The organism is Brevibacillus brevis (genome assembly GCF_900637055.1).
In the GTDB taxonomy this organism is placed as follows: Bacteria; Bacillota; Bacilli; order Brevibacillales; family Brevibacillaceae; genus Brevibacillus; species Brevibacillus brevis.
In genome coordinates this window covers 1,425,343-1,656,028 of the sequence record NZ_LR134338.1, presented here as the reverse complement: position 1 = coordinate 1,656,028, position 230,686 = coordinate 1,425,343, and the positions used below count along the sequence as shown (strand labels likewise).

Here is a 230,686-nt window from a genome sequence, read left to right as displayed (position 1 = left end):
CAATCTCCCGACGCTTTTTCACAGGAAGCGGAAGTGCACGCGCCCCTAACCAGCCGATAAAAATGCCCAGGCAGTTTAGGATGATCGAAATGAAGAATATTGCAAAAATTTGGTATAAAATTTGTTGATCAATGGTTGTCTGAAAGATCCCGTCTAAAATGATGCACGGCATGGCAACGTTCACAATAATCGTGATGACGAGCTGGCGGGAGTCCGCAGTCAAGGGTTGCCGGTAGCCGATTAAGCTACCGATCCCAATGATGACGGCCATGATGAGGATGGACTGCTGCAACGTTTGTAGTTCCATGCTGCCCTCCTGCCTACATTTCTACCGGAAGCCATTCGAGTCCCGTCGGCTCCCCTTTTTCACATGTTCTTAGCAAATCTCCGCACAAAGGAACAACCTGCTCAAGCGGAACACACCAGGAAAGGGGAAAGGTAACCTCACTACCCTCGATGACGAGCGTGGACATCACCGCCGATTGCTTGTCTGCCGCAAGTACAAAGTGCTGCTCAGCCGGCTCGTGTTCTTTCCATTGCACCAATACTTTGCCGTTGTTCCCGCCTGCTACGACCAAATCCACATGGTCTCCATACGCTGCGTGAACCAACGTCCGTGTGACTCCATCCAGCTGGGCGATTTCCTTCAGCACTTCATGCCAAGCTACATGCTTTTGCTCCATTCCACTTCCATCTGTATACATACGCCAGTCGTTTAACATGTTGGTTGACTCCTTTTGTCGGTGCGCTCTCCTATGAAGAACAAGCACGTCATTGCTTGTAGGCCTTTCAATTCGTACTAATTGTACGCTTCTTGACGAGGAACCTCAACCTCTACTTCTGCGCCAAGTTTCCTCTCATGCACATAGCCACCGCATGAATGGAGAAACTTAAAAGAGATAACAAGTATAACGTTACTGTAGTGGTGGGGAGGAAACAGGAGAAAACGCTCAGCTTCTTGTCCCACCCGCTGTGGGATTCACTGCCCGCCTCCATGCAAAAAGCGAAACCGCGTCCAAAGTGGTCATTCCAGGTTGTAATTCAGAGGTGGACGCTTAAAGACGTGTTTCGCTTTTTGCATTCCGTCTCGGTCGGTGTACCAAAGATCTTCGCTGTTTTCTCCTGTTTCCTCTGCGAGCTTTCCGTGTTTACTCCGCTTTTTAAAGCTTTGAAAGAATGAAGGAAAGTTACGACAGAGAAGAATATTTCCAGACGTAGCGATTTGTGGAGTCCTACCAAGCGGAGAAGAGATTTGCGGGCAACAGAAACGCAACCGTGCCCCTACGTCGAAGCGGCTACCACTTTTGCGTTTCCCCGCAAATCCCTTCGGAGCGGACAGTCTCACCCCCCAGCAGGACGGAGCCTGGAGCCTAGACTGGAAATATTCTTCTCTTCACCGCAGCTGCATAGATCCCAATTCAAAGTAATCAAATAGGATTTAACAATTTAAAGATTGACAAAGGCATGAACGACCACTACTATGAATCCATGAAATCCGATTAACATAAAGGGGATTACAACATGAAAAAAGTCATTCTGTCTACCTTACTATCTTGTCTGCTACTGGGAATGGTTGGCTGCAGCACTTCCGGTTCACCTTCTCAGCCGAATAATACGACTCCGCCTGCTGATCAAGCAGCTTCGCAAAATTTGCTGGAAAAAGTGAAAGCCGAGAAGAAACTCGTCATTGGTACGGAAGGTACATACTCTCCGTTTACGTACCATGATCAGTCGGGCAAATTGACAGGCTATGATGTGGAGGTTGTCACGGAGGTTGCCAAGCGGCTCGGTGTAGAGCCTGTATTCCAGGAAACCCAGTGGGATGCCATGTTTGCGGGGCTTGACTCCAAGCGCTTTGACGTCATTGCCAACCAGGTAGGAATCCGTCCTGATCGTCAGGAAAAATACGATTTCTCCAAGCCATATACGATTTCCCGCGCGGTTTTGGTTACACACAAGGACAACGAAACTGTCAAAGAATTTAAAGATATTAAAGGTTTGAAAGCTGGACAATCCATGACCAGCAACTACGCTGATCTCGCACGCTCCAATGAGGCAGAAATCGTCGGTGTAGACAACTTCAATCAAGCGATTGACCTGATTGCACAAAAACGTGTGGACGTCGTGATCAACGATAATTTGTCGGTGCTTGATTTCCTGAAGCAAAAACCGGATACGCCAATCAAAGTCGTGGCGAAAAATGCAGACGGCCAACCAACCGCTTTCATGTTCCGTAAAGGAAGCACAGAACTGACTGATGCGATTAACAAGGTGCTCGATGAGATGCAGCAGGACGGCACTCTTTCCAAAATTTCCGTCAAATGGTTCGGCGAGGATATCACGAAGTAATTCTTAAACCTGAAGAAAACCTTTATCGAGGAAAACGCAAGGGGGAGCGACCGCGTTTATGCGGTAAGTTTTCATGCGCCTAAGAATTTAAATAAATTCTTAGGCGTTGACAAAATTGTCTGTCCCTTTTAGTATGATCCTATTCAATTTCACATCGGTTTAGTGGGGGTTAATTTATGAAAAAACTATTATTTTCCCTTCTCGCTTCCACTCTGTTAGTCGCATTGGCAGGTTGCGGTTCGTCTTCAACGGGACAGCCACCGCAAAATAGTGCCGCTCCTGCCCCAACAGAAGAGAAAAAAGAACAAAACTTGTTGGAAAAAGTAAAGGCCGAAGGTAAAATTTTGATCGGAACCGAGGGCACGTACGCGCCGTTTACGTTCCACGATCAGTCTGGCAAGCTGACGGGCTATGATGTAGAGGTCGTGACAGAGGTAGCGAAGCGCATCGGTGTAGAGCCTGTTTTTCAAGAAACACAATGGGATGCGATGTTCGCTGGACTTGACTCCAAGCGCTTTGATGTCGTAGCGAATCAGGTAGGTATTCGCCCTGATCGCCAGGAAAAATACGATTTCTCCAATCCATACACCGTATCCACAGCGGTCCTCGTCACTCATAAAGACAACACGACCGTAAAAGGCTTCGAGGATATTAAAGGTCTGAAAGCAGCGCAAACACTGACGAGCAACCTCACAGATATCGCGAAGAAAAACGGAGCGGAAATCGTCGGTGTGGAAGGCTTTAACCAAGCGATTGACTTGCTTGTTTCCAAGCGTGTAGACATTACGATCAACGACGGGATTTCCCTGTTGGACTTCATGAAGCAAAAGCCTGATGTTCCTATCAAAATCATCGCAAAAGATCCGAACGTAGCGAAAAACGGCTTCCTCTTCCGTAAAGGCAGCACAGAGCTGGTTGATGCATTCAACAAAGCACTGGATGACATGGCGAAAGATGGTACCCTCGCAAAAATATCAGAGAAATGGTTTGGTGCAGATGTCTCTAAATAGCTTCTTTGAAAACCCAGAACGCCTGAACCGATGGATCGATATCGCGCAAAGCTCCTTTCTTCCTCTATTGAAAGGAGCCTTGCTCTATTCTTTGACAATCGCCATCGCATCCTTTTTCATTGGTCTGATCATTGCGGTTCTCACTGCGCTGGCACGTCTATCCGGCATAAAGCCGCTGATTGCCATCGCCCGCTTTTATGTATCGATCATTCGCGGTACTCCTTTATTAGTCCAATTGTTCATCATTTTTTACGGCTTGCCGAGCATCGGCTTGATGATCGACCCGATACCGTCGGCAATCATCGGCTTCTCTCTCAGCGTCGGTGCCTACTCCTCCGAGGTGGTACGTGCCGCGATCTTGTCCATTCACAAAGGGCAATGGGAAGCAGCCTACTCCCTGGGGATGACCTACTGGCAAGCACTGCGCAGAGTCGTGCTCCCACAGGCAGCTCGCGTCTCCATTCCTCCTTTGTCCAACTCGTTTATTAGTTTGGTCAAGGATACTTCCCTGGCTTCAGTCGTTCTGGTACCAGAGATGTTTCGCAAAGCCCAAGAAGTCGTCGCTGCGACATATGAGCCGCTGCTGGTCTATGCGGAAGCGGCCCTTATTTACTGGGTGATTTGCTTCGTACTCTCCATTTTCCAGGATCGCATCGAAAACAAGCTGGACCGTTATGTCTAAAAAGCAGGTGAAAACGCATGATTACGATCACGGATGTGCATAAACAATTCAACACCTTACATGTACTCAAAGGCATTTCCCTCTCGGTAGAAAAAGGAAAAGTAGTCGTTATCATCGGTCCTTCTGGCTCCGGGAAAACAACCTTGCTTCGCTGCCTGAATGCACTTGAGGTTCCGACCAGCGGCAGCGTCCAGATCGGCGACGTCAAGCTGGACTTCTCCAAAAAAGTAGAGAGAACGAGTATTCCGAAGCTGCGGAAGCAGACTGGCATGGTGTTTCAAAACTACAATCTGTTCCCGCACATGACAGCCGTTGAAAATGTGATGGAGGGGCCTATCACTGTCAAAAAAGAAGACAAAGAAAAAGCGCGTGCGAAAGCCGCTGCTCTCCTGACAAAAGTAGGTCTCGGTGACAAGCTGGACCATTTTCCTGCACAGTTGTCAGGCGGACAGCAGCAGCGCGTAGGTATTGCCCGCGCACTGGCGATGGACCCGCAAGTCATGCTATTTGACGAGCCTACTTCCGCTCTCGACCCGGAGCTCGTTGGCGAAGTGTTGAAGGTGATGAAGGAGCTTGCCCAGGAAGGAATGACGATGATCGTCGTCACGCACGAGATGGGGTTTGCCCGGGAAGTTGCCGACGAGGTTATTTTCATGGACCAAGGCGTCATCGTCGAGCGAGATACACCCTCCCATTTGTTCGCACAGCCGCGTGAGGAACGCACACGTCAGTTTTTGCAGCATTTGAAGTAATGACCAGAAAAAAGACTCTGTCTCTTTGTATAAGAGCACAGAGTCTTTTCTCTACTATGAAGCCTTACTCATCAAGGAAGGCAATTACGAGAAAAATGATGATGAGAATCCAAAGGAAACCGCCCCCAAAAAAGCCACCGCGATTGCAACCCATAATCTTCCTCTCCTCTCGTTGAGATCAGATGGACGCACCGATCTGCTGGCAAGGATCAGTACTGCATTCAGCTTATGACAACCGCATCTCTCCTGTATGGATGCCTGTCTATTCCAGCGATCAAAAAGGAAAAAACGGGTGCCTGCCCCTCAGCATTTATACAAATAACCTAAAATTAACAAATGCTTCATGTTCTCTCTACTCTTCCTTAACATCAGACATCTATCATGAATGTGTCAGACCCTACGATGGACATTACGTCCTCCATTTCCGCCCGAATAGCCCCCTTCTACATCGGGCGGGCTTTTTTTCATTGCCGCAAACCTATAAAATATGGATAAATAGACCATTTTAGCGGAGAGAGGGATTATTCGTGGAAGAGTATAAACAGGCGTTAGCGCAATATATTGACGCTACTAATACACATGACTTTGCCAATGTAGAAAAAGTGCTCCATCCGAATGCCATTTACTGGTTTTCTGACAAGACTTGTACATCCATGAGCGAGATCCGCGCTTACTTTGAAAATGCATGGCATCTGATCAAAGATGAAGTCTATGGGGCTACGGATGTCCAGTGGATTGCTGTCGATCAAAGATCCGCAAGCTGTGTATATACGTATCAATATCAAGGCTATTACAACGGGGAATTCGTCACGGGAAGTGGCAGAGCCACGAATATCTTTACAAAAACAGAGACAGATGAATGGAAGCTCATTCATGAGCATTTGAGCGGCAAAGTTGAGTAAGCCCAAAAATAAAAGCCTCGCTAGGAAGCAAGGCTTTCTTGGTAAGTCGAGACCCCTCGTGAAAGGGGTCTCGTATTGTTTTTTATCGACTAAAAAGGGATTCGCTCTGAATGAATCACATACTGATGCTGAGCAGCCCAGTCTTGGAGACCATCCCAGAATGCTTCGCAAGCGGTAACGATTTTTGCTGGATCAGTCAAATCTCCCGCCATTACCAAAATGGCTACCTGATCGAATCCAGCCGGACGATTCGGCAATTCCAGCGCTTCCGGCAAAACCTTGGCCCCTGTCGAGTAAAGCTTCCTGTTGTGCAGCCCGATCAACATTGCACCGTATTGGGCAAACTGCATGGCCAAGTAGGGCAGATAGGTATGTGGGCCGTTTAGATTTACGTTTCGCAACTTGCCGATAAACTCGTACATTTCCCCTACGAGAATACCGTTGATTCCCTCTGTGAAATCTTCCTGCGATGGTGATTCTGCTGCTTTTTTGAGCGTTTCAAAAAAGCCCTTTGGATCATATAGACTCAGCGGAGAAAAAAATGGGCCATGTGTCAGCGGCCAATCATCCTCGACAGTAGCGGCAGTGTTCAGCAAAACATCTGCACTGCATACATTGACTTCAGCCTTCCAAGGTCCCGCTGACCATTCGTAGCTAAATTCTATTTCTTCCCCTGATTCTTCTAGTACGCAAAACATCTCGATATCCGAATAAGGGCCGTCTGTCCCTCGAGAAATGGAACCATACACCCCAATGGCGAGAACTTTTTCTTTGTACACTTCATGCAATCGCGCAGCAATTTCTTGGCAGGTTTGAAATCGTTCACTTCGAGAAATTTTTACAGGTCCATTCATGTTCATTGACGTCCATCTCCCTTGCTATATTTTGGGGTGAGCTGACACAAATACATGAATGGAGGACCTCGGGATTAACGGGGGACTTTTTTTGGATGCATGTAAACTTCCTCCCATCGACCAGATCGTAAGGCTCGTAATGATATGCATTTTACCAAGGAAAGGAAAATCTTACGAGTGATTTTTATTTGTGGTGGAAGCATGGGCGTTGTCAATAGCCGATTGAATATACGCTTGTAGTGTATCGATGAAGGTACGAGCGGCGAACCCCATATATTTGTCCGTGCGATAGATCAGACAGATGTCTTGGCTGGGTGTGGGACTCACGAGGTTGATGATCGCAATCCCGTCGTCGTTTACGTTTTGCAGCAATAAGCTAGGCAGGATACAGCCCCCGATCCCCTTTTTTACAAGAGTCAATAGAGACAGGAGTGTGGTCGTTTCGATAGGAGGCTGCAAGCGAAAGCCTTCCTGTAGGCAATAGCGATTGATGAGCTGTCTCGCTTGATGATCTGGCGGAAACATCACCATTTTCACATCTTGAAGCTGCTCAAATTTGATTGCCTTTTCCTTGGCAAGTGGATGTGCGGTATGAACCGCCAGTGCGAACTCTTCATGAAACAGTGGAATGACAGTGATTCTCTCATCCGGCTCAGGTAAAACAGTCACGCCCAAATCAATCTCGCCGGATATGATTTGCTCCACGATTCTTGTAGACTCAATGACGGATAAGGATGTTTTCGGATACAAGCGGTGGAATTCTACAAGAAGAGCATCAAACAACAAGTCAGCATCTCCAGGCAAGACACCGATCGTGAGCGTGCCTCCTTCGTTGTTTTTCATGGCAGCAATCGCTTCTCGTGCGTAGTCGATATGGGAAAAAACATGCCGACTCTGTTCCAGCAATACCTTCCCTGCTTCCGTCAAGGCGATTCGCTTGCCCAAACGGTCAAACAGCGGGACACCCAGCTCACTCTCTAAAAACTTGATTTGCTGGCTGAGATTGGACTGCGAGGTACACAGCTTTTCTGATGCCCGGGAAAAATGCATTTCTTCACATATTGCCATAAAATACTCCAATTGCCTGAGCTCCATTGCCTCACCTCTTACGCCTATTATCATTTTTACTAATCATTCTAATCGGAAAAGTATGATTGTTGCGATTTCCCCTACGACGTACACTTTAGTTGACGGTAAGATCACTGTCAATCATAGGAAAATGATAGGGAGGTTTTGTCTCATGTCTCAAAGCATGATCACTACAGCCACATCCGTTCGTCAAATTGGCCTGCAACAGATTCCCATGATTCCTGAGGAGCTATTGGATGTTCAATCCCCCGCTTTTTCAAATACACTTCGCTGGAATATCGGCCACATCGTCTTTTGTTTTCAGCATTTCCTATCCATCGGCTTGCCCTACCAGTCCGACCTGCCCGCTTCTTACGCTACTCTTTTTCAGACGGGAACGAAGCCCTCTGACTGGACGACTGCACCACCCTCGAAAGATGAGCTGATTCACTATTTGTCTGTACAGCTAGAACTGCTGTCCTCCGTCACCCCTGCTGAGCTAGAGGCAGCTTTGCCAGCCCCCATTACAATGGGTCCCTTCCAGTTTACAACGGTTGGAGAAGTCTTTAACTTTGCCGTCATGCACGAGTCCATCCATCTGGGGATCATCTCGAGCATGGTAAAAGTCGTAGCACAGGAAGCAACAGCAAAGTAATGGCAAAAAAACGAGACCTTCGAATGGTCTCGTTTTTTTCGTTTATTCGAACCGAGTGAACTTTTCTTCGGCAGGTGTGCGCGTGCGTGCTGCTGGTACATTTTCCTGATCGAAAAAACCGAGGTGCAGGAAACCAACGATTTTCTCTCCTGGCGCAACCCCCAAGATGGCGTGTGCCTTCGGGTCCCAGTTGTGCGCGTTTGTTTTCCAGACGACACCTAGTCCACGCTCCCATGCGAGCAACTGGAAGTTTTGAATGAGAGCAGCCGTCGCACTGAAATCTTCTTCCCATTGTTTCTGGCGCGGATCTTCTTTCATGATAACGACCAAATAGGCTGCCGGTTGGTTGTACATGTCTCTGCGCGCCTGATGGGCCTCTGGAGGATAGCAAGTGATCAACTTCTCTACAAACGCTTCTTTTTTCTCTGAAGATACAAACATAAATCTCCACGGCTCACGAACACCATGGTTTGGCGCGTACACTGCGTCATTCAACAGCTCCAGAACAAGTTCTTCGGACACAGTATCTGGTTTATAATCTTTTTTAATAGAGCGGCGCTCTCGAATGATTTTGGCAATGGACACAACGGTCACCCTCTTCTCTTAGACTTTCACACTTTGATAATGGTTATCAGTCTTATTCAGAACATATGTTATCGCTAACACTCGGCAAAATCAAGTAAGAAGTAAACGAAACTGCACACCACGCTTACAGGGATATGGTAAACTTTTGGACGAGGAGGGATGTAGATTGGACGAACAGCGCCCAGCTCTCATAAAGCCCGGATTTTTCAGTATCGATGCGCCAGCAGACAGGCGACGCAACGAATTTGACTTTCATAATGAAGCACTGCTTTTCCACCAGCAGCCAGTCGATTTTGTTTTTTTTGGTGATTCCATCACGCATTGGTGGGATCTCGCTACCTTTTTTGGCCGGTCGGGTCAGACGATCGTCAATCGTGGAATCGGCGGTGACACTACCGAACAGGCCCGCAGACGTTTTGCCGCGGATGTCCTTCAATTGAAGCCACGTTACGTGGTGATCATGATCGGGATTAACAATACGTGGGCGTTGGATACATTCTTGCCTTCCGACCGACTGACACCCCAAGAAATTTGCCAGCAAGTGACAAGTGATGTAGAAGCAATGGTGCATGCGGCTCTCGAGCAAGGCATTCAGCCCATTCTTTGTTCCCTCTTGCCTACTTGTATGGACCGATACGCACGCAACCGTGAGCGAAACGAGCTCGTCGTCGCTATCAATGAACGTTTTCAAGCTTTTGCAAAACAAGCAGACTGTCTGTATGTCGATTATCACTCCCGCATGACGGACGCAGATGGCATCACACTGCGCAAGGAATTGGCTGACGACGGGCTTCATCCGCATGTCCTCGGCTACCAGCTCATGGCGACCGTTCTGCGCGATACACTTTCTGCACATGACATCCCACTTGGCACACCATCGTGAATGAAAAAAGGATGCGGCTTCTTATGCCCATCCTTTTTTGCTGCTTATTCCGGTCGACGGTCCGTCAGCCAATGTCCACCTGCGATTTTGCCTACTGATGCCATCAAAACAGACAAATGGGACGTGCCATCAATGCCTAAATACTCGTTCATGTCATGATCCATCCAGTGACCAATCGTCGTTACCCCTAGCCCCAGTCCGTTTGCTACCAAATGCAGGTTCTGCGACACGTGCCCGGAATCCCACCAAATATAGCGGTACGCACGCTCTTTGTATTTGTCTTTCGTGCGATCCACCATCGCTGTCCAAACAAAATTGACAGCAGCCCGTCTCGTCACCTCTTGTTCTTCGGTGAACAGATAGGCGATCTCGGATGTGTCTTCTCTCTTCAGTCCCTCCAAGCACCAATTCTGTACATCCAGGTGATACAGACCTTTCTCCAGTCCCTCCACGTTGTTAATCATCAGGTACGTCTCAATCGGATACAAGGCACCTGCAGACGGAGTCGTGCGTAATTGATAGTCTCCCATATCATCTGTGATGCCCTGTGTACCCCACAGCAGGAGATTCAATTCGTTAAGTGTCATGGGCTGCTTCAAGAAATTACGCTTGGATCTTCGATTGGCGAGGACCTCCCACAAATCCACGGACGCTGGAAACTCCGGCTTGCCCAAGTCAATGCGGGTAAATACCTCTTCATAGCGCAAATACGTCGCCGGTCTTTTCGAAAAATCGTAACGAGAGGCCCAGCCTTTTTCCAGCTCGCCCACCCGGTAAGAGGTCGCCTCGATAAATTCATTTGCAATTCGCTGCCATTCGGGATGCATCTATGTTCCTCCTCGTATTTTCTTGGTGGTGATGCCTTTTACTATACGAAGCTCTTTTCCATTAGTAAAACAATGATTTATAATATTTTTCATTAGAGAAAACTAATGAAAGGAACAAGGAGACATGACGCTTACCCAACTGCAAGTGTTTGTCGCCGCAGCAAAAGCTGGAAGCTTTACGCGGGCAGCAGAAGAAATCGGCTTTACGCAATCCGCCGTCTCGCAAATGATTCAGGCCCTGGAAAAAGAGCTAGGCGTCAGTCTTTTTCAGCGAAGTCGCAGCGGGATCACTCCGACGAGCATCGGAGAGCGAATGCTTGGGCACGCTCGCGACATTTTGAACATCACATCCTGCATGACGGAGGAAGCAAACGTGGCACGCGGGATTGCGTCCGGCACCCTGCGCATTGCCTCGATCCCCAGCGTTGCCTCCCGCTTCTTGCCCGGACTTTTGGGCGACTTTCGCAAGCGGTTTCCGGCCGTGGACATCCTGCTTTTGGAAGGCGATAGTGATGAAATTAGCAACTGGCTGCACAGCTCGGTTGTTGACATTGCCTTTACCGTTTTGCCTGATAAGGAAATGCAAACGTTGCCGCTCTTGCAAGACGAAATGATGGTCATTTTGCCAGATACCCATCCGTTAAAAGACAGTCAGACCCTTCGTTTTTCCGAAATCGCGGAGCGTTGTTTTATCATGCCAAAGGATGGCTGCATCCGAAAAATGCTGCAAGAGAATCACATCAATCCAACAGTTACGTTTGAAGTGCGTGAGGTGTATACGATTTTGACCATGGTTCAGGAGTATATCGGCGTCACCATCATGCCTGAGCTGTACATGCCACCTGTCATCCCCAAGGTTGTAGCGATCCCTCTGTCACCCCCGATTACAAGGGAAGTGGTGCTCGCGGTGCGCAACTGGCAGTCGATCTCCCCGCTCACGGCAGAGTTCGCCGTTCACAGCCAGCAATATGTAAAAGGCATGGACTTCACGCCAACGAGCAAGTAGCCACACGAACAAAGCCCTCGCCTATTGGGGGGATTGGCGGGGCTTTTTGTGTACAAGATGCTCTGTTAGCCATTTTTCAAATTTATTGGCACTCATGATTTCATGGGTAATAAATTCACCATGATAAAACAAGCCAAAGGTCGTCCATATGACAGGCGCGTTCTGTGCTGCTTCTCTCGTTGTCAACCTGTACGCATGAAAGGGGACACTTTTCGCTTCCGCTACTTTTCTCAGCTCTTCCAAAACACCAACAGCAAATGGACACTGTGCTGTGTAATAAATGGTGACACCTTTCTCCTTTGAAGAAGTCGTTCCTGTTTTCTTAAAGGACGGCATAGCAGCTTGTCCATTCCATTTCCATGCCACTAATTGAAAATACGGTTCTGCTTGGTCTGCCAGTTCAAACCCCATATGTTCAAAAAAACGTCTCTCACTCAAATACGGGTACTTGTTCTTCCCTACGATATGAACGATTCCGTCCATGCCTCGTTTGATGGCATCTTCCTTGCAATGATGCAACAATTGTTTCGCATACCCGTTCTCTTTATATCTGCCAGACACCCACAAGCAGTTGATATACATATAATTGGGCGCTTCAATAGGAACCCATGCCATTTCCGCAGGCAAGTATTCAATAAACACTTTTGCCCGCTCATCCAAGCGATAAAAAACCAATCCTTCATCCATTCGCTCTGTCAGCCACTTCTTCTTCTCGGCTACTGCATTCTCGTATTGTTTTGCACCTAATGCACAGCATATGTGCTCCGTTTCTATATTCTTTTTCGTGATTTCTATATACCCCATTTTCTTCCATCCCCACCTTTCCTCTGCTTTTATCTCATATTGCGGACGATTTGACCCAGTCTTTCGATGCCGGATTCCAAATCGGCGATCGACGAGTACCCATACGACAGCCGCACATATCCTTCTTGCGTCTCCCCGTAAATATTGCCCGGATTCAGCAGAATGCCCTGGCGTTTCGCTGCTGTAAAGAGCTCCATCATCGAGAGCTTTTCGTTCATTTTCAGCCAGATGAAAAATCCTCCGGCAGGCACTTCCCACGTCGCGAGTTCACTCATGTGCTTCGTAAGCGCCCGGATGGCAGCCGCTCGTCTCGTAACAAGCTGCTCTCTGACCTTGTGCATATGCTTTTCATACAAGCCACTCGCCAGCCACTCCTCCGCCACACGTTGCGATAGAGAGCTGACACCGTAGTCCGTCTGCATCTTGATATCGGCCAGACGTTCGATAACTGGCTCAGGCCCCACTACCCATCCAATCCGCAAGCCGGGGGTCAGTGTCTTGGACAGGCTCCCAATGTACAGGACATGTCCATGTTTATCTCTTGCCTTGAGCGGCAGCGGTGGAGGCTCTTTCGTCCACAGCTCGCGGTAAATGTCATCCTCGATAATCGGCAGACGCTCTTCTTCACATACCCGCAGCAGCTCCAGCCGGCGTTTTTCTGTCATCAGGATGCCTGTTGGATTATGAAAGCAAGGATTGGTGTACAGAATCGCACCATGCTCCTGTTTTCGCCTCGCATAGATCGCCTGTGCAATCATCCCCTGGCGATCCATCGGCAATCCCGCAAGCTCCATCCCCGCCGACTGGAACACATGCAAGGAATTGAGATACGAAGGCTGTTCCAAAAACACGGTTGAACCTCGATGCAATAACCCGACCGAAATCAGCTGGAGCGCCTGCAATGCACCAGACACGATTAAGACAGAAGACGGTGAAGCTGCAATTCCTTGTCGTCCGACATAATCACTGACCGCTTGGCGCAGGGGGAGGTACCCTCTCGGCTCTTCATATCCAAATCCGCTTAGATTCCTCGTCACCCGCTCCATGACTTGCTTCATCGCATCGACTGGAAACATGTCTGGGGAGAGCTCGCCTTTGCTCAGCTGAATCAGGTCTGCCTGGAATTCACGCTTATTGATTTCTTGAACCGCCGTCATGCTTGGCTTGTGCAATCCAGATCGGACATACTCACTCCAATCCGGAGGTGGTGTCGTAGCCAACAGTGTCCAGGTGTTGTTGACGACGACAGTGCCCATCCCCAGCTTTCCCTCGATCAACCCGTCTGCGGTCAACTCCTCCAATGCCGCAATGACCGTGCTCCGATTGACCTCGAACGATTGTGCCAATTCGCGTTGGCTGGGGATTTTGCTGCCAATCGGCCATTCTCCTGTCGAAATTTTTTCTTTGATAAAATCAATAATTTTCCGATATTTCGGCAACCGTTTCTCTCTGTGCAACCTGATCGATCCCCTTTGTCTTCCTCATCTTTGTAGGTAAAAGTGGTTGGTTTTTTTGATAGCCGAGTGGTTGCAGATATTTTACCACTTCTTGATTACCATGAAAAAGAAAGAAGAAGCAGTGAATAGCTGGTTGGTTTTTTCATTCAAAGGAGGGAAGTTATCTTGTTTCATCATGTCAGAAGTCGTATTTTCGCTGCACATGCCATCAGCATTTTGTTATGGGCCTCGGCCTTTGCTGGTATTCGCGTTGGGCTGCAAGCCTACTCGCCGGAGCATCTGTCGCTGCTTCGCTTTCTGATCGGCTCTCTTTTTCTCGGGATACTCGCACTCTTTTTCCGCATCCGTCTGCCGGAGTTAAAGGATGTCCCAGCTATCCTTATGCTTGGGGGCTTGGGTTTCGCCGTTTACCATACAGCACTCAACTACGGCGAGATGACTGTAAGTGCAGGTGTAGCCAGCCTTTTGGTCACGACGACGCCGATCTTTTCGGCTCTCCTCGCTCTCCTATTTTTCCGGGAGCATTTCGGAGTGAGAGGCTGGTTAGGTGCACTGATCAGTTTTCTCGGAGTCGCCATCTGCTCGATTGGCACAGGGGAGACTCTTCTATTAACAGACGGAATATTCTTGATTTTGTTGGCAGCCATTAGCGAAAGCATTTACTTTGCGTTTCAGAAGCCATTCGTAGAAAAATACGGTGTTTTCGCGTTTACCGCCTACACCTTATGGGCAGGTACCTTATGTATGCTCTTCTTTCTGCCCGGGCTTGGCACAGCGATAGCCCAAGCGCCTTGGGATGTGACACTCAGTGCTGCGTATTTGGGCATTTTCCCTAGTGTTGTTGCTTATTTGTCCCTCGCCTATGTGACTTCTGTCGTTGGTACATCGGAGGCTACTACCTCCCTTTACATGACGCCAGTGCTTGCTTTTCTGATTGCTTGGGTGTGGCTGGGTGAAGGTCCTACGCTTGTGACGATGGCTGGTGGCGTTGTGACGCTTATCGGTGTCCTGCTCTCCACGATGAAGCCTCGGTTATCCAGAAGGACTGTCAAGCACCAAGCCTTTTAGAAACGCCAATATTTCCATGCTTGTCGCTAGCGGCGCATCGATCGGCATCAAGTGCTTGGAATTTGGAATGACTACCGTTTTGCTTTGCGGATGCCTCGTAACCTTTTGGATGAGAGAGAGCTTCACATCGAGCTTTGGCTCTGTCTCCGCCGGGAGAAACAGAACCGGGCATCTCATTTGTGCGTAGGCATCTTCATAGTGCAAATCACAGACTGTTTCCATGATTTGAAGGTTAATCGCAGCGGGTATCTGATACGTGATCAGCCCATCAGACAGAGGGTAGATCGTCACGTGCTGAAACCATTTTTCGTAATACGGGTCCCACGGATACCAATGCTGCCTCGCGTACGGAGCGAACTCCTCTCGATGCTGGAACGCTGGCACTGTACGCTTGCGATACTGCTCCAAAATATCAGCTTTTGATCCTTCCCGCTCGCCATTCGGGCCCACAAAATCAATCATGCCTGAATCCAGATTGATCAGTGATCGCACGCGGTCAGGGTACGTCGCTGCAAAAAAGGTGGCGAAATCTCCGCCGAGAGAATTGCCAATCAGATGGGCTCTTTCTACTCCTGTATGATCGAGAACTGCCCGTATATCCTCACATTGCGTACCGATATCGTAGCCAGTAGCCGCATGCTCAGATTGGCCATGCCCACGCAGATCCATACAAATGATGTGGAAATCCTCTGAAAAATAAGGTAACATGTCGTTCCAGATGGACGAGGTCCCTCCTTGGGGGTGCAAGAACAAAATCGTTTCACCATTTCGCGCACCTTCCAACACATGCAACCTTGTCTCCTGCTGATAAACCGTCAGTGACTTCACGTTGACTCATCCTTTCATTCGTTTTAGCTTAAGCGAGGAATACGTATGAACCGAACAGGTCGTTTACTTGAACTGCTTGCGCTTTTCCACACAGGAAAAACCTTTACCGTGGGTGACTTAGCCGATACGTTGTCCGTGTCCAAACGAACCATGCTGCGTGACTTGCACTTGCTCAGCGAGGCAGGTGCGCCCTTGCAAGCTTCCCCCGGTCCTGGCGGTGGATACAGACTGATTCGATCTCATCAGCTGGCGCCCCTTGCCCTCACGACAGAGGAAGCCGTTGCTCTGATTTTGTCGTATGAAGCTCTTCTCTCCTATACAGACAAGCCATTTGCAAAAGAAACTTTGTCTGTGATCGCCAAGCTGCTTGCGAGTCTTCCCACAGATCCTTTGACTAGAGTAGAGCAGCTTCGCAAAAAACTGCGGGTGACGAACCCGAGCAGAAGGGTGGAGGCTCCCTTTTTGCGGCCGCTGTTGGATGCTGCTCTGTCACAACAAACTGTGGAAATTGCGTACGACTCTCTCAACCGACAAAGCACCAGAATCATTCAGCCCGATTATTTGTATGCCTTCGATGGCTACTGGTACTGCAAATGCTTCTGCTTTCTCAGGGGATGCACAGTCAAGCTGCGTGTTGACCGCATCCAAGCCATGATGATTGTCGATGCCCCTTCCGTCGTCCCTGATCCGCATGTCTCGCAGTATGAAGAACCAGAGCAGCTTCCCCTGCGAATTCGTTTGACGAGAAAAGGCTGTAAACTAGCCGAAAGCCACCATCAATTCGGTAATCAGATTACGCTTCTGGCAGATGGCTCCGGTTTCATTACCGACACCGTCGCTCTCTCCGAAATAGATTGGGTAGCCCGGTTTGTACTTGGTCTGGGAAGAGAAGCGACAGTAGAGGAGCCTGCTGAACTAATCGACTGGCTGCGTAAAGAGCTTCATGCTCTGTGTCATTTTTATCCCGGTTGAACGCCACTCTGTTCGGTCCTGAGATGAGCATAGCAACAAATGGTGTCAATAGATGTCAGTAATAAGAAAAGCCAGGAAGAGCCTCTTCCTGGCTAGTGCTGCATACCGAGCTCTGCCGCCAACACGAGAAACATCGCATGCGACCAAAGGAGCGGCACAGCGGGATGTCCTGCCCTCTCGACCCACCACTCATAATGCGCCGGAGAAAGCAAATGCTCCTGCACTTGTTCAGGCAGTCCGCTCGCTTGCCGCTGAGAAATAATCCACGCGGCTATCTTTTCCGCTTCTTCACGCCTGCCCGTTTTCACGTAATACCAGCCCAACCACGCAGATAACAGCAGCCACTGTCCCCCGCCGTAATACGTATCAGCCGGGTAGCGATGCACACCGTACCCTGCGCGCAGCTCCTCTTCGATGGCCTGCACGGTCCGGATCATGAGCGGATCATCTACGGTGACAATCCCATACGGCAGTGCCAGCCAGAGCAGACTTGCATCTACAGAATGATCCCCGACTGATTTTATCAATCGCCCGTTGGCTGTGCCATGCTCGCGTATAAATTGGCGAATGGTCTCTCCTTGCCAAGCGAGTTCGGAAGCTCGGTCGGACAAATAAGGCTCCATCGCCTTGAGCCCGGCATAAATGGCTCCTAGCGTCACCGGATGGATTCGGTCTCCTCCTTCTTCCCAGCAATCAAAGTTAGGGAGCTGCCAGCACGTCACTACATAGTCAATCGTCAGTTCAATAGAAGGCTTCAGCTCGTGAATCAATTCATGCTCCCCACTCATCTGCACATGCTCAGCCAGCCCCCACAGCCATGTCCCGTAGCCATCTAGCTGAAAGCTGCCCCATTCGCCTGTTACTTCTTCGCCGTCAGCTGTATAGCGCGTATGCAAAAAGCGGTCGTTCCCCGCATCATTTTTATCAAAGCCTTTTTTTACTGCCGTAATGGCTGCTCTTGCCTTTGTCTCATGCTTTCGGATCACATCATCGCACCATTGGTAGAACTTGCGGGCGCTCTCATGGTTGCCGGTACGGTTCATCGCGTAGGCCGTAAATGTTCCATCACGGAGCCACGCATACTGATAGTGGACAAATGCGGGTGAAGCGAGATACGCCCCGGTACTCGCTTGATGCTGAAGGATCAACTTTACACTTTCCTCGATCAGGGTCATGGTTATTCCCCCTTATTCGGACAAGCCGCCGTCGTAACAAATACACTTGCTGCTCGTTTCCGGCTATGCTTTTATAGCATATGCAACCGACGTCCAAACGAAAACCCAATATGCACAGCAAAAGAAAACCCACCGGATGCGCATGTCCAGCGGGTTCTTGTGACAATTAATTTTGTGAAGGTACATCGGTATGTTCCGATTTCAGGTAATGCTGCAGCTCCTCATAAAAAGTCGGGTTGCAAGCCATCACGCTGCTTTTTTGATCGTACGGCAGTGGTGTCCCCATCATGGTCGTCACGCGGCCGCCCGCTTCCTCTACAATAATGCGAGCTGCCCCGAAATCCCACGCATTGAGCTGCATGCTGACGTAGCCATCCAGTCTTCCTGCAGCCACATATGCCATCTCCAGAGCGGCGCTTCCTAGCAGGCGCATTCCGCGAACCTTCCCGGCAAGCTTTTTCACGATCAAGTCGACGCCGATCTGCTCTGCGCGCTTGTTCCAAAATACGCTCGTGCATAACAAAGCCTGTTCTAAGCTCACTTCTCGATTCACCTGCAAGGGACGATCATTGAGAAAAGCCCCTTCCCCTTTTACCGCATAAAACAACTCGTCTCTGGAAGGATCGTAAACCGCTCCGACCATTCCCTCTCCCTTATGGTAGACGGCAATGGAGACGGAAAAATTGATTTGCTGATGAACAAAATTGGTCGTGCCATCAATCGGGTCAATGACCCAAAGCGTGTCATACTGCTTGTAGTCCTCCGCATGTGCACTCTCTTCTCCAAGAATGCCGTGATCAGGGAAGCGGGCAAGAATCATCTGAATGACGTGATTCTCCACTTCTTTATCTACGGCTGTAACAAGATCGGAGGCTGATGTTTTATACTCGACGGTAAAAGGCTCCTTCATTCGCTTCAGACTCAGCTCACCCGCTGAACGGGCGCATTGCAAAGCGAGCTCCTTGAGAGCCGCCAGTGTTGATGCTTGCACACGTATCGCCACCTAAAACTTGACTTATTTTTTCGCAAAGCACGCCCCTTTCTTCTAGAAAGAGAGGCTTCGATGTTTTATTTGAAAATGCTGAGACAGCTCGTGCTAAAAAACGGCCATGCTATATTGTTTAGTGTACCATACTTTACCTGCTGTTACACCACACGTTAGCCACGGGGAATGCGCCTGAAATGTCTTTGTTTTTCCCAGCGCCCGAATTATTGAAAAAGGGTGTCTCCCTCGTCATTTTCTGACCGGGGAGACACCCTCTTTTACATAACCACTTTAGCAGCAGCGCGTTACGCCACCTTTTTCAAATCGTTCGGTCAATGCGTACATGTAGTACTCACGCTCTGTCATCGGAAAGATACCCGGTGCCCCATGCGTCTCGTACCAATGGGCGAGATAGCGATCATAGTCGGGCATTCCGAAAATCGTTTTAATAGCAGAGCTCACTTTGCGCATTGCCTTTCGCATGGCTCTTAGCTTGCGCCTCATGCTACGTGATGTCCTTTCCCGTCAAATACATTTCCTTTGGACTTGATGTACGGCGACTCCTGCAACGGATAGTGCTTGCCGCGGAGAATATTGATCCATACCCGCGCTCCGTCGAGAATGATCCCAATCGTAATGACCATGAAGATCGCACATACCACCGCATCGATTTGGTCGTTAAAGATCATTTTTTGTGCAGCCTCCACCGTTTTTACTCCTTTTGGCAGCGTACCGGCATCCAGTGCCTTTTGGAATGCTTCTGCATGCGAGAGGAACCCGATTTTGGGATCAGGATGGAACAGCTTTTGCCAGCCCGCTGTCAGCGTAGCCGTCGTCAGCCAAGCCATCGGTACGAGCGTGATCCACGAGTAGGCCGCTTTGCCCATTTTGAAAATAATCGTCGTTCCCACCGTAAACGCAATCGCGGCGAGCATCTGGTTGGCGATACCAAAGAGCGGCCACAGGGTGTAGATGCCTCCCAATGGGTCCATGACGCCTTGGAGCAGGAAATATCCCCATCCGATGGTAATAATGCCAGAACCAATGAGATTGCCTGGCAGCCAGTTGACTTCCTTCATTTTCGGGATGACGTTGCCGAGCATGTCTTGTACCATAAATCGTCCGACACGCGTTCCCGCATCGATCGTCGTCAAAATAAATACGGCCTCAAACAAAATCGCAAAGTGATACCAGAATGCCATTAATGCCTTGCCGCCCAATACACCGGAGAAAATCGTCGCCATCCCGATCGCCAGTGACGGCGCTCCGCCCGTCCGTGACAGGATCGTCTTTTCTTGAATATCGTTGGCGAGAGTCGTTAAGTGGTCAGGGGTTACTGTATAGCCCCAGCCCGTTATCGTCGTCGCAACCTGGACTGCGTCTACACCAATCGCTGCGGCAGGCGAGTTGATCGCAAAATAGACGCCCGGAGTCAACACGCATGCAGCAATCATCGCCATAACGGCGACTCCAGACTCCATCAGCATCCCGCCATAACCGATCAATGGTGCATGCGATTCCTTCGCGATCATCTTCGGCGTCGTTCCGGATGATACGAGTGAATGGAATCCCGATACGGCTCCGCACGCGATGGTAATAAACAGGAAGGGGAACAGATTTCCTGCGAAAACAGGGCCAGTTCCATCAATGAATTTCGTCAGTGCTGGCATTTGCAACGGTGGCAGCGTCAGCACGATTCCCACCGCCAATACCGCAATCGTCCCTACTTTCAAAAACGAGCTGAGGTAATCGCGCGGCGCCAGCAGCAGCCACACAGGCAAAACAGATGCGATGAAGCCGTACACAATAATCATCCAGGCAAGCTGTACTTTGGAAAACGTAAAGGCCGGTCCCCAAGTTGGCGATGCAGCAACGATTTGACCGAGCCAGAGGGACACGAACAACAGCGCCAGCCCGATGATCGAGCCTTCCAATACCTGCCCGGGTCGTATATACCGCATGTACAATCCCATTAATATCGCGATTGGCAGCGTCATGAATATCGTGAAGGTTGCCCAAGGTGACTCAGCTAGAGCGTTTACAACTACCATCGCCAAGACAGCAATCAAGATGATCATAATGGCAATAATTCCGACCAAGGCAAGCGCTCCGCCTACAGGACCAATCTCTTCCTTGGCAATTTGCCCGAGAGACTTTCCGTTGCGGCGCATCGATCCGAACAAAATAATGAAGTCCTGCACCGCTCCACCGATCACGACCCCGACGATAATCCAGATCGTTCCCGGCAAATATCCCATTTGCGCAGCCAGCGTAGGACCTACGAGCGGACCTGCACCTGCAATCGCAGCGAAATGGTGCCCAAACAACACCCATTTGTTCGTTGGCACGAAGTCTTTGCCATCGTTGTTCACTTCTGCCGGTGTAGCGCGATTGTCATCGAGCGCCATTAATTTTTTGGCTATGAATTTGCTGTAAAAACGATAAGCTACAGCATAAGTGCAGAATGCGGCTGTCAGTAACCAGAACGAGTTGACTGATTCCCCTTGCCAGAGCGCTATCATCCCGAATCCGACAGCACCCAATGCGGCTATCCCGCCCCAAATCAGGAGGGAAAGAAACCATTTCTTCATCCGAGTCGCCTCCTTCTATTTATCAAATATTCAGGCAATGAACCTTAGAAAAACGTATCACATCGGACAAATTGCCAACATAAAAAATGGCTGAACCGTACAAAAACAAGCACAAGTTGCACCATCCTCGCTTGAGTGTAAGCGTTTCAATTTTAGGACGTAGAAAGCCTCCGCCCCGAGTCTGATCCATTTGTCTCCACAATATGTTAAAGTTAGACATAAATTGGTATGGAGACCAAAAAGGAGAATACGTACATGCGACAAATCGGGGGTTACATCATTATCGGAATCGGAGCGATTTTTGTTCTGGCTACCTACCTGAACGTACCGCTCGCAATGGACATGCTATGGCCAGTCTTCCTTCTCATCCCAGGTATCGGGTTTCATATTTTCTTTTTTATGAACCCAAAGCCGAATCGTGCTGGATTGCTCGTACCGGGCGGGATCTTGCTCGTCTATGCCCCACTCTTCTTTTTCAGCCAGCTTTTTTTTGGCGGGGATATGAGCACAACGTGGCCCTTCTTCCTGATCGGTCCTGCCGTGGGGCTTACCGAGCTGTACATATTCGGCAATCGCAAACCTGCTCTGTTGATCCCCATTGGCATCCTCACCGTTCTTGCCGTCGTATTTTTGATCGCGAATCTGGCCTCTACCCAAGTAGGCGGCATTCTCGGCTTGCTCCTGATCGTACTGGGCGGAATCATGGTGACACGCAAGAAAAACGATGACTATCCCATGTAAGCAGTCGAAAAAAAACAGACCAATCCTCCCCTCCCAAACGGGATGCAGGATTGGTCTGTTTGCTTTAAAACCCCAGTCGTTTCTTCAATTCCTTTACGACATTGCGGCTGACAGGCACTTCTGTTTTGCGATGATCCTGCATGACTAGATGAATCGAGCCTTTGAACCAAGGAACGAGCTCTGCTGTTTTGGATAAATTGACAATAAAAGCGCGATGCGTCCGAAAAAACTGCTGGCGTGACAGCCTGCTCTCCAGCTCCTGCAACGTAAACGTGGTCGCATATTGCTCACCTGCTGTATAAATGCTCGCATACCTTCCTTCCAAGGTGGCATAGACGATTTCGTTTGGATCAATCAGCATGATCTTACCGTTTTTTTCCACCGGGACACGACGCGGCTGAGTATCGACCAACACATTTTGCAGAAGGGACTGCAGCCTTTCCTCCAGCAGCGGTGACGCGTCCAATGCAGGCTCGTTTTTCCGCATCATTTTTCGTACCCGGTTCATCGTCTTTTCCAGTCGCATTTCGCTGAACGGCTTGACGATATAATCAACGGCTTCGGCCTCAAATGCTCGGACCGCATGGAATTCATACGCACTTGCAAAGATGATGACAGGTGGATTGACCATGGATTCCAGAAGCTCCTGCCCCACATCTACGCCATCTCTGTCCTGCAAATGGATGTCCAAAAAGACCGCATCCGGCTCTGTCTGAAGAACCGCTTCCAACGCCTCTTCCCCGCTGCCCGCCTCTCCTACTACGGACACTTCCGAAAACTGCTCCAGCAAATACCGCAGTTCTTCTCTGGCAGGTGTCTCATCATCGACGATGAACACTTTGAGCACTGACGTTCACCCCTATCGGTAATTGTATGGTGCATGTTGTGCCGCTCCCGCTTTTGCTCTCGATCACGATTCCATACGGTTCTCCGTAGATCGACTGGAGACGGCTTTTTACATTGGCAAGACCGATCCCGGATAATTGCCGTCCTGCAATCTTCTCATTTAGGGCTGGCTCGAATGGGTCCACTTCCATTCCCACTCCATTATCTGCCACTGTCAGTTCGACGATTTGCTTTTCTTTGCGGCGGGCACGAATCACGACAGTTCCTCCTTCGCGCTTGGGCAACAGCCCGTGCTTGACCGCATTCTCTACCAGCGGCTGCAAAATCAGTCCTGGCACGGTAAACCGCTCTACGCCATCCTCGATGTCGTACTCTACATGCAGCTTGTCCCCGAACCTCGCACGCTCGATGGCCAAATACGCTTCGATATGCTCCAGCTCACGCGCCAGACTGACATATCCCCCAGAGTCATGCAAATTACGCCGGAAGTACTCCCCCAAATGAATCAACAGTTCACGCGCCTGTTCGGGACGGAAGCGAATAAACGACACGATCGTATTGAGCGCATTGAACAAGAAATGCGGATTGATTTGCGCATGCAAGGCTCTGATTTCTGCGTCTGCCAACAGGCGGGACTGCTTCTCGAGCTCAGCCAGTTCGAGCTGACTCGATATCAGGTTCCCCAATCCACGCACGAGTTCCAAGTCCACTGCCGACAGTTTGCGAGAGCGATCCTGATACAGCTTGAGCACGCCCGCCACTTCACGTCTTCGCATCAGGGGTACGAGAATCGCATAGCGCAAGGAACAATTCGTCTCCCTGCACCCAATCTCTTCCTTTGTCTGGGCAATCTTTACTTCTTTGGTCGATAAAACTTCACGGGTCGCCTTGGTCGTTATGCCTTCTCCCACTACGTGATGGGACGAGCCTGCGCCAACATGCGCAAGTACAGAGCGCGTATCGGTAATCGCTACCGCTGCTACACGCGTCGTCCGCAATATTTCCTCTGCTACCTTTTGGGCAGAATCAGACGTCAGTCCTTGACGCAAGTAAGATAGTGTTTTGTCCGCTACTTGCAGCGTTCGCTGGGCCTGGAGTGCCCCAATCCGATCTTCTTCCTTTTTCGCCAAATCAATAATAATGATCAAAATAGCAATTCCGACCGAGTTGACGACTGACATCGGTACACTAATGGCCTGCACCAATGCCAAAGCGTCAGCGTAAGGACGTGCGATGAGCAAGACAATTCCCATTTGCAGCCACTCCGCCAAGAAACCAACGACGAGTGCTGTCGTCCATCCTATTTTTTTGCTGCGGTTACGGCGGTACTGATAGATGAGTCCCGCAAACAAGCCCTCGCTGATCGTCGAGATGGCACATGCCAAGTCCGTAAAGCCCCCCAATGAATAGCGATGAATCCCCGCAATCAGTCCAGTCATCAGCCCTACCCAAGGACCAGCCAGCAAGCCTGCCACGACAGTCCCGATCACGCGTGAATTCGCAATCGCATCCTGATACCAGATGCCATTGTATGTACCTAGTATGGAAATCGCGGAAAAAATGACGACCATTAGCGCTTTTTCCCGCCACGTCGCTTGCTGGTTCAATATGCTGCGGAATGCACGTACACGTGTAAACAGCAAGGCCACCACTATCAAAACAGCCGTCCGCTCCGTCAACGGAACCATTAATGCCATATTCATTGGTTGTTCCCTCTCAATCGCTGTCCGATGATTCCTGTTCGTTTCTGTAACTAATCAAAATATTCACTTTTCACCTCGTTTTTCCCTTTTGATTCTCCTCCTTTCCTAGCAAAAAAGGTTGCCGAAGTGATTTCGACAACCCATGGATACCTGTATCGTTTTAATATTCGAACTCCAGTATTTTACACTTTTCTTTCGGTTCAAATCCTAGCTTTGTCCCCAGACGTACTGACTCCTCGTTCGTTTCCAGCGTGGTCCAGTGCGGTGTCAGTCCATGTTCCAAGCAATGCTCCAGGTATGCCGCGCAAGCAAGCGTCGCAAAACCTTTGTTCATGTCGGCTTCCTCGTACGTTTCCACGCTAATTTCATGGTCACGCTCATGGACGCAGCAAGACAGGCAAGCACTCACAATCGTATTTCCTTTACATACACAGAAACCTACACCCCACTGCAAAAAATCATCCACCGAATGATAGAACTCCTCTACAATCTCGATCAGAATGTTGTCAGGATCATTTTCAATGACACCTGCATCGATTCTTTTCAACGTGTATCCTTCGGGCAGAGGGCGGTAGCTGATCTTTCGCGCTTGGAATTGCTCGGGATTGAACTGGTAGTAATATTCCCAATCCGTTTCGATCTCTCGATGCGAGATAGCTTTGGTCACTGCCTTTTCCCACGCTTCATCTGGCACAACTGCCAGAAAATGAGTGCCCCCGCATGATTCGGTCGTATATCTGCGCAATTCTCCCTCGATAAAGGCACCCAGATCTGCTGTGAACGCTTCATTGGCAGCATTCCCTACGAAAATGCTGATCACGCCGGTTTGATCGACCAATGCTGTCCGAGGCTGCTCCACATCATCCACGTAAATTACTCCTCGATTTGTCCCATTGATAATCGCATGGATGGTCAAATCGTTCACGTTATCAGGTGTCAGCAGCGTTCTGATTTTTGCATAATCATTTGATTCCAATCTATGAATCATCGCAATTTCGGCCCTTTCTCTCTCTTTTGGACATCTGTGTACTTAAGCGGCTGATAGCGGAGCGAAGTCATCCAGACTCAGCTTCCGCATGAAATTCGGGTCATGGTCCACGTTCCTTTCCTGGGAGGATTCCAGCTCTTCTGCAAGCAGCACACGAGCCCGGTGCAGCCGGGATTTCACTGTGCCTTCAGGGACACCTACTCGCGAGGCGACTTCTTTAATCGGCAAATCCTCGTAATAGTGAAGCCAAACGACGATGCGCAGCTCATGCTCCAGCTTCCATACTGCCTCTGTTAGTTCAATGGCTTCGTAGGGAGCCTGTACCGCTTTCTCCTCTATTTGTGTCGGAGACAACTCTACGGTTGGACTTCGTTTCTTTTTTCGCTGCCACTGTCTGCATTCGTTTATGAGAATTTGGATCATCCATGTTTTGAAATAAGCAGGCTCTCGCAGCGTTCGAATGGCTCTGAATGCTTTCATTACCGTATCCTGCACCACATCGGCACAATCCTCGTCCCGCCCGACATAGGTTCGTGCCAAGCCATACAAGGTACGCTCGTACAATTGAATAACTCTGGCAAAAGCTTCTGCGCTGCCGTCCTGTGCTAGCTGAATGTCCTGCTGTACTTCCCTCTTGATGCTCACATTGCATAAGCCTCCTTTTATCTCCAATATTTGGTTGCTATTAGTATAGATGATAGAGGCGGTGAAATGGTTCATGAGATTTTATTTTTTCTGCTTCGCAAAATAGAAAAAGACCATCCCTACAGCGTTTTCAGCCTGAGATGGTCTTGTCTTGCACGTTACCTCAATGAACTACAGATTACCTCTGCGCTCCTGCTCGCGCTCCAGCGCCTCGAACAGTGCCTTGAAGTTGCCGTTGCCGAAACCACGCGCTCCTTTGCGCTGGATAATCTCGATGAACAGCGTCGGACGGTCCACAATCGGTTTGCTGAACAGCTGCAAGAGATAGCCTTCGTCGTCTCTGTCGACCAAGACACCCAGCTTTCTCAGCGCCTCGATGTCTTCGTCAATTTCTCCTACACGCTCTTTCAGATCTTCGTAGTACGCATCTGGCACCATGAGGAAATCTACACCGTTATTACGCAGCTTCGATACCGTGTCGATGATATCGTTGGTCAGGATCGCAATATGCTGTACGCCTGGCCCTTTGTAGAACTCCAAAAACTCCTGAATCTGCGACTTGCGGCGTCCTTCTGCCGGTTCATTAATCGGGAATTTGATGCGTCCTGTTCCACTTTGCATCACTTTGGACATGAGCGCTGAATACTCCGTCGAGATGTCGTCCTCACTGAAATTTTGTACGGCTGTAAAGCCCATGACCTTTTGATAGTATTCTACCCACTCATCCATGACCTCAACGTTACCGACGATATGGTCGATGCCGATGATCCCTGTACCCTCACCTTTGACTGGAGATTGGTAAGCTTTATAGCCTGGGAAGAATGGTCCGTTGTAATTTTTTCGTTCGATAAAAGAGTGGATGTTTTCGCCGTACGTACCGATAATCGCTTTTTTGACCGTCCCGAATTCATCGGTATACTCAGTCGGTTCCATGATCGGAATGGCTCCGCGAGAAACGGCCTCCCGGTAAGCCTGCTCACAATCCTCTACACGCAAGGCAACGTCTTTGACTCCGTCCCCATGCTTTTTCACAAATTCTGCGATCGGGCTGTCAGGCGTAAGCGCCCCACTGATCACGAACGTCATATGCTTCTGCTTCAAGACGTAGGAAACCTTTTCCCGAGAACCTGTCTCCAAGCCCGCATAGGCTACTGCTTCAAATCCAAACGCATTTGTGAAATAGTGCATGGCTTGCTTGGCGTTCCCTGTATAAAACTCCAAGTAGTCCCAGTCCTGGATCGGGAAAAAATCGGTATTGCTCATTGCCTATCCCTCCGCTTTCCTTTTAATTATTGACATTATTTTGTGAATTGGGATTATTTTGTCGTTACCTTGAGAGTACATTGGAAGCGCTTCCTCGTGCAAGAACACGGAACAACGCGAAAACGCTCAAACGCTTTCATTTATTAAAGTACGCATACGAGTAACAACTGGATACCAAAAAAGCCACCGATCAAGCTGACCGATGGCTTTCGCTGCGTTTTCCTACTTCCTATTCTGGAAAACAAATCGTTTCAGTTCCGCTAGCGGGGCCGCTCCTACGACTTTGTCGATTAATTCCCCGTTTTTGAGCAAAATGGTCGTTGGCAAACTCATAATGCCATACTGATTGGCAATCTCCGTTTGTTCATCGACATTGATCTTTAGGACTCTCACTTCGCTGCTATGCTCCCCATCAAACGATTCGAGTATCGGCCCAAAAAAGCGGCATGGTCCGCACCAAGGCGCCCAAAAATTGACGAGAGTATAGCCCTCGCTTTTTACATCATGTTGAAACGTAGTATCTGTCGTGTGGCAAATGCTCATTTGTACTTTCCTCCCCTTTTTATGTTGAATAGTTAATTGAAACGACCATTACAGACCCGCAATATCCTCAATTGCAACAAAAAAATAACTCGCGGTACTTGGATCATTTCAAATAACCTATTCACAGACTTATCGTATCCATAATATCTCTTAATGATTTTTTGTGTCAAGCTGCACCATCCTAAAATGGGCATCGAAAGTGCAAATGACAGCACGAACCACTCTTCCCCTTGCTCATGCTTCCGATTCACTTTATGATGGATGTATTAAGTCCATGATTGAGGTGTCTTAATGAAGTATTCACAGGCAACAGACTATGCCCTCCATGCGATGCTCTATCTGGTGGCAGAAGCGCCTGATAAACCCGTGAGTGTTCAGCTTTTGGCAGAGAAGCTAGGCGTTTCACAAACGTACCTGTCCAAAATGCTGACCAAACTGGTCAAAGCTGGGTTGATCCACTCGGTCTCTGGCGCAAATGGCGGATACAAGCTCAAACGCAACCAGGATGATATCTCGTTTCTGGATGTTATCCAAGCCATTGAAGGGACAACCTCCTTGTTTGAATGCAGCTTCCATCACGATAGTGCCTGTCTGATTCAACAGGTTGTGGCTGACGCCGAGCAGCAAATGATGCAAACACTGAAGAATAAAAAAATTGCTGACTTGGTCGCACATATCCCCAACCGTTTGACGTAAAACAACTTACCTTGAAAAGCTCCGGCCACCACGACCGGAGTTTTTCTTCATAACGGTATTGTTCAATCGATGAGAAAGGCGTGAACAAAGATGAGCCAATGGACAGAACAAGCCGCCAAGCAGTGGGATCAATTTGCAGAAGACTGGCGAAAAAGAAGTGAGCACATGTGGGAAAAAGGCAGCCGCAGCACCATCCTCCCCTTTTTTATGAAGCATGTACCTGTCGGATCGGGACCTGTTCTCGATGCAGGATGTGGTGACGGCTATGCCAGTTGCAAGCTTTCAGAACATGGCTATCAGGTGAAAGGCATCGACATTGCCGGGGAAATGATTCGCCTCGCTCATGACCGGGTCATTTCCTTCCCAGGCTCTGTTCATTTTCAGACAGGAGACATCAGCAACCTTCCTTTTGCCAATGATTCATTCTCCGGTGTGCTCTCGATTAACGTAGTGGAATTCACGCCGTCTCCGCTCAAGGCACTCTTGGAGCTTCACCGCGTGCTCGCTCCCGGAGGAATTCTCGTCTTGGGTATCCTCGGTCCTACAGCTGGCCCACGCGCTCATAGCTATCGCAGACTGTATGAAGAGACGACGATCCAAAACACGATGATGCCCTGGGAAGCCAAACAGTTGGCGAGCGAAAATGGTTTCACGCTTCTGGGAGAAGAGCCCGTTTACAAAGAAGGAATTACGCCAGATATCGCTGGCCGCTTAAGCGTAGAGCTGCGAGAGGCTGTCAGCTTTTTGACCTTGTTTGCTTTGCGGAAATAGATAAAAAAGAGGCTGTCGGATTCGTTAAAAGCCAATCCGTGCCCCCCCTGTCCGATGCTGAATCAACCATGACGCTACTTTGCAATTTTTAAGAGTGTAAACCTGAGGAAAAGAAAAGACCTTGAAGTGTGATATTATTTCCTCTAGAGACAAGACCCCTTACTGTGAACTTGGAGGGGATAATACTCACGCGTCGAGGGTTTGCTTCGCCTGATGCCCTACAATCATTTCATTTGAAGTGATTTCATAATTAGCTTCATATAAGTATGCATCTTACTTTCTAATGAGTATTGCCCATTCTGAATACACCAATCCAATACAATTCCCCTAGCAATTATAAATAGGTAATCTGTTATTTCATCTGCATTCATATCATTCGTTATTTCTTTTTCCTTTTGTCCCTTTGAAATAATAAGGTGTAATTGCTCATAAATAAGTGAAGGTCGATTAGAAAAAATTTTGTTATTGAAATGATTCAAATAATGAATGTGCAATTCTAATTTCATTGTATATTGAGCAGTATATCCAAAAAATTTCAGAATTGCTTTGTACACGTTTTCCTCTGGCTCCATATTGGTTAAATCTTGATACAAAGCCTCTTCCATTTGTTTAAATAACTTTTGATGAATGTCTTCTTTCGACGAAAAGTAGTGATAAAAGGTTCCCACTGATATACCGGATGTTCTACAGATCTCTTCAATCGTAATATTTTCAAAGTTTTTTTCTTTCATTAACCCACACAATACATCGTATATCTTCCTTTTCGTTTGAAGAGCTTGCACTTGACGCTTTGTTGACTTTTTTGTGGTACACATTGCAGGGTCCTCCTTATCCTCTTATACCTATACAATATCAAATCAAATTTCTTAAGAGAACGCTGAGGTTATCTCTTATTCCTCCAGCCCGATGTTTGCACCAGTCTAGACACAGGTGATAAGCATCGGGCGATTTCATTTCGCAAAGGCATGAGTGTTATGCCACAAAGGGGTCAAGTATAAGTTGGTATTTACATACATAATTGACATATTTCCAAATAATGTGTATCGTTTCATTTATACCGAATACAATTCGGTGAATTATATTCTATAATCTTGATTTGAGAGGAGAACGTTGTATATGAACAAATCTCATCAGTCATTGATTATGATTACAACCAGTGCGTTAAAAGGAAAGGAGGCTCAAAAAAATTCATATAATCCGTTTTCATGGTATGAAGATATGAGAAAAAACAATCCTGTCTCTTTTAATTCTCAAGCAGATATGTGGAATGTTTTTTCTTATGAAGATGTAAAACGAGTATTAGAAGATAAAGAATATTTCTCTAGCGTTATGCCCGCGAAAAAATCCCCTTTTCAAGGAAGTATTATCCGTATGGACCCACCTAAACATACCCAAATTCGTTCTATTGTAAATCGTTCTTTTACTCCTAAAGTATTGAAAAATTGGGAACCAAGGATTCATCAAATCACAACCGACCTTCTTGCTCGTTTATCAAATCGTGAGACATTCGATATCGTCGGTGAACTCTTTTATCCTTTGCCTGTTATCGTTATTGCTGAAATGTTAGGTGTTTCTCCTAAGGATATGGAAAAATTCAAAAGATGGTCGGATATTCTCGTAAGTTCTCCTACTCATGATGACCCAGATTACCTTACCGATTTTTTTCATACACGTTCACAAGCTGAGAAAGAGATTAGTGATTTCTTTGAAGAAATCATACAAACAAAACGAGAGCAATCAAAAAAAGATTCAGAGGATATCATTTCTTTGTTAGTCCAAAACGAGGAGGAAGGAAAGATTTCAGGTGAGGATATTGCTCCATTTTGCAAACTATTACTCGTAGCCGGACATGAAACAACAACCAATCTACTTGGAAATGCACTATACAGTTTCATAGAGCATCCGGATTCCTATCAGCAAATAAAAAACGATCTATCCCTTATTCCAAACGCCATTGAAGAAGTATTACGGTATCGCTCGCCCGTTCAACAACTTCTTCGAAGAGTAAATAAAGAGATTCATCTGAAAGGAAAAGCATTGCAAGTGGATCAAGTGATTTCCGCATGGATCGGGTCAGCCAATCGTGATTCTGATCAGTTCAAAGATGCAGACAGCTTTAACATACATCGTAAGCCAAATTCTCATCTTGCATTTGGACAGGGCATACATTTTTGTTTAGGTGCCCCTTTAGCCAGATTAGAAGCAAAAATTGTGCTGACAGAACTCTTTAACACATATGATGAATTTTCATTCCTTGAAAACAATAGACCTATTCCGATCCAAAATAGTAATTCCGTATACGGATTAGTTTCTTTCCCTTTGCACGCAAAAAAATCTTAGGTACAGACGGCAGATCCATCGTCAGAGAGAAATCTGTTCGCTTCCTTTGGAGTAAGAAGAAAAGAATGGCCCAATCGATTTCTCTGGATTGGACCATTCTTTTCTTTTAAATATCAAGTACCAGCTTGTCCCGTTCGTGCCCGGGAAAAACACGTTGCTCCTTTCTGCAGTTTATATCTGATCATGCATGAGTCACCCATTACGTAGGAAAAGATATACATAAAGGGTGATGGCGAGGTGAGTTAGCAAGATGAGTTTTCACTATTTTAGAAAGCGGAAAATCCGCATTGCAAATAAACCAGAATCCGTTTCATCCCCGATCCCGTCATCGGTTAAAGATCTCTTAGCATTTATGAAGACCGCATTCGGCGAAAGTCCCGATATTGTTTTCCGTGAGTTTATTCTAGGTGTTACAAATACGCCTGCCGCTATTGTATTTATACGTACGCTCGTAAATACGGACACAATCAACAATCAAGTAATGGAAGCTGCCCTTCGTATAAGAAAAGAAGATTCATTCACGCCACATGCGGATCTCCTCGACGAACTTACCCAGCGATTACTTCCAGTTGGTAATGTGACCAAAATCAGCAGCACACAGGAACTGACTGTGGCACTTCTTCACGGAAACACGTTACTTTTTATGGAAGGATACTCAACAGCTATTGAGATCAGTACAAGTGGAGCCGAAGAAAGGTCTATTTCTGATCCGAATGTTGAACACGAGGTTCGAGGACCAAGGGAATCATTTGTAGAAAATATGCAAACCAATATGTCCATGGTCAGGCGTAAAATTAACAATCAAAATCTACGGTTTCTCAGCTTTAAGCTTGGTAATGTGACCCATACGGATGTATGTATAGCCTATGTGCACGGCATTGCCGATCCTTCCTTAATCGTTGAAATTAAACAAAGGATGGACAAGATCGAAGTAGACGGTTTGCTGGAAAGCTTATACGTTGAGGAATGGATTGAGGATCATCCTGCTTCTCTTTTTGCACAAATCGACCACACGGAACGGCCAGACAGGGTTGCTGCGATGTTGCTGGAAGGGCGTGCAGCCATTATTATCAACGGCTCGCCTTGGGTATTGATTGTTCCTACCGTATTTCTACAGTTTTTTACGTCGAGCGGCGACTACTACATTAACCACTATTTCAGTTCTTTTTTGCGCTGGATACGTTTTGTCGCCTTTGTATTTGCGTTAACCATTCCCTCTTTCTATATCGCCCTGATTACCATGCATCAAGAAATGATTCCAACGCCGTTAGCTCTCCGCATCGCAGGAGACAGATCCGGGGTTCCTTTTCCGGCTATTGTAGAAGCGCTAGCTATGGAATTATCCTTTGAAATCCTGCGGGAAGCGGGAATTCGACTTCCGAAAGTCGCAGGTCAAGCAGTAAGTATTGTCGGTGCTTTAATCATTGGGGAAGCTGCCGTTCAAGCCGGGATTGTGTCACCCATCATGGTGATTGTCGTAGCCCTGACTGGAATTTCATCCTTCGCTATTCCGCAGTTTAGTCTCGGCATGACTGCGCGTCTTCTGCGTTTTCCCTTGATGCTCTTGGCCTCTATCGCAGGGATTCCCGGAATTACCGTTGCGCTTCTTACTCTTTTAACCTATTTGGCTTCCTTGAAGTCATTTGGCGTACCTTATCTCTCTCCACTTGCTCCTTTTGTTGCACAGGATATGAAGGATAGTTTGTTTCGGGCTTCGTGGAGAAAGTTAGCCAAAGGAATACATTCATTTGGAAAGAATACAGGACAAGGCATCAGTGAATTTGACGCAGAGGACACCAGATGAGCACAAACCGTTATGCACCGAAAATCACTTCAAAGCAACTTATGCTTCTCATCGTATCCAGCCGGGTGGCAGTTATGACTATATTTCTACCGGCGATTGGGACCCACAGCAATGCCAAAGACGCATGGATGTCCGCCATTCTCAGCGGATTAATAGGATTATTGCTCACCTGGATGGTAGTGTCATTAGCTCGCTTCCATCCAAACCGGACATTAGTGCAGCTTTGTATTTCTCTCTTAGGAAAATGGCTTGGAAGTTTATTGGTTGTCATCTTTCTATGGTTTTTCCTCCATGTGACGATCATCACCGTAAGGCAGTTCGCAGAAATTTTGAATACTGCGCTTATGCCTGAGACACCTGTCTCATTTTTTATCGTTTTTGTTATCGTTGCGGTCATTTTTTCCGTATACAGAGGATTGGAAGCAATCACGCGCTCAAATACAATTACGCTTCCCATTTCGTTGGCCTCAATCCTGTTGATTCTGATATTGGTAAGAAAGGATATCCATACAGAAGCCATTTTACCCATGCTGGAAGATGGTTGGATGCCTGTGATAATGGGGAGTGTCGTTCCGTTGGCGTGGCATGGCGAGATTATCTTAATCCTCATGCTCTATCCTTATGTTTCGGATAAAGAACATGTCCTAAAATCCAGCCTGTTTGCCGTGCTGATTAACACTATAGTTCTTCTCCTGATTAGTATCGCTGTAATCGGAGTGTTTGGCTCTGATGAAGCCCTTCATTTAACATTGCCCTTTTTTTCACTGGTGCGCATGATATCAGTTGCCAATTTTTTTGAAAGAATAGAAGCAATGATGGTCGCAGTTTGGATTAGCCTGCTTTTAACGAAAATGTGCATATATTTATACGCGGGGGTCATTGGCATGGGGCAGTGGCTCCACCTTAGATCTTACAAATTTTTGATTATTCCTATGAGCGTGCTTTCACTGATCCTGAGCTATGTTTCATTTGACAGCATATCTGACATTAAGCACTTTCTATCGCCGACGTATTGGGGAGTTTATGCATTGACAATTAGTACGATTCTCCCCATGCTGCTCCTCATCGCAACCATTTTTCTGAAAAGGAAGCGATCATGATGCATCACAAACGGTTCCGCAATATTCTTGTCATGATTCTCATCCTGTGTTTGAGTTTCCTTGCAACGGGCTGTTGGAATCGCAGGGAGATTGAAGACCTGGGTTTTGTACTGGCGGCAGGAATTGACTCGTCCAAACAAGGATATCTGCTAACCGTACAAGCCGCGAATGTCCCGGCATTATCCAAAGAAGGAAAGAATGTCCCTACCTTTTTCACCTACACCTCAACAGGAGAAACCCTATTTGATGCTATTCGCAAGACAACCCATACTTCTCCTAAAAGACTGTTTTGGTCTCATACCAAAGTTCTCATTATTAATGAGGAAGCGGCACAACGTGGAATTCGTCCCTATCTGGAATATTTCGGTCGGGATGTTGAGGAAAGAAGGGACTTTTTGCTTGCTGTCACTCCCCATCGAACAGTTGACCTCCTCAAGACAAATGTAGTAACAGATATCATCCCGGCCCTATCTATTAACAATCTTCTGGAAGGGTATAAGGCTACGTCCACTTCTATAAAAGTGAATTTAAATGATTTTTTGCGAGTCTACCATGGTTCCGCCAGCGCTCTTTTGCCAATCGTGCGCCTGGTTCAAGATCAAGGCAGTAAACAAGGCTTTTATGTATCAGGTTCAGCCGTATTTAAAAAAGATAAGCTCGCAGGCCAGCTTTCTCCGATAGAAACACGTGGATTTCTTTGGATAAAAGGAGAGGTAAAAAGTGGGATCATTGTTACCAAATGTCCGAATACAGAAGGTAAAACAGTAAAAGAGAAACTTTCTTTTGAAACGTTTCAAGCCGACTCTGAAATCAAAGCAGAAAAGAATCAAGGGAAATTTGTGATTCGCGTTAGCATCAAGGAAAGCGGAAATCTCGCAGAAAGCGCCTGTGTGAAGGATGAAATTGATCCATCCAGTTTAGTAGAACTGGAAAAATTAAAAAAAGAAAAAATTGAAGCGGAGGTAAAGGCCGCTCTGGAGAAGACACAAAAAGATTTACAGGCAGATGTGTTCGGATTTGGAGAGGTCATACACCGAGCCTATCCGAAAGAGTGGAAAAATCTAAAAGAGTACTGGGATCGAGTGTTTCCCACTTTAGAGGTACATGTTGACGTAAAAACCAAGATTACAGGAACCGCATTAATCCAACGCCAAAAAATGAAGGATAAACAATGATCTTAGCAGCAGTTGTTTTTCTTACTATAATCAGCATGAAGGAGCTTTCAACACTTATTCATAAATCAATGAGAAAGGAACTTGTAATCTATGGATTGTTCACAGCCATCAATCTTTTTGTTGCGGTGTTAACATTTATGGAAATAGAATTTCCTCTCCCTCAAAATGCAATCGATTGGATCGCTCAAACGTTGTTTGGAGTGGAATAATCGAGTAGTAACTGCAGTAGTCCAAAGAGGGACTAACAAATAACATCGCAGGCCGCTTAAGCGTAGAGCTGCGAGAGGCTGTCAGCTTTTTGACCTTGTTTGCTTTGCGGAAATAGATCAGAATGCTCTCAACTTTAGTTAAGTATGCCGGTCACACCTATGAGAGGGAAAACCGGCAATTTTTTATGATCAATCACATCGAACAGTGTCCCGCTAGTCTAGGCTTTGCTATTCCATAACTGGGCAGTTTACTAACCAATATTTCGTTGTTAAAATGGTCGTGCTAATATAAATTTCTTTATTCTTTATTCTTTTTCACTACTTCTACTACAACTTTGTGCGACACACATCCCGGAAGGTGAGAATCATTATCAACGAATGCAATTTTACAATTGTTGCCCCTATCATTTGCTTTCATTGTGGGAATGGGAACTTTCACAAATCTGATAATAAACACCAAATATACAAAGATCTCATCAATAATGAAGTCATTGAGATACCGGTAAAGCGTCAACGGTATCGATGCACTGCTTGTGGTACGAAAGAATGGGACGTTGTATTGGGAGCATCAACGTATTTGAAAAAAACGAGAAGACTACTCTCCTTTGAAAAGCGCAACACATGATTAAGAAGCCGCTTCCCTGAAGCTTACAGGGAAACGGCTGGGTTCTTTTCACAACTCGATCACCATTAACATACGGGTCTCATTCCATATCCATTCAGCCTTTTTTCTTACCGATACTGAACATTATTCAACTGCATCCACATCAATTTACTGTCAATCAACATGGCAAGCGTCATCTCATCCATCCCGTGCAGCTGACGGTACAAGCGCTGCGTTTCGATCAAGTCATTGTAGGTCAAGAAAGGATAGTCCGGCCTGCCGAATGTCCCGTCTGGAAAATAAGCGTAATGCAAATCGCCATTTCCGAGTATCCACTGCGCTCCGAGATTAACGACACCGTAGAGCATACTATCCGCTAAATCTTTGTCAGTCCGGTCCCCGAATTGCAGGTAGCTTTTGTAGAGAAAATTGATTTCCGCCAACTGATGATTCAAAGAAACATGTGTCTGAATCATCGGATTCGTTGCTGTCGCGTAGTCGGAAACCAGCCACCCTTGCTGTACACCAGCGATGACAAAATGGTTCATGGCTGCGTGATTGTGAAAGTAAGAGGCATATTTTTTGGCAGATTGACAAAAGTCCTTTTCTTGATACTGATCACAGCCCCGGAGCATCAGGTCAGCCGCTCCTGTGTTGAATCTCGTATCGTAAAAGCCCTCTGGTATCCCGTAATCGCCACTTAACCACAAAGAGCGCGGCTGTGTCTTCCAGTACCCCTCAGGCTCCTGCTGCTTCAGGCTCGCTTTCAGCATCACATAGCCCATATCCCGGGCAGCTTTGCTTCCACCTGTATATAAAAAGGAGCGAAGGACATAATTTTCGGGAATCCGCCAAAAGGAAGACTCCGAAGTCGGCTCGTACGTGGAAGGGCTTTGATAGTAATACCCATCGTACAGCCATTTTGCCTTTTCCGTAACGTCCAAGTTAATCCAGACGCTGTCAATCGCTTGCTCTCCCCAAGGAACGAGGGGATCTCTCGAATCGAGCGCCCACATTTCGCTGATAAAGCCTGCCTTTATCGGCAGCTTGATCACAAGCTCGACACCAGAAGCCGTCTGTTTTACTTCGACTGGCAACGCCAATGCCGGCTTTTCTTCAATCGTGGCTCTGCCTTTATCCACGTAGGTAATGGGCTTGCCTAACCAAATATACCTGCCCTCTGTCTCAACAAAACCAGAGGCAAGCGGAAGGGTCTGGACTTGATCAAGCGTGACAACCTTCCAATACGGTTTCTTCGACTCATCATAGGCTCGATAGCGGAACATCATGTTCTGACTGTTGCCCTGTATCGGGATGCTGAAAACGGAGGGCATCATATTGCGCTGACCTGTCATTTTATGGGCCCAATACGTGACACCATCTGGGAATCGAAATTCTTGTTTTTGGTGAATCGCCCCATTCAGGTGGTCAACAGTCTCTGTTTCTGTTGGTTTTTTCCATTCGTTTGCAGAAATATGGCTCGGAAAGAAACTGCTCACGGCGATGGCCGTCATCAAAAGGAGCATTCTGCTGATTTTTCTGACCATGTCATCCCCCTATTCTATTAAAGGAGAACCGAAAGTCCTACTTTAAAATGAATATTTCGTAGCGATTATTATTTTTATAATAATCTGATAAATTAACCATAGGTGTCTACTTTTATTTCGCAGGAGGGAATTTATGGACAAGAAAGTACGCTACGTTGTTTCTACAGCACTCGTAATATCTCTGTTCACCAGCCCCTCAATCATCCATGCCACCCAAGCTGAACCACAACCCCACATTCCTTATTACGGAATAGGACCAACCTATGTACAGCCTGCACAGATTGAGAGCTTGTTTCCCAAGCCAACTATCCAGTTTGGGACACCCGGCTTCCAAGAAGGAAAAGAAGCTTTTACATCCCAGGAAGAAATGATGGCTTACATAAGCAAATTGGCTACACGCAACAAGGAGATCCAGCTGCTATCCATCGGTACATCATTGGAAGGTCGCGACATCCCTCTGCTTCTGTTCAGCAAAGACCACAGCAAGCTTAAACAAAGCAAGGAGAAACCACTCATCTGGCTACAGGCACAAATCCACGGAAATGAACCCGCCTCTGGTGAATCTGCGCTTGTGATCGCCAAATGGCTGGCAGAAGGAAAACTTGGCGCCGACCTCCTGGATAAAGTAAACGTTGCGATTGTTCCTCGCATCAACCCGGATGGCTCCTACCAGTTCAAACGCTACATCGCGACAGAGCTGGATGCCAACCGCGACTACATGAAGGTAGAATATCTTGAGGTGCAAGCGGTTCACCAAGCCATCAATGCCTATCAACCTGATGTGGTGCTTGACGCCCACGAATACGGCGTCTCTTCCAGCCAGCTTCGCGATGTTGGAAAAAAAGGCGCGATCTCTTCCTATGATGTTCTGATCTCCTCTGCGAAAAACTTGAATATCCCCGCCAACCTGCGCAAAATGTCAGACAATCTGCTCTTGGCTGACATTCAAAAAGCACTCGACAAGGAGCAACTTTCTCATCACGCTTACTATACGCTGGCAAAAGGCAAGGACGGAAAAGTGACCGCAACAGAAGGCAGCACAGAGACAAGAATCGGACGCAATGCCTTGGGACTGAAAAACACGTTGACGTTTTTGGTGGAAACACGCGGCATCGGCATTGGACGCGCCGATTTTGAACGACGTGTATACAGTCAGGCCATGACTCACGCTGCTGTCATCCAATCAACAGCAGCCAACGCCAAAGCAATCAAGTCCGCCGTAACCCAGGCACGCGCAGAAATCACGGAAAAAGGCAAAAAAGCAAACGACAACGACAAACTCGTCATCTTGAGTGAGAATAAGCGAGTACCGGGTCAATCTCTCGAAGTGGTCGATCTAGCCACGGCAAAAAAAGTGTCTACCCCCATCGTCTGGGTAAGCTCCACCGGTGCCTATCCCGTACTCGAACGCGAGCGCCCCACTGCTTATCTCATGCCTCCTGGCTACCATGACGTTGCAGCCAAGCTGGAACTGCTCGGTGTTTCGGTAAGCAAGCTATCAAAAGAAACGACCATAGCGGTAGAGAGTTACACCATTTTGGAAAACAAGGTGAATACGATTTACGAGAATGGGCATTTCACCAATCAAGTGACTGCAAATGTAACAGAAACAACGAAAACCTTTCCTGCGGGTAGCTACGTGTTCAGCATGGCCCAGCCAAACGCCAACTTCCTTGCATTGGCCCTGGAACCGGAATCAGTAGACAGCTACGTCACGTTTAACTTCTTGCCCGTTGAAAAGGGCGATGAAGTCCCGGTGTATCGCTATATGCTGGAGCAACCGCTACCTACCACACAAAAGAACTAAAGGAAAAAATCCCCTCTCTAAAGTTAGACTCCTGAGAGGGGATTTTCGTTACATGTATAGGCTTACTTTATTTCAAACACTTCTTGGGCAAGTCCTGCCAGCTTTTGTGTATTGTCGCTGACTTCGACCATTGTCGCAGAAATTTCCTCCGTAGCAGCTGCCTGACTCTCCATGGTTTGATTGATCAATTCAATCGAATTTTGCAGGAGAGATATCAAATCCCGGATGGAATCCGTGGTGTGCTTGATTTTGTCTGCATTCGCCCGCGAATCCGTCGCCATATTGCGAACCTCATTCGCAACGACTGCGAACCCACGCCCTGCATCTCCTACTCGCGCAGCCTCAATGCTCGCATTCAGTCCCAAAATGTTACTTTGATCAGCGATTTTTTTCACGGCGAGTGTAATTTGCTCGATCTCAGTCGTACTTTGGCTCACATCATTGGCTTGCTCTGAGATCGCCTTCATTTGCTCGTTCAAATTCCCGATCTGCACGGCCATCTCTTGTGTGGTGGCACTGACCTGCTCGACGACACTTGAGAGATTTGCGGCAATTTCATACAGCTCATTGGCTCGCTCCATACTCGAACCAATGCCGACACCGCCGATGACTTTTCCCGTGTGATCATGCAGGGGGATCGCCCGAGCGACGAGAGGAAAACCAAATAATTCCTTGGGGACCATCATCGCCTGCTTGGTGTTTTTTCGAATCGCGTTGGTGATCACATCTCCTTCCTGAAGTGGATCACCAGGCTTTACTTGCAGCGCAAATGTTTCGGCAGGCACATTGCGCAATAGCTTTTCCGTGTCGTAGACCCCAATGGTAATGTCATCGGTGAGCAAATCATTTAAATAAGGGGCAACCTTGATGAAAGCCTCGAGCAGTTCTGCGTTTTTCCCCTTTTCGGAAGCTTCTGTTTCGTTCCATTCTTCGTATCCGTTCATGACCCTCTTCACCTCTATATTTTGCTGGCATTAGTATGGAAATTGGCGCTTTTTATGTTGAACCGAAATCCATTTCAGCGTAGTAAACTCTTCTAAGCTCCATTGACCATTCAAACGTCCCAATCCGGAATGCTTTTCACCGCCGAACGCCACAATTGGCTCGTCATTGATCGTCCCATCATTGATGTGAATCATGCCGGTCTCAATTCGTTTGGCCATCTGGGCACCTCTCTCCAGATCGCGCGTATGAATCGCCCCGGACAATCCAAATGGGGTCTCGTTCGCCATGCGAATCGCTTCTTCCTCGGAAGCAAACGACATGATGCAAACAGCAGGACCAAACAGCTCTTTTCCGGCAATCGACATGTCTGTGGTCACGCCTGTCAAAACGATCGGCTCGACCACGTTGCCTTTTACTTCCCCTTTCAGTGCAGGAACGGCTCCTTCGCGTATCGCCTCATCGATCGTAGCCATCAGGTTAGTGACTTGCCGTTGATTGATCAACGGACCGATTACTGTGTCTGGATCATTTGGGTCGCCTACCTTGAGTCCAGATACTTTTTCCACATACAGATCGAGGAATTTATCGTATACATCTTGGTGAACCAGTACTCGGTTAGCCGACATGCAAATCTGACCTTGGTGAGTAAAGCGGCTGAATACCGCTGCATTGACGGCATACTGGAGATCCGCATCCTCCAAAACGATCAGTGCACTATTGCCCCCCAGCTCCAAAATCGCCTTTTTGAAATGCTTCGCTGCCACTTGCGCGATATGGCTACCTACTTGGCTAGAGCCTGTAAACGAAAGGATCCGCGGAATCGGGTGGGAGACAAAACCATCGCCAATTTCTGCAATATCCGTCACCACGACGTTGATCAAGCCTTTGGGCAGACCTACTTCTTCAAAAATTTTCGCGATGAGAGTCCCACCCGTGATTGGCGTGTGCTCATGTGGTTTGAGGACGACACCGTTGCCCGCGCCAAGAGCTGGAGCTACGGACTTCATCGACAAATAGAACGGGAAGTTAAACGGACTGATGACGCCGACAACTCCTGCGGGAATCCGATACAAACGATTTTCTTTTCCGTCTACGGGAGAAGGAAGAATTTTTCCTTCCATGCGTACCGGGAACGTAGCCGCCTCGCGAATAATATCCTTCACAAGCCCGATCTCAAAAAACGCCTTCAGACGGGTTCCACCCAATTCACGAATGATGATCTGAATGATTTCCTCTTCATGCTCTTCGATATAGTGAACAGCACGCTCCAACATTCGGGATTTGGTATAGGCATTCACTTCATCCCACTCTTTTTTCGCGTTGGCTGCCGCCTGATAAGCCGCGTCGATATCCTCCAGATTTGCCATTTTGAATTCTGCGATGACTTCCCCGTTGTAAGGGTTGATATCTTGCAATGTCTTCGCGCCAAGTCCGTCGCGCCACTCCCCATTGATGTACTGCTTGTCCAGTGTTTGAAGGATTGACATGCTTTAACCTCTCCCTTTTGTAAAGTAAATAGGCTCCATTCGCATGAAAGGAGCCGTAAAACTAAAACAGCAAAATACACTGCTAGTCGGCAACCCGGCTGCCATCGTAACGTGTACATTAGGCCCGTGGCTTTGCGTCCCCACTTTTCAATGGGTTTGCCCATTCATAGCGAATGCCGATATGATTTTGTCGAAAAAAGGAAAGATATGGAGAATACTACTTTGATTATAGTACTCTATTCCTAATAGTCAAACGGGAATATGTAAAATTTCAATGAAACAACGTGAGCAAATACCAAAAAGTCCGCATCGCTTGGATACGGACTCCTGATTCTTTTTCCTTATAATCACAATAACTTTTTGACATCCTTTACGCTCGTCGCGAGCATTTGCTCTACCGCGTTGGAGTCCCTCACGTGCTTGGTCAAGCCTTCATTCAGCTCGTCCAGCAAGCCTTTTGCATCATTTACCTGCTGGGACACATCGTCAGCAAATCGCTTTTGCTGCGCGATGATTTCCATCACACCTGACACTTCGACGTTCAGCGCCTGGAAAGCGTTCACGATCTGATCCGTCTTCTCTGCAGCATCCTTGCTGATAGAAAGTCCATTTTTGATTGCACTGCTGCTTTTTTCACTGTTGGACAACGCTTCTTTTGTTTCTTCCTGAATCTTGCCGATCAATTCTGCAATCGTCTTGGTCGAGTTCGCTGTCATCTCAGCTAGCTTCCGTACTTCATCCGCTACGACAGCAAAGCCTCGGCCTTGTTCACCCGCACGGGCAGCTTCTATCGCTGCATTCAAAGCGAGAAGGTTGGTTTGATTGGCAATGTCGCTGATTACCTTGACGATACTCGTAATTTCCGAAGAGCGCTCTTCCAAGCGGCTCATGGACTTGGACGTATGGACCGATTCTTTGTCGAGCAGGCTCATGACTTCCACAACGTCCGTCATCGCCTTCTTGCCTTCATCTGCACGCGCTACCGATTGTTTACAGATGTTTGTCAGGCGCTCTCCTCGAACGGCCAACTGGCTCGCAGATTCATCATCCCGCTCGTTAATGGCCTGGATATTATCTACGACACGCTTCATCCTCGCCACTAATCTCACCATTTGATCGGATTCGGCATTCACCGCTTGGTTCGAAGTGAGGATCGCACCCATCTGTTCGTAAACACCGCGAAGCTCATGTTTCCAAGCGTCTTGCTGTCCTGCCATTGTGGTTGCGGGAGTTGCCACTGTCGTCGCTGCTGTCTCTTTTTCTGCCAGGCCTTTGTCTTTTTTCCAAAACATCCGCTTCCCTCTCCTTTGTACCCATCAATTGTCACTTCGGCGGCTATATACGCGGGACTCGATTATTCCCGGATGTTGTTTCGCCAAGCTCAGCAAGTTTTCCAAGAAATAATAGTGACCCTCCAAGAGCTCCACGTCTTTACGCTCAAAATGCTTCGCCTGCAAATACTGCTGCATTTCCAAAGCATAGCGCTCCAGTTTATCGTGAAAATCGTTGGCACGAAGCATTTGCTCCACTTCTGGATATTCTGTTTTCAGGCGACTTAACTCGCTGTATACACGTCCGCCCTCCAGAATCATCTGGTAGGCCGTACGCTCGAGCGTAGCTGTCGTAGCTGCCTCCTGCTCCTCACGCTCCTCGCGCAAAGCTGCCAAGTACGTGATAAAATGGTAGACAGTTAAAAACAATGGTCCTAAAAATAGAATGATCCCTGCTTTGTACACATGCTGATTGGACAAATTGCTGATGAGCAGGAACAAGTGAAACAAGATCGCACCCAACCATACATAGATGATGATTTGGTGATTGATCTTCCCTGCCTTTTGGTGGCGTGAAAAGGCAAAGGTAAGTCCGAGCAGATAAAAGGCAAGCAACGTAAAGCTGGCAGAAAACAAAGCCATCTCCATATCGATCAGCCAATCTGCATCGGCGGGTATTTCGATAAAGAATTCAAAAGCGAGCACCAGCAGTGAGAACAGCAACCCCATGATCCAAAACCGGCTTACTTCCGAGTCATTCCTCCGCCGGGAGCGGTAGCGTTTTGCACGGGATCCTTCCATAATGCTCTCACCTCATTCTCTATGATTCGCCATGATTCTATCTTTTCCTTTCACATGGGGCCAAAATCTGACATCGGAGGCTGTTATGACAAAAAATTTACCAACACCATTTACCGAGCGCATGAAAACCTTGCTCGGACACGATTATGAGGCATTCGTTTCCTCGTATGATCAGCCTGTGACACACGGCTTGCGGGTCAATCCGTTGAAGGTGGGTCGTGACGATTTTTTGAAAATCTCGCCGTTTGCTCTGGAAGCAGTCCCTTGGTGTGAAAATGGTTTTCGCTACAAAGAGCCGGATCGTCCCGGCAAGCATCCTTTTCACTCCGCTGGCATGTACTACTTGCAGGAGCCAAGCGCGATGTCCGCTGCCGAAGCACTCGGCGCACAACCTGGTGAGCGCATCCTCGACCTGTGTGCAGCGCCAGGGGGGAAATCGACGCAGCTTGCAGCGTTTTTGCGTGGACAAGGAATGCTTGTGGCAAACGAAATCCATCCTGTTCGGGCAAAAGCCTTGTCAGAAAATCTGGAGCGCTGCGGCGTGACCAATGCCGTCGTGACCAACGAAACTCCTGAACGCCTACAGGAGCGATTCCCCCAGTTTTTTGACCGAATTTTAGTAGACGCTCCATGCTCTGGCGAAGGGATGTTCCGCAAGCTACCCGAAGCAATCGAAGACTGGAGCCCTGCAAAAGTAACCGAGTGCCATGTCATGCAAGGCGATATTCTCGAAGCGGCAGCTGCTATGCTGAAGCCAGGCGGGACGCTGGTCTACTCCACCTGCACATTTGCTCCGTTGGAAAATGAGCAATCACTGGTTAACTTTCTGGATAGTCACCCGGAATTTGAGATCGTCTCGCTGCCACATGCAGATTGCTTTTCTGCTGGCCAACCCGCGTGGGCCTCTCCGCAAAACGAGCAGCTCACCCAGACAGCCAGATTGTGGCCGCATCGTCTACAGGGAGAAGGTCATTACCTCGCCAAGCTGCAAAAGAGTGAGAACGCTGAAGTTCATGAACCTTCCGGGAAGCGTAAAGAAAAGCGTGTGGCAAAATCGGCTCCGGCAGGTCGAAAAGAAGCCCTGGCAGCGTGGCGTACGTTCGCGGACGAAGCACTCCCGGCGCTCTCCAAACCATTCGATGATGAATCAGCTTTTCTTTTGTTCGGCGAGCAGCTCTACTACTCACCTGCTCCCGAGCTCGATTGGGACAAGCTCAAGGTCGCGCGCGTCGGTCTGCACCTAGGAACCGTAAAAAAGAACAGATTTGAACCTGCACACGCCTTGGCACTCGCCCTCTCTCGTGCGGAGGCAGCCCGTGTCGCTTCGTATAGCGCAGACGATCCTGAAATGTTGCGGTACTTAAAGGGAGAAGCGCTCACGCGTGATGGTGACAGCGGCTGGACGCTGGTTACTGTAGGTGGATTCTCCATCGGTTGGGGCAAGCAATCAGAGGGGCAACTCAAAAATCATTATCCAAAAGGTCTACGCTGGTTGTAAAATGCATCAAAAATAAAAAAAGCTCACAAAGCTACACGAAATGCATTCGTGACTGCTTGTGGGCTTTTCTCTTTTTTCTCATGATCGCCCTCTGCGGGACGGATTGTCTACTACGGTCAAAGAGCCATTTCTTATATAACGCAATATTTTTGAAACAGATATCCCTGTTGCATTGGCAATTTGCATCGCATTCGAATTCGGATAAGTTCTCACGTAATTGCGAATCATCTGGTAGTCTTGTATTTCGTTTTCTCCGCAAACCTGGCAACTGTACTCTCCCCGGCCCATCGGACTGCCGCATTTCAAGCACGTATCCGTTGTCATCACTGGTTCTCCTCACACCCTGTACTAAGGTACTTTCACAAGAAAGGGTTCTATCTTCCTATCTATTACCCAAATCAAACGGGAGGAAAACACTAATTTCTATCGCAATTCTTGTATTCTATTAAAATTCGATGCAGTCAATCCAAACTCCTTTAAAATGCCAGTATGACGGCATCAGACAGCTTTTTGCAAAAGGACAATCGCAAACCCAATCAGAAAGACACCACTGAGCCCATGAAAAACGTTGAGCCATCCTGGGCGAAAAAATCGAGCCAAATATGATGCCAACAAAGCTACCAGCCCCAGGAACAATAAAGTCGATAACAGACAGCCTGTAGCAAACAAGAACAACTCCGTTGATTGAATAAGACTGCCAGATGCCAATAGTGAGCCAAATACACCCGCCCAAAACAGAACGGTCAGAGGATTCGCGAGCGTCAGAAGCACGCCTTGCCAAAAGTTGTTTCGACCCGATGGAGCATGCTGGACTGGTGCTTGTTTATGTTCTCCTCTGCCCTTTATGGCACGCAAAGTTTGAATCCCAAACCAAGTCAGAATCAGGGCTCCCATTATCAAAACCATCTGTTTGACCCATTGGATTTGCAACAGCAGCGATAGTCCCCCGATCGCCCCCACCATATAAACCGCATCTGCGAGTGCAACTCCCAGTACCATCATGAGTGCCTCTCCCAATCGCCGAGTCATCGAGCGATGCAACACTGCCAGACAAACCGGACCAACGGATAGCTGAAGCATCATCCCGAATAATAGACCGTTCCAGATCGCCATCAGGTTCACATCTCCTCTTTCATGGAAGACAGGACGATCATCGTATTCGTCTTGCTTACACCTTCTACTTGCTTCAAAGTTTCCGAGATGAATCGTTCCAGATCGGCCGTCCCTTTTACGGCAACCTTCAGGACATAATCGTAAGCTCCCGCAATATGATGGCATTCCAGCACACAGTCTGCCTGCATGACCGTTTCACGGAAGCCAGCGATATGCTCCGTTTTCTCGATTTGCACCATCACAAAGGCAATCAGGTGAAGCCCTAGCTGTTCCCGATCCAGCTTCACCGTGAACTGTTTGATGAGTCCTGTATCCTCCAGCTTGCGTATTCGTTCGGAGACCGCAGGCACGGACAAATGAACCTGCTTGCTGATGTCTGAGCTGGTGATTCGGGCATTTTCCCGCAATAAGCGGAGGATTTGTTCGTCAATCCGATCCATAGTGGTGCCCCTCCTTTTTATCATAATTATACCAATTTCTTTAGAATAAAAAGGAATTTGACACCATTACGGTAATTTTTAAAGAAACAATGCAGATTAACCTTTGTTTTTTCTGTAGCGCGAATGATCTTGGGGCGTTTTCCTAAAATAATGCTGCCGAGAGAGACGGGAAGGCATCATACGCCATCTTTCTACGCTGATAGCTGCTCCTTCTTTAGAGTAAACAAACGGATCGCGAGCAACAGTGACAGCAACGCAATAACAAATCCGTACCAGCCTAGATGCTCCACAGAGGAGTTGCTGATCACCAGTCCCCCAACCCATGATCCCAAAGCGAAGCCAAATTGAATAAAGGATGTATTGATGCTAAGCGCGATATCCGGCGAACGGGGCACCTGGGTAACCAGATATAGCTGTTGGGCCGGAGACGTTGCCCATGTGGCGAGCATCCATAGCATGATGATCACGATATGGGCAGTTATCACTCCATCCATGACCGAAAGCAAAAGCAGCATACTTGCCTGAAGGGAGAGGCCAACATAAATCGTAAATTTCGGCCCCTTGCGATCTGCGATAACTCCCCCAATTTTTGACCCCATAAAACTGCAAATGCCTGCAAGAAACAGAATCCCGGAAATCTCGGATGCCGAAAGCTCTGCCTGGGTTAGCAGGAAAGGCGCAATATAGGTAAACAATGTGGAATAAGCGCCGATGTACAACAGCGTGATAACAACCGCTGCCAGAATCTTTTTATTTTTTATGACAGCCAACTGTGCCCGCGGTGTTACAGCCTCCTGCGCTTTTATAGGCCGGACTTTTTTATAAATGACAAACAGCGGAACCAAGCTCAGCAGTCCAATAAAAATAAACAGCAGCCTCCAGCCAATCGCTTCACTTAAAAAAGTGCCAACCGGGAGGCCAAGTACAAGCGAGCTGCTCAATCCCATCAAAATGATGCCGATTGCTCGCCCACGATTGCCTTCTTCAACAAGCCGTGTAGATACCGCCATCGCAACAACAGTAGCAACTCCTCCACTGAGTCCTTGGATCATGCGTGTGACCAGCATCATCTCAAATGAAGGACTCACATAGACCAGCCAGTTGCTCAAAATAAAAATGCCAAGCATCATGAGCAATAATTTTTTTCGGTCAAGATGGATCGTAGCAGCGATGACAATGGGAGCCCCTACTGCCGCAGAAAGGGCAAATGCAGTGACAAGCAATCCGGCAGACGACGTCGTGACACCCAGATCAGCTGCCACCATTTGAATGATGCCGCTTATCAGATACTCCACCGTCCCAATCAGGAAAACGGCCAAAGCGAGAATATAGACAACCCATTTATTTCCCACGCTCACTTTGCCCCCTTGCTTCAATTGGAATCTGGATTTCTATGAGCTCAACCCCAGGTTCTTCTGATAAGGGAACATAGATTTCTCTGCCGGGCTGCTCGCTTCGAATACAGTAACCATGCTGTTCAATCCACGTAGCCAGGTCAAGGCAAGCTGATTCTTTAAAGGTCGAATCCGAACGGAATAGTAGCGTAGCCATTGTCTCGGCAGGCAAGAAGCTTTGTTCCATTTGCTCAGGCAGTTTGACAGATTCTGTTTTCATGGCGTAGCCCACCCCAAATTCGAAAAGCTGGTCCTTCGTTCCGGTTTCCTTCCATAGCACTGTTTTGGGGCCAGTCAAGGATGATTTCAGGCTGGCATCAAGCAAACTGTCGAATAGTTGAAACAGGCAAGGAATATCTTCAGCAGCACCCAGTGCTGAATAGGAAATCAAGTGCATGCCATCTACCTGCTTCAAAACGACCTCATGCTCCTTCTCGATCCTTCCCTCCCGTTCAACAAGCTGCACCCGTTCCTTAATACGGGCAAGCTTTGACATTTCCATCTCCAGCAGGGATTGGATTTCATTTTCTTTGAGTCTCAGCATGCCCCGAATTTGTTCGGCTGGTATATTCTCGTGAAGCAATTGCGCAATCTGCTGCAATGAGAACCCTAATTCTTTGAAGATGACAATTCGATTGATCTGCAAAAGCTGTTCGGCACAGTAATATCGGTACCCGGTCGTATCATCGATTTTTGCTGGTTTTAGAATCCCAATCTGATCATAATAGCGCAACGTCTGCAACGGTATTCTACTCAGTCGGGAAAACTCGCTGATTTTGAACAATTCCACACCTTCTCTCCCATTACTTCGATCTGAGTATAAACCTTCTAGTTGGGTATAAAGTCAAGAACTTCCTTTCATACACCAAAGGCGTTTCTACAAAAAAAACGCCCAGATCCTTTTCGAATCTGGGCAGCCTCTTCATTTCTTATCTTCCTCTTGATTTCCCGGCAGATTGATTAAACGGTCTTCCACCCTTGGCAGAACGAGCGGCTCCACCTTTTCCTGCTTTTTTGGCATCGGCTGGCTTCGCAGACTTACCCGCTTTGCGTGCCGCAATTGCTTCAGCCTTCTTGCGGTTTTTCTCGTACTGCGTTTGCAGTTCACCTAGCTCACGCGCCATCTTCTTTTTGTAGCCTGGCTTTACCTTCGTCTTTTTCTTCAAGGCTTCACGTACAGGGGCGAACTCTTTATCTTTTTCCTTTAGCTGCTCCTTCGCCTGTTGCGCACGCAGCTCGATGAAATGAGCTTCCCGTTCTTCTGCGCGCTGACGGCGTCCAGCATCCAGATGGCGTCCTGCCTGCAAAATTCTTTCTTCGATAGAAGCCTTCGTGGTTTTGGCAAAACGAGCCAACAGGTTTTTCTGACGCGGAGAAATGAGGGAGATCGCTTTCCCTTTTTGTCCCGCACGTCCCGTACGTCCAACGCGGTGGATGTAGCTGTCCACGTCATTCGGCAAATCGTAGTTGATGACATGCGTTACTCCTTCTACGTCGAGTCCGCGCGCCGCGATATCTGTGGCAATCAAGTATTGGAAGCGGATCTCGCGGAATTGCTTCATCAGCTGTTCCCGCTTGTTTTGGGACAAATCGCCGTACAGGGCTTTCGCCGACAGGCCATTTTCCTGCAAACGAGCAGTAAGCTGTTGCACACGTACTTGCGTATTCGCAAACACGATGGTCAAGTACGGCTGCTCTTGCTCCAGCACATCGACCAGTGCGTCCGTTTTATCGCTCTGGTTCACTACATAGTAAAATTGTTCAATACGCTCAACCGTTTTCTGCTTGCCTTCAATTTTGATATGAGGAGGCTGCTTCATGAAACGGTGCGCGAGTTTTTTCACCAGATCAGGCATCGTTGCCGAGAACAGCAGCACCTGACGTTGAGAAGGCGTGTGGACGATTACTTGTTCCACGTCCTCCAGGAAGCCCATTTCCATCATTTTATCTGCTTCATCCAGCACGAGCGTGGAAATGCGTCCGAAATGGAGCGAGCCGCGCTTCATATGATCCAACACGCGTCCTGGTGTACCTACAACTATATGAACCGTTTCTTTTAGCTTGCTCAGCTGCTTGTCGATATCCGTTCCACCGTGCAGGGAGAGTACATTCACATTCAGGTGTTTGCCCAGTTTTTCTACTTCTTTTGCAATCTGAATGGAAAGCTCACGTGTCGGGGTAAGGATGAGCGCTTGAATGTCGCGTTTTCCTTCTTCCAAAGCGTTGAGGATCGGCAGCATGAAGGCAGCTGTTTTTCCCGTACCGGTCTGAGCTTGTCCGATCAGATCTTTGCCTTCCATAATGAGAGGAATGGCTTCCTCTTGAATTTGTGTCGGTTCTTTATAATACAGGTCTTGAATCCCTTGCATCAACTCCGGACGAAAACCAAAAGACGCAAACGATTTTGCCATAACTTCCACTTCCTTTCACAAGCGATCCGATTCGCCACACCATGACTGCATGGACAGTGGATGCGATAAAACCGGCTCTCATCAATCAAAATTCATCCCAGGCAGGTTGTTGCCCTTGCGAAATCCTATCCTACCTATACTAAAGGAGTACTCTCGAAAAAACAACTAAACCGTTCAACTCCGGGTATTTTTCTTCGTGATTCGCGACGACGAAGCAAGCCAAGCTGAAATTTTTGCTTACATGATGTGACCATGTATCGATTTCGCTGATCTAATTACTGTCAATGTGAAAAACCAACACAGAAAGGAGTGAAAAAGGTGGAACTAAGAGAACAGGTTCTCCTGGCAAAGCAAGGAGATCGCGAAGCTTTTATCACTGTTGTCAAACACGTTGAGAGCTCCTTGTACCATACGGCTAAATCCATCCTGAAAAAGGAGGAAGATATAGCGGACGCTCTCCAGGAAACCATTTTGAAAGCTTATAAATCTCTGCATTCGCTTCGTGAGCCCCAATTTTTCAAAACATGGATGTTCCGAATTTTGATCAATGAATGCAATAAGATGTTAGCCAATCGCTCCCGTAACATTCCAATGGATGATTTCCCTGTCCAATTGTCACTCTCAGCTAACGACGAACATATTGACCTGCGGGACGCCGTTGAGAGATTGGATGAGCAGCAGCGCCTTGTTATTGTGCTTCATTATTTTGAAGACATGCCTTTAAGACAAGTAGCAGAGATACTGGACATTTCGGAGAGTGCCGCAAAAATGCGGCTCAGTCGGGCACGGAACAATTTGATGGAGAAATTAAACACATTTCGGGAAGGGAAGATACATTATGGATCAATCTAAATTCGATTTAGAACTAAAAGAGTACAATCGTACAAAGGATACGACGATGTCACCATTGGTGCGGGCTCGACTGGATGAAACATACGCCTCTCTCCCAGAAATGTCTCGCGAACGAAAAGTTCGACGATTACGTAAAGCACCCTATGTAGCGGCCGCCGCAGTCATTCTAGGTGCAACTGTTTTCACCTCCGGATTTATCTCGCCGGTCATGGCCCAGTCCATTAAGCAGATTCCATTCGTTGGGAGTCTCTTTACCTTGATCGAAGCGGACCTCGGCTTACGAGCTGCAGGCGAACAAGGTCTTTCTTCCAAGGTGAACAGGAGTATTTCTCATCAGGACATGAAGCTCGAGGTAACGGAGACGGTCTTCGACGGAACACGCGCTGTCTACCTACTCAGTGTAACGGCTCCAAACCTGAAAGACGGCATATTTGATACGGGAAAAGAGGTTATCAAACTTAGTGACGCTATCGAAAATGTCACTTTTACCATCGATGGAAAAGGTCAAGATGACCCAAGTAGTTTGGTAGCAGGCGGTGGTTTTTTCTCCTCAGCTGGCGAATCGCACCCAAACTTGCTTGTCTTCGAAGAAATTTTGAAGACACCTGACCACAATTCAACGAGCAAGATTCCAGATTCTTTCCATGCGGAAGTGGTTGTTAAGCTTGCTGGAATTGATCAAGCCTTCAAGCTGGACATTCCCTTCCAAAAAACAACGAACGACACCATCCAACTTAAACCGAATGTTGTTCAATCAATCGATGGGATTTCTTTCGAAGTATCCGAGGTCAATGTGACGCCAGTGACGACGCGCTTGTTGTATTCGCTCAAACTGGATGACAAGACATCAAATAAGTTCATCAGAGCTGCCCTGTTTGACGACCAAGGTCGTCAACTGACGTCCCTCCACGGAGAAGGAGAGCTTAAGGATAACACTCTCACATTTGACGCTCGCTATGCTTCTGCACAAGGACAGCCGAAGTATTTCATCATCAAGCCTTTTGTCGTAAAAGATCATTCCACTGAAACAGTCGCAGACGATCAGTTTATTAAGGGTCTGGAAATAAAGGTAGACCTCCCCGAGCAGAACAAGTAACAAAACGAAAAAGCCTCCCCAATGCAATCACATCTTGCATGGGGAGGCTTTTGCTTTCCTTTCCTTATCTGTCGATCAATTGTTGTACCGTTTCCTTATCGAGCTTCTTGATGACAGCTGTCAGCAGCTGGGCAGCCTGCTCGAAATCGCTTTTGGACATAATCGCATTATGGCTGTGGATATACCGTGTCGCAAAGCCGACGACAATTGACGGGCAGCCAATGCCGCTTGTATGGAATTTCGCTGCGTCTGTCCCGCCTCCTGCGAGTGCATCCACCTGGATATTGATGTCGAGCTCCTCTGCTGTGTCGAATACGAGATCGCGCAATCCGGTATGCGGAATCATCGTGGCATCAAATAACATGACGAGCGGACCGTCCCCCACATTGCAGGTCATCGGGTACGATTCATTTCCAGGTGTGTCATATGCGAGTCCAACATCAACAGCAAAAGCAATATCTGGTTCAACCAAATTCGCTACTGTGCCAGCACCCCGAGTCCCGACTTCTTCCTGCACGGTTGCACCGGCGTATACCACATTCGGATGCTCTTCCGTCTGCAATCGTTTCAGCACCTCGATTGCCAGTGCACACCCCGCTCGATTATCGAGCGCTTTTGCAACCCACAGCTCTCCGTCGCGCATCGTCGCAAAATCACTGTCAGGGACAATCCAATCACCAGGGCGAACACCCATTTCCTTCGCATCTGCTTCATCTTTCGCCCCGATGTCAATGTACAAATCCTTGAGCTTCATGACTTTTTCCCGCTCTTCTTTTTCCAGTGCGTGTGGTGCCTTCGAACCAATGAGCCCCAGATACTCCCCTTTGCGTGTCTTGACCTTCACACGCTGTGAGAGGATATTGTGCGTCCACCATCCGCCAAGCTGGATAAAACGCAAGTACCCTTTTGGCGTGATATGCGTCACCATGAAACCCACTTCATCCAAATGTCCCGCGAGCAAAATTTTCGGACCGTTTTCAGCACCCGTCTTCTTCCCGAGTACCCCACCCAGCCGATCCTTTACCAACTCGTCACTGAGAGGCTGTAAGTACTCCTCCATCTTCACCCTGACTTCGCGTTCGTGCCCAGGTACTCCGTCCGCTTCCGTCAAATCCTTGATCAATTTCGTGAGATCGTCCATCTTTTATCTCCTTTTCGATACTGACATATTCCATTATGATTTCGAGAAATCGCTTACATAATCCTTTTATTTCCAAATTGCCTAGACCCTATTTGTTATTGTTTCCCCAACCAATGCCCCGAATGCGCTTGAGTACGTCCTCATGCTGTCACATTTGAGTGGGTTGCCTTCGCAGCGGTTTCTTGTTCTAGCCCAACTTTTTTCGTGATCCGATGAAATAGCACGAGGCAAATCAGTCCCATCCCTACAAACATTCCGGTGATCGCAATGTTGGGAACCCACGCGCTGACAAGAATAAACACACCTGCACTGCTGACCCCCACAATGCCAAACAGAGAATGAACAGCCATATACGTGCTCCGCGCGTGATCCGGCACCATATTGGCGAGTAACGCTTGTTTTACCGGAATATGTATCACTTCACCCAGGGTCGCAAAGAACATGGCAATGAGCAAGACAGCGGGAGAGTTGCTGAAGCTAATCCATGCATACCCGCAAAAGTACAGGACCAAGCCTGACAGGAGCACCGCCCTATCTCTGCAGCTCTTCACCACGTAGGAGACCAAAACAGTCAAGCAAACAACCAGCAACGTATTTTCTGTTTTTAATAGGCCTAACAAGTTCATCCCATCCACCTGAATGGCAAGAAACGAAAACAACTGCTCAGGCTCTGGGATTTCTTTCACTAAACGAAGGCCGATGACATTGGTCAATTGCTCCTCTACAGCTATGATGAGCAGATTCGCTATGGTAAACAGCAGGAAAATCCGATGCTTGAGCACTTCTTTATAAGCTCCCATGACATCTGCCATAAAACTCGAATCTTTTTGTCTTTGTTTGCGAGACGCCGAACGCGGAAGATTTTCTGGCACATACGTTTCTTTGATAAACAGGATCGTAATCGCGAGCGAGATCGCGATGCTTGCAGCCACACCGAGAAATAGGACAAAGTAATGCTCGTCGAACAAAAAAGCACCCACCAATCCGCCTATCGCTACCGCCAGATTATTCAACCAATAGGATGCAGTAAAAATCGCTCGCCTGTTCTCGGGATGACTTACATCAATAATGAGTGCTTGGTAAGCAGGACCCGACGCCCCCATACTAAAGTTATTGAACAAAAACACGATAAAAGTGATATAGGGCAGCTGGAGCCAGGGCGAGTTGACGAAGGCAACACCAAGAAAACTGAGGAAGATGACCGCCTCACATACAACGATGACTTTTTTTCGCCCGATCCTATCCGCCACATATCCCCCTGCAAAAGAGCCTGCGACACTCGCTGCCATCACCCCTAAAAACATAAAGCCCGTTACAACCGTCCCCAATTGCTTGGAGAAAAAAACAATCAAGTACGGGGTCACAGTCATGCTCGCCATCGTCGTCAAAAATTGTAACATCAGTCTGATCCGGATGTTGCTGTCGAACTTCCAAAAACGCATGGTGACCACTCCTATCTCTTATAACGATTGATTAATCAATCATTTGTACTCCAAAAAAGAGACCGAGGGAGAATGCTAGCGATTCTTCGGTCCAAAAAGCTGCATGGCAAACGGAACGAATTTTTCCCACATGTTGCTTTGTGGTTCATCGGTCAAATTCACACGCAGACCAATTAACAGGCTCATATATGCTGTCGCCACGTATTTGGGATCTTGGACATGCAAGAGTCCTTTCTCTTGTCCATTGATCAAAAGCTCGGCAATTTTCGTACGAAAGGTGTTGTGAAACGCATCTAGCTCAGCAAAAGAATGGGCAAAACGATTGTAGTAGCCGACTACTTGTACGACCAGTCGCAAGTACGAATCGAACGCGGCGAAGACCTTGATGTGATTGGTCACCATTCTCTCTAATTCCAATAATGGCTCAGATGCTTTGGGATCAAAATCAAGCAGTTTAACGGAATGCTCTTGCAATGGCTCCGTGACCGCTGCATGAAAGAGCTGATCCTTGTTTTCAAAGTACGTGAAAACACTGCCAAAGCTCACTCCTGATGCCTTCGCGACTTTTGCAATGGTAGTATCGTTATAACCGTGCTCGGCAAACAGGAGAATTGCCTGCTGGAGAATCGTTTCCCGCTTTTGCTTCATTTTTAGCACTTGTTCTTCCGAAAGTGGCATGCTCTACAGGCTCCTTGCCAATGAATGATTAATCGATCAATCGTTACTTGCATTATAGTATTGACTTCCAGCATTTGCAAAGTTTTTTGTCTCGCCTGATTCAGAAAAAATAAAAACGGCTGGCGCTTATGTCCAGCCGTTGCTATGTTCTACTTCGCTAATTCATAGATCGCTTGCGCGTAAATCGCTGTCGCTTTGATCAGATCATCCACGAAAATATATTCATCCCGCTGGTGAGCACTGTCAGGACGCCCTGGGAAAAGCGGTCCGAATGCTACCCCAACATCCAATGAACGGCCGTAGGTAGCGCCACCAATTGCAATAATGCCAGCTTCCTCGCCCGTTTGTTCCGTATACACGCGTTGCAGCGTCGTTACTAATGGATGATTCGGATCAACGCGATGGGGTGTCAGATGCTCAGCCACTTCGAGCGTAAATGCCCCTCCACTGAAGCGTTCAGCAAGAACGGCCGACCATTTTTCGAAGGCAACAGAATGTGGGTAACGGATATTCAGACGGAAAAGCGCATCCTGCTTTTCGTTGTACTCGATCACACCTGTGTTCAGGGTGAGCGCACCCATTTCTGCATCATCATGCGCGATGCCAAGCGCTTCACCATAATGCTGCTTGTGTAAATAACGATCAGCCAAATTTACAAATACAGCTCCGCGTTCATCCAAGGACAAGGTGTGCAAAAAGTGAATGAGCTCGGTGCCCGCGTTGACGCCTTTGCTCGGGTCCATTCCGTGAACCGAGACGCCCTCCATATGCAGCACTACAAGACCGTCCTGCTCCTCCACTTTGCCTTTCAAGCCAGTCTCGTCCAAGTGCTGGCGATAACTTTGTGCAATTGCCTCACTATTCAAGCCGATTGGCGCAAGCGTTGCTACTGCTTTGTCTGGAACCATGTTCATCCGCAAGCCAGCCTGTAAGGAAACGAGCTTTGCCTCCATATTTTCCGCAGCAGGTATTCCGAGACTTTGGAAGGATGCAAGCGTCTGGCGCAACGACAGATCGGTCAAGCCTTTTTCTGCATAGATCAGCGGGAAGTCTGCATCTGGGGTAAAGCCCATCGTCGGCATTTCTTCCGTTTCAAAATACGTGTTCACACACTGCCAGCTCGATTCTTCATCCGTACCGAAAATAAAGCGCACGCGCTTCGACAGCGGCAATCCAAGCTCCATCACGATCTTCGCTGCGAAAATGGCCGCCATCGTCGGTCCCTTGTCATCAATCGCTCCACGGGCCACGATGCGCCCATCCACGATCTCGGCTGCATACGGTGGCGTACTCCAGCCATCGCCTTCCGGTACGACATCGACATGGCTCAGAATGCCGATCAATTCCTCGCCCTGCCCGAATTCAGCGTGCCCTGCATAGCCGCGGACGTCTTTGGTTGTCATGCCTGCTTTTTCACACACGCCTAGCGCAAAGTCAAGCGCTTGCCGAATCCCTTCTCCGAAAGGGGCCCCTTCCCGTACTGACTCGGGGTCCAATACGCTTTTAATCTGCAAAAATTGTTGCGTCGTCGCAATCAGTTCTTCCTTGCGTTTATTTGTTTCCTCCAGCCAATTAACGCTTGTCATTCTCTTCTTCAGTCCTCTCATTCATACTGCCTTCGTCCATTGCCGCATCGACGTCCAGATCCAGCTCAACCAACGATAATAATGACTCCATCGGCACTTCTTTTTTCGTAAATTCTGCTTGGGCGTCTTTAATTTCGTCCCGGATATTGTTCATTTCGCTATCCAGCTTGTAGGATGCCTTGGCAACCTCGAACAATCTTTGCCTTATATTGGATGGGATAATTCCCTCGTATTTATAATTCAGCGAGTGCTCAATCGTCGCCCAAAAATTCATTCCCAATGTGCGAATCTGAATTTCTACCGGAATAGTCACTTGCCCACCCGCCATCATGATCGGATACTCTACGGCAAGGTGATAGCCCCGATATCCGCTTTCTTTTGGGGTAGAGACATAATCCTTTTCCAAATACACACGCATATCTCCGCGGTTGCGGATCATCTCTACGACTGCCGGTATATCATCAATAAACTGGCAAATGACGCGGATGCCCGCGATGACGCGGATGCCCGCGATATCGCGAATTTCCCAGCAGATATTCTCATCAATCGGAAACTGCAAGCGGTTTGCCTTGTTGTAAATACTCGGGATCGATTTGACCCTGCCCACCGCAAACTCAATCGGTGAATGCTCCTTGCGTTTGCGCAGTTCGTTACGGATATTTTTAATTTTTACTTTGATTTCTTCTACAGCTTGTTCGAACGGTAGCAGATATAGTTCCCAATCTAGTTTGTGCACGCTTACGTCCCTCCGGCCTGAAACTCTCCATCGTCCTTATCATTCAACATTTTGTGTGAGATATCCTTCCAAAATACAAAAAGAGACGGGAGAAAAGGCAGATGTAGCCGGCTTTTGCTCCGTCCCTTTTTTCTTAATTTTCGCGCGAAACAAAGGTTGCAAGTGAGCTTCTCAGCTCTTCTGCTAGAATAGCTAGCTGATTTGCAGCATCTGCGATGAGCTCCATCGCTGCACTCTGCTCCTCTACCGCTGCCGAGATGCTTTGGACACCAGCAGCTGCTTGCATCGATGCGGACGATACTTCCCCAGCGACAACGGCTACCTGTTGGGCATCTGGCGCCATTCGCTTGAAGGCTTCACTGACACCGTTAATTTCTTGCGACACTCCGAGAATGTTTTCCTCGATGTGCTGAAACATCTCTTGCGATTGGTTTGCTGTCTTCATGCCACGGGCGGTTGTTTGGGCACCCTCGACCATTCTGGCGACTGCTTCCTTCGTATCCTTTTGTACGTCTCCAATCATGCCTACGATCTGCTGGGCAGCACTGTTGGTATCCTCTGCCAGCTTGCGCACTTCTCCTGCGACGACGGCAAACCCCTTGCCATGCTCTCCTGCTCTGGCCGCTTCGATCGCAGCATTCAAGGCTAGCAGATTGGTCTGTCGGGCAATCTCTGTAATAACAGAGATAATTCTCGAAATGTCCTTCGATCGCCCTTCCAATACATGAATGACATCCGTTGCAGCTTCAACCGAACGATTGATTTCGTCCATGCTGTCCATTACATCTGCGATCGCGCGTCTCCCAGCGTGTGCGTGCTGTTTCATTTCTTCCGCAGATACGGTCACACGCTCTACATTTTCCGTTACCACCGCCACATCCTTCGTCAAATCAACAGCCAGATTCAAGGTTTGTCCCATTTTTTCCACCTGGCTGTCAGCAGAGGCAGCCACTTGATCGACGACGAGGACAATTTGCTGGCTGGAAGCAGCAATCTCATTCGTGTTTCCCTGAATATTTCGCACCGCCCCGGAAACGGAAGCGGCTGCCTGCTGAATCTGAAACAAGATTTTGCGCAGTTGCTTCTGCATCGTGACGAGAGACCCTGCCAGCTCCCCTAATTCATCTTTTCGTTTTAATAGCTTGTCAGGAATCTCACGCGAAAAATCCCCATGCCCAATCCGCTCTGCGACAGCAAGCATGCCGCGAAACGAGCGGCGAAGCCAGTTTGCTGTAAATAAAGAGATGATGACGATGAGCAAGAGGACGGCACCATTAAAGGCAATCATGGCATCCCGAATGCGGGTTGGACCCTCCAATATTTCGGTCATATTCATCTCTGCCAAAATCGCCCATGTCTTCTTCCCCACCTTGACCTGATCGTAGGATACGAGCACTTGCTGTCCTAAGTAATCCATGCTTTCGACCGTACCTTCGGATTGTTGGGTGAGCAACACTTGATCAACGATGGGCGTATCTACTTTTTGCTGTAACAACGTATTTGGCCCACTGCCCAGTTGCGAGCGCATGAGCTTGTCCGGACCACCAACCAAGTAAATCTTCCCGGTTTCCCCCAGCCCTTCTCGTTGATTGAATATTCTAGAAATATAATCCATGGATACTTCGACTGCGATTTGCCCGATGATGTAGCCTCGGTCGTAGATCGGAGCTGCAATGTATACCCCTGGCACCCCTCCAGATGGTTCGTAAATGCCTAGATCTGACATTTCTGCGCTTTGGGTTTTCTGGACTTGCTGCACAGTCTGGCCAAGTACAGAGTCAGCGTGTGGGCCTGTCAGGAGGTTGGTACCAAAATCGGCCTGCGGCTTTGTCTCGTACACGATGTCCCCTTGTGCATTCAACAGAAAGGCATTCACGAAGCCGTAGCGAGCGACCTCCATCTTCAATTCGTTCGTATACCTCGCTTGCACTTCTTCATAAGCAGGCGATTCCAGGCCTTGCCGCCACACTTCCTCAAACGAAGAAAGGGCAGACATTACTGTTCCCGATGCAGCCAACGTATCCACGTTCCTGGCTCGCTCGCGAAAGTAATTTTCCACCTGTTCTTTGTTGCTGTGACGCAGCGCTTCCAGTGTAGCGGCACTTCCGTTCAACAATTCCTGCTTGGATTCCTGATAAGCAAACACTCCCGCTGCCGTCAACGGTACACTTCCTGCCAGAAGTAGCACGAGCAGTATACGAGCGCCTAACTTCATGGAAAAGCCCCCCATTTTTACCAGTCTCTTTTTCTGATATACTAATAGAATATTGTTTATATTTCTACTTTTTATATGAATATAGTACCAGAAAAGAAAAAAGGAAGGCTAGACCAAATGTATCAGGCTGTTTCGAAAATCATAGCAATTTCGTCGCACATCGGCAGCTTGGAGCAGTTAATGCAATCCTTCCAAGCTTTTTGCGGCAGTGTTTCCTTGGCAACCACCCAAAATCCGCACTTTTCAAAAAACACTTGTTGATAGGTCAGCGCCAGTACACGCTTAATTCCCAAAAGGCGGCATTGCTCAACCAAATGAAGAACCAGATGTTTCCCAACGCCCATCCCCTTCGCTTTTTCCGAGATAGCCAAGGAACGGATCTCCGCCAGGTCCTCCCACAAAATATGTAGGCCCGCGACACCTACGACCGAATCTCCATCATGAGCGACAATAAAGGATTGCAAGTTTTCCAAGAAAGACAGCTTTGTACGTGGCAGCATCAAGCCTTGCTGTGCATATTCATTAACGATCTCCAACATGGCATCCACGTCTTTCATCGTAGCCTGACGTACTGCCAAAGCCTTTGCAACACCCATTTTACTCTCCTCCACCCCATGCATAACGAGCCTGGTATGATTTAATATTTATTCATTATAGTATATAAATATACATTCGAGCATCGCAGAAGTCTATCCTTTTTTCACCTAATTTATGCTTAATTGCATGAACTATTCTTTTGTTAGGTAACGATTGTGTTATAATCAAGCGTACGAGTTCTTAAGGAGGTGCTACATACTTGACGACGAGACGGGAACGGAAAAAGCGCGAAACCCGCGAAAAAATCTTCAATGCTGCCATCAAGCTTTTCAAAACGCACGGCTTTGAAGCAACCACTATCGACATGATTTCCGAAGAAGCGGATGTTGCACGCGGTACGATCTTTTTGCATTTCACTTCAAAGGAAGCCATTCTCGCCAACTGGGGATATGAGCGTCTGCATGAAATCGAGGAGCGCCGGGAAGAGTGGGATTATGGGAACGACTGCAAGTCGAAGGTGCTGCGGATCTACAAGATCATGAATGAAGTCACCATCACCAATTTCGATTTCATTAAAGTCGTCGTAGAATCCTCGATGAAACATCGGAAAGTGCTTGAGAACGAAAAGAACATGTACTTTGAATTGCGTCAACTGTTCGCTGACCTGATTGAAGAAGCGCAAGAAAAGAATCAATTGAAAAGCAAATTCAACCCTCTTGTCGCTGCAAATATGCTGGAAAACATTTACTACAACGCTCTTTATGATTGGGTACGCAGCGAGGGAGCCTGGGCACTCGAAGAAATCATGGAAGAGAAGGTCTCTATCGTATTCGAAGGGCTGGTCGTGGAATAATCCGACTGACCAGCCCTTCGAATGTGACTACTTATGATTTATTCGAAATATGCCCATTTGTACTGCGCGTATCCCAGACCTGAAATGACTACGCCTTTCAACTTGGGGTTCTGGGCATACACCGTAGACTTAAAGTAAAACGGAATGACTGGCATTTCGTCCACCAAGATTTTCTCCGCCTCTTGCAAGATCGCTTTTCGTTTGGCAGCATCCTTCTCTTTGGCAGAAGCCGCCAATAGATCGGCATATTGACGATTCTCCCAACGAGTATGGTTGTTGCCTTCCTTCGTTCGGAATATTTCAAGGAAGTTGATTGGATCGTTGAAATCCCCCGTCCACCCCATCCGCGCTACTTGGTACTTCCCGTTTTTCACGTTTTCATAGTAGACATTCCATTCCTGATTCTCCAGCTTGACGTGCACACCCAAGTTTTTTTGCCACATGTCCTGTACAGCTTGCGCGATTTTGGTCTGTGCTTCCTCCGTATTATAGGACAGTGTAATCGGCGGGAGCTGGTCGACGCTGGCGTACCCTTCTTCCTTCATGCCTTCCGCCAACAATTGCTTGGCTTTTTCCATGTCATTGTCTGTAAACAAGCCTTGCTCGTTCTCAGCAAACATCGTAGGCGGCACTACGGCAGTCGCAACCAATTCTCCTCCCTGCGTGATGTTCTCCACAATGTCTTTCCGGTTGATTGCGTATGAAAAGGCTTGGCGAATTTTTTTGTTGTGGAAAGGCTTTTGCTCTGTGTTAAATTCATACCAATACGTCCCGGCTTTTGGCGTGATCACCAGCAATCCTTTTTCCTTCAAGGTCGGCATCGCGTCGAGCGGAAGATTGCCAGTCGGGGCACCTGCCCAATCGAGATCGCCGCCCTCCAGCATTGACAGCTCTGTATTCGCGTCATTGATCATATTCATTTCGATTTTGGTCAGCTTGACAGCGTCTGCGTCCCAATAATGCTCGTTTTTCGTAAGCGTCAGCTTGGTTTTATGCTCCCACGCAGCGAGTTTAAACGGTCCATTCGAGGTGTAGGCTGGTCCTGCTTCCTTCGCCCAGTCCGGATTGTCTTTCACCACTTTGGTATTCAGCGGAAAGTAGCTGTAAAATGCCGTCAGCTCCAGAAAAAACGGCGTCGGGTTTTCCAATTGGACGACCAATGTATTGTCATCTGTTGCCTTTACCCCGATCTCTTCGGGCTTCGCTTTGCCAGCAAAGGCCGCCTCTGCATTTTTTACATAAAACAGCTGATAGGCATACTGGGAACCGTTTTTGGAATCGAGTGCCCATTTCCAGGCGTTTTCAAAATCGTGCGCAGTTACGGGATCGCCATTCGACCACTTCGCATTGTCGCGAATCGTGAAGGTGTACGTCAACAAATCGTCTGATGCCTTGATTTCCTGGGCCATGGCGGGCTGTGGAACGCCCTTGTCGTCAATGCGAGTCAGCCCCTCAAACGTCTGAAAAATAACATTGGATGACCAAACATCTGAAATAAGTCCGGGATGAAGAGAAAGCGGTTCTGTAAAGTTATTCAGCCTGAGTATCTGTTCGGGTTGCGCAGATGCATTAGCTGGCGTAGTTTCTGTCCTTGGTTGTGTGGCAGGCTTTGCTGCTTCCTGTGGTTGTCCGCATGCAGCAAGCGCTAAAGCCAAGCCTGCTGCGAAAACAGCTTTTCCTGTTTTTTGCCACCATCGGTTTGCGGTACGTCTCATGTCTATTCCCCTTCGTTTGGGAGCCTTTGCTGTTCTTCACGCTGCTGCCATTCTTTCAGCTCGCTTTTGATTTGATAGAGCTCTGCACGTGTTTCGAGCTTGAACGCTTTTAATTCGCTTCTGATTACAGCCAACTCATGAAAGAGTCGCTCCCACACCTCTTGATCTTTGTCCATGTTCGCCTCCTTTTCCGGTCGTATGCACAGCAGGCAGTTGAATCGTCACCTGCGTTCCATGCCCTCGTTCACTCTGAAAGTGGATCGTCCCTTGCATTGCCTCGATGATCCGACAGGTTACCATCAAGCCGAGACCCGTCCCTTTTTCTTTTGTGGAATAAAAAGGAAGACCAATCTGTTCAATCTGCTCCGGCGTCATCCCCTCTCCCTCATCCCTGATGGAAATCACATGATGGTTCCCGGCTGCTTGTACGGTGACGTGAAGTACGCCACCTTGTCCCATCGATTCGATACCGTTTTTCATCAGATTCATCAATGCTTGCTTGAGCTTAACGGCGTTGCTCTCTACGAATAGGCCCGGCTCGGTCTTACAGGCGATTTCCACTCGGTTCATGACACTGTAAGAGGACATGATGGCGGTCACTTCTTTTACTGTATGTGCAATCTCCAGTCGCTCCAGCGTCTCAGAATGAGGCTTGGCCAGATTTAAATAGTCGGAAATAATAAATTCAGCCCGATCGAGTTCATTTAAGACCAATCGGATGTATTCAATGTTTTTCGGATTCGTCTCCTCACGCAACAATTGGACAAAGCCTCGTACCACCGTGAGTGGGTTGCGCACTTCATGGGCGACACTGGCTGCCAGCTCGCTGATCAGGTTCAGCTTTTCCGAGCGTTCGACCTGCTTGCGGATAATATGAGATTCTCGAATAAACTCAATGAAATAAACGGCTCCACCTTGCACGATCAAACCGAGATAACCGATTTCCAATAGCGGCTCCAGATAATCGTTAATGATGGACAACGGGAACCCTCTCCAGATCAAAACAACCATCCCTCCACTGATGATGGATAGCTGCTTCAAGCATCCGATTAAGAGAACGACCGTCAGTTTTTTTCGCAAAGAATACCCGTACCATCGATTGACTAACAGAAACGGGATAATCACGTAAACCATCGTTTCGAGAAGCGTCATTTGGACACCATCGCCACCCAGAACGATCCGTACGACAAACATAACCAAAATCGTTAAAATGCCCGGGATATACCCAGCGTACAAAATGGTAATAATGATCGGTATCGAGCGTAAATCGTACTCCATACCATTACTGAGTTGTACTGGAAAGCTCATGGCAAGAATGACACTGATCGAGCTACAAACGATAACCATTGATGACTTGACGCTCATCTTGTTCGAGGTTGATCGCCCCAGCCAAACGTTTCTATACAGCAAAACAGGGACGATAACGAACAGTAACTGTAGCAAAATGTCTTTGATGATTAACATATATCGGTTCCCCTGGCTTGTAGAATATTTCGATTTTTCTTACAGAATAACATCACTAGGTATCTTTCTGGAAGGCACATTTTCAACATCTGGCAGAAAGGATGTTTTTGTTGCGGTGACCAGCACATTTCCCTATGATGAAGAAGAGCTTGTTTGAAGACCTTGGAGGTAATGACATACACATGCGAAATGGTATAAAGCGTGAAGATATCGAGCTGTTGGCACCTGCTGGTAACTGGGACTGTTTGAAGGCAGCTGTGGCCAACGGAGCCAATGCCATCTTTTTTGGGGTAGAAAAGTTCAACGCGCGAGCTCGTGCTGAGAACTTCCAAATGGCTGAACTGCCTGAGATTATGGCTTATTTGCACATGTACGGGGTAAAGGGCTTCCTTACCTTTAATATTCTCGTATTTGAAAATGAACTGGAGGATGCACGCGAGCTGATTGACGCTTGTATTCACGCTGGAGTAGACGCTGTGATCGTGCAAGACCTCGGTCTTGTAAAGATGATCCGCGAGATTTCTCCAGACTTCCCGATTCACGGCTCTACCCAAATGACGATTACTTCGCCGGAAGCGGTGGAGTTCACGAAGCCGTTTGATATGGAACGCGTCGTACTCGGTCGTGAAAATTCATTAAAAGAGATCAAAAAGATCGGAGAAAAAGCAAAGCTGCCGATGGAAGTATTCGTCCACGGTGCCTTGTGTGTTTCTTATTCGGGACAATGTCTGACCTCGGAAATGTGGGGGGGACGCTCGGCAAACCGCGGAGAGTGTGCCCAAGCCTGTCGCTTGCCGTATGACCTGATGGTAGACGGTGTGCAGAAGGACATGGGGAATATCGCTTACGTGCTGTCCCCGAAGGACTTGGCTGCCATCGATTTGGTTCCTGAGTTGATCGAGGCTGGCGTGACTTCCTTTAAAATTGAAGGCCGCCTGAAAACACCAGAATACGTTGCAAACGTCGTGAGCAAATACAATGCCGCCATTGAGCGTTATTTTGCCGGACAAGATACGGGACCATCCGAGGTAGAAGTACGCGAGCTGCAACAAAGCTTCTCTCGCGGGTTTACACACGGATTTTTGACCGGGACAAACAACAAGCAGCTCGTAGATGGATCGTTCCCGAAAAGCCGCGGAGTGTTTTTGGGAACCGTGAAAAAACTGCTTCCTACAGGCGTTTTGGTGGACATCACTGCTCCTGTCAAACGCGGAGACGGAATCGTGTTCGACGCGGGTGATCCCACGCAAAAAGAAGAAGGCGGACGCATCTATGATATTTTGAGCCGCAGTAAAAAAGTAGAAGGCGAAGTTTCCAAAGGCATGTACGAAATCGTCATGGGACGCAATGACGTGAATCTGAAACGTCTTCACGTCGGTGACCGCGTATGGAAGACAAGCGATCCTGAGCTGGATCGTCGCCTGCGCAAAACGTTTGAGACGGAAAAGCCTTATCGCACCTTCCCGCTGTCCGTTCACGTAAGCGGCAAGCTGGGTGAAAAGCTCAGCGTCACTTGGGTGGATAAACAGGCGAATCACGCTGTCAGTGTTCCTTCCGAGGTGCTGCTGGAGACTGCTTTGAAGCGTCCTCTGACGAAGGAGTTGCTGCACGATCAACTAAGCCGTCTGGGCGGAACCATTTTCCACCTGGAAGCTCACGATCTGACTGTCGATCTCGAAGGGGATCTCATCGTACCTGTCAGCGAGTTGAACCGGATGCGCCGTGACGCAGTCGAACAGCTCGTGTTCCTGCGTTCCAAGCCGCCGATTTACCATCATCACGATATCAATGTATACGCAGACGTACCAACGAGAAAACCAGTGGAAAAGCCACTCCTGACAGCTCTCTGCCGCTCGCTTGAGCAATTGGAAGCAGCTGCGCAAACAGATGTGGACTTCCTCTACGCTGACTTTGAATTCGTCAAGCAGTATCCAGAGGGCGTCAAGCTGGCCCATAAGTACGGGAAAAAGATCGGGATTGCTACCATGCGCATTCATATGCCGGATGAAAACGGTGTCCTTGCCCTGATCGCGAAAAGCAAGCCAGACGCTATTCTGGTACGCAATACGGGAGCACTCTATTACTACTTGTCCCGTCGTGATGAAATCGACATTCCATTGATTGGCGATTTCTCCTTGAATGTCGCGAACCACAAGGCAGTTGAGCTGTTCCTTGCAACAGGTCTTGAGCGCGTCACGCCATCGTACGATCTGAACATCCAGCAGATGGTCGATCTGCTCAGCCGCTCGAACGCTGCGAACATGGAGCTGGTCATCCACCAGCACATGCCGATGTTCCACACCGAGCACTGCGTATACTGCACATTCATGAGTGAAGGTACTGACCATACAAACTGCGGAACTCCATGTGAGACCTCCCGCATTTCTTTGAAAGACCGCGTCGGTTTCTCTCACCCTGTACGTGTGGATACCGGTTGCCGCAATACCGTTTATAACGCGATTGACCAGTCCGGCGCTGAGTACTTGAGTGAGTTCCGCTCTCTCAATGTCGGCAGCTACCGCATCGAGTTTTTGGAAGAAGAACCAGAGCGCGTGAAAGAAGTAATCAGTCTGTATCGCAAGGCATTGCGCGGAGAAGTTAGCGGTACACACGTATGGCGTACCCTGAAGGCAACCAACCAATTGGGCGTCACACGTGGGCAACTGACAAAATAAGCACCAGCTTTGTAGAGAGGAGAGAGAAAATATGGCTGACCTGAATCAACCTTCTGTTGAAAACCTCGCTATTATCATTGAAGGCATCAAAGCAAAGCTGAACATGGCGAATACGGCGGTGATGCGCCCGGAGGATTTCGATCTCGTTCATTACGAGGATTTGCTGTACTTGTACAACATGGTGCAGAAAAAAGCGGCGTTTGGCATCAATGAAATGACCGCCATCGTTGAAGAGCTGGGTGCGATGAGAAAACAATCCTAGTTTTTGCCCCAACAAAGAAAGAAAAAAGCGTCGCTCCTGTACATGGAGTGACGCTTTTTTGCGTGATCTTTATTTTTTTAACGTAACCGTAAACGTTTTGAACTCGATGTCTTTCCCCAGCTTTTTCATCGTTTCCATTGCTGGTTTGATTACGGATTCCTCCCCCTGGTCCCCTATCTCAACACGACCCATGGTTATATCGGAAACAGTCAGGTCAATGCTTCCAGCTTGTTGCTGGTGATGGATTGGAATGCGCTTCGTGTCTGTACGGGAACTGATTGGCAAGGAGAAGCTCCACTCCTTGCCGTCCTCCCCATGGAAGCTCAATCCAAGCTTGAACTCCTTAGGCAAGCCATTGATCGCGTCAATTTCAACAATCCCGGTCGCAAGTGTCGGCGTGATTTGTGTATGCTTGCTGCTTCCTGTGTATCCAAATGCTTTCCCATTTGCCGTCAGATCTGGCGAGGAGCCTAAATAATGCTCTCCGACTGCCTGCTTTGTTTCTAATGTATAACCAATCGTAAATCGCGTGCCATCGTAGTAAACTTCATTGACCGTAATCGCATGGCCACCCACGTATCGCGGGGGAAACTACTGCTGAGCTAAACAAGACCCCTAAAGCTAAGACCGCTGCCCCTGTGCTGTACACTCGTGTTGATCAAAACCCGCGTCAGCCATGTCGTAACGTATTGATCGTCTTTAAGGGTTGAAATCGAAATCAGAGCCTTATAGACCGTTTCCTGAAAAACCTCCAGCGCATCGTCTTCGTTACGCGTGTACACAAAAGCCATCTTGTACAGATTTGCTTTTTCTTGGTGAATAAGCATTTGGAATGCGTCTGAATCACCAGCCTTGGCACGAGCAACGAGACCAAGTTTTATGTTCAACCTGTTCCCCCTCCTTTTCTCCCCTGTTAGAGAAATCAGGGCTACAAAACGTTTCATTTTTTTCTATCGACATAAAAAAAACCTGCTCCCACAGTCTACCTGAGACTACGGGAACAGGCTGTATCCGTTACATTTTTTTCAGTACGATGACTGCGTTGTGACCGCCAAAGCCAAAGGAATTGGACATGCCGATGTCTAGCGTGGCTCTGCGGGCTGTATTTGGCACATAGTCCAGATCGCAGTCCGGGTCTTGTTCCTCCTGATTGATCGTCGGGGGAATGATCCCTTCCTGCAGACTCTTAATCAGGGCGATCGCCTCCGCCCCTCCTGCTGCACCAAACATATGACCCGTCATCGATTTGTTGGCGGTGATCGGTACACGGTACGCATGCTCGCCAAACAGCTTTTTGATCGCCAGTGTCTCAGAGCGGTCTCCGATTTCTGTGCTGGTTGCGTGGGCACTAATGACATCGACGTGTGTCGTTTGCACCCCTGCTTCCTGGAGGGCCCATTTCATCGCCCGATAGGGGCCGATTCCTTCTGGATGTGTCGCCACCATATGATAGGCATCAGAGCTTGCCCCGTAGCCGATCACCTCGGCATACATGCGGGCATTTCTTTTCTTGGCGTGTGATTCTGATTCCAAAATCACAATCCCGGCACCTTCTGCCATGACAAACCCATCCCGCTGGGAATCAAATGGCCGACTCGCGCCTGCTGGATCATCATTTCTCGTTGACAATGCCGTCGCATTGCTAAAGCTGGCGAGAGATATGTCCGTCACAGCGGCCTCAGAACCCCCTGCGATGACGACATCCGCTCCGCCTGAGCGAATGAGCCGAAAAGCCTCTCCGATGGATGTATTCCCAATCGAACAAGCAGTAACAGGTGACATCGTCGGCCCGTACAGACCGTACTTGATGCTGATCATCGCTGCTGCCATGTTGGAGATGAGCATCGGAACCAGCGTCGGGCTGACCCGCTCTGGACCACGCTCACGCAGGACATCATGCTGCTCAAGCAGTGTCGCTACCCCACCAATGCCAGAGCCTACATATACCCCGATTCGCTCGGGGTCCAACTCTTCCAGCCGAAGCTGTGCATCCTCAAGCGCTTCTTCTACAGCAGCAAGGGCAAACTGGCAAAAGCGATCCATTCGTCGCGCCTCTTTGCGCCCAAAACGCTCCACCGGATCAAAATCTCGCACCAAGCCTGCAATTTTCGTTTTATTGCGTGCTGTATCAAAAGTATCAATAGGCGATATCCCAGACTTCCCTTGCACGAGACTGTTCCAAAACTGATTCACTGTATTCCCTATCGGGGAGATGACTCCCATACCTGTGACAACGACTTTTTCCATGATGAGCCTCCTATTGAGTGCCTTATGGAAATCATCTTGTCACACGGGTTATCCTATTACAAGTTGTTGTTTATCCTAGTATAATGAGTACTAGTCTAACAAACATAACCAGTTGAGGAGATGGAGAGTGTACCATGAATCAGCAAACGCGTTTGCAGGCACTGTCTGCTTTTTTGAAAGCGCAGCGCGCTAAAATCCTGCCACAATCGGTCGGGCTGGCTCCTGGGACGCGCAGAAGAACCCCCGGACTACGAAGAGAAGAAGTTGCTCAGCTCGCGGGGGTTAGCTCCACCTGGTATACATGGCTGGAACAAGGCCGCGATATCAAGGTGTCGCCCTCCGTTCTGGATTCGGTAGCGAGAGCCTTGCAGCTTACCGTCGATGAGCGCAAATATTTGTATGCGCTGGCACTGGAGACAGGCACGGGAGTCGGGCAAGGCGTGCAAAAAGATGAACCGCCGCAGATCAATCCTGCCCTCAAGCGAATCTTGAAAGAACTGCGCTCGTGTCCCGCCATCATATCAGATCGGCGCAGTCATATTGTCGGTTGGAACGAGGCAGCCGCGCATGTCTTTCTCGATTTTGATCAAATCCCTTATGAAGAGCGGAATTTGATCCGCCTGGTGTTTACACGAAAGGAATTACGACGGCTGGCCGTCAACTGGGAGCATTTTGTCAGCGGCTTTCTCGCGATATTTCGCGCCAATTACGGTCAGTATGTAGAGGACGAGTGGTACGAGCAGTTTTTAAGCGAAATGCGGCAGGTTCATCCCGACTTTCACGACCTTTGGGAGCAGAGCCGCGTCAGCTCAGCCCCGGAGGTTCTACTGGAATTCCGTCATGCCAAGGCAGGGAAAATGCTCTTTCATCTGACTTCGCTGCAAGTTTCCGGGAGCGCGGATTTGCGATGCAGCATTTACACACCTGACCCGAATTCTGCCACGGAGACAAAGCTGCGGCAGCTGATTGATAGGCCGGCCACTTCTGCACAACCGTGACCGAAGGCCTTTGGGGTTTGAGTCAACATGCTGGAGGAGAAGAAAAAGCACAGTTCTCTTCGACTCTGACACGCCAGCTTGGGGGATTCACTGCCCGTCTCCACTGCAAAAAGGGGACCATCGAGCTGACGTTATGTTAACTTGAAATGAATACGATATTGATCAATCTTTTCATTCATTAACCATGATAAAATTTTATGAAAAGGATATCGGAGGGGTTTTATGAAACTAGTAGGGCAACAAATATATCTTCGACTCTACAAGATTTCTGACGCCAGCGAGTTAGCTAACTTACATACTAGAAATCGCGATTTTTTTCAACGAGTTTGCCCATTACTCCCAGAAGCCTTTTATACAGAAGAACATCAAAAAATACGCATTGAACAGGTATTAAAAAAGACAGATGAAGGGCAAGTATATGCTTTCGGAATCTTTTTAAAAGCAACTGATAAACTTATCGGAGACATTTCATTAACTCAAATTGCTAGGGGAAACGTCCAAAGCTGCACTACGGGATTTTCATTAGATAAGGAGTATAATGCAAAGGGCTATACAACAGAAGCTCTTCAACTTGTTGTAGACTTTGCTTTTAGAGAATTAAAACTACATAGAATTGAAGCAGGGGCTATGCCTGACAATATAGCATCTATTCGTGTATTGGAAAAAGTAGGATTTAAAAAAGAAGGTATAGCTAAAGAAAATCTAAAGATTAATGGCAAATGGACAGATCATCAAATATTAGCTATCATCAACAGCTTGGATGTGTAAGCTCATTTCACTTCCAATAACGAAGATTATGTAAATATAGAAAGGTAACAGAAAACCAGCCCGACGGCATCAGCCTGGGCTGGTTCACTTTGCTAATGATTCACAATCCCTACGCGCGTCCCTGAGGAAGCAAGACTTCCGACTTCCTCGCAGCCTTCTTTCCACAGCAAGTAACGGATACTGTCCGCCAGCGCTTCCCAGCTCGCCTCGATGACGTTGGTGGAGACGCCGACTGTGCTCCACTTTTCGCCGTTGCTCGAGGATTCGATTAGGACACGTACTTTTGCGGCAGTCGCGCCGTTTTCATCCAAGACACGCACTTTGTAATCTTCCAGCTGCATTTTTGCAATGCATGGGTAGTAGCCTTCCAGCGCTTTTCGCATCGCATTGTCCAGCGCGTTGACCGGACCATTGCCATCAGCCGCCGTATGGACAGACTCCCCGTTCACACGCAGCTTTACAGTCGCCTCCGACGTGATCGATTGGACGGCTGCCTTTTCCAGCATGATCTTGAAGGAGTCGAGCTTGAACAGGTTTTTCAGCTTGCCGGAGGCTTCTAAGAGCATCAGCGTGAGCGAAGCCTCTGCTCCCTCGTATTGATAGCCTTGGAATTCGCGCTCTTTGATGTGTGTAATGATTTCTCTCGCCTTTTCCCGATCCAGCGACAGATCGATCTCGAGCTCTTCCATTTTGGCGAGCAGATTGCTTTGACCAGCGAGCTCTGAGACGAGTACGCGACGTTTGTTGCCGATGTTTTCCGGCTCGATGTGCTCGTACGTTTTCGGGTCGCGCATAACGGCGCTTACGTGAATACCGCCCTTGTGAGCAAAAGCACTATACCCGACAAACGGCTGGTTGTTCGGCATCGTCATGTTGGCAATTTCCGCGACATAGCGCGACAGCTGTGTCAGCTCCTGCAATTGATCAGTCCTCACACATTGATAGCCCAGCTTGAGCTGCAAATTCGGAACTACAGAAATCAGGTTGACGTTTCCGCAGCGCTCGCCGATTCCATTAATGGTTCCTTGAACTTGCTTTGCGCCAGCCTGAATGGCAGCTAACGCATTGGCAACCGCCACTCCGCTGTCATTATGCGGATGAATGCCTACAGGCGTCCGCAGATGGCCCACAGTCGTTTTGACAATATCATAAACTTCATGCGGCAGTGTCCCGCCGTTTGTATCACAGAGAACAATCCAGTCAGCTCCAGCTTCTTCTGCCGCTTCCAGCACCCGCAATGCGTAGCGCGGATTCGCCTTGTACCCATCGAAGAAATGCTCGGCCAAAAAGAGAGTCGTCAGTCCGTTTTCTTTTAAAAATGCGACCGAATCAGCGACCATGCGCACGTTTTCTTCCAATGTCGTCTTGAGAGCATCCGTCACGTGCAAGTCCCACGATTTCCCGAAGATCGCCGCCGCCGAAGCTCCGCTTAAGATCAACGCTTGCAGATTGTCATCATCCCGCGCTGCTACATTCGGTCTACAGGTACTGCCAAAAGCCGTTACCTTTGCATGTTGCAGCGAAATTTCCCGGATACGCTCAAAAAAAGCCATGTCCTTCGGATTGCTGCCCGGCCAACCGCCTTCAATAAAATCGATACCAAACTGATCCAGCCGCAGTGCGATCTTTATCTTGTCTTCTACCGACAGGCTGATCCCCTCTCCCTGCGTACCATCTCGCAGGGTCGTATCATACAGATACACCTTGCTATTCATGTTTCTTCTCCACCTGTTCTGTTATTTTTCTGAATAATCACATCATTCTAACCGTTAGACGTTTCTCAGTATACCACAGCCCAAATGGATTGAAAACGCAGGAAAATCGAGGTTTTTTCTATGTCCGTGGGGTGCGGACAAATGCGACGGTTTGCTTGATCGCATCTTCGAGCGGAGCCGATGTTCCCGCAAACGGATGACGCGTGTTAAATGTATGATCGCCGCCTTCTATCCAGTGCAGCTCGCTGTTTTTGGCGACCTCATGAATTCTTTTTGCACCCTCTACCAGACGGACATAATCTTTTTCTCCTGTGATGATGCACAGTGGTTGCTCCATCGTAGAAACAAGTTCCAAAATATCGTATTTTTGGCGATTGTTGTCCACGTCCTCGATCACGACTCTCGTGATTGGCATATCTTGACCGGTTCGTGCATTCGCTATGTATCCAACGCCTGTCTCTTCTATTTGTCGGCGCAGCCTCTCGTCGAACAAATCGACATGAGCGATTCCGTTCCAGGTCACAATCCCTGCCACATGCGGGTTGTTTGCTCCGAATAAAATCGCGTCACCGCCGCCCTTGCTGTGTCCCAATACATACAGCTTCGTTTTGTCCACATAATCGGGGACAGGAAGCTCACCTGACAAAATCCGTTCCGTCAAGGCTTGCAGATCGGCAAGTTCGCGGGCATACGTATTGCGTCCGAATTTCTCCAGCTCGTCGAACTCCGTCAAGCTCTCCCCTACGCCATTGCAGCTAAAATTAAAGCGAATCGTGGTAATGCCTTGCTTGGCCAGCTCATCGGCTACGTACGGAAAGCTTCCCCAATCCTTGAAGCCTTTGAAGCCATGGCAAAATAGCAGCAGCGGCTGCGCTGAACCTGCTGCTTCCTCTGAATGAATGTCTCCGCGCAGCGTCAACTCCTCGTCGAGTGCGATGGAAAATGATTGCTTTTGCATGTACCTATCACCTCTTGTGCATTTTTTTATTATTATGCCGTGTCCCCCTCTTAAAAGAAACGAAAATACCAAAAAAAGAGACCTTCCTCTATGGAAGATCCACTTTAGTCAGGTGAATTATTTTTATTAACGAGATACAGCGCGTACTCCAGCGGCCGTCTAACCGCCATCGCATAGCGCTTGTGCTGACGCATTTGCTTGAAAATTTCTCTGCCTGGCTTCGGATTGATTTCGATAATCCAAACCTTCCCGTGAACATCAATCCCCAGGTCAAAACCAAACTCCATCATCAGTCCAAAATGCTCTTCAATGCGTGTGACAGTCTTGATCGCGAGCTCCTTGCATTCCAGCACGATCCGCTCTGCCACTTCCTGACCAAATCGTTTGACCAAAAAGGAAACAGCAGGCAAAGCTGTTCCTCCCCCATGCAAATTCGAGGTGGACGATTGTATCGGCCCAACACGAATGCCCATCCCGGTCAAACACCATTGACCCGTCCCGTCCTTTTGCACGAGTAGCCGAGCATCTACTGTTCGTTTGGGAACCAGTGACAACCGAAGCCCCTGCTGAAGAAAAAACTGCTCGTTTCCGCTCTTCTCATTCTTCATCCAATGCTCAAGCCGATCGCACACCTCTGTGAGCGTCGCCAGTTTTTCGCAGCTTTTGGCTTGCTGCTTGGTCCTGCCATGCAAAAGGTAGCGACCTGCTCGTTTCTCCACACGCAGTATGCTTCTGCCTCCTGTGCCGTTTGTCGGCTTGAGATAAACCTGACGATGATTGGCAAGCATAGAGGCAAGCGTTTTTCTCTCGTAGGGGAGTGTTTCGGGAAGCCAGCGCTGTAGCTCCGGATCTTGTATCAAAATCTGATGAACGACATATTTGTTCGAGAAGCGGTTATTCGCATAACGAAACCAGTCTTGTTTGCGAAATGGCAAATAGGCACGATGCTTGGGCAATGGATAGTAGCGATAACGATCAATGACGATGTCGGGCCAGGAAAAACGCTCTCGTCTCCACTTCGTGCCATCTGGTACATAACCGTTGATCCGCTTTTCTTCAAAACGGACATCTTGTGGGGTAAATAAAAAAACCTCTGCCCCCATTTCTCTTCCTTCCTTAACCAGCCTTCGCAAATAGCCGGGCTCGACAAAGCCTGATTCTCCTCGGTAGGTCAGTACGCCTATCCGTTTTCTCACCGAAAGGCCACTCCCTCCCTTGTTCGATTTTCTAGCTAGCCTCGTATAGCTTATGGTTGAAAACAAAAAAAGCGCCTTTGTCCTTTGTAGGCAAAAGCGCATCTTTCATGCGTTTTCTTATCGTTACTGTGTTTCCAAATAGTGCAGCGCTGTTCGTCCCAAGAGCTCGCCTGCGATCAGCATGGCATCCTCGTCGATATCAAAACGGGGATGATGATGGGGATATGTCGCCAGTTTTTCCGGATTGCCTGCCCCTACGAACAAGTAAGCGCCGGGCACCTTTTCCAAGTAATAAGAAAAGTCCTCGCCACCCATCAACGGCTTCATCGATTCCACACGACCAGCTCCAAATGCGGCAAGGGCTGCTTCCTGTGCGATCGCTGTTTCTTTTTCATGGTTAATGACGGCTGGATACCCTCGATCGTAGACAACTGTAGCGCTGCCTCCCATCATGGCAGCTGTCCCCTCCGCAATTTCTGCCAGGCGCTGCTCCGCACGATCGCGGACGTCTGGCAAAAAGGTGCGGACAGTCCCTGTCAAACGACAGCTATCTGCGATGATGTTCGTACTATCTCCGCCGTGGAACGTCCCCACGGTCACGACCACACTTTCCAACGGGCTGACGTTGCGGCTGGCAATCGTTTGCAGATGACCGACGATTTGGGAACCGATCACAATGGAGTCGACGGTTTCTTCTGGAACAGCGCCGTGTCCCCCTCTTCCTTTGATCTCGATAGAAAAGTCGTCCGTATTCGCCATGAGCGGACCTGCACTAATGTATACCTTCCCTACTGGGAACATCGACCAAAGATGAACGCCAAAGATCGCATCGACGCCATCTACAGCACCATCCTGAACCATTTGGGTAGCTCCGCCTGGATTTTCCTCTTCCGCATGCTGAAAGACAAAGCGAATTTCACCGGCAAACTGCTCACGATGTGCTGCCAAAACAGAAGCGAGTCCTAGTAGCTGGGAAGTGTGCGCATCATGTCCACACGCATGCATGACGCCAGGTACGGTAGATTTATACGGCACTTCTTTTTGATCTTGAATCGGCAGCGCGTCAAAATCCGCACGCAACGCAACGACCTTACCCGGGCGCCCTCCGCGCAAAACGCCGATGACTCCTCTACCGCCAACTCCTGTGCGAACCTCATCGAAGTGAAGTCCTCTCAATATTTCGGCAATGAGGGCCGGAGTCTTCTCCTCTTGAAAGGAAAGCTCGGGATGCTGGTGCAGATGACGCCTCCAGCTAATCATTTGCGGTTCCATCTCTTTTAGTAGCTCTTTTAATTGTTCCTGCAAGGCCATGGTTCTTACTCCTCCCCTGGATGCACCATTCTTTTCCCATCATAGCAGAATCATGGGCCAAATGGGGAGCTTGACTAATCCAGAGCGAGCATGCTGCGGCTTCGTTTTTCAAAAACGGCAAAGCTCGTATAGCCTGCCCGTTTCAACTGCGCTCGAGCCTCGTCCAACTGCTGACCGACTTGATCAGGTGCATTAGCGCTAGACGCCAAGGTGATGGGCACCTCATTCTGGAACAGAATTTCCAGAAAACGATAGCTGGGCGAAAATTCCCGGAGCTGACTCGCCAGGCCGTAGCCTGTATTGATTTCCGTCGCAATCCCCCTGCGTCCAAGAGCTCGGGCCACACGCTGATAATATGGCAATAGTGCAGTTTCTTCCGGTCGCACACCAAACGCTTTGATGCCATCGATATGAGCAATGACATCGAATAGTTGCGATTCGATCGCCTGCTCCAGCGTATCAAAATAAAGGCTGTACAATCCGATTAACTCCTGTCTTCCAAAGCGTTCTCGTGCATCCTGGATCGGATAGCCCCAGCCTTCCAGAAAATGCACGGACCCTATGCACACATCCCAAGGATATTGATTGATGACATGCCGCAATGTCTCTTCTCCACCTGAAAAATAATCCAGTTCAATCCCGACACGCAGCTCCATTCCATCCTCCGCCCAACGAAGCCGCTCTTTTTGCAGGAAAATAACAAAGCTGTCCAGGGAGTCGTTTGCGACCTGACTCAGCCATCTGCGCTGCGCTGTCCCCAAGCGATCAGAGCCGATGTGCACATGCTGTTCGTAGTACGACCGATACTCAAGAAAACGGTATAAGTGCTCGACCACGCAAACTTGCTGAATCCCCGCCTGTTTGGCACGTAATCGATACAACTCAAGCCAATCCCGTGAATACGGGCCTTGTTGAAGACGTTCTGCCAACCCATTGGTCAGTATACTTACCCATTTTCGGCTCCCCTTCACTTCGGCATGCTCCACAAGGGGGCGCAATGATTCCGCTTGCCTGAGCAACCAGTCCAGCGAATACGGCCCTTCCTCCAGATGAACGTGAAAGTCTACCTTCATCCCGATCACCTCCTTGGGTTCGTCCCTGCTATTTTCTATCGTTATATATGCGTTTGGTTCCATACATATGTCGGGTAATAACAGACCAAATTCCTATTTGTAGCGTGCATACTTACTTCATCGGGAATATAAAAGAGGAGGTGGCATCATACATGTTTCAAAAGAATAGTTCACAATCTTGTTAGTAGCAAGGATGAAGGTATCGTTGCATGCATCTGCTGAGCGTTCATGAGTCATAAACTACAATCTCTCCTATTTTAACTTACTTAAAAAACAAAAAACCGGCTATCTGATAGCTGGCTCTTGTTGTTACCTTAGTCGAGTTTTAATGTGTAGTGTGACATAAACCAGTTAATTACCCAATTTCGAACTTGGCTATAATTACTTGTTCACTCAGTTACATCTATTCTTTTGAACCGACAGGCTTAATGATATAGTCATTACCAAGATCAATAACTCTTTTATTTATATTTTTTGTTAATGTGTTTATCTCTTCAGTCGATAGTGAAGATGCTATTATACTTTGCCCACCAAGTTTAGATAATGATTCAAACAATTTCCCTATGCTTGCATAATTCATTTGCTGCTGTCCAGGCTCATCCATTAAAATTAGGTTCGGATGATTTCCACCATGTTGATGAGTTACATATTCAAGCGCAAGAGTAAAAGCCCAAATTAATCTTACATAATCACTTGCAGATGAATCAAATTTAATATCAAAACCCTTTACTACAGGTGTATATTTATCTCTGGATATGGAAATATCAGTTAGCGAAGTGCTGCTATATCCAAATTCAGACAAGTAATATATGAATTGCTTTTCTAGCGTGATCAATTTTGATTTATCCAATTCTGAAAAGAACTCTTCTGGAATTTTATTTAATTTAGTGCAATATTGTTGCCAATCGTTCTTTAACTCATCAAGTTTTGCAGATAAATTTTCTATACTTACCTCAACTTCTTCTAGCTGCCTAATCTTCCATTTGAGATTTAAGGTCTCTTCAACATCAACGTTAGATAACATCCTTGGATCTTCTCTTAGTTCATGTTTCAAGGTTCTCAGTTTCCGTCTTTCTTCCTCAAGATGACCATTAATGACCAGGAGCTTTTTATTTTTTGATTCAATCACACTTCTAGATTGACTTATTCCAAATTCTAAAGCAGCCAATTGCTCTTTAATATAGCTTATATTTTCTTCTAAGCTCATTGGTTGTAAGTCAATGTCTTGAGGTAGCAGAGTATCATGTATGCTTTGATTACATGTAGGGCATACCTTTCTTGCAATCAAGGAGTTTTGACTTGAGCCAAGATTATATAAACGTTGCGCATCTTGATTAGTTTTTAAATCATGCTTTAATTGAATAATATTATATTCAAGTGCTTCCTTATTTATTTGTTCTGAATGTATTTCTCTTCTGATAACATTTGATTCGTTTTGTAGAAATAAAACTCTTTCTTCGACCTCATTAATTCTTATCTCATGTTCTCTTTCGACTTCTTGTATGCTTTTAATAATATTGGCCTTTCCATATAAATGCTCCTTAAGCATTAAAATTCTGGACGAAATACTGACAAGATTCTGATCATCATTATAAACAAGCACATGAAAAGTTGAGAGTATCTCAGGTTTTTCAGAAAGATTTTGAATGGTTGCTCCAACAGAATTTGCTTTTTCTTTAATCGAATTTACTAAGCTAGCCCATTCCTGAGTAATTAACAATTTCTTTATTTTCATTTCTTCTTTCAATTTACTATTTTGTAAAACATCCAGTCCAAGTAAAAACTCGATTGCTCTTGTTGATATATCCCTGATTCCGTAATTAGTTGATGGAGGAGCATAAAAAGAACTCCATCCTTTGATCTGTTCTACAAAAAATAACGGGAATAAACTTTGAATATATAATATTCGATCTTTCCCCTCAAATGCAGGCACCAGAGGTAATTCCCAATCAATAAAATCAGCTAAGAATAAATGGAATCCAGCTTCATTTGAAGCAGAACCTGGCATGTGAACATAATAATCTTTCGACTCATAAAGACCATTTTCAGTAAGTGTTGGTCCAAATTGAACCTCAACAAGTTTCTCATCCCTTGTAGATGTTGTAATCCATCTTGTAACAGTAATAGTTTTACCCTTTGAATTGGAAATTTGTAATTGGACGTTTGATTCAATAACTTTATATTTATTTCCTTCGAAAGCCACCTCTTCGCGAAGCACGGGTTTCATCGTTTTCCCGTTTGTACCTCCAAGTAGTTCTTCAATCCCTAATGCATATAAGATGGCATTCATAAAAGAACTTTTCCCTGTTGAATTTTTTGCTCTCAATATATTTAAACCATCTGTAAAATTAGCCGAGGTACTAAATAACCCGTTAGTGGTAAAAATATTTAATTTAGTTGCATCAATTTTTAATTTAGCCATACAGTTACCTCACTTTAAAAACTAACGAAATTATTTTATCCGTAAGTCTTGTTCCTATTTTTCCCAACAGTTCTTTCTCATCTTCAAGGATATCTTTGCTTTCTATAATTGATTTAGCAAATTCTTCACCTTTTTTAAGAAGTGTAAACTTACCAGTATTTGGACTAAAAGCTATCAACTTATCAGCAATAGCAAACTGCAACGCCCTGTTTACCGCTGGATCCATACTCACCAAAGGATAATTACTTAACGGATCTTGTATCAGGGATAAAATAACCTGATCACGATCTTTAGATTTAAAAGCCCAGTTTAGTAACTGTAATTTAAAGAGATTAGCACTTTTATTTCTAGAAGATAAATATAACATCAGTAATATTTGTGCAATTTTAGTAATTGGTCTATAGTCTGCGGCTACGGAAACCTTTCTTCGTTTAAAGATGATCTTATGAGCTAACTCATAAGGTAAATCCATATCAGATACCTCCAAAATCTAAAGGGCATCTAACTAGCCAGTCAGCCTCTGCCTCTTTTGATAAGTCCTCTGTCAGACTGAATGAAAATAATTTATGAAAGTTCTCAGATTCTAGAGCAACTTTGTATTTTGTTTGAGTTTCTTTTATAAAAGCTTTCGGATCTAATTCGGTTAAAAGAAGTTCTTGCTCTATATGTTCTTCCATACTATTTTTTATTCTTAATAACTTTTCTAATAAAATAGGTTGATTTACCTTAAGCTCGTCTAAAATTTTTTGCCCCTTTATAAAATTCCGAACCATAAGATCAACGTATTTATTTGTAATCTCTTCTTGTCGTGGGTTACCTTCAAAAAGTTTCGAAATTTTACCGAATAGCCTCTGAATTGCAACACTTTGGCATTCTTTCCAATCAATTATTTCGATTTCAGTTGGTGCCTCTATGTTTATATCAATCTTTTGTTCTAATATCATTCTTACAAAAAAGATTTCCTGCATGTAAAAACCTTCATCTTTTACTAGAACATCAAAATCGTCCTCGAGTAAATCCTTCATATCTAGAAGTTCCCTGAATTCCGATGCTTTCTTTTGACAATGTGCAACTATTTCTTTATTAGTAATCAATGGTGTCAGAAAGATCCATCTCCGAATTTTTATATCCCCTAAATAACGGATTAATTCATTCTTGTTTTTTTGTAATTTCCCCAAGTCTTTTGTCACTTTGTCTCGTTGAGCCTCATATAAACGCTGTGTATCATATTCTTCATCAGGGCAATAACATTGAAATACAATACCTGTACGAGTAAAACCTTCAATGCCCAAATCACCTTTTGTATGAGCAGGCATCTCCTGATAACCTTCGGAATCATACCTTTTCTTCAAAAGCAATTGACAAAATTCTTCCCAACTATCACCATTGTATTCGCCATGACGAGTCTTGATCACTACATTCACCTCTGTGCTCTTTTAAAACTCTAAAAGATGTCGATAACTCAAAAATATCACATTGTTTATCGTAACTAGCTAGTTTACACGATACCAAATTCGACAAAATCTGGTATTATCCTTCCATCTATTGATTACACTTAATAAACTAAAAAGCCGCGTTATCTAACACGTTTTCTTAGAATTTATTTTTTGGTTCCGTTTTTTCAGCAGAATCAACTAAATTATGTAACCTCTCATACTAACCTGAGCATTGGAAACCATATCACAAAATTGACACCATTCGAGGCTTCTAGCAGTTCAATAATGAGGGAACGTTACGGTTAGTACTTTTTCAATGTCGAAGCGGTTTTCTTTCATCTAAGCTTCTTGTTTTCAACGAATTTCTTTACTGTTCTACTAATATCGGTCAGTGCTCACGCCGGTTTGAAGGCTTATTGTCAGAGAAGAAGAAAGTGTTACAAAGCTCTTGATCAAACTTCCTGCTGACTCTTATGTTAGAGGGATGCTCTCACCTGATGTACCAACCAAAAAGAACAAAAAAATGCCTCAGCAACGAGGCATTTTCGATTAACAGCTAATTTTTTCGCTCATACACGTAAAACGCATGCGGATGCACGTTATTCTCATCCACGATACCCTCACGTTTGTCCACCAAGGTGTAAGCATCACGATCCCATGCTGGGAAAAACGTATCTCCCTCTGTTTCCAAATCGATCTCCGTAATGTACAGTCGATCAACGACATCGAGAAACTGGCGATAAATTTCCGAGCCGCCAAAGATAATGACATCGCCCATAGCGAGCACTTCTTTCTTCGTATGGACGACATCTACGCCTTCAGGGTGAAAGTCCTGACTACGTGTCAGGACGACATTCTTTCGGTTAGGCAGCGGCTTGCCGATCGACTCGAACGTTTTGCGTCCCATTACGATCGTTTTGCCTGTCGTTAATTCCTTCACATTTTTCAAGTCGGCAGGAAGGTGCCACGGCATGTCGCCATCTTTTCCGATGACTTGGTTGCGGGCATAGGCAACAATCAGGCTGATCATACGGCCACCTCGCCTTTGATATGCGGATGGGATTCGTAGCCGACGATTTCAATATCTTCGTATTTGAAGTCAAAAATCGAAGTCACTTCTGGATTGAGCACAAGCTTCGGCAGCGGTTTCGGCTCACGAGTGAGCTGGAGCTTGACCTGCTCGATATGGTTGAGATACAGATGAGCATCTCCGATTGTATGAACAAAATCGCCCACTTCAAGCCCGGTGACATGCGCCACCATATGCGTCAGCAAAGCGTAGGAAGCGATATTAAACGGCACCCCCAAAAATGTGTCGCCACTGCGTTGATACAGCTGGCAGGACAACTTGCCATTCGCTACGTAAAACTGGAACAGCAGGTGACAAGGCGGCAAAGCCATCTTGTCCAATTCAGCCGGATTCCACGCGCTAACGATCAAGCGGCGAGAGTCCGGATTGCGTTTGATCTCATCAATGACCCATTGAATCTGGTCCACTGTTTTGCCGTCGCGTCCAGTAAAGGAACGCCATTGGCTTCCGTAAACCGGGCCCAAATCTCCGTTTTCATCCGCCCATTCGTTCCAAATCCGCACGCCGTTTTCCTGCAAGTAGCGGATATTGGTATCGCCTGATAAAAACCAGAGCAATTCGTGGATGATCGATTTCATATGCAGCTTTTTCGTCGTGACCATGGGAAAGCCTTCACTCAGGTCAAAACGCATCTGATGCCCAAAAACACTGGTCGTTCCGGTGCCTGTCCGATCCTCTTTTGTGACACCTTCATCTAAAATGCGCTGGCACAAATCCAGGTATTGTTTCATCGTCCATCTCTCCTTCCATCTCATCTATTTTACCTGACCCAGACGAAAAGGAAAGATCGGAATGTCATGATATAATAAATGGATAAATGTAGAAAGCGGGATTCGTGATGGATGGCATACCTTCTGTGGCTACCAAGCCCTTATATAAACAAATAGCAGAGCAAATCGAGCAAAGAATCAGCAGTGGTGAATTCGGTCCTGGCAGCTATTTACCCTCGGAGCGCACGCTGGCCAAGGAACTGAACGTCAACCGTTCGACCGTCGTCGCGGCGTACGATGAGTTGCAAGCAGCAGGCATGATCGAGCGCATACAAGGAAGCGGCACCATCGTCAGCCAAGATATTTGGGGACTGGCACGGACCCGCGTTCCGAACTGGCGTCATTTGACGGAGTCAGGGTCGTTTCGCCCGAATTTACCGTTGATTCGCAAAATCCGTCGTGAAACACAGGAAAATGACTTGATCGATTTGGCGAGTGGCGAGCTCTCGACCGATCTCGTCCCCAATCAAGCACTCCAACAGCTCATGACCTCCGATGACTTCCCGGCCCATCTCGGCTATGAGCATCCGCAGGGCAATTGGGCATTGCGAGAGACATTGAGTCTCCATATGAAAGCATGGCGAAGCATCGAAGCACCTGCTACCTCGATCATGATTACGTCAGGAGCGCAGCAGGCCCTTCATCTCGTCGTTCAATGCTTGTTAAAGCCAGGGGATGCGGTAGCTATTGAAGAGCCGTCTTATTGTTATTCCTTGCCGCTTTTTCATTCCGCTGGCTTGCGTTCGTTCTCGCTGCCTGTCGACCGGGACGGAATCGACCCGAAGCACTTGGCCCAGCTGCACCGCCAGCACCGCATCAAAATGGTTTTTCTCAATCCGAATTATCAAAACCCGACAGGGACACTGCTTTCATTGGAGCGGCGCCAGGAATTGCTCGCGTTCTCCTATGAAAATGGGATTCCGATCATCGAGGATGATCCATACAGCTTGACCAGTTTTTCGAGAGAGCCCGTCCCAACCTTAAAATCACTGGACCAACATGGAACTGTACTCTACATCAGCTCTTTGACCAAGATCGTCGCCTCAGGTCTGCGGATCGGCTGGATCGTCGGGCCCCCTACTGTCATGGAAAGACTGGCAGATGCGAAACAACAGTTTGATTTTGGACACAGCATTTTTCCGCAATGGTTAGCGAATCGTTTTCTCGGATCGCCTCAGTTTGCGAGTCACATCGATCTTTTACGAACAGAGCTATCCTTGCGGCACGATCAGCTTGTCTCCTCGCTTCAAGACAAGTTCGGTGATCAAGTAGAAATGGTCGGTTCAGAAGGAGGCATTCACCTGTGGTGCAAATTTAAAGGGGAATGGAGCGGCGAATGTCTTCTCACAGAATCAGTCAAACGGGGAGTTGTCTTCGTACCTGGACACCTTTTCGGCGCAGAGCAAGGATATGTCCGCTTCACCTTTGGCAGAGCTACCTTGGATCAGATCCCGGAGGCAGTCTCGCGCTTAGCGGATGCATTCGTGGCAAGTGGATGGGCAAAATAATCCCCAAGTGGATGGCAACATTTTTGTGCGGTCGGTATATGATCGAAGTAAGCTACCGTATGCATCCTCGTGTATATCCAGCAGGATGACTGTGCCATACAGAAAGGACTGGCTGTTATGAGTATTTTGCCTTTCATTATTGCTATTATTGTTCTTGTTCTTATAGGTCTCGTCGTTACAATAAAAATCGGAATTAACCCATCCGAATCCAAAGTGCGGGGCTTTAAACAACGCTCCCGCAATCTGTTGATCATTTACGGCATCATTACGATCGCCCTGGTCATTGCATTGTCAGTCTTTCTCTACAACAACCTTTGATCAATCCCGAACGTTACGTGACATAAATAAGACGCCGTCTGCCTTGTACAGGTATGACGGCGTTTTTGAATCGAAGGAAGTCCTTCGTCTTGTGTTTTTGGAAGATGTTACCTCTTTTACACGATTTTCCTCGCTACATTGGCGGCTTGCAGCCCACGCTGTCCATTTACGATCTCAAAGACCACCTGCTCGCCTTCTTCCAAATTGCGGTAACCAGACCCCGTAATCGCAGAATAGTGTACGAATACATCAGGTCCGCCATCGCGCTCAATAAACCCATAGCCCTTTTCTTTGCTGAACCATTTTACTTTCCCTTGAATCATTGTGTTTCCTCCCTGTAATCAGTGCAGCTCTTACGCTTACCTCATCATATGCGGATGCGAAGTCAGTGGATATACGGTAAAATAAATAAAGTAAGAATCGTCACGCCAGAAAGGAGTGAACCACATGAAAAAAGCATTGATTATTGCATGCGCGCTGCTGCTCACTGCCTGCTCCGAAATATCCGAAGGGGTCCAAACCGCCCAGCAAGCAGTAGAAACAGGACAGCAAGCCATTGAGGCAGGCAAACAGGCTGTCGAAGCCGGTCAGCAAGTTCTGGAAGCAGGCAAGCAGCTGGCGGAGTCTGAGGTTGCCCAACAGCTGCAAACATACCTCCAGCAAAAATACGAATCCTCTGAAGCCTTGCGTAATGCGATGTTCAGCGGAGATGGTCAATTGCTCGTAGAAGAATTGCAAAAGACCGAGCTAGCGAACTTCAGCTTTTACAAATCTGACATGTTCGGTGTTGAATATACAGGCACGCTCTCTGCCGACGGTACTTTCAAAGTGCTTAAGCACGATTTGAACAATCAAGGTGCGGAGCCTACTGTCGTAAAGGAATTCAAAGTAACACTCGACGGAAACGGTCAGATTCAGGTTCAGTAATTTGGAAAACATTTCAAGAAAAGCCTGCGATCAATCATCGCGGGCTTTTTCGTGTTATTAAAAAACTTTTTATTGAGTTTCTACAAAATTTTCTGTGTTTCCTTATAGATTTTTATTATTGGGCATGATAACGTGTAAGATGTTCATATAAATTTCATAAATACTAAACATAGCAAGGGGTGCTGCCAATGAATATGCTGCTCGTGTCTATTATTGTGTACATGGCAGGTATGCTGTTAATCGGCTATTATGCCTATAAACGTACCTCCAATCTGACCGACTACATGCTCGGGGGTCGATCTCTCGGTCCAACTGTAACCGCTCTCAGTGCGGGTGCATCCGACATGAGCGGTTGGTTGATGATGGGTTTGCCAGGTGCCATGTTTGCCCAAGGTCTTAGTGCATCCTGGATCGCCATCGGTCTGACTCTCGGCGCTTATGCCAACTGGCTGTATGTCGCTCCCCGCCTTCGTTCGTACACGGAGGTTGCCAATAACTCGATTACGATTCCTGCTTTTTTGGAAAATCGTTTCGGGGATGGGTCTCGGATGCTTCGTCTTGTCTCGGCTCTTGTTATTATGATCTTTTTTACCTTTTACGTCTCATCTGGTCTCGTTTCTGGAGGCGTGTTGTTTGAAAACACCTTCCACCTGAGTTATCAAACGGGACTGTGGATTGTCGGATTGGTCACCATTGCCTATACATTGTTTGGCGGCTTCCTCGCTGTAAGCTGGACGGACGCTGTACAAGGACTCATTATGGTCATCGCGCTCATTCTCGTTCCGCTCGTGACCGTTCTTACAACAGGCGGATTGGGAGAAACATTTACCCAGATCCACACTGTCGATCCCTCTTTGCTTGATATTTTTAAAGGGACGAGCCTGCTCGGCATCATTTCCTTGTTTGCATGGGGACTCGGCTATTTCGGACAACCGCACATTATCGTTCGCTTTATGGCGATCACGTCCACGAGTGAGATCAAAAAAGCACGCAGCATCGGTATGGGCTGGATGATTTTCTCCGTCGCTGGCGCCATGTTGACAGGTCTGGTCGGTATCGCCCTGTACTCCAAGCAAGGCTGGACGTTGAGCGATCCTGAGACGATCTTCATCCAGCTGGGTACGATTCTGTTCCATCCAATCATTACCGGCTTTTTGCTGGCGGCGATTTTGGCAGCGATCATGAGTACGATTTCCTCTCAGCTGCTCGTCACATCCAGCTCCTTGACCGAGGACATTTACAAAACCTTTTTCAAGCGTTCTGCAACCGACAAAGAACTGGTCACCTTTGGCCGTCTGTCCGTATTGCTCGTATCTGTCGTCGCCTTTTTGCTCGCCTTGAATAAAAATGACACGATCCTCGATCTCGTCGGATATGCGTGGGCTGGATTCGGCGCTTCGTTTGGGCCTGTCATTCTGCTCTCTCTCTATTGGAAGCGCATGAACAAATGGGGTGCTCTCGCGGGTATGATCGCTGGCGCGCTTACCGTTATCATTTGGACTCGTTTTGATGTGCTGAAGGACTTCCTCTACGAGATGGTTCCCGGCTTTGCCATTAGCCTGCTCGCCATCGTGGTTGTCAGCCATTTGACCAGCAAGCCTTCGAATGAGGTAACCGCTCAGTTTGATGAGTACCAAAAAAGCATGAAATAATCCTTGCCGATAAAAGCCAAGCAGCCTATGCGCTGGACAACTACTCTGTCCCACGTCATAGGCTGCTTTTTTCTGTTGAAACTAATTGGAACCCTCATCGTAAATCATCCATAACCTCACAAAAAGGAGGGACAAAAAATGATGATGATGTCCGGCTTGATTATTGGCGTATCCCTTTTGATTTTTGGCATGCTCGGGATGGCTTGCTACCGCTTTTTTATCCAAAAGAAACCGGTCGAGCACTACTACACCCCGCTAGATCGCGTGTTCGGGCAAACACCAGTTGAATTCCATGAGCAAAAGATCGAGAAAAAAGAATCGGCGGAAGAGGAAGGTGACGACAAGGATAAGAACGAGAAGATTCGGCAAAAGCGCAGATCATAGCGAAAACCAAGCTTCTGCCAAACGCCTGATCCCTACCGCAATGTCTTGTTCCTCCACTCCACCAAATCCAACAATAATTCGCGGCCGTGCATTCGTCGGATCATTGGCCCAGTTATGGCCGCTCGGATAAACGCGAACATCGGCCGCACGCGCCAGCTCGATCAGCTCCTTCTCCGTTCGGGAAGTATCCACCTCCAGCAAAATATGCAGCCCTGCTGACTGTCCCAATACTCGGATTTCCCGGGGCATGTAGGTCTGTATCGCCCGAAGCAGTGCATCGTGCTTGCGGTGATAGACGGTGCGCATTTTTCGGACATGCTTCTCCCAGTATCCCTTTTGCATGAACAACTGCATGCTTCGTTGCAAATGGCGGGAAACCGGAGAAGGATACGCCTGGAATGCTTCCAAATATCTCCCGAGCAATTGCCTCGGAAGTACCGTGTAATCCAAGCGAAGTGCCGGAGAAAATGCTTTGGAAAAATTGCCGATATAAACCACACATCCATCCCGATCCATTCCTTGCAGAGATGGCGTAGGGTGTACATTGTAGCGGAATTCGCCATCGTAATCATTTTCGATGATGATTCCGTTCGTTCTCTTTGCCCATTGCAGCAATTGCTGACGTTTGCTGACTGGCATGACCATCCCATACGGATATTGATGAGCCGGGGTTGTGTATATGACAGTTGCGTTGCTTTTCTCTAAGGCTTCAATGGACAGCCCCTCTTCTTCCAGTGGTATCGACACGACCTCGTACCCGTGATGCGAAAAAACGATTCGAGCATCTGCATACCCAGGCTCCTCAATCGCAACCACATGATGCCGATCCGCCAAGAGCAGACATAAAAAGCTGAGAGCCTGCTGTAATCCGGTGCCGATGATGATTTGCTCAGGCCGACAAATGAGCGTACGTGCTCTGCGCAAATATTTACTCAGCTCCTCTCTCAGCTCCCACTCGCCTTGATCATCCCCGTAAAAAGAAAAGTCCTCCGGATAAACATCCAGCGCTTCCAGCATGCAAGAGCGCCATGCAGCATAAGGAAAAGACTTCGTATCGATGACAGATCCGTGAAAGTTGTAGCGACAGATGAGATGCTCCCCTTTTTTCTTTTTTAAGATGGATGAATACAAGGCAATCTCCCCATCCTGATCCACTGGCTCTGACCATCTCTCGATCTCAGCAGCAAAAAAGCCGCTCCGCTCCCGGCTCACGATGTAGCCTTCTGCGAGCAGTTGCTGATAGGCTGCCTCAATCGTATTTTTTCCGACGCCGCTTGCTTTCATCAACTGACGGATCGATGGCATCTTGGTTCCGGACGGTATCTCTCCTGATGCAATCCGTTTGCTTAATTGCTTGTACAGCTGCTGATACAAAGGTTCTTTGCTGTGTGCATCCATGATCGGCATGTACTCCATCAGCGACCCTCCAATCTGTTCCCATCCAACTCTCTCAAACTGTCACTGTGTATAGGAGCAGTTCTATTTTACAATGATTGTACCAGATTCACCCACACGAAAGGAGAGCAAGTCATGCGTATTCATTTACAAGGAGAAAAGGTCGTTCTGCGAGATATTCGAGCAGAAGATATCGATACGATCTACTATTGGAAATACGAAGCAGAGGATCGTGAACATCTCAATTGGAATGGCCCCTACAAACCGCTTGATCCGTACACAAAAGAAGAGTATCGTGCCCTCCCGCGTCACCAGGAGTCTCTTTCTCTCGTCGGGACAGATGCACCAAGAACCGAGCTGATGATTGAGATTGACGGCCAGCTAAAAGGCAGTGTCGGCCGCTACTGGGTATCCGAGGAGACGAACTGGTGCGAAATCGGAATCGTTATTTATGACTCCCGCTACTGGCAGAATGGCTATGGCCGGGAAGCGTTTCGGATGTGGATCGACTACTTGTTTACCCACATGGATACAGTCCGTTTAGGCATCGGTACGTGGTCCGGCAACGAACGGATGATCAAGCTGGCTGCTCACATGGGAATGGTGGAAGAAGCCCGGGTACGCAAAGCAAGGATAGTTCGCGGTGAATATTATGATGCGATTAAAATGGGGATTTTGCGCGAGGAATGGGAGAATCGGAAATAAAAATAACAGGAATACATGAATAGAACTTAATACCTATTTGCACATCGTTTATTCACAACTTTCTATCTATAACTAGCGACCAATCCCAAACCGATACCTCAGTATGTGGGTATTATTCCCTTTTTATATATAGATTGGATATCATTCGTCTTTTTATCACCATGAGCATCTTCCATCTGTATAGGAAACTGCCAGTGAGGAGGAGACTGAATGCCTCATATTGAAGATATCACCGTCCAAAAGTCGAATGCTGAACGCAAGAGTTATGTGGTTGTTGGTGCCATATTATCATGCAGTAGCGGAAGCCAGTTAAGTCGGCTAAAAATGCCGTTCAGTCATGGTGTTTTTGTAAAAGGCAAGCCACAAATGAACATCATGGACTTTGTTCCCAACGTCAATATCATGCCATTTGGTCAGTGCAACAACTTGAAGAATCCCACTGTCGCTTCTGCTACCGCAGCAAACAATGGTGTACTAACACCGGTGCCGTGCACACCTGTGATGACCATGCCATGGATCGATGGCAAACTGGACAAAATAGTCGGCGGACACCCCGCATTGTTGAACAAATCCACAAATATATGTTTCCATTGCGGACTCATTAAGATTGAAGATGACGGGCAGGATTTGGGTGGTGTGACGATAGGTAATCAGTCCTCAACAAATAGTGGGTCGTCAGATGCCGTTTTTGGGCGAGGACCTGCTTGCGAGAAACCGCAGGAAAAGCCAAGTATGTTGGACCATTTCATCAAAGGAATATCGAAGCTTGGAGATGTTCCTGCTGCGATGCAAAAAGCGGCAAGTGAACTGCCTGGGGCACTAGAAAAAGCTGCAAATGATTTGCCAAAAGGTTTGCAGAAGGCGGCAGAGGATTTACCTAAGGGCGTTAATGTGTTTGTGAGGGAAGGCTATATTGAGCCGATGCAGGAGGACTTGAATACGTTACGGGATGATAAAATCAATCTCGCGGATGGACTTGCAATCGGTGGGATTGCCTTACATGCACTTACGCTTGGAAGAAGCAAAAACGTTAAAAATATCGTAGAGGCTACTAGTAAAGGGAATAGGAAGTGGGGTAAGACACTTAATAGGATTGACAATGGTTCCGGTCATATTCCAATGGATCCAGAAAAGTTTAATCGAATGAAAAATGCTTTTGAGAAGCAAGGGGGGCTTCTTGTTCCTGAATATGAAGCGGTACCACTATTAAATTGGCATGGTACAGAAGCATCAACATTAAATGATAAGACAATTGCGTTTAGACCAAACCCGTCTGCTTCGGCTGTATTTGAGGAGTTTATTCATGCCACTCAGTATAGAACAGGAAGAGCTACCGGTTCAAATATTTTAGAGATGGAGATTGAAGCAAAAGAAAAGCTAATCAAGCATAGAAAAGCATATGGCATACCAAATGTCGAAACCAGAGAAACAATTCAGCATCTTAGGGATTATAGGAAACAATTAGATGAGCAAAAACGGAGGTGGTAGATTTGTTTAAAGTAAATGTTGAATTTGCAATGTATCTTCAGTCCGCAAATGTTGTTGTAATAACTGGCAAATATCAAGGGCAGTTAACAGGTAATGTTCTAGTTGACGCGAATAACCTTGCCAAAAAATTTGTTGTCAATAACGTTGTTCATATGAAATACAAGAATCCTGAAAAAATTAAAGATACGATTTCATTGAATCTCCAGCCAGATGACTTTGAGGCAGATGAATTAGTAGGCAAATGCTTGATAAGCCCTGATTAAAAGTTTTCATGAATTCTGATTAGCAATTCTCAATCCAAAACATTTGCACAATATTGCAAGGACTCAATTAGCAGAATCAATTTAAAACAATTTGGTAGCTCCTACACCTATTAATTATATGACAAGAGCCACCTAACAACAGAAAAAAGGGCATTCCCCTCATCTCTTCAAGACCCGGGAACTGCCCTATTCATTTTCCTACCAAACCGGGACTACTCCAACTCAGCCGCCACACGACTTACTTTTGCCGCCAGCTCGTCAAGATCGACGTTCATCTCAAGAGCCGCAAACAGACCTGTGAAATACTCGTTGATCTGGTCGATGACGCGATTGCGTTCACTCGCCACCAGCTCTTGGAACAGCGCGCTGAATTGCTCATCCAGCTGCTTGTTTCCGATTTCTACATACGCGCTCACTGGTTCTTGCATGCGCTTCTCCAGTTCTTCACGCATTTTTGCTTTGCCATCCTGCTCGAAAAAGTCTTTGGTGTTTTTGAACAAGGAAATCGCGGATGCAAATGCAGATTCGGCTACTGGCAGTTCGTTCGCAAAGGACAGTGTTTCCACCTGTCGCTGCTGATAAGGTGCCAAGGTCAAGCCTGCCGCGTAGCCTTGTGCATCCTTTTGCCACGCCGCAACAAGTGTTGTCCCCTGCTTGTTCGTGAACTTCTCCAAGCGAAGGGTTGTGGCACGCAGCTCTTGCGCCAAGTCGTAGCTGATCGAACGCAGAAGATCAGTCAAGCATCCTTGCAGTGCTTGCTTCATGTTCCGTCCATCGTCCTTGATGACAGCCGGGTTAAAAGCAAGATTGAACAGCTCGTTGAAGCGGAAGAACAAGCGCTGGCGAACGTAGTAGAGCAGTTCCTCGCGCTCTTTTGCCAGGTCGCGCTCGAACGAAGCGGTAGACAGTGCTTCAACAGCTGACAGAGCCTGTGTCTTGGCATTGCTTGCTGCTTCTTTGCGCAACAGACGCTCGTCTTCGCCGGACTGCGCCATACGCATGAATTCTGTCAAGGTATCATGGGCGCGACGGATTTCACCGATTGCAGCATTCACAGCAATTTGCGTCAGCTCTTCAATCGTAAAACGGAGGAACTCTGCTTCAAACGAAGCCATTCCCGAGAACTTGAAGGCTTCATCTGCCGGCATCAGCGGCTCGCCTTCAGCCGTATTCGTGCGCTGACGGTATACTTTCTCCGCAGAAGCTGCCAGCTTGCCTTTTTCATGCATCCGTGCCAACAGAGCAGTCTGGCTCGACACCGGATAAATACGCGGAAGGCGAATTCCGCACGAGAGGAGGTTTTTCTCTACGTGGGTAATCACGCCCTGCAATTCCTCATCGTTTGCTGCGAGGTCACAAGCATTGACGATAAAGAACATTTTGTCCATTTCGAACGTATCCTTGACCCGTCCCATTTGCAGCAAAAACTCGCGGTCTGCCTGTGAAAAGGCGTGGTTGTAATATGTGACAAACAGCACGGCATCCGCGTTTTTCATGTATTCAAACGCCACACCTGTGTGACGCGCATTGATGGAATCCGCACCAGGCGTATCGACGAGAACGATGCCCTGGTCTGTCAGCGGGCAGGAATAGAACAGCTCGATGTATTCCGCAAAACAAGCTTTTTCTTCCTTGGCTACAAAGCCTTTGAAAGCCTGCATATCCACCAGCAATTCTCCACCCAGATGAGCAGCCATTTCTGGCAAGCCTTTTGTAACAGCTTTCAAAAAGGTGTAGTGAGGTTTTGCTGTAGGCGGGATTTGGGCGACATCGATCTTGCCGAGCTCAGCCAATGCCCCATCCAGATCAGATGCAACCAGTCCAAACACAGCGAGTGAACGGATAACATCCTGCTCGATTGCTTCGCGCTCCTTCAAGACGACACGCACAGTTCCATGCGGGCGTTCATCTGTAGGCGGCATAATTTTGTTGATCGCTGCTGTCGTCGGATTCGGCGATACAGGCAGCACAAGATCGCCCATCAAAGCGTTCGCAAAAGACGATTTCCCTGCACTGAATGCACCAAAAAGTGCGACAGTAAAACGATTGGCAGTCAGGCGATCTGCTCGATCCAGCATCGCCTGTGCCTGTGCTTGCATCCCTGGTACAGAAACGACTTCTTCACTTGCGCGCCGCAGACGCTCTGCTGCCGCAATTAGTTTGTCTCGTAGTTGATTCATGCTACTTGTTCTCCTCCACGCATAATCGCCAACAGACGACCCTTGGTTTCTTCTTCTCTCGCTGCCAGTCCTGCCAGCTTTTGATGCAGCGCTGCCAACTCACGCAATACGCCAAGACGCTCGACTTGAGCCGCACTTTCTACACGCACCTGCTCCTTGATCATCTCAACCACTTGTGCAATGAAGGAGAGACCCACTCGTCTGTACTCCAGCTTCATCCCGTTGGAAATATCCGCACAGTAGTTCAGGACGTACTCACTCGAAGCAGCACCCTCTTTGATGTGCTTGCTCAAGAACTCGCCCGTTATCTCCATCTTGGTTGCGTGAACGCTGGCGTGATATTCTTCGCTCCGCAAATCAAACACTTGCGGCTGCTTGCCGAGCCATTCTTTGAAGTGGAAGTCGAGATTTCCCGCCACTTTTTCGCGGAACTCAACGAGAAGGGCTTCTTCGCGACGTGCGCGTTCTTCCTCTGTCTTCTTGCCTGCAAACAACAGCCCTACCTTGAAGCCCGGCTTGCGGCTCTCCAAGTAGCTTCGTGCTGCTTCGTTCGTGCTGAAATAAGTCAAACGAGCATTGTCCAAAAGTACGCTCAGCTCTTTTTCCATCTGCATTCGGGCATCCTCAGCACGCTGCTCTAGAGCCGCTGCTGTCGCTTCCTCCTGCTCAAGCGCTTCCTGCACAGCCGCAGCATTACGACTGTCGATGCCTTCCACTTCCAGACCATCCAGCTGGGATTCCCACTGCTGGCGTTGGTCTGCCTGGCTTGTTCTTACTACTTGGATGTGTTCGTCGATCAAATGCTCGGCAGCACTGCGAACGCTCGTGCCAACCAGCTTTTCACGATCAGCGATCAACTGAGCAAGCATGCCCTTAAATTCTTCATACATGTTCTCAGAGTGATCTGGTTCCGCAAGCGACGTGTAAAAAATACCATCTGGATGTATATTCCAGGTCGCGAATGCCTCCTCGACACTTTCCTTATAGCTATCGAAATCCAATTCGAAATCAATATGTTTATCGATCATGTTCACAACCAGATAGACTGGCTTGCCACGATCCTTCAACGTCTTCGTAAAGTTGAAGTTCTCTTCGGCTTGAACATGGTTATAATCCATCATGTAAATGACGACGTCAGCCAAATGCAGCGCGGATTCCGTAGCGATTTTGTGTGCTGCATCCGTTGAGTCAATGCCCGGTGTATCGAGCAAGCTGGCGTATTCGTCAAGGAATGTTCCCGGATAGGAGACCTCTACGGATTCAACCGTATCTCCGTCAACAGCAAACTGCTTGAGCTTCTCCATCTCCGTATCTGGATCAAATGTAAGGACTCCGCTGTTCATCGTGAAGACGCGAGCCGCTTTTTCTCCGCCGCGAATCTTGACGACATTCGCACTGGTCGGAATCGGATTGGACGGTAGCAAATTGACACCCAAAAGCGTGTTAATCATCGTTGATTTTCCTGCGGAAAAATGTCCGCAAAACGCAATGTTCAGCTCAGCGCGCTTTGTTTTCGCGGCCAGTTGAATGAGCTTGTGTGGCGTGGTTTCGTCTCCCTGCGATTTCATTACTTCCGCGAGTTCTTCCCATGTATGTGCCAGTCGGGAAAAGTCCGTTTCCCGGATCAATACTTGACTGTCAAGCACTTCTATTCCACCCTTCTCCATCATTCCTACTCTCTCTACTTGTGCCTGTTCAAAAAGTCGTCTTTTCAGCATCGAGAAAATGGCGAGAACCTGAAGAAGGAGGAGCGGAGTGTAGGGGACCTACATGAGCACCGGACTTCGATGGTGAACGCCATTTTCGATGTCGAATAAGCTTTCATGACTACTTCATGATCAAAAGACAAAAGACGATTTTTTGAACTTCCTTTTTACTACTCTCTATTCTACCATGCCGAATGTAACATAGGTCACAGATGAGTTCAATTCAAAACTATGAAAGATTTAGCATTCGCCTATTCTTCCGCATAATTTTCCTCTCATCTGGAAAAAATCGCACTAACATGATATTCGCATTCTGAACGGGAGGAACTTCAAATGATGCGCAGATTTTTATCCCATCGTCGCAAAAAGAAAACTTCCTCTCTTATCACGCAGCGTTTGCAGCAGCGAAATGATCCTACACAGACACTATCGACCAGTTTGCAGCAAAACATGGAGACGTTTAAGACCGTGTTGGGCAGCCCACACGATTTATTGATTCGTTCCTTTTTTATCGGCAACACCAATCATCGCTGTGGTGTTATTGCGATTGATGGATTGGCGAACTGCGATATGCTGGATACGCAAGTACTCGGACATATCCAGTTGATGATCTCGACTGCTTCCAAAGTGGTGCCGACTGAACCCGATGAGATTGTCCAGATGCTCTATGAGGAAATCCTTTCTGTCGTCGAAATATCGAAAGCAACGGACTTCACAAAAACACTCGAAAGCATTCTTTCTGGGGATACAGCCCTTTTCGTAGATGGAACGGCCGAAGTCATTATTATCGACAGCAAGGGATGGAAAACCCGTTCCGTCGAGGAGCCGGTCTCGGAAGGGCTGGTGCGAGGTCCCCGGGATGGCTTTTCAGAGAGTATCCGGGACAACACCGTTCATATTCGCAGACGTGTCAAAGACCCGAGCTTGCGCTTTGAAGGGTCCATCGTAGGGAGACGAAGCAGGACAGATCTGATCATCGCCTACATTGAAAACATCGTTGATCCAGAATTACTGAATGAAGTGCGGCGGCGAATCTCCACGATCGATATCGACGAGGTAGAAGAGTCCGGTTTTATCGAGCAATGGATTGAAGATGATTTTTTGTCTCCCTTTCCTCAGGTTCACAACACGGAGCGTCCCGATAAAGTGAGCGCTGCGCTGTTTCAAGGCCGTGTTGCGATTTTGCTCGACGGAACTCCGATGGTGCTTATTTTGCCTGTGACGATTGGTTTGCTCCTGCATTCGCCAGAGGATTACTACGAGCGTTGGATTGTAGGTACTTTGGCAAGACTTTTGCGGTATTTGGCAGCTTTTCTGGCCGTCTATTCACCTGCTTTTTATATTGCTCTCGTCACCTTTCATCCCGGCTTGATCCCGTCTGATCTCGCCTTCTCGATTGCAGCCACACGTGATGGGGTTCCTTTTCCCGCATTCGTAGAAGCGATCATGATGGTGACGACGATGGAGCTGTTGCAGGAAGCCGGATTACGATTGCCAAAGCCGATCGGCCAGACAGTCGGGATCGTCGGCGGTCTCGTCATCGGTGACGCTGCGGTATCTGCGGGCATCGTCAGTCCGGTCATGGTCATCGTTGTTGCCCTTACTGCTATCGCTTCGTTCGCCATACCTGCTTATCACCTCGCCATCGCCTTTCGGATGATCCGTTTTTTTGCGATGTTTATGGCAGCCATTTTTGGAATTTATGGCGTGGTGTTAAGCTTTATCGCCATCATGATTCATTTGTCCAATCTGACCAGCATCGGGTACCCTTATTTGGCACCTCTTGCTCCACAGATGCCAAGGGACTGGAAGGATATGATTTTGCGGGCACCTGTTACCTTCTTGAAGATCCGCCCAGATGCTCTTCACCCGAAAGACGAAAATCGAATGAATACAGGAGGGTCGTAAGTGAGCGCACAAACCTTGGCGGAGAAAATGATCAGCAAAAATCATATGGGGATCAGCATCGCCTCAGTCACAATCGGCGTTGGCATCCTGACCTTTCCCCGCTCCCTAGCCAAAGCAACAGGGGCTTTCGACGGATGGATTTCGGTTGTTTTGAGCGGTTTCTGCGCGTGTGTGATTGGCTGGCTGCTTGCCAAGCTGGCGGCTCGCTTTCCCAGACAAAGCTTCTTTGAATTCACCTCGATCATCGCAACCAAACCAATCGCCTACATCCTGACCTTGGTCGTCTGTATTTACACCATGCTTTTCGTCTCGTTTGAAATCCGGGCGATCGGAAATATTGCCAAGCAATACTTGTTTTACAATACACCGGTTGAGATGATCACACTCTCCTTTCTGTTGATCGTTCAATACGCCGTAGTCGGAACGCGCGTTTCCATGCTGCGGCTCAACTTGCTCTTTCTCCCTGTCGTTCTCCTCGTCATGCTCATCGTCTTGCTCTTTACGACCCAGCTGTTCGAGGTAGAAAATATCCGGCCCTTCTTTTCTTCAGACTGGCCCGCACTCATGGAAGGAACAAGAGCGGTCGGACTGTCTTATTCAGGCTTCGAGATTATCCTGTTTTACACCATGCTGATGAAAAACCCGAAGGAAGGGGCAAAAGCCGTAACGTTAGGGCTCTCGATTCCCATTCTGCTCTACATGACCATCTACATGTTTGTCATCGGGGTCTTCTCTGCTGACGTAGCAACGAACTTGACCTATCCAACCATCGAGCTGGCAAAAGAGGTAGAAATCCCTGGCGGCTTCTTTGAACGGGTGGAATCCATCTTCTTTACCATCTGGATCATGACGATCTTCAACACCTGTGCGATGTGGCTCGATATTACGGTGCTCAACTTGCAGTCCATGTTCCACAAGGTGCCCAAAACGGTTTGGGTGCTCATTCTTTCTCCCATCATTTATTTTGTCGCGATGCTCCCGCAAAACCTGGTTGATTTCTTCACGTTTGCAGACAGCATCACCTATTTCGGAATGATCGTCGTCTATTTATGTCCGATTTTGCTGCTCCTCATCGCTGTCATACGAGGTGTAAAGGGTCATGAATAGAAAGCTCACTGCCTTCTGTATATACCTGCTTCTCTCGACGTTGCTGGCTGGCTGCTGGGATCAGGTTCAAATTGAGGAACGAGGATTTGTCGTGGGCGTAGGGATTGATATGCCTCGCACGAAAGAAACCGAGCAGCAAGCCAAGCAAGAGGCTCCCGACAAACCTCCCGTTAAAGAACGCTTTCTCGCCACACATCAATTCGTCGTGCCCGGTGGGTTGGTCTCAGGCGGTCAAGGAAGCGGAGGCGGTCAAAACACAGCCAATGAGGCTTTTCACAATCTCGTATCTGAAGGGGATTCCCTTTTTGAGATTTCCCGCGAATTGGCTACCCGAACCAGCCGATCCCCGTTTTATCAGCATATGAAGATCCTGATCGTTTCTGAGGATGTCGCCCGTACCAAAGACGGTTTTGCCAGGGCACTCGATTTCTATCTGCGTGATCCAGACTCAAGACGAAGCAGCAAGGTCTTTATCTCAAAAGGTCTTGCCAAAGAAGTACTGGAAGTCAAACCGAAAACAGAAAAGCTGCCAGCCATTTACGTTAACTCTGTCGCGGAGAATGACGATAAAAATTCCCGCATGCTTCCAGATGTCCGATTGGGCGATGTCCACGAGGAGCTTCTTAGCCCCTACAGTTTTGTGGTTCCACGAATCAGACCCGAAGAGCAAGAGGTAAAATTAGCAGGTGCGGCCGTTTTTGCTCATGACAATCAGTTGATGGGTTTTCTCGGGGAGGAAGAGACGGAGGGACTGAATTTTCTCACGGGAAATATTAGCGGAGGTATGCTAAAAGGCAAGATGAAAAACAACCTCGTCTCGATGAACATTCAAGGGATTAAGCATAGCATAGAAGCAGATTTGCGAGATCGGCAGCGCATGAAATTCACGATCATAATCGAATGTGAAGGCACATTAGCCGAGTCTTACGCTACAATGGATTACTTGAATCACATGGCGATGGAGAAGCTTGAACAAGTGTTTGCCGAAGAAATCCAGCGAATGAGCAATGACACCATCAGAAAGGTCCATAACCAGATGAAAGTGGATGTCATCAAGCTTGGCAGCTATCTCAAGCAGCATCATTTTTCGCTATGGAAAAAGATTCGGCAGGATTGGGAAACAGGGCAGCGTCTGTATGAAAAAAGTGAGATAACCGTTCAAGCAAAGGTCTATCTGCGCAATATCGGTGCAATTAACCGTACCGAACGCCAAAACAACAGGTGATCCCATGTTCAAATTTTTAGGCGTCGTCCCTCCGTATTTGACCTTAGCAGGGACGGTCTTGTCGTTTTTGATTCCCTATCTTTTTTATAAAATCAACAATAAAATTCACGAGCTGGGCGATCCGCCGTGGAAAAAAAGGAATAACTCCAATTCGTAACAAAGACTCTATCACCATCAAAACAAGGGCTTACTCAGCATTCCGAGTAAGTCCTTGCTTACTTTCTTTGTTCACTTGCTATTTAAAAATTCTTCATACGATACACGGTTATAATTATTTTGCCGACTTTCGAGACCTTGGATTTCATTTTCGAGTTCATAGATTTGTTTTATGAGTACTTGCATGCGTTCTTTTGCGTGCGTCTTCGACGTGATCTCCTCTCTTTTCACTTTCTTTTTGGAGCTTTCTATTTGTTCATCCAATTCCTCCTCTTCCTCTCTAAGCTCCCCAACTCTCCTTTTTAGATTGATCAAACGCAGATAATCTTGTTTTGAATCTGTTACGCACTCCACTAGTTTCCTTGCATACTCAGGATAGGTTGTATCTACTACTCCCGTATATAACCGACGACTTTCTCGATGATCTTTTATTTTTAATAAGGTCCGCTTCAGTTCCGTAAGCGATTTTATATGTTCTTCGATCTGTACCGGACTTGCTTGTTCATTTATTTTCGTGGCTAGGTCGTTCCATGTTTCCTTTCCCAACCGAAAGATTTCCAATTCTTCCTGTTGAACGGAAAACAAATCTAGCCAATCTTCATTCGCATCACGTAGCTTTTGATAATCGTTTTTGATCTGACATTCATTTAACCGCGTGATAAAAAAGCCTTTTATTTGGCCATGAATGTGTTGATTGATTTGTTTTTTGGGAAGAAGCTCAAATTTTGCTGGTTTTTTTACGTCTTCAATGGCTTCAATCTCATGGATAAGCTGTTTGATTTGCTCCAGCATTTTTTCTGCCTTTCCTAAACCGTTGGCGGACTTTGCGGCCCTTCCTTTTTGAACATCACCATAGTGGGCTACTTTCTTTCCTTCCTCTCCCTTCCAATTGATCGGATTCTTATTTTTCTTTCGATCAATCGGTAGTGCTTGATGCATGGAAAAGTGAATATTTTTCACCCATTCGATATCATCGAAGTCTTCGGAACCTTTATCAAAAAGTTTTTTATCGCCTGTATCGTCTGCTAGCCATAGATTGTATCTGGCAGTGGTGTCTTCTTTTGTATAATCCAAATTCGCTTCGTCCATGGTTTGCGAATACTGATCATAAGAAGATGATCCGTCTGTCGGAGAACCAAATTGTCCATCATTGATCATCAGCGCAGTGGCATCCCATTTAAACGGAATTCTTACAGGAAGCTGAATTTCCCACGGTTTATCCGAGTCTATTTCTTTCAATATGCCCCGTTTCTTCAATTGATCCTGATCCACGGAAAAGTTATATTGATCGTATTGCAATTCAACGGTGTACTCATACTTTGTTCCGACGTCTGCCTCTCGAAGCATTGCCTCGATTGTATTATTATACGATTGTTGATTATTTTTCTTATCTTGTGGAGCAACATTCCATTGCTGATCTGCTTTTTCTCCCCGTAGAATCTGATAGCCGACCAAATGACCCCCATTATAACTGGCTACTCGGTGCTTATCATTCCCATCACGTATGAGCGATTCTTCATAACCAAGATTGCCGATAGCCGTCACAAGTGCTGACGCATCACGGTCAGAATTCCAGCCTTTTTTAGTGATCTCAGCGGTAACGGAATGTGGCCGGTCGCATGTATCGCCTAATTCTTTTGTAAAATGGAAAAACGATTGATTCAAATTTCCTTCCCCGTATACCTCCTTTAATAGCCCCCAAAAGGTGGGAAGTCCTTTATCTGCTTTCACATCCGTAAATTTCCCGTCATCTCCGACGGCATTTTCGAAATCATCTTTTTCGTATGTATCCGGCTTGTCCGCTTTCATTTTATTGAGATTGTCTTGATTGAGTTTCCTTTGGATGACAGGCATTGAAGATTGCTTTTGATTTTGCAGCAGCTTCGTCATTGCCTTGTTTCCTACTTTTTTGGCGAGTTGTAAAACGGGTGGCATATTTCGGTGGGAATTTGGTGGGAGAAGCGTATTTTCAGGTAGATGTGCGTTGCTAGCCATGTCATTTACTACTGGGACATGATCCTGATTTTTGAACACCTTATCATCCCCTAATAGAATGAAGATTCTTCCTTATATTGTAACAAGGCAGACAGAAAAAATGAATCAATAAGAAAAAGAGCGAACCCGTCTATGCGAGCAAGCCCTTTCTTCCTCTTCCTATTGTTGTGCCAGCAAATCAGCAAACGCTTTGGCATAAGCCGGGAGATCAGGCGGTCTACGGGAACCGACAATGTGACCGTCTACCACGACCTCTTCATCCACCCAGATCGCTCCTGCATTCTCCATATCATCTTTAATGCCCGGTGTCGATGTTGTAGTTACCCCGCGCAAAATTTTTGCGGAAGCCAGCACCCAACCCGCATGGCAAATATGTCCAATCGGTTTTTTCGCCTCGTGCATCGCAACTACAAACGACAGCACCTCCGGATAGCGGCGCAGCTTGTCCGGTGCCCACCCTCCTGGAACGAGTACACCTGCATAGTCGGCAGGATTGACCTCTGCCATCGCTTTGTCAGCCTCGCACGGTACACCGTACTTCCCTATATAGACGTGATTCGCCTTCGGGCCGACGAAATGGACGATAGCGCCTTCCTCTCGCAGTCTCATTACCGGATACCAGAGCTCGAGATCCTCAAATTCACTTTCGACGAAGCAAACTACTTGTTTTCCCGCAAGTCTCAACGTTCTCGCCTCCTTTTCCTTCTATACTACGCTATTGTAGCAGGTACAAAAGGAAAAGACAGCAGGTACATGGATCAAGCATGCATCCCCTCGGGAGTAGGTATGTACATGGCAACTTTGGTCCCTTTTCCCATTTCAAAGATGGCAACATCCGCGCAGAGATCGGCAAACAAGCGGGACGCTTGCTCCCCTATGGATGTAAAAACGTGTTTTATCAAGCTAAAGGAATGAAGCAAAGCAAAGAGAACACACTGTTATACTATTTTTAAAATCCTGTTATAATCGATTTATTCCATTGTTCTATATAGAACGATTGACGATGAAAAAATGCTGTATTATATTTTTATTGAAAGCTGTTTCAGATGAAACTCAGATTTCCCTCACGTATTTACCCATCAATTTAAACTCGATTGGAAGGAAGATTTGTATGTCTAACCATGCACCGATCATTCCATCACTAAGTGATAGCGGCATTCACTATTATCAAACCTATGAAGAAAGCCTTGTTCTTTGGCCAGTTCATCACGAAACATTTTATGTACCTACCCGTTTTGGTCAAACGCATATCATTGCAAGTGGACCAAAGAATGCACCACCACTTGTATTGCTGCACGGAGCATTGTTTAGTTCCACCATGTGGTATCCAAATATTGCCGAATGGAGCAGCAAATACCGAACATATGCAATTGATATCATGGGTGATAAGAACAAAAGTATCCCTGTAGATGTAAACGGTACGAGAACGGGTTACGCTGATTGGCTTCTTGAAGTGTTTGATAATCTGGGTATCAAAAAGGCGTATTTGGTTGGACTTTCGCTTGGTGGGCTTCATGTTATGAATTTTGCTTTGCGTGCGGTCGAGAGAGTAGAAAAGGCAGTTTTACTTAGTCCTGCGGAAACTTTCGTATCATTTCATCCAAATTTCTACAAATACGCACTTGGCCTTTTTGTCCCTAACGGAGTTGGGAATTTTTTAAAGTGGATGATGGGAGATCGTTACGTGTTACATCCAAATTTTGCAAAACAGTTTCATGCAGGAGTTATGTGGCAGGATGAAGTAAGAAATCAAAAACCTAAAGCTGATGGATTCCCGTATGTTTTCACTGACGACGAATTAAAATCAGTAAAAGTTCCGATTCTCTTATTACTTAGCGAGCACGAAGTCATTTATGACCCGCAATCTGCCTTACATCGTGCTTCGGCTTTTGTTCCCGGTATCGAAGCGGAAATCGTAAAAAATGCGGGCCACGTTTTGTCGATGGAACAGCCAGAATACGTTAATGGACGTGTATTGAGTTTTTTAAATAAATGAAAGACAGTATAAGTTGAATTCATAGGTGTATGTAGGACCCGTATCATGGAAGATGATTGTAAGAAAAAAAGTGAGAAACAGGCCTACTCACTGTTCCCCACCTTATAACGAAAACCATATGTATAGATTGCTGGTGCCGGTAGAGGGACTTGAACCCCCACGGTTTCCCTCACGATTTTGAGTCGCGCGCGTCTGCCAATTCCGCCATACCGGCCTATTCAAAATAAAACATGGTCGGGAAGACAGGATTCGAACCTGCGACCCCTTGGTCCCAAGCCAAGTACTCTACCAAGCTGAGCTACTTCCCGATTTCCAGCAATATCGGACATTCTCTCATTCGACAATTTCCGATAAGTATTGCAACACTTACATACTATACAGGCAAATCGAACCAATATCAATACCGGATTTTTTTGGAATATAGTCATTTTTTCCTATTTTTTAACTTCCCTCTCCATGGTGTACAGATTTTTCCACATGGTATTTGTCGTTTCAGGAAATCCTGCGGAAGGTTAAACGGATAGTCCAGTGGATGACGCCCTACAACGATCCAGCGTCCATTCGGAAGCTTTTTCAACTGGTACACACGGAAGAATCGATCACTTGCATCGAAGGCAAACCATACCACAAGCGTCGCACACCTGCTGCCCGAAGACAGGACCTTTGATTTTACAATCGGTGGCGCCCCTATCGTATCACCTACAGGGATCGCAAGCCGTCCGTTTATTCGCCGCAAATCAAGATTGCCGATCACTCGATTTGCCAGGCAAGGAGTCATGAATTTTTGCAGGAAGCGGCGAATTTTTAACTTGGAATTGAACCGCTTTGGCAAAATGATTCCGCGATCCTCTACCCGCTTATGGGCGGAAAAGATAATCGTAAAGAAAGCTTGCTCTGCCGATCGAATGACCTGCACCCATTGCTTTTTCATCTGACGTCCCTCCCCCTGTCAGACTATGCATCACGGGAGGAAAACGGTTGGACGCGTATCCATATACATAATCTGTTGCGGACAGGGCAAATTAAGACGGTGTTCGGATCATCAAAACCCGCAGGAGGTAGACCATGCCTAGCCCAATTAACACCGACTCGCTTAAAAAAGCAGAGGTATCCACCACGCTGGCAAAAAATATGATTACGCAAGCGATCGAGCAATCTGCAGCTAATCCACAGCTCGCCGAAGAAGCCTTGAAGCAAGCCTCTCAGGAAATTGCCCAAGCGCAAACGATGGTGTCCCAAGTGCAATCCACGCTGCAAACCCAAGCGCAAGCTCAACAAAGCAAATCTTAAACGAAATGCAGGCAGACCCGCACTATACTGGTGGTTTGCCTGTTTTCCCCATACAATAGCAATAGTTGAAGATTATTGCTAAAAAGGTGGGGAACGTATTGCCGCAACTCCAAGGATTGAATCATTTGCTTTTCTCTGTTTCTGATCTGGAAAAATCTTTTTGTTTTTACCGGGATGTACTGCATGCCAAACCACTTGTACGAGGTCGCAAGCTGGCTTACTTTGACTTGAATGGCTACTGGTTAGCGCTGAATGAGGAATCAGACATCCCACGCAATGAAATTGCTCACTCTTATACACACATGGCCTTCACTATCACAGAAGAGTCATTTGATGAGTGGTACGCTCATTTGGAAAAGCATGGCGTTACCATTTTGAATGGACGGGATCGTTCGGAGCGGGATAAGCGCTCCATTTATTTCACAGACCCTGATGGGCATAAGTTTGAATTACATACAGGGACGCTCCAGGACCGTCTTGCCTATTATCGGGACGAAAAGCATCATATGACCTTTTTTGAATGATGAGTGGTGTTGCCCAATTCTTAATATACTTTTCACAAATTCACAATAGTTCCAAGGATTCAACTACATTCGTAAATGCTATAATCTAAAAAGCACTTATGGCCTATTCTTCCTATGAATAGGCCCGTTTTCCGTAAAAATATGGAGGGATTTTATGTTTGGTAAGCGTGGCGCTCAAACCGTTACCGCCTCAATTCAAAAAAGCGATGTCCAAATACCCGATCAGCTACAGGCGAAAGTTCATTTTTTGCAAATGAATCAGACAGACCTTGATCGGTTGAAACAAATTGAACCACTCCTATCAGAACACCTAGAGGCTATTACAGAGCGTCATTACCACATGCTCCGCCAATACTCCCATCTTATGCAGATCATCGAAACGCATACGACGGTTGATCGATTGACCGTATCCTTTCGTCACTATTTGCAATCGCTTCCACATGCCAAGCTAGACGACGCCTATGTAGCCGGGCGCCAAAAAATCGGAGAGGTCCACAGCAAAATTGGACTTGCGCCCGAATGGTATACGGGCTCTTACTTGCGGGTCTATGAATATTTGATTCCAGCAATCGTCAACACCTATTCGAAACGTCCGCAAGAATTATCTTCCGTCCTGTTGGCACTCATCAAGATTATCACGCTTGATTCGCAAATCGTCCTCCAATCGTATCAGGAGGACAATGATTACAAAGTCATCGATCGCCTGGGCGAAGTTCTGGAGTTAGTGATTCAGATCGATAAATTCAAGCATGTGCTGGACACGCTTGAAGGTACGACAGAGGAAGCTGGCAATGTGGGATCTGCCGCCGAGCAATTAAGCGAATCTGTGCAAAAAGTGGCTCAATCAGCCGTCTCTGTCGCAGAGAGTGCTTCCACTACAATCGAGCAAGCGACGATGGGCAAAGATATTATCCAAGAGTCGTTGACCAGCTTTCTTTCCATGGCAGATGAATTCCAAGAGATGCAAACAAAAACCTCTCAGTTAATGGCGTCCATTGCAGAAGTTTCCCAGGTTGTTCAAGTCATACGCAATATTGCCGATCAAACCAATCTTCTTGCATTGAACGCATCGATTGAGGCAGCACGTGCCAATGAACACGGGCGTGGCTTTGCTATCGTGGCAGATGAAGTGCGAAAGCTCGCTGAACAGACCAAACAATCCGTTCAAAGCATTACAGCCACAATGAACAATGTCCAGAATGAAGCTGTCCAAGTAAAAGAAACGGCCACTCTCATGAGTGACCATTTTAACGATAAAGTGACTCAGACACGTGATGCGATTGGAATATTAGGAGAGATTGTGCAAAATATTGAGACTGTCGGGCATTCTACTGGACATATCGCAGCATTGGCACAAGAGCAGTCGGCTGCCACAGATGATATTTCGATGCGCATATCGCAAGTCCTGACGAATATGGAGCAGGTCTCTTCGCACGTCTCGAATGCAGGTAAAAACGTCTATGATGTTGGCGCCGGCATAAACAGCCTGCACAAGCTGAGCATCACGCAAACGAGCCACTTAAAGACTAAGCATTACTTGCGAATCGTCAAAACCGACCATCTCTTATGGAAATGGTGGCTGTACAACTTCATGCTTGGGTATCACCACATTGATGAAAAAGAACTCGTCGACCATCATCAATGCCGCTTGGGGACTTGGTATGACGAGGCCCTGAACAATCCATCCGTGAGCACCTTGCCCTCTTTCAAGCAATTAGTTGCGCCTCATCGACAGTTCCACGAAACTGTTCGGCGGATTTACCACTTGGTCAAGCAAGGAAAACTAGAGGAAGCAAAAGCTGCTTTTGATGCGCTAGAAGATATCTCACAACACATTCTCCACCTGCTGGATCAGTTAGCCAAAGAAGTTTCCTAAAGCTATTATCTATTCGTCTTTTTCTTGCCCGGCTGCCTTTTGGAGGCAGCTTTTTTTGTTTGGACACGTTTTAACTCTGCGGGAGATAGCGGTCTGGTTCGAGCGGTGTTGCGCTTGACTCTTTTTGCTTTGGCAACTGACCTGCCGACTCTCCCTGCTGATCTTGCTATCCCGACGCCAAACGCTTGCAAGGCCCAGACAACCGGATACGAAATCGAGAGCCTGCCATTGGCTGAACCGGCAAAATTCACAGCTGCAGCGTAGTTGCCCGCAGTCAGCCAAACAGAGCCGGAATCTCCAGGCAAGGAGATGGGAACCGTACTTCTGATGACCGTCTGATTCCGAAAACGGATAGTCCCCAGTCCTCCGTAGTTCCCGTAGCTGACATCAATATCGGTGTGGATCGATTCAACCGTTCCCCATGTCAGCCCTGATGAACGGCCCACTTTTTTCAATCTGCGCCCGATGCCATACGAACGAATAACACCTGGTACTCTCCCTACCGTTGCATAACGAGGGGCAAGAAGTCGATTTGAAGTGGGGATACTAATCGCCGCATCTATTCGATTCACTGCATTTCTCCGAAGCCGAACATACCGATACAAGCGTCCGACTCGATCTCTCCCTGAACGACCACCGTCTGCTCCACCAGGCTGGATGGTCTCGGTATAGCCGCTCGTATTGTTACGATTCAGGACGTGATTGTTGCTCAACACGTACCGTTGGCCTCCTCGCGCAACGATTAACCCAGCCGTTCCGGACCCCCCTGGGTGGCCGATGCTGTATCCAGCGATCACAGGTCTGATTCTGCTGCGATAATTCGTTGCAGAGGGTCGTACAGCAGGATGACAATGGCACCGTCCAGAGATGACGGTTCGAACAGGAACGGATACATGTGCTGTCGCCGTCTGTCTTTTGACAAGGACGCAGCTCGGGCATCTCTTCTTCACAGCAGCACTTGCATTAACGGTATACATCACAATGCAAGCGCCGCCTTTTTTGTTTTTTCCATTTGCGTAGCCAATCCCGATGCCAATTACGCCCGGCATTCGCTTCCATCTTTTGAGCAAATGCTTCTTGGCCAGGAGCGCTTCCTGAAAGGTTGCCATGGCACCCCTTCCTTTCTGCAGGTAAGTTTGCTTTACATGGTCATCGTATGTAAAACTTGGCCAGCACTGTTGGACGCTTGTCATAGTGGGGAAGCCTTTTTTAAAAACCTCTTGTTCGAGCTGTCGTGGTGGGAGGAAACAGGAGAAAACGCTCCAGCTTCTTGGGCCACCCCCTGTGGGATGGACTGCCCGGCTCCATGAAAAAAAGCGAAACCCGCGTCCAAAGTGGTCTATTCAGGAGGCATCTCAGAGGTGGACGCTAAAAGCTTGTTTCTCTTTTTTTCATTGCGCCTCGGTCGGTGTCCCAAAGATCTTCGCTGTTTTCTCCTGTTTCCTCTACAAGCTTCCCCGATAAGAGGGTTTTAAAAAGCCTTACTAGATTGAAGAATGTAATCAGCTACGCAAGAGAAGAATATTTCCAGACGTAGCGACTTGTACAGTCCTACCGAGCGGAGAAGGGATTCGCGGGCAACAGAAACGCAACCGTGCCCAAGCTACGAAGCGGCTACCACTTTTGCGTTTCCCCGCGAATCCCTTCGGAGCGGGCAGTCCAAACATCCCGAGGGACGGAGCCTGGAGCCTAGACTGGAAATATTCTTCTCTCCACCGCAGCCACTTTACAAAGAAAAACCGCCACTCCCTGTCTAACCAGGAAATAGCGGTTCTTATCTGATGATGTTAAGACGCTTCCGAAACAGTTACATTTGCTGGAGCAGTCTGAGATGCTTTTTTATTCGTGTGAACGAGCAAAATATTCAAAATGACTGCGGTCAAAGAACCTGTCACGATACCATTTTGCAGCATCATTTTTGCCAAAGTAGGCAGTTGATCAAACATTGCCGGAACCGCAGCAGAGCCTAGTCCAACAGCGATACTGCAAGCAGCGATCAGCAGATTTTCGTTTTTGTTCAGATCAACCTGCGAAAGAATATTGATACCAGATGCAACTACCATCCCGAACATGGCGATCATCGCTCCACCCAATACCGCATTAGGAATGACCGTTGTCAAAGCAGCCAGCTTCGGCAATAATCCGAGAACAACCAGGATTCCACCAGCACCAATCATCACGTCGCGCGATTTAATGCCAGTCAAGGAAACCAGACCGACGTTTTGCGAAAAAGCCGTGTATGGGAATGCGTTGAAAATGCCGCCCAGTACAATGGCGACCCCTTCCCCGCGCAATCCTTTGACTACATCTTGATCCGTTACTTTTGTATCCGTCACTTTACCGAGTGCAAAGTAAACGCCTGTGGACTCAGCCATGCTGATGATGTTGACAAGAATCATGGTAACAATGGCCACAATACTGAACTGTGGTGTACCGAAGTAAAACGGTTCAACCACGCTAAACCAAGAGGCTTCCGCAACACTCGCGAAGCTGACCATCCCCATCATGTAAGCGACAGCCGTACCGACAATCAACCCGAGCAATACAGAAATCGCACGAATAAATCCGGTAAAGAAACGATTAATAAGCAAAATGATAACCAACGTTCCTAAAGCCAAAAGCAAATTGTGCGGTTGTCCAAAGTCCGGCATGCCTTGTCCGCCAGCCGCGTTGTTCATCGCAACAGGAATGAGCGACAGTCCAATGATCGTAACAACTGAACCTTGTACCACGGTTGGGAAAAAGCGCAGCAGCTTGCCAAACAGCGGAGCTGCCAAGACAACGAATATACCCGATACGATAATGGCACCGTAAGCGGTCGCTAGATTACTCGTAGAAGCAATCGCGATAATCGGTCCTACTGCTGTAAACGTACAGCCTAGCACAACGGGAAGGCGAATCCCTGTATAACGCGTGCCAAGGACTTGCAAGAGCGTCGCGATTCCGCATGTGAAAAGGTCGGCAGCAATCAAATAAGCGATTTGCGTTGGAGTCAGATTCAAAGCACCACCGATAATCAACGGTACGACGACGGCTCCTGCATACATGGCAAGAATGTGCTGTAAGCCCAAAGTAACAATCTTATGTTTGGCTAGCATGAGTGAACCCTTACCTCCTATTCATTTTTTGATTATACGCGCGCAGGCTCTTCTTCAATAAAGTGAATGCCTTCTGGTGACATCGATTCAATACGTGCCAATGATTCGATTCGTACGCCAGCTTGCTCCAAGAGACCGCGGCCTTCCTGGAAGCTTTTTTCAATAACAGCGCCAACTCCGACGAGATGAGCACCGGCATCTTTGACAATATTCGTAAGCCCTACCAGAGCAGCTCCCGTAGCCAAGAAGTCATCGACAATCAATACGCGGTCTTCTTTGGACAAGTACTGACGGGAAACACTGATTTGATACGTTTCCTGACGGGTAAAGGAATGAACAGGAGCAGAGTATACTTCCTCTGTCAGCGTGACAGCTTTTTTCTTTTTCGCGTAGATAAAGGGAACACCCAATGCAAAGGAAGTCGCCATAGCAAAATGAATTCCACTTGCCTCAATCGTCACGACTTTTGTGATGTTTTCACCAGCGAACAGCTCGGCAAACCGCTGCCCGATCTTCATCGTCAATTGTGGATCTACCTGGTGGTTCAAAAACGCATCCACCTTCAAAACGGATGCCGACAGTACCTTGCCGTCCTGTACGATGCGCTCTTGTAATTCTTTCATCAATTCTTCCTCCTCGGATATGGTTCCGGCCACGTTGATACCTGCGGCCTGCTGAAATATAGAAAGCCCAGAGCGGACAGTGTCACAAGCGGGCTACGTAACAAACCAACGCCAAGTGAAACTGTCCCTCTGGGCTTTTATCCCTTAGGTGTGACACATCTTAGTGCCTGCGTCGCTCGGACCAGCTTTCTTTCACCCTATTATTGGAATAGGAAAGAAAGAGACGGAACCCTAGACACACTTTCACTCGTAGTCAGATGATTTACGGTCACCTGGTAGAAACGGTTGGGCCTTATTCCCAAAATTATACGAGCTACCTATCTATTTATTTCGAAGTGTAATAACGAGTATTGACCAAATCTATCATAACTCCCTCGTTGTGGGCAAGCGTTAATTTTTGAAAGAAAAAGGAAGCGCTTACTTGTACAAATAAAGGAAAGAGCCCTGATTTCTCAAGGGCTCTCGCACTTATCTCTTCGGTTTTTTCTGACGCATTTGAACGTTGATCTTCTTCCATTTATCCCTTTCAGCGGCAGCAAGCCTCGCGTCTTCTTTGCGTGCCAGATGTGCCAATTCGCGTTGAAGCTTCAGGTAACTGTCAAAGCGTGCCTTTTCCAATGACCCTTCATGGATGGCAGCTTGAACAGCACAGCCAGGCTCGCGCATATGCTTGCAATCATTGAAACGGCATGTTTCCGCAATGGACTCGATATCGTCAAAGGCACCACGGAAGCCTTCATCTGCCTCCCAGAGCTGCAGCTCCCTCATGCCCGGTGTATCGATCATCAGAGCACCACTCGGCAATCGGAACAGTTCGCGATGTGTCGTCGTATGGCGGCCACGGTCATCACCTTCACGCACGCCACTGACTTTTTGCATCTCCGCTCCGCTCAATTTATTGATCAACGTGGATTTGCCAACACCAGAGGAACCCATCAAGGCAATCGTCTGTCCCTCGCCCAAATACGGTGCGAGCTGATCCAGTCCTTCTCCCTGCTCAGCACTGACTACGTGAACAGGTACTCCGATCGCAACTGATTCTACCTCTGCCATGCATGCATCCAGATCGTCACACAAATCTGCTTTGGAAAGCACGATCACCGGATTGGCTCCACTTTCCCACGCAAGAATGAGATAACGTTCCATCCTGCGTAGATTTAAATCATTATTTAAGGAATTCACGAGAAAAACGGTATCGACGTTAGCCGCCACAATCTGCTCTTCCACAGTATCCCCAGCTACTTTGCGGGAAAACTTGCTCTTACGTGGAAGAAGTCCGTGGATGGAGGCTTTCTTTTCCTCTGGGCGGGCACTGATCACTACCCAGTCCCCGACAGCCGGAAAATCTTCTCGTCCGATGGCTTCATAACGAAGCTTACCCGTTACTTCGCCCAAGAGTTCGCCATGCTCACTCCACAGACGATAAATACGTTTATGTTCGAGTGTGATACGTCCCACACTGTAGCCTTGCTCGGCATAAGGGGCAAAATGATTAGCAAAATACTCATTCCAGCCCATAGATTGCAATACTTGTTGATTGGTTAGTTGATTCACTGCGGATTCCCCCTGCAATTGGTTAAATATATGGCTATCAGCCAGAACCAGTCACAGTCGAATCCTCATTTGGTGAACGGTATTACTGTTCGCTTGAAAGGAGGATTCCTGTGACCCCGACTACGACACTCTGAACAAATTTGATGGCTACCATAAAACATCTCTCCTTTAGCAAACCTACCATTCAGGTTTGGAATCATATTTCCCAATTATTGTACCATAATGAAACAAAATGCAACAGCGTCAATCTCCCCCGCCGCCGCCTCCTCCGCTATCTCCGCCACCACCGCTGTCTCCACCACTTCCGCTACCGCTGTCATAGCTATCCCAACGATCGTCTGAATCGTGATTTCGATGATGGTGATTGTGATTGCTGTCTACATAGAAGGCGCCGCCTCCGCTGTCTGAAGAGGAATGAGAGCGCCTACTTCCGCCTTTTGTGGCTTTGGACGCCAAGACAAATACTACGATCAAAAACATGATGACGATGACCATGAAGAACTCCATTGTTGTCCCCGCCCTTCCTCTTTTTTGAAGTTGTTTACCTATTTAGTATAACATAGTATGGCTGGAATAGGCTGGGGGCATGGAGGGTGGTTCCTTTTCATCCGGTAAAATGTCCAGACACAGGTGCGATCGCCAAAATGTTATCCAGCATAAACACACGGTACGCCTTCCTCATATAACAGTATGCTTTCAAGCTCCCTTTGTTCACATCGATTTGCACCACACGAATCGTACGCCTGCTAGCCTCTCCATCCTTCTTCAAATAGATGATCTCCACTGCTTGCTGCCGCGCCGCGTACCTTCTCAACTCCAGAATCATCAGGCTATCACCACCACAAAATGTGTCTTCTTGTTGTTGAGATCATCATATCAAAAGAGAACGCACGTTCGCAAGTTAGTTTACAACACCTAATTATTGCCTCAACAAAAAAGGCATGCGCCCTAAAAATGGACACATGCCTTATGCTTGTTACAACTCAGCGCCTCCTAAGCGCACGTCCGAACACAATCAGAATCGGTGCCAACAAGATGGCCGCCGCAACCAGCGAAGCGCGAATCGAAAAACGGGTCCCAATCCATCCGACAGCCGGACCACCTGCCGTTTGTCCCAAGGCATTGGACTGGCCCATCATCGACAAAACCGTCGCCCGCACACTGCTCTCAATGTTCAAATTCAGCCACGTATCATACAGCGGACTGCTTAATGACTGGATCACGCCGATCAACAGCAATGCTACTAATGCCCAGCTAAAGCTAGGGGAAAAGGCAAAAGCAATCATCGCTGCAATTTTGAGTCCCGTCAACATGAACATCCCCACAAGGACAACTCGCTCATTGTTCACATCCAGCCTTTTTTCCACAACGCCTACTACGATGAGGCCGAGTAAGCTTGCGAGTGCGGCAATGATCCCGAACCACATCGGCATCGAAATAGCAGCGAGCTCTGGAAAGCCAATTTCTGCGATCAAATGCGCTTCCCACAATCGGTCATACCCTTCAGAAGCCGCACCCGTAAATAGCGTCACGAACAAGATCAGCATGAGAATCGGCTGACTGCGAATCACTTTGGCACCCGAAGTCCACGTCTGAATCATTTCCTTCACGTGGGAAGCACCTTGCTCACGCTCACGAGGAACAAAACCGGTCTCCTTCATGAACAGAATCAAAAAGATACCAAGCCCCATATACATAAGGCCACCTATGAGGTAAGGCAAGTTAGAAGCGAGTGTTGCCAATGCTACACTAAGTGCTATCCCAAGCAGATTCCCAAACAAGGAGTAGCGCTTGGCCTTCATGAAAATTGTACCGATCTTCTCTTCTCCGACCTCATCCACAATCCATGCAGTATCCGCTCCACTGATAAACGTATACCCGAGACCACTGATAACTTGCGAAAACAGCACCAAACCGAAGACAGAAACCAACGGTATCCAAGCATCAAGCGCAGGGACGATCCCCTGCATCGCAAATCCGATTCCCAGCAAAAACATCCCGATAATGACGGAACGACGGCGACTGTACGTATCCGCCACTACACCTGTTATCCCTTCAAACACCAACACGGATAGCTCCAATACTGTCCCGATCAATAGCAATTCAAACGGGTTAAAACCCAGTGTCACAATGTAGTAAAGCGCATAGGTCGTGAACATGGTCGTATTGGCCAGGGAAGTCAAAAAACTTTTGATCGTATATACTTTTGTCGCATTCATGAACATGGAAGCAGTATCCACCTTTTTTTAGGCAGATGACGCGTTCCGTTTTCACATACTGATCGTTACTCTACAATCCTCTACTGTGCAAAATGCGTACGCGTCATACTGCCACTCTTATTTTTCCTTCCTGTGTACTTGCTTGCTCTGAATAGTGTTTTTAACATGTGATATACACCTCCGAAAGTAATTACAGCTATTATAGAATTCTTTCAATTGCCACACAATGGAAAAAGCTGTGCAGCATGATTGGACACACTGCACAGCTTGATTATGAAGCACTTACGCTTTTTTTCTAAACAGACCAACGATGGAGATCAGCAACGCCAAACCGGAAAGTACCAATGGCAAGGTGTTGTTGCTGCCTGCACCCGCCGCTTCCCCGGCAGGAGCGGTTGCTGGCTTTTGTTCTTGTCCATGCTCGTGCCCTGCTTCGCCTACACCAGCCTTAATGGTAGTGACAGACGCTGGCGTTTTGGAATCCTTGTCCCCTGTCCATTCCACAACCTCGCCATTTGCATAGGTCTGATAAGCCTTCCAAGCCAATTGACCCTCTTCTTTCGGGTTTGCCCCCACAAACGTGAACTCTTGGAATTCATGCGCCTTGATTCCGCCTTCTGTTGCTGTCCACACAAGCGCTGTGTTCACACCGTCTTTATCTTTTTCGAACTCGTAGGACCAGCCCGGAATCGGCTGTACGGAATTCACCTTCACACCTGCTGGGAATTCCAGCTTCACTTTTGTCGTGTTGACGTCTTTTTCTACCGGGACACGCACGGTGTATTTTTCATAGGAGCCTGTAGTTGCCTCTTTCGGATATACGTTCACGTGTGCTTGTGCTGCTGTCGCCAACGTCAAAACTGCACCTGCTACCAGTACACTGCTCATCCATTTTGTCATTTTCATCGTATGAAATCCTCCCCTAGTTTGAATCTGTTTGAATCACGGCCTGATTATTTGTCGTAGCAGTCGGGTAGTTGATCTGGCTCATCCAAAGTCCAGCCAGAACAGCGATAATCCCGAATACAATCTCCCAACGCAAGTAAGATGGCTGCAAGGAATTTTTCGTCCGCCAGCGTCTTGTTTGCCTAAAGGCTAGAAGAAGCATGAGGCAGACACTTGCGATTTTTCCGTATAACAGATAGCTCCATGCCGTTGCACTCTGGAAAATGCTCATGACATCCGTCTGCACGATGAGCATGACAACACCCGTCGCGACAGCAAGCACAGACGCCACAGCAACTGTCTGCAAAAAGAATCTCTTGAACGACTCCTGTCCTCGTTCGGCCGCTTTGACTGTGAGTAGCAAGTAGACAAGCGCCCCCATCCACACGGCGACCGTCAAAACATGCAACAGTCTCAGTACAAGGGACAGCCAGACAGGAGCAATGCCCCATGCATGACCACCAAAAGCTTGTGCGCTGATCACGAGAACCCAGATTCCCACATACCAGCCGGACACCATATTAGGGATCGCAACCAATAACAGCGATGCAAAGGACACCAGCAACATGATCGCAAACGGGGACTGACTGAGCAAGTTCCCGTCCATCTGCCACAGTGCTTGCGTAAGTGATACAGCGGTTAACGATTCGTCATACAAGAACCACAGAAAGATAAGTCCGATGATCGCCAAACTCCATCCGATTTGTCTGCCAATCCCGATGAGCTGGGCAAGCGAAGGCAAGCCATGACGACGCGCTGCCCACGCTACCAGATACAAGCCGCCACCCACGAGAATAATCCCTTGCGCCAAATAGCGGTACATGATCAAGTAGCTTGAATCTGCTTTTTGCTCACTTGGCGGAATCACAACCGCACTTTTTTGTCCGATGGAAAACGTGAGCTTCTCTTCGATCGGATGTCCGTCCTCGGAAACGACAGATACGATAACCGAATACGTCCCTTCAGCCAAATCGCTCGGCAGTTTCGCATTCAGCTGCGAGGCGTCGCCTGGCTGCAATGTCGGCCGCTCCACTTTTATTTCCTTGCCATCCCAGTCAAATAAACGCACGTTAACAAGATCGGGCTCCAATGTTTCGGTAAACCGCGCAGAGATTTGTCCTGGATTCGCCTTCAGTACCTCACCATCTTGCGGTGAACTGCTCATCAAGCCAGCATGGGCGTAAGCAGTTGTCATACCCGTTGTCAGTACAAGTAAGAAGGCGAGCAAAAACACAACCGCATAATGTCTGATGTTGTCTGTCACCCTATCACCTGCTTCCTTATTTCGTCCTTAATCCTATCAAAATAGTACGAGAATCTATATGGCTCCATTGGGCTATCTGATGTGGCAAAGTGTTGAAAACAAAAAAAGGCATGAGCGGAAATTCTCTCCGATCCATGCCTTTTCAAACTGTATTAGGATGATTTTACAATGTTTTTTGCGAGAAATTCCAGGACGAGTTTGTTGAATACCTCTGGTTGATCCATCGGTGGGATATGGGCTGAGTCAGGCAGGATGACTTTTTGTGCGCCTGTAATCCGCTCAGTCAACACATCGGCGATCTGTAGAAAATCAGGATAATCCCGCGCTCCTGCAATAACGAGTGTTGGGGCTTTGATGTTTTCCAAACGCTCGATTGGCGAGGGGGATAAAGTTTCCAATCCAGCGCCAAACTCCGGCAGCGAAAAGGCGTGTCTGTTCATTTCTTTAAAGCGGTTTCGTGCTTCGCGAGCTTGCTCATTTACCGGCTGACCAGGACCATCAAACCACATTTGTGTCGTCATTTCCAACGCTTCCTCTGTCGTGCCACGCTGACATACTTGATTGAATCGTTCCACATCGTTCAGCCTTTGCTCACTTCTTGGGTGACCCAACAAGCCGGAAGCGACTAGAATCAAGCTGCTCACCATCTGCGGATAAGCAAGGGCGAACTCCTGCGCGACCATTCCCCCAAACGAAAGCCCAGCCACATGCGTTTTTTCGATACCAAGCCCTAGCAGAACCGCTTTCACGTCGTCGTACAAGGTAAAAGGAACGTCAGTCGCCAGCGTTTTACCAAACCCGCGGATATCAAAGCGAACGACCTTATACATCTGTGCAAATGCTTGCAGCTGGGCATCCCATAGCCTTGTGTCCAGATTGAAGCCATGGATCAATAGGAGCGGCTCGCCTTCCCCTGCTACTTCATAGTAAATTCGTGCGCCATTGGCTTCGAGAAAGCCGTTCATGGTCCATTTACCCAATGACGCCTGTCCGTAAAATCTTGACCTGGACATCAACATCAAATTGCGCCCTTTTCATGACTTCACGGCATTCGTCTCTATTCAATTTCTTTTTTCCACTCTTTTGAATGGCTATGTTGTAGATTTCCCCGAATCCTACGGGATCTACCTGGTGTTTTCTTAACTTTTCCAGTAAACCTTCCGTCTCTTTTTTAACTGCCAGCTGGATTGCTTTTTGTACCTTATGCAACTCCTCCGGCTTTGATAAATCTATTTGTTCAGCCATTTCCTGAATCTGTGCTGTCATTTTGACTTTCACCGAAAACCTTGGTTTATCCAAATCCAGCAGTTTGATTTGCTTTTTGCTTGAGATATGTTCAATTACAGTAAAAAAACGCTTATTATCAACAGTCAAGTTTATTTCCAATTCTCCCTTATTGTAACGCTCACGCAATATCTTAAGGAAAAACCCCTCCCTTGTGGAAATCTCCCCCGCCAATCGTTCATCTCGAAACAGAGCAATTTTGTCAATATGCAGTTCATTTTTTACTCTTTCGATATAAGGCATCACGGGATCTTTCCCGACCGCATAATAATCTTTCATAAACTCATGGAGTTTAGAGGAGATCATGTTCTCACCATTGACGTTCTGCCGTATGGCTTGATAAAGGTAAATTCCAATGTTGCTCGTTTCGGGGTAGCGATGCGTCAAAATGTCAGAAGTCCTTCCTTTTGCTACGGTCAAATAGACATTGCTGCCAATGGAGGCATCTCGGCTCAAGTTTTCCACAAGCGGCAATATTCCTTTGCGTGCCAGCTCATCCTGATAGACAGCGACACGAATTTGCCCCCCTACTATTTTTTTGGAAGACTCCCTGTTATGAGTAATTTTGAGTCCTTTGCTTGTATTGGCTGTTCCCGCAATCACAGTGACGAGTTGACGCGCCTCCGGATCAATTTGATAAAACACCGTGGTACCCAACAACCTTCCGTCTCCGATTTGATCGTAACCCACGGCAACCGCTAGTCCCAATTTTTCTAGTACCTGTTCCTCCCCACAGCCATTTAACAAAGCGGCCATTAGCAAATAATAAGCTAGCAGACGTATCCTTTTCATGTCCGGACCGTTCCTTTCCGAAACAGCAGAATAACGATATAAAGTATCAACGGATAAACAAATATGATATAGAAGCCAACCGCTCCGAAAATATCCGTGATCCAGTTAATCGACTGGCGCGTCTCCAAAAAGTTGCTGGCGAAAAACATGACAATGACAATCCCGATAAGTGCTTTTCTTTCCTTGAAACCACCAATATGGTGTACCCCCCGCATGGCTACCCACAAGTTCAAAAGCAAATTATCCAGCATGATCAGCATCCATAATGAGATGGAAACGAATTCAAACCGCTCCAAAAACGGAAACTCTACTATTTTCATCATCATCAGAGTTGCCCAGATCAGATGTTTAAGCTGTTCCCCTTGAAAATACAGGAGTGTAACCAGCATGACTACAACATACAAAAGGGTGGTCATCAACAGTCCACCATGTACATAGCGAGAGAGTAATTGCTTTTCCTTTATAAAAGGGTAGATGAACAAAATAATCTCGAATCCAATAATGCTAAAAGACATCTTCCTGGCACCGTCCAACAGCTCTACAAGGTCATGATGAAAGACAGGCTGCAATAAGTTGAAATCGGCATATTGCATGGGATAAACCATCAACAATAGCTGACAAATCGTCAGCCCCACCGAAAAAAAACTGATCCCAGCCAACACTCGAATTCCACCCGTCACTCCATAAATGGCCAGACAAAGCAAGGAAGCATTCAATATCCAGGATGGCACTTCTGGAAACATCCATGACTGAATGATCTCGATATATCCCCGCAGGATCGTTAATGCAGAACCCATGATATAGATGATAAATATCAAATTAAGCACTTTGGCTGGCCATTTTCCAAACACCATTTGGTGGATGTCATACAAATCCAAGTTATTATATTTCCTCAAGATTTTTAGCATGACCCACGCTGCCACATGCGTCATGAAGCCTGCTATTATAACCGCAATCCAGGCGTCTTGCTGCACTCGATCATAAATAAAGCGCTGTACGCCCGCTATACCAATTCCAACCTGATTGCCATGCACAATAAACATGGCAAGTGATACGCTGATAAACATATGGCTATGACGGCGAATCGTTGACATTCCCACTCAACACCTAACTACTGAATTGGTCTTTTCTTCCCGGCTTCATCAGGCAAACGGGCGTTGTCAGGAGAACGCGTCAAAGCGGGACGCTTGCCGAGATTATAAAAAGGAACCCGGATCAGACTGTTTTTAAAATCCCGCAAGCGAAATGGAAAAAAGGGGAGAAAAAACGGACGTCCTAAACTGGACTGGCGTAGGATGTGAATCAATAGAAAAGAGGCGCCAAGCATAATACCGAAACCTCCCCAAATTCCAGCCAGCAAGATGATTGGAAAACGGAGGATGCGTACTGCCGTACTCATCATGTAGGAAGGAAAGGTAAACGACGCTAATGCACTTAGTGCCACAATCATGATCAGAATGTTACTGGTAAAACCCGCTGCTACTGCGGCCTGTCCAATAACGATACCACCCACGATCCCCATCGTTTGCCCGACTTTGAAAGGAAGTCTTGCCCCAGCCTCCCGCAAGAATTCAATGATCATCTCCAGCAGCAAAGCTTCAAACAATGGCGGAAATGGCACCTTGGAACGAGACTTTACCAACGATACGAGCAAAGCAGAGGGAATCATTTCATAGTGAAACGTCAGAGCAGCCACATAGATAGCCGTAAAAAACAAGGAGACAAAAAGAGCAAGGAACCGCAACAATCGAATGAAGGAAGCCATTTGCCAGCGAATATAGAGATCTTCATTGGACTTGAAAAAGTCAACGAAGGTACTGGGACCCATGATAGCAAAAGGGCTGCCTTCCACAAACACGATAACCTTTCCTTCCAACAGAGCTTCACTTGCATAATCAGGACGTTCTGTCATGATCAACTGCGGAAAAATAGAAAAGGTATTATCATCAATCAGTTGAACCAGTTTTCCACTGTCAATCAATCCATCTACATCGAGTTCTCTCACACGCTGAACCACGGTTTGAACATTTTCAGGATCAGCCAGCTCTTCCATGTAACATACTTCCACATTCGTCTTACTGCGTCTCCCTATTGTAATAGAGACGTTAGAGAGCATATCCGTCGTTAGATAGCTTTGCAGGATCCCGAAGTTGGTTTCAAATGCTTCGGTAAAAGCAACCTGGGGACCGAATATTTGTACTTCCACCTGAGCCTCTCCCAAAGAACGACTCGGTATATTTGCCACGAAGAGAAGAAGTCCGCAGTCTTCTCCTTCTATTTGAAGGTAAATCCATCCCCTCACGAGATAATCACTGACTTGTCTGTAATCAATCGTCTTGCGAACTTTAGCAACAGGGAGGTTCCCCAAAAGAGTATCAGGCGCTATCTTTTCGTCGGGCAACCTTTCTAAAAAGGGAAGCAAAACTTGCTGGAGAGTAACCATATCAATAAGATACGGGAGGTATGCTAACAACAAGCTATTGTTTCCACAGGATAGACTGCGAAACGACAATCGCGGATTTCGCATTTGTTGCCATAATATTTCTTGCGTCTCTTGAATGGAATCAGGAATCATGTTGGTTGTCATTTTCTATTACCCCAATAAATGGTGTACCCTTATTATTTTCCAAATCTCTAGCTCTATTCCCCTTTCCAGCCGAAGAGTAGGTTTCCACCCATATAAAGAAACAAAAAAACCGAGACGGAAGTACTCCATCTCGGTTCGTATACAACTATTTATCTGCCGCTCTTCATTTCAGTCCAGTAGCGGTCGTATTGCTGCAAGGTTTCTCCTACATCCACCAGCCACTCGGCACGGGCAATGTCTGCTTTATCCACGAAGACCATCTTGTTGGAACGATATTCTTCACTGTGCAGTGGGTATGCTTGTTCGTTCGGGTTGCTGTAGCCGATAGACTCGTAGTTTTTCACACTGACTTGTGGGTCCATCAGATAGTTGATGAACTTCTCAGCCATTTCCTTGTTCTTAGCGCCTTTTGGAATGGCCAGCGTGTCTGCCCAGATCGTTGCGCCCTCTTTTGGAATGACGTACTCTACATCTGGATTTTGTGCGTGAATGAAAGCGGCGTCACCGGACCAAACCGTTCCGATCCATGCTTCCTCCGCAATCATCTTTTGCTTGATGTTGTCTGTATCAAAGGCAACAACATTCGGTACTACCTTTTTCAAATCAGCAAAGGACTTTTCCAGTTCCTCTGTGTTCGTCGTGCTGTTGGAGAAGCCATTCTTGATCAGTGCCATTCCCATAACCTCACGCGGGTCGTTTAGCATGATGACACGGCCCTTGTAGGCTTCATTCCACAGATCGTTCCAGCTTGTCGGGGTTTCTTTTACATATTTCTTGTTGTAAGCGATCCCTGTAATTCCCCATGTATATACGAGTGAATACTTGTTTTCTTTGTCAAAAGGAGGTGTCTTGAACGTAGACACGATATTGCCCATGTTCGGGATGTTGGCTTTGTTCAGCTCTTCCAGGAGACCCAGCTGAATCATGGTGCCTACCATGTAGTCGGAAGGTTGAATCAGGTCGTAGCCGGATGCACCCGCTTGAATTTTTGCCAGCATTTCTTCGTTGCTGCCGTATACATCATAGTTGACCTTAACGTTGAATTTTTGCTCAAAATCTTTGATGACGTCTGGGTCGAAGTTGTCTGCCCAGCTATAAATATTCAATACTTGTTGCTCTTGCTCAGGTGACGATGAGCAGCCTACAGCAGTCACCGCAAGTACGGCGGTCAAAGCGCCGATCATCAAGGACTTGAAACGTTTCATTTTTTCCTCTCAACCTCCAAATCAGTTATGGGATTGCTTTTATGAAAACACCATGATGTATCTAAAAGATGGATTGATTATTTTTCGAATCTTTGCGGCGGAAAATCTCTGCCACCACAACCAACAGCACTGTACTCACGATCAAAAGTGTCGAGAGTGCATTCACTTCTGGCGAGACGCCTCGTTTTACCAACCCATAAATGTAGAGCGGCAATGTGGTCGAATTCGGACCAGCCACGAAGAACGAAATGATGAAATCGTCCAGCGACAAGGTAAACGCCATGAGGAAGCCTGCGATGATCCCTGGCATGATCAGAGGCAGCGTCACATAGCGCAATGTCTCCCATGGAGTTGCTCCCAAATCTTGAGACGCTTCTTCCAATTCTTTGCCCATATCAGCCAAACGTCCAGAGATAATGACCATCACATACGGCATGCTAAACGTAACATGCGCCAGGATCAGGGTCACTTTCCCCAGCTCCATCTGTACCTGGCTAAACAGCACGAGCAAAGCCAACCCCATCATGATCTCCGGGATGACGATCGGCAAGTACATCAGCCCGTTGAAGATGTTGCTCCAACGCAGCGAATAATGCTTGACCGCCAGAGCGGCAGCCGTACCCAAAACCGTTGCAATGACGCTGCTGATAATCCCAATCGTCAAACTATTCATTAACGCTTGCATGACCTGTCTGTTTTCAAACAAAGAAACGTACCACTTCCACGTAAAGCCAGTCCACGTAGCATTGATCCGTGAATCATTGAACGAATAAAGGACAAGGATCAAGATTGGCAGATACAAAAAGACCAGCATCAGCCACGAGTATCCAGATAGTGCGTTTCGACGCAATGTTTTCATGCCGATCCCTCCTTTGTCTCACTCGCTTTGGTAGCGCGGAAATAAAGAAGAATCAACAGCATGGACAATAGCATCAGCACGATGGACAAGGCAGAACCGAACGGCCAGTCACGCGCAGACAAAAATTGATTTTGAATGACGTTTCCGATCAGTGCCGATTTCGCTCCTCCCATGACATCCGGAACGACGAACATCCCAATGGAAGAAACAAATACGAGGATCGACCCAGTGACAACACCCGTCTTGGTCATCGGCAAAGTTACGTGCCAAAAAGCTTTCCAAGGCGTTGCGCCCAGGTCATACGCTGCTTCCAGCTTGCGACGATCCATCTGCTCCAGTGACACATAAATCGGCAGTACCATGAACGGCATGAGTGTGTACACCATCCCGAGCAGTACAGAACCGGAATTGTACAACAGCGGCAGCGGCTCCGATATAATGCCCAGCGATTGCAGGAACGTATTGATTACGCCTTGCGAACGCAGGATGATTACCCACGCATAGGAACGGACCAGGAAGTTGATCCAAAACGGAATCATCACGAGCAAAAGCCATATCTGCTGAGTCGATTTTTCCAGCCGTGAAATGTAATACGCTAACGGGTAGCCGCACAAGATCGAAAATACAGTTGTTAAAACCGCTACGACCAGCGTATCCCCAAAAATTTGGCCATACAGCGGATCGAAAATACGGATGTAATTGTTCAGCGTAAACTCATAGACAACTTGCCCGTACGTGCCTCTTTTGAGGAAAGACAGGATAGCGATCATAAGCATAGGCAGGACGAAAAGCGCACCCATCCACAAAAGGGCGGGAAGCGCGAGCAGTTTTACCGGCTTCTTGTTTAACAAGGAAGAATCACCTCGTCCGTCTGTGCCCAGCCAATGGCCACTTGATCTCCCACCTGCCAGTCCAGACCGTCACCTGCGTACTGGTGTGCCATTACGGTCATATCCTGCCCCTCGAGGCGGATAAATACCTTGCGCAAATTGCCGAGGAACACCGCGTCAGCAATGGTGCCCAGCTTCTTGTGCTTGTCCTTTTCGGAGTCAACCGGGTACAACTTGATCTTTTCTGGACGTACGGCTGCATTCGTTCCGTTTTCCCGGAAAATGTTGTTTTCCCCAATAAAGGTAGCCACAAACAAGGTTTGCGGGGAGTTGTAAATCTCTGCTGGAGAAGCAATCTGTTCAATTCGTCCCTTGTTCATGACCGCGATTCGATCGGACATCGCCATCGCTTCTTCCTGGTCATGTGTGACGTAAATGAACGTTATCCCTAAGTTCTTCTGCAAGTTTTTCAGTTCGAGCTGCAAGCTTTTTCGCAATTGATAGTCCAAAGCACCTAGAGGCTCGTCCAGAAGCAGAACGCGTGGGTTGTTAATAATCGCCCGTGCGATTGCTACGCGTTGCTGTTGTCCGCCAGACAGCTGCTTTGGCGTGCGCTTCCGCAATTCTGTCAGTTGGACGTACTGAAGTACTTCCTCTAAACGCTTTTGTTGTTCAGATGCGTTCACTTTTTTCATTTTCAAACCAAACAGGATGTTTTGCTCCACGGTCATGTGTGGAAACAAAGCATATTGCTGGAACACCATGTTCATATCGCGCTGATACGGCGGCACAGCCTTAAGTGGCTTTTCGTCCATGAAAATTTCCCCTGTCGTTGGCTGCTCAAAGCCAGCAATCATTCGCAGCAGTGTCGTTTTCCCGCAGCCACTTGGGCCGAGTAACGTCAAAAACTCCCCTTCTTCAATGGAGAGAGAAAAAGAGGGGACGACGACAGTATCTGCAAATCTCTTTTCAATCGAATCCAGATGTATAATTTTTTTCATTCCGTCATCTCACCATATGTCATTATACTCATACAATCTAGGTAACTATATCGTGTATGCTACGATTTGTAAACAGTTTCACCAAGTCTGGAACGATTTTTTTGCGACCAGCAAAGCAGAGCGATTCCTCCACAAAAACAAACAGAGCCAATGAATAAACATTCGCTCTGTTGCTTATCCTTTTTATTTTCTCACACAGAGGTTGATTTCGTTTGAGGCGTGCGATTTTGGTTTTTCGATTTTGCCCCTAGGAAATTCGTCCCAATCACCCCGATAATAATCATCACTGCGCCAATGAGATGGTAGTATGCCAATTGTTCCTGCAAAAAGAGAACACCTGCCACGATGGTAACCAATGTAGACAGATTGTTAAACACGCTGAGTTTGGATGCCTCCATCTTGGACAAGGCAAAGTTGGTCATAAAAGACGTCATGAGCGAGGACAGTATCCCCAAAAATACAATCGAGATGATAAAGGCCGAGCTGGCGAAAGGGGCAAAATACGTCGACAAGGTCCCCTCTGCACTATGGCGAATGACTGACCAGCCGTTAAAAAATATAAATCCGAGTAACGCCACCATATACGTCATGTCTATATAATGAAAGGACTTTGTCATTTTCCTCGCCAGTACACTATACCCCGCCATAGAAAACGCGGATAACAGGATGAGAATGGTACCGATACTGCTCCCTGAGCCTGAGCTTACCCCCAGCCCCTTCATGGCAAAAATGTACACGACACCTCCTACGGATAAAAGCGTGGACAGCTTTTGCAGCCAGGTAGAAGACTCTCCCAAAAAGAATGCCGCCATGATCATGGTAAAAATCGGAACGGTTGCTTGAATAATCCCTGCTTCAGATGAAGTGGTATACACCAGTCCAAACGCCTGAAGAGTAAAGAACAGAATGGGATACAGCATGGCAAGCGGTATAATTGTGAGCATGTCTTTTGGTTTGATGGACAGCTTGATCCACCCAAACACGATCGGAATGGAAGCAGCGATAAAGGCCACAGTAAAACGGTGTGCCAAAGTATCAACCGGATTGGTTACAGCGAGTGCCATTTTCAGAAACAAAAACGACAAGCCGGTAATCCCTGCATTCAGTAATGCCGCAACAATCGCTTTTTGTTGGTCTTTCATCGGATGTATCTCTCCTACTGGGGACTTTTTACAGACGGCCGTCTTAGGTTAATAGTAATGGGGGATCAATCGTGCTACAATGCAAAAAAGGAGTAACTGTACCGATACAAATTCAGCGGTAAGGGAATGTTTTTTGGATGCACAAATATTTGCAGCTTCAAAATGAACTCGAAACGTTGATTGAAAGCCTCTCCTATCGAGACGGCGACCGGCTTCCCTCCATTCGGGAGCTCGCCTCTCGCTACCAATGCAGCAAGAGTACCGTTATCCGCACCTTGGATGAGCTCGAAAAGCGTCATCTCATCTACTCGGTCGACCGAAGCGGCTACTATGTCGTGAAAAAACAAAGGAAGATACAACCCGCAGATACGTCGACGATCGATTTTGCGACCTCTGCTCCCGATCCTGACCTCTTTCCTTATATCGACTTTCAACACTGCATCAATAAAGCAATTGAAACTTATAAAAACGATCTTTTCATATATGGAACCACACAAGGCTTGCCATCGCTCATTGCCGTCGTCGCCAAGCTGCTTGGGAACCATCAAGTTTTTACGGACCCGGGCAATATTTTCATTACCTCCGGTGTCCAACAAGCACTATCCTTGCTGTGCAGTCTTCCTTTTCCAAATGGCAAAGACACGATTCTGATTGAGCAGCCCAGCTACCACCTTTTCATTGAAAGTTTGCAAGTACGCAGGCATCCTGTCGTCGGAATCAAGCGCACTGCCCAAGGAATCGATTTAGAAGAGCTAGAGTCTATTTTCCGAACGGGAGAGATCAAGTTTTTCTATACGATGCCTCGCTATCATAGCCCGCTCGGTACGACGTACAGCCGAAAGGATAAACAGCGCATTGTGGAGCTTGCCAAACAGTACGACGTCTATATCGTGGAAGACGATTACATGGCAGATCTTGAGCAGGACAGCAAAGCCGATCCCCTCTTTGCCTATGACCGCTATTCTCGCACCATCTATGTAAAAAGCTATTCCAAAATTATTTTTCCCGGTCTGCGTTTGGGTGTAGCCGTTATACCTGACGCGCTAAAGGATTCCTTCAACCAGCACAAACGACTCATGGATATCGACAGCTCCATGCTATCCCAAGCTGCGTTGGAAATTTACCTAAAAAGCGGAATGTTCGAGCGTCACAAGCAAAAAATACGCAGTTCCTATCATCGGCGATCCAACCTGCTGATGGCGTCCTTGAACCATTTCGCAGCGAATGAAGAGCATCTGTTCACCTTTTTGCCCCTTGCTTATCCGGGGATTCATACGCACATTGTTTTGAACGATTCCCTCCCAGTTCCCGCTGTTATCAGCCAGTTAAAAAAACGCTCGATCCTCGTGGATTCTATTGATAAAAATTACTTGATGGGATTTCCGCAAGAAAATATTTTGAAGCTGAATGTGTCCTATGCCAAGGAAGCAGTGATTGAGCAAGGGATTCATGTGCTGATGGATGTGTTACGCCGCATGCACCGATAACCTATCCGCCTTAAGTCGCAGATAAAATCCGGCGAGGGTGCGTTTTTGGACAACCAATAAAAGTGTGATTGTTGAGTAACCCGAGAACGCTCTACATCGTATTATCAGATACAGGAACATAGTTGTGGTAAATCGTTGTATAGTAAGTGAATCCCAATTCAAAAAAATTCGTTCCATAGTCGGCCAGTTTGAAGTAGAATCGCATCTATACACATATAATTTGTTGGGCTTACTCGGTGTGAAGCTGAATATTCCGATAAAGCGCGCAGACCTGGTACGATCCGACTCGATTGAGTTGATGACTGGCAGTTAACGATAGAATGACAAAGGAGAAATAGATGTTTCAGAACATTTTAGATTTCTTAATGGAATACGGCTATATGGGAATGTTCATCCATTCTTTTGCAGACGCAGTCATTTTTCCCGTTCCTGCCTTCTTTCTTCAAGTGCCACTCAGCCTTGTTGATCCTTCGCAGGCATTGTGGATTGCAACGGTAGGCTACATCGCTTGTCTGTTAGGGACACCCGTCGGTTATTTTCTCGGTAAAGTACTAGGCAAATCCGTTCTGTACAAAATCCTCAAAAAGGAATGGATTGATTCTGCCACAGAGATGTTTCAAAAGAAGGGCGAAGTCGCGATCTTCATTGGTTCGTTTACACCGATTCCGTTTAAAGTATTTACAATCATGTCGGGTTGCTTGAACTTCCCGTTGTGGAAATTGATCGGGTATGCGGCAATTGGACGGGCAGTCAAATTTTACGCAGTCGGATTTTTGTTTTATTTTTACGGCAAAATGGCGGAAAATATGGTCCATGACGTTTCTCTCTATATCTTTCTCACCGTGGTGCCGCTCATCTTGGTTGGATTATGGGTGAAGAAAATCGTCACCAAGCGCCGCCAGCTGAAAATGGAAAGTACTGGCGTCAGTAATGGCATCAATGAGAAAGTCATGAATAAATAAAGTCGATAACAAAAAGCAAAGAAACCCCACATTGGGGTTTCTTTTTTTACGACTGTTATCCTTTTTTCACACGAATCACATCATCTTCTACATCAATGACCATGGCTGTTACATTGTCTTCTTCCATCACCAAATCCGCAATGCCATCCTCGACGTATTGCTGAATCACGCGACGCAATGGACGTGCTCCGAAGGAAGGGTTGTAGCCCAGCTCAGCCAGCTTTTCTTTTGCGGCATCTGTCACGCTGATCTCCATTCCTTGCTCAGACAGATTGCCCATGACATCTTGCAGCAGCAGATCGACGATTTTGACCAAATCCTGTTTTTCCAGATGGGCAAAGGAGATGATCGAGTCGAAGCGGTTCAGGAACTCCGGCTTGAAGTACGCTCCCAAAGAATCCAGCACGGTTGCAGGTTCGGGTGCTTGTGCTCCAAAGCCAACGGAGATTTTACGCTCGCTCACACCGGCATTGCTAGTCGCAATGATGACCGTCTCCTTAAAATTCACTGTACGACCCTGACTGTCTGTCAGACGACCATCCTCCAGAATTTGCAGGAACATGTGCATCACGTCCGGGTGTGCTTTTTCGATCTCATCCAGCAGGATAATGCTGTACGGGTTGCGGCGTACGCGCTCTGTCAGCTGACCTGCTTCTTCATGCCCGACGTAGCCAGGAGGAGAACCAATCAATTTGGATACCGAGTGCTTCTCCATGTATTCGCTCATATCGAGGCGGATCATGGAATCGCGGGTACCAAACAGCTCCTCTGCCAGCGCTTTGGACAGCTCTGTTTTCCCTACGCCAGTCGGACCGACGAACAGGAAGGAAGCAATCGGTCTGTTTTTCGGTTTCAGACCTGCACGACTGCGTCGAATCGCCTTCGCTACTTGTGTGACCGCCTCGGATTGACCAATGACTTTTGCTTCCAAATGAGCTGCCAGGTTTTTCATTTTCATCTGCTCATCACTTTGCAGCTTCGTAACAGGAATCCCAGTCTTTTGCTCGATCAAGGCTTGAATGTCCGTGACGTCAACCTGGATGCGTTGTTCTTTGCCCTCGATCTGATCCAGCTTCTCTAGAATACCCGCTTCCTCGTCTCTCAGACGGGCAGCTCGTTCGTAAGCCTCTTGCTCCGTTGCTTCCTTTTTCTCCTGATTGATTTGCGCCAGCCGCTCATGCAGCTCTGCCGTATCAACCGCGGAGGATCGCAGGTTCAAACGCGAGCCCACTTCATCCATGAGGTCAATCGCCTTGTCAGGCAAGAAGCGATCCTGGATGTAGCGATGGGAGTATTCCACGGAGGCACGAATGACATCATCCGAGTATGCGACTTGGTGGAATGCTTCGTATTTCGGACGCAATCCTTTCAAAATCTCGATGGCTTGTTCTACGGTTGGTTCCTTGACCATGACTGGCTGCAGGCGGCGCTCCAGAGCAGCGTCTTTTTCAATCACGCGATATTCTTTTAACGTAGTTGCCCCAATCAGCTGCAACTCACCGCGAGCCAGTGCAGGCTTCAGGATGTTCCCAGCGTCCATTGATCCTTCCGCTGAGCCTGCTCCCACCAAGAGATGAATCTCATCCACAAACAAAATGACGTTTTTGCGTTTCTGCAGCTCGGCAATCACTTGCTTCATTTTTTCCTCGAACTGTCCGCGAATTCCCGTTCCTGCAACCAGAGAGGCGACATCTAAAATGTACACCTGCTTGTTTTTCAGCTTGGTCGGTACTTGCCCTTCCGTAATACGCAGGGCGAGACCCTCCGCAATCGCTGTCTTCCCGACTCCTGGCTCCCCGATCAGAACCGGATTGTTCTTGTTGCGTCGGTTCAAAATCTCAATAACACGCTCAATTTCCTGTTCGCGTCCAATCACAGGATCAATCAGTCCGGCACGTGCCGCATCGTTTAGATTACGGCCCAGGTCATCGAGGATGCCTCCGCCACGCTCTGGTGCTTGTGGCTGCGGTTGGCTGGACGATTTGCCCGGATTCACCCGGCCTTGGGCAAAGCCTTGCAGGAACTCATCCAGTCCAGAGAAGGAGGAGAAAGGACTAAAGCCCATCCCTACTCCCATTTTGTTGGTCAGCTTTGTTTTGCAATCCTGGCACAGATCGTATTTTTGTTGCTGATTTTGTACACGTATATGAACAGTCACAGTTGCTTCTCGTTGTTTGCAGATTTCACAATGCATATTCAATCCCCCCAAAAGCGTTGTTTTGGAATTCAGAAGATCTTTGACCTTCCCTGACCTTCGTTGACTTTATTATAGTTTGACCTTTTTTGACTTTCAAGAGGGATTGTATGGTTTTTTACACTTTGCTCTTTTGCAGATAGGGAACGATTGAAAGTAACCCAATACCAGCTAAACAAGCACCTACCCACAATGGTGAAACAAGCCCATAGCCACTGCTGATCCCGATCCCCCCTAAGGAAGATCCAATCGCAACACCTAATGTAATAAAGGAAGTATGCACCGTGTTTACCATTGTCCCACTGCCTGCTGTATTCATGACGCGTGCGATCATGGCCGGATTCATCGCTACGCCCGTCAACCCAATAAGAACAATGGACAGCACAGCGATCCATTTATTTTCGGCGCCTACGGCAAACAGAACCAATGCCGCTACGAGCATGCTTAATCCCGTTACAAGGATTCGCATGGTGAAACGATCAGCAAATCTGCCAATCACGATATTTCCGATCACGGTCGCGACCCCATAAAGGGCAAGCAAATACGGGATGCTCGCAGCCGAAAATGCCGTTACATCCGTAAGAATCGGAGTAAAATAACTAAACGCTGCGAAGGTACCGCCAATGATTAGCATACTCGTTGCATACGCGGCCCAAAGGTGCGGATTTTGAAAACTGGCAAGCTCATCCTTTCCATTCATCTGGTCTTTTTGTGCGGAGGAAGGGAGCAACCATTGAATCAAGATCCCTGATAATAATACGACTACTGCAACAGCCCAAAAGCTCATTCTCCAGCCGAAATATTGTGCAATCACGGTTGTCAGAGGGAGTCCGATGACAGTAGCAATCATTAAGCCTGCCAAAACAATCGAAGCTGCCTTTCCCCGTGAATGAGGGGGAACCAAGCTGGCTGAAATACTGACGGAGATGCCAAACGCTGCGGATGAAGCGATACCCGTTAGGATACGCGCAAGCATCATCGACTCGTAATTCCAAGCCATTGCTCCTAACGCTTGACCAATAAAGAAGACGGCAACCAATGAAAGCAGCGCTTGTTTTCGGCGAATGTGCAGGAGAGTTGCTGTTAGGATCGGGCCTCCTATCACCATTGCACCCGCATACGCCGTTATGAAATACCCGATGGAGGGAATCGATACACCGAAATCATCGGCAAGCTCATTCATCATCCCGGCCACCATAAATTCAGAAGTTGTCATTGCAAAAATCGCTACCGCTAACAAATAAATCATCGACGGCATGAAGGAACACCCCTCGCTAATTATTGTAACAATCGGTACAAAAATCACTCAAAAAAAGAGCGCATTACGCGCCGAAGATAGATTCCATGGTGCCATTCATGATTTGTTCAGCCAATGTCCGATTTTGTGTAGATGTATTCAACACACGGAAGCCGTAGTAGCTGCTTAAAAATAGGCTTGCCAAATCCACAGCAGATCGTTTTTTGGAGATTTCGCCCGTTTGCAAGCCTTCCTCCATCACTTTTTCCATGGTTTGCTTGAGAAGTTCAACATGTCTGGAGACGATTTCTTCAATCTTGGGATCGTCTTTTGCCCGTTCCAATCCCGCATTGATCAACAAACATCCCTTTGGATTCGTTGATTCAAAGTCTTCCACCAATGCCCAAGCTAAAAAATTTTGCAGCCGTTCTTTCACGGAACCCGGACTTTCCAATAATGCCCGCTGTTCACGAATACCCGTTTCGTGATAGTGTTCCACCACTGCTAGATACAGGTCCTGCTTGCTGCCAAACGTATTGTACAAGCTGCCTTTTCCTAGTCCAGTATCACTGCATAAATCATGCGTAGAACAACCATTGTAGCCTTTTGACCAAAATGTTTTCATGGCCACATCTACGATAGAAGTGTAATCAAAATCACGAGGTCTGCCGCGTTTGCTCAACGGAATCCTCCCTTCGTTTCCAACTGTTATGGAAATTTTACACATTATGTACCGATCGGTCAACAAATGAGATGTCTGCAACTGTAATCCATCCATGCATATAGAAAAAGCCCATTTTGAAAATCATCTCTCAAAATAGGCTTGATCATGGATTATATCGTCTCTAAATCTGTTACTGTTTTTTCGTTTACTTGATCGCCAGTATTCAGCGTCGTCTTTGGTTCAAGCAACAATACATGAACCTCTTCCTCTGCAACCGGCATATGCTCTACACCTTTTGGAACAATGAGAAATTCCCCTTCGTTTAACCAAACATCTTTATCACGAAACTTGATAAGCAGTTGCCCTTTCACAACTAAGAACATCTCATCCTCATTTTCATGCTGATGCCAGACAAACTCTCCTTTCAATTTCGCTAGCTTTACATAGGAATCATTAAGTTCTCCTGCAATTTTGGGATTCCAATGCTCATGGAATAACGAAAACTTTTCAGCTAAATTGACCTTCTTCATTATTCTCCCCCCATTAAAAAGAGTATGCTTGTACTTCATCGAACGTAGGCAGGGATGGTTGCGCACCATTCCTTGTAACGACAATCGCTGCTACTTTGCTGGCAAAAGTGGCCGCTTCCGTTTCTGTCATTCCTTGTGTGATCCCAACCGCAAATGCTGCCGTAAAGGAATCGCCTGCCGCAGTTGTATCCACTGGCTCTACGCGGAAAGCCGGGATGTGGGTCGCCTCATCGGAGGTTACTAAGAGAGCGCCCTTTTCCCCCAACGTCACGATGACGCGCTTTGGTCCGCCAGACAAAAGCTTTTTGGCTGCGGCATGCACTTCGTCTATCGTGGATACAGGCATTCCCGTGAGAATAGAAAGCTCTGTTTCATTTGGGGTTAGGGTATGTACATGGGTTAATAGCTCACTGGATAGCTCGCGTGCAGGTGCCGGATTTAAAATGACCAGCTTGCCGTGTCGAGCAGCCTCTTTGGCTGTATATTCCACGACATTCATCGGGATTTCCAGTTGGAGCAATACGACGTCGCTGTCCTTTAAAATAGACAGATTGTCTGCAATATGCTCCGTACTGACGAGCGCATTCGCACCCGGAACGAGCACGATGTTGTTTTCCCCATCATCACTGACATTGATAAAAGCCATGCCTGTCGTACCCGAGCGTTTAATCCCTTCTATGTGAACGTGCGCATCCGTTAGCCCTTTGACCATGACCTGGCCGTTCTCATCTTCTCCTACCATTCCAATCATGGAGACATGCGCACCTAGGCGAGAAGCCGCTACTGCCTGATTCGCTCCCTTTCCACCCGGGATCAGCTCGAAGTGATGGCTTGTGATCGTTTCTCCTGCTTTGGGCAAATGATGTACATGGGTTACGAGATCCATATTGATGCTTCCTACTACTGCGATTTTCACAACGAGCCCTCCTCGTTCCATCTCGAACATGATGATTCGGTCGGTTACAAAATAGTGCTTTTCATCCGAGAAGTCAACGTATTTTCTAAAGGATTGTTCCCAAGACTTGGAGCACAGCGCCTCCTTTGGATATAATGAACAAATCTTCTATCATCCGGAGGTAACCAGATGGAGCCGATTATCCAACATCCTTGGAACATTGATGAGCAAGAGGCCATCAACTTACAGCGACAACTAGCCCAGCAAGTGAAAAAAGAAGATCAACTAGCGGACGTACGCTTTATCGCTGGAGTAGATGTCGCCTATCATGCCGAGTCTGATTTGTTAGTTGCTGGTGTTGTAATCCTCGACGCCACTTCCCTGCAAGTCGTCGAGTCTGTCGTTATTCAAGACACCGTTGAGTTCCCCTATATTCCCGGCTTGTTCTCTTTTCGAGAGCTGCCTCCACTGGTACGTGCATTCCAGGAGCTAAAAACAACACCGCAGCTCGTCGTCTGCGATGGGCAAGGAATCGCTCACCCGCGAAGATTCGGACTAGCCAGTCATTTGGGCGTCCTGTTTGACATTCCTACCATTGGCTGTGGGAAAACGAGACTGTTAGGTGAATACGAAGAACCAGCACAGGAAAGAGGCGTGTATTCCCCTTTGATTGATCAGGGTGAGATCATCGGTGGAGTCTTGCGCACACAACCGAATATCAAACCGATCTTCGTCTCGATCGGACACGGAATCTCTTTGCCAACTGCATGCGCATGGATCACCAAGCTCTCTCCCAAATATCGTTTGCCCGAAACGACGCGGCAAGCGGATCAGCTCGTGAATAAAGTATCGGCGGATTTAAACAGCAGCCGCTAATGGAGTGTCGGCCATACATTTTCATCGTGCTCATCCAAGACTGCTTCAATCTGATCTCCTTGGAAAACGACAATGTAGCCTCGTGGCAGAGCCAATGCTTGCAAAAGAGACGGACGTAGCTTTAGCAGTTCGTAAACGTAGTAGGACGCTAGCTGGTCACTGTCTACTTCGCCTTCTACGGGCCCGAGATACCATCCGGAGTCACCTTTTTGAACATCTTCAGCACGCTGCAAATAGACGTGTTCTTGTTCAAATGCACCTTTTGCCACCACCATTTTATCTTGGAACAAAGCAGATTCCCCTTCGGCTCGCACGGTTTGCAGACAGTTGTTTTGCGCCATTTGCACAACCAAGGACACTGACAAGTCAGCAGTAGTTTCGGAAAAAGGATTCGAATCGTAGTCGGGTGCCACGATCTCCATATACCCATCCCGTTCGAAAACCAGCAGAATGGTCCAGCCTACCTGAATTTTCGCACCGTTCTTGATAGGACCAATCTCGTCTTCTACATCGGCGAATACGTCCAACAGAAAGTCTGCTTGCTTCACCAAAAACTCTTTGCAGGTCACGACAAACGTACGGTTATGAATCTGTTTGGAGCGTTGGCAGAGTCGGGACTCTTTCTCAGCTGACATGGACCTCTTCCTTTCTGCGTGATCGGTATTGCTGCTATCTTCAGGATATCACGAATAGGCGAAAAGCTCCGTTACACTTTTGCTACAAAGGATATGTACTAACTGGCTGACGAATGAACTGCAAAGCGCGGCTTGGCAGGTGGGCTACAGCGTTTTTTGTTGTATTTGTTCGATACAGTCTTTGATCGTATCAATGACGACTCTGGGCTCGGTAAATTGAGGAAAATGTCCACTGTTTTCAGCGAGGATATGTTTGCTGTTGCTTGATAATGAAAGCAGTTCCAACTGATGCTCGATTCGTTTTTTGCGCACTTCCTCTGGCATCATACGATTTTCTTTCCCCCCTGTAATCACATAAACAGGGATGTCGGGAAAATAATCGATTGCATGGATTTGTTCTACTGTTCTTTTGACAAAATGAACTTCATTGAATGGTTTATGGGGAGACAAGGAATCAAACATGGAGAGTATTTTGTTAATGGTTTTAACTACTTTACCTTGATATTGATCAAGGCCGATATCTTTTGGATGGCTGGATTCTAAAAAGACGATGCCAGCTACTTCGTTGGGGTAACGCCGGGCATATAAATTTGCATACAATCCCCCTAATGAATGTCCAACTAGCAAGAATGGGGGTTCAAATCCTACTATCTTTAGTGCCTCCCGTAATGTCTCTACAATTGTGAGTCCGTCTTGGGGTTCTTGCGGCTTATCACTACCCGAAACACCAAAGCGATTATAGGAAAAGACAGATGACGTCTCTGAAAGTTCAGGTAGAATTTTCATCCAGCCTTCTATGGGTCCTGAACCACCGTTAATGAGAACGATATTGGGTTTGCCGTTCCCGCTCCAATGATATTGGATCTTCCCTTTTGAAGTACTTACTTTCGCTATCTCTATTGCCAATGTACGACACCTCACTTTGTTAGGGCTGGATTTCACTGTAGTAATACGTGATGAATAAATGAGGGTTTCTATTTTTTAGGAATAATTCTTGCAGGGAGGAAAAGGAGCAGCGGCGGACAAAGGACATTATTTTTTCGTCCTTGTCTACCGCTGTTTTGATTGCTAAACGATGAAGTTATTCGGTGCCGAGTGGTACTGCCAACAGCTCCGCCAGCTTGACCGCATTCTCTCCTGCCATGCAGCTGTAATGGTTGCCGGCGATTTCTGTCACTTCCAGTTCTCCAATGCATATATCTTGCCAAAAAGCGATGGTCTCTTCGCTCGTGCTTGGCAAAAATTGAAACGGCTCGCGAGCCAGCAGGAAGCGAATGTCTCCCATATAAGGCAAAGGAGTATAGCGAGCTGCTTTAAAACTCTGCCCAAACACTTTGCACAAGCCCTCTGCCATTTCCACGGGCATCTGTTCCCCCGATGTTTTGCCTAGCGCATGGACATAAGCAGTAAAGCGTTCTCTTCTGTCAAACGCGGATAATTTGCGGAACATCTCTCCCACCTGATCTAGCCCCTCGTCTCCACCGATAGTGCACGCTGAGCCTTGCGGGATGCAATCTCCGTATTTTTCTACAAGCTGCAAAATCGCCCGTGCGAAATCGTGCTCATCCACTTTTCCAAAATCAGCCTGTTCCAGCGTGATGTTCAGGTTCGGAACGAAAAGTGCCTCAATCAAGAGATCGTCATTCACTTCTGTCAGGATCGGAGGAATGTCGATCAAAACCAGGTCCAGAATCGGGACGCCCTGCTCCCCGAGTCTTCTCGCCACTTCAATGGCAATCAATCCGCCCAAGGAATAGCCGATGAGCTGTACAGGTCTTTGCTCTCCTTCACGCAAGATGTCGATCAAGCATTCGGCGTAATCATCGGCCACGGTTTCTATCAGCTCAGACGGCTCTAGTGCGCAATAACGCTCGCTATCGTCAATGGCGATCCCGACGATGCTTCCTGTCTGCTGGGCTTTGAGCTGTTCAATCAATGGACGAAAACTGTCCATCGTCCCCAAAACGGCATGGAACACAACCCGCAGCGGACCAGATTCGTCACCGCCATATGGAATCAGCACGGCATTGCTGGACTTGTTGCGTTTTTTCGGCAATGCGACTTCCTCACTCTGCTGCATCTCCTGATTGCGCATGTGTAGGAAGCCAGCCAGTGCTTCCACGGTCGGGAAGTTGAGCATTTGCCGCAGCAAGACATCAAACGGGATGGCAGCGTGCGTCGGGTCCTCTGCCAGCTTGTCGCGCAGCTTTCCTGCTACCTGTGCCATGATGAGAGAATCTGCACCGTACTCATAAAAGCTTTGTGTTCGACCGAATCTCGGGACTCCCAATGCTTCTGCCCAGACGTGAGCAAGCTGCGCTTCCAACGGATCTGATTCCGCCCCTTCTGTAGCGTCCCTAGCAGCATGTTGTTCGAACGATGATGCAGGGCGCCATTTTGCCAGCTCGCGGCGATCTATTTTTCCATTTCCGGTAAGCGGCAGTGCGTCTACGACTTGCAAGTGGGAAGGCAGCATATAAGCAGGCAGGTGTAGGGAAAGGAATTTTTCCAGCTCTGCGGCACTGACCCTCATCCTGTCCAGCTTCACCTGATGAGCGAGCAGATGATTCTCTCCCTCCTTTTGCAACACGAACACAAGAGCGTCCTCTTCCTTCTGCCACTCACTTATCCATGACGCTTCTGTCCACTTGGCAAGAATGAGCCACCCGCCCGGGCAAATCAGCTCTTTCAGCTTGCTCATGTCGGAGCTTTCTATATCTCCCGCAGCTAATACCACGTCGAACGAGTTCGGTGCCAGTCCTTTTGCCCGATACTCTCCTTCTACGATATCCATACTTCTATACTCTGCATCATAGCCTTCCAACGCTTGCGGGACATACTCTGTCAACGCCCCGTTCCCTGTGCCGACTTGCAATACCCGAAGAGATTTGGGCGTATGCTGTCGCGCAATGCGCTGCAAGAGCTCGCCAATGCGCTGATTGACCTCGATGCCCGTTTCTTCACCGATCCCATCTACTAGCATCGCGAATTCTGCTCGTTCCGCTTCAAGGTCCCGATCCATCTTGCGGGCGCTTTCCACAATCCCCAGCAAAACAGGCTCGTCACTCGCTCCATCCAGCACGACACCAGCTGCGGCGACAGCAGGGTGTTTGAGCAGGGCCGTTTCAATTTCACCCAGCTCGATCCGATGCCCTCTGATTTTGACCTGATTGTCTTCGCGGCCGATAAACTCGATTTCGCCCCCCGGTGTGTAGCGGCCCAAATCACCCGTTCGGTAGAGTCTCTCTCCATCGATAGGGTGGGAGAAGAACCTTTCCTCCGTGAGCCGTTGATCTCCCACATAGCCCTCCGCCAAGCCAGCTCCGGTAATATACAGATCCCCGATCACCCACACCGGGCAATCGCGCATCTGTGAATCGAGGACGCGGAAGCCTTGATTGGCGAGCGGTCGGCCATACGGAATACTGTTCCAGTCTGCTTCCAGTCCTTTGTACAGATGGTAGTTCGACCAGATCGATGCTTCGGTGGCACCGCCGAGACTGACGATCTGTGCAGAAGGCAAATATTTTTGCATCCGATCAGGCAGCGTCAACGGAATCCAATCACCGGAAAGCAAGGCCAGTCGTAGGCTGTCTACTTTGACAGTTGGCGTCGAATCCAAATACGTGACCAGCATCTGCATCAGGGCCGGCACGGAATTCCACACGGTGATGTCATGCTCGGCTATCAGCTCTGTCCAATGGGACGGGTCCGTTTGACGGTCGGGATGAGGATACACGACCGCACCGCCAACAGAGAGCGTGGCAAAAATATCGTAGACAGATAAATCAAAGCTCAGCTGGGCAAGGCCAAGCACGCGGTCATTTTCCGTGATCGCAAAACGGCGAAGCATGTCCTCGATCGTATTTGCTGCTGCACGGTGGCTGATGACGACCCCTTTGGGCTGTCCCGTGGAGCCAGACGTATAGATGATGTACGCAGGCAAATCCGGGTTTAGGTCAGGCAGTATTAATGGTTCATGCTGCGGGCTCACTTGATCCACTGCAATCGTTTGAATAGAGTCTGACCATTGCAGCTGGCTGGCAGATACCGTCAAGGCATAACGGATGTCCGCCTGTTCCATCATGGCCTGTCGGCGCATCTCGGGTTGCTTCGGATCAATGGGCACATAGACGGCTCCGGCAAACAATGTACCGAGTACGGCTGTGACTTGATGCGCGCCTTTATCCATCACGATGGCAACGCGGTCTTGCTCGCGGCAGCCCAGATCCTTCAGCTTCCCTGCTACTGCGGCAGCTCGTTTCACCAGTTCTGCATAGGAAATCTGTCCTTCACTGTCAATCACGGCTGGACGATCTGGCGTCGACATTGCTTGCGTGACGATTGGCTGATGCAAGGCGTACTCTGGTAAAGCTGCGGTGGTTGCATTCACCTGCTGACGCTCTTCCCGCTGCCAGTCTGGCAACGCAATTTCGTCAGCTCCCTCCCACACTTGCTCGCTGTCCGCCAAAGATTGCAGTAATTTTGCAAAAGTATCAAACATGTCGTCAACGACATGCTCCGGGAAAACACCCTCCCGCACATCCCAGTTCACCTGCAAGCCTGCCTGGCTGTCCATGGCTTGGCAATCGATGAAAACCTGCGGCGTTTGACTGATTCCGTGTCCAGCAATTTTGCCCTGTAGCTGACCGCCTTCCGCTGGTTCCACTAACCCAATCGCGCTCGTAAAGACGATTGGCATCAGAGCGGCTTCACGCCCGCGCCTGCGCGCTAGCTCGCGCATGACCTCCACGCCGGAAAACAAACGGTGATCCAAATCTTCAAACAACTGCTTTTGAATCGTTTTCGCCCGTCCCTGAAAAGAACGCTCTAATCCCCAATCAACCGCAAGCAAATTGACGGATGTGAAATCCCCGACAATCTCATGGACTCGTTCATGCAGCGGCTGTCTGTTCAGCAACGTCAAATTCAGGCAAAACGCACGATTTCGACTCCAGCGCTCGATCACAGAGGCAAAGGCTGTCATCACGGCGGCGGTTGGCGTCAATCCTCGCTGCTGGGCACGCTTTTTGAAGGCATCCCACGAAGCGTTATGTAAGCGAATGAAGCGACGGCGAAAGCGTGCGCCTCCATTCTGGGTCTGCTGTCTCGCCATTGGCAGGTCTGGAGCCTGTGGCAATGCATCGATCCGTTGCTCCCAGTACGCTTTGTCTCTGCCATACGTGGTAGTCTCTCTTAGGCTTCGTTCGGCAAATACGTAATCGCGAAACGTAATCGGCAACGCAGGCAATGTTTTTCCCGGTTCTTTGTAAAGGGCCTCAAACTCACCCAGCAAGAGCCAAATACTCGCCCAATCCGCGATGAGAAATTCCATCGATACATGGAGTACAGCCCTGTCGCTCGTTTTCGTCAAGCCGATATCAAACAACGGCCATTTGGCTGTATCATACACGCGATGTCCCATCGCTTCGCGTATGTCATCGAGCCTTCTTCCTGCCTCCTGCTCATTCATGCCACTCGTATCCGTATAGGTAATCGTCCAATGCGGAACCTTCTCCAGAATACGCTGCTGACCATTCTGATCAATGGTTGCGCGCAGCATGTCATGTCTTGCAATGAGCAGGTTCCACGCATCCTCCGCCCGTTTCGGATCAAGCTCGGGATAGTCCAGCTCCATGTAGATATGGCACGCTACGCCACCATAGCCAAACAGCTCATACCGTCCCAGCAAATAAGCAGACTGCACATCGGTCAGGGGAAAAGGCATAAATCGCGCTGCTGGATCTGGAACCACCGTCACCGGTTGGGATTCGGCTCGCAAAAGGGCGAGAATGTCTGCTTTCTGTTCTTTCAACGCCTGTAAATCGTCGGCTGCCAGTGTTCCTCTTGGGGCTCTGTAACGCAGGCTCCCGTTTTCCTCCCATAAAAAAATTCCATCTCTGCGTAGGCGCATCAAGAGCTCAACGCTATTCGTCTTGAGGTTTTGGGGCATATGCACACTCTCCTATTTAAATGAGCTTGGCCATTTCGTTTTCGTTTGGGGAAAGCTGCTGACGTACGCCAACATCGATGTTGTTCTTGATGAGGAACAGCTTTTGTCCAAGTGGTGCCAATGGGTGAGACTCCTCAGGCAGGACCGCAAGCTCCTGGACACCTGCCCGCTGAAACACATCGAGCCACTGCTGGACAGTCATGAAGGTCGATTGCGTATTTTTCCTGTCATCTACTGGCGGAGTCATCATGAAAGCTTGGGAGATGAGCATTTCAACGAATTCTCGAGTTGGCTCGGTAATAATCATCCAGCCTCCTGGAGCAAGGGTCTTCAACAGCCCTTGGATAACTTCATCCGTGTCCCGCGCGTTGTTCAACATCCCTGCCGCAATCACGATATCGAAGCTGCCTTCTGTGAGACCTTGGGCAAACAAATCTTTGTCGATATCAACCACCTGGTATTTCATCCACGGGCAAGCTTTGTACCGTTCACGTGCAGCGGATAAGAAAAAGTGGGACACATCCGTGTACACATACTCCACATTCAGTCCTTTGGAAACAGACGGCTTCAGGCGGTCCACTACCACATCACTAGTCGCTCCAGTCCCGGCGCCTACCTCCAGGATACGAAGCGAGTTGGCCGTAGACGCGATCCGCGCTACTGCTTCTGCGACCGACTTGTTCAAATAACGCGCCACAAGGGTGTCCCGATAAAGCGCATTGGCAACATGCATGCGACCCTCAGGAAATAGCAGCAAAGCAGCTTGCTGGGTATCATCCATCAGCTGTGGCAGCCGATCCGCATTGTCTTTGAGATAGTCCATGACAAGCGGTGAGCCCAGCTTGCCATTCCAAGCGTTTTTGGCTAACTCCCACCGTCGTTCTACTTCCTCTCGCGTCATCTGAATGTCGCATTGATACTCGCCAGCGGCATATTTCAGGAAGCCACGATCCGTCAAGATGTGCAGCCAGCGCTTGATGACCGGATGATGACGTTCTGCGACGTTTGCAGCAGTGAAAATGTCTAACGCCGTATAAGAATGTTGTTCTGCTGTCCATGCTCCTTGGGATTGCAGCGCAAGCAGCATGGAGGCCACCGCTGCTGCATCCAGGCGCTCAATGCACGTATTTACCTGCACGGCATCGATCCCTTTTAGCTCGTTCTCGGCAGACGCCGTGCATGCAAAAACATCGTTGTTTTCCGCCAAAGTCGCGTCATTGGGTGATGCAGTGTCGTGGAATTCGTCGTCTGGAATGCTCCAGGCTGCTTGTTCGAGAGAGGCTAACGATAACGGTTCATGGCTGCCATGCGAGCGCAGCACGGGATATCCCAATGCCTGCGTCCATTCTTGCCACTGTCGTGAGCACAATAGCTCCTGCTGCGCGCGCGTTTCCATCGCAGCCTTATCGACCTGCCCCATGATCCTCTCTCGCATAATGAGTAAATCGCGGCCGATAGCTCGCGGCCACTGCTTCGTAAGAATGTCCCGATAGGTCGGCGTCTCCTGCGGTCCTAGTATGTGTGTACTGTTTTCCAGCATGTGTGCGGGTGGAGACACTGTCAGCTCACCATGAATGTCGGGAAGATCCGGTACATGCAGACGCGGCTGCCACACGACCGGACCATGCGTGTCTGTGAGCGACAAGCTCCCGCCAGCTACGCCAATCGTCACGCGATGCAGCAAATGCAGATAGTTGTCTGGATCATCCGGATCGACTTCATTGTGGGCGCGCAGCGTAATTGGGATTTTGCCCAGCTGTCCGATCAACACTTGAAACGGCCCCTCATCCTTGATGACATGACTGATTTTCCACGGACGAATAGAAGGGAGAGCTTCCTGCAAAATGTGCATGAGCGGGAAGGACACCTGTGTAGCGCAAGCAGCCTCGATGTACAAGGCAGGCTGCATAGCCAGCATCGTTCGAGCGCAAGCAATAAAGCGGCGAACAGCAGGCAAATGTACGTAGAGATCGCCCGTCATAAAATGAACACCATTCTGCTTGGCATGCTTTAGGCACAATGCCAAATCTTTGTGATGGATCGGCTCTTCCGAAATGACGTGTATGCCCTTGGCAAGCAGCTGGATCGCCAGCTCTGTTCCATTGCCGCCCATCACGGTGGAACGCAATACAACGCAAGCCAGATCAATGTCAGCAGGTAATTGATTCATATCGGTGTACAGCGGGATGCCATTTCGCTCGGCGCATTGACGCGAGCGTTCACTTCCTTTTGCCAGCAGCCCTACCAATTCAAACTGCTCAGGCAATGCCTTTACCGCTTCCAAGTAGAACTGTCCAAAGCGGGAACCGCATACCACGGTACGCAACTTACGATTCTTTGTCATACGTCACCCCTACTTCATTTCCATGATGGAATGCATGAGTTCGACCTGCTGCTCGCGAAGCGCATCAATCAGACCTGTCGCCGATACGCCCTCTGCCACGAAAAAGCAGCCTGTTTTGCTGTTCTGATCTTCCGCGATCAAATGAGCCACTGTGGCAGCGATGATGCCAGATATCCGATTCCAGTCGCCCGGGTACAGAAGAGTGGAGAAGACCCGCACTTTTTTGCCGTCGCGCTTTCCGGTCGCATGCAGGTGGAACATCGTAAAATCTTTCACACCTGGCTTCTTCGCCTCAAACTGTTCCAGCAGCAGCTTGGCTGACGCTCTTTTTTGTTCCTCGGTTTTGTATTGCTGCAAAGCCTTGATCATCACAAATTGATTCAGGATGGCATTGCTTTGGTAGCTGTTGTAAAAATAAGCGGATTCGATTTTATGCTGCTTGGTCATGAGGCCGAATTCCTTGGTCACTACCGGATACGTGTCGCGCTTGCCCGCGGGATGTGGCAGCGTGTAGTTGCGATGGAACGGCCCGTCTATTTTTTTGAGCTCGCCTTGCTTGAAGTAAGACATTCCCCACCCGGTATCTTCTTCAATGCTGCAGACGATGTCATAGGCCGCATTGAGTGAGAACCCGCCCTGTCCTGCAAAAAAGACTTCGAGCAAATCGATTTCGTCTAAGTCATTCTCAGCGACGTAAGCGGGGAACACTTCTGACAGCCCCGGGTAAACGCCAGCAGAGATGATAAACAACAGTCCCTTTTCCTCGATTTCCTGCTTTCGCGTAAGCAATTGTCGATACAAATGCTCATCTCCGGACACATCTACGTAATGAACCTCATGTTTGAGGCATGCGACAGCAACTTTATCAACGATTTGCTTGGAGGGCCCTGCACAATTGATGACGAGATCGACTCGGCCGCAAAAGTCATGCAACTCCTCTTCGTTGCATACATCCACCTGCTGGCATTCCACCCTGCCGTCCGTCCCCGTAAAAAGCTCACGTAGCTTCTCGGGATTTCTGCCTCCCAGCAAAATCGGATCGTTCGTCCTAGACAAAATCGTTTGAAAGGCTGCATGGCCTACAACGCCAGTCGCACCCAAAATGCCAATCTTTTTGATACCCAATGTTCTCTCCCTCCTTCCTGCTCCCCGCATTCTTCTTCATAGAAAAGGCGGGGCTGCGCCTGCCACTGAGTCGCAGCCCACCTACTCATCTGCGGTTTTTCTTTATTTAAATGGTCCCCTCGTCAAAATCCGCTGCAAGATCGTCCGTTGCCTGTGTGCTCGTCTTGACCAGCTCGGCAAGGGTGCATATCGTGGAAGCTTCAAACAAGCTTTGCAGCGACAAATCAATCTGGTATCTCTCTCTCAAAAGATTGAGGCATTGGATCGCGCGCAATGAGTCTCCCCCCCGCGCAAAAAAGCTGTCGTGGATGCCGATTTCCGCTACACCAAGCACCTCTTCCCAGACCTTGGCGAGCTTGACCTCGAGCTCGTTGGAAGGCGCTACATGCATCTTTTTCGGCATGCTTGCCTTTCTTCTGCCAAGCTTTGTGATTGCCTTTCGATCTACTTTTCCATTGCCGGATAGCGGCAGTTCATCCAGCAGTACGTACTCGCTTGGCACCATATAGTCAGGCAAGCTATTTCGCAAGGCTTCGGACAATTTTTCCGGCTGGAACAAACGAACCGCCTCCGGTGCTTGCGCCACAATCAGATGGCGCTCGAACGCCTCTGCGACCTGAGCTTTATCCGGAATGGCAAGGACGTTGGTGAAGCCTTGTGCTTCCAGGCCCGTTCGCCATTGCTCGACCGTAAGCAGAGGAAGATGATTGGCTTTGCGCTCATCCTCCAGATGGCTAAACCCATCCTCGAAGAAGCCGACAGTGGTCAGCAACAGACGACTGTTGCGCGTCGACTCGACCAGGAACAGAAGCCCCCCAGGTGCGAGCAGCCCTTTCAAGTGCGCCAGCGTTTTCCCTATATCACGAGAGCGGTGCAGCGTATTGTCCGCAACAATGACGTCAAACGAATGCGGCTCATAGCCCTGCGTAAGCGGGGAAACGTTCATGTCAAGCTGACCGTACTCCAGCGGAGCCTGCTCTCCCCACTCCTTCTTTGCCCTGTCGGTAAAAAAGGAGGATTCGTCGACGTATAAATAACGACTGCGTTCTGCAGGCAAGGTGGACACCAGCGTTTGCGTCAAGCTACCGGCTCTCGTGCCAAGCTCTAGCACCCGCAATGTCTTGTCTGACGGATGGTGACTTACGATACTGCCGAACACCGCCCCGGCAAGACTGCTGTAAAACTCCCGCGTCAGGTCAAAGCGGCTCAAGCCCGCAGGTGTCAAGAAGGCGTCGTCTGCTAGAAAGAGCTCCAACGGATCGAGCTCACCGGTCAACAGACCAATAAACAACGGATAGTCGCGGCGGAAAACGGCTTCGAGATCACGTGCTGCTTCCGTACGTAGCGAGGAAGCTGACAGAACAACATCCGGCACCCCTTCACGCAAGGAACGCAGACTGACGTACTTACCCGCTGCGCGCTTTTCCAGCAAGCCCTCTTCTACCAGCACTTCCAGCCAATGCGCAAGCAAGGTCTGATAACGAGGATGAATCTGAAAACGATGCATGAGCTCCGCAATTGAAGTGCTTTCTCCTACTTGCGCGAACATTCCCATATGCTCCAGCGTGCGGCATAGGTAGGCGGTGCTTACACGATCAGCTTCCATCAGGAATTGCGTGACGGCTTCCACATCGACACTTGCAGGAATGGTATCGGCCTGCGTATGACCTATGCTGTTGATCGTCTGCCATCGAGCAGCACTTGCAGCGGGACTGGCCAATTCTGTTTCGAATAACGCGGAATCCTTTTCGCGATCCAGCACCATATACCCGACCAAGCGCTTTTCATCCGCACCGTCATCTGGTACGGCCACGACAACGTCTTTGAGCCCGTCATGGCGCTTCAGTGCCGTCTCGATCTCGCCCAGCTCAATCCGATGCCCTCTGATTTTCACCTGGAAATCTTCCCGACCGAGAAACTCCAGCGTGCCATCTGGCAGGTAACGGCCCAAATCCCCCGTGCGGTACAGTCGTTCACCTGTCCGCGGATGCGTGATGAATTTTTCATTCGTCTTGTTTTCATCTCGCCAGTAGCCTTTGGCAAGCCCAATGCCACTGATAAACAGCTGGCCTGGCACCCAAACAGGGCAATCCCCCATCGATTCGTTCAGCACATGGTAGCGCTGATTGACCATTGGACGACCGTACGGAATGCTTTTCCAGCTAGGGTCGATCTCTTCGATTGCGAAAAGGTTTGACCAGATCGAGGCTTCTGTTGCCCCGCCCAAACCGATCACCTGAACGTGAGGGAAAAACGACTTGATCTTGTCTGGCAAATCCAGCGGAATCCAATCACCGCTCAACAAGACGAGACGCAACGATTGCGGCAAGTGAAGGTTTCTCCCCACGGCGTATTCGATCAGCATCTGCATCAGCGCCGGAACTGTGTTCCACACTGTCACCTGCTCAGCTTCCAGCCACTCCAGCCAGTGTGCAGGGTCTTTGGCTTTATCCGCATCCGGCATGACAATCGTTCCACCCGCGGCAAGCATGCCGAAAATGTCATAGACCGACAAATCGAAATTCAAATTGGACAAAGCGAGCACCCGATCTTGTGGCCCCACTGCAAAGCGTTGATTGATATCTTCAATCGTGTTGACTGCGCCTCGATGGTCGATCATGACTCCTTTTGGCAAGCCCGTTGACCCGGATGTATAGATGACATAGGCCAAATCCTCCGGCTGCCCGGCAACTGGTGTCACTGCGTTCACCATGCTTCCCTCATCCCTTGCTGTCATCTGGTCCACAATCAGCCGCTCCACATCCGCAGGCCAGCCCAATCGCTCATCCAGCCAAGACTGTGTCAGCACGAACTGCACTTGCCCATCATGCAAAAGCTGAGAGCGTCGTTCCTCTGGGTGCTGCGGATCGATCGGCAAATAAGCAGCCCCGGATTTCATAATCCCAAGCGTGGCTGCGACCTGCTCCCAGCCTTTTTCCATCACGACAGCGACCAACGTATTCGGTTCGACTCCTTTTAAACGCAGCCACCTCGCTATTTGGTCAGCTGTGTCGGCAAGCTCCCCATAGGTCAACGTCCGCTGAGTAGAGATCACGGCAGGCTGATCCGCTTGGCATGCAGCTTGTTTGTCAAATAATCCGACGAGTGTTTCTGTGGATACAGGCGCAGCCGTATCGTTTGCCGCGATTCTTTCTTCCAGTCGAGGGACAGCGATCAGGCTCGGTGCCGCCTCTTGCCATACCGCATCCTCTTCTGTCAGTCGATGCAGCAGCTCGCAATAGGCTGTAAACATGTCAGCAAGGAGTCCTTCTGGAAACAGTCCTTCTACGGCATCCCAGATCAACAGCAGTTCTCCGTCTTGCTCAACCACTTGATGGTCCAGCCATACCTGCGGCGTCTGCGTGATGTTGTAAACGAGCTTGCCCAGCCATTTGCCATCGGAGTCAGACCCACTCCACTGCTCTACACCCAATGCGCTCGTAAAGACAATCGGCATGGCCACACCGCTGTGCTCTCCTGTTTGCTTCGCCAATTCGCGCTGGACCTGAACCCCGCCCACATAAGGATGGTCCAAATCGCGCCATAGCTGCTGCTGCAAATTCCTGCCTCGTTCCAAAATCGTCTCGCCAGCGGACAACTCGACTGCCAGCAAGGTTAACGTAGTGAAGTCCCCCACGATTTCGCCTACCTGCGCGTGCAAGGGCAGGCGATTGAATTGCGTCAGGTTGATCGTAAAACGCGAGCTCTTGCTCCATGCACCGAGGGTTTCGGCATACGCTGTCAGCAATATCCCGGAAGGCGTCAGACCGACCTCTGCTGTCCGCTTTTTCAGCCGCTGCCATGCTTGGCGATTGATTCTGGCTTCCAAACGATGGAAGCGCTGCTCGGTAATCGTGTCAGGATTTTTCGCCAAAGGCAGCTGTGGTGCTGGCGGCAAATCCGGCAGTCGATCCATCCAATAGTCCAGATCGCGTTGGTACAGCTCTGTAGATTTGAGCGCTTCTTGGGCCAGGACATAATCGCGGAAGCTTAGATCCAGTGGTGGCAAAGGCGCATCCGGCTCATGATACAGCCTCGTCCACTCGCTCAAGAGGTGGAACATGCTCCATCCGTCAAAAATCAGGTTGTCAAAGCTGATATGCAAGCGAACCCGTTCGTCTCCAAAGCGGGAAGCGCGCACCTCAAACAGCGGCCACACATCCGTAGACAGCACCTGATGGGACATCTCTTCCCGAATCTCTTGCAGCTCGGACTCAGCTTCTTCAGCCGATTGGTTCCGCAAATCCATGACCTCGATCCGATAAGCAGGAACCTGCTCCAAAATCTGCTGACGCCAGCCATCCGGCAAAATCACGGCCCGCATCATTTCATGGTGGTCAATTAATCGTTGCCAAGCTCGATTGATCCGCTCTAGGTCCAAGTACTGTCCTTCGATTTCGAAATAGCAATGCGTGGAGACATGACCCAAGGCGTAAACACCACTGCGCCCGACCCAGTAGGCTTGCTGGATATCCGTTAGCGGGAATGGCTGATGCCTGTCTTGTGGAGCCAGTACAATTGCTGGCAAGCCTGACGCTTCTCCTTTTTCCTCCAGAAGCATCTGCACATGCTGGGCAAGCCCGGCAATCGTCGGCTTTTCAAAAATGCGCCCTAACGACAGCTCTACCGCAAGCTTGCTGCGAACCATCGCACTGAGTCTGGTTGCCAATAGCGAATCCCCGCCGAGCTCGAAGTAGTTGTCTGTAACGCCTACCCGTTCCACTTCAAATAGCTGGCACCAAATAGCCGCAAGTGCTGTTTCGATTGGTGTCGTTGGAGCTGTATACGCTTTTTCTGTTTTGGCCTTCATCAGGCTGTCAGGAGTCGGCAGGGCTTGCCGATCTACCTTGCCGTTTGCAGAAAGCGGCAGTTCGTTCAACAAAAGAAAAGCAGTCGGAACCATGTAATCAGGCAGCTTTTGGCTCAGGAAGCCTGATAGTTGTGCTGCGTTGAAGCGCTTGGCTTGAAGTGGCGCCTGCGCAACCAGTACATGCTGACCAAAATCGTTCTGTTCCGGGAAAGCTGCCACTTGTGCGAAGGCTTGCTGCTGCAAGGCCTGCTGCCATGCTTCCACCGATAACAAGGGGCGCTGTTCATTACGCCGCTCATCTTCAAAATGCGTAAAGCCATCTTCGAGAAATGCCGTGCTGATTTGCTGCAATCGGCTGTTGCGGGTCATCTCCAGCAAAATCAGCATGCCTCCCGGAGCCAAAAGGCTTTGCACATGCGAGAGAGCCATCCCGATGTTTTTCGCGCGATGCAGGGAATCAGAGGCGATAACAACGTCGAACTGATGGGCTTCAAAGCCTTGAGATCGTGGACTTTGATTGATATCGAGCAGTTGATAGTGCACAAACGGGTACTCCCGAAACCGCGTTTTTGCTGCATTCGTAAAGAAAGTCGAGGTGTCTGTGCATGTAAAGTGTGTCGCATCTGCCGGAAGCACAGCCAGCAATGATTCCGTCAGTGCTAGGCTCCTCGCCCCGATTTCCAGCACACGTATCGGTTCTGATTCAGACCTTTTTCCAAGACGATGGATCAGCCTTTCGACCAACGCCAGTGCCGCGCTGTCTCGATGCTTTGCGCCAGGGAGTGTCTGCATCAGATCATTCGGAGTCAGATTGGATTCCTCCGAGAAGAAATGGGCCAACGGGTCAAGCTCGCCACGCAAAAGCGCAACACTCTCGTCATTGACTTTTTCCAAGTAACGCAAAAGGGCTTGTGCTTGATGTTCCCATGCAGGCAATACGTGAGAGACGTGCGGCTTTTCCAGCCATTCAGTCAGGCTCGCCTGCGTGATGCTGTACACATCCGATTTGTCTTTACGGACAAAGCCTTCGTCCTCCAATGTTTGAAGCCACTGTCTGACCAGCCCGCGATAACGCTCTTGAATCCCGCAGTTCTGCATCAAATCATCGAGGGAGTAGTTGGCATTTTGTTCAAAGTTCACTCCCGCCATCTCCAATGCGCGGTAAATGAATCGAACAGCAAGTTTCTCCATATACGCCCAAATCGAGGTGAAATCTTCCGGTCTAATGCTTGCAAAATGCTCTGACAAGGTCTGCACACGACCTATATCGACGACATCTGCCCACAGTTCTTCGCTCTTTTTCGGATCAGCCTCTAGACGATCGAACAGCGCTGATTCGCTTTCCCGTTCTGGCACCACATACCCAACCAGCTGCCTGTTCTCGCGCGGATCACCTACTGCCGTCACTACCGCATCACGAATCCCCGGATGCTGCTTCATGGCCGATTCGATTTCACCCAGCTCGATGCGATGCCCCCTGATTTTCACCTGAAAGTCCTTGCGCCCGAGAAATTCAATGGTCCCATCCGGCCAATAACGCCCGAGATCACCAGTCCGATACCAGCGCGAACCGTTCCAGTTGACAAAGCGTTCTGCGGTTAGGGCAGGATCACCCCGATAGCCTACTGCCACACCTGCTCCGCCGATCCACAATTCTCCCTCTACCCAGTCAGGGCAATCACGTCCATGCGCATCGACAACCCGATAAGCCTGATTCGCGAGCGGTCGACCATACGGAATCGATGTCCAGTGAGCGGGCAACGGCAGCGTCACATCAAAAAAGTTGGACCAGATCGACGCTTCTGTCGCTCCCCCCATCGCCACAAGCTGGCTGTTCGGTGCGAGCTGGTTCAATCGTTGCGGCAAATCGAGGCCGATCCAGTCCCCGGAAAGCATGGTCAAGCGAAGCGGCAAGCTCTCGTACGGCCCGCTCTCCGCAGCAATTAAGAGCATATCGAGCAGCACGGGCACAGAGTTCCACAGCGTCACTTGATGCTGGTCCACCAGTCTCGCCCAATAAGCCGCATCCCGTCGCACTTCTTCCCCTATAAGTACAATCGAGCCGCCTACACTGAGCAATCCGAACAGGTCGTAGACAGACAGGTCAAAATCAAGCGAGGAAACCGCCAAAATCCGATCCGTTTGCCCGATTCCGTAGCGTCTGTTTATTTCTGCAATGGTGTTCCATGCCCCGGAATGATTGATTTCTACCCCTTTTGGTTCACCTGTGGAGCCAGAAGTAAAGATGATGTAGGCAAGACTGTCAAAAGAAATCGGCACGGGTTCAGCAAGCGGCGAGACATTCAACGCATCTGTAACAGACAGAACAACAGCGTCTTTTGGCCACTCCAGTGTTTGCGCCTGCTCCGTATCCGTAAGCACATAGCGAATCCCCGCTTTTTGATGAATGCGCTCACGCCTTGTAGATGGCTGCCCCATTCCAATCGGGACGTAGCAAGCTCCTCGTGCCACGATACCGAGAACCGCAGCGACCTGATCGATTCCACGCGGCAGGCTGATCGCCACAGGGTCTCCTGCTTCAACGCCTTGCTTTTGGAGATACGCCGCAATCTGCAAAGCGTACGTCGCTAACTCGCCATATGAAAAAGTAGTGGACGCATGACTATCGATTAATGCCAGCTCGTGCGGATTCTCTTTTGCATAGGCAAAAAAGGCACTGTGCAAGCATTGACTCGATTGCGGTTGTGAATCGTCTACAGCCTGATGGTTCCTCTTCTGTTCCAAATCGGGAAGCAGCACGGATGGTGCTTGCCAGTCATTGTCCTCCGTCACCAAGGAGTCCATCAGCTGGCAAAAAGCGCCGAACATTTGGTCAATCATCCCGTCAGGAAACAGCTGATCAACCGCATCCCACGCCAGCAGAAGCCCGCCGTCCATTTCATACGACTGGAAATCGAGCCATACTTGCGGCGTTTGTGAAATCATGTAAGAGAGCTTGCCCAATGTGTCCCGGCACTCGCCATTGATCAGCGGCGTACCCAAATTGCACGCGAACACCACAGGGGCAAAATCCCGCTCTCCTTGACGGACACGAGCCATATCCCGCTGCAGCTGAACCCCGGAATAAGCCGCATGTGCTACATCCTGATGAAACTGTGATTGGACAGATTGCACCCGCGCCAGGAAGGAAGATGGCTCCCGCATGTCAACCGCAAGCAGCAGCAGGTTGGTAAAATCGGCAACGACGTCTTCGATGCCAGCGTCTCCGGTTTGGCGATCAAATAACGGAATATTGATGAGAAACTGCGAATGGGTGCTCCAACGATCCAGTACTTCTGCATAAGCCGTCAACAGTACCATTGCTGGTGTGACCCGCTGAGCTGCGGATCGTTTTTGCAAAAGAGCCCATTCGGCCGGCTTCATGAAATGCGTCCGTCGCGTAAAAACAGGCGACTTGATCATTTCCGGCTTTTCCTTCAGTGGCAAGCCTGGCGCTCCCGGCAATGTGGATAGGCGTTCCTGCCAATAACGGGCAGCTTCCTGTCTGTCCTGTGCCCGACGCTCTGCCTCTTGCCCGAGATAATGGGCAAAGCTCCAATTGGTCGGGGCAAGAGGCTTGCTGTCTCGTGCATAGGCTGCCGCCAAGTCGCGCAATACGATGTGCAGACTCTGTACGTCAGCGACCAGCAAATCCAGATCAAAATGGATGCGGGTGCGTCCTTCTGGCAACAAGCTCAGCTCTAAACCGGCTACTTCTCCGGCTTCCACCGCCAAACGACGATGAGACAGCCGCTCCCGTATACCGTCTAGCTCCCGCACCAATTCGTCCTCAGAAAAAGACCGCAGATCATGGACAGGTACGGCAGTGGACCTCGGGGCACTCATCACCTCTTGCTGTCCATCCGCCAAAAATCTGGCCCGCAGCATCGGGTGATGCATCAGCAGTTTGCCCCACGCTGTTTCCAATCGATCCGGCTCCACGCCCGCCCCATCAATTTCCAAGTACGCATGGCACCCGACTCCTCCGAGAGGCTGATCATCCTGGCGTCCAATCCAGTAAGCGTATTGCACATCGGTGAGTGGAAAGGGCACATTCACCTCTACTTCCACATCAGTTTTCCTTTCGTCCACATGTGGAAGCGACGGGCTGCTTTTTTGCAGCAACGCCTGCCAATCACGCAAGGTAGGAGCACCGATCAGCTCGGCAAATGTAACCTTTGCGCCTTCCTTGCGCCATTTGTTGACCATCCTCATCATTTGCAAGGAATCCAGCCCCAGCTCGATCAGGTTTTGATCATCGGAAAATGCGACAGGCGCGGGCAACAACGCCTGAATTTGCCTCTTCATTTCCTCATAGCTCAAGGAAGCGGCGGGACTTGCGGTCAGACTGTCATTGAGCATTTTGGACATCCTTGTTCCCTCCTCTCTCGTGCAAGCCCCTATTCTTTTCCAATCAGCTGCCTGGAGAAGCTGCTCAGCTTTTCACGCGTTTCTTCCAGTTCTCTGGACGGCAAAGACATTTCGACGACACCAGCTCCGGCATGCAGCCAAGCCTGGTTGTCCTTTTGATAAATCGTTCGCAGCACGAGAGCCGCATCCATGGCACCGTCGCTGTCAAAAGTCATGACGCACCCGCTGTACAGACCTCGTGGCACATTCTCCAATCTGCCAATCGCCTCGATCGATTCTCTTTTCGGGATTCCCGAAGCGGTAACAGCCGGGAACAACGCGCGGAAGGCATCCCATGAATTGCATTCTTGTTTCAGCTTCCCTTTCAAGCGAGAAGCGATATGCTGAACCGTTCCTCGGCTAGCTACTGACATAAAATCGTTCAAGACGATACTTGTTGAATCGCAAACGCTTTTCAGCTCTTCGAATGCCAGCTTGACGGAAACAGCGTGCTCGGCAATTTCCTTCGGGTCATTCAGCAGCTCTTCCTTGAGCCTGCTGGCCTCTTCTTCACTGCTGCCTTTTGCCCGTGTTCCCGCGAGTGGGAAGGTACTCACCCATCCGTCGCTATCAACTTCTACAACTGTCTCCGGACTAAAACCAGCTGCACCGAGACCGTCCAAACTAACAAGGAAAGAGCGTGCTGGCGTATTCACTCGTCTGCCAGCAATATAGCTCGCAACCAGATCCAGCTCGTGATCAAGCGGAATTTTTCTCGACAAGATGACCTTGTGGGATTTGCGTTCCTGAATCTCGCGTACCGCTTCGGCCACGTTTTGCATGTAGGCTTCCGCGTCGTATGTATCGGCTTGCGGGACGGACAGCTTTGGCTTGTCCACTCTTTGGGTCAGCTGTTGCTCTGCGTGCGTATTCATCGACAGCTCCCGAAGCAGTTGACTAAATTCGCTCCGCTTCTCTTCACGCAAGGCTCTCAATAGGACTGTGCCTTTGTTGAAGCGCAACTCGACCTCAGGAACAAACAGCTTGAGCAAGCAATCCTCTTCTGGCATGAGCGGCAAGCCTTGATAATAACGCGCCATGCCAAAATGGACGGTTCCATAAGCGCGCCAGTTTTGAATCGGCACCTGTGCCATCGCTTTTTCGAGCGTCTCACTCAGCTCGTTGTTGTCGAAACGGAGAGTCTCGTTGCGATAAGTCAAAGCAGTCTGCGCACCATCCACGTAGAGAAGCGCATGAATCCCCATTCCTAGTGACAGCTCATCTCCGTTTTCATAGAGCAGGTAGTTTTCATACCCGCTGCGCTCTGCAATCAGTGCCGCTGCCATATGCGCATCACCCGCAAAAGCAAACGTCTCTTCCAAATAAGCGATTTCCGCTGGCTTCGTCTCTGATTTCGGCGCTAACGCCAGTTCTTTCAGCTTGGCTTTATTGACTTTTCCGACGCTGGTTAGCGGCCAGTAATCGATGCGTTCGATTTGGTCTGGCATTTTGTAGCGTGCCACTCCTTTTTCCTGGAAGAAGGCATGGACGTCCGCCAAGCTGATCGTCTCGTCGTCGGTGATCAAAAATGCGCAGCTTTTCTCGCCCAGCACTGGATCGGGAAGTGTAATCAGCGCCGCGTCTTTAATGGCTGGGTGCATGCGCAGGTACGTCTCTACTTCAGCCGGCATGATTTTTTCGCCCGCTCGGTTGATTTGCTCTTTGATCCGTCCACCGATTTGAATATTTCCTTCTGGCGTGATTCTCGCCTTGTCCCCAGAGCGATAGAATCCATCGGGCGTAAAGCTCTCGCGGTTTTGTTCCTCCGCTCTGTAGTAGCCGCGAATCGTATACGGTCCCCGCACAATTAGCTCTCCGTATTCGCCTGGCGCGACATCGTTTCCATGCTCATCCACGATTCGCACTTCATCGCCTTCGGAAATCGGACGCCCCTGGCAGCTGGTAATGATCGACTCAGGATCATCCAGTGATGTGCAGCAGATGAGCCCCTCGGCCATACCGAAAACTTGCTGGAGCTTGCATTTCCATTCTCGCGTGATGCGGCTGGCGAGATTATCATCCAGCATGGAGCCTCCCACCTGAAGAACCTCGAGACTCGACAGGTCGCTTTCTGTATCCCATTCCAGCACTTCCTGCCATACTTGCACGATCGAAGGCACGAGGCCGGTAATGGTCACGCGTTCTTTCTCAATCAGCGGAAAAGCTTCGTCGCAGCTGGTAGTTTTACATAGTACGATCTTGCCGCCAACGGACAGTGTGCCTAAGATGCCTGGGCAGCACAGAGGGAAATTATGCGCAATCGGCAAAACTGCGAGATAGACGCTTCGCTCTGTCAGTTGGCAACGGGCTGCGGTTGCTTTTGCATTGTAGACGTAATCAGCGTGGGTTCTCGGAATCAGCTTGGGTATCCCTGTCGTACCGCCAGACAACAGCAATAACGCAGTGTCTTTGTACGAAGGGGCTTCCAGCTCGATTGGCGGTCCGCTTATCTCAGCCAAGTTCCTCCCGATCGGACTGTCCCCATCCGTCATGACGAATTTAACCGACGCATGCCTTTTGACTAAATCTTCTGCCATCTTCGTGTAATCAAAACCGAGAAACGTCGTTGGAAGGATGTAGGCAACAGGCCTCGCGAGTGCAAAAATCCCGTCCAATTCAGCCTCTCTGTGGGCAGGCAATACGAGAATCGGCACAGCGCCGATGCGAAACAGGGCAAAGCAAGTCAGTACGAAAGAAATTCGATTTGGTAGCTGGACGGCTACATTGTCGCCTTTTTGAATTCCCATGTGATAAAAACCGGAAGCAAGCGCATCCACCTTGCTGTCGAGCTCGCTATAAGTGAGCCTCTTCTCGTCCTCCACCAGCGCTTCTTTGTTCTGGTACTGTTCCGCCCATTTGCGCAATTGCTGCCCAATTGTCAGCGGCTCCCAAAAACCACGCTGTTCATAAGCTATTGCAGCTTGCTCATACCACTCCGTACTTACTCTCATTCCGTCCTCCTCCTGTGTAACTGCGGGTCACTCTTTGCGCCCGAAGCCGGATCATGCAGAGACTGCCTTGTCGTTGTACGCATCATGTTGGTTTGTCTAACAACAAGATATTGATAGTGATTCTCATTGTCAATTTCATCTTCAAGCTGTTTTTTCTACATTTGGGAAAAACAGGGTAGATTATCTTCCGTTTTCTCAAGATTTCTTCGTTTCTCACGATGGGATTTCCATATTCTTACACACTTATATACTCTCATTAAACCCGATAAAGTTTATCAGTATAATAGAAGATTCTCGTTTCAAGTACTCCGATTTACGGTCTGCCTCTCCCAATTGCAACTGCTCCTGCATAGCCTCTGGCAGGCGTAAACCCGTAAACTTTCCACTCCCCGCTCCTGATTCCATCTCCGTTTACCGTGAAGCTGCCATCTTGTTTTTCCATGAAAAAAGAATCGAGTGGACGACTCAGGCCCTCCCCTGTCGCTTTGACAAAAGCCTCCGTGCGTGTCCAGCAATCAAAAAAAGCCTGCTGTCGCTCATCAAAGGGTAAACGCAAGATCCTCTCTCGCTCCACAGGATGAAAGTAGCTCATGAGCTGTTCCATTTCCGGGATGTGACGCAAATGCTCCACGTCAACGCCGAGAAGGCGATCGCGTGAAAAAGCGACCGCCACAAGCTTATGCGAATGCGACAGATTGAAAAAAAGTGCTTCGGAATCACTGTCTGCTCCACATAAAAGCGGTTTCCCGTTCGAATTGCACTCCCATTGAACCGCGCGAGGAGAAATCCCTTGGTACAGTCCAGTCATCTTTCTCAGCAGTCCATGTGCGACAACATAGCGTTCCCTGTCTGCGTGGAAATGAAATCGTGCCCGTTTATCGAGTTCTTCGGCAGACAGATCGCCTACCAGCTCCTGCATACTGTGTTCCCATGCTTGCACAAACGTCAGCCAAATATGCACTTCCCCTTTAGCCAATAACATAGAGGACGATTCCTCCAGAGCTGATTTTGTCCTCTCAGACAAATGGGTTATTCGCACCTGCTGCATATGCTGCATCCCATTAGCGCTCCCCTTTTCCTGCTACCGCACTCCGGTATTGTCCGATCATTTTGGTTACAGATTGCAGGAGAACCTCTTTGTTCGTCGTCAGGAAAAAATGTCCGCCGTCTACCATTTCAAACGTAAATCCGGCACTTGTATGACTAGCCCAAGCCTCCATTTCTTCCTGCGTGGCTTCCTGATCCTCTGTCCCGCAATACGCAGCAATTGGGCAATCCAACGGAGGCTCCTCGGCATACACATAGGTTTCGTCGAGGGTAAAGTCCCCACGCAACAACGGCATGAACAACTGCATGAGCTCCTTGCTTTGCAGGATCGCCTCTGGGGTCCCGGAAAAGCGTCGCAGTGCTGCGACAAATTCATCATCAGGCAAATGGTAAATAGGCTTCGGTTCCGGGAAGTGTGGAGCTCGTCCTCCTGAAACGATGAGGCCAAGCGGAAGACGTCCCCATTTGCTCTGTACGGCACGTGCCAGCTCAAAGGCAATTCGCGTTCCCATACTGTGACCGAAAAATAGAAACGGGCGATCCAAATACGGATGAATCACTTGGGCCAGCTCTTCCACCAGCTCTCCCATATCTGAGTACGCTCGCTCGGCAATTCTATTTTCCCTCCCTGGCAGCTGAACCGGGTAAACACCGACATCACTGGGAAAAGCCTGTGCCCATCCCCTGTAAATCGAGGCCCCTCCCCCTGCGTAAGGAAAACAAAACAGGCGGACGCTGTCTTTAGCTTGCGGCTGAGTAAGCAGCCATGATTTCGCTATCGTATCCATGCTCATATGTACTCCTCCATTTCGTCTCTTGCTGAAACGCTTTGATACAACGTACATGATAATGATTCTCATGTACCATTGCCAAATACATACAATCCCCTCCTTTTCCGTTTTCTGGTACATTTCCGCGATTATCCCTGATTATCTCGTCCTACGTTCACCAGAATGATTATTTTGCAAATCCTCCAACCTGTAATATTTTGGCGATTGTTCAAGAAAAACGGGAAAACACGGAGATAATAGGCGAAAAAGCTCGAAAAATATCCCAAAATATTGAAATTTGGGCTTTTTTTATTTTGACAACGATTCTCATTATCAATATTGTGTTCTTATACTGACAACCGTGTGTACAACTAGCAACCTGTTTTCCAGCATGCCTGCAAAAGGGGGATCGCAAGTAGAGAGTGTGAGTCAAGCAGATCGGCTACTTATGTCTGAGGGAGGATGTTACATGCAAGCCCAAACATCATTAGCTGCCCAAAGCGGCAGATGGACCATGCGGGATATTATTACGCTCGCGATCTTTAACGTCGTCATGCTGATACTGATGACGATTGCCCCGATTATTACCGTTGTTTCTCATTTACTGGTTGGCGGCTTTACCGCACTACTCAACGGTCCGATTTATATGGTCATGTCCAATAAAATCGCCAAGCCTGGGACTTTATTTTTTACAGCTGTCTTGACTGGATTGTATTTTGTCGGTTTTGGCTACGCGAATTACTTACTTACCTTAGCTGTTATCGGACTCATCTGCGAACTGATCCTATGGGGAAAAGGCTCTTATCTGAATCCTGTGCGCAATGCGATCAGCTATTCTGTTTTTTATGTCGGCTATTCGCTTTGCGGGGTTGTCCCGCTTATTTTCTTCCGCGAATCGTATCTTGCGACCTTGGAAAAAAGCTATACACCCGAGCAGCTTTCTGCGATGCTCTATTACTTTGAAACCCCCAGCATGATTCTTATCATGTGCTCGATTTCATTTGTCGGTGGATTGCTCGGCTGCTATTTCGGCAATCTGTTGATGAAAAAGCACGTCAAAAAAGCAAAGCTGGTGTAATGCTCTGCGTAAAAAAAAGGCATATTCCTCCCCGGTGATTCGAGTTGGAATATGCCTGATCGACGTCTTAGCTTCGTCCCTTATTGCCCTTCCATGGCGAGTAAAATAAACGTGATAATTGCGATGATCGTACCAATGACGAAGTATAAACCCAAAAGAATGGCCATTAACAACAAGGTAGCTTTTGACCAGTTTTTACGATTCAGATTCCCATCTGAACCAAAAGCCCACATAAATAACAAAACAATATTCGCGATCGGAATCATCATGAACAACGAGACGAGTATCCAATCTTTCATTGTCATGACCTTTTCGTTTTCCGCTATGCTTCCTTCCACATACGTTTGGTGATCCATTCTACACCCTCCACGTTTTTTGCCTATATCACCGTTTCCCTATTGTTCAACCGCTGCTCCAATGAATGCCAACATCAGAATTAAAAAGAAGACGCTCAAGTACAACCCGATGCAAACACCTATGATCAGCAAGTTCGCTTTTGCCCAATTCTTTCTGTTTAGATTGCCTTCACTGCCAAATGCCCAAACAAAATACATCACGAGGTTGACCACGGGCACCATCATAATTAAAAAAGTAATCAACCATTCCTTGACCGACATGACCCGCTCATTTTCAGGCACGTTCACTTGCCATTGCTCTTGATGTTGCTGCTGTTCCAATTCGAAACCTCCCTGTTCTGTCATGATCATTTTTATTATATTGTGTACTTTTAAAATAATCCTTACGGCAACAACTTATTGCTATGTCCCCCGTTCATCTCTTAATTTTTTCCAGTATATCATTTTTTCTTTTGCGCTACGTCGCAATTCTCCCATGTACGAGTAAAAAACGGTCCAGGACTACCAAATCCCCCAATTAAACAATCAGCCAACGAGTTTATCTTAAAACCATATATGCTACCATTTATAGGAACATAGAGGAATGAATTGAGATCAAGCAAGGGAGAGAAGCCAGATGAACATAAAGAAAAATCAAGTATTTGTAGAACTGGAAGTAGCGAATTGGGACAACACAGACCTTTCATCCTCGTTAATTGAAATCTGCTACTCTCAGAAAGAGTATGAAAACGATCTAATCGAGGTTCATCAAGTTGTGGACTTGGGAAAGCATAAAGGCAAATCAAAATACTTAATTATCATTAATATTACGCGTGACCTGGATAATCTCGGAGATGAACTGGATAACCCTTATATCGTCAAAGGCCCTTGAAATTTTGTTTTCAAGGGCTTTTCCATTTACTCATATCGGCTTCCTGCAATTAAAATGGTAGCAAACAAATTCCAGTCTACACCTTCAAGATCAGCTAACATATTATCACAATCCTCAATCCATGACTCCATCCCACTAAGGAACTCTTCAAGTGATATATTCGCCCACTCTTTTTTATTTTGCTGATAATCCTTAACCAAATGAGAAATGAATTGAACCATATCCTCTCTACTCTCAACCGTACCCGCTCTCTCTAGAATATCCATGCGACACTCCTCCTCCCCTATGTCTTTATCTTCCATTTTACTATAGATGCTTCATAGGAGTTTGACGAATTGGGGAATGAAAAAAGCCCGCTGGCGTGCAACGGGCTTTCTGTCTCTTATGTGAGGGGGAACATCTGTCTAGTTAATAACAGGATTCGGGCTGTCACTATTCTCGTAGACGTTCCTTATTGAATAATCTCGGAAATCGCTTGCTTTTGCTCCAAAATCTCGCTTTGTACCTGGATTAGTTCTTTCAACAGATCAGCAGCCTCTTGCAAGGATGCAGCTGCTTGCTCCTTGTCTCCGGCCTGGAATGCTTCCTTCGCTTCTTTCACTGTGTTCTGCTCATTTGTTTTCAGCTGTTTCGCCTGCTCTTTGTTCGCTTTCTTTTCTGTGCGAATTGGCTTCAATTCTTGGTTCATCTCTTTGAAGGACGCTTTTTTCTCTTTGACTTGGGTCAATTCTGTTTGGATATGCGCCAGTTTTTCTTCGATGGCGGTATGGTTTGCAGCGATTTCAGCTTTAATGCTCGCTACCTTTTCCTTATCCTTAGCTTTCTTCGCTTCTTTCAGTTCAGCAGACAGCGATTTGTTTGCTTCGCGCAGTGGCTTCGTTTCTTCCAGTGCACTTTTTACCTGTTCGCGCACTTCTCTCGTCACATCGCCCCAAAGAACATCCCATGCCTGTTGGTTGATTTGCGATTGTGCTTTCAGTTTATCTTGCAGAGCTTTTTGCTCCATTTGCAATGTTTTTAGCGCTTGAACTTCAGGCAGGCTTTTCCACCCTGCTACTTTCCCTTCTTTCTCAGCCGCAAAAGCTCCTACGGCACTCGTTACCAGCAAGCTCGCTGCGACTACAGATACGGAAAGCATTTTTTTCATGTGTGAACACTCCCTTTCTCCTATTGTTTCTTACAAACAAATCGTACCGTACGAGCGGCGGGAATGTTCGGGATAACCTCGTGAAAAGTAAGGGGAAAGTGTGGGATTTGGGAAAAACACAAAAAACCAGGAAAAGCCTGGGTCGATCTGATTGCCACTCATTGAAAACTATTTGGTGGGGCTGTTAGGACTCTAATCGTTCGATTTCATTTTCAGAACAACAATATTTCCAGCGTTTCCAAAACAAGAAGCATGGTACAATCCTTCCAAAATATGCTCTTTATGAAATTCCCCAACAAATATGCGATCTTCATTCTTTTGATCATTAGCGTATCGAACAAGGATTACTGTGGCATTCTGCACATGCTTGTTTTGCATGAACAATTGAATATTGCGGCTGAAACTTAGAATATCAACTGGTACTTCCTCTCTTACCAACCACTCGTCAAACTCCCCAATGAATTCTTGATTCACTATTTCAAAAACGCTTGAATGAAGAAAATGTCTCAAATGCTCTAACTTATTGGGCAAAATTTCATCTTTCGGTAACACTTTAAAATGATTGGTAACTTCAAATTCTTTCAAAGATGCAGCAACATCAGCTTCATTATCGGAATCAAATGAAATGAACTGTGTACAATCAAAGGTTACATATGACATAGCCTCACCTCATACTGCTCGATTAAAATGATGAAAAATTCACGCTATTCTTCATGATTTTATCTAAAAACTGATTTAACGAAGATGCAATTTGTTCAACTTCTTCAAATTCGGGTTCAGAACCGCATACGATTGAACCAAATTCACTCCCGAGATCTATTGCATAAAAGGTATAACCATTTCTTACAGATAAAGCTATGGGCAAATACCTGTCCCAAAATTTTGTAATCTCTTGTTTCCACGATTCATCGTCGGACGCCGATTCTAAACTTATTTTCTCAAACTCATCCCAACTAAACGCTAATTCTACTTCTCGGTTATAATCGTTTACACATAGAAACCAAGATTTTTCGTCTGCTGCTACACAAATATCTACCAGGTTAAGAAATTGAACAAATTGTTCTGGTATTACTGGATATCGATTAACGATTTCATTCGTCAATGTTAGTTCACGATCGATCCGTTTTTTAACTTCCCATCCTTTTTCTTCAGCCCACGTGAGAAATTCTATTATTTTTTCCATCAGGCTATTCCCCCTGATCCTATTTTTTCTTTTCATTATATGAATTGCTCTTCTTTGTAAGCCAGTCATCTTACTACGTGTAGTGTTTTTAATTGTTCTTGTTTCTCTTGTAATCGTTAACTTTTGGAGATTTATCACCTGTCGCTTTTTCGAATATTTCATAAATTATTTTATACTACTTTTTTATGGAGATTCTTTTTAATTGGTGTAAGGCATTCTTTTTCATTTCTTTTTCCTTTGATTTACTTAAGAGTTCTAATTTCTCTTTAGACTCTGGCGTATTAATATCACCTAGGGCCCAGATACATTTTACGGCAAGGGCATTTGTGTAATGAAGATACTCAAATTTTGTTATTGCTGCTTTATAAAGACTTTCTACCGATGAATTTGATTGAAAATATTGAAGCAAGCCAGCAATATCCTCATGTGCCGTATGCCAAGCTTCAGTAATTAACTGGTTTAACATTTCCAAATGTCTTTCATCAAACAAATCAAATGTAAATCCAATATAAAATAGTAATCCTAGGTCATCTTTATTTTTTTCTCTACAAGTAACTTCTAATAGTTTGTCAAAGTAGCTAGTTATTTCTATATTTTCCTTGAACAAATCCCAAAATTCTAAATCTGTTATTTCACCGCCAATAAGCTTTTTTATTTGTACTCTTAGTTCTTGATTCATTTTTCTATCCTTTCAAAACTAGTAAAATTATTATTAAATATATCCTGCCGCACGTATCCACGTGATAGGACAAATAATTCTTTATTGGTTGGATGGTTAATTCTTTCGTCATCAGCCATCCAAAAAATGAAACCTTGAAAGGCAAGCAGCCAATCAAGGTTTATTTAACACCGGATATCTTTAAAAAGCTTTAGCTACTAGCCCATATGGCATATCTTGGTAATCCGTTGTTGCACGCAGGACAATTTACTTTTGGGGATTCAAAAGCTTCATCAAGTGCAGCCCATCTATCTGGGCATCCTAAGTACAACTCCGGAAATGTTGAGTTTGCAATAATCCCTCTCCAATTGCAATTCGTACACTGTACGTTCTCAAGTTGCACTCGTTGTAGCTTATCTGATGTCTGAAACAGTAAACAAAACACCCACTTATTAAATTTCCCCAAAGGATAAAATGCAAGAGAAAAGGTATGGTATTTATTCACAAAATCCATCATATGACGAACTATGTCCATTGCCCCTATCGGTTGGGTTTCAATTATAGGGGTGTTTATTAACAGCTCAAATGCTCTTGGGTCTAACATGTACACAAGTTGACCATCGATTATTTGGCTAGTAATGAATTCATGCTCTAGGTTCATATAGGTTTAAAGCCCCCTGCACCAAATTTAATTAGATATTCACTCTTAGTAGAGCCAGGGAGTGTTTGCGGTATCAGCTAAGATTTTGGAATTTTTGCTTCATATACCCTTCCCCCGTCCGCAAAGTATTTAGCTATTTTTTCATCTTTAGTCACAAACATCAAAGTTCTATCCAAATTAAAAGCCTTGGGTAATTCAGTCCCAAATGCCCCATGAGCCTGTATATAATCATCCAGATTATTATCCCATATCTTGAGCCATTCATCATGCGTACTTTGAGAAGCTTTATAAGCTTTAACAAGGTCACCTGTTTCCAAATAAGCCGTTCGGGTTGCATCACTCAATAAGTATCCAGTTTCATCATATACTTGTTTTTCAAGATAGCCTCTTGTTCCCCGATAGACAGTGACCAGTTCATCTTCTCCAACATCTTTTGGAGGACACTTCATCAACCCCAACGGATCAATGAACCCAATCGGATCCCCATTCACATAAGCAAAACGGTTAAACGTCTGCCCGTCCGTCATATCCCCTTGGAGCACATCTCGGTTCAGGAACCGCTTCAATCCCGGATGGTAATACCGGGCCCGCATGTAGTACAACCCATTCGGATCGGTCATGACTCCATCGCGGCCGTTATAGCAAAACGGCTGTTTCGTCCTGCCTTCATGTGCTTCCAGTTCTCCATACAATCCGTAGGTATAACGGTCAGTGACTCGACCATGCTCGTCGGTCAACAGGGTCGTGCTGCCTCGCGTATCCGCGTGATAGGACAAATAATCGCCTTGCGCATCCTCACGACCAATGAGCCCCAGTCATATATGTCTATCAACAGACAGTAAATACTTCTTTCTAAGTAAAAATGTCTCGGTGGATATTAATTCCACCAAGACATTTGGGTCTTTAAATCAAAACTCCTCCGATCATGACAAAAACATTCATTCAAATTTCCGATTCTCATTCAGACTTTCAGAATATGCATTTTTAGGCATCAGATATCTCATGTATGCTTAATCATCTGTTTCTTTACCTACTAAATCTTCTTCCTCTTTTCTCTCCACTTCAAAGGTCTCCATCCAATATTTAGCCCTAAAAGCTACCAGTTCATTATTTGAAGTAACTAAAGTAGATATAAAATCTTCTGCATTCTCATCATTCCATACAACAGTCTCAAAATATTTCTCGATTACTGCAGCTGACCATGAAGAATTTATTTGTTCCGATAATTTTTTGAGCGCAGGCAGTGCGAGATTAGAAATGTTTTCAGGCATATACTGTATCACATCAAGGACCCAATAATGAGGTGCATTAGGATCCTCTTCACTTAAAACCATCAAAAAGCAATCCAAATATCGTGAAGAAGGGTGAATTAAAGCTGCACCAATCCAATGTTGAGCGTTTTTCCAACTTTTTGTTACAAGATTGTGCTTAATATAAGACAATATTTCTCTCTCAACATAATCATGATCCAATAACTCAACTTCTTTTCCAAGTTCTTCAAGATTTTTTTGCACTTCATCATAGGCAGAATTTTTCCCTGCAGTAGTAATTGCCATACCATACATTTCAATTAATTGTTCTAACTTATTATTTTTCAAAGTTCCCTCCAAGACACAATGTTTTTATTAAATAGCTCAAGCAGAAGAACCCTCGATAAGCGCAAGCCAAACAAGGGTTCTAAATTGGATAACTATTCTATATAACCTTTTTTGATATGATCTACTTCCGCAAGTACAATAACATCATGTTCAACTTGGATCTTTACCCAAAAATCTTTTGAGCAGTTAGGACAACATACATAACCCTCGCCTGTCGAGTTTCCGTCCGGAGGCCTTTTTTGGTGTGGTGCTTTACTCAGCCCTGTCGCCCATCTTAATTCATCACCAATGTGGTAGATATCCACATTCATAAAGCCCATTTTAAATTCAGCTTCTGTATCAACGATTACACCGCATCTTGGGCATTTTTCTTTCATGATTAGCAGATTATACATATCGAACTCCTATTCTCTCTGTGGGTTACGTATAGGAACTCCTAATTTGGGTACAGTGTGTTTGTAATGGTTGTATAGTCTTCTCTCATAAGTATATGCCTCGTAACCAGTCGCCTTTGCAAATGCACCAATTGCGGCATCTCCTCGACCATGAGAGGACTTAACAGCTTGGAAGACTTGTCGGAATTCAGGTGTTTGTGATATTGCTTTTGCCTTAGCGCCTCCAAAAACTTCCACACCTTCTTGTTTTAAAAATGACTTACGCAATTTTCTTTGACTTTTCGTACGAACATTGAGAAATTCATGTAATTGGTTTGGTGTAATATAAGTTTTTCCTTCACGAATAATTTCTAAAGCTCTAGTGTCACCTTTTTCAGCAGCTGCAATCAAGAAATTGTTATCTGCGAAAATTGGTTTTCTTAGTTCACACTTCATCAACCCCAACGGATCAATGAACCCAATCGGATCCCCATTCACATAAGCAAAACGGTTAGACGTCTGCCCGTCCGTCATATCCCCTTGGAGCACATCTCGGTTCAGGAACCGCTTCAATCCCGGATGGTAATACCGCGCCCGCATGTAGTACAACCCATTCGGATCGGTCATGACTCCATCGCGGCCGTTATAGCAAAACGGCTGTTTCGTCCTGCCTTCATGTGCTTCCAGTTCCCCATACAATCCGTAGGTATAACGGTCAGTGACTCGACCATGCTCGTCGGTCAACAGGGTCGTGCTGCCTCGCGTATCCGCGTGATAGGACAAATAATCGCCTTGGGCATCCTCGCGACCAATAAGCCCCAATCCATATACATAATACGCTTTGGCCGCTCCATTTTCCTCCAGCTCCATAAGAACCTGAGTCAGGTCAGCGTTTTGATCAACCACATACCGTGTCGTCTTTCCATTCCAAGTCATCGAGGTACGGACGTATTCGGCATCATAGGTGTAGCGAGCTTGTCCGGCACGAACAAGACGATTGCGGGCATCATACGCATACGTTTCTGGCTGTTGCTTGCCCGGGAGCAGCAGAAGATTACCGTCCTCGTCATACTGAACCTGTTGACCATCTACGGTGTCCAGTCGGTTGTCCTTGGCGTACGTCATCGCCGTAGCAAGACTCGAACCTGAATCCCCAATAGCGGTAATATTCCCGCCCTGGTCATAGGTGTAGAGAATCTTTCGTCCTGCCATGGCTCCGCTCGTCAGGCGCCGCAGAGCATCATAGGTGTACTGCTTTTCTTCCTCTTGGATGATCTGCCCGAGCTCGTTGTACACAAACCGATATTGCTGGAGCATGACGCCTTGCGCATTCTGATCCCAAAGACGCAGGAGCTGACCAGCTGCGTCATAGTGACGCTGCTCTACCGTGCCATTCGGTCGCTCTGTACGAATGAGGCGGTAATTTTCATCGTACGTGTACCTTGTGACACGACCTGCCCAGTCTGTGACCGTGGTCAATTGACCTGCGAGATCGTAGGTATAGCGAACCGTCTTGCCATCTGGATAGATGAGCGTTTCCAGTCTGCCTCCCGCATCGTAGGTGTACTGGAGCGTATTCCCATACTGATCGGTGCTGGAGGCGATTCGCCCCAAAAGATCGTAGGTACGGCGCTTGGTGTCTTTTCCATCTTCTTTGACACTTACCACGCGACCCTCGGCGTCGAAAGTCCTGCGAACAGTCCCCGCTTCGTCTTGCTGCTCAATGAGCTGTCCGGCTGCATCGTAGCGGTAGTGCGTTTCCTGACCGCGTGCATTTGTCTTGTCGGTCAGCCATCCGCGCTTGTCATAGCGGTAGGTCGTTCCTTCTCCGGTAGCATTGCGTTCAGCTAAAAGCAAACCACTGGCATCGTAGGAGAGGGTGGTGGCATTGCCATTGGCATCCGTATAGCTCGTTAGACGGCCTTCTCCGTCGTATTGCTGCTTGTAGACGGCTGCTTCATTTTCCAATACCTCTGTCAGACGTGCGGCTGCATCATAGGAGAACTTGGTTTTCTGTCCAGCCGCATTCGTTGTGGCAATAACTTGATGGAGCTTGTTAAATTGGTATTGGGTTGATCGTCCGAGTCCGTCTATATGAGCAAGAATGTTTCCTGCGCCATCATAGGTGAGCCCGCTCACCTTCTGTCCGGTTGCATCATAGACGGCTAGTAAACGTCCCGCCGCATCGTATTCATAGCGCTGGGTATTCCCCAAAGGATCGGTGACAGACGTCACTCTGCCCATGGCATCGCGTTCGAGACTGGTCTTCTCCCCGGTTGGGTCTACGACACCAACGATCTGCCATTCCTTGTCATACTCATAACGAGTTGTTTCACCATATGCATTCGTTATGGATTCTACTTTTTCTGTAATCGTGTACCCGATCTTCGTCGATGCTCCGCTAGCCGTAGTCTCCTCTACTCGACAATCCTGTGTATCGTAGGTGAAGGAATGCATCCTTCCGAGAGGATCTATGACACCTACAAGATTATCGTTGGCATCGAATACCTGACGCAGCGAACCCCCAAAAGCATCTGTAAAGGTTGTCATCCTGCCTGTAGGGTCGAAGCCAACACGGAAGATACGCCCTTCTGGGTCTTGAGCGGAAACAAGCATTCCCTGTCCATCGTAATGATAAGTGGTTTTTGCTCCTGTAAAATCAATATAAGTGCTTCTTTGCCCGTGCTCGTTATACCCGATGGAAGAGGTGCAGCCGTCTGGTCGTGTAATGCTGACCAGCCGCTCGTGTTCATCATAGGCGTAAGTCGTGACTCCGCCTTCCGCGTCTTCTTCAGCTGTCAGTAGGTCATTTTCGTTGTACGTATACGTCGTTGTATTGCCAAGAGGATCTGTCTCTTTTACCAGATTCCCGCGATGGTCGTACGTATAAGTGGTTGTCTCACCCGCTCCGTTTGTTTCAGAAGCCGTTTGGCCCCACTCATTGTAGGAGTATTTGGTGACCGTTCCATCCTTCTCAGTCTTCTCCAGCAACTGGCCATTGTCGTCATGGATCATGATCTCGACATGCCCATTGCCGTCTGTAAAGGTCGTGACCATCATGCCAGGGCGGCTCTCGGTATCGTAGTGAATATAACCAGGGATGCCTGCCGCGTCTGTCTGGCAGATGATGCGCCCTTCTTCGTCAAACGTATTCGTGTAGACGATGACACCATCTGATGCCAGAGATTCCAGTTGGTCATTTCCTGTATAAGACAGGTCAGTGACAACACCATTCGGATTGGTATAGCGAATCATCCTGCGGTCGGCATCATACGAAAAGCGAAGGGAACGAGTCCCATCAGACAATGCCGAAACCAAGCCATCCACCCCATACTCCAGTGAAAACGCTCGACGACTCCGCTCTTCTGTCAAGCGATTCAGCCTGCCATGCTGGTCATAGCTGAAGAGCAGCGACATTCCGGCAGCCACCGTATGGCGAAGTGCTTGTCCATTTCTGGCAAAATCGTACGTCTCTCTCGTTTCCTTGACCCACAGCGTATAGCCGTCTTGTCTTTCTCGCAGTTCGTCAAAAAAGACGTCCGCATCACTGGACCGGTATAAGCCGTCCTGAACGCGAGTAAAGGTATTGGCGCGGCCAGTATTCCACCACACTGTAATTTCTTCGCGTGTCTCATCCAGGAATTCCAGGCGCATTTCATAATTGTGTGTCCATGCTTTGCCCAGTGCTCCCTCTTGCAAAAGCAGGGAGTTGTAATGCAGTTCAAACGTCCACGTCTCGGCGCCATACAGCTTGAGGGCAGGATGAACGATAAACTGCGCTCCGGTGCCGCCATGGATCGGGTCTTTGATGCAGCTTTTCGGTTTTACTTTTTTGACGTTCATCTTTCTTACCTTGCCTGGTTTCTTGTGCTTCCCTTTGATTCTTTTCCGAGCCCAGGCCATTCCCGTTACGGTCGAGAAGACACCGTCCGTCGCATAATCTAATGCCTCAGATCCGGCTTCCTTGAACACTTCTTTCACAACAGGCTTCTGCATGAACTTGCCGACCATGCTCTTCTTCAGCTTCTGCACAGCGGCAAGCTTGTCCATACTCTCCTGAATGTTCCGCGCAGCAGTAACGACCTTGCCTTTCACTGCGCTTGCTGCATTGGCCGTCGCCTTGACCGCTTTCGATACACCCAGTGCTTTGTCCGCTGCCTTGACCGCTTTCGTTGCCTTGGACATTGCTTTGGTTGCCTTCACTGCTTTCGTCGTCAGCTTTGCCGCAGTCACTGCCGTACCCGCACCTGGAATCGCGGCTGCAAGGGACATAGCGGCACCAGCATAATCGCCACGTGCGACAGATATCCCCGCATTGACGACGTCTGCCACTTCCCCGATGACAGGGATCATCCCTACGATATCGAGTCCAAGCTGTAAGCTATCGAGGAAGCCCCATCCAGACTTCTCTTCTTCCTGCTCCTCCTCAACGACTTCTTCCTCTTCCTCCTCCTGCGGCAAATCCTCCACAACCACAGGAGCCTTCGTCAGCCCGACCATCTCAATCTTTGGTGCTTGAAGATCGACTTCCCCGTCCAAAATCATGCTGCTGGTGCTGCACATGAGGTAGATCGCTTCCTTGGCCTTGATCTCAACTTTCGTATCTGACGTAATCTCCATATCCTTTTCCGAAGTAAAAACAATGGGATGCATGCTGTGAATCTCGATGCCGTCCTCTTCATGCAGCTTGATAAAAATATTGCCTTCCTTGCTCTCCTTCGCAGTAAGAACGAGTTCCTTGCCGCCCATCATCAGCTCTTTGCCGAAGTTGGTTCCCCAGTACTTGATGCCGGGATTGCCCGTTTTCGCCGTGCTGCCTCCACCTTTCCGCACAGAGCTGACCGCCATGGCTCCTTCTTCGTCTGGCGTGGAGAAGTAGAGCTTCACGGAGTCGCCCATTTGCGGCATGCAGTGAAAGCCGCTGTTGCCCTCTGCCGAGTAGACCGTGGCATACGGGAACCAGCTCGCCTCTGCCTTGGGCTGCTTCGGATCAATGTCGAGGTGAATTTTGACGGTATCCTTCTGGATGTCGATGATCTTGCCTTCCAACGCGGCGCCGCAGATGTCGTCGTTGCGAATAGGGTTTTGACGGACGCCTGCTTCGGGCATGAGCTGATAGGTGTGAATGAGAAGGGCATGGTCGATCCTCGTTGTTGACCCGGCGACGACCAGCTCTTTGCCCTGGTAGTTCACCCGGTCTCCGAGCTGGAGGACCTGTCCGCTTTCCACTTCATAGGTGAGAAAATCGTTTTCCGACATACCTGCCGCGTAGCCGTTTTCGGTCGTTTCCATATAGGGAGACAGCCTTTTGCTGATGGTGTAGCTGGCGTCTGTCAGTTGAGCAGTGCGTCCCTCGGGCAAGCCGAACCAGAACTTGGGCGTATCCGCGACGGCTTCAGCGACGAGAATGGAACCAAAGCGGGAGGCCAGTCGCTTTAAAAATTGCCAGTCTGTCTCCTGATACTGGATGGCAATGGTCCCGAGCGGCGCTCCGTTCGAAGCATGGTCCAAATAATCCGAGCCGGGATAGTCCTTCGTGATTTCATCCAGCAGACTGGCATACGTCATTTGTTTATGCTGAAAAGAGCGCATCTTGCGCTGTCCGTCCATTCGCTGCGTGTGCGAGACCGCTTCCAGCTCCAAATGATACACGCCGTGAACAAAATTCACACTGACGGAATCCACGAGTCCTTTGAACAGTGTCTTCGTAAGCGAACCGTTTTCCACCAAATTCAGCGCGACTGTATCCTCACTCGTCGCCATCTCAATGTAACGGTCGCTTTTTTCCTCCGGGATGATTGCGGTGACGAACAGTCTAGCGTGCTCATTGACTTTCTTCACGATTCTGACATCCTGCAGGCTTTGGATTTCAAAGGGTGAGACCAACTGAATATTCTCGTATCCAGCCAGCTTCTCTGTCGTATTCATACAATCCCCCTCACGATTGCTCCTGTCCGTCGTCTTCGATGCGAATGCAGCCTCCATAGATGCACATGTTCGTGCTGGTGTTTAACAGGGCGGGATGATTTTCCACGAGTACATCTGCCTTGCCATCGATCCAGGGCATGGTGACCACAGGAACGCATGGCATCGGCTTGAGTACACCGTTGTTGGCAGCAGTAGCAGCTGCGACGGTTGGATTTTTCTCGCATTTGCATTTGCCAAACGGCATGATATTTACTTGCGGTATATAGTCATTCACGTTCATTTGTGCCTGATTGCGAATGTACACGCCATGACTAAACGGTGTTTTCAGCTTGTTCTTCTGGCTCCCGTAGTCGCACGTGAGAATCGCACCTGCCACAACGTAGCTTTTCTTCGGAGCGGACGACGGCACTACATCGACATCTTCAATCATGGGCATGACTCATTCTCCTCCCTGCTTGCTCTGCTTTTTTCAAGCGGATACCGAAAAAGTCCCTGCGCAGCAAGGCTTCCGCCAGCCGCAAATCGATGATGATATACGGTTCACGAATGCCTTCGACTTGAAAAATCGTGTGGCGTCCAATCTTTTCTGGATCGAGAACCAGCCTCTTGAGTGAGCCGTCCTTGTGAAACTCGCTTTTCTCTGACAGGCAGTTCATACGCGGCAGGATCATCAGCCAGTACAAGTCCTGCTTGATCCTTTCCATGTCCACCAGTACGACAGATTTGACGAACAGCTTCGGTGCGAACTTGTGGATGATTGTCTTTAAGCGGTTGGAATAAAGCGGGATGGGTCTGTCGAGAAAATCCAGGTAGTCGTTCTCTTTCTTTTGCTTGATGTCGAACTGGATGACGGCCTCGTCCAGCCTTCCTGATAATGCGGGGGGTGAGCAATCGCTCATTTGATTTTGAACATGTAAAAAAGGCTGATTCCATCATTGTTGAAAGATGGAATCAGCCTTTGAAAGTTAACTAATCATGGTGTTTCTTATTTGTAAATTGATTGTATTGTACATTCATGTTTTTTGGGGATTACACGGGTTTACACTTAATTCACGACGAACCTCTATCCTAAATTACTTACATCGCAACATCCTGATATCCTACTCTGGCTACTTCTTCATTTATTAGTAGTAAACCTAACCCATTTTCTTCGTCCCATGTGCAGTCGAAAGTTAAACCGATGTATCTGCCTTCCAAACCTTTCGCAAAGGGAATAGATATTCCTACTAAACTTATATAATCAAGTAGCTGCTCGGCTGTTTCAATTAAAGGGTAATTCTCGTTAAGTCCTGCATCATAATTCTGCTCGTAATAATCTAGAATTGGTTGTAAAATACTTTGTTGAAGTTGCTCCCAACTTTGAATCAATGAGTGATACGCTGCATATTGTTTTTCGGAAAATTTACCATCTTGTTCACCACTTATCATTAATGCAATCTCAACTTCTTCTCCACAAAATTCAATAGTAGTATCCTTAAACCATGCATAATTGTATTCGAGTTCGCCAAAAACTGCATCATTTATTGTCATTTTAAAATCTCCTTTTTAAATTTCGTTTTATTTATTTCTTTTTATTTACGAATCCTCAAGGTACAGACGACTTATTGGCAAATCCCCCGGCTTAAACGCTGCTACGTTTATCTACCCAATCCACCAAAGGTGTCGATTAGAACTGTTTATCTTTTGTGAAAGGACAAAATTGACATGAACAAAAAAGCTTACTCCTCCTCGTATGGCAAGTTGGAATACGCCTTTCAAAGTTTATAAACGTGTTTTTCATGTTTTTTAGTGTTTGGTTTGTCGGTTTTGTACGATCTTGTTGTTAGGCTTGTAAGCCATTTATACTCAAAATTTTTGACAGACTGGGAGACCCAAGCCTTCTAAGTTGAGCCATTAAAGAGATTTACTTTTTATCTCTTCAAACCATTCATCAGCAAAGTCATCAGCCGTTTTTATATCATCATTTGTGTGCACTAAATCATACTTGTATTCAGCTTGAAACTTGCCACTCGTAGCATCATATATTAATTTCATCTCAGTTGGCATGTCTTTTTCAAATTCTTTGCACAATTCTTCGATTTTTTCTATATTATCATTGATAATATTTAATACCATAAACTGTCTTTCTGTAGAAACATCATAACTTTCGTCCCCATCCTCCAATACATCATTCAACTTATGACACTCTACATATTTATTATTAATTAAATAAAAGAAACTACTCGATATCATATCTTCTTCACATGAAGCATAAACATATACTTTATTGGCCCTATCTCCCACATATTCCATACATATAGATATCATATCTGCTTGCAATTCACTAAACCTTTCTTCAAATCCTTTCATAACTACATTCCTCTCCTTTTAAAAATTTTTAAATTTTGCACTAGCTGCTTTACCATCAATAGTGTAGTTAACAATAAATTTGTCCGGACGCATATTATTACCAGAGTAAACTATTTCAACATCAACTGTTACTTTTTTGGGAGGTTCTTCTTTCAAAGCCGCAGCCCATTTATTTTCGATTTTCTTATATTTCTTCTGATTAACCTCTGATAATTGTGAAACCAAATTGTCAATTTTAGGTGAGCCTCCAAATCTATCACCTGCCAAATGTCCTACATTTTTACCCGGTGTATTTTTGCTGTGTGACAATCTTTCTGTTCTCTTTGTTAATTGTAAATTATCCATTTCAAACTTACCAATCCTACCTAGGCTATCTGTTTCATAAAAATAATCCTATTCTCCAGTTTTATACCTAATATTAGGCTTCAATTTATTTTTTCGTCCATTTGTAAACTGTTCCCCTTCGCCTACTAATGGTTTTGGTTTAACTTCACTTACATCCGCATCACTTTTACCCGTCCCCTCAGTATCCCTCTGCTCTTGTTCTCTTCTCTCTCCCGTTCTTCCTTCCCATCCCTAGGACGATGATGCCCTCCATCCCATACAAAACAGGCTCATTCCTCTCATCGTTCGAGTTGGAATAAGCCTTTGAAAGTTTATCAAGTGTTTGTCAAATTGTTTGGTTTGCTGGTTATATTGTATTCTCCCTGCTGTCAGAATATTTTTCTGTATTTTATGTAGTAGCTATATGTCTCGGTTAAATAATGGGTTTATTCGGCATTAGGTAGCCCGTATACCCAAGCATTCAAATCGCAACATCCTGATACCCTACTTCAATCACCTCTTCATTCAACAAACGGAGTCCCAGGCCATTTTCCTGATCCCATGTACAATTAAAAAGTATTCCAATATCTCGGCCTTCTCTAATATCTCCATATGGAACAACAATTCCATCCAAAGTAATCATCTCAAGAAGTTGGTCGGTTGTTTCAACTAAGGGATAATTCTCATTAAATGCAATATCATAACCGAGTTCATGTCGCTTTTGTTGGTAATAGTCTAAAATTGGTTGTAAGAAGCTTTGTTGCAATTGCTCCCAATCTTGCATTAAAGATTGATATGCCGTATATTGTTCTTCATCAAACTCGCCATCTTCTTCACCATCAATCATCAATGCAATCTCAGTTTCTTTTCCCAAAAAATGAATATGGGTATCCTTAGACCAACTATATTTATACTCAAGTTCACCAAAAATCGGATCGTTTTTTGTCATTTTATTATCTCCTATTTTTGTTTATTGGCAAATCCTCCAGGTTCAAATGCCCCTGCATTAATCTCCCCCACACCACCAAGATGCCCAAATGTACTGTTTATATTTGTTGGTACAAGTTGCATTGTTTTGACGTCATTTAGTTCATGCCATGTTAATTTGTTTTTTTCTCGATAAACCTTTACATCTTTAGCACTAATTCTACCAGACTCCATCCCGAATTGACGTGCTAATTCAGGAGAATTATTTAGTTGTTCGGCTAATTTTTGGTCTGATTGAATAAAATTTTCTCGTCTAGCTTTCCCTCCATAAGTCCCCTTTCCACCGAGCATATACTCAATTTCTACTTGTGCTTTTGCCACTGGTGAAAAATCGGGAACAGCATTTTTATATTGTATACCATCAATACCGGCTTCATCTAATATTCTTTTCAATTGAGGGTCTGGCGGCGGCTTAAGAGTACATAGAGATTCACCCCTTGTTCCTTCAAAACCAACTTTTAGATAATCAGGTGAAGGTGTTTGATTATATCTAGCTTCATATGAACTGGCAAATTTAGTTTGCTTGAAGGCAGGTGGAATATTAGTACCATTACCCATCCCCTATGTTGTAAAGCTAAACTATTGAAAAGTAACGGTGGTTGCTAGAATACTAGCGATACCACCTATTAGCTTGCCTGTTGTTCAGTTTGTTCGGAGAGACGGAACGCTGTCTTGTGCTTCATCATGCCGTAGATAATGTTAACTAACCGCCGCATTACACAAACCAAGGCTTGTGTTGGCGTTTTACCTTCTTCTTTCTTACGGTTGAAGTATTCGTAGAACAGGGGATTGCGCGGCTTCTTGCTGCCTTTTGAAACTTGAACTTGTTGAACAGCAAGGTTGTAAAACAGTCCATGCAGTACTCGATTCCCCTGTCTGCTTTTCAGATTGACATGCTTACCGCCTGAACCAATTTTTACAGGGGCAATTCCAGCAAAACGAGCCAGCTTATCTGCACTAGCAAATCGGTGTATATCACCTATTTCAGCTACCAATGCGGAAGATGTGACCAAATCTATACCTGGCATCGTCTCCAATTGAAGATCGAGTTGCTTCATCATATTATCTAATTCGCCTTCCACTCGGGCGATTTCCCTCTTGTTGAACCGGATGTCTCGGACATGGCTCCGAATGAGGAAGTCACGCTGCTCCTGATACGTTCGGGTGGTATCGCCATCTGCCTGAATCCACGTTAGTAATTGCTCTGCTTTCCGTGTTGAACAGGCGTTGTTGCTGGTCAACCGCAGAAAATGAGCCAGCGTTTCTGCCGTCTCGTCTTTCAACAAATAAGGCGATGGGTACTTGTGCCAAAATGCTAATGCACATTTGCCATCCAGCTCGCTAAAAAACTTTTTGTAGCTTGGATAGTGGTAACTGAGCTGCATGTGCAATTGGTTTTTAAGGGAGGTCAATGCCTTAATCAAGCCATTCCTCCTCGTCACCAATTGACCAATCGTCCAGTATACGTCCTACGGGTTTGCGTCGGGCAATATGTCTAGCTTGTTTAGCAGGATTTTTGCTACACATTCCGCATCCCAGCTATCGCTCTTTTGCACGATGGGATTGCTCTTGCGTTCGGCATACGATAGGGCAGAGTTGACCTCTTTTACCTGTTGCTTCTGCTCTAGCAAGTACACCGCCAGCGCACGACCATAGCCGCCTACGTCTTCTAATCCATAGATCGGCGTAATTCCACGCTTCTTAAACTGCTTCACAAATGCAATCAGTTCTAGGAATGCCGATGGTTTGTTTTCAAATGTAACCTCACCCAGTTTCTCGTGCCAGCAATTGACCACCACCGCTGTATGAGTTTTCTTATGTAAGTCAATGCCAATATAAATATGCTTCGCTTTGTAATGCATGTCATCCTTCCTTCGATCCAGCAAGTACAATGCTTGATGAAAACACGTCGGCAACCTCAGTTCAAGCGTTAGCTGCTAACGCAGCCCGCAACGGGACGCTAGCCAATCCATGCTTTCCTTCTGCATCGTCTGATGGACATATATCAAAATCTTGCTGTTTTTTAAGCGCCGAGAAAAATTATTTTTCAACCCTCCTGTACACCTACAAGAAACAGTGATGCGTAGTATACGATATTCTCCAAAATCTGAACAACCCGTATTTCATTGTCGTTTTCGTCTGTAGGAAGATCGTATACTGTATATGCGAAATCATTACACCTGTCGCTGTTGAATCTGCGGTCTACGCTGCCCCCAGCAATGCCGTACAAGGTACTTCAACTAGCGATTCCCATTGTTCCCTTGCTAACCGGTTGAAATCTACGTGATACTGGGCGGCAAGGGTTTCTTTTACCGCTGTTCGTATACGGCGATCATACATATCTACTCCGTCCCTCAAATTGCGAATCTGTTCTAGCCGTCTTTTAGGGAGTTCGCTCCAATCTGGCACCACTGCTGCAAAATATTGTTTGTTCTGCTCTGGTGGATGCACGTTCACATCCGTCAGCAGTATTTTCTGGTCTGGTTTGTATACAATTTCAATGCGGCTCAACTCGTGATCAAGCATGATCTTTTGCCTTTCCCATAGCTCCAGCCTTTTATCGTAAATGCGGCAATATCCGTTTGTCTTGCGCTGATGCGGCAATCCGAAATACCTCGTTGTTCCTTCATGAGTCATTTTTCTCCTTCCATGCATTGGAATCACCATCACATGTTCCAATGGGGTACGCACATCATACGCCACATCACAGCTAACAAAATACATACTGCTCGCAACATTACGTATCGGTTCCAGCAACTCATGAAACTGCAAGTAATGTTCGAGGCGTGTCTCTAGCCGCAAAGTATGTAAATGTCCCACCGTCTCCCTAAAATTCTTGTAAAATACATGCAGGTAATCTCTGTTCGCGTTCCGTATATGCAACTCGTAGCAGTATTCGCCCCAATACACCGTTTCTTTTGTTTGATAACCGATCATCGCCGCCTCTCATCAACCCGTAATATACGGAAAGCGGCACATCCTTGTACTCCATCACAAATTTGTCGATAGATACGGCTGCCTCCATCACACGCTACACTCCCGTTCTTATACGCTTTTTGGCTTCAGCGATTGTAAAAATGTACACTTACTCGACTAATTAAGTAATTATCGGGCGTAGTCCGTTTTCAGCCCGTTAAACGCAAAAAGGCACTTGTCGCCCATTACAGGCAATCAAGTGCTTTAAGAGTTGAAGTTTACCAAGTTAGCAATATCCGCTGAAACACAATGGGATACTGTAGGGAGATTATGACACATGCTTTTCTTGGAGTCAACAATAACGTATGACACAAACGTATGACCCTGGGAGCAGGGGCGATCTCGTTTGTTTCTCCCTTCTCCGGTGTCATTTGTGGTAATCCTACATGAGAACGTCATCTCGCCCTGTTCTCGTTGGTCTGCTGTGAAGTATGCTCGTATCTTAGTCTAGTACGCCTAATTCGCGGCGCATCTCAATCTCTAGCTCACGTAACCGCTTTTGCATTTTGACCAATTCCTCAAACCATTCCTTGTCATTCATAGCTAATGCCATGTCAATCATTTCGTCGTAGTCTTCTGAACACATCATCATCCGTTCTTTGTATTCGCTCATTTATCCAACCTCCCAATGTTTACGTGGTGATTAGCTAACCTGTCTTGCCTTGTTCCACAACTGACGGCTAATGATTCGTGGGAATACGTCTTTTTGTCTAATGCCATTCTGCTCTTTTTGCCCGTTATAGGTATTGTAGCCCGTATAAGTTTCGTTACCTAGTACATTCTGCACTTGAACGACCGTCCATGCCTTGCCTGTTTTGGTTGGAATTCCGGCTTTGTTTAACAGCTTGGCGATGCGGTAAGGGTTCGTTCCCTCCACATATTCTCGAAAGATGCACTTTACGGTGCTGGCTTGTTGCTCATCCTGAACCACTTTTCCGTTCAGTAATCTGTAGCCGTAAGGAACACCGCCGCCAGCGTATAGATTCTTTCTAGCGGTGGCAATCCGTCCGCTTTTCGTGCGCTCGTTAATAATCTTCCGTTCAAACTCCGCAAAGCCTCCAATCATCTGCAGGAAGATCATACCTTGTGGAGTAGAAGTGTCCATACGTTCAGTGACGCTAATGAAAGCCATTCCGTTTGGCTCCAGCTCTTCCTCAATCAAATCCAGCAGATGGTCAACCGTCTATGAATTCGGTCTGCCTTCGTGACGACAATGCCGCTAATTTCATTCTCCGACTCTTGAATGTATCGTAGCATTTCCTGATAGCCTGCCCGTTCCTTGGTATTGCCGCTAATACCTTCGTCCTTGAAGATCGCTGCCAGTTGCCAGCCCTGACTCACGCAAAACGCTTCAATCTGCCTTACCTGTTCACTGATTGATGTGTTCTCCATCTGACTGTCCGAGGAGATACGCACATAGCCTACCCATTTCTTGACCTTCGTTTCCTTCATGTAAATGCCTCCTGTTTTTTGTAACACCATACGACCTTACGGAAGGCATTTACAACCCTCTTTATCCTTTTTGCCGCTCGTTAACCGTGATCGTGGTAAGACATTTTTACATTCATTTTTAGATGCCACGCCTTCTGCGGTAGTAAAAAGGAGCGAAACAAAGCGTGTGCTCTGTCTGCTCCTGTCTTCATCCTTGAAACTTGCTTCTCGCTTGTTGCAGTATCTCGACCAACTGGTCTAACGAGCCATCACTTTTCTGCTTCTGCATATCCCTGAGCTTGCCGTTCTCCCGAATAAGTGCCGCAACATTCATCTGCACTTTGGTGATCGCATCTTCCATCGCTCTGATTTCAGCAGGGTCAGACTTGTCCTTCTGTTCCTCCTGCTGAATACGCATTAGCATACGCCGTATCCGTAACTCTGAAAGCCGATACTCTGCTTGGACCTGAGCAATCAAACCCAATGTTTCCTCTACTTTTTGTGCTTGTTTCGCCATTTTCCTTTTCCTCCTTTGATTTTGAACATGCAAAAAAAGCTCATTCCTACTCATAAAACAAGTTGGAAAGAGCTTTGAAAGTTTATCATTTTATCAAGTGTTTGAATTATTTAGTGTTTGGTTTGATGGTTGTATTGTACGATCTTGTTGTTGGGATTGTAAACCAAGTTTAAACAAAATGATTAACAGACTCACCAAACCGCGCAATACAAACAAAAATTATTAGCAGGCGAACCACTTTAGGCTCGCTATTAAATCTACTTCTAATTGTGAAGTTGTTAATACAGAGAAATCGTCTGAATCATCGTGTAATCCATGGGACAATATAAATTTCATATCATTTTCCATTACTATCTCTAGACCAACTTCATTTGGTAATTCTTCAAACAGAGCATTTTGGGGATCGCGCTTTATTATATTTATTTCTTTTATATTCTGCCCTACTATTTGACCCCAATAAGGACTACTATATATTTTATCCTCAGCATCAATTGGATATAAATCAGTGTCATTTTCAATAGATTCGTCTTTAATATACCCGGTATCATCTTTTTCAACCCATAAAATAACCGAATTTCTTGAAGGGTCACTAGCTGCTCCAATTACTAACCCTGATTCAAAATATAGCAGTAGAGGTCCAGCAGTTAGAGAGAACACTTCATCTTGTGCAATCTCACATTGTTCCATTGATTCTTCGCTTTCCCACCAGCTAAATCTTATTAACTTGCTAAGCTTTTCATTTTTAATAATCTGTAACAACTTAATCCTATCAGATGGAATTGAGGATCCGTCTCGCAACTCGTTATCCATAAACACTCTCCTAAATTCAATACGTTATTTTGAATTTTTCCTGGCGGATTCTATAAGCAAATCAATCATTCTTAGATTATTTTTTGATGGTTTTACTTTTTTACCTACTTCTACGTTTAGGGGATCAGCAACTACTACTCTTCCATCTTTTCCAATTAGAAACTGCAAATCATTAATCTTGATCTTCTTTTCAACCATTATTTTTCTTATAGCAGTTAAATCCTCAATACTTCGTTGATTCAATAATGATGATTCTCCAACTATTTGCACCTTACCATCATGTAATTTTACTATATCTTTGGAACCTTGTGCAAACCTGTCAAACATAAGGGCATCTTTTCCATCAACAAAAATTGAGCGTCCATTTACTGTCGGTAATCCTAGCTCATCAAGTTTGTTTAACAAACCCAACTCTTCTGTAATTAGCTTTTGTGGCTTACCGTCTTTTAGAACCCCTACAGCTTTATCCTCCCCATAGGCGTACACATTCTTATTACCCCCACTACCTAATAGTTCTCCTAAATCACCGCTTGATAAATTTGGTTTACCCGTCCCCTCAGTCTCTGGTGGTTTCTCACCCTCAGGCGGCTTCTCCGGCGGCTTTTGATTCGGTCTCGGCTCATTGGGTCGTCCAAAAGTCTCATCCCACTTCCGCTGATTCTCGGTTCTTGGAAGCTCCACTACATCTTTTTTATTCGAGAATTTTATTGGAAACCCTTCCGCCGATTGTAACTGAGGGCCTAAACTATCCGCTAAATTCTGCAAACCTTCTTGCATATCATCGCGCAGCTTCCTAGCCTTTTGCTTGAGCTGTTCTTTCATCTGTGTAGCCTTGCTGATGACTGCATCTTTTGCGGCCATGACGCTAGCGTGCAACTGCTCCTTGATTCGCTGGACGGCTTGCACCACATCCATCTCGTCTAGTGTTTTGCGGGCAGCCGTCCAGACCTTCCCGACGGTACTTTCGACGGCATTTGCTACGTTCTTCACAACATCCGCCGCTGAGTCTGCTACCTCGAGCACTTTCTGTCCCGCTTTCGTTCCCTTTAGTGCTTTATGCGCCTTTGCTCCCAGCTTGGCTCCGGTTGCCGCCCAGCCTGCAAAAGGGATACACGCTGCCAGAGATAGCGCCGCTCCTGCATAGTCTCCTCGTGCGAGCGAGATTCCCGCGTTCGCCAGGTCAGCTACTTCTCCCAGACCCGGAATGAGTCCTACAACATCCAGCGCTAGCTGTACACCATCCAGAAATCCACCCCATCCAGACTCTTCCTCTTCCTGCTGCTCCTCTTCAACTACTTCTTCCTCCTCCTGCGGCAAATCCTCCACAACCACAGGAGCCTTCGTCAGCCCGACCATCTCAATCTTTGGTGCTTGAAGATCGACTTCCCCGTCCAAAATCATGCTGCTGGTGCTGCACATGAGGTAGATCGCTTCCTTGGCCTTGATCTCAACTTTCGTATCTGACGTAATCTCCATATCCTTTTCCGAAGTAAAAACAATCGGATGCATGCTGTGAATCTCGATGCCGTCCTCTTCATGAAGCTTGATAAAAATATTTCCTTCCTTGCTCTCCTTCGCAGTAAGAACGAGCTCCTTGCCACCCATCATCAGCTCTTTGCCAAAGTTGGTTCCCCAGTACTTGATGCCGGGATTGCCCGTTTTCGCCGTGCTGCCTCCCCCTTTTCGCACGGAGCTGACTGCCATGGCTCCTTCTTCATCTGGCGTAGAGAAGTAGAGCTTCACGGAGTCGCCCATTTGCGGCATGCAGTGAAAGCCGCTGTTGCCCTCTGCCGAGTAGACCGTGGCATAAGGGAACCAGCTCGCCTCTGCCTTGGGCTGCTTCGGATCGATGTCGAGGTGGATTTTGACGGTATCCTTTTGGATGTCGATGATCTTGCCTTCCAGGGCAGCGCCGCATATGTCGTCGTTGCGGATAGGGTTTTGACGAATGCCTGCTTCGGGCATGAGCTGATAGGTGTGAATCAGCAGGGCATGGTCGATCCTCGTTGTTGACCCGGCGACGACCAGCTCTTTGCCTTGGTAGTTCACACGGTCTCCGAGCTGGAGGACCTGTCCGCTTTCTACTTCATAGGTGAGAAAATCGTTTTCCGACATACCTGCCGCGTAGCCGTTTTCTGTCGTTTCCATATAGGGAGAAAGCCTTTTGCTGATGGTGTAGCTAGCGTCTGTCAATTGGGCAGTGCGTCCCTCGGGCAAGCCGAACCAAAACTTGGGCGTATCTGCCACTGCCTCAGCGACGAGAATGGAACCAAAGCGGGAGGCTAGTCGCTTTAAAAACTGCCAATCTGTTTCCTGATACTGAATGGCAATGGTCCCGAGCGGCGCTCCGTTCGAAGCATGGTCCAAATAATCCGAGCCGGGATAGTCCTTCGTGATTTCATCCAGCAGACTGGCATACGTCATTTGTTTATGCTGAAAAGAGCGCATCTTGCGCTGTCCGTCCATTCGCTGCGTGTGCGAGACCGCTTCCAGCTCCAAATGATACACGCCGTGAACAAAATTCACACTGACGGAATCCACGAGTCCTTTGAACAGTGTCTTCGTAAGCGAACCGTTTTCCACCAAATTCAGCGCGACTGTATCCTCACTCGTCGCCATCTCAATGTAACGGTCGCTTTTTTCCTCCGGGATGATTGCGGTGACGAACAGTCTAGCGTGCTCATTGACTTTCTTCACGATTCTGACATCCTGCAGGCTTTGGATTTCAAAGGGTGAGACCAACTGAATATTCTCGTATCCAGCCAGCTTCTCTGTCGTATTCATACAATCCCCCTCACGATTGCTCCTGTCCGTCGTCTTCGATGCGAATGCAGCCTCCATAGATGCACATGTTCGTGCTGGTGTTTAACAGGGCGGGATGATTTTCCACGAGTACATCTGCCTTGCCATCGATCCAGGGCATGGTGACCACAGGAACGCATGGCATCGGCTTGAGCACGCCGTTGTTGGCAGCAGTAGCAGCTGCGACGGTTGGATTTTTCTCGCATTTACATTTGCCAAACGGCATGATATTTACTTGCGGCACATAGTCATTCACGTTCATTTGTGCTTGATTGCGAATGTACACGCCATGACTAAACGGCGTTTTCAGCTTGTTCTTCTGGCTCCCGTAGTCGCACGTGAGAATCGCGCCTGCCACAACGTAGCTTTTCTTCGGAGCGGACGACGGCACTACATCGACATCTTCAATCATGGGCATGACTCATTCTCCTCCCTGCTTGCTCTGCTTTTTTCAAGCGGATACCGAAAAAGTCCCTGCGCAGCAAGGCTTCCGCCAGCCGCAAATCGATGATGATATACGGTTCACGAATGCCTTCGACTTGAAAAATCGTGTGGCGTCCAATCTTTTCTGGATCGAGAACCAGCCTCTTGAGTGAGCCGTCCTTGTGAAACTCGCTTTTCTCTGACAGGCAGTTCATACGCGGCAGGATCATCATCCAGTACAAATCCTGCTTGATCCGCTCCCTGTCTACCAGCACGACGGATTTGACGAACAGCTTCGGCGCGAACTTGTGGATGATTGTCTTTAAGCGGTTGGAATACAGCGGGATCGGTCTGTCGAGAAAATCCAGATAGTCGTTCTCTTTCTTTTGCTTGATGTCGAACTGGATGACGGCCTCGTCCAACTCTTCCTGATATTCTGTGGTGAGCCACTCCTGCCGGATAACGTCAAAAACGCCTGTTGGCTCTACTGCACTCGCGATGCGCTCGTCCTGTGACAAGATGAAATAATTCATACCTGACTCCCCTCACGCCATATGACATGCCGCTCCTGAAGCTCATCCAACAGAATGGACTCCCTGACCTCCTCCGAGAATACGGCTCTCTCCAGAAGTGCGCCGCTAAAATTCGCTCCGGTCAAAATCGCATCTGTAAAGTCTGCGCCGCGCAGATCGGCCCCAGTAAAATCAGTCCCAGTCAAGTCCGCCCCGACGAACAAGACGCCATCAAAACCGGGCATCTCCCACGCATCTGGTTCCAAAAGACCCCTTGGCCCGGATGCTTCACGAAAGCTCGCACCTAGCAGATTCGCTCCAGTAAAATCCGCTCCGTGAATGAGACTGTCGCCAAAATCAACCGCTTTTAGCTGGGCACGATGCCATCTCGTTCCGACCAAAACACTTTCGCGAAGAGTTGCTTTCGTTAGCTGACTGTCAGAGAGGTCCGAATAACGAAGATCAAGACCATCGAATTGCCCTTGCCCCAAATCGAGGCCAGCCAAAACCTTGTAGCCGTATTCCAGCTCTTGCTTTTCTTCCAGCCAAGCACGGATCATCACGGAATTTTTGTGGCGAGTGTCCAGACAGTACACGATCTCGCTTTGATCCAGATACTCTCCAACACGCACCTCCAGCTCCGGCTCCTTGTCCACCTGTAGAAAGACTTCCAGCTGAACAGCCTGCACCATGGCATAACGGATCAGGTGAACGACATATTGATGAAACTTCTCTGCCTCCACGAGCTTGATCCGTTCGATATCGGGAAGTCTTACGTGTCCGGCATACGCTCTGGCAGCCTCGTTCCAATCGTCTGCAAGCCGATCCAAAAAACGGAAAGCCCAGCTCGCATCATAGCTGGTTTGACACTCCACCGGATCGAAAAACCAACTGCTGTCCGTAGCTTCCAGCAAATACTGACTGCTTCCAAGAAGAAGCTCCGTCCGCAGCATGGAATAGGTCAAGTGCGCCAGCTTGCCTTTTTCCCCTCGCCCCTGCATGTCAACGACTCGTCGGCAAATCTCTTCAAATGAACGGAGAAATTCTTTTGCCAGCCTCTCTTTATTGGCCTGATAGTAAGCATCCAAGGCATGCAGGCTGGCGATGGTTCTCTTCGGTACCTCGTGCTCCTTGAAATGCTGCAAGGCTTCCTCTCTCTCCATGCCAATCCCCCCTTCTTCTCACCGTTTTTGCATACACCAAACACACGGTTACCCGCGTGGCAACCATGTGTGTCAATTGGTTTTGAGCTCCTGCCCGACGATGCTTGTATTTCCATCCATCTTGATGTTGCTCTCTTTGCAGGTGAGACTGATCTCCTCTTTTGCGGAGATAATCACCTTCGTGGCAGAGTCCATCAAAATGTCCTTTTCGGAGACAACCTTGATATTTTTCTTGCTGAAAATCTGGATGCCGTCCGCGTCGGTCATGCGAATGAGGATTTCCCCGTCCTTTGCGCTAAGCAATACCTCCGACGGGCTGAACATCAGTTCTTTTCCGTTGGCCGTGCGGAAGTATTTGATATCGGGATTCCCGAGCTTGTTCGTTTCACCCTCGTCTGAATTTTTCCGGACAGAGCTGATCGCAATCCCGTCACTTTCCTTGTTGCTCGGAAAATAGACGCGGACGTAGTCATCGAGCTCCGGCATGCAATACCAACCGCTGTTTCCTTCGGCAGTATAAACCGAAGAGTACGGGAACCAGTGCGCTTCGCTCTTGCTCTGGCTCTCATCGATATCGAGGTGGATTTTGACGTTGTCTTTTGATACCTCAATGACTTTCCCCTGCACCGATGCCCCTACAATGAGCGAATTGTGGAGCGGCTTTTGGCTCATTCCTTTTTTGGACGCAAGCAAATACTTGTGCTTGAGCAAGCCTTTCTTCATCTCGGTATGGGCCTCATACACATACAGGCTCTTCCCTTTGAAATCCACACCGTTGCCCAAATCGAGCACGCGATCCGTCTCTACCTCGTAAAAGATGTAGTCATTTTCATCCACGCCCTTGACCCCGTTTTCCGAGGAATGGCGGTATTCATTCAAATTTTTGCGCACCCGGTAGTGAAAATCGTCCAGCTTGCCTTTCGATGCACCCTCTGGCACACCAAAGCTGAACTTTGGCTTTTCAAAAACGGATGCCGGCATCAGTCCGGTCTGAAAACGCGAAGCAAGTCGCTTCAGAAATTGCCAATCCGTCTCCTGATACTGCATGGTAAAGGAGCCCAGCTTCCCGCCATTGGAGGCCATGTCCATAATGTCCATGCCTGGGTATTCTCCTGCGATTGTTTTCAAAAGGGCACCGTAGGTCATGGCTTTGTTTTGAAACGAACGGCTCTTGCGCTTCACGTCAAGATTGTACGTAGGAGAGACAGCTTCGACGTACAAATAATAGACGTCTCGGACGGCTTTGATGCCTATCTCCAGAACGATCCCCGCAAAAAGCGGCGTGGCGTTGCCTTCGTTATCCACCTGACTGATTTCGATCGGGGTCTGTGCTTCTGTCATTTCCACATAGCTGTCCTTCAATTCTTCTGGTACGATCCCCGTAAATGTCAGGCGCGCATGCTCATTGATCTTTTTCGTCATCGTCAGTTCTACCAGATGCGTCAATTGATAAGGAGAGATTTGCAAATTGTTGTAGGCAATGACAGGAAGACTCATATTTTCCCTTCTCCCTTCCCGTTTTCATCTGAATTAGCGGATACGAGCGACAAAGAATCCATGATTCCCCAGCCCACTGGCTTCCAGTCCGACAGCTCCTGTTCCGTGCAATTGAACGTGCAGAGAAGAGCCCGTCCCTGTAGGGAGACAAAGCTGATCAGGTTGTAAATGTCCGTATCCAATGCGGGCGCGACAAACTCGAAAAATCCGACGCTGGTCCCCGCAATCTCACGTATTCCTTCCTCCTGCCAACGAGCGAGCGGCTGTGTTCTCCGCAAAACCTGCTTCATGACATCCATGAAGGCCTTCAGCTGTGCAGGAGAATCCGTCAGCTTGCTCTCGGTATAGGTAAAAGCCAGGTTAATTGACGCTGTTTCGTTCGTATAAATCAGGGAAGGCCTACGTTCTGATGGATACTTCAGAGCTGCTACTTCTGGACTCATGATGGAAAATGTCTTCGGGAGCCGAATCTGTACGAGATCGTCGAGGACGCGCTTGTCCTCCATGGGAATTCTCTCTTCACCGACTGTAATAAATGATTTGTTCACTACATCCAGTCGGTTTTTGCCCTTTGGACCAAAACGTATTGCTGCTGGCTGTGCATCCTCACCGGAAAGCTCATTCAACATGCCGATAATGCTTTCATCCATACGCGCCATTTCCATTCACCATCCTCTCGTTAATCAACAATAACCCGCTGACGCCCGCCTGTTTTCCACTCCGTTTTTGAGGACCTTCCGCCACTCTTGGCGTCATCCAAGATGCGTGCGAGGTATTTGAGAATCTGCAGGTTCGTGTACTCGCGGTAACCAGTCCCCAGTCTATTGCCTAAATAATGAAGAATCAGTTCGCGCTCTACTCTGTCCGCATTCAAGCACTGCATGGCAAAGGCGAGATCATACGGGTGATTGGTGACAGTCTTCAGCATTTCATTCGCAAAATACCGCAGGATGTAAGGAGCAAGTGTTGGCTCGTTTCTCCCGGCATGTTCGACATGCACGAGATTCCACGTATTGAATTCGGTCGCCATATCGGCTAAGTCCTGATAATCCCCGCGAAGCCTTGCCCCTTGCTTGAGCTTGAAGCGCCCCAGCTCCCTTTCATCTTGGCGTGACTCTATCTCCTGATCGAGAACATACGACGTCTCGTAAACGTAATAGTCGGTCAGCGAAGTCTCCTCGTGAAAGCGAATCTTGAGCACCGTCTCCATACCTGTGGCCTCATAAGGGACACGCTCTTCGCGGTCGAACAGGTAAATCCGCCCTTGATGCTTAACGATCCCTCTGCCGACAGTGAGGTGCCCTTCGCCTATCGTTACATCCATCCCGGAAATAATGCCGTCTGTATAATCCTGAAAGTATAAATCTACAAAATGCCGCGGGTAATCACGCAGATTTTCAAGCATCTCCCGCTTGAGAATTCGCCCTTTATGAAAATTGGGATAGAGATGGGAAAACACCGCTGTTCCCCCTTCCTGTTCATTTAAGCTGCCTGGTTATTTGATCATTTCATCCCGTCAAAGAAATCCAGCTCGGACAAGTCACTCTCAAAAGCAAAGAAAACCTTTTTCCCCAAAGCAAGCTGTTCATTCAAGCGAGCTACTGGCACGACATGGAATCCCCACTCGCTGCCGCTCGCAAAAACGAAGTATTTCGACTCGCCATTTTGAATGGAGTCAGTCTCATCCTGCGGGATATGCGTACCGTACTTGCTCGCGATGTCCTCATACAGCACCGTTTTGTATTGAGCAGGTTCATCCATGTACAAGTACCGCTGGCGCAGCTGGCCGTCATTTTCCTTGAGATAAAATTCAACCTCGCTCACGCCGTAGGGACGCGAGATAGAGCCATGCACGAGACTCAGCTTTTCCTGACTGTGAATGAGTACTCTCTCTTGCTTGTTATGCGTGAAGGCGGTCACGGAATAGGGGACGATCGGCGCATGATTCGTAATCTGCGCTTCGATGAAACCTGCCTTTTTGGCACTTTGATAGCGCAGTGCTCCACGTAAGCAAGACAGCTTTAGGTCTGGCACCTTGCCCGCATCCTCCGACTTTTGCCGGAACTCGATACTGCGTCCTGGGACAAACTCTTTGAGCGCTTCACGGAAAACATCAATCCGGCACGACTGCCCGGTCAGCTTGATGATCGAGAAGTCAGCCAGTTTTCCCTGTTGGTAAAAATCGTCCAAGAAGACGCGCAAAATCTCGTAAATATCGGCCTTGATCAGGTGATTGATCTCTTTGGCGTTGAAAACGACATCAGGAAAATCAAACACATCCCGGAAGCGACCATCCTCCCGTATCGACAACACCCATCGCTCGACTGCCGTCAGCTTTAGATCAGGCTCTTGACGATTTTCCGTATCGGATGTGAAGCGATTGCGCAAAATGCCGGTCTGACGGAAAAACTCTTTTTTCATATGGTCAGCGAGGTCCCACAAAAAGTGAAAATTGTTGCGGACACGCTGATACTCGTCCCGGCTCTTGTTCTCGTACTCCTTGTAGCGAGTCGGTAAAATCACCTCAGCTTCCCGATATCTCGCCTCGAAGCGTTCATAGACGGAATCGACGCCGTATTCATCCACGTACCGGAATATTTCCGATCCAGGGATGTCGATAATCTGGTCGATGTCGGTCACTTGCCGCCCTTTTCCGTAATAGTCCGCGAAGACGATTTTCATAAATTGCATAATGCGATACGTAATGTTGTTGCCGCCAAAATTGGTGTCGCCGTTTTCATAGGTCGTATCGATATCGATGCGGTAGGAGATATGTCCGTCCTCGATCCGGAAATGGCAGGATGACAGGTCCGTCGTTCCTCCGCCGCAGTCGATGACGAGCGCTTGATACGTCTCCCCGTCCAGAAAGCTGTTTTTGTCAATTTGATCCGCGATCGTGTTAAACAGGACGGCCATTCCTTCATCGAGGGCGTGCTCTGATTCAATGCGATACTCAGGCAAAATCTCGGTGAACATCTCAAGAAACTGCGTTTTCAGCTTGACTGGACTTGTGATATGCAGATGACGAAAGCGGCATTTGAATTGATGCTCGGCCATTTGAATAACGTGACGAAGGTACTGGCGCAGGATGTCGCTTCGTTTCACAGTCGCGGTATTCCCTTGGCTGTCCATGACCTCTTCGATCTTGTGATAGCTGTTCACCCAGCGTTTGATGCCTTGAAACACGGTCGCATTCGTGCTGTATCCGTTCTTTTTCATGTGCCGAAGTGCTTCATAACCGATGTGAAAGCGAACGTCATGCGGGTTGGAGCAATCCGCCACGCTGACAGCCGTCGGCAGCACCTCGATCCATTCCTCGTTTTTTTGCGTTGTATCGGGGAAAGAGACGTAATTGATCGCATTCAAGCGTATGCGTCCATTCAACAAGTCGTTGCTAGAAGGAGAGCTGACATACTGATGGTCGAGAAAAGCACCCGCTGTCGTCGAGGAGGTACCAAAATCAATCGCGAGAACGGCATCTGTTTCTTCCAATTCCCTGATCTCGAGGTCAGTCACCGGTACTTTGTAGTAGTGGAGATTAACAGGCGGCAACGGATGGTTCTGGTGATACGCCTTGTACAAATACTCCGAGTCCTGCTTGCGGAAAAAGAGCAGGCTGTAGTTTTGATTGACCGTTTTTCTCAAATGAGCATCTTGGTGAGCGTGCAGCGTAAAATGCCCGGCTCTCCTATCGTCTTTCTCTTTGCGCAGATGCAAAATGCCGCATAGCTCCATATGGTCGTTTACCAAAAGCACATTGGATTCGGACAAGCCTTTGGTGGATTCGACGTGATAGTTGTCCAGCTTGCCAATGGCGAGACCCATGTACAAGCACATCTTCGCTGGAATTTTGATCGCATCTACACCTGGCATCGGTGTGTTTAAATATTTGTGGAGTACGGCTTCGAGGCGTTCAACACCACCTGGAACAGCACGCTCAATCAGGAGGTTTTCTTCTGCGCCGCGAAAACGCAGAATCGTGTGCAGCAGTCCCTCCCGATCGAGATTGTTCACGAGTGAGCTGACTAGCTTTTCTTTGTAACATATATTTCGCAGTTGAAAAGTCGTCATCTCCATCAGTTCATCCCGGGTGTAGGTTACTCCGCTTTGACTTTTGCCACCCCCGCTGCCCTTTTCGAGATGAAGCTTATATGAATAGGTAGTCATCCCAACTCTCCTCTCTCCCGACCTTTTGTTGGGGTCAATCGGTCAAAAACCTCTAGTACAGTGCCACACTGTCGATTTGCATCGTTTCCTCGACATCCAAAATGCCGAAATGGTTTCGCCAATAAATCTCTGTATGGAACCGAACCGGCAGAAAAATATCCTTGATTAAAGCGAGCTTGGCATGTGCGGTTTCACTCTCCGACTGCCCGACGTAAATCAGCAGCTCATCTTTTTCTTCGCAATTGGCGTAAATGGTAGAGTGAGAGAAAATTTTGCGCATCGTATCCTTGAGCAGGTACACCGCTTCACCGGTCTCATACAAGCGCAAAATATTGCCTGCGATAATCTCTCGTTCCTCTTTGGTAAAAAGGCGGATATTTTCCTGTACCCGACTGCCGAACAGCCCCGCTTCCAAGTCGCGCAATACAAAGCGGATGTGGTACTCACGCTTGTTCATCCCTTGGGTCAGATCGATCTCGGCCAGCAAATGGATGATGATATCAAACAAGGTATGCCGAAGCTCTGCATCGTCCGTGTAATTGGCATCAAAAAGGTCACGGAAAATATCGTCGAAGCGGTAGTACGGATTCACCTCTACCGTTTTGTCCACCGTTTTGGCGTTGATGGCCTCATGACTCAGCTCCATGTAGGGCGAATACACTTTGGCCGCTTTGAACTGGATGTCTTTTTTGGCGATCCCGGCGCGTTTTGCACGAATAACCAAATCCCAGATGTAATTCAAGCCCATTCTCCTTCACACTTGTATTCCGGAAAATACATCTGAACCTCGGAGACGAGGAAGCTCATCATGTCTTGGAGAAGAAAGCTGTTCGCCCCGCGTCTCCGAAAGCCGAGAGCCATGATCTTCTTGTCATTTTCTACACGGACATTATCGCTAATGAACGGATTCAAGCCGTATGTGGCGGAAGGACGATTGTTCTTGTCCCGGATCTCAACATTCACTAGCTCCAGCTGCTCGGCTGCCTCAAAGGAATGGACGATTCGGATAATCTCTCCTTTGGCTCGTACGGTCATCGCCTGCTTTCGGGCATAGCTCCCGATGAAGCTGTTTTTGCGACGATTGGACACTAATTCGTAGTCCAGTCTTCCGATGCGGGTCGTGACAGGCTGCGTAATTTTGCATACGTTCCAAACTCCCGACTTCTCCTGAGGCGAGACGATCGTCAGCTCTTCCGGTGACCGCTTGATGTAGCGAATCAGCTCCTCATCTCCATCCACCAAATACCCGTGCTCACTGCCCGTCTTGCGTAACGACAGAACATGCTCGAAGTTCACCCGGTCAATGGCAGGTACGGGAAAGCCGATGTTTTTTAAAGCCAAACGCTCGATGTTCCATAGCGGAATGACGTCCAGCTTTTTGTAAGGCTCCCATTCATCGAGCGTAATCGACATCTCCAGTATCTCTTCGTCTTCTGTAAACGTGCCCTCACAGGCAACCAGAATGACATCGAAAAACTTGCTGGCGTAAGGGTGATTCACCGTTTTCCACGGCATCCCGTTCTTTTGAAACATGTTGTACAGCTTTTCCAGCTCATCCATATACACACGACTTTGTTGGAGGCGCACCTCGATTGGATAGTGATTGCCTGCCGTTTTCAGACGACCCTTGAAGGTTCGCTTGCTCATCATCAGCGCCTGTATCTTGTCGTACTCACACTCTAAAAAGATCGTCATCATAACCGCTTCTTCCTGGTTGCTGAGCTTGACCGCCAACTCTTTGCGATCACATATCTTCTTTTCCTCATCGCCAGGGATCATCGGATACAAATACTCGTGGATCGGGTCAAAGTCATCGCGATGGCAGAGGGTCACGTAGATGTCATGCTTATCTTCCTTGTCCTCGATCTCGGTAAAAACACGCTCCTCCAGCTTCTTCTGCATCTCCTCCTGATACTCGACCAGGTTGAGGAAGACACCGTTCATGATCTGCTTGAGCAACCTGCGTTGCTCAAGCTCCTCCATTTTGTTCAAACGATCCAGTACGATCTCTTTCATGGCGTTTTCGCTGCCTCCTCCTGTGTCGGATTGGCTGTAGCTGGTGGATTAGCTTGCGGTGGCTGAACTGGCTGAGTCGCCGGAGCTGTCGCGGCTGGTGGAACTGCTTGATTGGTCGGCGCTGCTTGGGACGCCGGAACTGGCTGGTACGGTGGAGCCACCGGATTGACTGGGACTGTCTGGTTAACCGGGGCCGTTTGGTTCACCGGAGCCGTTTGATTTACCGGGGCCGTCTGATTTACAGGAGCCGTCTGATTAACCGGGGCCGTTTGATTCACCTGAACTGGCGGTGGTTGACTCGCAGCGCTCGTCCCTTGCACAGGTGGCTGTCCTGCTGGCGTACCTGCCGAAGGTGGAGCAGCAGGAGGATTCAGCTTCTCCTCTGCCTTTGTCACCTTGCGCTCCATCGCCAAAACTTTCTCCAGCACACCAATCTCCTGATAAATTTCCTGCGCCATCGTATACGATTGGATCGCTCCCTCGAAGTCTTGGGCCGCATAGCTCTCGTCGCCTTGCTTCTCCAGCTTGTCGCCGTCGAGTGTCTTCTTTTCCTTATCGATACCGGTCTTTTTGGAAGCCACCTCGTCCAGCTTGGTGCGAAGCTCCTTTTCTCCTGTTACAAAGGACGTTTCCAACGCCAGCTTGCGAGCCTTTTGGTAATAGGCTTCTGCACCGGCGTAATCCTGCGCCTCAAACAAGAGATCGCCTTCCTTTTTCCACTGCATGACGAGCACATACGATTGCGTCTTTTCTTTCTTTTCCAAAATCTCCGGTTCGTTAAAATCATCGCGCCCTTTCATTTCCTTGAGCGCCTTGTCGTACTTATCCAATGCTTTGGCGTACTGCTCATCCTTTACCGCCGTATCACCATCCACGATCAACTGTGTAATGCGGATCTTTTTGGCCAAGAGAGCCGCCTGAACTTTGTTTTTCACGATATTTGCCGCATTTCGGGCATCGCTGTACGCTTTGAGTGCCTTCGGATAATCGCCCTCCGCAATGAAAGCGTCTCCGGCTGTTTCATGCTCGAACATCCCTGTCGCAGCATCCGCGATGCGCTCCGCTTCCTTCATCTTGTACAGCAGAGCTCCTCCGCCAGCTAAGGCAAGCACGAGAAGGATGAGTGCCACCCGTTTGATAATCCGCCATTTTTTTTGCGGGTCTGTCTTGAAAATTTTGTTCGCAAAAATAGCGGCTGCCGTGTAGTTTTGAACGACATGCTCTTGCTTGCTCAAAAGCACGTCCTCCAGCGTATCGATCCAGGCTTCAGGATCTGTCGCCTCTTGAAGCCCGTCCTGCATTTCGGCCGGATTTACCTTCTCCCACAGTCCAGGGGTGGCAAGCAGAAAAACATCACCGTCATAGAGCGGGAGCTTCTTGGAGACAAACGGACGAAATTCATTGGGTGTCCCCAAATAGCTCAAGAGATTATGCCGCTCCTCGTGCTGATCAAGCGCTTCCTCTGCGATTTCCTCCCCATCCACCATCTGTTGGGCAAGGCTCTGATCCTTGCTCTGCCATTGCAGTCGGCCATTGCGAAACTGATACAGCCTGGTGTTACCAGCGACCCCGTATCTTACTCTGGCATAGTCCGTTACGATTACGGTCAAGCTCGCTTTTAGTCTGACGCGATGGCTCTCGGCTTGCAGGACACGATGGGCCTCCTGCAAATAGCGGCGTATGCGATAACGCGACATGGACGGCTTCTGCAAAAAGTAGCCCAGAACGCTTTTGGCCGCCAACTCCGCACTTTCTACTTCCTGATCGTTGTCCAATCCGCGGGCGATTACCCAGCACGCGATATCATCCAGCTCGGCGAAGGCAAAGTAATCCTTGTTGCGAACGAAGCTGCCTGATTCGGATAGAAACCCGGTAATGAATTCACTGTTGTCCTTTCTCATTCGTACTACCCGCTCCCCCGTTACCAGCCTTTTTCCAGGATGAGAATGGTTGCGTTGTCCTGATTGGCTTTTTGCTTGCTTTCCACCGCTTCAATGATTTGGTCAGCCGCGTCATGGGCAGCGATTTTTTGGAACAAGATCTGCTCCAGCTCCATCTCGGTTAACGTATCGTAGACGCCGTCACTGCACAGAATGACCTTGTCTCCCTTCTCAAGCGGAAACGGCTCACGGCCAATTTCGATATTCTGAAAGTTTTCATAGCCCAAGTAGTTGATCAGCTGTTTTTTCTGCGGATGCTCCAATGCCTCGTCCTTCGTAATCTCGCCGGATAGAAAACGAGCCTCCAGCACCGACTCATAAATGTCTTTTTGATTGATCGGGATGAATTCTCCATTCCGGAAAACCGTAATGATACTGTCTCCAACGGCTCCCCAATACAGCTTGTCCTCTACGATTACACCAGCGACCAGCGTGGTCCCACCCCGACTTCCTCTCAGCGCCTGCAAAATCTCCGAATTCGCAAGAGAAGCAGCCCGGGAAAAGAAGAGGGACATATGCTTCGGGTTGTCCAACTTTGTAAACTCGCGGATAAATGTCGTCACGGCAAGCGTTGAAGAAAGTCTGCCGTTAGCCAGTCCACTGATTCCATCAGCCAAGACCGCAATCGTCCCATGAGACGATGTTGCTGTCGAAAAGTAATCATCCTGTTCTTCTCGTCTGCCGATCGTCTGTCCATTTCCAATCTGGATGACGGGATTCATTTCTTGCCGGATCAAAGCTGCACGCAGACGAAATAAAAGAGCAATGGCAATGATCACGCCAAGGACGACCAGATACGGGATTGCGCCCTGTTGAAACATGCTCATCATTCCTTGCCTTTGTTGGAGTTGTCCCACTCGAAGTGAACACCGCACAGCGGGATGAAAATAAAAGTACTCTTTCCGAGCTGGAGCACATCGTACGCAGTGAGCTCGACTGGTGTGTACACTGCTTCATTGTTATGATAGGCAAGCCCCGACGCATCGCCCGGGAGCAAGTAAAAGTTGCGTTTTTTCGGATCGTAGACAATCACCGCATGATTGCGGCGAGAGATCGTGTTGTCTCCGACGATTCGGATATGCATATCCTCTGCGCGACCGATGAAGTTCTTCTCTGCCATAATGCGGTAATCTTGACCTTGTTGCGGCCCCTCAATACATACCAGCCATCCGGTAACAGGCTCAATTCCTTCTGTTTCCCCCAGGTACGGCATCGTTTTATCGTCGTCTGCCACTCTCGCAGGTGCTTTGTTGTCCGGTTTTGCCCCAGGCTCAACGACCATACTGCAATAAGGGCAGGTGCTTCCGTGTTTTCTGGTGCTAAACATGTGACCATTCGCGCATCTTGTCAAACTCATTCTTCTGCTCCCCCGTTTCGTTCCGTACAAGGACGATATGTATGTGTGTAAAAGCGATGTTTACCCCGTTGTTATTTCAGCAACAAGCGGGTATTGGCTATGTAAATGATGTCGCCAGCCTTCACTTTATGCGGCTGTTCGATCTCCAGCTTGCTCTTGTCGCGTTTGTTCGGCTGCTTGATGCCTGTGCCGTTTTTGGAATGAATATCCTCGATGAACCAGTCCCCAGAGGCTTGATTCAGAACCGCATGCTGCTTGCTAATCAAGGCAGCGTATTCCGCATCCGCCAAGTCGATGTCGACCTCGTTTTGCGCGGAGCTTTTGCCGATCAAAAGGGATGTCTCCCCCTGGATCAACCACTCCTTCACACTCTCTCCCTCTTCATCTAATAGAACCAGTTTGGTGATGCCATCCTCTTTCTTTGGCTCCGGTTCGTCGGGGCTTCCGAATTTGACGATAATGACCCCGAACAAAAAGAGTCCGCAGGCAATTCCTGTAAAAATTTTCAGAGCGTTGCTGTCCGTATAACCAAAGACATAAATGAGTGCACTAATCACAAGAATGGAAATCAGCAGCTCTATGAGCTTCACTCTGATGGACTTTTCGTACCCTTTTTTCTTCGCCACATCTTAACCCCCAATCAACTACCTATGTATGCTCGTGATCAAAATACGAATTTTTGAACTTCCTTTTAAGAAAAATGCTCCGAGCTTTGGGCGAATGGTGTATGTATGGACATCCATCCAAAGACAGGAGCAGGTTGCTACTACCTCTATGTCATGAAAGAGCTGTCATCCAAGCCCGATTTTTCCCTCTTATTTTTTCTTCATGCGGAAAAACTGCTCAAACATATCCGTCGTATCCAGTGGATTTTTCTTTTCGGATTTCATGGTGTTTGGATTAATCTCGCCTGTCTTCGGATGAAAACCAAAAAATCGTTCAAAGGTGCTCCCCAAATCCTCGAAGTTCACACCCGTTGCAGACTGTGCTTGCTGTTTGCTTTGTCCTTGCTTTGTACTGCTTGTATGGCTAGTCTGTTGTTGCTTCTTCTGCTGAAAAGCTTCGTAACGCGCGTCGTACGCCTCGCGCAAGGCCGGGTCCTGCAATGTCTGATAGGCCTCGGTAATTTCTTTAAAAATTCGCTCTGACTCACTGCTCCCGGCATTGACATCCGGATGATGCTGCTTTGCCAGTTGACGGTATGCTTTTTTGATGTCATTCGTGGAAGCCTGTTTGGTTAGCCCCAGAATCTCGTAATAATTTTTCATGCGCGCACCCTCTGTCTGGCAATGATTTTCGTTATTTTGTAGAGCCGTACCTCGAACACGGCTTTCGAGATACGGCTCTTCCTACCTTACTTCTCTCAAAACCTAAACAGCGTAGCCGCCTTCGATTTTGGTGAGTTCGGTTTTGTCTTTCTTTTGCTTGATGAAGATGCTGAATGTTCCTACACCCTCGGTATCACCGAAGCTCTCGTTGTAATCCACTACGAATGCGTTCGGGAAGTAGATTTTGCGGATCACTTGATCAGCAGCGATTACTTCCAATGTTACTTTGCGGTAGCAATCCGCTTTTTCTGCTGGTACCAAAGACCAGAGAGCCAGCTTCATGGTGTCATCCGCACTGTCACCATCTGTTGCAGTGATGATTTTGCCAGTCAGTTTCAGTGTTGCACCCACATCTGTGGAGCGCGCGTTGGAATCGTCTGGCGTGTCAGTGTCGTACTTTACTGTCTGAATGTTGTCCATGCCCAGCTCAATTGTTTCAGAACCTTCTACTTTGAGTCGAAAACCCATGGAAAAAACCTCCTTGAAATGAAATCTTGCTCTCGAAATGCCTGATTGGCTTCGAGGCTTATGTGTAAGGGTGCGTTTTGGGAAACACACCTCTAACCACCTGCGTAATGTGTCAAAAAGTTTCATAAACAGCTCTCCAGGGGATCAATGCTATGCTTTGACCGGAGTCGTTCCTTTGGTGATGGTGACCTCCAGGTTCTTCACATTGCCGTTGAACACCAGATCGATATGGCACAGATTACTCTTATCATCGATGATGTAGCTCATGTCATCACCATCGTGAATGATGGAGTTCACGAAGCCGCGTGTGCCCAGCCATTTGCTTTTTTGGCTGCTCGGATTGTTACTGAAGAACTTCACGATGTTGTCGTGTTTGAAATCACCCGTCTGGAAGCGGAGAATCCGCTCGATATAGGTGCTGACCAATGTTTTGTAGATGGAATCAAAGCCGTCCTCTGCCATAGCGAGGCTGCGTGCCTTGTACACCGTAATGCGTTTGATATCTTTGCCTTGGATTTGTGCATTTTCCGAAGAGAAGACGAATCCAAAGTTTTTGCGGTTGATGGAATCTTTGATGTTGTTCGTGAAGCCAGAGATTTCTTTGGCCATTGTGGTGACAGCGCGCAGTCCATTTTCACCTGCTTCGATGTCAAAGCGCACACCCGGATATTCGCGGCTAACCACTTTGAATGTTTCGCGCAAGTATTCTGGACACTGGTACGCTGCCACGACACCAGCAGCTACATAGCTGGCACCGACATAAACACCCTCGATCCACAGCTTCAGGATGTCTTCTTTTTCCTGGGACAGCTTGACGCCGTCTTCGGTTTGCAGCATTCTGCTGTCGATGACAACTCCTGATTTGTCTTTTGGAATAATCGTGAAGTTCGGAATGCACGGGATCGCGAATTCACTGAATTCTTTGCGCACCAAGATTCCGCACTTGTCGATGTATTTATCAATACCCGCAGTCGCCATGCTGTTGAAGGTCGTTTCTTCACCTGTACTGAAGCTGAAGAACACTTGTACCTTGAAGTCCTTGACGACCTGGAGCAGCATGGTGAGCGATTCCATCGTATTGCCGTCTTGCTTGACGACTTTTTCGTTCCCGCGGAAACGCTCGCGAGTCACTTTTGCTTTTCCAGCGGAATCCATATCAACAGATGGAACGATTCCGAACCAGATCGTATCCGTGAAGTCGTTTTTCGCGTTGACCGTGTTCAGGTACGTCTCCAGACGTGGAATGTTGCTGCTTTTCACGAGCATGTCGAGCTTCGTATTCGTGATCAGCATTGCTGGCTGCATGCCTTTGTTCTTGGTCACGTACTGATCGAAGAACATCTTCACGCCCAAAATTTTCTCGACCAAAGGCTTCACCGTTTTTACGAAGTCGTCCTTGGCGTTTTTGTAAAACTCGAGATACGTATTGTAATTTTGTACTTCTGTCTCAATGTTGACTTCGGTATGTACCGTCGGCAGTGGGCAGAAGGTGCGCACCACGAGATCTTTTACGTAGGAGGATGGCGTCTCAGTGATCGACTCGTAATCCTCTTCGAAAACGTTCATCAGTCCGTTTCCGCTGTTTTCATCGAGAACCATCAGCTCGCGGCTGTCACTCTTCGGTGCCTCGATGATCTTCAGTTCTCCGTCTTCCCCAATCGTCAGCATCCCGATCTGAATCGCTTCGGATTGGTTCTCCTCTTGTGCACCGCCCAAGAGCAGTCGTGTTTTGATATCTTCAATCGCCAGTGGCAGCATCGCCATAACGTTGTTGTAGTTTTTGCTGGCATCCTCGAACATCGTGTTCAGCTTGTCACCGAGATCGAGCTTCTTCGGATCGCCATCATCAAGCTTTTCGTAATGACCGTACAAGTAGTGAATCTCTTTGCGCACCTGACGGATGTCATCCATCACTTTTTTCGGGGAAATCATATCGAGCAAATTCTCGAATTTGAAATCCACGTTGGTGATCCCTTGACTGCGCTTCGTATCAATCAGGGTAAACAGCATTTTCAAGAAGTCGTTGCTCTGATCGATCTTGATCTCGGAAATCGCATCCTCTGCAATTCCGTCAGGCTTTTTCAAGGTGTACATCACTTTTTGGTTCGCTGCATTGTAGAACGAATACACGCTCGGGGAGAACTTGTCCAAAAACTCATCGAAGCTGCGCACGAGGAGATGCTCGTTGATCTCCTTGATCTTGTCGTCGCTGAGACTGTCGATGCCTTTTACATCTCCAACAATAGTGATCAGGTCCAATTTTTCCGGGTTGATCTCTTCGAACAGCATGGTTCGGTTGGTCTGGTTAATAATGTCCATAAATGGCCCCTTTCTGTTGTCTGCATAACCACTTAGTCCTACTGGATAGATGATGAGTCCTACTTCACGAAATGAAATGCAAAACATGACATTTATACCAAAAACAAACAAAAAATCTTGCCTCTAAATTAAACTTTGCCCGCATTATTTGTCAACATTCCGCGGATTATGACAATTTTCCTATACCCCTGTGACCATTCTCAGTATTTAGACCCATTTTATTCCACAAATCTTCCTTTTCTTGGATTCCCGTTTTATGCTGAAGACACAGAGTCTCCTTTCCTAGGTCTTCAAAAAAATAGGGATAAGCCTCGCCTTGTCCACTCTCCTACTAGGAAAGAAGCACAACGACTGATAGATAATTCTCCCTAGTTGCCGCTGGGGAGCACTATGCATTCACCTCATATTTACAAAAATGGGTGTTATTAACTTTTATATACATCGGCAATATGAAACCGATCTTTTATACGAACAAACATTTATAGGTAAATCGTCCCATTTTAGTAAGTCATGAACTTTTTAAAATTTTTTTCAGAAAAAAGGTGAATGTATGTACAAAAATCGTCAGTCAACCCTCTCTCTGCCTCCACTTTTTCGAATGGTGGTCATCGGACTGCTCCTCCCCATGCTCTTCTTGTCCGCCCCTCTTACTGCGGGGGCAAATGGAACAGCAGATGCGGGAGTAGACGCGGTCTTTGTCATTGATACGAGTAATTCCATGAACAAAACGGACCCTGGCAAAACAGCCGCAGAGGTCATGAGTATGTTCATTGATATGAGCGAAGCCACGCGTACCCGCATTGGCTTTGTCGCCTATAATGATCGGATTGTACAAGCTCAGTCTCCAGCGAGCATGGCCGAAGCAAGAAATCGGGAACAGCTCAAGCGAACCATTCAAGGGTTGCGTTACTCTGGGTATTCGGATTTGGGACTCGGTTTGCGCAGAGGGGCAGAGATGATTGAAAAAGCAAAGGACCCAGCTCGGAAGCCATTTTTGATCCTTCTGTCAGACGGGGGAACAGATTTGCGGCAAAATGCGAGTGGCAGGAGTGTGGCAGGATCCAACAAGGACGTGGAGACAGCTATCTCGAAAGCAAAAGCGCAAGGCTATCCGATCTATACGATTGGCCTCAATAGCGATGGCTCCGTCCAGAAGGAACAGCTGAAAAAAATCGCAGAGGCAACAGGCGGAACTTCCTTTGTCACACAAAGCACGGATGATCTGCCCGAAATCTTCAATCAGATTTTTGCCAAGCATATTCAATCGCAGCTCGTGTCGGTGGCGGCCATGACAGCTACCGGGGGCTTGCAGGAAGTGACCGTGACCATTCCTAACTCCAGCATGCAGGAAGCGAACATCATCCTGTTGTCCAACAATCCGCTGCTGGAATCGCAAGTGTACTATCAATCGCAGAATGTTCATTTTATGAAATCGAAAAAATACTCGCTGATGAAAATTGAAAAGCCGAAGAAGGGGAACTATCTCGTCAAATTCAGAGGCAAACCCGGGGATTTGGTGAAAATCAATTTGCTGGGGAATTACAGCTTGATGGCTGGTGTAGAAGTCAAGCCTGAGCCTGTAATCAAGGGGAATCCTGCTACGTTTAGTACCTATCTCCACCATCTGGAGGGTGGCAAACGACTGGATGACAAGGATGTGTACGCATCCATGCAAGCAGAACTGATCGTAAACGATCTCGCAGGGAAAAAAGAAGAAAAGATCCCGATGAAGAACCTTGGTGATAGCTTTACCGTCGACTACGTCTTCCCTCACTCGGGCAAGTACGAGTGGAAAATCTTCATGAATGGCCCGGACTTTTATCGCGAGACGGCTTCGAGCGTTTTTGACATGACGAATATCGCGCCAGTTGCTGCCTCGGTCAATACCTTGACGATCGAAAAGGAAAACGGCGAGCAGTCTATCGATTTGGGTTCGTTCTTCACAGACGCCAATAACGACAAGCTAACCTATACCATCGTCACCGCTGATCCGGATGAACGATTTGTCGCTACGATTCAAGACGCGGCTCTGAAGCTGTCACCAGAGAAAAGTGGTACATCAGAAATCACCATCACCGCCACAGATGCGGAAGGAGCAAGCGTCACAGGCCCGCTCGTCATTACTGTGCACTCAGTATGGGATCGCTACATCACCATCGGCATCATTGTGTTGCTCGTAGCAGCGATCGGCTACGGTGTTTACCTGCTGACACGTCCCAAGCCTGCCTTTGTGGGTCGCCTAGAGGGATATTTCCTCCACACAGCAAGCGGCAACGACATCCCTGTCAAGTTTTGGCCTCTCGCCTCCTTTGGCAAGAAACAGCGGATCACGTTGCAGGAGCTGTTCACCAGTTTGGATGTGAATGAGCATTTGCCCGAAGCGCAGAAGATTTACTTCCAGCCAGGAAAAAATCAAACGCTGCTCCTGGTCAATCATAGTCACTGCACAGTTGAACGGGGCAAGGAAGCCATGCCCCGACATAAAAAGCTCGTTCTCCAATACAACGACAAGGTGTATGTGACCTTCGAGGATCGGATGACCGAGATCGAAATTCGCTTTAAGAAATCGTCTAGTGAGGAAGCTTCCTAAGAAAGAAGCGCTCCTTTCCCTTCCAAATCAGATGCTCTGCACGAATCGCTGTCGCAAACAGCTTGAGTGTGGGGCATCTTTTTTTCGAGTCGACGGCCAATCCCCACATAATGACATTCGCCAGCAGCAGCGGAACATCAGGGTTGATCGTTCGAAGCGACGGCAAGTTATCCTCAATGACTCTTGCCGCCACATCAACGGGACGCTCTTTGGTCAGACAGTAATACAGCGTGGCAGCCAGGCTGTAAATATCCGAGACTACTCCTTGCTTGGATTGACCCGAGTAAAACTCAAGCGGTGAATATCCTTCTGTCGTCACGATCGGTTTAGGTTCATCACTCACGAAATAAATCGCGGAGCCAAAATCGATCAGCACAGGCATGCCAGCTTTGGTGACCAAGATGTTTTTGGGCTTGATATCGCGATGAATGATGCCTTTTTTGTGCAAATAGTCTAATCCGTCAAATACCGGAAGTACCGTCTGATGCAAAAATGCTCCCAGATCAAGCTCGGCTTGGGCTAATACATATTCATCCAGCGTCTTCCCTTTGCAATAGTCCACGACGAGATAACCTGTGCCATTTTCGGCAAAATGGTCGATGTATCCGATGATATTTGGATGATTCAGTTCTTTGTGGAGGGACGCCTCTTGCCAAAAGCTGTCTAGCAGCATGTCGAATTTGGTTTTTAACGATGGTCTGCGACAAATGACCTTCACTTGATCCAAATCTCGCATAGCCAATGCTTGCGGGAAAAACTCTTTGAGAATGAGTGTCCGCTTGCTTTTCATATGGTAGACCACATACACATTCGACAGCTCACTTGTGGAAATGGTCTTTTTGATCCGATAAGCTTTTTGCAGGATCGTGCCTTTTTTCAGACCTCTTTCCCGTTCTACCTGTCTCATGTCATGGCCTCCCCTATCTTTCCTCTCAAAAAATGATAACGAAAGATGGGGGATTCTGGCAATATAAAGAAAAAGTATGGAGAGGGGAATGATTGATCATGGCACATTTGGAATCGTTGCTTCACGTACAAGTTCCCGTGAAAAATTTGGAAGAGGCCATTGTCTGGTACTGCAATCACCTTGGCTTTTCCTTACAGGCGCGGTATCGTACTTCCGCTTTTCTTGCCCTGTCTGCGGGACCCACCTTGATGATATGGGAAACGGATGAGCAGACGTCCACAACCTTTACCGTTGATCATCAACCCATGCCTGTCTTTTTGTACACCACTTCCGATGTGCATTCACTCCATGATTATTTGCAGGCCCATGAAGTCTCGATTACCCACTACCAAAACGATGGCTTCGGATGGGTGCTCAAATTTTTTGACCCGAGCGGAAACATGTGGGGAGTTATTCAGAAGAACAACTAGTCAGTTGGATATGGCAAAAATAAAAAGAAGCATGCGTCAACAGCGTGCTTCTTTTCGTACTTACTTCCTTTTCCTAAAAAACAAGAGATCGCACCCTATTCAAATCATAACTTGTGAAGATTTTTCACAGCTTTTTCTTTGATGTTGCCGCTGCTCCCATAAATACTGGCCGCGTTGATAGAACGGAAGCGCGATAAAGGTCAACAGCATGAGGATCGCGAAGATGAGCGGCCCTTGTCCAAAACCGAGTACCTGGAGCAACACCCCGCCGATCCACGCGCAAACACTCTGTCCAAGGAAGGCAAAACCGCTGGCACCGTAATACGCTCCACGTAAATGCTGGGGAGCGATCTCCCCGATCAGGATATCTCCGACGACAAAGCACAAGATTTCACCGATCGTAAACACCACCATCGACACGGAGAGCCAAAACAAATTCGTAAAAAGCCCAAAACCGAACAGCCCCAGCCCAAACAATAGACAGCCCAGCTTCAACGCGGTCATCGATGAGTACCGCTTCATAAACTTGGCGAGCGGATATTGAAGCGCTAAAACCGAGATGGTATTCACTACAAATAAAAAGGAATAGGCCTCTATTCGATCATGCCCAATGTACTGGGAGAGTGTGGTGTCCAGATGCGAGTAGGCACCAGCAACGAACAAATTCCCGAGCAACAAGTAAAGAAATATTTTGTCTGTAAAAACAATGCGTGCCATCTGATTCATGGTGACCGGATCAGCAGCCACGTCCTTCTTCAGCTGTTCCTTGAACATGACCATAAATACCACCAATACGGCAGCGTACACGGCAAAAATGATAGCTGTGACAACGAACGGCAACAAGGATGTGCTCCCTGCACCCAGCTGCAAACCGATTAACGGACCAATTGCTCCACCCAGGTTGATCGCGAAATACCTGGCGTTGAAAACAGCTGCCCGCTGATCATCCGACGTGACATCCGCCAGCAGGGCACGGGCTGTCGGCTCAAATACGTTTCGAAAAAGGCCGTTACAGGCACTTAAAACAAAGAACATCCACGTCTCCGTAGCAAAAACGTATCCGATCAAAACGATGCTCCAAGCTCCCATCGCAGTGATCATCACTGGATATCTGCCCAATCGGTCTGACAATGCTCCCCCAGCAAAGCTGCTAATCGTTCCGACCAGCAAGCTGAGTGCGAGGATCGAGCCAACGATTGCCGGATCAATTCCTTTTACCTTTCCTAAATAAATGCCCAAAAACGGAAGCGTCATAAAAAAGCCTGTGCGTGACAAAAATGTTCCGATAATGACACCCCATGCCACCGGATGAAATCTCATGCTCCCCAACTCTCTTTCCCATTCCCGTTTGTTATCTCTCGTGTTATCTTCAGTATATGGAACTAGAAAAAAGGGAAAAAGGGTTCGATTTGGTTGAATCCGATCACCTTTTCGAGCATGCATTTTTATCAGAGAAATGGGGGCCAGCAAGGTTACCGTTCTGCATTTTTTAGAGCTTCGTTCGTTTTTTCATCTAGAAGAAATCGGGAAACCGTTCCCTGTCACCATCGAAAAGCTGGCTGGGATTTGGCACTGTACGCCTCGCTACGCCAAGCTGATTGTCCGTAAGCTAGTCGAGCTGGATTGGGTCGAATGGAAGGCGGGACGCGGGCGAGGAAATGTCTCGGTCATGACGCTTCATACTGATTCCGATGAGATCCTCCTCGCCGAGGTCAAGCTGCAAATAGACAAAGGCGACGTCAAAGAAGCGATGGAGCTCATGAATCGCTACGGCAAAGCAGCCGTCAAAGACCAGATCATGGATTGGCTCTCGGAAGGAATGGGCTTCTTACGCCACTCGGTATCGAACCGTTCCCAAGATATCATGCGCTTTCCGGTGTACCGCACGATTGTGACGCTCGACCCTGGTCTGGTTTATTACCACTTCGATGCACATCTGGCGGGACAAATTTTCAATACGCTCGTCCATTATGATCTGAATAGTCGTTCGATTTTACCTTCCATCGCCCACTCATGGGAAAGCAGTCCAGATGCCACAGCATGGACCTTTTATTTGAAAAAGAACGTGCTGTTTCATCACGGACGGGAATTGACTGCTCATGATGTTGTTTTTTCCCTGAATCGGCTTCGCTTGCATCCAGACACGTATGAAGCAAGCTGGATGTTTCGTGACATAGATCAGCTCATCGCGATTGATGACAGAACCGTACGCATCCTGCTGAAAGAACCGAATTACTTGCTGCTGAGGCTGTTGGCGACCATACCCGCAAGCATTGTTCCAGAAGAAATCGTTCGGCAGGATGAGAAAGGCTTTGGAGAAAAGCCAATTGGAACAGGACCCTTTCAACTGGTCCGCCTTAACGAGGGGATCTGTATTTTAGAGGCATTTCCTGCTCATTTTCTGGGGAGACCGCAGTTGGATCGTGTGGAAATTTTGATCTTCCCCGAGTTGGACATGGGTCGCCTAAAAGAACCAAACTGGGCGTCTGTGATGGTGTCGCACGGGGTCCAGACGAAAGCACAAGCATTGAAGGAAGCAGTCATTCAGGATGGTCAGGACTGGTGTGATACGGAGGCGTTTTTTTCCTGCTGTAATTTGCTTGTTTTTAATCAGTGGAAGAGTGGTCCGCACAATCATTTCAAGTTCCGTCAGGCGCTTGATAAGCTGATTGACCGGGATCAAATGATTGCCGATTTGGGCGGTGATCGCGTCTACCCGGCTAAAGGCTTCCGCACGTATCACCCTGTTTTAAGGGAGGTAAGAGCGAGAGAGAATGAGCAGCCCTGCCATGCTGAAATCATGTCCCTGCTACAGGAAAGCGAGTATCAGGGAGAAACATTGCGCCTCGTGACCACAGCCTACCATGAAGAAGATGCGCTATGGATTCAACAACGATGCGGCGATTATGGCATTAATCTGGAAGTCGATGTGAGAGAACCATGGGAATTTTCAAATCGCGATTGTTTGCCCGAACATGACTGCCAGCTGTACGGCAATGTGTTTAGCAGCGATCAGATTAGCGAGCTGGAGATGTATCTGCAAAGAAATTACTTTCTCCCCGCATTTGATGAATCGTTGGCTCAGGAGATCAACAAGGAGATTTGCTTGACGTTTCAGGAGCCAGACCGGCTTGCTCGGGAGCACCATCTCGCCAGGATCGAAGCCATGATCAAGGAAAACTATGCGGTCTTGTATCTGGTTCAGAAAAAGACCTTTACGTCGTTTCACAAATCTCTACGAGGCGTGTCGATCAATTCGTCGGGGTGGTTGGACTTTCATAAAATATGGCTTCAACGGGATGCGTTGCAGCAGCAGTTGTAAGAAGGAGCTGTGGAGAGGGAAGAAGTGCATTTCCAGTCTACGCTTCGGCCTCCGCCCCGCAAGGGGGAGAAGACTGTCCGCTCCGAAATGAATGGCGGGAGCGCTTCAAACGTAGACAGTTTCGAGGAAGTATCTCATAAGTGAAGCTGAAATTCCCCGCCATTCATTTCTACGCTGGGGAGGGCTCCAGAGGCGCTTGGACTGGAAATGCACTTCTTCCTACGCGGCTTTTTGTTCATAACATTTGAAAGGTCATCCAGGAAGGGGATCGATAAAGTTCTGAAAGGCTCTCTGAGTCAATCTTTGAAAGCGGGGTAAAACCCTGAAGTTAACAAAAGCTGTACGAAAGTCCTGACACATGTTTGGAAGGAGACCGCCCGAACGAAGTGAGGATATAGGCGACTGGAAAACATGTGGCAGGGCTTCTCCCCGACCACAATCCTCCGGGGACATCTTTCTTCTTTCATGCTAAAAAAGCAATCCAAGAGCGACCTTGGACTGCTTTTTTCTATTAAGAAACTATTTTGACTGGTGATAGACTTCTTTACCCGCAACGAACGTCATGGTCACGTCAAATTGTGTATTCAATACCGTAATATCCGCATCATACCCTGCCGCCAACCGTCCTTTTCGCTCGCCGAAGCCAAGGATGCTTGCTGGTGTCAGGGAAGCCATCTCCACTGCATCTGCCAAAGAAACACCGCTCAACGTCACCATATTGCCGATCGCCCGATTCAGCGTCAGGATGCTTCCGGCAAGGGTTCCATCTGCGAGCTTTGCCTGATTGTCGTGGACGTGAACCTCTTGTCCCCCAAGGTCGTACGTCCCTTCGCCCATCGCAGCTGCCCGCATGGAATCGCTGACGAGGGCGAGCCGTTCAGCCGTTTTGACCCGATACAAAATCTTCATGACTGCTGGATGCACATGGATGCCATCTGCGATCAGCTCTGTGCTCAACTGCTCATGATACATCGCGGCGCCCACTACGCCTGGCTCCCGATGATGCAGCCCTGTCATGGCATTGAAGCAATGAGTAAAATGGCGTACGCCCGCATCTACCGCTTCCGTCGCCTGGGCAAACGTAGCACCTGTATGTCCAGCAGACACGATGACATCCCGTTCTTTTAACCAAGCAATCGCTTCAAGTGCTTCCGGTTGTTCAGGCGCAATCGTCACGACCTTGATCAGACCTTCCGATAGCCCATAAAGCTTTTGCACTGCATCGAGCTTGGGTATCGCAATGTTTTCTTCTTTTTGCGCTCCCTTGTAACGAGGATTGATCCACGGGCCTTCCAGATGGATGCCGATCACTTGTGCCCCCGGAAGCCCTTCTCTGCTGTTATGCGCGATGGTAACCAGCACCTGCTCCAATTGATCATAAGGAGCCGTCATCGTCGTTGCCAAAAAAGACGTCACCCCATGTCGCGCAAGTGCTGTCGAGATGGCCTGAAGGGATTCCGGCGTCCCGTCCATCGTGTCGTAACCGTCAATCCCATGCATGTGCATATCGACGAATCCAGGGCAAATCCAGCCATCCTCTACTGTCACCACATGATCTGGCAAAGCTTTTCCATACTCATCAGCCTTGCCAGCATAGATGATCATTCCATTTCCCACGACTACGAGACCATTATGCAATTCCTGTCCATCTGCGACAAGTTTCCCCTTGAGAGCGTATTCCTGGTTCAATTTGATTTCCTCCGTCTTTCGCGTGGCTTTCTTTTCGCGTTTATTCTACTGGGGTTGCCCCAGATTGCTGCAAATTCTCGTCGTCTCCGCTGCCAGCTTTTCAACGAGCTCACTCGCGCTTATTTCCTGGCTGAGTGGAGCTGCCTGCCCCGCCCACATCGACATGTACGCACGTTGCTGCTGCTTGCCCGCTGCGGCTCGAATGTCTTTCGTCAAGGCATTTTGTACCGGATAGGTCGGGAGCTCGTGATCAAGCGGGGCGAGCGTTGTCATAAACTCATTTTGAATGCCCCTTGCCCATTTTCCAGAGAAAGCACGTGTCATTACGATGGACTCTTCGCTCGTCTCCAAAATGGCTTTCTTGTGCAGGGCATGTGCTCCGCTCTCCTTGCACGTCAGAAAAGCCGTTCCGAGCTGTGCCGCCTGTGCTCCGAGCGCGAGTGCTGCTGCGATCCCTCGCCCATCCATGATCCCTCCAGCCGCGATTACGGGAATCTTGACCCGATCCACGATTTGCGGGACGAGCGCCATTGTTCCAATCATATTGCTTGGTGAATCCGGCAAAAAGGAACCGCGGTGCCCGCCTGCCTCGCTGCCTTGGGCGGCAATCATATCGACTCCGCTCGTTTCCAAGGCAATCGCTTCGCGAACGGTTGTCGCTGTTCCGATGACAGTGATTCCCCGCTGCTTCAACTCTGCCATCAAGCGATGATCCAGAATACCAAAGGTAAAGCTGAAAACAGCGGGCTGTTCCTCCAAGACGACAGCCATCTGCTCAGAAAACGGCTCTGTAAATTGCGTCACCTGCGGATTGTGCGGGATGCCCAATCGATCTCTCACATCATTCATTGCTTGGGCAACGCCTTCTGCGATCGGCTGGTCGGCATCGAAATCTTCCGGAATAAACAGATTCACGCCAAACGGTTTGTCCGTTAACTTCCGAATGGACTTGATCGCCTCACGAATCTGCTCAGGAGACATATACGCCGCACCGAGCGTTCCGAGTCCCCCTGCTTCTGAGACAGCGGCTACCAAGGCTGGTATGGTCGCCCCCCCTGCCATTGGCGCCTGAATAATCGGCCATTTCAAATGTAAACGCGAAGTGATAGGATTGCTTGTCCACATGGTAAATCCACTCCTCAACTAATAATTGTTCAAAAAGTTGGCTTTTCAGCACCGAGAAAATGGCGAGAACCGAACGAAGGAGGAGCGGAGTGTAGGGAATCTACATGAGCACCGGACTTCGAAGGTGAACGCCATTTTCGATGTCGACCTAGCTACCATGACTTCCTTCGTGATCAAAAGACGACTTTTTGAACAACCTCTTTTATTGTTTACTAGTTGATTGGTCGTCGCTGCTAATCCATTCAAGAAACTGAGCCAACACCCGGGCGGTTAACCCCCAGATGACACGCCCGTCCACCTCGTAAAACAAATGCTCGACTGTCCCTTTTCGCCACGGATATCGCTTGCCACCCGGGATTAGATGATAAGGAAAATCCTCTTCGGGCTCGGTCATGACAGAGGAAAGATACTTCGCTGGCTGCGTTGCCAACAGACGATCGAGTGGAAGGATAAAGACCTCTCCGACCTCGTCTGGATTCGGCTTCATATCTAGAATTCCTTCCACGTATCCAATAAACGGCGTAATAATAGAAGAGCCTGGCCCAATCACCTGGTCGAGCTCGCCTACATAATGAATCCGATCAAGTGGAATACCCAGCTCCTCGCTTGTTTCCCGAGCAGCCGTCGCCCAACGGGATTCGTCGCTCTTCTCAGCTCGCCCTCCAGGAAAACAAACCTCATTCGCCTGTCGCCGCATGGTGCTGGCTCTTTTTTCAAATAAAATGCCTAGCTGGTCGTCAGCCATTTTGACGAGCGGGAGCAAGACACTGTAAGCGCCGCTCGTCTCTCGCTCACGTTCTTCCAATCTCTTGAAAATCTCCTTGATCGCAGGAGCAAAGGAATGCTCCCCTGATTCCTGTGGCAAGTACTCAGAGACCTCGATTAAATTTTGATCCGGATCACGCAAATACACCGAACGAATCGGCCCGATGGCCCCTGTTTTTTGAACAGGTCCTTCCACAAAATGGATGCCGCATGCATGAATATGCTGGATGACTTGCTCCAGTGGAAGCGATGTGACAAGACACAGATCAGCGGAGCCTGCCACTGGATGCATCGCTTTTGGCTCCCATTCTTGTCCGATTTGATGCAAATTGATTTTTTGCTGGCCGAAGTGCAGGGCCCTCCTGCCGTCGCCAAAGGTAACAGCCTTCATACCCAGGACTTTTTCGTAAAAGTGACAGGTTGCTTCGATGTCTTTTACCGTCAAAACCAAGTGGTCTAATCGATCGATCATATGCCTTTACTCCTTCTCGTCCCGATACATGCTCATGCTGCTATTATAGCAAACACAAGGCGGTTGCTTCTTCTCCCCATTGTCCTCCAACATTTCCCTCTTTTCAATTCCCAATTGCCTGATCTCCACTTCTGCCTATACAAAAACGAGCGTCTCCCTCGTACCTAGACGGGAAAACGCTCGCCATATCCACCATTTGCGAAACTATGCTTTTGAACGTGCCAGCAAGTACAAGAAATAAGGAGCACCGATAACGGCTACAACGATACCAGTCGGAATCTCTGACGGTTGCATGATCCAGCGTCCGATGGTATCAGCCACGATGACCAATAGCGCCCCCGTCAGGGCTGATGTAGGCAAAAGCATCTCATGCTTTGGCCCCACTAGTCTGCGGGCCAAATGCGGACCGATCAACCCGACAAAACCGATGCCTCCACTCACTGCCACGCAGGAAGCGGCAAGCCCGACTGCGGCAGCCAGCAGCTTCAATTGCTCTTTGGCAACGGGTGCACCCAAGCCTTTCGCCAATTCTTCCCCCAAATTGAGCACGTTCATGACACGTGCTTTGTAAAAAACATAGGGGAGTAAAATGGCGATCCAGGGCAAAAGCGAAAGAACGAACTTCCAGTTGGTCCCCCAGATACTACCGGCGAGCCAAGTCGCCACAAACTGGTACTTGTCCGGGCTCAGCTTCAGTGTCAAGACGATCATCGCGGCACTCATCCCAGCCGCCACGGCAATCCCCGTCAATATGATACGGGTCGGAGATAATCCCTTGTGCCTTTTATAAGACAATGCGAAGATCAGCGCTGCTGTCACGCTGGCTCCAAGCAACGCCAACACTGGCAGCAAAAAAACAGGTGCCGCAGACGTTGATGGATAAAACGAAATGAACAGCATCACCATCAAGCCAGCACCAGCGTTGATCCCTAAAATACCAGGTTCAGCCAGCGCATTGCGGGAAATTCCTTGAATAATACACCCGGATACGGCAAGTCCTGCCCCAATCAGGAGGGATATAACAATCCGCGGCAAGCGGAATTCGAACAAGATCAGGTTTTGTTTGTCTGTTCCAGAACCGATCAGTGTCATCAGCAGATCGCTTGGTGACAAACGTATGTAGCCTGTGTTCATACTGATGATAAACGCGATGAAAATGAGGATAGCGAGTATCGTCATAACCGCAAAGGCTCTATTTCTTTTGCGGGTTTGGTAATGGGAAACCATTTGCTGCATCATTACATCTCCCTTCTTTCTTTACGCGCCAAGTAAAGGAAGAACGGTACACCGATTAGCGCAATAAGTGCCCCTAACGGCGTCTCATACGGTGGATTTACCATTCTTGCGGCCAAATCGGCGAAAACGACGAGCAAGCTGCCCAAAATGGCTGAGCAAGGAATGATCCATCGGTAATCGACCCCAACCAAAAAGCGGGTCAAATGCGGAACGATCAATCCAACAAAGCCTACAGCCCCAACAACGGCGACTGCTGATCCAGCCAAAATCAGGACGATGATCATGCCTGCCAGTTTGACTAGCGCCGTGCGCTGCCCCAATCCTTTCGCAACATCTTCTCCAAGACTGAGCATCGTGATGGAACGCGACAGCATCATCGCCCCAATAAGAGCTGCGAGAATCCACGGAAACATGACTTCGAGCTGAAACCATTTGGTTCCCGCCACACCGCCCGCATACCAGAAGGCCAAATCTTGTCCAATTTTAAAGTAAAGAGCAATCCCTTCGCTTAACGCAGACAACAGTGCGGTCAATGCGGCACCCGCCAAAACGAGGCGCACCGGAGTCAATCCGCCTTTTGCCAAAGAACCAATCCCGTACACCATACCTGCCCCGACGCCAGCACCCAAAAAGCTGTAGAGAATCAGGTACATGAACGGCAGACCCGGGAAAAAAGCGAAGCAGAGAGCCAAAACAAATCCGGCACCTGCGTTCAAGCCAAGCAGTCCGGAATCTGCCAGTGGGTTGCGTGTCATCCCTTGCATGATGGCACCTGCAACAGCAAGGCTGGCCCCGACCATTGCACCGCCGAGCAGACGCGGCAAACGAATCTCCTGAATAATTTGGTGTTGCGTAATATCAGGATTAAATTGAAAAATAGCTTCCCATACGACAGCAAAGTGGATGTCGGCTGCTCCAAATGACACAGACAAAAACATCCCCAGTATTAATGCGAAAACCCCGCCAGTCAAAATGAGCGTCGCTGCCCAAGGGCGAGAGCGAAACGCAACTGGCTTTCCGTTATTCCCCTCTTTCAGGGAATGTGCGTGTTGACTCATACGTGCCACCTTTTTTTCGTTAGTATGGAGCTGAGTTGTTTTTGATGATATTGATTCTTATTATCATATATGAATTTTAGGCGATACATGAAATCAGTGTCAATGGACAATCGCGAAGTTGTCTTTGTACATTTACGCTAATACTTTTAGGGATCGTCGACCTTCTTTCCGTTGGCGATTACACCGTGATTCATCCATGGCATGAAATCCACCTGGTACGCCCGCTTGCTTTGGACAGCAGGAAGCGTTTGCCACACTGGATGGTCGAGCTTTAGCTGTTCGGCACCTGATTTTCCCTATGCCATTTGTTAAAGGAGAAAAAAATATGATCGGCATCCAGTGTAGACAGCTCCTTCCCACGACCTGCGATGTGTAGTTTTTCTCCACGAGGATTTAATCTGCCGAGATACGCAAGAAGGCCACCCTCTGCCCTTTGTGACTGCGTCCCATTACATTTTTGGCAGCTCTTACTTTTATTCATACTGCTCGATTAACCGCTCTGCCAATTCACTTCGGCCCAACCGATCACCGAGGGTGCGCAATGTTTTTCGCCACTCAGGGACCGAACTGCCGAATCACGAATGTAAGGGCAATCCGGCAGATTTGGCATACACATCCGCCTTCCAGCCTGTACACTCCCGAAGTATAATGACATCTGGGGCACGACTGGACAAGAACTGCATGTCATCTGTCAGCACATCGTAAGATGAAACATCATGCAGGCCCAAATAGTCCTGATGCCCCCAATATGTATGCGCCCATTGAACGACGGGCCGAATACCGAGGGCCAGCAAATAATCCTCCATATAAAGAGAGATGACTCTTAAATCATCCCGATGAATATTGCGATATTTTCCTGGCGCGAGCCCTACACGCTGCTTAAAACAACGATTGAAATAATACTCGCTGTTGAATCCGACGTTTTGGGCAATCTCGTTGATCCGCTCACCTGTCATGATCAGGAGTTGCTTCGCCCGATTGATCCACAGTTGATTCATGTAATCGAGCGGTATTTCTCCCATCATTTCCTCGAAAAGCTGCGTATATCGCCAACGCGGAACATTCGCTTCCTGCGCTAGCTGGTCTACGGTCAGCGGCTCTTGATAGTGTTCATCTACATACGCAATCGATCGTTCAACAACCCGCCTTCGGTCCAAACTTGATTTTCCTGGTCCGTTTTGCAGGGCCTCCGTGGCATCGCGATGCTTGTAAATCTCTGACATCAATTCAACGACACGTGAAAAAGGCTTCTCATAATAGCTGAAAAGCCATCAGCTGCCAGAGCGATTGCTGATACGATCGTGAAACAGTATCAAAAGCTTGAAGGGTTCTACCAAAATGATGATAAGTATGCCGTGACCTGGGCGGTTGGACATTTGATTGGTCTAGCCAATCCGGAAGAATACGCTCCAAAGTATACAAAGTGGGATTTGAATAGCTTGCCGATCGTTCCTAATCCCATAAAGTTAAGTACGAATCCGAAAACAAAGAAACAACCGAATGTAATTAGGAAACTCGCCTCTTACTGCGTGGGTATTGTAAATGCAACCGATTGTGCCAGGGAAAGCGAGTTAATTTTTGGCTATATCATGGAGTACCTTGGAACAACAAGCCAGTTAAACGATTATGGACGAGCTCTCTCACTCCGGACGCGCACTTCCAACCAAGAGTACAGAAAAAAGAAGCCAATGTTAGGCTCCTTTTCATGACATTATTAAAGGACTTTAGGCACAAAGCAAACTCCGATAGGCAAGTAAGCAGTTCCACTACCAACCACTACATCTTCTAAAGGCCAAGGCCTTCTTTCCATTACATCAAATTCATATGTTTGATACCAGGGATACGCTGTAATAATTCCCGTTTTCCCTGCCGGAACAGTTATAGTTTGCTCATCTGAAACGGTGTAACCCTTGGTAACGCTAAATCCAACACCAGCACTAACAGCCTCAGCGCTAACACTAACATTTGCATTATATGAAGCACTTACGGTTTCAGAAATGATCATTTTACCCCCAGGAGGTGCATAACTAGAGCTTCTAATTTTTTTTGTCCCGCAGGCTTCCGATTCACGTTTCAATTTTACGTATTGACCTGCTAAATTTGTCACATCAGGTCCTGTTCGATCAATTAATTTAGGTGTTGATTTAACCATCGGTACAACCAAGGTGATTTCGCCAGTCGGCTTAACGTTCATACCACTTATTTCACCAAATTTTTTTGTATCTTTTATCTTAATTACTTTTTTGGTAACGCCATCAAAATTTTGGTAACTAACATCACCTAGTTTTTCTAAATCGTCACAATAATTAACCTTATTATTATCCGCTGATTTCGCAAAAACCCCTGTTGAAAGTCCTGTCGATAACGTCAACACAAAAACCAGAATAAACATCAAAGATTTGGAAAGTCCATTGTATAATATACCATAAGTGTTTTTGTAAGAAAATGGATATTCCAAAAAAATACAGGAGTGTGACTAATTCATGGAAAAAATGATAGTTAAAGTCGTGCTATACAGCTTTATTGTCAGTTTTTGTGCCCAAATTTTATTCACAAGTCGATACCAAAGTGTACCTAAACCAGGTACTGATCTATTCGATATTGTTTATCTTCCCGTTGACGAGTACATATTATCAATTCTTCGAAATTCTATTGTTGTTTCATTTGTTACCATGTTAGTGTTTATCCTCTGCTACTATCTGTATAATATAATCAAAGCAAAAAAGAAATCTCAGTAGTATGCCTTTTCGTGTGCTCTTAATCAATTTCCCCCTATGAGCACGATTCAATCAGCTAATGTGTATGTTCCACCCCAAAATCTTCGCTGAAACTTTACACTCGATCACTAGGCTTTCCCTTTATCATTTGCATACGACTGACAAATAAAATGCCCTCTATTTGAGGGCATTTGCTTTCCTTTTTATGTAACAAAATGTATTTCAAAATGGCAAAAAGCAACGATTTCGAACTAATCAAGTAAAGTAAAATGTAAATTAACCAAGATCTCTCGTAAATTGATGGACTCATGTTCCGCAAAAGCTTTAAGGTCTTGTAATAACTGCCACCGAACACTTGCAGGTTGAATGTAAATATGAGGTGGATACTCTTCACTATCAATTGATCCAAATCCATACTTTTCCAATATAACCATTTGATTCATGACTTGCGGAACAGTCATGCTCAATGAATTTTCTACCTCTTGGCATGATACGCACATCATATAGTCACGATAAGCTGGCGTTGCGAGTTCTACTAAAGCGGCGAAGAATCTCCGGGAAGGCAGGTTTAATTTAGCTAACGATTTATAAAACTCAGTGATTTCGTTAAGTGATTCTTGATACTGCTTAGGTGTCAATTCTCCCCAGTTAAGTACCTGCATAAAACGTGCACAAGTACTTGGTTGAGATCCGCTAGGCTTATCTAGAGTAAATAGACTTTGGACGTTTGTCTTAGGTGGCGGGTGGCTTTCTAGCTTTAAGTAACGATGGCGTAAGTCTTGAAACCTATCATCAAGAAGCTTGGAAATTCCTGAATTAGTATAGTATTCAAATGTAATACCTTCTTCAGAACAAAGTTCTTTACATTCAATAATCTCTTCAGGGTGAGGATCAAAACGGAGAAAAGCTATACATAAAGCTCCATTCGCCACTCCCTTTTCTACTAGTATTGTCACACTTTTAATGAGGTCTTCCTTCACTTTTCCCTTTCCAGAATCACCAGTCGCTTGGATGCATACGTATGACCCATCCTCACGTTCACACCAGGCATCTGGTGTTCCTTTACGAGTCTGATTGGTTCCTTCCACAATTCCATTTTGTGAAATCGGGCCCCAATCGTTGTATAATCTAGGTAGCAAGTCTACTGCAAGGCGTTGAAGCTCACCCGCACTTAAACCTTTAAAAATTTGCTCTGTAAGGTTGGCGGTCATTTCATTAACTCCCCCATTGGTATGTATTGAAAATGATGAGAATGGCCGCATCATATTTATGGAATATCCCTCACTGTTAACACTTCATCAATCCCTACCACTTGTCGAACTAGGTCTGCATAACTCTCAAATTGTTCGTTTATAAACAGCGTTTTCCGATATCCAGAAATAAATCCATCTCCCGTTCTTCTAAGCGCAATGACGCCGCAAAGCCTATCTTTATGGAGTGGGTCATAAAAATATCCATCAGTGTCCCGATTTGTTCCTGTCAGTGTCTTTCTTTGACTAACTTGGTAGATTTCAGTACCAAATACAGCTTGAGAAATGTCTATGTCATCATACTGATCCGCTTCCATAACGATTAGATTCACATGCTGCGCATCATTATTCCACGTAAAAGCGCCAATGGCTTTATCAAGACTCGAACGTATTTGGGCTTCAGCTTCGCCAGTAAGATCCCGCCAATCCATACCTGAGGATATCCCTAGAGACAAATGTGGTAACGTGGTACGTGGGTTAAACAGTATAAAAGCAGCTTTTGGTTTGATATCATCAGGGTAGTATTGCCTCGACAGATCATCAGACTGGGCTATCGTTGCAATTAAACGGACAAGCGGCTCTACATCTTGCTCCGAGAAATTTTCGGCTAACTCGATAGATACGAGTTTACTAACAGCAATTGCTTCAAAATGAGTTTGAATTCGTCGCATCATCTGATTTCTGCGATTCTCAAATTCGCTATCATTCAATCTTTTCATCTGCAAAAAATAAGTTGTGTTGACCCGTGGTAACACAAAATCAGGTGGACGTGTGTATTGAGGAGGCTCGTACAAGAATAAACCTTGGGGGTCATTACGAATTAGATCAGCCCCAAAGTTATGCTCAGCAATAAAATCAGGAATGTTTCGACCGCTCCCTCGTGCATTTTTCAAAAGTGTTTGGTTTAGATTGCTCATGCCATGCTGTTCAACTAAGTCCATCTGTTCTGCTAGGTTTTGTATTTCCGTCTCGTTGTTTTTGCATGTAGTGTTATGTAATATTTCTTCCGCTGTTTGTCGGAACTTTGTTGTCATCATTAAGCACCCCTGTTAATTTATACGTCGCAACTCCTACATTGTATTTTGATCACTAGTTGGTGGTGGATGTTGAGCAAGTATTTCCCTGGCTGGAGAAATTTGAAATCTAATATTTGGACTTGCCAATGTTCGTCGCTACAAAATTAACAGCATTCAATTTTGATAGGAAAATAGACTCATCCCTATTTGAACATAATTGGTTGAGGATGGTCAATTAAGGTATTTCACTTTTATAGTGGTGAGCAAGCTGTAATTAAAACGATGCCCACTAGAATACGACGGCTTCGTCATTTCCTAAATGATCTCGAGAAGAAATTGAGTGAATCTCAAAGCACTCCCTCCCCTCTTTCAGAGGATCAGAACGATTTTATCATTGGAGTAGCAGACTACTATGACTGGCTGCTTCTCCGGGCAGCCCTAGATGGTAAATCTCCGCATACGTATAAAGATTTAGGAGAAGATTTTGGAAAACCTGTGAACTTATCCTATTTGTATAAATTGCATGACGAATTGGAACATATTGGTTATATTAGTGATAACTAGATAACTAGCGAAGGTAAAGAAAAACTGGTCAATTTAGAAGTTGCCCTATTTGCGGAAGTTCTGAAGGCGAAGGAGCAGATCACAAGGCTTGAAAAAACCGAGTCCTTAGTTAAAAGAGAAAGGCATCACATTAAACCCTAAAACGGGTCATTAGTTGTGTTAAGAGAGGTGCTTTATGAGGTTTTCGAAGTTAAATGAGCTAATTCGAGACGAGGTTATTAGTCGTTTGCTTCCGGAACAAAAAGACTTCATAGATAATCAAATGCGCCGTGGCAAGCGAACCCAATGGTTAAACATTATGGCAGAAATTAAGGGAATATCTCTAATCGATAGTGATGATTATGACACCATTGTCAGTAAGGTTGGAGGTTGGGTCCTTAGCAATTACGAGGATCGAGGTGTCCGAGATCAAAAATGTGAATGTGGGCGACCGATCCGCCATGTGTACCATGTCACAAATCTAGATACGCGAGATGAGCTCATCCTGGATAGTAAGTGCATTCAAGACTACACAAACTTAGATGCAGCTACCGTAGGACGCATTAAACGTGGTATGGAGAGCATCGATTTAGAACGTGATGAAATACTGCGTAAAATCGAAGATGGATGGCGTCTACCATTCTTTGTACCAGATGATCTAGAGTTGCCTGCAGATATCCGAGAACACCTTTCAGTAGGCTTACCTCTGCTTGATCGACAAGTAGCAAGGTTGAATGTCCTATTACAGAACTACGCGCGGCAGCGCCCTTCAAGAGCCTCTGATGATAAATCGCGTACAGAAGATTATCAATTTACTACCTTTTTTGACGAAGCCACTTCTGTATCAGACGAGATCCTCACTAAATCTAATAGGGAGCGCGTTCCTGGTAGATCGGTGAGTGAGCAAATGGAGAATCAAATCCCCCATTCATGGATTAATGCCATTGAACGTTGCCTCAAGTCATTGACACAAACATCACAACAGTCTATAAGTGCACTGGAAGTAGCGAACATAGTCGCAAAATGATCTCGGTTTGCAACACGATCGTTACCTTACTGGGAAGCCACGTACATATTACCTGGTTGCACTTTATTTAGATGAAAAAACATTTACCTGCAATCTCGAGTTAGTATCTGCAAGCCATGATAACCGACTATATACTTTGAAGAATCACTTCTGAAGGACTAAAGGCCAGGAATTCAACTGACCTTTATAGAGGATCAGTCGAGAAATTTCTTTTTCGATGGACTATATAATTGGACTATGAAAAGAAACCCCAGACGAGTAGGTGTTACTCGTTTGGGGCTATGAAAATTCATACTTTGCCTACTGTGAAGGAGGTAATTTAATTGGCATATAATTTAATGCTTCTTCTACTATCTCTTCTGGTGTTAATTCCTTCTCGTTCCAAAAAATCAAATCACTTACCTCAGGATGTGGAACATTTTTTTCAAGTAAGTTCATCATTTCATCTATTTCTTCCTCTGTTCCGTCTACTCTTATAATTTTCTCAACTAATTCAACTAGTTCCTTTTTACTCAATCCCATTTTTCTTACCCTCCTGGTTATATAATTCTACGGTAGGCTTATTTATTTCCCGAAGTGATAACTCCGATTTAAAATTTCTTGGTGAAACCTTGGGGTAACAATTATTATGTTATTAAGATTATAAACTCCACCACCATGCTGAATTGGTTGCAAATGGTGTAATACATAACTTCTTTGTTCTCCATATTGTTGACTTTTTGTAGCAATCGGTGCAAGCCCTTTTTTCATCCTAGTTATATTTGACGCACCAAACTCATTAGCATAAGGTGATGATGCCACACTTCTCCAAAAATCCTTCCTAAAATCGTCGAAGTTCTTGTAGGTTTTGCCGCTTAATTGTTCTGCAACCTCTTTAGGTATAACACCTGCATTTCCGTGCGTGCCACGCATCATTTTGTAAACAGTGTTTGTTATACTCCCTGTTACAGTTCCAGCAGAATTACGAGCACTCGTTGCGCTTTTACCAGCGATATTGAGAGCTTTCTTCCCTATGGAAACCATACCACCACCAGGGACAAAATCAGCAGGATCGTATTTCCCATATTCTCTCCACAAATTTGCCTGTCCCTCAATAACTCTACGCCATCCAACGTCATTTGTTGAATAATAATCAATTGTTAAATCTATTATTTTATCCTGTATAGTTGGATGTAACTTCTCGTCTCCCTCCTTCCAATGTCCAGTAGGATCTTTATACCTCAACGGATTGTTTTCCACATACGTATACCTATTGAGCGTCAACGGATTATCCACGTGCCCTTTATACGTATCCTCCGAGATAAACCGCCCTACCGTCGGATCATAATACCGTGCACGCAGATAATAAAAACCGGTCTTCTCATCATAAATCTCTCCACTATACTTAAACGGATTGGACATCCCTTCCGTCTGCGTAGTGACATTTCCCCACGTATCATACTCGTAGGTGTTCAGAACCTGCCCATTTTCATCTGAGATCGAAACAACATCTCCATGACTGTTATAACCATAATAGCCATTTTTGTTAGCTAACAGGTCTTTTCTAAACAAGAGTTCATTTCCCCAGATGTTCCGAGCCTTTACATTTCCCGCTGCATCCAGCTCTTCGATAACTTTTCCATTCAAGTATACGTACTTTGTTTCGTCACCATTCTCGACCTTGGTTGCACGCAGCCCATCCCCAAAGTAGGTATACGCTGTCTTTGTCCCTGTCTTTTCGTTTGAGGTACTGCGTAGGCGATTTCGCTCATCGTACGTATACATCGTTGTCCCAATATCAGTAGGCAGCTTTCCTTCAAAAGCGGAGCGGTTGCCTCTGCCGTCATAGGAGTACTGATTCGTTAAGCTTGGTACCTCTTCCTTGGTCAAGCGATCGATATTGTCGTAATTGTATTGGTGAGCAGTTCCGTTCCGCTGGATAGACACGACATTCCCGAAAGAATACTTGTTCGATTCAGTCCAGACAGGATCTTGCTTGTTCAGATGAGTCACATTCTCTACTTGTCCAAACGAATCCAGATTACGATCGATTTTTCTACCATTCGGATATTCGACCTGGTAGCTCTCTCCATTAGGCTTCATGTGATAATCGTACGTAATGAGCCCAGTGAGCGGACTGTTTACTTCCTGTAAGCGATTAGCCGAATCGTAACTATATGTCACAGTTGTAGAATCTGGGTACGTGAAGGTATCCATGAGGTCGTCATGATCCGCATACCCTAATTGATAGGCACGTCCAAAAACAGTCTGGCTCTTCAGTCGTTGAAATGGATCGTAGGTATAAGATATTTCCCGATTGTGACTGCCAGTTGGCAATCCATCTGTCCCGTTGCTGTTCGTTTCTTTTTGGAGCAGGGAGGTGTTCGGGACGTACTCGTTCGTTTCTACGTTGGTGACTACACCCGCTGCGTTTTTAGTAATCAGTTTGGCTACATCGTAAAACGGTGTGTATTCATAGGTGTGAGTATTCCCTGCCTTGTCTCTAAATTCCTTAGTGGTACCATTTGCATTGTAACTATACGATTCCGTTGCGCCGGATGGAATATCCTGCTCGCTGATTTTCCAAGATAGGGCATTGTAATGGTTCTTGGTAGTCAGCACTTGATTTTCAGTTACGGTTACCAGATTTCCAAGTGAATCATATTCATACCGGTATTTGTTTTGTTCTGGATCTAACAGGTATACGAGGTTGCCATTGTTGGTGTAACGATACTCCCAGGCCCGATTCTCACCAGTATGGTCTTTAACAGATTTGCGAATGACCTGATCGAAATCGTTACGGGATAGATGAGTGGTTAGGCTTTGAGTGCCGTCACCTGTTCGTTTCACTTCTTTTTCCAACTGTCCATGGCGATCGTGGTATTGTGTTGTTTGCAATCCGTTAGGCTCGATCGTCAGTTGTGTGTTGGCAGCAACTTTGTTTGTTCCGTCGTTCATCGTATTGGCATGCAAATATACGGTAGTGCCTATTGGTTCTTTTTTCTGCCATACGGTACCATCTGCATTGTAAACAAATGTCGTAGCGCGATTGTTATCTGCAAAGGGCGAACTAGATAATAGATGGTTCGCATCCAGAGAATACGTATTGTACAGAAGCGGACGTACTTCCCCATTTATTCCAATCTGTCCTTTGTATTCGACCTCTCCATATGGCGTGAAATGGGAAAACACCTGCGTGCCATCTGGCATGGTCATGGTTACTTTACGTACAGCATCATCATAGGCGTAACTGGTCGTTCTCGTCTGTTCCTTGCTTGTTACGAGCTCTTTCGTTTTTCGGCCGAGTAAATCATACGTAAATTGGACCAGAGTATTGTCCGGATAGGTGCGAGAAGTTAGGCGCCCCATTCCATCATAGCTATAGCTATGCGCCAGGGTCTGTTTTTGGCCTGCTGCCGTCTCTACCTGCATTGTTATCTGACTGGGATAAAGTCCCATCGGTTCATAGGAAGCGATGTTTTGCAGGGTGGTTTTGGCATCTGGTCCTGTACTTGCTTCTGCAATATATCTCAATTGTTTATCTGCGTAGCTGTAAGTACGGTCTATCTGCTCTACCCGTGGGGTTATACCATCTGGGTAGGAATCCACGATTTTTTCAGTGGCGAGTAAGCTGTCCCCTCCGTACGTATACGTTTCCTGATGATAATGACTTGGGTTGCCGGCTGCTGTCTTTTTGATACTACCAGGCAATCGGAAATCGGATGGTGTTCCAGGGAAAACATACTCTGTTACCGTTACATTCCCCTTTGGATCAACTTCCTTGATGACATCTCCGTACTTGTTATAGTCATATTCTGTTGTTTGCGCCAAACGGGGTATACGCACCTTTACCTTGGACAGTTTGTCCGGGTTTGGAGCCAACAGGAACGAATACACATCCTGGTCGGTTGTTATGGAAGCCGGACGCCCAGGGAAAGTAAATACATACGTCGGTTTTGTTTCGCGATCGTTGTACAAATAACTCGTGTATGTTACAGGAGAGAAGAGATACGTTTTGTCGCCTTCGGTTAGCTTTAGCTCCCCTTGAATTGTGTCCGTATCCGAACCTGAACCAACATACTTCTTCACCGATTGCAGCAAGAAGTTACGATCTTCATTGACCACAAACGCTTTTTCCTCGTTTAGAAGCCCATCTTGAAGGGTGCTGGTTACCACACGGGAGCCATCACGGTTAAGGGACTGCGTAGCAAATCTAACGGACTCAGATTTGGGCGCCTTCCAGATTTCTTTGTTGGTCTCTGGATAATACTTGGTGTACGAGTACCACTCTGTCTTTGGGTCGTCTGGATGAGGTGTCTTTGCAAAACGAAAATTGACAGCAGTCACTGGATGGTAGGAAGTGTAGGTCAACATTTCCTTGTCCTGATACAGGCGTACGACTCCCCGATCCAAAAAACCAGGCGCGTCCGGATTGTATAAGCTGTACGTGTACGCCATAGACAAACCTTCTACCGGGTAATATACTTGCTTCAACAGCTTGTAGTTCACTGTCCCACGCTTGGTTCGGTCTACATTTGTATAAGAAGATGATTCTATCCCGTTATCATCAAAGTTAATGACACCGTTCGTCGCCAGGAAGGTATAGTCCGGTTTGAAGTTAAATTCAGACTTCCCGTATAATTTGGCATCATGATACATATATTCGGCGATCACTTTACTTGCTGTACCGGATACATCGTGTTCGATTACACGATCTTGGTTCGTATAGATTCCCCACTCATATTCTAGGTGCTTCAACAAGGTTGTCTTCGAACTATCTTGGTATACTCTTACCTGTGTACTGCCCGATAATCGATCCATGACGATATAGCGTCCTACGCTGTCAGTAATTTCGATAGGCAAACTATGGTCATCTGGGATGCGATAGTGGATTGTATCTCCATAAGGATTTGTTTTCTTGACCAGATAGGTGGTGTACAGATCATCCCCCTTGTATCGAGACTCCTCCCCAAAATCATACTTATCCCCATTCACTCGCAATGTGGCCATGTGGTACTCGCCAAATTCACCAGTTTTGTCTCGATAGTTGACCATTGTAGCCCCTTGAAATGGGGTGTTTACCCATGTTCCATACTTCGTGGAGGACTCCAGAACGGTCCCATCCTCTAATGTAAAAAGGTATCGCTCGCCTTCACCTTTATGTCCACATGAATATTTAGTCGCATCACTTGATTTGGTACAATTCGTATTTGATTTGTATATCTCCTGAAACCGAGGGAAATTCAGACTCCAGCCGTGTTTCAGGGAGTTTACATCTCCTTGTAAGGGACGTGTCCTGTTAATTTCTGAAGTAGAATAATAAATATCCTCGGTCATGGCGTCCAAAGAAGAATAGCTTCTTTCTAACGTCAAATCCATCCCATGTTTTCCATCTAATTGAAGGTCGATTTCTCTCACATTCGCTGTCCGGTATAGCTCGTCCACCGGATTGTCTGTGTTGGATCGCTTGTATTGATACGTCAAACCTTCTGAGTCGTACATCGCATCGGGAGGACTCGAAGCAAGTGAAGAGCTAGTCAAGGCGTTTCGTTG

At 47.6% G+C, this 230,686-nt stretch carries 196 protein-coding genes, 2 tRNA genes, 4 pseudogenes and 2 riboswitches (2 of these 204 running past the window's edge); of the genes and pseudogenes, 52 read left to right on the top strand and 150 right to left on the bottom strand.

Annotation, left to right across the window (positions count from 1 at the left end; translation table 11 throughout):
• Both EL268_RS08545 and EL268_RS08540 read right to left on the bottom strand, forming a co-directional pair.
• Positions 1-307, bottom strand: partial view of an AEC family transporter gene (locus EL268_RS08545; protein WP_047071715.1) — the start only. It extends 632 nt beyond the left edge of the window; 307 of the gene's 939 nt are visible here — the first part of the coding sequence; it begins with the start codon at positions 305-307; its stop codon lies off the left edge, out of view.
• Positions 308-320: 13 nt separating this feature from the next.
• Entirely contained in the window at positions 321-722 is a 402-nt protein-coding gene (locus tag EL268_RS08540; protein ID WP_106654451.1) for a hypothetical protein, read from the bottom strand.
• A gap of 799 nt (positions 723-1,521) precedes the next feature.
• On the opposite strand from EL268_RS08540, the gene EL268_RS08535 reads away from it, so the two are divergent.
• The 5 genes from EL268_RS08535 (at position 1,522) to EL268_RS08515 (ending at position 5,695) form a co-directional block, all read left to right on the top strand.
• The gene (locus tag EL268_RS08535; protein WP_106654450.1) at positions 1,522-2,349 is read left to right on the top strand and encodes an amino acid ABC transporter substrate-binding protein; all 828 of its coding nucleotides are present in this window, start codon (positions 1,522-1,524) and stop codon (positions 2,347-2,349) included.
• Positions 2,350-2,525: 176 nt separating this feature from the next.
• Complete coding sequence (locus tag EL268_RS08530) at positions 2,526-3,359, top strand: amino acid ABC transporter substrate-binding protein (protein ID WP_106654449.1); 834 nt, start codon at positions 2,526-2,528, stop codon at positions 3,357-3,359.
• Positions 3,346-4,041 carry an amino acid ABC transporter permease gene (locus tag EL268_RS08525; RefSeq protein ID WP_106654448.1) on the top strand — a complete coding sequence of 232 codons (696 nt, stop codon included), beginning with the start codon at positions 3,346-3,348 and terminating at the stop codon, positions 4,039-4,041. Before EL268_RS08530 ends, EL268_RS08525 begins: the two co-directional genes overlap by 14 nt.
• Before the next feature lie 17 nt (positions 4,042-4,058).
• A complete protein-coding gene (locus EL268_RS08520; RefSeq protein ID WP_106654447.1) occupies positions 4,059-4,793 on the top strand; it encodes an amino acid ABC transporter ATP-binding protein in 735 nt (244 codons plus the stop codon).
• A 527-nt stretch (positions 4,794-5,320) separates the two neighbouring features.
• A complete protein-coding gene (locus EL268_RS08515) occupies positions 5,321-5,695 on the top strand; it encodes a YybH family protein (RefSeq protein ID WP_106654446.1) in 375 nt (124 codons plus the stop codon).
• 89 nt (positions 5,696-5,784) lie between these two features.
• Here the strand turns inward: EL268_RS08515 and EL268_RS08510 are convergent, their stop codons facing one another.
• Together EL268_RS08510 and EL268_RS08505 are read right to left on the bottom strand one after the other, a co-directional pair.
• A complete protein-coding gene (locus EL268_RS08510; protein WP_106654445.1) occupies positions 5,785-6,555 on the bottom strand; it encodes an ANT(4')-I family aminoglycoside nucleotidyltransferase in 771 nt (256 codons plus the stop codon).
• A gap of 165 nt (positions 6,556-6,720) precedes the next feature.
• Positions 6,721-7,644: a LysR family transcriptional regulator gene (locus tag EL268_RS08505; RefSeq protein ID WP_106654444.1), complete on the bottom strand. Its 924-nt coding sequence runs from the start codon at positions 7,642-7,644 to the stop codon at positions 6,721-6,723.
• Between the two features lie 145 nt (positions 7,645-7,789).
• Between EL268_RS08505 and EL268_RS08500 the strand changes: the two genes are divergently transcribed.
• Complete coding sequence (locus tag EL268_RS08500; protein WP_106654443.1) at positions 7,790-8,272, top strand: DinB family protein; 483 nt, start codon at positions 7,790-7,792, stop codon at positions 8,270-8,272.
• A gap of 42 nt (positions 8,273-8,314) precedes the next feature.
• Here the strand turns inward: EL268_RS08500 and EL268_RS08495 are convergent, their stop codons facing one another.
• Positions 8,315-8,866 carry a nitroreductase family protein gene (locus EL268_RS08495; protein ID WP_174769446.1) on the bottom strand — a complete coding sequence of 184 codons (552 nt, stop codon included), beginning with the start codon at positions 8,864-8,866 and terminating at the stop codon, positions 8,315-8,317.
• Positions 8,867-9,023: 157 nt separating this feature from the next.
• On the opposite strand from EL268_RS08495, the gene EL268_RS08490 reads away from it, so the two are divergent.
• Entirely contained in the window at positions 9,024-9,740 is a 717-nt protein-coding gene (locus EL268_RS08490; protein WP_106654441.1) for a GDSL-type esterase/lipase family protein, read from the top strand.
• Between the two features lie 44 nt (positions 9,741-9,784).
• Here the strand turns inward: EL268_RS08490 and EL268_RS08485 are convergent, their stop codons facing one another.
• Entirely contained in the window at positions 9,785-10,567 is a 783-nt protein-coding gene (locus tag EL268_RS08485; RefSeq protein ID WP_106654440.1) for a SagB/ThcOx family dehydrogenase, read from the bottom strand.
• Positions 10,568-10,691: 124 nt separating this feature from the next.
• Here EL268_RS08485 and EL268_RS08480 point away from each other — a divergent pair, with 124 nt between their 5' ends.
• The gene (locus EL268_RS08480) at positions 10,692-11,573 is read left to right on the top strand and encodes a LysR family transcriptional regulator (RefSeq protein WP_106654439.1); all 882 of its coding nucleotides are present in this window, start codon (positions 10,692-10,694) and stop codon (positions 11,571-11,573) included.
• 21 nt (positions 11,574-11,594) lie between these two features.
• Here EL268_RS08480 and EL268_RS08475 read toward each other — a convergent pair whose 3' ends face one another.
• Together EL268_RS08475 and EL268_RS08470 are read right to left on the bottom strand one after the other, a co-directional pair.
• Positions 11,595-12,377 (bottom strand): GNAT family N-acetyltransferase, encoded by a 783-nt coding sequence (locus tag EL268_RS08475; RefSeq protein WP_106654438.1) that lies wholly within the window; start codon positions 12,375-12,377, stop codon positions 11,595-11,597.
• Between the two features lie 29 nt (positions 12,378-12,406).
• Entirely contained in the window at positions 12,407-13,834 is a 1,428-nt protein-coding gene (locus EL268_RS08470) for an aminotransferase-like domain-containing protein (protein WP_106654437.1), read from the bottom strand.
• Positions 13,835-13,999: 165 nt separating this feature from the next.
• Between EL268_RS08470 and EL268_RS08465 the strand changes: the two genes are divergently transcribed.
• Positions 14,000-14,902, top strand: coding sequence for a DMT family transporter (locus tag EL268_RS08465; protein WP_106654436.1), 903 nt, complete (start codon positions 14,000-14,002; stop codon positions 14,900-14,902).
• Here EL268_RS08465 and EL268_RS08460 read toward each other — a convergent pair.
• Positions 14,867-15,730, bottom strand: coding sequence for an alpha/beta fold hydrolase (locus tag EL268_RS08460; protein ID WP_106654435.1), 864 nt, complete (start codon positions 15,728-15,730; stop codon positions 14,867-14,869). The two genes, EL268_RS08465 and EL268_RS08460, sit on opposite strands and share 36 nt — an antisense overlap.
• 45 nt (positions 15,731-15,775) lie before the next feature.
• On the opposite strand from EL268_RS08460, the gene EL268_RS08455 reads away from it, so the two are divergent.
• On the top strand, positions 15,776-16,702 hold the full coding sequence (locus tag EL268_RS08455; protein WP_106654434.1) for a helix-turn-helix transcriptional regulator: 927 nt from the start codon (positions 15,776-15,778) through the stop codon (positions 16,700-16,702).
• A gap of 92 nt (positions 16,703-16,794) precedes the next feature.
• Here the strand turns inward: EL268_RS08455 and EL268_RS08450 are convergent, their stop codons facing one another.
• The 4 genes from EL268_RS08450 to EL268_RS08435 form a co-directional block, all read right to left on the bottom strand.
• On the bottom strand, positions 16,795-17,877 hold the full coding sequence (locus tag EL268_RS08450; protein WP_106654433.1) for a glycoside hydrolase family 15 protein: 1,083 nt from the start codon (positions 17,875-17,877) through the stop codon (positions 16,795-16,797).
• A 166-nt stretch (positions 17,878-18,043) separates the two neighbouring features.
• A complete protein-coding gene (locus EL268_RS08445; RefSeq protein ID WP_106654432.1) occupies positions 18,044-18,868 on the bottom strand; it encodes an inositol monophosphatase family protein in 825 nt (274 codons plus the stop codon).
• Positions 18,869-19,153: 285 nt separating this feature from the next.
• Positions 19,154-19,366: a CstA-like transporter-associated (seleno)protein gene (locus EL268_RS08440; protein WP_017250626.1), complete on the bottom strand. Its 213-nt coding sequence runs from the start codon at positions 19,364-19,366 to the stop codon at positions 19,154-19,156.
• Positions 19,363-21,453: a carbon starvation CstA family protein gene (locus EL268_RS08435; RefSeq protein WP_106654431.1), complete on the bottom strand. Its 2,091-nt coding sequence runs from the start codon at positions 21,451-21,453 to the stop codon at positions 19,363-19,365. The genes EL268_RS08440 and EL268_RS08435 overlap by 4 nt, the downstream gene beginning before the upstream one ends.
• Before the next feature lie 255 nt (positions 21,454-21,708).
• Between EL268_RS08435 and EL268_RS08430 the strand changes: the two genes are divergently transcribed.
• Positions 21,709-22,194, top strand: a complete 486-nt coding sequence (locus EL268_RS08430) for an LPXTG cell wall anchor domain-containing protein (protein WP_106654430.1) — start codon at positions 21,709-21,711, stop codon at positions 22,192-22,194.
• A gap of 64 nt (positions 22,195-22,258) precedes the next feature.
• On the opposite strand, the gene EL268_RS08425 is transcribed toward EL268_RS08430, so the two are convergent.
• The 6 genes from EL268_RS08425 to trxA form a co-directional block, all read right to left on the bottom strand.
• A complete protein-coding gene (locus EL268_RS08425) occupies positions 22,259-23,041 on the bottom strand; it encodes a LytR/AlgR family response regulator transcription factor (protein ID WP_106654429.1) in 783 nt (260 codons plus the stop codon).
• On the bottom strand, positions 23,016-24,743 hold the full coding sequence (locus tag EL268_RS08420; RefSeq protein ID WP_106654428.1) for a sensor histidine kinase: 1,728 nt from the start codon (positions 24,741-24,743) through the stop codon (positions 23,016-23,018). The genes EL268_RS08425 and EL268_RS08420 overlap by 26 nt, the downstream gene beginning before the upstream one ends.
• 160 nt (positions 24,744-24,903) lie before the next feature.
• Positions 24,904-25,731, bottom strand: a complete 828-nt coding sequence (locus EL268_RS08415; RefSeq protein ID WP_106654427.1) for a GNAT family N-acetyltransferase — start codon at positions 25,729-25,731, stop codon at positions 24,904-24,906.
• 42 nt (positions 25,732-25,773) lie between these two features.
• Complete coding sequence (locus EL268_RS08410) at positions 25,774-26,376, bottom strand: RNA polymerase sigma factor (RefSeq protein WP_106654426.1); 603 nt, start codon at positions 26,374-26,376, stop codon at positions 25,774-25,776.
• 171 nt (positions 26,377-26,547) lie between these two features.
• Entirely contained in the window at positions 26,548-27,639 is a 1,092-nt protein-coding gene (gene hppD, locus EL268_RS08405) for a 4-hydroxyphenylpyruvate dioxygenase (protein WP_106654425.1), read from the bottom strand.
• A 222-nt stretch (positions 27,640-27,861) separates the two neighbouring features.
• Positions 27,862-28,182, bottom strand: a complete 321-nt coding sequence (gene trxA, locus EL268_RS08400; RefSeq protein ID WP_106654424.1) for a thioredoxin — start codon at positions 28,180-28,182, stop codon at positions 27,862-27,864.
• A 291-nt stretch (positions 28,183-28,473) separates the two neighbouring features.
• Between trxA and EL268_RS08395 the strand changes: the two genes are divergently transcribed.
• Together EL268_RS08395 and EL268_RS08390 are read left to right on the top strand one after the other, a co-directional pair.
• Positions 28,474-28,878 (top strand): RrF2 family transcriptional regulator, encoded by a 405-nt coding sequence (locus EL268_RS08395; protein ID WP_056489675.1) that lies wholly within the window; start codon positions 28,474-28,476, stop codon positions 28,876-28,878.
• A 90-nt stretch (positions 28,879-28,968) separates the two neighbouring features.
• Positions 28,969-29,649, top strand: a complete 681-nt coding sequence (locus EL268_RS08390; RefSeq protein WP_106654423.1) for a class I SAM-dependent methyltransferase — start codon at positions 28,969-28,971, stop codon at positions 29,647-29,649.
• Between the two features lie 224 nt (positions 29,650-29,873).
• Here EL268_RS08390 and EL268_RS08385 read toward each other — a convergent pair whose 3' ends face one another.
• The gene (locus EL268_RS08385; protein WP_106654422.1) at positions 29,874-30,464 is read right to left on the bottom strand and encodes a TetR/AcrR family transcriptional regulator; all 591 of its coding nucleotides are present in this window, start codon (positions 30,462-30,464) and stop codon (positions 29,874-29,876) included.
• 301 nt (positions 30,465-30,765) lie between these two features.
• Here EL268_RS08385 and EL268_RS08380 point away from each other — a divergent pair, with 301 nt between their 5' ends.
• From EL268_RS08380 to EL268_RS08360, 5 genes are all read left to right on the top strand, one after another.
• Complete coding sequence (locus EL268_RS08380; protein WP_106654421.1) at positions 30,766-31,989, top strand: cytochrome P450; 1,224 nt, start codon at positions 30,766-30,768, stop codon at positions 31,987-31,989.
• A gap of 250 nt (positions 31,990-32,239) precedes the next feature.
• On the top strand, positions 32,240-33,793 hold the full coding sequence (locus EL268_RS08375) for a spore germination protein (protein WP_106654420.1): 1,554 nt from the start codon (positions 32,240-32,242) through the stop codon (positions 33,791-33,793).
• On the top strand, positions 33,790-34,893 hold the full coding sequence (locus EL268_RS08370; RefSeq protein WP_106654419.1) for a GerAB/ArcD/ProY family transporter: 1,104 nt from the start codon (positions 33,790-33,792) through the stop codon (positions 34,891-34,893). The genes EL268_RS08375 and EL268_RS08370 overlap by 4 nt, the downstream gene beginning before the upstream one ends.
• Positions 34,890-36,068, top strand: coding sequence for a Ger(x)C family spore germination protein (locus EL268_RS08365; protein WP_106654418.1), 1,179 nt, complete (start codon positions 34,890-34,892; stop codon positions 36,066-36,068). The genes EL268_RS08370 and EL268_RS08365 overlap by 4 nt, the downstream gene beginning before the upstream one ends.
• Positions 36,065-36,277, top strand: a complete 213-nt coding sequence (locus tag EL268_RS08360) for a hypothetical protein (RefSeq protein WP_106654417.1) — start codon at positions 36,065-36,067, stop codon at positions 36,275-36,277. The genes EL268_RS08365 and EL268_RS08360 overlap by 4 nt, the downstream gene beginning before the upstream one ends.
• 732 nt (positions 36,278-37,009) lie before the next feature.
• On the opposite strand, the gene EL268_RS08350 is transcribed toward EL268_RS08360, so the two are convergent.
• Positions 37,010-38,428, bottom strand: coding sequence for a hypothetical protein (locus EL268_RS08350; RefSeq protein WP_106654416.1), 1,419 nt, complete (start codon positions 38,426-38,428; stop codon positions 37,010-37,012).
• 133 nt (positions 38,429-38,561) lie between these two features.
• Here EL268_RS08350 and EL268_RS08345 point away from each other — a divergent pair, with 133 nt between their 5' ends.
• Positions 38,562-40,235, top strand: coding sequence for a M14 family metallopeptidase (locus EL268_RS08345; protein ID WP_106654415.1), 1,674 nt, complete (start codon positions 38,562-38,564; stop codon positions 40,233-40,235).
• Between the two features lie 62 nt (positions 40,236-40,297).
• Here EL268_RS08345 and EL268_RS08340 read toward each other — a convergent pair whose 3' ends face one another.
• From EL268_RS08340 to EL268_RS08325, 4 genes are all read right to left on the bottom strand, one after another.
• Entirely contained in the window at positions 40,298-41,179 is an 882-nt protein-coding gene (locus EL268_RS08340) for a methyl-accepting chemotaxis protein (RefSeq protein ID WP_106654414.1), read from the bottom strand.
• A 30-nt stretch (positions 41,180-41,209) separates the two neighbouring features.
• The gene (locus tag EL268_RS08335; RefSeq protein WP_106654413.1) at positions 41,210-42,667 is read right to left on the bottom strand and encodes a benzaldehyde dehydrogenase; all 1,458 of its coding nucleotides are present in this window, start codon (positions 42,665-42,667) and stop codon (positions 41,210-41,212) included.
• Between the two features lie 85 nt (positions 42,668-42,752).
• Positions 42,753-42,838: riboswitch (cyclic di-GMP riboswitch) on the bottom strand.
• 176 nt (positions 42,839-43,014) lie between these two features.
• Entirely contained in the window at positions 43,015-43,959 is a 945-nt protein-coding gene (locus EL268_RS33665; protein WP_106654412.1) for a methyl-accepting chemotaxis protein, read from the bottom strand.
• A 24-nt stretch (positions 43,960-43,983) separates the two neighbouring features.
• A complete protein-coding gene (locus EL268_RS08325; protein ID WP_106654411.1) occupies positions 43,984-44,739 on the bottom strand; it encodes a hypothetical protein in 756 nt (251 codons plus the stop codon).
• An 85-nt stretch (positions 44,740-44,824) separates the two neighbouring features.
• On the opposite strand from EL268_RS08325, the gene EL268_RS08320 reads away from it, so the two are divergent.
• Positions 44,825-46,237, top strand: coding sequence for an RsmB/NOP family class I SAM-dependent RNA methyltransferase (locus tag EL268_RS08320; protein ID WP_106654410.1), 1,413 nt, complete (start codon positions 44,825-44,827; stop codon positions 46,235-46,237).
• A 78-nt stretch (positions 46,238-46,315) separates the two neighbouring features.
• On the opposite strand, the gene EL268_RS08315 is transcribed toward EL268_RS08320, so the two are convergent.
• The 6 genes from EL268_RS08315 to EL268_RS08290 all read right to left on the bottom strand — a co-directional run bounded on the left by EL268_RS08315 (position 46,316) and on the right by EL268_RS08290 (position 51,595).
• On the bottom strand, positions 46,316-46,561 hold the full coding sequence (locus tag EL268_RS08315) for a hypothetical protein (RefSeq protein WP_048034168.1): 246 nt from the start codon (positions 46,559-46,561) through the stop codon (positions 46,316-46,318).
• 174 nt (positions 46,562-46,735) lie between these two features.
• Positions 46,736-47,350 carry a LysE family translocator gene (locus tag EL268_RS08310; RefSeq protein ID WP_232030329.1) on the bottom strand — a complete coding sequence of 205 codons (615 nt, stop codon included), beginning with the start codon at positions 47,348-47,350 and terminating at the stop codon, positions 46,736-46,738.
• Positions 47,351-47,355: 5 nt separating this feature from the next.
• A complete protein-coding gene (locus EL268_RS08305) occupies positions 47,356-47,790 on the bottom strand; it encodes an Lrp/AsnC family transcriptional regulator (protein WP_106654409.1) in 435 nt (144 codons plus the stop codon).
• Positions 47,791-47,981: 191 nt separating this feature from the next.
• Positions 47,982-49,142 (bottom strand): MFS transporter, encoded by a 1,161-nt coding sequence (locus EL268_RS08300; protein ID WP_106654408.1) that lies wholly within the window; start codon positions 49,140-49,142, stop codon positions 47,982-47,984.
• Complete coding sequence (locus EL268_RS08295) at positions 49,132-49,968, bottom strand: MerR family transcriptional regulator (RefSeq protein WP_106654612.1); 837 nt, start codon at positions 49,966-49,968, stop codon at positions 49,132-49,134. The genes EL268_RS08300 and EL268_RS08295 overlap by 11 nt, the downstream gene beginning before the upstream one ends.
• A 145-nt stretch (positions 49,969-50,113) precedes the next feature.
• Positions 50,114-51,595, bottom strand: a complete 1,482-nt coding sequence (locus EL268_RS08290; RefSeq protein WP_106654407.1) for a DEAD/DEAH box helicase — start codon at positions 51,593-51,595, stop codon at positions 50,114-50,116.
• 318 nt (positions 51,596-51,913) lie between these two features.
• Between EL268_RS08290 and EL268_RS08285 the strand changes: the two genes are divergently transcribed.
• Positions 51,914-52,447, top strand: a complete 534-nt coding sequence (locus EL268_RS08285; protein WP_106654406.1) for an RNA polymerase sigma factor — start codon at positions 51,914-51,916, stop codon at positions 52,445-52,447.
• Positions 52,434-53,543 carry a DUF4179 domain-containing protein gene (locus EL268_RS08280; RefSeq protein ID WP_106654405.1) on the top strand — a complete coding sequence of 370 codons (1,110 nt, stop codon included), beginning with the start codon at positions 52,434-52,436 and terminating at the stop codon, positions 53,541-53,543. The genes EL268_RS08285 and EL268_RS08280 overlap by 14 nt, the downstream gene beginning before the upstream one ends.
• A 64-nt stretch (positions 53,544-53,607) precedes the next feature.
• Here EL268_RS08280 and EL268_RS08275 read toward each other — a convergent pair whose 3' ends face one another.
• From EL268_RS08275 to EL268_RS08245, 7 genes are all read right to left on the bottom strand, one after another.
• Positions 53,608-54,684, bottom strand: a complete 1,077-nt coding sequence (locus tag EL268_RS08275; RefSeq protein WP_106654404.1) for a M42 family metallopeptidase — start codon at positions 54,682-54,684, stop codon at positions 53,608-53,610.
• Between the two features lie 140 nt (positions 54,685-54,824).
• On the bottom strand, positions 54,825-56,126 hold the full coding sequence (locus EL268_RS08270; protein ID WP_106654403.1) for an MFS transporter: 1,302 nt from the start codon (positions 56,124-56,126) through the stop codon (positions 54,825-54,827).
• Between the two features lie 75 nt (positions 56,127-56,201).
• A complete protein-coding gene (locus EL268_RS08265; RefSeq protein WP_106654402.1) occupies positions 56,202-56,804 on the bottom strand; it encodes a TetR/AcrR family transcriptional regulator in 603 nt (200 codons plus the stop codon).
• Positions 56,805-56,953: 149 nt separating this feature from the next.
• On the bottom strand, positions 56,954-58,390 hold the full coding sequence (gene pepV / locus EL268_RS08260; protein ID WP_106654401.1) for a dipeptidase PepV: 1,437 nt from the start codon (positions 58,388-58,390) through the stop codon (positions 56,954-56,956).
• Positions 58,377-59,126 carry a GTP pyrophosphokinase gene (locus tag EL268_RS08255; protein WP_115984444.1) on the bottom strand — a complete coding sequence of 250 codons (750 nt, stop codon included), beginning with the start codon at positions 59,124-59,126 and terminating at the stop codon, positions 58,377-58,379. The genes pepV and EL268_RS08255 overlap by 14 nt, the downstream gene beginning before the upstream one ends.
• A 133-nt stretch (positions 59,127-59,259) precedes the next feature.
• Positions 59,260-61,341: a methyl-accepting chemotaxis protein gene (locus EL268_RS08250; protein WP_106657496.1), complete on the bottom strand. Its 2,082-nt coding sequence runs from the start codon at positions 61,339-61,341 to the stop codon at positions 59,260-59,262.
• Positions 61,342-61,463: 122 nt separating this feature from the next.
• A complete protein-coding gene (locus tag EL268_RS08245) occupies positions 61,464-61,937 on the bottom strand; it encodes an N-acetyltransferase (protein ID WP_007722846.1) in 474 nt (157 codons plus the stop codon).
• A gap of 200 nt (positions 61,938-62,137) precedes the next feature.
• Here EL268_RS08245 and EL268_RS08240 point away from each other — a divergent pair, with 200 nt between their 5' ends.
• Complete coding sequence (locus EL268_RS08240) at positions 62,138-62,731, top strand: TetR/AcrR family transcriptional regulator (protein WP_047071619.1); 594 nt, start codon at positions 62,138-62,140, stop codon at positions 62,729-62,731.
• 38 nt (positions 62,732-62,769) lie between these two features.
• Here the strand turns inward: EL268_RS08240 and EL268_RS08235 are convergent, their stop codons facing one another.
• From EL268_RS08235 to EL268_RS08230, 3 genes are read right to left on the bottom strand one after another with little or no spacing between them, the layout of a single operon-like run.
• The gene (locus tag EL268_RS08235) at positions 62,770-64,446 is read right to left on the bottom strand and encodes a peptide ABC transporter substrate-binding protein (RefSeq protein ID WP_106657495.1); all 1,677 of its coding nucleotides are present in this window, start codon (positions 64,444-64,446) and stop codon (positions 62,770-62,772) included.
• A gap of 2 nt (positions 64,447-64,448) precedes the next feature.
• The gene (locus EL268_RS32690) at positions 64,449-64,622 is read right to left on the bottom strand and encodes a hypothetical protein (RefSeq protein WP_164724449.1); all 174 of its coding nucleotides are present in this window, start codon (positions 64,620-64,622) and stop codon (positions 64,449-64,451) included.
• The gene (locus tag EL268_RS08230) at positions 64,582-65,910 is read right to left on the bottom strand and encodes an ATP-binding protein (RefSeq protein WP_106657494.1); all 1,329 of its coding nucleotides are present in this window, start codon (positions 65,908-65,910) and stop codon (positions 64,582-64,584) included. Before EL268_RS08230 ends, EL268_RS32690 begins: the two co-directional genes overlap by 41 nt.
• A gap of 182 nt (positions 65,911-66,092) precedes the next feature.
• Between EL268_RS08230 and EL268_RS08225 the strand changes: the two genes are divergently transcribed.
• Together EL268_RS08225 and EL268_RS08220 are read left to right on the top strand one after the other, a co-directional pair.
• Complete coding sequence (locus tag EL268_RS08225) at positions 66,093-68,585, top strand: U32 family peptidase (protein ID WP_106657493.1); 2,493 nt, start codon at positions 66,093-66,095, stop codon at positions 68,583-68,585.
• Between the two features lie 31 nt (positions 68,586-68,616).
• On the top strand, positions 68,617-68,847 hold the full coding sequence (locus EL268_RS08220) for a DUF1128 domain-containing protein (RefSeq protein ID WP_047071613.1): 231 nt from the start codon (positions 68,617-68,619) through the stop codon (positions 68,845-68,847).
• Between the two features lie 69 nt (positions 68,848-68,916).
• Here the strand turns inward: EL268_RS08220 and EL268_RS08215 are convergent, their stop codons facing one another.
• The 3 genes from EL268_RS08215 to fabF all read right to left on the bottom strand — a co-directional run bounded on the left by EL268_RS08215 (position 68,917) and on the right by fabF (position 71,094).
• Entirely contained in the window at positions 68,917-69,423 is a 507-nt protein-coding gene (locus EL268_RS08215; RefSeq protein WP_232030327.1) for a DUF4179 domain-containing protein, read from the bottom strand.
• A gap of 26 nt (positions 69,424-69,449) precedes the next feature.
• The gene (locus tag EL268_RS08210; protein WP_232030325.1) at positions 69,450-69,734 is read right to left on the bottom strand and encodes a sigma factor; all 285 of its coding nucleotides are present in this window, start codon (positions 69,732-69,734) and stop codon (positions 69,450-69,452) included.
• Between the two features lie 127 nt (positions 69,735-69,861).
• Entirely contained in the window at positions 69,862-71,094 is a 1,233-nt protein-coding gene (fabF, locus tag EL268_RS08205) for a beta-ketoacyl-ACP synthase II (protein ID WP_106657492.1), read from the bottom strand.
• Positions 71,095-71,228: 134 nt separating this feature from the next.
• On the opposite strand from fabF, the gene EL268_RS08200 reads away from it, so the two are divergent.
• Together EL268_RS08200 and EL268_RS08195 are read left to right on the top strand one after the other, a co-directional pair.
• A complete protein-coding gene (locus EL268_RS08200; protein ID WP_106657491.1) occupies positions 71,229-72,092 on the top strand; it encodes a helix-turn-helix transcriptional regulator in 864 nt (287 codons plus the stop codon).
• A gap of 222 nt (positions 72,093-72,314) precedes the next feature.
• On the top strand, positions 72,315-72,860 hold the full coding sequence (locus EL268_RS08195; RefSeq protein WP_106657490.1) for a GNAT family N-acetyltransferase: 546 nt from the start codon (positions 72,315-72,317) through the stop codon (positions 72,858-72,860).
• Positions 72,861-72,952: 92 nt separating this feature from the next.
• On the opposite strand, the gene cimA is transcribed toward EL268_RS08195, so the two are convergent.
• From cimA to EL268_RS08145, 10 genes are all read right to left on the bottom strand, one after another.
• Positions 72,953-74,575 carry a citramalate synthase gene (gene cimA / locus EL268_RS08190; protein WP_106657489.1) on the bottom strand — a complete coding sequence of 541 codons (1,623 nt, stop codon included), beginning with the start codon at positions 74,573-74,575 and terminating at the stop codon, positions 72,953-72,955.
• Positions 74,576-74,693: 118 nt separating this feature from the next.
• Entirely contained in the window at positions 74,694-75,533 is an 840-nt protein-coding gene (locus EL268_RS08185; RefSeq protein WP_106657488.1) for an alpha/beta hydrolase, read from the bottom strand.
• Positions 75,534-75,637: 104 nt separating this feature from the next.
• The gene (locus tag EL268_RS08180) at positions 75,638-76,729 is read right to left on the bottom strand and encodes a YheC/YheD family endospore coat-associated protein (protein ID WP_106657487.1); all 1,092 of its coding nucleotides are present in this window, start codon (positions 76,727-76,729) and stop codon (positions 75,638-75,640) included.
• A gap of 123 nt (positions 76,730-76,852) precedes the next feature.
• A complete protein-coding gene (locus EL268_RS08175; RefSeq protein ID WP_106657486.1) occupies positions 76,853-78,040 on the bottom strand; it encodes a M20 metallopeptidase family protein in 1,188 nt (395 codons plus the stop codon).
• 74 nt (positions 78,041-78,114) lie between these two features.
• Positions 78,115-79,113, bottom strand: coding sequence for a histidinol phosphate phosphatase domain-containing protein (locus EL268_RS08170; protein ID WP_106657485.1), 999 nt, complete (start codon positions 79,111-79,113; stop codon positions 78,115-78,117).
• A gap of 403 nt (positions 79,114-79,516) precedes the next feature.
• Positions 79,517-81,535, bottom strand: coding sequence for a coiled-coil domain-containing protein (locus tag EL268_RS08165; protein ID WP_106657484.1), 2,019 nt, complete (start codon positions 81,533-81,535; stop codon positions 79,517-79,519).
• Positions 81,536-81,539: 4 nt separating this feature from the next.
• A complete protein-coding gene (locus EL268_RS08160) occupies positions 81,540-82,007 on the bottom strand; it encodes a hypothetical protein (RefSeq protein WP_106657483.1) in 468 nt (155 codons plus the stop codon).
• A gap of 1 nt (position 82,008) precedes the next feature.
• Positions 82,009-82,950: a hypothetical protein gene (locus tag EL268_RS08155; protein ID WP_106657482.1), complete on the bottom strand. Its 942-nt coding sequence runs from the start codon at positions 82,948-82,950 to the stop codon at positions 82,009-82,011.
• A gap of 577 nt (positions 82,951-83,527) precedes the next feature.
• The gene (locus EL268_RS08150) at positions 83,528-84,001 is read right to left on the bottom strand and encodes a dihydrofolate reductase (RefSeq protein WP_106657481.1); all 474 of its coding nucleotides are present in this window, start codon (positions 83,999-84,001) and stop codon (positions 83,528-83,530) included.
• Entirely contained in the window at positions 83,998-84,792 is a 795-nt protein-coding gene (locus EL268_RS08145; protein ID WP_106657480.1) for a thymidylate synthase, read from the bottom strand. Before EL268_RS08145 ends, EL268_RS08150 begins: the two co-directional genes overlap by 4 nt.
• A 107-nt stretch (positions 84,793-84,899) precedes the next feature.
• On the opposite strand from EL268_RS08145, the gene pdxR (EL268_RS08140) reads away from it, so the two are divergent.
• Positions 84,900-86,339 (top strand): MocR-like pyridoxine biosynthesis transcription factor PdxR, encoded by a 1,440-nt coding sequence (gene pdxR, locus EL268_RS08140; protein ID WP_106657479.1) that lies wholly within the window; start codon positions 84,900-84,902, stop codon positions 86,337-86,339.
• Between the two features lie 117 nt (positions 86,340-86,456).
• Positions 86,457-86,657 carry a hypothetical protein gene (locus EL268_RS08135; RefSeq protein WP_007728714.1) on the top strand — a complete coding sequence of 67 codons (201 nt, stop codon included), beginning with the start codon at positions 86,457-86,459 and terminating at the stop codon, positions 86,655-86,657.
• A 116-nt stretch (positions 86,658-86,773) separates the two neighbouring features.
• Here the strand turns inward: EL268_RS08135 and EL268_RS08130 are convergent, their stop codons facing one another.
• Entirely contained in the window at positions 86,774-86,980 is a 207-nt protein-coding gene (locus EL268_RS08130; RefSeq protein ID WP_106657478.1) for a cold-shock protein, read from the bottom strand.
• Between the two features lie 124 nt (positions 86,981-87,104).
• On the opposite strand from EL268_RS08130, the gene EL268_RS08125 reads away from it, so the two are divergent.
• The 3 genes from EL268_RS08125 (at position 87,105) to EL268_RS08115 (ending at position 89,620) form a co-directional block, all read left to right on the top strand.
• Entirely contained in the window at positions 87,105-87,584 is a 480-nt protein-coding gene (locus EL268_RS08125; protein WP_106657477.1) for an outer membrane protein assembly factor BamD, read from the top strand.
• 188 nt (positions 87,585-87,772) lie between these two features.
• Positions 87,773-89,236, top strand: a complete 1,464-nt coding sequence (gene putP, locus EL268_RS08120; protein ID WP_164724448.1) for a sodium/proline symporter PutP — start codon at positions 87,773-87,775, stop codon at positions 89,234-89,236.
• Between the two features lie 138 nt (positions 89,237-89,374).
• Positions 89,375-89,620, top strand: a complete 246-nt coding sequence (locus EL268_RS08115; RefSeq protein WP_106657475.1) for a DUF3951 domain-containing protein — start codon at positions 89,375-89,377, stop codon at positions 89,618-89,620.
• Here the strand turns inward: EL268_RS08115 and pdxR (EL268_RS08110) are convergent.
• Positions 89,615-91,036, bottom strand: a complete 1,422-nt coding sequence (pdxR, locus tag EL268_RS08110) for a MocR-like pyridoxine biosynthesis transcription factor PdxR (protein ID WP_106657474.1) — start codon at positions 91,034-91,036, stop codon at positions 89,615-89,617. The two genes, EL268_RS08115 and pdxR (EL268_RS08110), sit on opposite strands and share 6 nt — an antisense overlap.
• Before the next feature lie 114 nt (positions 91,037-91,150).
• Here pdxR (EL268_RS08110) and EL268_RS08105 point away from each other — a divergent pair, with 114 nt between their 5' ends.
• The 3 genes and pseudogenes from EL268_RS08105 (at position 91,151) to EL268_RS08095 (ending at position 93,471) form a co-directional block, all read left to right on the top strand.
• The gene (locus EL268_RS08105; protein ID WP_106657473.1) at positions 91,151-91,720 is read left to right on the top strand and encodes a GNAT family N-acetyltransferase; all 570 of its coding nucleotides are present in this window, start codon (positions 91,151-91,153) and stop codon (positions 91,718-91,720) included.
• 210 nt (positions 91,721-91,930) lie between these two features.
• A pseudogene (locus tag EL268_RS08100) lies at positions 91,931-92,347 on the top strand (DUF4280 domain-containing protein); the annotation flags it as partial.
• Between the two features lie 863 nt (positions 92,348-93,210).
• A complete protein-coding gene (locus tag EL268_RS08095) occupies positions 93,211-93,471 on the top strand; it encodes a hypothetical protein (protein WP_106657472.1) in 261 nt (86 codons plus the stop codon).
• A 212-nt stretch (positions 93,472-93,683) separates the two neighbouring features.
• Here the strand turns inward: EL268_RS08095 and EL268_RS08090 are convergent, their stop codons facing one another.
• Positions 93,684-95,651 carry a dynamin family protein gene (locus EL268_RS08090; RefSeq protein ID WP_106657471.1) on the bottom strand — a complete coding sequence of 656 codons (1,968 nt, stop codon included), beginning with the start codon at positions 95,649-95,651 and terminating at the stop codon, positions 93,684-93,686.
• A complete protein-coding gene (locus tag EL268_RS08085) occupies positions 95,648-97,369 on the bottom strand; it encodes a dynamin family protein (RefSeq protein WP_232030323.1) in 1,722 nt (573 codons plus the stop codon). The genes EL268_RS08090 and EL268_RS08085 overlap by 4 nt, the downstream gene beginning before the upstream one ends.
• Before the next feature lie 321 nt (positions 97,370-97,690).
• Between EL268_RS08085 and EL268_RS08075 the strand changes: the two genes are divergently transcribed.
• From EL268_RS08075 to EL268_RS08065, 3 genes are read left to right on the top strand one after another with little or no spacing between them, the layout of a single operon-like run.
• Entirely contained in the window at positions 97,691-99,265 is a 1,575-nt protein-coding gene (locus EL268_RS08075; RefSeq protein WP_106657469.1) for a spore germination protein, read from the top strand.
• On the top strand, positions 99,266-100,372 hold the full coding sequence (locus EL268_RS08070) for a GerAB/ArcD/ProY family transporter (RefSeq protein WP_106657468.1): 1,107 nt from the start codon (positions 99,266-99,268) through the stop codon (positions 100,370-100,372).
• Positions 100,365-101,597 (top strand): Ger(x)C family spore germination protein, encoded by a 1,233-nt coding sequence (locus EL268_RS08065; RefSeq protein ID WP_106657467.1) that lies wholly within the window; start codon positions 100,365-100,367, stop codon positions 101,595-101,597. Before EL268_RS08070 ends, EL268_RS08065 begins: the two co-directional genes overlap by 8 nt.
• A gap of 228 nt (positions 101,598-101,825) precedes the next feature.
• Here the strand turns inward: EL268_RS08065 and EL268_RS08060 are convergent, their stop codons facing one another.
• Positions 101,826-103,787, bottom strand: a complete 1,962-nt coding sequence (locus tag EL268_RS08060; protein ID WP_106657466.1) for a hypothetical protein — start codon at positions 103,785-103,787, stop codon at positions 101,826-101,828.
• A 120-nt stretch (positions 103,788-103,907) separates the two neighbouring features.
• Positions 103,908-104,432 carry a type 1 glutamine amidotransferase domain-containing protein gene (locus EL268_RS08055; protein ID WP_106657465.1) on the bottom strand — a complete coding sequence of 175 codons (525 nt, stop codon included), beginning with the start codon at positions 104,430-104,432 and terminating at the stop codon, positions 103,908-103,910.
• 427 nt (positions 104,433-104,859) lie between these two features.
• Between EL268_RS08055 and EL268_RS08050 the strand changes: the two genes are divergently transcribed.
• On the top strand, positions 104,860-105,744 hold the full coding sequence (locus tag EL268_RS08050; RefSeq protein WP_106657463.1) for a carboxylesterase: 885 nt from the start codon (positions 104,860-104,862) through the stop codon (positions 105,742-105,744).
• Between the two features lie 131 nt (positions 105,745-105,875).
• On the opposite strand, the gene EL268_RS08045 is transcribed toward EL268_RS08050, so the two are convergent.
• The 3 genes from EL268_RS08045 to EL268_RS08035 all read right to left on the bottom strand — a co-directional run bounded on the left by EL268_RS08045 (position 105,876) and on the right by EL268_RS08035 (position 106,675).
• A tRNA-Leu gene (locus tag EL268_RS08045) sits at positions 105,876-105,958 on the bottom strand.
• 17 nt (positions 105,959-105,975) lie between these two features.
• Positions 105,976-106,052, bottom strand: a tRNA-Pro gene (locus EL268_RS08040).
• 116 nt (positions 106,053-106,168) lie between these two features.
• The gene (locus EL268_RS08035; RefSeq protein ID WP_106657462.1) at positions 106,169-106,675 is read right to left on the bottom strand and encodes a hypothetical protein; all 507 of its coding nucleotides are present in this window, start codon (positions 106,673-106,675) and stop codon (positions 106,169-106,171) included.
• 134 nt (positions 106,676-106,809) lie between these two features.
• Here EL268_RS08035 and EL268_RS08030 point away from each other — a divergent pair, with 134 nt between their 5' ends.
• The 3 genes from EL268_RS08030 to EL268_RS08020 all read left to right on the top strand — a co-directional run bounded on the left by EL268_RS08030 (position 106,810) and on the right by EL268_RS08020 (position 109,434).
• Positions 106,810-107,034, top strand: a complete 225-nt coding sequence (locus EL268_RS08030; RefSeq protein WP_106657461.1) for a hypothetical protein — start codon at positions 106,810-106,812, stop codon at positions 107,032-107,034.
• Between the two features lie 98 nt (positions 107,035-107,132).
• The gene (gene fosB, locus EL268_RS08025) at positions 107,133-107,558 is read left to right on the top strand and encodes a metallothiol transferase FosB (RefSeq protein WP_106657460.1); all 426 of its coding nucleotides are present in this window, start codon (positions 107,133-107,135) and stop codon (positions 107,556-107,558) included.
• Between the two features lie 154 nt (positions 107,559-107,712).
• Positions 107,713-109,434, top strand: coding sequence for a protoglobin domain-containing protein (locus EL268_RS08020; protein WP_115984441.1), 1,722 nt, complete (start codon positions 107,713-107,715; stop codon positions 109,432-109,434).
• A 5-nt stretch (positions 109,435-109,439) separates the two neighbouring features.
• Here EL268_RS08020 and EL268_RS08015 read toward each other — a convergent pair whose 3' ends face one another.
• From EL268_RS08015 to EL268_RS07930, 18 genes are all read right to left on the bottom strand, one after another.
• A complete protein-coding gene (locus EL268_RS08015; RefSeq protein ID WP_106657458.1) occupies positions 109,440-110,543 on the bottom strand; it encodes a chymotrypsin family serine protease in 1,104 nt (367 codons plus the stop codon).
• 678 nt (positions 110,544-111,221) lie between these two features.
• Positions 111,222-112,532 carry a nucleobase:cation symporter-2 family protein gene (locus tag EL268_RS08010; RefSeq protein WP_106656976.1) on the bottom strand — a complete coding sequence of 437 codons (1,311 nt, stop codon included), beginning with the start codon at positions 112,530-112,532 and terminating at the stop codon, positions 111,222-111,224.
• A gap of 32 nt (positions 112,533-112,564) precedes the next feature.
• The gene (locus EL268_RS08005) at positions 112,565-113,155 is read right to left on the bottom strand and encodes a xanthine phosphoribosyltransferase (RefSeq protein ID WP_015892653.1); all 591 of its coding nucleotides are present in this window, start codon (positions 113,153-113,155) and stop codon (positions 112,565-112,567) included.
• A 230-nt stretch (positions 113,156-113,385) separates the two neighbouring features.
• Positions 113,386-113,487, bottom strand: a riboswitch (purine riboswitch).
• A gap of 136 nt (positions 113,488-113,623) precedes the next feature.
• Entirely contained in the window at positions 113,624-114,709 is a 1,086-nt protein-coding gene (rsgA, locus tag EL268_RS08000; RefSeq protein ID WP_106656975.1) for a ribosome small subunit-dependent GTPase A, read from the bottom strand.
• A gap of 243 nt (positions 114,710-114,952) precedes the next feature.
• Positions 114,953-115,216 carry a hypothetical protein gene (locus tag EL268_RS07995; RefSeq protein WP_106656974.1) on the bottom strand — a complete coding sequence of 88 codons (264 nt, stop codon included), beginning with the start codon at positions 115,214-115,216 and terminating at the stop codon, positions 114,953-114,955.
• Between the two features lie 97 nt (positions 115,217-115,313).
• A complete protein-coding gene (locus EL268_RS07990) occupies positions 115,314-115,535 on the bottom strand; it encodes a WYL domain-containing protein (protein WP_106656973.1) in 222 nt (73 codons plus the stop codon).
• A gap of 157 nt (positions 115,536-115,692) precedes the next feature.
• A complete protein-coding gene (locus EL268_RS07985; RefSeq protein WP_164724447.1) occupies positions 115,693-116,934 on the bottom strand; it encodes an MFS transporter in 1,242 nt (413 codons plus the stop codon).
• Positions 116,935-117,210: 276 nt separating this feature from the next.
• Complete coding sequence (locus EL268_RS07980) at positions 117,211-117,834, bottom strand: YcnI family copper-binding membrane protein (protein ID WP_106656971.1); 624 nt, start codon at positions 117,832-117,834, stop codon at positions 117,211-117,213.
• 16 nt (positions 117,835-117,850) lie between these two features.
• Positions 117,851-119,137 carry a copper resistance CopC/CopD family protein gene (locus EL268_RS07975; RefSeq protein WP_106656970.1) on the bottom strand — a complete coding sequence of 429 codons (1,287 nt, stop codon included), beginning with the start codon at positions 119,135-119,137 and terminating at the stop codon, positions 117,851-117,853.
• Between the two features lie 152 nt (positions 119,138-119,289).
• On the bottom strand, positions 119,290-120,102 hold the full coding sequence (locus EL268_RS07970; protein ID WP_106656969.1) for an alpha/beta fold hydrolase: 813 nt from the start codon (positions 120,100-120,102) through the stop codon (positions 119,290-119,292).
• A gap of 7 nt (positions 120,103-120,109) precedes the next feature.
• On the bottom strand, positions 120,110-121,213 hold the full coding sequence (locus tag EL268_RS07965; RefSeq protein ID WP_106656968.1) for a Ger(x)C family spore germination protein: 1,104 nt from the start codon (positions 121,211-121,213) through the stop codon (positions 120,110-120,112).
• Positions 121,210-122,307 carry a GerAB/ArcD/ProY family transporter gene (locus tag EL268_RS07960; RefSeq protein WP_232030320.1) on the bottom strand — a complete coding sequence of 366 codons (1,098 nt, stop codon included), beginning with the start codon at positions 122,305-122,307 and terminating at the stop codon, positions 121,210-121,212. The genes EL268_RS07965 and EL268_RS07960 overlap by 4 nt, the downstream gene beginning before the upstream one ends.
• A 17-nt stretch (positions 122,308-122,324) precedes the next feature.
• Positions 122,325-123,800 (bottom strand): spore germination protein, encoded by a 1,476-nt coding sequence (locus tag EL268_RS07955; RefSeq protein ID WP_106656967.1) that lies wholly within the window; start codon positions 123,798-123,800, stop codon positions 122,325-122,327.
• 149 nt (positions 123,801-123,949) lie between these two features.
• The gene (locus EL268_RS07950) at positions 123,950-125,005 is read right to left on the bottom strand and encodes an ABC transporter substrate-binding protein (RefSeq protein ID WP_106656966.1); all 1,056 of its coding nucleotides are present in this window, start codon (positions 125,003-125,005) and stop codon (positions 123,950-123,952) included.
• Between the two features lie 61 nt (positions 125,006-125,066).
• Entirely contained in the window at positions 125,067-125,864 is a 798-nt protein-coding gene (locus tag EL268_RS07945; RefSeq protein ID WP_106656965.1) for an ABC transporter permease, read from the bottom strand.
• Positions 125,861-126,664, bottom strand: coding sequence for an ABC transporter permease (locus tag EL268_RS07940; RefSeq protein ID WP_047072025.1), 804 nt, complete (start codon positions 126,662-126,664; stop codon positions 125,861-125,863). Before EL268_RS07940 ends, EL268_RS07945 begins: the two co-directional genes overlap by 4 nt.
• Before the next feature lie 44 nt (positions 126,665-126,708).
• Positions 126,709-127,695 (bottom strand): ABC transporter ATP-binding protein, encoded by a 987-nt coding sequence (locus EL268_RS07935; protein WP_106656964.1) that lies wholly within the window; start codon positions 127,693-127,695, stop codon positions 126,709-126,711.
• Positions 127,696-127,886: 191 nt separating this feature from the next.
• Positions 127,887-128,837 carry a DMT family transporter gene (locus EL268_RS07930; RefSeq protein WP_106656963.1) on the bottom strand — a complete coding sequence of 317 codons (951 nt, stop codon included), beginning with the start codon at positions 128,835-128,837 and terminating at the stop codon, positions 127,887-127,889.
• Between the two features lie 137 nt (positions 128,838-128,974).
• Between EL268_RS07930 and EL268_RS07925 the strand changes: the two genes are divergently transcribed.
• Both EL268_RS07925 and EL268_RS07920 read left to right on the top strand, forming a co-directional pair.
• Entirely contained in the window at positions 128,975-130,324 is a 1,350-nt protein-coding gene (locus EL268_RS07925; protein WP_106656962.1) for an aminotransferase-like domain-containing protein, read from the top strand.
• A gap of 338 nt (positions 130,325-130,662) precedes the next feature.
• A complete protein-coding gene (locus EL268_RS07920) occupies positions 130,663-131,286 on the top strand; it encodes a YqaA family protein (RefSeq protein ID WP_106656961.1) in 624 nt (207 codons plus the stop codon).
• A gap of 55 nt (positions 131,287-131,341) precedes the next feature.
• On the opposite strand, the gene EL268_RS07915 is transcribed toward EL268_RS07920, so the two are convergent.
• The 5 genes from EL268_RS07915 to rbsK form a co-directional block, all read right to left on the bottom strand.
• Positions 131,342-133,480: an ATP-dependent Clp protease ATP-binding subunit gene (locus EL268_RS07915; protein ID WP_106656960.1), complete on the bottom strand. Its 2,139-nt coding sequence runs from the start codon at positions 133,478-133,480 to the stop codon at positions 131,342-131,344.
• Positions 133,481-133,598: 118 nt separating this feature from the next.
• On the bottom strand, positions 133,599-134,738 hold the full coding sequence (locus EL268_RS07910; RefSeq protein ID WP_106656959.1) for an MFS transporter: 1,140 nt from the start codon (positions 134,736-134,738) through the stop codon (positions 133,599-133,601).
• Positions 134,739-134,802: 64 nt separating this feature from the next.
• Positions 134,803-135,399, bottom strand: coding sequence for a TetR/AcrR family transcriptional regulator (locus tag EL268_RS07905; RefSeq protein WP_106656958.1), 597 nt, complete (start codon positions 135,397-135,399; stop codon positions 134,803-134,805).
• A 152-nt stretch (positions 135,400-135,551) separates the two neighbouring features.
• Positions 135,552-135,914, bottom strand: coding sequence for a cupin domain-containing protein (locus EL268_RS07900; RefSeq protein ID WP_197724048.1), 363 nt, complete (start codon positions 135,912-135,914; stop codon positions 135,552-135,554).
• A 10-nt stretch (positions 135,915-135,924) separates the two neighbouring features.
• Entirely contained in the window at positions 135,925-136,827 is a 903-nt protein-coding gene (gene rbsK / locus EL268_RS07895; protein ID WP_106656956.1) for a ribokinase, read from the bottom strand.
• A 168-nt stretch (positions 136,828-136,995) separates the two neighbouring features.
• On the opposite strand from rbsK, the gene nfi reads away from it, so the two are divergent.
• Positions 136,996-137,682, top strand: coding sequence for a deoxyribonuclease V (gene nfi / locus EL268_RS07890; protein ID WP_106656955.1), 687 nt, complete (start codon positions 136,996-136,998; stop codon positions 137,680-137,682).
• Here nfi and EL268_RS07885 read toward each other — a convergent pair.
• The 9 genes from EL268_RS07885 to EL268_RS07845 all read right to left on the bottom strand — a co-directional run bounded on the left by EL268_RS07885 (position 137,679) and on the right by EL268_RS07845 (position 161,751).
• Entirely contained in the window at positions 137,679-138,317 is a 639-nt protein-coding gene (locus EL268_RS07885) for an immunity protein Imm33 domain-containing protein (RefSeq protein ID WP_106656954.1), read from the bottom strand. The two genes, nfi and EL268_RS07885, sit on opposite strands and share 4 nt — an antisense overlap.
• A 144-nt stretch (positions 138,318-138,461) precedes the next feature.
• Complete coding sequence (locus tag EL268_RS07880; RefSeq protein ID WP_106656953.1) at positions 138,462-139,223, bottom strand: alpha/beta fold hydrolase; 762 nt, start codon at positions 139,221-139,223, stop codon at positions 138,462-138,464.
• A gap of 175 nt (positions 139,224-139,398) precedes the next feature.
• Positions 139,399-144,270: a non-ribosomal peptide synthetase gene (locus EL268_RS07875; RefSeq protein ID WP_106656952.1), complete on the bottom strand. Its 4,872-nt coding sequence runs from the start codon at positions 144,268-144,270 to the stop codon at positions 139,399-139,401.
• Between the two features lie 16 nt (positions 144,271-144,286).
• The gene (locus EL268_RS07870) at positions 144,287-146,614 is read right to left on the bottom strand and encodes a bifunctional Gfo/Idh/MocA family oxidoreductase/class I SAM-dependent methyltransferase (RefSeq protein WP_106656951.1); all 2,328 of its coding nucleotides are present in this window, start codon (positions 146,612-146,614) and stop codon (positions 144,287-144,289) included.
• Positions 146,615-146,623: 9 nt separating this feature from the next.
• Positions 146,624-147,739 carry a saccharopine dehydrogenase family protein gene (locus tag EL268_RS07865; RefSeq protein ID WP_106656950.1) on the bottom strand — a complete coding sequence of 372 codons (1,116 nt, stop codon included), beginning with the start codon at positions 147,737-147,739 and terminating at the stop codon, positions 146,624-146,626.
• Positions 147,740-147,845: 106 nt separating this feature from the next.
• Positions 147,846-156,920, bottom strand: coding sequence for a non-ribosomal peptide synthetase (locus EL268_RS07860; RefSeq protein ID WP_106656949.1), 9,075 nt, complete (start codon positions 156,918-156,920; stop codon positions 147,846-147,848).
• Between the two features lie 29 nt (positions 156,921-156,949).
• Positions 156,950-159,910: a salicylate synthase gene (locus tag EL268_RS07855; RefSeq protein ID WP_106656948.1), complete on the bottom strand. Its 2,961-nt coding sequence runs from the start codon at positions 159,908-159,910 to the stop codon at positions 156,950-156,952.
• A gap of 313 nt (positions 159,911-160,223) precedes the next feature.
• Positions 160,224-160,892 (bottom strand): 4'-phosphopantetheinyl transferase family protein, encoded by a 669-nt coding sequence (locus tag EL268_RS07850; protein ID WP_232030318.1) that lies wholly within the window; start codon positions 160,890-160,892, stop codon positions 160,224-160,226.
• Positions 160,893-160,971: 79 nt separating this feature from the next.
• Positions 160,972-161,751: a thioesterase II family protein gene (locus tag EL268_RS07845; RefSeq protein ID WP_106656979.1), complete on the bottom strand. Its 780-nt coding sequence runs from the start codon at positions 161,749-161,751 to the stop codon at positions 160,972-160,974.
• Between the two features lie 445 nt (positions 161,752-162,196).
• Between EL268_RS07845 and EL268_RS07840 the strand changes: the two genes are divergently transcribed.
• A complete protein-coding gene (locus EL268_RS07840) occupies positions 162,197-162,805 on the top strand; it encodes an MptD family putative ECF transporter S component (protein WP_047071504.1) in 609 nt (202 codons plus the stop codon).
• 80 nt (positions 162,806-162,885) lie between these two features.
• Here EL268_RS07840 and EL268_RS07835 read toward each other — a convergent pair whose 3' ends face one another.
• Both EL268_RS07835 and EL268_RS07830 read right to left on the bottom strand, forming a co-directional pair.
• Positions 162,886-163,161: a hypothetical protein gene (locus EL268_RS07835; protein WP_106656946.1), complete on the bottom strand. Its 276-nt coding sequence runs from the start codon at positions 163,159-163,161 to the stop codon at positions 162,886-162,888.
• A 39-nt stretch (positions 163,162-163,200) separates the two neighbouring features.
• Entirely contained in the window at positions 163,201-163,482 is a 282-nt protein-coding gene (locus EL268_RS07830) for a hypothetical protein (RefSeq protein WP_232030311.1), read from the bottom strand.
• Between the two features lie 295 nt (positions 163,483-163,777).
• Here EL268_RS07830 and EL268_RS07825 point away from each other — a divergent pair, with 295 nt between their 5' ends.
• Positions 163,778-164,032: a hypothetical protein gene (locus tag EL268_RS07825; RefSeq protein ID WP_106656945.1), complete on the top strand. Its 255-nt coding sequence runs from the start codon at positions 163,778-163,780 to the stop codon at positions 164,030-164,032.
• A 26-nt stretch (positions 164,033-164,058) separates the two neighbouring features.
• On the opposite strand, the gene EL268_RS07820 is transcribed toward EL268_RS07825, so the two are convergent.
• The 40 genes and pseudogenes from EL268_RS07820 to EL268_RS07630 form a co-directional block, all read right to left on the bottom strand.
• Positions 164,059-164,298, bottom strand: a complete 240-nt coding sequence (locus EL268_RS07820; RefSeq protein ID WP_106656944.1) for a DUF7660 family protein — start codon at positions 164,296-164,298, stop codon at positions 164,059-164,061.
• 185 nt (positions 164,299-164,483) lie between these two features.
• Positions 164,484-165,179 carry a hypothetical protein gene (locus EL268_RS07815; protein ID WP_106656943.1) on the bottom strand — a complete coding sequence of 232 codons (696 nt, stop codon included), beginning with the start codon at positions 165,177-165,179 and terminating at the stop codon, positions 164,484-164,486.
• 192 nt (positions 165,180-165,371) lie between these two features.
• Positions 165,372-165,839, bottom strand: a complete 468-nt coding sequence (locus EL268_RS07810; protein WP_106656942.1) for a hypothetical protein — start codon at positions 165,837-165,839, stop codon at positions 165,372-165,374.
• Positions 165,840-165,861: 22 nt separating this feature from the next.
• Positions 165,862-166,362: an SMI1/KNR4 family protein gene (locus EL268_RS07805; protein ID WP_106656941.1), complete on the bottom strand. Its 501-nt coding sequence runs from the start codon at positions 166,360-166,362 to the stop codon at positions 165,862-165,864.
• A 175-nt stretch (positions 166,363-166,537) separates the two neighbouring features.
• Positions 166,538-167,041 (bottom strand): hypothetical protein, encoded by a 504-nt coding sequence (locus EL268_RS07800; protein WP_106656940.1) that lies wholly within the window; start codon positions 167,039-167,041, stop codon positions 166,538-166,540.
• 717 nt (positions 167,042-167,758) lie between these two features.
• Positions 167,759-168,457 carry an RHS repeat-associated core domain-containing protein gene (locus EL268_RS07795; RefSeq protein WP_164724446.1) on the bottom strand — a complete coding sequence of 233 codons (699 nt, stop codon included), beginning with the start codon at positions 168,455-168,457 and terminating at the stop codon, positions 167,759-167,761.
• Between the two features lie 234 nt (positions 168,458-168,691).
• The gene (locus tag EL268_RS07790; RefSeq protein WP_232030310.1) at positions 168,692-169,279 is read right to left on the bottom strand and encodes a hypothetical protein; all 588 of its coding nucleotides are present in this window, start codon (positions 169,277-169,279) and stop codon (positions 168,692-168,694) included.
• 92 nt (positions 169,280-169,371) lie between these two features.
• Positions 169,372-169,674: a hypothetical protein gene (locus EL268_RS07785; protein WP_106656937.1), complete on the bottom strand. Its 303-nt coding sequence runs from the start codon at positions 169,672-169,674 to the stop codon at positions 169,372-169,374.
• Between the two features lie 9 nt (positions 169,675-169,683).
• Positions 169,684-175,581, bottom strand: a complete 5,898-nt coding sequence (locus EL268_RS07780; RefSeq protein WP_232030309.1) for an RHS repeat-associated core domain-containing protein — start codon at positions 175,579-175,581, stop codon at positions 169,684-169,686.
• Positions 175,582-175,591: 10 nt separating this feature from the next.
• Entirely contained in the window at positions 175,592-176,017 is a 426-nt protein-coding gene (locus tag EL268_RS07775) for a DUF4280 domain-containing protein (protein WP_126435411.1), read from the bottom strand.
• Entirely contained in the window at positions 176,004-176,480 is a 477-nt protein-coding gene (locus EL268_RS07770) for a serine protease (protein WP_232030308.1), read from the bottom strand. Before EL268_RS07770 ends, EL268_RS07775 begins: the two co-directional genes overlap by 14 nt.
• A gap of 178 nt (positions 176,481-176,658) precedes the next feature.
• Positions 176,659-177,111 (bottom strand): DUF6985 domain-containing protein, encoded by a 453-nt coding sequence (locus tag EL268_RS07765; RefSeq protein ID WP_106657741.1) that lies wholly within the window; start codon positions 177,109-177,111, stop codon positions 176,659-176,661.
• Positions 177,112-177,474: 363 nt separating this feature from the next.
• Positions 177,475-177,930: an immunity protein YezG family protein gene (locus EL268_RS07760; RefSeq protein ID WP_106657742.1), complete on the bottom strand. Its 456-nt coding sequence runs from the start codon at positions 177,928-177,930 to the stop codon at positions 177,475-177,477.
• 18 nt (positions 177,931-177,948) lie between these two features.
• Positions 177,949-178,308, bottom strand: a pseudogene (locus EL268_RS07755) (DNA/RNA non-specific endonuclease); the annotation flags it as partial.
• Between the two features lie 427 nt (positions 178,309-178,735).
• Positions 178,736-179,203 (bottom strand): DUF6985 domain-containing protein, encoded by a 468-nt coding sequence (locus EL268_RS07750; RefSeq protein WP_106657743.1) that lies wholly within the window; start codon positions 179,201-179,203, stop codon positions 178,736-178,738.
• Between the two features lie 11 nt (positions 179,204-179,214).
• Positions 179,215-179,799, bottom strand: a complete 585-nt coding sequence (locus EL268_RS07745) for an HNH endonuclease (protein ID WP_106657744.1) — start codon at positions 179,797-179,799, stop codon at positions 179,215-179,217.
• Between the two features lie 68 nt (positions 179,800-179,867).
• A pseudogene (locus EL268_RS07740) lies at positions 179,868-181,103 on the bottom strand (IS110 family RNA-guided transposase).
• Positions 181,104-181,443: 340 nt separating this feature from the next.
• Positions 181,444-182,178, bottom strand: a complete 735-nt coding sequence (locus EL268_RS07735) for a replication initiation protein (RefSeq protein ID WP_232030306.1) — start codon at positions 182,176-182,178, stop codon at positions 181,444-181,446.
• Between the two features lie 481 nt (positions 182,179-182,659).
• Entirely contained in the window at positions 182,660-182,830 is a 171-nt protein-coding gene (locus EL268_RS07730; protein WP_115984555.1) for an IDEAL domain-containing protein, read from the bottom strand.
• Between the two features lie 30 nt (positions 182,831-182,860).
• Positions 182,861-183,283: a recombinase family protein gene (locus EL268_RS33235; protein WP_232030525.1), complete on the bottom strand. Its 423-nt coding sequence runs from the start codon at positions 183,281-183,283 to the stop codon at positions 182,861-182,863.
• Positions 183,263-183,609: pseudogene (locus tag EL268_RS33230) on the bottom strand (recombinase family protein); the annotation flags it as partial. The pseudogene EL268_RS33230 and the gene EL268_RS33235, both read right to left, overlap by 21 nt.
• A gap of 247 nt (positions 183,610-183,856) precedes the next feature.
• Positions 183,857-184,165, bottom strand: coding sequence for a hypothetical protein (locus EL268_RS07720; protein WP_106657745.1), 309 nt, complete (start codon positions 184,163-184,165; stop codon positions 183,857-183,859).
• 222 nt (positions 184,166-184,387) lie between these two features.
• On the bottom strand, positions 184,388-184,975 hold the full coding sequence (locus EL268_RS07715) for a hypothetical protein (RefSeq protein WP_232030304.1): 588 nt from the start codon (positions 184,973-184,975) through the stop codon (positions 184,388-184,390).
• A 24-nt stretch (positions 184,976-184,999) separates the two neighbouring features.
• Positions 185,000-187,759, bottom strand: a complete 2,760-nt coding sequence (locus tag EL268_RS07710; RefSeq protein ID WP_232030302.1) for a contractile injection system protein, VgrG/Pvc8 family — start codon at positions 187,757-187,759, stop codon at positions 185,000-185,002.
• A gap of 10 nt (positions 187,760-187,769) precedes the next feature.
• Positions 187,770-188,195: a DUF4280 domain-containing protein gene (locus EL268_RS07705; protein ID WP_106657760.1), complete on the bottom strand. Its 426-nt coding sequence runs from the start codon at positions 188,193-188,195 to the stop codon at positions 187,770-187,772.
• Positions 188,182-188,733: an imm11 family protein gene (locus EL268_RS07700; protein ID WP_115984513.1), complete on the bottom strand. Its 552-nt coding sequence runs from the start codon at positions 188,731-188,733 to the stop codon at positions 188,182-188,184. Before EL268_RS07700 ends, EL268_RS07705 begins: the two co-directional genes overlap by 14 nt.
• Complete coding sequence (locus tag EL268_RS07695) at positions 188,730-189,875, bottom strand: pentapeptide repeat-containing protein (protein WP_106655611.1); 1,146 nt, start codon at positions 189,873-189,875, stop codon at positions 188,730-188,732. The genes EL268_RS07700 and EL268_RS07695 overlap by 4 nt, the downstream gene beginning before the upstream one ends.
• Before the next feature lie 72 nt (positions 189,876-189,947).
• Positions 189,948-191,372: a contractile injection system protein, VgrG/Pvc8 family gene (locus tag EL268_RS07690; RefSeq protein ID WP_106655610.1), complete on the bottom strand. Its 1,425-nt coding sequence runs from the start codon at positions 191,370-191,372 to the stop codon at positions 189,948-189,950.
• Entirely contained in the window at positions 191,369-192,037 is a 669-nt protein-coding gene (locus EL268_RS07685; protein ID WP_106655609.1) for a hypothetical protein, read from the bottom strand. Before EL268_RS07685 ends, EL268_RS07690 begins: the two co-directional genes overlap by 4 nt.
• A gap of 14 nt (positions 192,038-192,051) precedes the next feature.
• Complete coding sequence (locus EL268_RS07680; protein ID WP_106655608.1) at positions 192,052-192,831, bottom strand: DNA and RNA helicase; 780 nt, start codon at positions 192,829-192,831, stop codon at positions 192,052-192,054.
• Between the two features lie 44 nt (positions 192,832-192,875).
• Complete coding sequence (locus tag EL268_RS07675; protein WP_106655607.1) at positions 192,876-195,539, bottom strand: acetate and sugar kinases/Hsc70/actin family protein; 2,664 nt, start codon at positions 195,537-195,539, stop codon at positions 192,876-192,878.
• Between the two features lie 52 nt (positions 195,540-195,591).
• Positions 195,592-196,287: an iron-dependent peroxidase gene (locus EL268_RS07670; RefSeq protein ID WP_106655606.1), complete on the bottom strand. Its 696-nt coding sequence runs from the start codon at positions 196,285-196,287 to the stop codon at positions 195,592-195,594.
• The gene (locus EL268_RS07665) at positions 196,278-197,555 is read right to left on the bottom strand and encodes a normocyte-binding protein (protein WP_106655605.1); all 1,278 of its coding nucleotides are present in this window, start codon (positions 197,553-197,555) and stop codon (positions 196,278-196,280) included. The genes EL268_RS07670 and EL268_RS07665 overlap by 10 nt, the downstream gene beginning before the upstream one ends.
• The gene (locus EL268_RS07660) at positions 197,552-199,456 is read right to left on the bottom strand and encodes a PP2C family protein-serine/threonine phosphatase (RefSeq protein WP_106655604.1); all 1,905 of its coding nucleotides are present in this window, start codon (positions 199,454-199,456) and stop codon (positions 197,552-197,554) included. The genes EL268_RS07665 and EL268_RS07660 overlap by 4 nt, the downstream gene beginning before the upstream one ends.
• A 20-nt stretch (positions 199,457-199,476) precedes the next feature.
• Positions 199,477-200,316, bottom strand: coding sequence for a PP2C family protein-serine/threonine phosphatase (locus tag EL268_RS07655; RefSeq protein ID WP_106655603.1), 840 nt, complete (start codon positions 200,314-200,316; stop codon positions 199,477-199,479).
• A 5-nt stretch (positions 200,317-200,321) separates the two neighbouring features.
• Entirely contained in the window at positions 200,322-200,852 is a 531-nt protein-coding gene (locus tag EL268_RS07650) for an FHA domain-containing protein (protein WP_017252081.1), read from the bottom strand.
• Positions 200,853-200,923: 71 nt separating this feature from the next.
• The gene (locus EL268_RS07645; RefSeq protein ID WP_106655602.1) at positions 200,924-201,478 is read right to left on the bottom strand and encodes an FHA domain-containing protein; all 555 of its coding nucleotides are present in this window, start codon (positions 201,476-201,478) and stop codon (positions 200,924-200,926) included.
• 189 nt (positions 201,479-201,667) lie between these two features.
• Positions 201,668-202,120, bottom strand: coding sequence for a J domain-containing protein (locus EL268_RS07640; RefSeq protein WP_106655601.1), 453 nt, complete (start codon positions 202,118-202,120; stop codon positions 201,668-201,670).
• 102 nt (positions 202,121-202,222) lie between these two features.
• Positions 202,223-202,648: a hypothetical protein gene (locus EL268_RS07635; protein ID WP_007728098.1), complete on the bottom strand. Its 426-nt coding sequence runs from the start codon at positions 202,646-202,648 to the stop codon at positions 202,223-202,225.
• A 150-nt stretch (positions 202,649-202,798) separates the two neighbouring features.
• The gene (locus EL268_RS07630; protein WP_106655617.1) at positions 202,799-204,967 is read right to left on the bottom strand and encodes a transcriptional regulator; all 2,169 of its coding nucleotides are present in this window, start codon (positions 204,965-204,967) and stop codon (positions 202,799-202,801) included.
• A 550-nt stretch (positions 204,968-205,517) separates the two neighbouring features.
• Here EL268_RS07630 and EL268_RS07625 point away from each other — a divergent pair.
• Complete coding sequence (locus tag EL268_RS07625) at positions 205,518-207,557, top strand: VWA domain-containing protein (RefSeq protein WP_106655600.1); 2,040 nt, start codon at positions 205,518-205,520, stop codon at positions 207,555-207,557.
• Here EL268_RS07625 and EL268_RS07620 read toward each other — a convergent pair.
• Positions 207,538-208,464, bottom strand: a complete 927-nt coding sequence (locus EL268_RS07620; RefSeq protein ID WP_106655599.1) for a serine/threonine protein kinase — start codon at positions 208,462-208,464, stop codon at positions 207,538-207,540. The genes EL268_RS07625 and EL268_RS07620 overlap by 20 nt on opposite strands.
• 98 nt (positions 208,465-208,562) lie before the next feature.
• On the opposite strand from EL268_RS07620, the gene EL268_RS07615 reads away from it, so the two are divergent.
• The gene (locus EL268_RS07615) at positions 208,563-208,934 is read left to right on the top strand and encodes a VOC family protein (protein ID WP_047071449.1); all 372 of its coding nucleotides are present in this window, start codon (positions 208,563-208,565) and stop codon (positions 208,932-208,934) included.
• A gap of 99 nt (positions 208,935-209,033) precedes the next feature.
• Here EL268_RS07615 and EL268_RS07610 read toward each other — a convergent pair whose 3' ends face one another.
• Positions 209,034-210,254, bottom strand: coding sequence for an MDR family MFS transporter (locus tag EL268_RS07610; protein WP_106655598.1), 1,221 nt, complete (start codon positions 210,252-210,254; stop codon positions 209,034-209,036).
• Positions 210,255-210,390: 136 nt separating this feature from the next.
• Here EL268_RS07610 and EL268_RS07605 point away from each other — a divergent pair, with 136 nt between their 5' ends.
• The gene (locus EL268_RS07605) at positions 210,391-212,256 is read left to right on the top strand and encodes an SgrR family transcriptional regulator (RefSeq protein WP_106655597.1); all 1,866 of its coding nucleotides are present in this window, start codon (positions 210,391-210,393) and stop codon (positions 212,254-212,256) included.
• A gap of 519 nt (positions 212,257-212,775) precedes the next feature.
• Here EL268_RS07605 and nagA read toward each other — a convergent pair.
• The 6 genes from nagA to EL268_RS33225 all read right to left on the bottom strand — a co-directional run bounded on the left by nagA (position 212,776) and on the right by EL268_RS33225 (position 219,824).
• Complete coding sequence (gene nagA, locus EL268_RS07595; RefSeq protein ID WP_106655596.1) at positions 212,776-213,945, bottom strand: N-acetylglucosamine-6-phosphate deacetylase; 1,170 nt, start codon at positions 213,943-213,945, stop codon at positions 212,776-212,778.
• A 45-nt stretch (positions 213,946-213,990) separates the two neighbouring features.
• On the bottom strand, positions 213,991-215,070 hold the full coding sequence (locus EL268_RS07590; protein ID WP_106655595.1) for an NAD(P)H-dependent flavin oxidoreductase: 1,080 nt from the start codon (positions 215,068-215,070) through the stop codon (positions 213,991-213,993).
• 202 nt (positions 215,071-215,272) lie between these two features.
• Positions 215,273-216,307: a VOC family protein gene (locus EL268_RS07585; protein WP_106655594.1), complete on the bottom strand. Its 1,035-nt coding sequence runs from the start codon at positions 216,305-216,307 to the stop codon at positions 215,273-215,275.
• A gap of 204 nt (positions 216,308-216,511) precedes the next feature.
• Positions 216,512-217,543, bottom strand: coding sequence for a FecCD family ABC transporter permease (locus tag EL268_RS07580; RefSeq protein WP_106655616.1), 1,032 nt, complete (start codon positions 217,541-217,543; stop codon positions 216,512-216,514).
• A 2-nt stretch (positions 217,544-217,545) separates the two neighbouring features.
• Positions 217,546-218,601: a FecCD family ABC transporter permease gene (locus EL268_RS07575; RefSeq protein ID WP_056493650.1), complete on the bottom strand. Its 1,056-nt coding sequence runs from the start codon at positions 218,599-218,601 to the stop codon at positions 217,546-217,548.
• A gap of 575 nt (positions 218,602-219,176) precedes the next feature.
• The gene (locus tag EL268_RS33225) at positions 219,177-219,824 is read right to left on the bottom strand and encodes a helix-turn-helix transcriptional regulator (RefSeq protein ID WP_232030299.1); all 648 of its coding nucleotides are present in this window, start codon (positions 219,822-219,824) and stop codon (positions 219,177-219,179) included.
• Between the two features lie 30 nt (positions 219,825-219,854).
• Here EL268_RS33225 and EL268_RS07565 point away from each other — a divergent pair, with 30 nt between their 5' ends.
• Entirely contained in the window at positions 219,855-220,310 is a 456-nt protein-coding gene (locus tag EL268_RS07565; protein ID WP_106655593.1) for a toprim domain-containing protein, read from the top strand.
• 5 nt (positions 220,311-220,315) lie between these two features.
• Here the strand turns inward: EL268_RS07565 and EL268_RS07560 are convergent, their stop codons facing one another.
• The 3 genes from EL268_RS07560 to EL268_RS07550 form a co-directional block, all read right to left on the bottom strand.
• A complete protein-coding gene (locus EL268_RS07560; RefSeq protein WP_126435409.1) occupies positions 220,316-220,996 on the bottom strand; it encodes a hypothetical protein in 681 nt (226 codons plus the stop codon).
• A gap of 573 nt (positions 220,997-221,569) precedes the next feature.
• Positions 221,570-222,529, bottom strand: a complete 960-nt coding sequence (locus EL268_RS07555; RefSeq protein ID WP_106655590.1) for a hypothetical protein — start codon at positions 222,527-222,529, stop codon at positions 221,570-221,572.
• 56 nt (positions 222,530-222,585) lie between these two features.
• Positions 222,586-223,605 carry a hypothetical protein gene (locus EL268_RS07550; protein ID WP_126435407.1) on the bottom strand — a complete coding sequence of 340 codons (1,020 nt, stop codon included), beginning with the start codon at positions 223,603-223,605 and terminating at the stop codon, positions 222,586-222,588.
• Positions 223,606-224,323: 718 nt separating this feature from the next.
• On the opposite strand from EL268_RS07550, the gene EL268_RS07545 reads away from it, so the two are divergent.
• Entirely contained in the window at positions 224,324-225,154 is an 831-nt protein-coding gene (locus EL268_RS07545; protein ID WP_106655588.1) for a hypothetical protein, read from the top strand.
• Positions 225,155-225,454: 300 nt separating this feature from the next.
• Here EL268_RS07545 and EL268_RS07540 read toward each other — a convergent pair whose 3' ends face one another.
• Both EL268_RS07540 and EL268_RS07535 read right to left on the bottom strand, forming a co-directional pair.
• Positions 225,455-225,676, bottom strand: coding sequence for a bacteriocin immunity protein (locus tag EL268_RS07540; RefSeq protein ID WP_106655587.1), 222 nt, complete (start codon positions 225,674-225,676; stop codon positions 225,455-225,457).
• 42 nt (positions 225,677-225,718) lie between these two features.
• Positions 225,719-230,686, bottom strand: the 3' portion of a protein-coding gene (locus EL268_RS07535; RefSeq protein WP_106655586.1) for an RHS repeat domain-containing protein. Its footprint extends 528 nt past the window's final position; 4,968 of the gene's 5,496 nt are visible here — the last part of the coding sequence; its start codon lies off the right edge, out of view; the stop codon is at positions 225,719-225,721.

Bases quoted from the DNA above. Each gene is read 5' to 3' on its own strand.
- EL268_RS08540 (WP_106654451.1), bottom strand. From the start codon at position 722: ATGTTAAACGACTGGCGTATGTATACAGATGGAAGTGGAATGGAGCAA.
- EL268_RS08535 (WP_106654450.1), top strand. From the start codon at position 1,522: ATGAAAAAAGTCATTCTGTCTACCTTACTATCTTGTCTGCTACTGGGA.
- EL268_RS08530 (WP_106654449.1), top strand. From the start codon at position 2,526: ATGAAAAAACTATTATTTTCCCTTCTCGCTTCCACTCTGTTAGTCGCA.
- EL268_RS08525 (WP_106654448.1), top strand. From the start codon at position 3,346: ATGTCTCTAAATAGCTTCTTTGAAAACCCAGAACGCCTGAACCGATGG.
- EL268_RS08520 (WP_106654447.1), top strand. From the start codon at position 4,059: ATGATTACGATCACGGATGTGCATAAACAATTCAACACCTTACATGTA.
- EL268_RS08510 (WP_106654445.1), bottom strand. From the start codon at position 6,555: ATGAACATGAATGGACCTGTAAAAATTTCTCGAAGTGAACGATTTCAA.
- EL268_RS08505 (WP_106654444.1), bottom strand. From the start codon at position 7,644: ATGGAGCTCAGGCAATTGGAGTATTTTATGGCAATATGTGAAGAAATG.
- EL268_RS08500 (WP_106654443.1), top strand. From the start codon at position 7,790: ATGTCTCAAAGCATGATCACTACAGCCACATCCGTTCGTCAAATTGGC.
- EL268_RS08485 (WP_106654440.1), bottom strand. From the start codon at position 10,567: ATGCATCCCGAATGGCAGCGAATTGCAAATGAATTTATCGAGGCGACC.
- EL268_RS08480 (WP_106654439.1), top strand. From the start codon at position 10,692: ATGACGCTTACCCAACTGCAAGTGTTTGTCGCCGCAGCAAAAGCTGGA.
- EL268_RS08475 (WP_106654438.1), bottom strand. From the start codon at position 12,377: ATGGGGTATATAGAAATCACGAAAAAGAATATAGAAACGGAGCACATA.
- EL268_RS08455 (WP_106654434.1), top strand. From the start codon at position 15,776: ATGAACCGAACAGGTCGTTTACTTGAACTGCTTGCGCTTTTCCACACA.
- EL268_RS08450 (WP_106654433.1), bottom strand. From the start codon at position 17,877: ATGACCCTGATCGAGGAAAGTGTAAAGTTGATCCTTCAGCATCAAGCG.
- EL268_RS08440 (WP_017250626.1), bottom strand. From the start codon at position 19,366: ATGAGGCGCAAGCTAAGAGCCATGCGAAAGGCAATGCGCAAAGTGAGC.
- EL268_RS08435 (WP_106654431.1), bottom strand. From the start codon at position 21,453: ATGAAGAAATGGTTTCTTTCCCTCCTGATTTGGGGCGGGATAGCCGCA.
- EL268_RS08430 (WP_106654430.1), top strand. From the start codon at position 21,709: ATGCGACAAATCGGGGGTTACATCATTATCGGAATCGGAGCGATTTTT.
- EL268_RS08420 (WP_106654428.1), bottom strand. From the start codon at position 24,743: ATGAATATGGCATTAATGGTTCCGTTGACGGAGCGGACGGCTGTTTTG.
- EL268_RS08415 (WP_106654427.1), bottom strand. From the start codon at position 25,731: ATGATTCATAGATTGGAATCAAATGATTATGCAAAAATCAGAACGCTG.
- hppD (WP_106654425.1), bottom strand. From the start codon at position 27,639: ATGAGCAATACCGATTTTTTCCCGATCCAGGACTGGGACTACTTGGAG.
- trxA (WP_106654424.1), bottom strand. From the start codon at position 28,182: ATGAGCATTTGCCACACGACAGATACTACGTTTCAACATGATGTAAAA.
- EL268_RS08395 (WP_056489675.1), top strand. From the start codon at position 28,474: ATGAAGTATTCACAGGCAACAGACTATGCCCTCCATGCGATGCTCTAT.
- EL268_RS08390 (WP_106654423.1), top strand. From the start codon at position 28,969: ATGAGCCAATGGACAGAACAAGCCGCCAAGCAGTGGGATCAATTTGCA.
- EL268_RS08385 (WP_106654422.1), bottom strand. From the start codon at position 30,464: ATGTGTACCACAAAAAAGTCAACAAAGCGTCAAGTGCAAGCTCTTCAA.
- EL268_RS08380 (WP_106654421.1), top strand. From the start codon at position 30,766: ATGAACAAATCTCATCAGTCATTGATTATGATTACAACCAGTGCGTTA.
- EL268_RS08375 (WP_106654420.1), top strand. From the start codon at position 32,240: ATGAGTTTTCACTATTTTAGAAAGCGGAAAATCCGCATTGCAAATAAA.
- EL268_RS08370 (WP_106654419.1), top strand. From the start codon at position 33,790: ATGAGCACAAACCGTTATGCACCGAAAATCACTTCAAAGCAACTTATG.
- EL268_RS08365 (WP_106654418.1), top strand. From the start codon at position 34,890: ATGATGCATCACAAACGGTTCCGCAATATTCTTGTCATGATTCTCATC.
- EL268_RS08360 (WP_106654417.1), top strand. From the start codon at position 36,065: ATGATCTTAGCAGCAGTTGTTTTTCTTACTATAATCAGCATGAAGGAG.
- EL268_RS08350 (WP_106654416.1), bottom strand. From the start codon at position 38,428: ATGGTCAGAAAAATCAGCAGAATGCTCCTTTTGATGACGGCCATCGCC.
- EL268_RS08345 (WP_106654415.1), top strand. From the start codon at position 38,562: ATGGACAAGAAAGTACGCTACGTTGTTTCTACAGCACTCGTAATATCT.
- EL268_RS08340 (WP_106654414.1), bottom strand. From the start codon at position 41,179: ATGAACGGATACGAAGAATGGAACGAAACAGAAGCTTCCGAAAAGGGG.
- EL268_RS08335 (WP_106654413.1), bottom strand. From the start codon at position 42,667: ATGTCAATCCTTCAAACACTGGACAAGCAGTACATCAATGGGGAGTGG.
- EL268_RS33665 (WP_106654412.1), bottom strand. From the start codon at position 43,959: ATGTTTTGGAAAAAAGACAAAGGCCTGGCAGAAAAAGAGACAGCAGCG.
- EL268_RS08325 (WP_106654411.1), bottom strand. From the start codon at position 44,739: ATGGAAGGATCCCGTGCAAAACGCTACCGCTCCCGGCGGAGGAATGAC.
- EL268_RS08320 (WP_106654410.1), top strand. From the start codon at position 44,825: ATGACAAAAAATTTACCAACACCATTTACCGAGCGCATGAAAACCTTG.
- EL268_RS08315 (WP_048034168.1), bottom strand. From the start codon at position 46,561: ATGACAACGGATACGTGCTTGAAATGCGGCAGTCCGATGGGCCGGGGA.
- EL268_RS08310 (WP_232030329.1), bottom strand. From the start codon at position 47,350: ATGGCGATCTGGAACGGTCTATTATTCGGGATGATGCTTCAGCTATCC.
- EL268_RS08305 (WP_106654409.1), bottom strand. From the start codon at position 47,790: ATGGATCGGATTGACGAACAAATCCTCCGCTTATTGCGGGAAAATGCC.
- EL268_RS08290 (WP_106654407.1), bottom strand. From the start codon at position 51,595: ATGGCAAAATCGTTTGCGTCTTTTGGTTTTCGTCCGGAGTTGATGCAA.
- EL268_RS08280 (WP_106654405.1), top strand. From the start codon at position 52,434: ATGGATCAATCTAAATTCGATTTAGAACTAAAAGAGTACAATCGTACA.
- EL268_RS08275 (WP_106654404.1), bottom strand. From the start codon at position 54,684: ATGGACGATCTCACGAAATTGATCAAGGATTTGACGGAAGCGGACGGA.
- EL268_RS08270 (WP_106654403.1), bottom strand. From the start codon at position 56,126: ATGCGTTTTTGGAAGTTCGACAGCAACATCCGGATCAGACTGATGTTA.
- EL268_RS08265 (WP_106654402.1), bottom strand. From the start codon at position 56,804: ATGCCACTTTCGGAAGAACAAGTGCTAAAAATGAAGCAAAAGCGGGAA.
- pepV (WP_106654401.1), bottom strand. From the start codon at position 58,390: ATGACAAGCGTTAATTGGCTGGAGGAAACAAATAAACGCAAGGAAGAA.
- EL268_RS08250 (WP_106657496.1), bottom strand. From the start codon at position 61,341: ATGAAGTTAGGCGCTCGTATACTGCTCGTGCTACTTCTGGCAGGAAGT.
- EL268_RS08245 (WP_007722846.1), bottom strand. From the start codon at position 61,937: ATGGGTGTTGCAAAGGCTTTGGCAGTACGTCAGGCTACGATGAAAGAC.
- EL268_RS08235 (WP_106657495.1), bottom strand. From the start codon at position 64,446: ATGAGACGTACCGCAAACCGATGGTGGCAAAAAACAGGAAAAGCTGTT.
- EL268_RS32690 (WP_164724449.1), bottom strand. From the start codon at position 64,622: ATGGACAAAGATCAAGAGGTGTGGGAGCGACTCTTTCATGAGTTGGCT.
- EL268_RS08230 (WP_106657494.1), bottom strand. From the start codon at position 65,910: ATGTTAATCATCAAAGACATTTTGCTACAGTTACTGTTCGTTATCGTC.
- EL268_RS08225 (WP_106657493.1), top strand. From the start codon at position 66,093: ATGCGAAATGGTATAAAGCGTGAAGATATCGAGCTGTTGGCACCTGCT.
- EL268_RS08220 (WP_047071613.1), top strand. From the start codon at position 68,617: ATGGCTGACCTGAATCAACCTTCTGTTGAAAACCTCGCTATTATCATT.
- fabF (WP_106657492.1), bottom strand. From the start codon at position 71,094: ATGGAAAAAGTCGTTGTCACAGGTATGGGAGTCATCTCCCCGATAGGG.
- EL268_RS08200 (WP_106657491.1), top strand. From the start codon at position 71,229: ATGAATCAGCAAACGCGTTTGCAGGCACTGTCTGCTTTTTTGAAAGCG.
- EL268_RS08195 (WP_106657490.1), top strand. From the start codon at position 72,315: ATGAAACTAGTAGGGCAACAAATATATCTTCGACTCTACAAGATTTCT.
- cimA (WP_106657489.1), bottom strand. From the start codon at position 74,575: ATGAATAGCAAGGTGTATCTGTATGATACGACCCTGCGAGATGGTACG.
- EL268_RS08185 (WP_106657488.1), bottom strand. From the start codon at position 75,533: ATGCAAAAGCAATCATTTTCCATCGCACTCGACGAGGAGTTGACGCTG.
- EL268_RS08175 (WP_106657486.1), bottom strand. From the start codon at position 78,040: ATGGCCTTGCAGGAACAATTAAAAGAGCTACTAAAAGAGATGGAACCG.
- EL268_RS08170 (WP_106657485.1), bottom strand. From the start codon at position 79,113: ATGAAGGTAGACTTTCACGTTCATCTGGAGGAAGGGCCGTATTCGCTG.
- EL268_RS08165 (WP_106657484.1), bottom strand. From the start codon at position 81,535: ATGGCTAAATTAAAAATTGATGCAACTAAATTAAATATTTTTACCACT.
- EL268_RS08160 (WP_106657483.1), bottom strand. From the start codon at position 82,007: ATGGATTTACCTTATGAGTTAGCTCATAAGATCATCTTTAAACGAAGA.
- EL268_RS08150 (WP_106657481.1), bottom strand. From the start codon at position 84,001: ATGATCAGCCTGATTGTTGCCTATGCCCGCAACCAAGTCATCGGAAAA.
- EL268_RS08145 (WP_106657480.1), bottom strand. From the start codon at position 84,792: ATGAAACAATACCTGGATTTGTGCCAGCGCATTTTAGATGAAGGTGTC.
- pdxR (WP_106657479.1), top strand. From the start codon at position 84,900: ATGGATGGCATACCTTCTGTGGCTACCAAGCCCTTATATAAACAAATA.
- EL268_RS08135 (WP_007728714.1), top strand. From the start codon at position 86,457: ATGAGTATTTTGCCTTTCATTATTGCTATTATTGTTCTTGTTCTTATA.
- EL268_RS08130 (WP_106657478.1), bottom strand. From the start codon at position 86,980: ATGATTCAAGGGAAAGTAAAATGGTTCAGCAAAGAAAAGGGCTATGGG.
- EL268_RS08125 (WP_106657477.1), top strand. From the start codon at position 87,105: ATGAAAAAAGCATTGATTATTGCATGCGCGCTGCTGCTCACTGCCTGC.
- putP (WP_164724448.1), top strand. From the start codon at position 87,773: ATGAATATGCTGCTCGTGTCTATTATTGTGTACATGGCAGGTATGCTG.
- EL268_RS08115 (WP_106657475.1), top strand. From the start codon at position 89,375: ATGATGATGATGTCCGGCTTGATTATTGGCGTATCCCTTTTGATTTTT.
- pdxR (WP_106657474.1), bottom strand. From the start codon at position 91,036: ATGGAGTACATGCCGATCATGGATGCACACAGCAAAGAACCTTTGTAT.
- EL268_RS08105 (WP_106657473.1), top strand. From the start codon at position 91,151: ATGCGTATTCATTTACAAGGAGAAAAGGTCGTTCTGCGAGATATTCGA.
- EL268_RS08090 (WP_106657471.1), bottom strand. From the start codon at position 95,651: ATGAATCAACTACGAGACAAACTAATTGCGGCAGCAGAGCGTCTGCGG.
- EL268_RS08085 (WP_232030323.1), bottom strand. From the start codon at position 97,369: ATGCTGAAAAGACGACTTTTTGAACAGGCACAAGTAGAGAGAGTAGGA.
- EL268_RS08075 (WP_106657469.1), top strand. From the start codon at position 97,691: ATGATGCGCAGATTTTTATCCCATCGTCGCAAAAAGAAAACTTCCTCT.
- EL268_RS08065 (WP_106657467.1), top strand. From the start codon at position 100,365: ATGAATAGAAAGCTCACTGCCTTCTGTATATACCTGCTTCTCTCGACG.
- EL268_RS08050 (WP_106657463.1), top strand. From the start codon at position 104,860: ATGTCTAACCATGCACCGATCATTCCATCACTAAGTGATAGCGGCATT.
- EL268_RS08035 (WP_106657462.1), bottom strand. From the start codon at position 106,675: ATGAAAAAGCAATGGGTGCAGGTCATTCGATCGGCAGAGCAAGCTTTC.
- EL268_RS08030 (WP_106657461.1), top strand. From the start codon at position 106,810: ATGCCTAGCCCAATTAACACCGACTCGCTTAAAAAAGCAGAGGTATCC.
- EL268_RS08020 (WP_115984441.1), top strand. From the start codon at position 107,713: ATGTTTGGTAAGCGTGGCGCTCAAACCGTTACCGCCTCAATTCAAAAA.
- EL268_RS08015 (WP_106657458.1), bottom strand. From the start codon at position 110,543: ATGGCAACCTTTCAGGAAGCGCTCCTGGCCAAGAAGCATTTGCTCAAA.
- EL268_RS08010 (WP_106656976.1), bottom strand. From the start codon at position 112,532: ATGCTAGCCAAACATAAGATTGTTACTTTGGGCTTACAGCACATTCTT.
- EL268_RS08005 (WP_015892653.1), bottom strand. From the start codon at position 113,155: ATGAAAGAATTACAAGAGCGCATCGTACAGGACGGCAAGGTACTGTCG.
- EL268_RS07995 (WP_106656974.1), bottom strand. From the start codon at position 115,216: ATGGAGTTCTTCATGGTCATCGTCATCATGTTTTTGATCGTAGTATTT.
- EL268_RS07990 (WP_106656973.1), bottom strand. From the start codon at position 115,535: ATGATTCTGGAGTTGAGAAGGTACGCGGCGCGGCAGCAAGCAGTGGAG.
- EL268_RS07985 (WP_164724447.1), bottom strand. From the start codon at position 116,934: ATGTTCATGAATGCGACAAAAGTATATACGATCAAAAGTTTTTTGACT.
- EL268_RS07980 (WP_106656971.1), bottom strand. From the start codon at position 117,834: ATGAAAATGACAAAATGGATGAGCAGTGTACTGGTAGCAGGTGCAGTT.
- EL268_RS07970 (WP_106656969.1), bottom strand. From the start codon at position 120,102: ATGAACGGCTTTCTCGAAGCCAATGGCGCACGAATTTACTATGAAGTA.
- EL268_RS07965 (WP_106656968.1), bottom strand. From the start codon at position 121,213: ATGAAAAGGATACGTCTGCTAGCTTATTATTTGCTAATGGCCGCTTTG.
- EL268_RS07960 (WP_232030320.1), bottom strand. From the start codon at position 122,307: ATGTCAACGATTCGCCGTCATAGCCATATGTTTATCAGCGTATCACTT.
- EL268_RS07955 (WP_106656967.1), bottom strand. From the start codon at position 123,800: ATGACAACCAACATGATTCCTGATTCCATTCAAGAGACGCAAGAAATA.
- EL268_RS07950 (WP_106656966.1), bottom strand. From the start codon at position 125,005: ATGAAACGTTTCAAGTCCTTGATGATCGGCGCTTTGACCGCCGTACTT.
- EL268_RS07945 (WP_106656965.1), bottom strand. From the start codon at position 125,864: ATGAAAACATTGCGTCGAAACGCACTATCTGGATACTCGTGGCTGATG.
- EL268_RS07940 (WP_047072025.1), bottom strand. From the start codon at position 126,664: ATGGGTGCGCTTTTCGTCCTGCCTATGCTTATGATCGCTATCCTGTCT.
- EL268_RS07935 (WP_106656964.1), bottom strand. From the start codon at position 127,695: ATGAAAAAAATTATACATCTGGATTCGATTGAAAAGAGATTTGCAGAT.
- EL268_RS07930 (WP_106656963.1), bottom strand. From the start codon at position 128,837: ATGAAAGACCAACAAAAAGCGATTGTTGCGGCATTACTGAATGCAGGG.
- EL268_RS07925 (WP_106656962.1), top strand. From the start codon at position 128,975: ATGCACAAATATTTGCAGCTTCAAAATGAACTCGAAACGTTGATTGAA.
- EL268_RS07920 (WP_106656961.1), top strand. From the start codon at position 130,663: ATGTTTCAGAACATTTTAGATTTCTTAATGGAATACGGCTATATGGGA.
- EL268_RS07915 (WP_106656960.1), bottom strand. From the start codon at position 133,480: ATGCATTGTGAAATCTGCAAACAACGAGAAGCAACTGTGACTGTTCAT.
- EL268_RS07910 (WP_106656959.1), bottom strand. From the start codon at position 134,738: ATGCCGTCGATGATTTATTTGTTAGCGGTAGCGATTTTTGCAATGACA.
- nfi (WP_106656955.1), top strand. From the start codon at position 136,996: ATGGAGCCGATTATCCAACATCCTTGGAACATTGATGAGCAAGAGGCC.
- EL268_RS07885 (WP_106656954.1), bottom strand. From the start codon at position 138,317: ATGTCAGCTGAGAAAGAGTCCCGACTCTGCCAACGCTCCAAACAGATT.
- EL268_RS07875 (WP_106656952.1), bottom strand. From the start codon at position 144,270: ATGCCCCAAAACCTCAAGACGAATAGCGTTGAGCTCTTGATGCGCCTA.
- EL268_RS07870 (WP_106656951.1), bottom strand. From the start codon at position 146,614: ATGACAAAGAATCGTAAGTTGCGTACCGTGGTATGCGGTTCCCGCTTT.
- EL268_RS07860 (WP_106656949.1), bottom strand. From the start codon at position 156,920: ATGTCCAAAATGCTCAATGACAGTCTGACCGCAAGTCCCGCCGCTTCC.
- EL268_RS07855 (WP_106656948.1), bottom strand. From the start codon at position 159,910: ATGAGAGTAAGTACGGAGTGGTATGAGCAAGCTGCAATAGCTTATGAA.
- EL268_RS07850 (WP_232030318.1), bottom strand. From the start codon at position 160,892: ATGTTATTGGCTAAAGGGGAAGTGCATATTTGGCTGACGTTTGTGCAA.
- EL268_RS07845 (WP_106656979.1), bottom strand. From the start codon at position 161,751: ATGAGCATGGATACGATAGCGAAATCATGGCTGCTTACTCAGCCGCAA.
- EL268_RS07840 (WP_047071504.1), top strand. From the start codon at position 162,197: ATGCAAGCCCAAACATCATTAGCTGCCCAAAGCGGCAGATGGACCATG.
- EL268_RS07835 (WP_106656946.1), bottom strand. From the start codon at position 163,161: ATGGATCACCAAACGTATGTGGAAGGAAGCATAGCGGAAAACGAAAAG.
- EL268_RS07825 (WP_106656945.1), top strand. From the start codon at position 163,778: ATGAACATAAAGAAAAATCAAGTATTTGTAGAACTGGAAGTAGCGAAT.
- EL268_RS07820 (WP_106656944.1), bottom strand. From the start codon at position 164,298: ATGGATATTCTAGAGAGAGCGGGTACGGTTGAGAGTAGAGAGGATATG.
- EL268_RS07815 (WP_106656943.1), bottom strand. From the start codon at position 165,179: ATGAAAAAAATGCTTTCCGTATCTGTAGTCGCAGCGAGCTTGCTGGTA.
- EL268_RS07810 (WP_106656942.1), bottom strand. From the start codon at position 165,839: ATGTCATATGTAACCTTTGATTGTACACAGTTCATTTCATTTGATTCC.
- EL268_RS07805 (WP_106656941.1), bottom strand. From the start codon at position 166,362: ATGGAAAAAATAATAGAATTTCTCACGTGGGCTGAAGAAAAAGGATGG.
- EL268_RS07800 (WP_106656940.1), bottom strand. From the start codon at position 167,041: ATGAATCAAGAACTAAGAGTACAAATAAAAAAGCTTATTGGCGGTGAA.
- EL268_RS07785 (WP_106656937.1), bottom strand. From the start codon at position 169,674: ATGTATAATCTGCTAATCATGAAAGAAAAATGCCCAAGATGCGGTGTA.
- EL268_RS07780 (WP_232030309.1), bottom strand. From the start codon at position 175,581: ATGAATACGACAGAGAAGCTGGCTGGATACGAGAATATTCAGTTGGTC.
- EL268_RS07775 (WP_126435411.1), bottom strand. From the start codon at position 176,017: ATGCCCATGATTGAAGATGTCGATGTAGTGCCGTCGTCCGCTCCGAAG.
- EL268_RS07770 (WP_232030308.1), bottom strand. From the start codon at position 176,480: ATGAGCGATTGCTCACCCCCCGCATTATCAGGAAGGCTGGACGAGGCC.
- EL268_RS07765 (WP_106657741.1), bottom strand. From the start codon at position 177,111: ATGACAATAAATGATGCAGTTTTTGGCGAACTCGAATACAATTATGCA.
- EL268_RS07760 (WP_106657742.1), bottom strand. From the start codon at position 177,930: ATGAAAGGATTTGAAGAAAGGTTTAGTGAATTGCAAGCAGATATGATA.
- EL268_RS07750 (WP_106657743.1), bottom strand. From the start codon at position 179,203: ATGACAAAAAACGATCCGATTTTTGGTGAACTTGAGTATAAATATAGT.
- EL268_RS07745 (WP_106657744.1), bottom strand. From the start codon at position 179,799: ATGGGTAATGGTACTAATATTCCACCTGCCTTCAAGCAAACTAAATTT.
- EL268_RS07735 (WP_232030306.1), bottom strand. From the start codon at position 182,178: ATGATCGGTTATCAAACAAAAGAAACGGTGTATTGGGGCGAATACTGC.
- EL268_RS07730 (WP_115984555.1), bottom strand. From the start codon at position 182,830: ATGAGCGAATACAAAGAACGGATGATGATGTGTTCAGAAGACTACGAC.
- EL268_RS33235 (WP_232030525.1), bottom strand. From the start codon at position 183,283: ATGATTGGAGGCTTTGCGGAGTTTGAACGGAAGATTATTAACGAGCGC.
- EL268_RS07720 (WP_106657745.1), bottom strand. From the start codon at position 184,165: ATGGCGAAACAAGCACAAAAAGTAGAGGAAACATTGGGTTTGATTGCT.
- EL268_RS07715 (WP_232030304.1), bottom strand. From the start codon at position 184,975: ATGGATAACGAGTTGCGAGACGGATCCTCAATTCCATCTGATAGGATT.
- EL268_RS07710 (WP_232030302.1), bottom strand. From the start codon at position 187,759: ATGAATACGACAGAGAAGCTGGCTGGATACGAGAATATTCAGTTGGTC.
- EL268_RS07705 (WP_106657760.1), bottom strand. From the start codon at position 188,195: ATGCCCATGATTGAAGATGTCGATGTAGTGCCGTCGTCCGCTCCGAAG.
- EL268_RS07700 (WP_115984513.1), bottom strand. From the start codon at position 188,733: ATGAATTATTTCATCTTGTCACAGGACGAGCGCATCGCGAGTGCAGTA.
- EL268_RS07695 (WP_106655611.1), bottom strand. From the start codon at position 189,875: ATGGAGAGAGAGGAAGCCTTGCAGCATTTCAAGGAGCACGAGGTACCG.
- EL268_RS07690 (WP_106655610.1), bottom strand. From the start codon at position 191,372: ATGAGTCTTCCTGTCATTGCCTACAACAATTTGCAAATCTCTCCTTAT.
- EL268_RS07685 (WP_106655609.1), bottom strand. From the start codon at position 192,037: ATGGAAATGGCGCGTATGGATGAAAGCATTATCGGCATGTTGAATGAG.
- EL268_RS07675 (WP_106655607.1), bottom strand. From the start codon at position 195,539: ATGACTACCTATTCATATAAGCTTCATCTCGAAAAGGGCAGCGGGGGT.
- EL268_RS07670 (WP_106655606.1), bottom strand. From the start codon at position 196,287: ATGGGCTTGAATTACATCTGGGATTTGGTTATTCGTGCAAAACGCGCC.
- EL268_RS07665 (WP_106655605.1), bottom strand. From the start codon at position 197,555: ATGAAAGAGATCGTACTGGATCGTTTGAACAAAATGGAGGAGCTTGAG.
- EL268_RS07660 (WP_106655604.1), bottom strand. From the start codon at position 199,456: ATGAGAAAGGACAACAGTGAATTCATTACCGGGTTTCTATCCGAATCA.
- EL268_RS07655 (WP_106655603.1), bottom strand. From the start codon at position 200,316: ATGTTTCAACAGGGCGCAATCCCGTATCTGGTCGTCCTTGGCGTGATC.
- EL268_RS07650 (WP_017252081.1), bottom strand. From the start codon at position 200,852: ATGAGTTTGACAAGATGCGCGAATGGTCACATGTTTAGCACCAGAAAA.
- EL268_RS07640 (WP_106655601.1), bottom strand. From the start codon at position 202,120: ATGAAAAATTATTACGAGATTCTGGGGCTAACCAAACAGGCTTCCACG.
- EL268_RS07635 (WP_007728098.1), bottom strand. From the start codon at position 202,648: ATGGGTTTTCGACTCAAAGTAGAAGGTTCTGAAACAATTGAGCTGGGC.
- EL268_RS07630 (WP_106655617.1), bottom strand. From the start codon at position 204,967: ATGGACATTATTAACCAGACCAACCGAACCATGCTGTTCGAAGAGATC.
- EL268_RS07625 (WP_106655600.1), top strand. From the start codon at position 205,518: ATGTACAAAAATCGTCAGTCAACCCTCTCTCTGCCTCCACTTTTTCGA.
- EL268_RS07620 (WP_106655599.1), bottom strand. From the start codon at position 208,464: ATGAGACAGGTAGAACGGGAAAGAGGTCTGAAAAAAGGCACGATCCTG.
- EL268_RS07615 (WP_047071449.1), top strand. From the start codon at position 208,563: ATGGCACATTTGGAATCGTTGCTTCACGTACAAGTTCCCGTGAAAAAT.
- EL268_RS07610 (WP_106655598.1), bottom strand. From the start codon at position 210,254: ATGAGATTTCATCCGGTGGCATGGGGTGTCATTATCGGAACATTTTTG.
- EL268_RS07605 (WP_106655597.1), top strand. From the start codon at position 210,391: ATGGGGGCCAGCAAGGTTACCGTTCTGCATTTTTTAGAGCTTCGTTCG.
- EL268_RS07590 (WP_106655595.1), bottom strand. From the start codon at position 215,070: ATGTGGACAAGCAATCCTATCACTTCGCGTTTACATTTGAAATGGCCG.
- EL268_RS07585 (WP_106655594.1), bottom strand. From the start codon at position 216,307: ATGATCGATCGATTAGACCACTTGGTTTTGACGGTAAAAGACATCGAA.
- EL268_RS07580 (WP_106655616.1), bottom strand. From the start codon at position 217,543: ATGCAGCAAATGGTTTCCCATTACCAAACCCGCAAAAGAAATAGAGCC.
- EL268_RS07575 (WP_056493650.1), bottom strand. From the start codon at position 218,601: ATGAGTCAACACGCACATTCCCTGAAAGAGGGGAATAACGGAAAGCCA.
- EL268_RS33225 (WP_232030299.1), bottom strand. From the start codon at position 219,824: ATGTCAGAGATTTACAAGCATCGCGATGCCACGGAGGCCCTGCAAAAC.
- EL268_RS07555 (WP_106655590.1), bottom strand. From the start codon at position 222,529: ATGACCGCCAACCTTACAGAGCAAATTTTTAAAGGTTTAAGTGCGGGT.
- EL268_RS07550 (WP_126435407.1), bottom strand. From the start codon at position 223,605: ATGATGACAACAAAGTTCCGACAAACAGCGGAAGAAATATTACATAAC.
- EL268_RS07545 (WP_106655588.1), top strand. From the start codon at position 224,324: ATGAGGTTTTCGAAGTTAAATGAGCTAATTCGAGACGAGGTTATTAGT.
- EL268_RS07540 (WP_106655587.1), bottom strand. From the start codon at position 225,676: ATGGGATTGAGTAAAAAGGAACTAGTTGAATTAGTTGAGAAAATTATA.